The 230,686-nt window shown below is 47.0% G+C and carries 223 protein-coding genes, 1 tRNA gene, 7 pseudogenes and 1 riboswitch (2 of these 232 only partly in view); of the genes and pseudogenes, 116 read left to right on the top strand and 115 right to left on the bottom strand.

What is annotated here, in order from left to right; all coding sequences use genetic code 11:
• From K7I13_RS11415 to K7I13_RS11315, 21 genes are all read left to right on the top strand, one after another.
• On the top strand, nucleotides 1–153 hold the 3' portion of the coding sequence (locus K7I13_RS11415) for a prepilin peptidase (protein WP_255945775.1). It extends 303 nt beyond the left edge of the window; only the last 153 of its 456 coding nucleotides appear in the window; its start codon lies off the left edge, out of view; its stop codon occupies nucleotides 151–153.
• Between the two features lie 197 nt (nucleotides 154–350).
• Nucleotides 351–1,646, top strand: a complete 1,296-nt coding sequence (locus K7I13_RS11410; RefSeq protein ID WP_255945773.1) for a hypothetical protein — start codon at nucleotides 351–353, stop codon at nucleotides 1,644–1,646.
• Between the two features lie 131 nt (nucleotides 1,647–1,777).
• Nucleotides 1,778–2,512, top strand: coding sequence for a type II secretion system protein GspD (locus tag K7I13_RS11405; RefSeq protein WP_255945771.1), 735 nt, complete (start codon nucleotides 1,778–1,780; stop codon nucleotides 2,510–2,512).
• The gene (locus K7I13_RS11400; protein ID WP_255945769.1) at nucleotides 2,512–4,008 is read left to right on the top strand and encodes a GspE/PulE family protein; all 1,497 of its coding nucleotides are present in this window, start codon (nucleotides 2,512–2,514) and stop codon (nucleotides 4,006–4,008) included. The genes K7I13_RS11405 and K7I13_RS11400 overlap by 1 nt, the downstream gene beginning before the upstream one ends.
• Nucleotides 4,008–5,207 carry a type II secretion system F family protein gene (locus K7I13_RS11395; protein WP_255945767.1) on the top strand — a complete coding sequence of 400 codons (1,200 nt, stop codon included), beginning with the start codon at nucleotides 4,008–4,010 and terminating at the stop codon, nucleotides 5,205–5,207. Before K7I13_RS11400 ends, K7I13_RS11395 begins: the two co-directional genes overlap by 1 nt.
• A 62-nt stretch (nucleotides 5,208–5,269) precedes the next feature.
• A complete protein-coding gene (gene gspG / locus K7I13_RS11390) occupies nucleotides 5,270–5,719 on the top strand; it encodes a type II secretion system major pseudopilin GspG (protein WP_255949308.1) in 450 nt (149 codons plus the stop codon).
• Nucleotides 5,691–5,903 carry a hypothetical protein gene (locus tag K7I13_RS11385; protein ID WP_255945765.1) on the top strand — a complete coding sequence of 71 codons (213 nt, stop codon included), beginning with the start codon at nucleotides 5,691–5,693 and terminating at the stop codon, nucleotides 5,901–5,903. The genes gspG (K7I13_RS11390) and K7I13_RS11385 overlap by 29 nt, the downstream gene beginning before the upstream one ends.
• Nucleotides 5,896–6,405, top strand: coding sequence for a PulJ/GspJ family protein (locus K7I13_RS11380; RefSeq protein ID WP_255945763.1), 510 nt, complete (start codon nucleotides 5,896–5,898; stop codon nucleotides 6,403–6,405). Before K7I13_RS11385 ends, K7I13_RS11380 begins: the two co-directional genes overlap by 8 nt.
• Nucleotides 6,402–7,421: a hypothetical protein gene (locus K7I13_RS11375; protein WP_255945761.1), complete on the top strand. Its 1,020-nt coding sequence runs from the start codon at nucleotides 6,402–6,404 to the stop codon at nucleotides 7,419–7,421. Before K7I13_RS11380 ends, K7I13_RS11375 begins: the two co-directional genes overlap by 4 nt.
• Complete coding sequence (locus tag K7I13_RS11370; RefSeq protein ID WP_255945759.1) at nucleotides 7,418–8,566, top strand: PilN family protein; 1,149 nt, start codon at nucleotides 7,418–7,420, stop codon at nucleotides 8,564–8,566. The genes K7I13_RS11375 and K7I13_RS11370 overlap by 4 nt, the downstream gene beginning before the upstream one ends.
• The gene (locus K7I13_RS11365; RefSeq protein WP_255945757.1) at nucleotides 8,553–9,047 is read left to right on the top strand and encodes a type II secretion system protein M; all 495 of its coding nucleotides are present in this window, start codon (nucleotides 8,553–8,555) and stop codon (nucleotides 9,045–9,047) included. The genes K7I13_RS11370 and K7I13_RS11365 overlap by 14 nt, the downstream gene beginning before the upstream one ends.
• Entirely contained in the window at nucleotides 9,037–9,528 is a 492-nt protein-coding gene (locus K7I13_RS11360; RefSeq protein WP_255945755.1) for a hypothetical protein, read from the top strand. The genes K7I13_RS11365 and K7I13_RS11360 overlap by 11 nt, the downstream gene beginning before the upstream one ends.
• A 5-nt stretch (nucleotides 9,529–9,533) precedes the next feature.
• Nucleotides 9,534–10,214, top strand: a complete 681-nt coding sequence (locus K7I13_RS11355) for a carboxypeptidase regulatory-like domain-containing protein (protein WP_255945753.1) — start codon at nucleotides 9,534–9,536, stop codon at nucleotides 10,212–10,214.
• Nucleotides 10,215–10,427: 213 nt separating this feature from the next.
• A riboswitch (FMN riboswitch) is annotated at nucleotides 10,428–10,579 on the top strand.
• Nucleotides 10,580–10,658: 79 nt separating this feature from the next.
• Nucleotides 10,659–11,702 carry a BMP family ABC transporter substrate-binding protein gene (locus K7I13_RS11350; protein WP_255945751.1) on the top strand — a complete coding sequence of 348 codons (1,044 nt, stop codon included), beginning with the start codon at nucleotides 10,659–10,661 and terminating at the stop codon, nucleotides 11,700–11,702.
• Nucleotides 11,703–11,872: 170 nt separating this feature from the next.
• Nucleotides 11,873–13,375, top strand: coding sequence for an ATP-binding cassette domain-containing protein (locus K7I13_RS11345; RefSeq protein ID WP_255945748.1), 1,503 nt, complete (start codon nucleotides 11,873–11,875; stop codon nucleotides 13,373–13,375).
• Nucleotides 13,372–13,947, top strand: coding sequence for an ABC transporter permease subunit (locus tag K7I13_RS11340; protein WP_255945746.1), 576 nt, complete (start codon nucleotides 13,372–13,374; stop codon nucleotides 13,945–13,947). The genes K7I13_RS11345 and K7I13_RS11340 overlap by 4 nt, the downstream gene beginning before the upstream one ends.
• Entirely contained in the window at nucleotides 13,935–14,408 is a 474-nt protein-coding gene (locus K7I13_RS11335; protein WP_369413756.1) for an ABC transporter permease subunit, read from the top strand. Before K7I13_RS11340 ends, K7I13_RS11335 begins: the two co-directional genes overlap by 13 nt.
• The gene (locus K7I13_RS11330) at nucleotides 14,405–15,265 is read left to right on the top strand and encodes an ABC transporter permease subunit (RefSeq protein WP_255945744.1); all 861 of its coding nucleotides are present in this window, start codon (nucleotides 14,405–14,407) and stop codon (nucleotides 15,263–15,265) included. Before K7I13_RS11335 ends, K7I13_RS11330 begins: the two co-directional genes overlap by 4 nt.
• 73 nt (nucleotides 15,266–15,338) lie before the next feature.
• Nucleotides 15,339–16,019: a DbpA RNA binding domain-containing protein gene (locus tag K7I13_RS11325; RefSeq protein ID WP_255945731.1), complete on the top strand. Its 681-nt coding sequence runs from the start codon at nucleotides 15,339–15,341 to the stop codon at nucleotides 16,017–16,019.
• Nucleotides 16,020–16,217: 198 nt separating this feature from the next.
• On the top strand, nucleotides 16,218–16,781 hold the full coding sequence (locus K7I13_RS11320; protein ID WP_255945729.1) for a hypothetical protein: 564 nt from the start codon (nucleotides 16,218–16,220) through the stop codon (nucleotides 16,779–16,781).
• Nucleotides 16,782–16,795: 14 nt separating this feature from the next.
• Nucleotides 16,796–16,963 carry a hypothetical protein gene (locus tag K7I13_RS11315; protein WP_255945727.1) on the top strand — a complete coding sequence of 56 codons (168 nt, stop codon included), beginning with the start codon at nucleotides 16,796–16,798 and terminating at the stop codon, nucleotides 16,961–16,963.
• A gap of 297 nt (nucleotides 16,964–17,260) precedes the next feature.
• Here the strand turns inward: K7I13_RS11315 and trxA are convergent, their stop codons facing one another.
• Entirely contained in the window at nucleotides 17,261–17,587 is a 327-nt protein-coding gene (gene trxA / locus K7I13_RS11310; RefSeq protein ID WP_255945725.1) for a thioredoxin, read from the bottom strand.
• Nucleotides 17,588–17,830: 243 nt separating this feature from the next.
• Here trxA and K7I13_RS11305 point away from each other — a divergent pair, with 243 nt between their 5' ends.
• On the top strand, nucleotides 17,831–18,637 hold the full coding sequence (locus tag K7I13_RS11305; protein ID WP_255945722.1) for a phosphatase PAP2 family protein: 807 nt from the start codon (nucleotides 17,831–17,833) through the stop codon (nucleotides 18,635–18,637).
• Between the two features lie 18 nt (nucleotides 18,638–18,655).
• On the opposite strand, the gene K7I13_RS11300 is transcribed toward K7I13_RS11305, so the two are convergent.
• Complete coding sequence (locus tag K7I13_RS11300; protein ID WP_255949304.1) at nucleotides 18,656–19,411, bottom strand: TrmH family RNA methyltransferase; 756 nt, start codon at nucleotides 19,409–19,411, stop codon at nucleotides 18,656–18,658.
• Between the two features lie 221 nt (nucleotides 19,412–19,632).
• Between K7I13_RS11300 and K7I13_RS11295 the strand changes: the two genes are divergently transcribed.
• The 7 genes from K7I13_RS11295 to K7I13_RS11265 are packed head-to-tail and all read left to right on the top strand — an operon-like array spanning nucleotide 19,633 to nucleotide 26,648.
• On the top strand, nucleotides 19,633–20,679 hold the full coding sequence (locus K7I13_RS11295) for a TetR/AcrR family transcriptional regulator (RefSeq protein WP_255945720.1): 1,047 nt from the start codon (nucleotides 19,633–19,635) through the stop codon (nucleotides 20,677–20,679).
• A complete protein-coding gene (locus tag K7I13_RS11290) occupies nucleotides 20,664–20,810 on the top strand; it encodes a hypothetical protein (RefSeq protein WP_255945718.1) in 147 nt (48 codons plus the stop codon). The genes K7I13_RS11295 and K7I13_RS11290 overlap by 16 nt, the downstream gene beginning before the upstream one ends.
• Nucleotides 20,807–21,169, top strand: a complete 363-nt coding sequence (locus K7I13_RS11285) for a hypothetical protein (protein ID WP_255945716.1) — start codon at nucleotides 20,807–20,809, stop codon at nucleotides 21,167–21,169. The genes K7I13_RS11290 and K7I13_RS11285 overlap by 4 nt, the downstream gene beginning before the upstream one ends.
• The gene (locus tag K7I13_RS11280) at nucleotides 21,166–22,173 is read left to right on the top strand and encodes a TolC family protein (protein WP_255945714.1); all 1,008 of its coding nucleotides are present in this window, start codon (nucleotides 21,166–21,168) and stop codon (nucleotides 22,171–22,173) included. The genes K7I13_RS11285 and K7I13_RS11280 overlap by 4 nt, the downstream gene beginning before the upstream one ends.
• 22 nt (nucleotides 22,174–22,195) lie before the next feature.
• Nucleotides 22,196–23,152 carry an efflux RND transporter periplasmic adaptor subunit gene (locus K7I13_RS11275; protein WP_255945712.1) on the top strand — a complete coding sequence of 319 codons (957 nt, stop codon included), beginning with the start codon at nucleotides 22,196–22,198 and terminating at the stop codon, nucleotides 23,150–23,152.
• The gene (locus K7I13_RS11270; RefSeq protein ID WP_255945710.1) at nucleotides 23,152–26,376 is read left to right on the top strand and encodes an efflux RND transporter permease subunit; all 3,225 of its coding nucleotides are present in this window, start codon (nucleotides 23,152–23,154) and stop codon (nucleotides 26,374–26,376) included. Before K7I13_RS11275 ends, K7I13_RS11270 begins: the two co-directional genes overlap by 1 nt.
• Entirely contained in the window at nucleotides 26,373–26,648 is a 276-nt protein-coding gene (locus tag K7I13_RS11265) for a PG0541 family transporter-associated protein (RefSeq protein WP_255945708.1), read from the top strand. The genes K7I13_RS11270 and K7I13_RS11265 overlap by 4 nt, the downstream gene beginning before the upstream one ends.
• A gap of 111 nt (nucleotides 26,649–26,759) precedes the next feature.
• On the opposite strand, the gene K7I13_RS11260 is transcribed toward K7I13_RS11265, so the two are convergent.
• Both K7I13_RS11260 and thiD read right to left on the bottom strand, forming a co-directional pair.
• On the bottom strand, nucleotides 26,760–28,946 hold the full coding sequence (locus tag K7I13_RS11260; RefSeq protein ID WP_255945697.1) for an ATP-binding cassette domain-containing protein: 2,187 nt from the start codon (nucleotides 28,944–28,946) through the stop codon (nucleotides 26,760–26,762).
• Nucleotides 28,947–28,959: 13 nt separating this feature from the next.
• Nucleotides 28,960–29,769, bottom strand: coding sequence for a bifunctional hydroxymethylpyrimidine kinase/phosphomethylpyrimidine kinase (gene thiD / locus K7I13_RS11255; protein ID WP_255945695.1), 810 nt, complete (start codon nucleotides 29,767–29,769; stop codon nucleotides 28,960–28,962).
• Between the two features lie 452 nt (nucleotides 29,770–30,221).
• Here thiD and K7I13_RS11250 point away from each other — a divergent pair, with 452 nt between their 5' ends.
• Complete coding sequence (locus K7I13_RS11250) at nucleotides 30,222–30,866, top strand: ECF transporter S component (protein ID WP_255945693.1); 645 nt, start codon at nucleotides 30,222–30,224, stop codon at nucleotides 30,864–30,866.
• A 173-nt stretch (nucleotides 30,867–31,039) separates the two neighbouring features.
• On the opposite strand, the gene K7I13_RS11245 is transcribed toward K7I13_RS11250, so the two are convergent.
• Both K7I13_RS11245 and K7I13_RS11240 read right to left on the bottom strand, forming a co-directional pair.
• Nucleotides 31,040–31,330 carry a hypothetical protein gene (locus K7I13_RS11245; protein ID WP_255945692.1) on the bottom strand — a complete coding sequence of 97 codons (291 nt, stop codon included), beginning with the start codon at nucleotides 31,328–31,330 and terminating at the stop codon, nucleotides 31,040–31,042.
• The gene (locus K7I13_RS11240) at nucleotides 31,288–33,654 is read right to left on the bottom strand and encodes a pullulanase-associated domain-containing protein (RefSeq protein ID WP_255945690.1); all 2,367 of its coding nucleotides are present in this window, start codon (nucleotides 33,652–33,654) and stop codon (nucleotides 31,288–31,290) included. Before K7I13_RS11240 ends, K7I13_RS11245 begins: the two co-directional genes overlap by 43 nt.
• Nucleotides 33,655–33,893: 239 nt before the next feature.
• Between K7I13_RS11240 and K7I13_RS11235 the strand changes: the two genes are divergently transcribed.
• Entirely contained in the window at nucleotides 33,894–35,393 is a 1,500-nt protein-coding gene (locus K7I13_RS11235) for a phytoene desaturase family protein (RefSeq protein ID WP_305118708.1), read from the top strand.
• 103 nt (nucleotides 35,394–35,496) lie between these two features.
• Here the strand turns inward: K7I13_RS11235 and htpG are convergent.
• Nucleotides 35,497–37,412: pseudogene (gene htpG / locus K7I13_RS11230) on the bottom strand (molecular chaperone HtpG).
• A gap of 159 nt (nucleotides 37,413–37,571) precedes the next feature.
• Between htpG and K7I13_RS11225 the strand changes: the two are divergent.
• Nucleotides 37,572–38,588 carry an omptin family outer membrane protease gene (locus K7I13_RS11225; protein WP_255945688.1) on the top strand — a complete coding sequence of 339 codons (1,017 nt, stop codon included), beginning with the start codon at nucleotides 37,572–37,574 and terminating at the stop codon, nucleotides 38,586–38,588.
• Between the two features lie 151 nt (nucleotides 38,589–38,739).
• On the opposite strand, the gene K7I13_RS11220 is transcribed toward K7I13_RS11225, so the two are convergent.
• From K7I13_RS11220 to K7I13_RS11210, 3 genes are all read right to left on the bottom strand, one after another.
• On the bottom strand, nucleotides 38,740–39,240 hold the full coding sequence (locus K7I13_RS11220; RefSeq protein WP_255945686.1) for an META domain-containing protein: 501 nt from the start codon (nucleotides 39,238–39,240) through the stop codon (nucleotides 38,740–38,742).
• 127 nt (nucleotides 39,241–39,367) lie between these two features.
• Nucleotides 39,368–39,847, bottom strand: a complete 480-nt coding sequence (locus K7I13_RS11215) for a TylF/MycF/NovP-related O-methyltransferase (RefSeq protein WP_255945684.1) — start codon at nucleotides 39,845–39,847, stop codon at nucleotides 39,368–39,370.
• 23 nt (nucleotides 39,848–39,870) lie between these two features.
• Nucleotides 39,871–40,206, bottom strand: coding sequence for a nucleoside-diphosphate sugar epimerase/dehydratase (locus tag K7I13_RS11210; protein WP_255945682.1), 336 nt, complete (start codon nucleotides 40,204–40,206; stop codon nucleotides 39,871–39,873).
• A 102-nt stretch (nucleotides 40,207–40,308) separates the two neighbouring features.
• On the opposite strand from K7I13_RS11210, the gene K7I13_RS11205 reads away from it, so the two are divergent.
• The 6 genes from K7I13_RS11205 (at nucleotide 40,309) to K7I13_RS11180 (ending at nucleotide 44,901) form a co-directional block, all read left to right on the top strand.
• The gene (locus K7I13_RS11205) at nucleotides 40,309–41,088 is read left to right on the top strand and encodes an ABC transporter permease (RefSeq protein ID WP_255945680.1); all 780 of its coding nucleotides are present in this window, start codon (nucleotides 40,309–40,311) and stop codon (nucleotides 41,086–41,088) included.
• A gap of 8 nt (nucleotides 41,089–41,096) precedes the next feature.
• Nucleotides 41,097–41,834 (top strand): ATP-binding cassette domain-containing protein, encoded by a 738-nt coding sequence (locus tag K7I13_RS11200; protein ID WP_255945678.1) that lies wholly within the window; start codon nucleotides 41,097–41,099, stop codon nucleotides 41,832–41,834.
• Nucleotides 41,831–42,823 (top strand): MlaD family protein, encoded by a 993-nt coding sequence (locus K7I13_RS11195; protein WP_255945676.1) that lies wholly within the window; start codon nucleotides 41,831–41,833, stop codon nucleotides 42,821–42,823. Before K7I13_RS11200 ends, K7I13_RS11195 begins: the two co-directional genes overlap by 4 nt.
• A gap of 12 nt (nucleotides 42,824–42,835) precedes the next feature.
• The gene (locus tag K7I13_RS11190; RefSeq protein ID WP_255945674.1) at nucleotides 42,836–43,744 is read left to right on the top strand and encodes a hypothetical protein; all 909 of its coding nucleotides are present in this window, start codon (nucleotides 42,836–42,838) and stop codon (nucleotides 43,742–43,744) included.
• A 42-nt stretch (nucleotides 43,745–43,786) separates the two neighbouring features.
• Nucleotides 43,787–44,254: a hypothetical protein gene (locus K7I13_RS11185; protein ID WP_255945672.1), complete on the top strand. Its 468-nt coding sequence runs from the start codon at nucleotides 43,787–43,789 to the stop codon at nucleotides 44,252–44,254.
• A gap of 107 nt (nucleotides 44,255–44,361) precedes the next feature.
• Complete coding sequence (locus K7I13_RS11180; RefSeq protein WP_255945670.1) at nucleotides 44,362–44,901, top strand: GNAT family N-acetyltransferase; 540 nt, start codon at nucleotides 44,362–44,364, stop codon at nucleotides 44,899–44,901.
• Nucleotides 44,902–44,936: 35 nt separating this feature from the next.
• On the opposite strand, the gene K7I13_RS11175 is transcribed toward K7I13_RS11180, so the two are convergent.
• On the bottom strand, nucleotides 44,937–45,335 hold the full coding sequence (locus K7I13_RS11175; RefSeq protein ID WP_255945668.1) for a DUF2004 domain-containing protein: 399 nt from the start codon (nucleotides 45,333–45,335) through the stop codon (nucleotides 44,937–44,939).
• A gap of 579 nt (nucleotides 45,336–45,914) precedes the next feature.
• Here K7I13_RS11175 and K7I13_RS11170 point away from each other — a divergent pair.
• Nucleotides 45,915–46,337 (top strand): hypothetical protein, encoded by a 423-nt coding sequence (locus K7I13_RS11170; RefSeq protein WP_255945666.1) that lies wholly within the window; start codon nucleotides 45,915–45,917, stop codon nucleotides 46,335–46,337.
• Nucleotides 46,338–46,456: 119 nt separating this feature from the next.
• A complete protein-coding gene (locus tag K7I13_RS11165; protein ID WP_255945664.1) occupies nucleotides 46,457–47,257 on the top strand; it encodes an aminoglycoside phosphotransferase family protein in 801 nt (266 codons plus the stop codon).
• 1,134 nt (nucleotides 47,258–48,391) lie between these two features.
• Here K7I13_RS11165 and K7I13_RS11160 read toward each other — a convergent pair.
• The 17 genes from K7I13_RS11160 to K7I13_RS11080 form a co-directional block, all read right to left on the bottom strand.
• Nucleotides 48,392–50,794, bottom strand: a complete 2,403-nt coding sequence (locus K7I13_RS11160) for an RHS repeat-associated core domain-containing protein (protein ID WP_255945662.1) — start codon at nucleotides 50,792–50,794, stop codon at nucleotides 48,392–48,394.
• Nucleotides 50,740–51,225 (bottom strand): RHS repeat domain-containing protein, encoded by a 486-nt coding sequence (locus K7I13_RS11155; RefSeq protein ID WP_255945660.1) that lies wholly within the window; start codon nucleotides 51,223–51,225, stop codon nucleotides 50,740–50,742. The genes K7I13_RS11160 and K7I13_RS11155 overlap by 55 nt, the downstream gene beginning before the upstream one ends.
• Nucleotides 51,226–51,248: 23 nt before the next feature.
• Nucleotides 51,249–56,003, bottom strand: coding sequence for a toxin TcdB middle/N-terminal domain-containing protein (locus K7I13_RS11150; RefSeq protein WP_255945658.1), 4,755 nt, complete (start codon nucleotides 56,001–56,003; stop codon nucleotides 51,249–51,251).
• A 29-nt stretch (nucleotides 56,004–56,032) separates the two neighbouring features.
• Nucleotides 56,033–56,770, bottom strand: a complete 738-nt coding sequence (locus tag K7I13_RS11145) for a hypothetical protein (protein ID WP_255945656.1) — start codon at nucleotides 56,768–56,770, stop codon at nucleotides 56,033–56,035.
• Between the two features lie 44 nt (nucleotides 56,771–56,814).
• A complete protein-coding gene (locus K7I13_RS11140) occupies nucleotides 56,815–57,138 on the bottom strand; it encodes an FG-GAP repeat domain-containing protein (protein ID WP_255945649.1) in 324 nt (107 codons plus the stop codon).
• Nucleotides 57,135–58,304: a SpvB/TcaC N-terminal domain-containing protein gene (locus tag K7I13_RS11135; protein WP_255945647.1), complete on the bottom strand. Its 1,170-nt coding sequence runs from the start codon at nucleotides 58,302–58,304 to the stop codon at nucleotides 57,135–57,137. Before K7I13_RS11135 ends, K7I13_RS11140 begins: the two co-directional genes overlap by 4 nt.
• Nucleotides 58,213–58,971 (bottom strand): hypothetical protein, encoded by a 759-nt coding sequence (locus K7I13_RS11130; RefSeq protein WP_255945645.1) that lies wholly within the window; start codon nucleotides 58,969–58,971, stop codon nucleotides 58,213–58,215. The genes K7I13_RS11135 and K7I13_RS11130 overlap by 92 nt, the downstream gene beginning before the upstream one ends.
• Nucleotides 58,964–59,344 (bottom strand): hypothetical protein, encoded by a 381-nt coding sequence (locus K7I13_RS11125; protein WP_255945643.1) that lies wholly within the window; start codon nucleotides 59,342–59,344, stop codon nucleotides 58,964–58,966. The genes K7I13_RS11130 and K7I13_RS11125 overlap by 8 nt, the downstream gene beginning before the upstream one ends.
• A gap of 158 nt (nucleotides 59,345–59,502) precedes the next feature.
• Nucleotides 59,503–60,444, bottom strand: coding sequence for a hypothetical protein (locus tag K7I13_RS11120; protein ID WP_255945641.1), 942 nt, complete (start codon nucleotides 60,442–60,444; stop codon nucleotides 59,503–59,505).
• Nucleotides 60,445–60,457: 13 nt separating this feature from the next.
• A complete protein-coding gene (locus K7I13_RS11115) occupies nucleotides 60,458–62,422 on the bottom strand; it encodes a fibronectin type III domain-containing protein (protein WP_255945639.1) in 1,965 nt (654 codons plus the stop codon).
• Nucleotides 62,412–63,536, bottom strand: coding sequence for a hypothetical protein (locus tag K7I13_RS11110; protein WP_255945637.1), 1,125 nt, complete (start codon nucleotides 63,534–63,536; stop codon nucleotides 62,412–62,414). The genes K7I13_RS11115 and K7I13_RS11110 overlap by 11 nt, the downstream gene beginning before the upstream one ends.
• Nucleotides 63,523–64,281: a hypothetical protein gene (locus tag K7I13_RS11105; RefSeq protein ID WP_255945635.1), complete on the bottom strand. Its 759-nt coding sequence runs from the start codon at nucleotides 64,279–64,281 to the stop codon at nucleotides 63,523–63,525. The genes K7I13_RS11110 and K7I13_RS11105 overlap by 14 nt, the downstream gene beginning before the upstream one ends.
• The gene (locus tag K7I13_RS11100) at nucleotides 64,278–64,853 is read right to left on the bottom strand and encodes a tetratricopeptide repeat protein (protein WP_255945633.1); all 576 of its coding nucleotides are present in this window, start codon (nucleotides 64,851–64,853) and stop codon (nucleotides 64,278–64,280) included. The genes K7I13_RS11105 and K7I13_RS11100 overlap by 4 nt, the downstream gene beginning before the upstream one ends.
• Complete coding sequence (locus tag K7I13_RS11095) at nucleotides 64,850–65,215, bottom strand: hypothetical protein (protein ID WP_255945631.1); 366 nt, start codon at nucleotides 65,213–65,215, stop codon at nucleotides 64,850–64,852. The genes K7I13_RS11100 and K7I13_RS11095 overlap by 4 nt, the downstream gene beginning before the upstream one ends.
• 80 nt (nucleotides 65,216–65,295) lie before the next feature.
• On the bottom strand, nucleotides 65,296–65,943 hold the full coding sequence (locus K7I13_RS11090; protein WP_255945629.1) for a hypothetical protein: 648 nt from the start codon (nucleotides 65,941–65,943) through the stop codon (nucleotides 65,296–65,298).
• Between the two features lie 65 nt (nucleotides 65,944–66,008).
• Nucleotides 66,009–66,572 carry a hypothetical protein gene (locus K7I13_RS11085; protein ID WP_255945627.1) on the bottom strand — a complete coding sequence of 188 codons (564 nt, stop codon included), beginning with the start codon at nucleotides 66,570–66,572 and terminating at the stop codon, nucleotides 66,009–66,011.
• A gap of 331 nt (nucleotides 66,573–66,903) precedes the next feature.
• Entirely contained in the window at nucleotides 66,904–67,761 is an 858-nt protein-coding gene (locus tag K7I13_RS11080; RefSeq protein ID WP_255945625.1) for a hypothetical protein, read from the bottom strand.
• 368 nt (nucleotides 67,762–68,129) lie between these two features.
• On the opposite strand from K7I13_RS11080, the gene K7I13_RS11075 reads away from it, so the two are divergent.
• The 6 genes from K7I13_RS11075 (at nucleotide 68,130) to K7I13_RS11050 (ending at nucleotide 74,081) form a co-directional block, all read left to right on the top strand.
• Entirely contained in the window at nucleotides 68,130–69,563 is a 1,434-nt protein-coding gene (locus K7I13_RS11075; protein ID WP_255945623.1) for a secretin N-terminal domain-containing protein, read from the top strand.
• A gap of 8 nt (nucleotides 69,564–69,571) precedes the next feature.
• Entirely contained in the window at nucleotides 69,572–70,366 is a 795-nt protein-coding gene (locus tag K7I13_RS11070; RefSeq protein WP_255945621.1) for a type II secretion system protein GspD, read from the top strand.
• Entirely contained in the window at nucleotides 70,363–71,871 is a 1,509-nt protein-coding gene (locus tag K7I13_RS11065; RefSeq protein WP_255945619.1) for a GspE/PulE family protein, read from the top strand. Before K7I13_RS11070 ends, K7I13_RS11065 begins: the two co-directional genes overlap by 4 nt.
• Entirely contained in the window at nucleotides 71,853–73,049 is a 1,197-nt protein-coding gene (locus tag K7I13_RS11060; protein ID WP_255945617.1) for a type II secretion system F family protein, read from the top strand. The genes K7I13_RS11065 and K7I13_RS11060 overlap by 19 nt, the downstream gene beginning before the upstream one ends.
• Nucleotide 73,050: 1 nt before the next feature.
• Nucleotides 73,051–73,497: a type II secretion system major pseudopilin GspG gene (gspG, locus tag K7I13_RS11055; protein WP_255945615.1), complete on the top strand. Its 447-nt coding sequence runs from the start codon at nucleotides 73,051–73,053 to the stop codon at nucleotides 73,495–73,497.
• Nucleotides 73,498–73,661: 164 nt separating this feature from the next.
• Nucleotides 73,662–74,081: a hypothetical protein gene (locus K7I13_RS11050; protein WP_255945602.1), complete on the top strand. Its 420-nt coding sequence runs from the start codon at nucleotides 73,662–73,664 to the stop codon at nucleotides 74,079–74,081.
• Nucleotides 74,082–74,104: 23 nt separating this feature from the next.
• On the opposite strand, the gene K7I13_RS11045 is transcribed toward K7I13_RS11050, so the two are convergent.
• The 7 genes from K7I13_RS11045 to K7I13_RS11015 all read right to left on the bottom strand — a co-directional run bounded on the left by K7I13_RS11045 (nucleotide 74,105) and on the right by K7I13_RS11015 (nucleotide 80,052).
• Nucleotides 74,105–74,509: a GNAT family N-acetyltransferase gene (locus tag K7I13_RS11045; protein WP_255945600.1), complete on the bottom strand. Its 405-nt coding sequence runs from the start codon at nucleotides 74,507–74,509 to the stop codon at nucleotides 74,105–74,107.
• 146 nt (nucleotides 74,510–74,655) lie between these two features.
• Nucleotides 74,656–75,360 (bottom strand): alanyl-tRNA editing protein, encoded by a 705-nt coding sequence (locus K7I13_RS11040; RefSeq protein ID WP_255945598.1) that lies wholly within the window; start codon nucleotides 75,358–75,360, stop codon nucleotides 74,656–74,658.
• Nucleotides 75,361–75,537: 177 nt separating this feature from the next.
• Nucleotides 75,538–76,710, bottom strand: a complete 1,173-nt coding sequence (locus K7I13_RS11035; protein WP_255945596.1) for a pyridoxal phosphate-dependent aminotransferase — start codon at nucleotides 76,708–76,710, stop codon at nucleotides 75,538–75,540.
• A complete protein-coding gene (locus K7I13_RS11030) occupies nucleotides 76,707–77,192 on the bottom strand; it encodes an Lrp/AsnC family transcriptional regulator (protein WP_255945594.1) in 486 nt (161 codons plus the stop codon). Before K7I13_RS11030 ends, K7I13_RS11035 begins: the two co-directional genes overlap by 4 nt.
• Nucleotides 77,193–77,725: 533 nt before the next feature.
• Nucleotides 77,726–78,037: an ASKHA domain-containing protein gene (locus K7I13_RS11025; protein WP_255949302.1), complete on the bottom strand. Its 312-nt coding sequence runs from the start codon at nucleotides 78,035–78,037 to the stop codon at nucleotides 77,726–77,728.
• Between the two features lie 41 nt (nucleotides 78,038–78,078).
• A complete protein-coding gene (locus K7I13_RS11020; protein ID WP_255945592.1) occupies nucleotides 78,079–79,254 on the bottom strand; it encodes an ASKHA domain-containing protein in 1,176 nt (391 codons plus the stop codon).
• Nucleotides 79,255–80,052 (bottom strand): PrsW family glutamic-type intramembrane protease, encoded by a 798-nt coding sequence (locus K7I13_RS11015; RefSeq protein WP_255945590.1) that lies wholly within the window; start codon nucleotides 80,050–80,052, stop codon nucleotides 79,255–79,257.
• Between the two features lie 53 nt (nucleotides 80,053–80,105).
• Between K7I13_RS11015 and K7I13_RS11010 the strand changes: the two genes are divergently transcribed.
• Together K7I13_RS11010 and K7I13_RS15700 are read left to right on the top strand one after the other, a co-directional pair.
• Nucleotides 80,106–80,582, top strand: coding sequence for a shikimate kinase (locus K7I13_RS11010; RefSeq protein ID WP_255945588.1), 477 nt, complete (start codon nucleotides 80,106–80,108; stop codon nucleotides 80,580–80,582).
• Nucleotides 80,537–80,653 (top strand): hypothetical protein, encoded by a 117-nt coding sequence (locus K7I13_RS15700; RefSeq protein WP_369413755.1) that lies wholly within the window; start codon nucleotides 80,537–80,539, stop codon nucleotides 80,651–80,653. The genes K7I13_RS11010 and K7I13_RS15700 overlap by 46 nt, the downstream gene beginning before the upstream one ends.
• A 26-nt stretch (nucleotides 80,654–80,679) precedes the next feature.
• Here K7I13_RS15700 and K7I13_RS11005 read toward each other — a convergent pair whose 3' ends face one another.
• The 3 genes from K7I13_RS11005 to K7I13_RS10995 form a co-directional block, all read right to left on the bottom strand.
• Complete coding sequence (locus K7I13_RS11005; RefSeq protein WP_255945586.1) at nucleotides 80,680–81,438, bottom strand: class I SAM-dependent methyltransferase; 759 nt, start codon at nucleotides 81,436–81,438, stop codon at nucleotides 80,680–80,682.
• Between the two features lie 40 nt (nucleotides 81,439–81,478).
• Nucleotides 81,479–82,567 carry a 6-phosphofructokinase gene (locus K7I13_RS11000; RefSeq protein WP_255945585.1) on the bottom strand — a complete coding sequence of 363 codons (1,089 nt, stop codon included), beginning with the start codon at nucleotides 82,565–82,567 and terminating at the stop codon, nucleotides 81,479–81,481.
• 248 nt (nucleotides 82,568–82,815) lie between these two features.
• Entirely contained in the window at nucleotides 82,816–83,385 is a 570-nt protein-coding gene (locus K7I13_RS10995) for a P-loop NTPase family protein (RefSeq protein WP_255945584.1), read from the bottom strand.
• A 138-nt stretch (nucleotides 83,386–83,523) separates the two neighbouring features.
• On the opposite strand from K7I13_RS10995, the gene K7I13_RS15925 reads away from it, so the two are divergent.
• The 3 genes from K7I13_RS15925 to K7I13_RS10985 are packed head-to-tail and all read left to right on the top strand — an operon-like array spanning nucleotide 83,524 to nucleotide 86,901.
• Nucleotides 83,524–84,903, top strand: coding sequence for a putative glycoside hydrolase (locus K7I13_RS15925; protein ID WP_439647435.1), 1,380 nt, complete (start codon nucleotides 83,524–83,526; stop codon nucleotides 84,901–84,903).
• Entirely contained in the window at nucleotides 84,834–85,682 is an 849-nt protein-coding gene (locus tag K7I13_RS15920; RefSeq protein ID WP_439647488.1) for a putative glycoside hydrolase, read from the top strand. The genes K7I13_RS15925 and K7I13_RS15920 overlap by 70 nt, the downstream gene beginning before the upstream one ends.
• 34 nt (nucleotides 85,683–85,716) lie before the next feature.
• The gene (locus K7I13_RS10985) at nucleotides 85,717–86,901 is read left to right on the top strand and encodes a phosphatase PAP2 family protein (protein WP_255945583.1); all 1,185 of its coding nucleotides are present in this window, start codon (nucleotides 85,717–85,719) and stop codon (nucleotides 86,899–86,901) included.
• A gap of 302 nt (nucleotides 86,902–87,203) precedes the next feature.
• On the opposite strand, the gene murA is transcribed toward K7I13_RS10985, so the two are convergent.
• Together murA and pepT are read right to left on the bottom strand one after the other, a co-directional pair.
• Nucleotides 87,204–88,487 carry a UDP-N-acetylglucosamine 1-carboxyvinyltransferase gene (murA, locus tag K7I13_RS10980; RefSeq protein ID WP_255945582.1) on the bottom strand — a complete coding sequence of 428 codons (1,284 nt, stop codon included), beginning with the start codon at nucleotides 88,485–88,487 and terminating at the stop codon, nucleotides 87,204–87,206.
• Complete coding sequence (gene pepT, locus K7I13_RS10975) at nucleotides 88,487–89,746, bottom strand: peptidase T (protein ID WP_255945581.1); 1,260 nt, start codon at nucleotides 89,744–89,746, stop codon at nucleotides 88,487–88,489. Before pepT ends, murA begins: the two co-directional genes overlap by 1 nt.
• Nucleotides 89,747–89,824: 78 nt before the next feature.
• On the opposite strand from pepT, the gene K7I13_RS10970 reads away from it, so the two are divergent.
• The 4 genes from K7I13_RS10970 to K7I13_RS10955 all read left to right on the top strand — a co-directional run bounded on the left by K7I13_RS10970 (nucleotide 89,825) and on the right by K7I13_RS10955 (nucleotide 93,387).
• The gene (locus K7I13_RS10970) at nucleotides 89,825–90,703 is read left to right on the top strand and encodes a DUF2156 domain-containing protein (RefSeq protein WP_255945579.1); all 879 of its coding nucleotides are present in this window, start codon (nucleotides 89,825–89,827) and stop codon (nucleotides 90,701–90,703) included.
• Nucleotides 90,703–91,668, top strand: a complete 966-nt coding sequence (locus K7I13_RS10965) for a LysO family transporter (protein ID WP_255945577.1) — start codon at nucleotides 90,703–90,705, stop codon at nucleotides 91,666–91,668. Before K7I13_RS10970 ends, K7I13_RS10965 begins: the two co-directional genes overlap by 1 nt.
• Nucleotides 91,669–91,860: 192 nt before the next feature.
• Nucleotides 91,861–93,174 (top strand): pyridoxal-phosphate dependent enzyme, encoded by a 1,314-nt coding sequence (locus tag K7I13_RS10960; RefSeq protein WP_255945575.1) that lies wholly within the window; start codon nucleotides 91,861–91,863, stop codon nucleotides 93,172–93,174.
• Between the two features lie 78 nt (nucleotides 93,175–93,252).
• Nucleotides 93,253–93,387 carry a hypothetical protein gene (locus K7I13_RS10955; RefSeq protein ID WP_255945573.1) on the top strand — a complete coding sequence of 45 codons (135 nt, stop codon included), beginning with the start codon at nucleotides 93,253–93,255 and terminating at the stop codon, nucleotides 93,385–93,387.
• Between the two features lie 63 nt (nucleotides 93,388–93,450).
• Here K7I13_RS10955 and K7I13_RS10950 read toward each other — a convergent pair whose 3' ends face one another.
• The 8 genes from K7I13_RS10950 to K7I13_RS10915 all read right to left on the bottom strand — a co-directional run bounded on the left by K7I13_RS10950 (nucleotide 93,451) and on the right by K7I13_RS10915 (nucleotide 106,471).
• Entirely contained in the window at nucleotides 93,451–97,074 is a 3,624-nt protein-coding gene (locus K7I13_RS10950; protein WP_255945571.1) for an alpha-amylase family glycosyl hydrolase, read from the bottom strand.
• Between the two features lies 1 nt (nucleotide 97,075).
• Nucleotides 97,076–98,701, bottom strand: a complete 1,626-nt coding sequence (locus tag K7I13_RS10945) for a 4-alpha-glucanotransferase (RefSeq protein ID WP_255945569.1) — start codon at nucleotides 98,699–98,701, stop codon at nucleotides 97,076–97,078.
• Nucleotides 98,698–99,102 carry a 4-alpha-glucanotransferase gene (locus K7I13_RS10940; RefSeq protein WP_255945567.1) on the bottom strand — a complete coding sequence of 135 codons (405 nt, stop codon included), beginning with the start codon at nucleotides 99,100–99,102 and terminating at the stop codon, nucleotides 98,698–98,700. The genes K7I13_RS10945 and K7I13_RS10940 overlap by 4 nt, the downstream gene beginning before the upstream one ends.
• Before the next feature lie 500 nt (nucleotides 99,103–99,602).
• Complete coding sequence (locus K7I13_RS10935) at nucleotides 99,603–99,962, bottom strand: VOC family protein (protein WP_255945565.1); 360 nt, start codon at nucleotides 99,960–99,962, stop codon at nucleotides 99,603–99,605.
• Between the two features lie 128 nt (nucleotides 99,963–100,090).
• Nucleotides 100,091–102,385 carry a TIGR03545 family protein gene (locus K7I13_RS10930; protein WP_255945563.1) on the bottom strand — a complete coding sequence of 765 codons (2,295 nt, stop codon included), beginning with the start codon at nucleotides 102,383–102,385 and terminating at the stop codon, nucleotides 100,091–100,093.
• 30 nt (nucleotides 102,386–102,415) lie between these two features.
• Nucleotides 102,416–102,904: a TIGR03546 family protein gene (locus K7I13_RS10925; RefSeq protein WP_255945561.1), complete on the bottom strand. Its 489-nt coding sequence runs from the start codon at nucleotides 102,902–102,904 to the stop codon at nucleotides 102,416–102,418.
• 190 nt (nucleotides 102,905–103,094) lie between these two features.
• On the bottom strand, nucleotides 103,095–105,341 hold the full coding sequence (locus K7I13_RS10920; RefSeq protein WP_255945559.1) for a patatin-like phospholipase family protein: 2,247 nt from the start codon (nucleotides 105,339–105,341) through the stop codon (nucleotides 103,095–103,097).
• 224 nt (nucleotides 105,342–105,565) lie between these two features.
• Nucleotides 105,566–106,471, bottom strand: coding sequence for a UPF0158 family protein (locus tag K7I13_RS10915; protein ID WP_255945557.1), 906 nt, complete (start codon nucleotides 106,469–106,471; stop codon nucleotides 105,566–105,568).
• 80 nt (nucleotides 106,472–106,551) lie between these two features.
• On the opposite strand from K7I13_RS10915, the gene eno reads away from it, so the two are divergent.
• On the top strand, nucleotides 106,552–107,850 hold the full coding sequence (eno, locus tag K7I13_RS10910; RefSeq protein WP_255945555.1) for a phosphopyruvate hydratase: 1,299 nt from the start codon (nucleotides 106,552–106,554) through the stop codon (nucleotides 107,848–107,850).
• Between the two features lie 95 nt (nucleotides 107,851–107,945).
• Here the strand turns inward: eno and K7I13_RS10905 are convergent, their stop codons facing one another.
• The gene (locus K7I13_RS10905) at nucleotides 107,946–108,569 is read right to left on the bottom strand and encodes an ATP-dependent Clp protease proteolytic subunit (protein WP_255945553.1); all 624 of its coding nucleotides are present in this window, start codon (nucleotides 108,567–108,569) and stop codon (nucleotides 107,946–107,948) included.
• Nucleotides 108,570–108,786: 217 nt separating this feature from the next.
• Between K7I13_RS10905 and K7I13_RS10900 the strand changes: the two genes are divergently transcribed.
• The gene (locus tag K7I13_RS10900) at nucleotides 108,787–109,212 is read left to right on the top strand and encodes a lysophospholipid acyltransferase family protein (RefSeq protein ID WP_255945551.1); all 426 of its coding nucleotides are present in this window, start codon (nucleotides 108,787–108,789) and stop codon (nucleotides 109,210–109,212) included.
• Nucleotides 109,209–109,625, top strand: a complete 417-nt coding sequence (locus tag K7I13_RS10895; protein ID WP_255945549.1) for a 1-acyl-sn-glycerol-3-phosphate acyltransferase — start codon at nucleotides 109,209–109,211, stop codon at nucleotides 109,623–109,625. Before K7I13_RS10900 ends, K7I13_RS10895 begins: the two co-directional genes overlap by 4 nt.
• On the opposite strand, the gene K7I13_RS10890 is transcribed toward K7I13_RS10895, so the two are convergent.
• From K7I13_RS10890 to K7I13_RS10875, 4 genes are all read right to left on the bottom strand, one after another.
• Complete coding sequence (locus tag K7I13_RS10890; protein ID WP_255945547.1) at nucleotides 109,622–110,350, bottom strand: HAD family hydrolase; 729 nt, start codon at nucleotides 110,348–110,350, stop codon at nucleotides 109,622–109,624. The genes K7I13_RS10895 and K7I13_RS10890 overlap by 4 nt on opposite strands.
• Before the next feature lie 141 nt (nucleotides 110,351–110,491).
• A complete protein-coding gene (locus tag K7I13_RS10885) occupies nucleotides 110,492–112,192 on the bottom strand; it encodes a GH3 auxin-responsive promoter family protein (protein ID WP_255945545.1) in 1,701 nt (566 codons plus the stop codon).
• A gap of 226 nt (nucleotides 112,193–112,418) precedes the next feature.
• On the bottom strand, nucleotides 112,419–113,702 hold the full coding sequence (locus K7I13_RS10880) for a hypothetical protein (protein ID WP_255945543.1): 1,284 nt from the start codon (nucleotides 113,700–113,702) through the stop codon (nucleotides 112,419–112,421).
• Nucleotides 113,703–113,704: 2 nt separating this feature from the next.
• Nucleotides 113,705–117,049 (bottom strand): amylo-alpha-1,6-glucosidase, encoded by a 3,345-nt coding sequence (locus tag K7I13_RS10875; RefSeq protein WP_255945541.1) that lies wholly within the window; start codon nucleotides 117,047–117,049, stop codon nucleotides 113,705–113,707.
• 131 nt (nucleotides 117,050–117,180) lie between these two features.
• On the opposite strand from K7I13_RS10875, the gene K7I13_RS10870 reads away from it, so the two are divergent.
• From K7I13_RS10870 to K7I13_RS10860, 3 genes are all read left to right on the top strand, one after another.
• Complete coding sequence (locus tag K7I13_RS10870) at nucleotides 117,181–118,173, top strand: alpha amylase N-terminal ig-like domain-containing protein (protein WP_255945539.1); 993 nt, start codon at nucleotides 117,181–117,183, stop codon at nucleotides 118,171–118,173.
• A complete protein-coding gene (locus tag K7I13_RS10865; protein WP_255945537.1) occupies nucleotides 118,104–118,967 on the top strand; it encodes an alpha-amylase family glycosyl hydrolase in 864 nt (287 codons plus the stop codon). The genes K7I13_RS10870 and K7I13_RS10865 overlap by 70 nt, the downstream gene beginning before the upstream one ends.
• Before the next feature lie 337 nt (nucleotides 118,968–119,304).
• Nucleotides 119,305–119,877 carry a DUF5131 family protein gene (locus K7I13_RS10860; RefSeq protein WP_255945535.1) on the top strand — a complete coding sequence of 191 codons (573 nt, stop codon included), beginning with the start codon at nucleotides 119,305–119,307 and terminating at the stop codon, nucleotides 119,875–119,877.
• Nucleotides 119,878–119,965: 88 nt separating this feature from the next.
• Here the strand turns inward: K7I13_RS10860 and K7I13_RS10855 are convergent, their stop codons facing one another.
• From K7I13_RS10855 to K7I13_RS10840, 4 genes are all read right to left on the bottom strand, one after another.
• Nucleotides 119,966–120,355: a PIN domain-containing protein gene (locus tag K7I13_RS10855; RefSeq protein WP_255945533.1), complete on the bottom strand. Its 390-nt coding sequence runs from the start codon at nucleotides 120,353–120,355 to the stop codon at nucleotides 119,966–119,968.
• A complete protein-coding gene (locus K7I13_RS10850) occupies nucleotides 120,352–120,558 on the bottom strand; it encodes a type II toxin-antitoxin system VapB family antitoxin (RefSeq protein WP_255945531.1) in 207 nt (68 codons plus the stop codon). Before K7I13_RS10850 ends, K7I13_RS10855 begins: the two co-directional genes overlap by 4 nt.
• Nucleotides 120,559–120,919: 361 nt before the next feature.
• Nucleotides 120,920–121,501 (bottom strand): DUF4256 domain-containing protein, encoded by a 582-nt coding sequence (locus K7I13_RS10845; protein WP_255945529.1) that lies wholly within the window; start codon nucleotides 121,499–121,501, stop codon nucleotides 120,920–120,922.
• Between the two features lie 222 nt (nucleotides 121,502–121,723).
• The gene (locus K7I13_RS10840; RefSeq protein ID WP_439647434.1) at nucleotides 121,724–122,248 is read right to left on the bottom strand and encodes a GNAT family N-acetyltransferase; all 525 of its coding nucleotides are present in this window, start codon (nucleotides 122,246–122,248) and stop codon (nucleotides 121,724–121,726) included.
• Between the two features lie 392 nt (nucleotides 122,249–122,640).
• Between K7I13_RS10840 and K7I13_RS10835 the strand changes: the two genes are divergently transcribed.
• From K7I13_RS10835 to recR, 9 genes are all read left to right on the top strand, one after another.
• Nucleotides 122,641–124,413 carry a methyl-accepting chemotaxis protein gene (locus tag K7I13_RS10835; protein ID WP_255945527.1) on the top strand — a complete coding sequence of 591 codons (1,773 nt, stop codon included), beginning with the start codon at nucleotides 122,641–122,643 and terminating at the stop codon, nucleotides 124,411–124,413.
• A gap of 149 nt (nucleotides 124,414–124,562) precedes the next feature.
• Entirely contained in the window at nucleotides 124,563–124,928 is a 366-nt protein-coding gene (locus tag K7I13_RS10830; protein WP_255945525.1) for a DUF4180 domain-containing protein, read from the top strand.
• Between the two features lie 168 nt (nucleotides 124,929–125,096).
• Nucleotides 125,097–126,029: a hypothetical protein gene (locus K7I13_RS10825; RefSeq protein WP_255945523.1), complete on the top strand. Its 933-nt coding sequence runs from the start codon at nucleotides 125,097–125,099 to the stop codon at nucleotides 126,027–126,029.
• Between the two features lie 561 nt (nucleotides 126,030–126,590).
• Nucleotides 126,591–126,968 (top strand): RidA family protein, encoded by a 378-nt coding sequence (locus tag K7I13_RS10820; protein ID WP_255945521.1) that lies wholly within the window; start codon nucleotides 126,591–126,593, stop codon nucleotides 126,966–126,968.
• Nucleotides 126,969–127,139: 171 nt separating this feature from the next.
• The gene (locus K7I13_RS10815) at nucleotides 127,140–129,263 is read left to right on the top strand and encodes a methyl-accepting chemotaxis protein (RefSeq protein WP_255945519.1); all 2,124 of its coding nucleotides are present in this window, start codon (nucleotides 127,140–127,142) and stop codon (nucleotides 129,261–129,263) included.
• 56 nt (nucleotides 129,264–129,319) lie between these two features.
• Entirely contained in the window at nucleotides 129,320–130,279 is a 960-nt protein-coding gene (locus K7I13_RS10810; RefSeq protein ID WP_255945517.1) for a D-2-hydroxyacid dehydrogenase, read from the top strand.
• 114 nt (nucleotides 130,280–130,393) lie between these two features.
• Complete coding sequence (gene dnaX, locus K7I13_RS10805) at nucleotides 130,394–132,184, top strand: DNA polymerase III subunit gamma/tau (RefSeq protein ID WP_255945516.1); 1,791 nt, start codon at nucleotides 130,394–130,396, stop codon at nucleotides 132,182–132,184.
• A 220-nt stretch (nucleotides 132,185–132,404) separates the two neighbouring features.
• Nucleotides 132,405–132,719: a YbaB/EbfC family nucleoid-associated protein gene (locus tag K7I13_RS10800; protein WP_255945514.1), complete on the top strand. Its 315-nt coding sequence runs from the start codon at nucleotides 132,405–132,407 to the stop codon at nucleotides 132,717–132,719.
• On the top strand, nucleotides 132,716–133,303 hold the full coding sequence (gene recR / locus K7I13_RS10795) for a recombination mediator RecR (protein ID WP_255945512.1): 588 nt from the start codon (nucleotides 132,716–132,718) through the stop codon (nucleotides 133,301–133,303). The genes K7I13_RS10800 and recR overlap by 4 nt, the downstream gene beginning before the upstream one ends.
• Before the next feature lie 7 nt (nucleotides 133,304–133,310).
• Here the strand turns inward: recR and K7I13_RS10790 are convergent, their stop codons facing one another.
• The 3 genes from K7I13_RS10790 to K7I13_RS10780 form a co-directional block, all read right to left on the bottom strand.
• Entirely contained in the window at nucleotides 133,311–134,921 is a 1,611-nt protein-coding gene (locus K7I13_RS10790; protein WP_255945511.1) for a hypothetical protein, read from the bottom strand.
• 82 nt (nucleotides 134,922–135,003) lie between these two features.
• Nucleotides 135,004–135,864, bottom strand: a complete 861-nt coding sequence (locus tag K7I13_RS10785; protein ID WP_255945510.1) for a flagellin N-terminal helical domain-containing protein — start codon at nucleotides 135,862–135,864, stop codon at nucleotides 135,004–135,006.
• 228 nt (nucleotides 135,865–136,092) lie between these two features.
• Nucleotides 136,093–136,506 carry a hypothetical protein gene (locus K7I13_RS10780; protein ID WP_255945509.1) on the bottom strand — a complete coding sequence of 138 codons (414 nt, stop codon included), beginning with the start codon at nucleotides 136,504–136,506 and terminating at the stop codon, nucleotides 136,093–136,095.
• A gap of 62 nt (nucleotides 136,507–136,568) precedes the next feature.
• Between K7I13_RS10780 and rsmI the strand changes: the two genes are divergently transcribed.
• The 4 genes from rsmI to K7I13_RS10760 all read left to right on the top strand — a co-directional run bounded on the left by rsmI (nucleotide 136,569) and on the right by K7I13_RS10760 (nucleotide 139,744).
• A complete protein-coding gene (rsmI, locus tag K7I13_RS10775; RefSeq protein ID WP_255945508.1) occupies nucleotides 136,569–137,279 on the top strand; it encodes a 16S rRNA (cytidine(1402)-2'-O)-methyltransferase in 711 nt (236 codons plus the stop codon).
• Between the two features lie 12 nt (nucleotides 137,280–137,291).
• Nucleotides 137,292–137,576, top strand: coding sequence for a flagellar biosynthesis anti-sigma factor FlgM (locus K7I13_RS10770; protein ID WP_255945507.1), 285 nt, complete (start codon nucleotides 137,292–137,294; stop codon nucleotides 137,574–137,576).
• A gap of 131 nt (nucleotides 137,577–137,707) precedes the next feature.
• Nucleotides 137,708–138,859, top strand: coding sequence for an iron-containing alcohol dehydrogenase (locus tag K7I13_RS10765; RefSeq protein WP_255945506.1), 1,152 nt, complete (start codon nucleotides 137,708–137,710; stop codon nucleotides 138,857–138,859).
• Complete coding sequence (locus K7I13_RS10760; RefSeq protein ID WP_255945505.1) at nucleotides 138,860–139,744, top strand: TrmH family RNA methyltransferase; 885 nt, start codon at nucleotides 138,860–138,862, stop codon at nucleotides 139,742–139,744.
• On the opposite strand, the gene K7I13_RS10755 is transcribed toward K7I13_RS10760, so the two are convergent.
• Genes K7I13_RS10755 through K7I13_RS10745 form a run of 3 tightly spaced genes read right to left on the bottom strand, consistent with a single transcriptional unit; the run spans nucleotide 139,711 to nucleotide 143,615 of the window.
• Entirely contained in the window at nucleotides 139,711–141,207 is a 1,497-nt protein-coding gene (locus K7I13_RS10755; RefSeq protein ID WP_255945504.1) for an HDOD domain-containing protein, read from the bottom strand. The two genes, K7I13_RS10760 and K7I13_RS10755, sit on opposite strands and share 34 nt — an antisense overlap.
• Nucleotides 141,208–141,255: 48 nt before the next feature.
• Nucleotides 141,256–142,257, bottom strand: a complete 1,002-nt coding sequence (locus K7I13_RS10750) for a Lon-insertion domain-containing protein (protein ID WP_369413667.1) — start codon at nucleotides 142,255–142,257, stop codon at nucleotides 141,256–141,258.
• Nucleotides 142,224–143,615 (bottom strand): AAA family ATPase, encoded by a 1,392-nt coding sequence (locus tag K7I13_RS10745; RefSeq protein WP_255945503.1) that lies wholly within the window; start codon nucleotides 143,613–143,615, stop codon nucleotides 142,224–142,226. The genes K7I13_RS10750 and K7I13_RS10745 overlap by 34 nt, the downstream gene beginning before the upstream one ends.
• A 129-nt stretch (nucleotides 143,616–143,744) precedes the next feature.
• Between K7I13_RS10745 and K7I13_RS10740 the strand changes: the two genes are divergently transcribed.
• The 4 genes from K7I13_RS10740 (at nucleotide 143,745) to K7I13_RS10725 (ending at nucleotide 146,601) form a co-directional block, all read left to right on the top strand.
• Nucleotides 143,745–144,917, top strand: coding sequence for a hypothetical protein (locus K7I13_RS10740; protein ID WP_255945501.1), 1,173 nt, complete (start codon nucleotides 143,745–143,747; stop codon nucleotides 144,915–144,917).
• Entirely contained in the window at nucleotides 144,914–145,675 is a 762-nt protein-coding gene (locus K7I13_RS10735; protein ID WP_255945499.1) for a Nif3-like dinuclear metal center hexameric protein, read from the top strand. The genes K7I13_RS10740 and K7I13_RS10735 overlap by 4 nt, the downstream gene beginning before the upstream one ends.
• Nucleotides 145,676–145,736: 61 nt before the next feature.
• Nucleotides 145,737–146,288 carry a signal peptidase II gene (lspA, locus tag K7I13_RS10730; protein ID WP_255945496.1) on the top strand — a complete coding sequence of 184 codons (552 nt, stop codon included), beginning with the start codon at nucleotides 145,737–145,739 and terminating at the stop codon, nucleotides 146,286–146,288.
• Nucleotides 146,278–146,601, top strand: a complete 324-nt coding sequence (locus tag K7I13_RS10725; RefSeq protein WP_255945494.1) for a hypothetical protein — start codon at nucleotides 146,278–146,280, stop codon at nucleotides 146,599–146,601. Before lspA ends, K7I13_RS10725 begins: the two co-directional genes overlap by 11 nt.
• An 87-nt stretch (nucleotides 146,602–146,688) precedes the next feature.
• Here the strand turns inward: K7I13_RS10725 and K7I13_RS10720 are convergent, their stop codons facing one another.
• The 6 genes from K7I13_RS10720 to nifJ form a co-directional block, all read right to left on the bottom strand.
• Nucleotides 146,689–148,323 (bottom strand): DUF8511 domain-containing protein, encoded by a 1,635-nt coding sequence (locus K7I13_RS10720; RefSeq protein WP_255945492.1) that lies wholly within the window; start codon nucleotides 148,321–148,323, stop codon nucleotides 146,689–146,691.
• A 53-nt stretch (nucleotides 148,324–148,376) separates the two neighbouring features.
• Nucleotides 148,377–148,450, bottom strand: a tRNA-Ala gene (locus K7I13_RS10715).
• A 68-nt stretch (nucleotides 148,451–148,518) separates the two neighbouring features.
• Nucleotides 148,519–148,869 (bottom strand): aminoglycoside phosphotransferase family protein, encoded by a 351-nt coding sequence (locus K7I13_RS10710; RefSeq protein WP_255945490.1) that lies wholly within the window; start codon nucleotides 148,867–148,869, stop codon nucleotides 148,519–148,521.
• Nucleotides 148,866–149,021, bottom strand: coding sequence for a hypothetical protein (locus tag K7I13_RS10705; protein WP_255945488.1), 156 nt, complete (start codon nucleotides 149,019–149,021; stop codon nucleotides 148,866–148,868). Before K7I13_RS10705 ends, K7I13_RS10710 begins: the two co-directional genes overlap by 4 nt.
• A 38-nt stretch (nucleotides 149,022–149,059) precedes the next feature.
• Nucleotides 149,060–149,449 carry a phosphotransferase family protein gene (locus K7I13_RS10700; protein ID WP_255945486.1) on the bottom strand — a complete coding sequence of 130 codons (390 nt, stop codon included), beginning with the start codon at nucleotides 149,447–149,449 and terminating at the stop codon, nucleotides 149,060–149,062.
• Nucleotides 149,450–149,537: 88 nt separating this feature from the next.
• On the bottom strand, nucleotides 149,538–153,092 hold the full coding sequence (gene nifJ, locus K7I13_RS10695; protein WP_255945484.1) for a pyruvate:ferredoxin (flavodoxin) oxidoreductase: 3,555 nt from the start codon (nucleotides 153,090–153,092) through the stop codon (nucleotides 149,538–149,540).
• A gap of 338 nt (nucleotides 153,093–153,430) precedes the next feature.
• Between nifJ and K7I13_RS10690 the strand changes: the two genes are divergently transcribed.
• From K7I13_RS10690 to K7I13_RS10680, 3 genes are read left to right on the top strand one after another with little or no spacing between them, the layout of a single operon-like run.
• On the top strand, nucleotides 153,431–154,321 hold the full coding sequence (locus tag K7I13_RS10690; protein WP_255945482.1) for an ATP-binding cassette domain-containing protein: 891 nt from the start codon (nucleotides 153,431–153,433) through the stop codon (nucleotides 154,319–154,321).
• Nucleotides 154,311–154,844 carry a hypothetical protein gene (locus tag K7I13_RS10685; protein ID WP_255945480.1) on the top strand — a complete coding sequence of 178 codons (534 nt, stop codon included), beginning with the start codon at nucleotides 154,311–154,313 and terminating at the stop codon, nucleotides 154,842–154,844. Before K7I13_RS10690 ends, K7I13_RS10685 begins: the two co-directional genes overlap by 11 nt.
• A gap of 15 nt (nucleotides 154,845–154,859) precedes the next feature.
• A complete protein-coding gene (locus K7I13_RS10680) occupies nucleotides 154,860–155,042 on the top strand; it encodes a PspC domain-containing protein (protein ID WP_255945478.1) in 183 nt (60 codons plus the stop codon).
• A 42-nt stretch (nucleotides 155,043–155,084) separates the two neighbouring features.
• Here the strand turns inward: K7I13_RS10680 and K7I13_RS10675 are convergent, their stop codons facing one another.
• Both K7I13_RS10675 and K7I13_RS10670 read right to left on the bottom strand, forming a co-directional pair.
• Complete coding sequence (locus K7I13_RS10675; protein WP_255945476.1) at nucleotides 155,085–156,128, bottom strand: DUF898 family protein; 1,044 nt, start codon at nucleotides 156,126–156,128, stop codon at nucleotides 155,085–155,087.
• Between the two features lie 371 nt (nucleotides 156,129–156,499).
• Nucleotides 156,500–156,886, bottom strand: coding sequence for a copper resistance protein NlpE (locus K7I13_RS10670; protein WP_255945474.1), 387 nt, complete (start codon nucleotides 156,884–156,886; stop codon nucleotides 156,500–156,502).
• Nucleotides 156,887–156,935: 49 nt separating this feature from the next.
• On the opposite strand from K7I13_RS10670, the gene K7I13_RS10665 reads away from it, so the two are divergent.
• Nucleotides 156,936–157,796: an MBL fold metallo-hydrolase gene (locus K7I13_RS10665; protein WP_255945472.1), complete on the top strand. Its 861-nt coding sequence runs from the start codon at nucleotides 156,936–156,938 to the stop codon at nucleotides 157,794–157,796.
• Between the two features lie 15 nt (nucleotides 157,797–157,811).
• On the opposite strand, the gene K7I13_RS10660 is transcribed toward K7I13_RS10665, so the two are convergent.
• Nucleotides 157,812–159,005 carry a GGDEF domain-containing protein gene (locus tag K7I13_RS10660; protein ID WP_255945470.1) on the bottom strand — a complete coding sequence of 398 codons (1,194 nt, stop codon included), beginning with the start codon at nucleotides 159,003–159,005 and terminating at the stop codon, nucleotides 157,812–157,814.
• 341 nt (nucleotides 159,006–159,346) lie between these two features.
• Between K7I13_RS10660 and K7I13_RS10655 the strand changes: the two genes are divergently transcribed.
• Nucleotides 159,347–160,453, top strand: coding sequence for a tyrosine-protein phosphatase (locus tag K7I13_RS10655; RefSeq protein ID WP_255945468.1), 1,107 nt, complete (start codon nucleotides 159,347–159,349; stop codon nucleotides 160,451–160,453).
• A gap of 97 nt (nucleotides 160,454–160,550) precedes the next feature.
• Nucleotides 160,551–161,114: a DUF2271 domain-containing protein gene (locus tag K7I13_RS10650; protein WP_255945466.1), complete on the top strand. Its 564-nt coding sequence runs from the start codon at nucleotides 160,551–160,553 to the stop codon at nucleotides 161,112–161,114.
• A 122-nt stretch (nucleotides 161,115–161,236) separates the two neighbouring features.
• Here K7I13_RS10650 and K7I13_RS10645 read toward each other — a convergent pair whose 3' ends face one another.
• On the bottom strand, nucleotides 161,237–161,491 hold the full coding sequence (locus tag K7I13_RS10645; RefSeq protein ID WP_255945464.1) for a hypothetical protein: 255 nt from the start codon (nucleotides 161,489–161,491) through the stop codon (nucleotides 161,237–161,239).
• On the opposite strand from K7I13_RS10645, the gene K7I13_RS10640 reads away from it, so the two are divergent.
• From K7I13_RS10640 to K7I13_RS15695, 4 genes and pseudogenes are all read left to right on the top strand, one after another.
• Entirely contained in the window at nucleotides 161,483–161,671 is a 189-nt protein-coding gene (locus K7I13_RS10640; RefSeq protein ID WP_255945462.1) for a hypothetical protein, read from the top strand. The genes K7I13_RS10645 and K7I13_RS10640 overlap by 9 nt on opposite strands.
• Nucleotides 161,668–162,315 carry an NAD(P)H-dependent oxidoreductase gene (locus K7I13_RS10635; RefSeq protein WP_255945460.1) on the top strand — a complete coding sequence of 216 codons (648 nt, stop codon included), beginning with the start codon at nucleotides 161,668–161,670 and terminating at the stop codon, nucleotides 162,313–162,315. Before K7I13_RS10640 ends, K7I13_RS10635 begins: the two co-directional genes overlap by 4 nt.
• A gap of 61 nt (nucleotides 162,316–162,376) precedes the next feature.
• Nucleotides 162,377–165,099 (top strand): annotated as a pseudogene (carB, locus tag K7I13_RS10630) (carbamoyl-phosphate synthase large subunit); the annotation flags it as partial.
• Nucleotides 165,100–165,114: 15 nt separating this feature from the next.
• Entirely contained in the window at nucleotides 165,115–165,786 is a 672-nt protein-coding gene (locus tag K7I13_RS15695; RefSeq protein WP_369413753.1) for a hypothetical protein, read from the top strand.
• A gap of 98 nt (nucleotides 165,787–165,884) precedes the next feature.
• Here K7I13_RS15695 and K7I13_RS10620 read toward each other — a convergent pair whose 3' ends face one another.
• Together K7I13_RS10620 and K7I13_RS10615 are read right to left on the bottom strand one after the other, a co-directional pair.
• Nucleotides 165,885–166,337 (bottom strand): hypothetical protein, encoded by a 453-nt coding sequence (locus K7I13_RS10620; RefSeq protein WP_255945456.1) that lies wholly within the window; start codon nucleotides 166,335–166,337, stop codon nucleotides 165,885–165,887.
• Nucleotides 166,338–166,358: 21 nt separating this feature from the next.
• On the bottom strand, nucleotides 166,359–166,781 hold the full coding sequence (locus K7I13_RS10615) for a pyridoxamine 5'-phosphate oxidase family protein (RefSeq protein ID WP_255945454.1): 423 nt from the start codon (nucleotides 166,779–166,781) through the stop codon (nucleotides 166,359–166,361).
• A 64-nt stretch (nucleotides 166,782–166,845) separates the two neighbouring features.
• Between K7I13_RS10615 and K7I13_RS10610 the strand changes: the two genes are divergently transcribed.
• Nucleotides 166,846–167,598 carry an NAD-dependent protein deacylase gene (locus tag K7I13_RS10610; protein WP_255945452.1) on the top strand — a complete coding sequence of 251 codons (753 nt, stop codon included), beginning with the start codon at nucleotides 166,846–166,848 and terminating at the stop codon, nucleotides 167,596–167,598.
• An 18-nt stretch (nucleotides 167,599–167,616) separates the two neighbouring features.
• Nucleotides 167,617–168,555: a CPBP family intramembrane glutamic endopeptidase gene (locus K7I13_RS10605; RefSeq protein WP_255945450.1), complete on the top strand. Its 939-nt coding sequence runs from the start codon at nucleotides 167,617–167,619 to the stop codon at nucleotides 168,553–168,555.
• On the opposite strand, the gene K7I13_RS10600 is transcribed toward K7I13_RS10605, so the two are convergent.
• From K7I13_RS10600 to K7I13_RS10565, 8 genes are all read right to left on the bottom strand, one after another.
• Nucleotides 168,539–168,889, bottom strand: a complete 351-nt coding sequence (locus K7I13_RS10600) for a VOC family protein (RefSeq protein ID WP_255945448.1) — start codon at nucleotides 168,887–168,889, stop codon at nucleotides 168,539–168,541. The two genes, K7I13_RS10605 and K7I13_RS10600, sit on opposite strands and share 17 nt — an antisense overlap.
• Nucleotides 168,890–169,000: 111 nt before the next feature.
• Nucleotides 169,001–170,752, bottom strand: coding sequence for an NADH-dependent [FeFe] hydrogenase, group A6 (locus K7I13_RS10595; RefSeq protein ID WP_255945446.1), 1,752 nt, complete (start codon nucleotides 170,750–170,752; stop codon nucleotides 169,001–169,003).
• 12 nt (nucleotides 170,753–170,764) lie between these two features.
• The gene (nuoF, locus tag K7I13_RS10590; RefSeq protein ID WP_255945444.1) at nucleotides 170,765–172,549 is read right to left on the bottom strand and encodes an NADH-quinone oxidoreductase subunit NuoF; all 1,785 of its coding nucleotides are present in this window, start codon (nucleotides 172,547–172,549) and stop codon (nucleotides 170,765–170,767) included.
• A gap of 11 nt (nucleotides 172,550–172,560) precedes the next feature.
• On the bottom strand, nucleotides 172,561–172,956 hold the full coding sequence (locus K7I13_RS10585) for a (2Fe-2S) ferredoxin domain-containing protein (protein ID WP_255945442.1): 396 nt from the start codon (nucleotides 172,954–172,956) through the stop codon (nucleotides 172,561–172,563).
• 114 nt (nucleotides 172,957–173,070) lie between these two features.
• The gene (locus K7I13_RS10580) at nucleotides 173,071–173,634 is read right to left on the bottom strand and encodes an ATP-binding protein (RefSeq protein ID WP_255945440.1); all 564 of its coding nucleotides are present in this window, start codon (nucleotides 173,632–173,634) and stop codon (nucleotides 173,071–173,073) included.
• Nucleotides 173,635–174,111 (bottom strand): NADH-quinone oxidoreductase subunit NuoE family protein, encoded by a 477-nt coding sequence (locus K7I13_RS10575; RefSeq protein WP_255945438.1) that lies wholly within the window; start codon nucleotides 174,109–174,111, stop codon nucleotides 173,635–173,637.
• 133 nt (nucleotides 174,112–174,244) lie between these two features.
• A complete protein-coding gene (locus K7I13_RS10570) occupies nucleotides 174,245–174,970 on the bottom strand; it encodes a hypothetical protein (protein WP_255945436.1) in 726 nt (241 codons plus the stop codon).
• Nucleotides 174,971–175,022: 52 nt separating this feature from the next.
• Nucleotides 175,023–176,069 (bottom strand): C40 family peptidase, encoded by a 1,047-nt coding sequence (locus K7I13_RS10565; protein ID WP_255945434.1) that lies wholly within the window; start codon nucleotides 176,067–176,069, stop codon nucleotides 175,023–175,025.
• Between the two features lie 114 nt (nucleotides 176,070–176,183).
• On the opposite strand from K7I13_RS10565, the gene K7I13_RS10560 reads away from it, so the two are divergent.
• On the top strand, nucleotides 176,184–177,923 hold the full coding sequence (locus K7I13_RS10560) for an AMP-dependent synthetase/ligase (protein ID WP_255945432.1): 1,740 nt from the start codon (nucleotides 176,184–176,186) through the stop codon (nucleotides 177,921–177,923).
• A gap of 29 nt (nucleotides 177,924–177,952) precedes the next feature.
• On the opposite strand, the gene K7I13_RS10555 is transcribed toward K7I13_RS10560, so the two are convergent.
• The 8 genes and pseudogenes from K7I13_RS10555 to K7I13_RS10520 form a co-directional block, all read right to left on the bottom strand.
• Entirely contained in the window at nucleotides 177,953–178,687 is a 735-nt protein-coding gene (locus K7I13_RS10555) for a PHP domain-containing protein (RefSeq protein WP_255945430.1), read from the bottom strand.
• Nucleotides 178,671–179,021 (bottom strand): hypothetical protein, encoded by a 351-nt coding sequence (locus K7I13_RS10550; protein WP_255945428.1) that lies wholly within the window; start codon nucleotides 179,019–179,021, stop codon nucleotides 178,671–178,673. The genes K7I13_RS10555 and K7I13_RS10550 overlap by 17 nt, the downstream gene beginning before the upstream one ends.
• Nucleotides 179,002–179,973 (bottom strand): CBS domain-containing protein, encoded by a 972-nt coding sequence (locus K7I13_RS10545; protein ID WP_255945426.1) that lies wholly within the window; start codon nucleotides 179,971–179,973, stop codon nucleotides 179,002–179,004. Before K7I13_RS10545 ends, K7I13_RS10550 begins: the two co-directional genes overlap by 20 nt.
• Before the next feature lie 55 nt (nucleotides 179,974–180,028).
• Nucleotides 180,029–180,451, bottom strand: coding sequence for an HAD-IIB family hydrolase (locus K7I13_RS10540; RefSeq protein WP_255945424.1), 423 nt, complete (start codon nucleotides 180,449–180,451; stop codon nucleotides 180,029–180,031).
• Nucleotides 180,379–180,843 carry an HAD family hydrolase gene (locus tag K7I13_RS10535; protein ID WP_255945422.1) on the bottom strand — a complete coding sequence of 155 codons (465 nt, stop codon included), beginning with the start codon at nucleotides 180,841–180,843 and terminating at the stop codon, nucleotides 180,379–180,381. Before K7I13_RS10535 ends, K7I13_RS10540 begins: the two co-directional genes overlap by 73 nt.
• Nucleotides 180,844–181,154: 311 nt before the next feature.
• Nucleotides 181,155–183,049, bottom strand: a pseudogene (locus K7I13_RS10530) (ABC transporter ATP-binding protein).
• Between the two features lie 29 nt (nucleotides 183,050–183,078).
• Nucleotides 183,079–184,697: pseudogene (locus K7I13_RS10525) on the bottom strand (ABC transporter ATP-binding protein).
• A 107-nt stretch (nucleotides 184,698–184,804) separates the two neighbouring features.
• Nucleotides 184,805–185,248 carry a MarR family winged helix-turn-helix transcriptional regulator gene (locus K7I13_RS10520; RefSeq protein ID WP_255945420.1) on the bottom strand — a complete coding sequence of 148 codons (444 nt, stop codon included), beginning with the start codon at nucleotides 185,246–185,248 and terminating at the stop codon, nucleotides 184,805–184,807.
• Nucleotides 185,249–185,453: 205 nt separating this feature from the next.
• On the opposite strand from K7I13_RS10520, the gene K7I13_RS10515 reads away from it, so the two are divergent.
• Genes K7I13_RS10515 through K7I13_RS10495 form a run of 5 tightly spaced genes read left to right on the top strand, consistent with a single transcriptional unit; the run spans nucleotide 185,454 to nucleotide 188,187 of the window.
• Nucleotides 185,454–185,756 (top strand): hypothetical protein, encoded by a 303-nt coding sequence (locus K7I13_RS10515; RefSeq protein ID WP_255945418.1) that lies wholly within the window; start codon nucleotides 185,454–185,456, stop codon nucleotides 185,754–185,756.
• A gap of 29 nt (nucleotides 185,757–185,785) precedes the next feature.
• Entirely contained in the window at nucleotides 185,786–186,418 is a 633-nt protein-coding gene (locus K7I13_RS10510; RefSeq protein ID WP_369413666.1) for an alpha/beta hydrolase, read from the top strand.
• Nucleotide 186,419: 1 nt separating this feature from the next.
• Nucleotides 186,420–186,869 (top strand): thiamine diphosphokinase, encoded by a 450-nt coding sequence (locus K7I13_RS10505; protein WP_255945416.1) that lies wholly within the window; start codon nucleotides 186,420–186,422, stop codon nucleotides 186,867–186,869.
• A gap of 35 nt (nucleotides 186,870–186,904) precedes the next feature.
• Complete coding sequence (locus tag K7I13_RS10500; protein WP_255945414.1) at nucleotides 186,905–187,090, top strand: motility associated factor glycosyltransferase family protein; 186 nt, start codon at nucleotides 186,905–186,907, stop codon at nucleotides 187,088–187,090.
• A gap of 17 nt (nucleotides 187,091–187,107) precedes the next feature.
• Entirely contained in the window at nucleotides 187,108–188,187 is a 1,080-nt protein-coding gene (locus tag K7I13_RS10495) for an endonuclease/exonuclease/phosphatase family protein (protein ID WP_255945412.1), read from the top strand.
• 108 nt (nucleotides 188,188–188,295) lie between these two features.
• Here the strand turns inward: K7I13_RS10495 and K7I13_RS10490 are convergent, their stop codons facing one another.
• Nucleotides 188,296–189,312: an SDR family oxidoreductase gene (locus tag K7I13_RS10490; RefSeq protein ID WP_255945410.1), complete on the bottom strand. Its 1,017-nt coding sequence runs from the start codon at nucleotides 189,310–189,312 to the stop codon at nucleotides 188,296–188,298.
• 124 nt (nucleotides 189,313–189,436) lie between these two features.
• Here K7I13_RS10490 and K7I13_RS10485 point away from each other — a divergent pair, with 124 nt between their 5' ends.
• Both K7I13_RS10485 and K7I13_RS10480 read left to right on the top strand, forming a co-directional pair.
• Nucleotides 189,437–190,690, top strand: coding sequence for a PDC sensor domain-containing protein (locus K7I13_RS10485; RefSeq protein ID WP_255945408.1), 1,254 nt, complete (start codon nucleotides 189,437–189,439; stop codon nucleotides 190,688–190,690).
• On the top strand, nucleotides 190,687–191,634 hold the full coding sequence (locus K7I13_RS10480; protein WP_255945406.1) for a methyl-accepting chemotaxis protein: 948 nt from the start codon (nucleotides 190,687–190,689) through the stop codon (nucleotides 191,632–191,634). The genes K7I13_RS10485 and K7I13_RS10480 overlap by 4 nt, the downstream gene beginning before the upstream one ends.
• Before the next feature lie 114 nt (nucleotides 191,635–191,748).
• Here K7I13_RS10480 and K7I13_RS10475 read toward each other — a convergent pair whose 3' ends face one another.
• From K7I13_RS10475 to K7I13_RS10465, 3 genes are read right to left on the bottom strand one after another with little or no spacing between them, the layout of a single operon-like run.
• Complete coding sequence (locus tag K7I13_RS10475; protein WP_255945404.1) at nucleotides 191,749–192,219, bottom strand: C-GCAxxG-C-C family protein; 471 nt, start codon at nucleotides 192,217–192,219, stop codon at nucleotides 191,749–191,751.
• Nucleotides 192,220–192,228: 9 nt separating this feature from the next.
• The gene (gene cysK, locus K7I13_RS10470; RefSeq protein WP_255945402.1) at nucleotides 192,229–193,146 is read right to left on the bottom strand and encodes a cysteine synthase A; all 918 of its coding nucleotides are present in this window, start codon (nucleotides 193,144–193,146) and stop codon (nucleotides 192,229–192,231) included.
• Nucleotides 193,147–193,176: 30 nt separating this feature from the next.
• Nucleotides 193,177–195,258, bottom strand: a complete 2,082-nt coding sequence (locus K7I13_RS10465; protein ID WP_255945400.1) for a methyl-accepting chemotaxis protein — start codon at nucleotides 195,256–195,258, stop codon at nucleotides 193,177–193,179.
• 500 nt (nucleotides 195,259–195,758) lie between these two features.
• Here K7I13_RS10465 and K7I13_RS10460 point away from each other — a divergent pair, with 500 nt between their 5' ends.
• Nucleotides 195,759–197,087, top strand: a complete 1,329-nt coding sequence (locus K7I13_RS10460; RefSeq protein ID WP_255945398.1) for a glycoside hydrolase 5 family protein — start codon at nucleotides 195,759–195,761, stop codon at nucleotides 197,085–197,087.
• A 59-nt stretch (nucleotides 197,088–197,146) separates the two neighbouring features.
• Here K7I13_RS10460 and K7I13_RS10455 read toward each other — a convergent pair whose 3' ends face one another.
• Nucleotides 197,147–197,947 (bottom strand): MetQ/NlpA family ABC transporter substrate-binding protein, encoded by an 801-nt coding sequence (locus K7I13_RS10455; RefSeq protein ID WP_255945396.1) that lies wholly within the window; start codon nucleotides 197,945–197,947, stop codon nucleotides 197,147–197,149.
• Nucleotides 197,948–198,065: 118 nt separating this feature from the next.
• Between K7I13_RS10455 and K7I13_RS10450 the strand changes: the two genes are divergently transcribed.
• Together K7I13_RS10450 and K7I13_RS10445 are read left to right on the top strand one after the other, a co-directional pair.
• Nucleotides 198,066–198,272 (top strand): SlyX family protein, encoded by a 207-nt coding sequence (locus K7I13_RS10450; protein ID WP_255945394.1) that lies wholly within the window; start codon nucleotides 198,066–198,068, stop codon nucleotides 198,270–198,272.
• A gap of 21 nt (nucleotides 198,273–198,293) precedes the next feature.
• Nucleotides 198,294–199,079, top strand: a complete 786-nt coding sequence (locus tag K7I13_RS10445; RefSeq protein ID WP_255945392.1) for a TraX family protein — start codon at nucleotides 198,294–198,296, stop codon at nucleotides 199,077–199,079.
• 187 nt (nucleotides 199,080–199,266) lie between these two features.
• On the opposite strand, the gene K7I13_RS10440 is transcribed toward K7I13_RS10445, so the two are convergent.
• A complete protein-coding gene (locus tag K7I13_RS10440; RefSeq protein WP_255945390.1) occupies nucleotides 199,267–199,896 on the bottom strand; it encodes a hypothetical protein in 630 nt (209 codons plus the stop codon).
• Nucleotides 199,897–199,970: 74 nt separating this feature from the next.
• Nucleotides 199,971–201,883 (bottom strand): annotated as a pseudogene (locus K7I13_RS10435) (AMP-dependent synthetase/ligase).
• A 98-nt stretch (nucleotides 201,884–201,981) separates the two neighbouring features.
• Between K7I13_RS10435 and pdxA the strand changes: the two are divergent.
• Nucleotides 201,982–202,890: a 4-hydroxythreonine-4-phosphate dehydrogenase PdxA gene (gene pdxA, locus K7I13_RS10430; RefSeq protein ID WP_255945387.1), complete on the top strand. Its 909-nt coding sequence runs from the start codon at nucleotides 201,982–201,984 to the stop codon at nucleotides 202,888–202,890.
• Here pdxA and K7I13_RS10425 read toward each other — a convergent pair.
• From K7I13_RS10425 to K7I13_RS10385, 9 genes are all read right to left on the bottom strand, one after another.
• Nucleotides 202,887–203,438: a chemotaxis protein CheD gene (locus K7I13_RS10425; protein ID WP_255945385.1), complete on the bottom strand. Its 552-nt coding sequence runs from the start codon at nucleotides 203,436–203,438 to the stop codon at nucleotides 202,887–202,889. The genes pdxA and K7I13_RS10425 overlap by 4 nt on opposite strands.
• Nucleotides 203,439–203,476: 38 nt before the next feature.
• Nucleotides 203,477–203,842, bottom strand: a complete 366-nt coding sequence (locus tag K7I13_RS10420) for a response regulator (protein WP_255945383.1) — start codon at nucleotides 203,840–203,842, stop codon at nucleotides 203,477–203,479.
• Nucleotides 203,843–203,901: 59 nt separating this feature from the next.
• Nucleotides 203,902–204,969, bottom strand: a complete 1,068-nt coding sequence (locus K7I13_RS10415) for a protein-glutamate methylesterase/protein-glutamine glutaminase (RefSeq protein ID WP_255945381.1) — start codon at nucleotides 204,967–204,969, stop codon at nucleotides 203,902–203,904.
• Entirely contained in the window at nucleotides 204,966–205,799 is an 834-nt protein-coding gene (locus K7I13_RS10410) for a CheR family methyltransferase (RefSeq protein ID WP_255945379.1), read from the bottom strand. Before K7I13_RS10410 ends, K7I13_RS10415 begins: the two co-directional genes overlap by 4 nt.
• Nucleotides 205,796–207,916 (bottom strand): chemotaxis protein CheA, encoded by a 2,121-nt coding sequence (locus tag K7I13_RS10405; protein ID WP_255945378.1) that lies wholly within the window; start codon nucleotides 207,914–207,916, stop codon nucleotides 205,796–205,798. Before K7I13_RS10405 ends, K7I13_RS10410 begins: the two co-directional genes overlap by 4 nt.
• Nucleotides 207,917–207,926: 10 nt before the next feature.
• The gene (locus K7I13_RS10400; RefSeq protein ID WP_255945377.1) at nucleotides 207,927–208,130 is read right to left on the bottom strand and encodes a hypothetical protein; all 204 of its coding nucleotides are present in this window, start codon (nucleotides 208,128–208,130) and stop codon (nucleotides 207,927–207,929) included.
• Nucleotides 208,131–208,217: 87 nt separating this feature from the next.
• Complete coding sequence (locus K7I13_RS10395; protein ID WP_255945376.1) at nucleotides 208,218–208,739, bottom strand: chemotaxis protein CheW; 522 nt, start codon at nucleotides 208,737–208,739, stop codon at nucleotides 208,218–208,220.
• 27 nt (nucleotides 208,740–208,766) lie between these two features.
• The gene (locus K7I13_RS10390; RefSeq protein ID WP_255945375.1) at nucleotides 208,767–209,276 is read right to left on the bottom strand and encodes a chemotaxis protein CheW; all 510 of its coding nucleotides are present in this window, start codon (nucleotides 209,274–209,276) and stop codon (nucleotides 208,767–208,769) included.
• Nucleotides 209,277–209,467: 191 nt separating this feature from the next.
• Complete coding sequence (locus K7I13_RS10385) at nucleotides 209,468–211,534, bottom strand: methyl-accepting chemotaxis protein (RefSeq protein ID WP_255945374.1); 2,067 nt, start codon at nucleotides 211,532–211,534, stop codon at nucleotides 209,468–209,470.
• A 545-nt stretch (nucleotides 211,535–212,079) separates the two neighbouring features.
• On the opposite strand from K7I13_RS10385, the gene K7I13_RS10380 reads away from it, so the two are divergent.
• Both K7I13_RS10380 and K7I13_RS10375 read left to right on the top strand, forming a co-directional pair.
• Entirely contained in the window at nucleotides 212,080–213,810 is a 1,731-nt protein-coding gene (locus K7I13_RS10380; protein WP_255945373.1) for a methyl-accepting chemotaxis protein, read from the top strand.
• 16 nt (nucleotides 213,811–213,826) lie between these two features.
• Nucleotides 213,827–214,477, top strand: a complete 651-nt coding sequence (locus tag K7I13_RS10375; RefSeq protein WP_255945372.1) for an HAD-IA family hydrolase — start codon at nucleotides 213,827–213,829, stop codon at nucleotides 214,475–214,477.
• Nucleotides 214,478–214,532: 55 nt separating this feature from the next.
• Here K7I13_RS10375 and K7I13_RS10370 read toward each other — a convergent pair whose 3' ends face one another.
• Nucleotides 214,533–214,904: a hypothetical protein gene (locus K7I13_RS10370; RefSeq protein WP_255945371.1), complete on the bottom strand. Its 372-nt coding sequence runs from the start codon at nucleotides 214,902–214,904 to the stop codon at nucleotides 214,533–214,535.
• Between the two features lie 614 nt (nucleotides 214,905–215,518).
• Here K7I13_RS10370 and K7I13_RS10365 point away from each other — a divergent pair.
• The 8 genes and pseudogenes from K7I13_RS10365 (at nucleotide 215,519) to K7I13_RS10330 (ending at nucleotide 222,140) form a co-directional block, all read left to right on the top strand.
• Nucleotides 215,519–216,244 carry a hypothetical protein gene (locus K7I13_RS10365; RefSeq protein ID WP_255945370.1) on the top strand — a complete coding sequence of 242 codons (726 nt, stop codon included), beginning with the start codon at nucleotides 215,519–215,521 and terminating at the stop codon, nucleotides 216,242–216,244.
• Between the two features lie 235 nt (nucleotides 216,245–216,479).
• On the top strand, nucleotides 216,480–216,926 hold the full coding sequence (locus K7I13_RS10360; protein WP_255945369.1) for a GNAT family N-acetyltransferase: 447 nt from the start codon (nucleotides 216,480–216,482) through the stop codon (nucleotides 216,924–216,926).
• Between the two features lie 154 nt (nucleotides 216,927–217,080).
• Complete coding sequence (locus K7I13_RS10355) at nucleotides 217,081–217,536, top strand: GNAT family N-acetyltransferase (protein ID WP_255945367.1); 456 nt, start codon at nucleotides 217,081–217,083, stop codon at nucleotides 217,534–217,536.
• A gap of 201 nt (nucleotides 217,537–217,737) precedes the next feature.
• Complete coding sequence (locus K7I13_RS10350) at nucleotides 217,738–218,514, top strand: nucleotidyltransferase domain-containing protein (RefSeq protein WP_255945365.1); 777 nt, start codon at nucleotides 217,738–217,740, stop codon at nucleotides 218,512–218,514.
• A 124-nt stretch (nucleotides 218,515–218,638) separates the two neighbouring features.
• The gene (locus K7I13_RS10345) at nucleotides 218,639–219,223 is read left to right on the top strand and encodes a hypothetical protein (RefSeq protein ID WP_255945363.1); all 585 of its coding nucleotides are present in this window, start codon (nucleotides 218,639–218,641) and stop codon (nucleotides 219,221–219,223) included.
• Nucleotides 219,217–220,101: a sensor histidine kinase gene (locus tag K7I13_RS10340; RefSeq protein WP_255945361.1), complete on the top strand. Its 885-nt coding sequence runs from the start codon at nucleotides 219,217–219,219 to the stop codon at nucleotides 220,099–220,101. The genes K7I13_RS10345 and K7I13_RS10340 overlap by 7 nt, the downstream gene beginning before the upstream one ends.
• Nucleotides 220,079–220,788, top strand: a pseudogene (locus K7I13_RS10335) (response regulator transcription factor). Before K7I13_RS10340 ends, K7I13_RS10335 begins: the two are co-directional and overlap by 23 nt.
• Nucleotides 220,789–221,219: 431 nt before the next feature.
• Nucleotides 221,220–222,140, top strand: a complete 921-nt coding sequence (locus tag K7I13_RS10330; protein WP_255945359.1) for a 1-acyl-sn-glycerol-3-phosphate acyltransferase — start codon at nucleotides 221,220–221,222, stop codon at nucleotides 222,138–222,140.
• A 10-nt stretch (nucleotides 222,141–222,150) separates the two neighbouring features.
• Here K7I13_RS10330 and hisD read toward each other — a convergent pair whose 3' ends face one another.
• The 6 genes from hisD to K7I13_RS10300 form a co-directional block, all read right to left on the bottom strand.
• The gene (gene hisD / locus K7I13_RS10325) at nucleotides 222,151–223,518 is read right to left on the bottom strand and encodes a histidinol dehydrogenase (protein WP_255945357.1); all 1,368 of its coding nucleotides are present in this window, start codon (nucleotides 223,516–223,518) and stop codon (nucleotides 222,151–222,153) included.
• Between the two features lie 15 nt (nucleotides 223,519–223,533).
• A complete protein-coding gene (gene hisIE, locus K7I13_RS10320; RefSeq protein ID WP_369413665.1) occupies nucleotides 223,534–224,736 on the bottom strand; it encodes a bifunctional phosphoribosyl-AMP cyclohydrolase/phosphoribosyl-ATP diphosphatase HisIE in 1,203 nt (400 codons plus the stop codon).
• A gap of 194 nt (nucleotides 224,737–224,930) precedes the next feature.
• Nucleotides 224,931–225,548 (bottom strand): imidazoleglycerol-phosphate dehydratase HisB, encoded by a 618-nt coding sequence (gene hisB / locus K7I13_RS10315; protein ID WP_255945355.1) that lies wholly within the window; start codon nucleotides 225,546–225,548, stop codon nucleotides 224,931–224,933.
• A gap of 49 nt (nucleotides 225,549–225,597) precedes the next feature.
• Nucleotides 225,598–226,452, bottom strand: a complete 855-nt coding sequence (hisG, locus tag K7I13_RS10310) for an ATP phosphoribosyltransferase (protein WP_255945353.1) — start codon at nucleotides 226,450–226,452, stop codon at nucleotides 225,598–225,600.
• Between the two features lie 335 nt (nucleotides 226,453–226,787).
• Nucleotides 226,788–227,459: an ATP-binding response regulator gene (locus tag K7I13_RS10305; RefSeq protein ID WP_369413750.1), complete on the bottom strand. Its 672-nt coding sequence runs from the start codon at nucleotides 227,457–227,459 to the stop codon at nucleotides 226,788–226,790.
• Nucleotides 227,460–227,485: 26 nt separating this feature from the next.
• Nucleotides 227,486–228,649 (bottom strand): sensor histidine kinase, encoded by a 1,164-nt coding sequence (locus K7I13_RS10300; RefSeq protein WP_255945349.1) that lies wholly within the window; start codon nucleotides 228,647–228,649, stop codon nucleotides 227,486–227,488.
• Between the two features lie 186 nt (nucleotides 228,650–228,835).
• On the opposite strand from K7I13_RS10300, the gene K7I13_RS10295 reads away from it, so the two are divergent.
• From K7I13_RS10295 to K7I13_RS15690, 4 genes and pseudogenes are all read left to right on the top strand, one after another.
• Entirely contained in the window at nucleotides 228,836–229,330 is a 495-nt protein-coding gene (locus tag K7I13_RS10295) for a helix-turn-helix transcriptional regulator (RefSeq protein WP_255945347.1), read from the top strand.
• Nucleotides 229,321–229,419: pseudogene (locus K7I13_RS15990) on the top strand (WYL domain-containing protein); the annotation flags it as partial. The gene K7I13_RS10295 and the pseudogene K7I13_RS15990, both read left to right, overlap by 10 nt.
• Nucleotides 229,420–229,473: 54 nt before the next feature.
• A complete protein-coding gene (locus K7I13_RS10290; protein ID WP_500789608.1) occupies nucleotides 229,474–229,803 on the top strand; it encodes a WCX domain-containing protein in 330 nt (109 codons plus the stop codon).
• A 212-nt stretch (nucleotides 229,804–230,015) separates the two neighbouring features.
• Nucleotides 230,016–230,219: a DUF3795 domain-containing protein gene (locus K7I13_RS15690; protein WP_439647433.1), complete on the top strand. Its 204-nt coding sequence runs from the start codon at nucleotides 230,016–230,018 to the stop codon at nucleotides 230,217–230,219.
• 3 nt (nucleotides 230,220–230,222) lie between these two features.
• Here K7I13_RS15690 and K7I13_RS10285 read toward each other — a convergent pair whose 3' ends face one another.
• Nucleotides 230,223–230,686, bottom strand: partial view of a GGDEF domain-containing protein gene (locus tag K7I13_RS10285; protein WP_255945345.1) — the 3' portion only. It continues 208 nt past the right edge of the window; 464 of the gene's 672 nt are visible here — the last part of the coding sequence; its start codon lies off the right edge, out of view — the gene reads right to left on this strand; the stop codon is at nucleotides 230,223–230,225.

Genomic DNA, 230,686 nt, shown 5'->3' with positions numbered 1-230,686 from the left:
TTTCTTGCCGCGGCCCTTACCGGCCTTATCGCTGCCGTCGTTCTCATTGTTTTCCTGAAAAAGGACCGGTCGGTCCGTATCCCCTTCGCGCCCTTTCTCGCGGCCGGGGCTGTAGCCGCGCATCTGGTGTCCGTTCTCGCTCCTTTTTACTGATTTTCAGCCTTTTCCGTTTTCGGATTCCAAAATATGAAAAAGGCCGGAACAGCGGAAAAATTTGTGGATTTTATAACATACTTCAGGTATAATGAAATTTACGGCGGAAACAGCGTCCTGCTGACGGGCCGGAGGTTATCGGGAATTATCTAAAATATCCTCAGTAAATTTATTGATGTTATTATTTCGGGGAAAAAGTGAAACGCGGGTTAATTTTCTTTCTGGTATTTATTATAGGTGTCTCTTCCCAGCTGTATGCCCAGCGGATGAAAAGCATGGATTTCAGGAACCAGAATATTGTCGATATTCTGATGGTGCTGGCGGAAATTTCGGGGACTTCGATTATTCCGGATGATACGGTAAGCGGCACGGCTTCCTTCTATTTCACCGATTCGGACTTTGAGGACTCGCTTAAACTGTTTCTTTCAACCTATAAACTTTCCTACAGGCGGGAAGGAAATATTATCTGGGTTTCGAGGGTTGAAACCGCCTATAATCCGGTTGCCGGACTCATAAGCATACGGGCCAATGATGTTGAGGTTGAAACGCTTATAAAAAACCTGGCCAGAACAATCGGCAAAACCATTCTGTATGATCCCCTTCCCAATCTGAAAATTTCCGTTGATATAGAAAATCTGGAACCCGCAAGGGTCCTCGATATTTTCACGCTCCGCCTTAACGGATACAAACTTGAAGAGGATAACGCCTATTTTTATGTGCGACGCGTCCCGGATGATCCTAAAAACCTTCCGGCTTCATCCGCGGAAAGCATTACCAGGACAGGAGAATCCTATTCCCTCTCCCTTGAAAAGGGGCGTTTTCAGGAAGTCCTGACCGAACTTTTTAAAAAAGCTGAAAGGGAATATTCCGTCCTTATAAAAACGGACAGTCTTCTGGAAAACCTGTTCTTTTCAAACCGCGACTTTGACAGTCTGCTCCGGATTATTCTTGAACAGGGAAACGCGGATTACGTAATTTATAACGATATCTACTATATAATAGAGCTGCAGCGGAGGGACGTAATCCGGAAACTGAAAAACACCGAGATTATCCCGCTCACGCATATTTCCGCCCAGGAACTGCCTTCGCTTATGCCGGCCGAACTGGCCTCCGGGACAGTCATGAAGGTCGATAAAAACACAAACACCGTGCTTTTGACCGGTACGGAAGAAGAAGTCACTCCCCTCAGGGATTTTATTATCAGAATTGATAAACCGGCTGTGGGTCTCCTCCATGAAAGGTTTGAACTGAAATACCTGAATGTAAAGGATTCCCTTTCCATCATTCCCCAGAAATTCATACCCATAGCCCCGGTAGTCATACCGGATTCAAACGCCTTTGTGGCGACAGGCTCGGCCGAAACCCTTCAGGCTCTCAGGCAGTACCTCCATATAATAGACAAAAAAGACGAAGGCTATCCCGTGCGCCTGAAATACATAAAAACCGAAGAGCTTTTAAAAGCCCTGCCCCTTCGATTTCAAAAGATGATATAACGGATTCAGGTTTCCCGAACCTGATTTTCTTTACCGGTTCGGAAGACAAGCGAAAGCTCTTTTTACGGGAACTGGCCTCGGTCGACCGGCCGAAGCCGCAGCTCCGCTATGAGCTGCTGGTAATCCAGTATATGAAAAACAATGAGGTAAAAACCAGCCGGGGACTTAGGATATCGGAATCGACCGATGACAGCAGGACCGCTTTTATGGGGAATCTTTCAAATATCATGACGCTCACCTTTGATGTAGTGTCGCAGTTCGGCTACCAGTTCGCGGCAAATCTGAGTGTTCAGCTTGGGGAAAACACCGCCGAGGTTTTCGCGGACACAACTCTGAACGGACTCTCCGGTCAGGAAATCAAATTCCAGAATACCGATACCTACCGTTACCAGGAACTTGAAGTCGACGACGATACGGGAAAGATAACCCGCACCGGAGTTACCAGGGAAATAACTTCAGGTTTGATCGTGACACTGAACGGCTGGGTTTCGGGCGACGATATGATTACAATGACCGTAAACGCGACCGTCTCAAAACAGAATAACAATTCATCCAGCGACACAACGACCATACCCTCCACTTCGGAACGGGTTGTTAATACTCAGGTCCGCACCCCATCCGGAAAACCGATAGTAATAAGCGGCCTGATCAAGGAAGATATCAATAAAAACGTCCAGAAAATACCTCTGCTCGGAAGCATTCCCCTGATCGGACGCCTGTTCAGGGACCAGACTGATTCAAAGGAAAAAACCGAAATCGTAATCTATATTGTTCCGTATCTGCTCCGGGATGAAAATGAAGACCAGGATGTTTCGATCCGGCTTGAACGGTATTACCGCACATTTATACAGGGCGCGAAAAAATAATGGCAGAAGCATCGGTTTCGCTGGAAAGGTATTATCCGCTGCCCGATGGGCCGGCCCAGTACCCGCTGGAATTTATCGAAGCCAAGGGCGCGATAAAACTCAGGGAAGATGAGGGCCGTGTCGAAATCGGCCTGACTGAAAAAGCCGATGACCAGACAAAAAACACCATACGTAATTTTCATAAAAAGGAAGTTGTTTTTCTTTCTATCAATATGGTTGAGCTTTCAGCCTATCTCGGAAAGAAACTTGGTGAAGACGACCGAGCGGAAAAAACAGGCCTCGCAATCGGGACCGATGAGCGCGTCCTTCTTGACAAGCTTGCCAATGACGCTCCTATCATCAACCTGGTCAACTCGATCTGTATCGAAGGGATCAGGTCGGGAGCCTCGGATATCCATATAGAAGCGGGGACCGAAAAAGCCAGGGTCAGATACCGCATTGACGGAGTATTGCGCACAATCAGGACGATTGACTCAAACCGGTTCCCGGCCATTTCATCGCGGATAAAGATAATGGCAAATCTCAATATCCTTGAACGCAGACAGCCCCAGGACGGACGAATAACCGTATCGGTCGGAGAAGAAAATGTCGACTTCCGTGTTTCCATCATACCGGTAGCGGGAGGAGAATCCATTGTACTCCGTATCCTCGGGAAAAAGGCGGCCGCGGGAACCCTGGACAATCTCGGTTTTTCCCGTCCTCAGCTTACAACCCTGAGAAAACTTCTGCGCATACCTCACGGCCTCATCCTGCTGACAGGGCCGACCGGAAGCGGAAAAACAACTACGCTGAACGCCATGCTCGGTGAAATTGTATCGGATACGCTGAAAGTAATTGCCATTGAAGACCCGGTCGAATTTATTGTTGAGGGAGTCAATCAGATCCAGATCAACGAACAGATCGGACTCGGGTTTGATGTTCTTTTGCGGAGGGTCCTGCGCCAGGACCCCAATGTAATTATGATAGGTGAAATACGCGACACGTCAACAGCGGAAATTGCTGTCAGGGCGGCCCTGACAGGGCATCTGGTTCTGTCGACGCTTCATACAAATGACAGTGTCTCGGCCATACCGCGTCTTATCAATATGGGAATTGAACCGTATCTTATCGCTTCGGTTCTCAAGGGCGTCGCGGCCCAGCGTCTGGTGCGCAAACTGTGTCCCCATTGTGCGAAAGCTGTAAAACCCTCAGAGGCCGAACAGAATATATTCAAGCGGTCCGGCATGACAGCGAAAAAACTGTATACTGCCGGAGGCTGCGGCGCCTGCGATAATACCGGATACACAGGCCGGACCATTATTGCGGAACTGTTCAGCAACGATTCCGGCCTGGAAGAACTCATCATGCGCAGGGAAAATTTATCTTCACTCAATGCCTATGTACAGCAGAACGGAATGACGACCCTCCTTCAGGAAGGACTCAGAAAGGCCTCGGAAGGTATAACAACGCTCAGGGAAATCGAGCGGGAAATAACACTTCCCGGAGGTGATGACTGATGCCCTCTTACCGCTGCCTTGTATGTCTGGAAAACGGCAAAACGGAAACGCGCGTTATTTCCGCGGATGACGAAAATGAAGCGGTGCGCTCTTTTGCCGGAACGCCCGTTATGCTGATTTCCATAACCCGGGCAACCGAGCCCGAGTCTTCCAAAAAAGGGAGAAAGGCCCGGAAAGCTGTTCTGGAATTTACGGAGATGATGGAACTGCTGGTTGATTCAGGACTGTCGCTCAAGGATGCGCTTGAACTGCTTGCGAACATGAACAAGAAGGCAAAGCCGAGTCTGCTCGCGTCGCGCCTTATGGAACTGATTGACAAGGGTTCATCATTTGCCCAGGCCGTACAGGCGTCTTCCGATGTATTCCCTTCTATTTACAGGGGCATGGTTAAAGTGGGAGACAGGGTCGGTTCCGTGGAACGCATTTTTCCCCAATTAAGCTCATATCTCAAAAACCAGAAAAACCTGAAAGACAAAATTGTCGGCTCGCTCATATATCCCCTGTTTATTCTTGCCGTTACGCTTTTCGGGATTATCTGGCTGGTTTTTTTTATCATCCCCAGGATGGAAATAATTTTTTCAGGCTTTGGGGGAAACGCGGCGGAGCAGGTCCACGCCAACATCGAAACAATGAAGATCGTATTTTCAATAATAGGTATTTTTATATTGCTTGCCTGCGCGGCAGTACTGGTGCTTAAACTTCTCAGCAGAAAAAACGCGAAACTGGCCCTTGCCATTGATTCACGCGTCCTTAAAATACCTTTTGTCGGCGGTTTTATATCTTCCTGGGAAACACATAATTTTACATTCGCAATGGAAACGCTTTCAGCCGGAGGTGTATCGGTGGAAGCGGCAATCCAGGAAGCGGCCGATGTTGTTTCAAATACCGCATATAAGCAGGCGCTCCTTGATGTTAAAAAGAAAGTCCTGAAGGGAATATCCCTTTCATCGGCCTTTACCGAACATTCCGAGTTCCCAGCATATATGAGTCAGTGGATATCCATTGGAGAACGCGCGGGAAAAACGGAAAAAATTTTTTCACAGATACGTTCATACTTTCAGGATGAAATCGAAAATAAAACAGCCAGGATTCTCGCATTGGTGGAACCGGGAATGATTGTAATAATAGGCGTGCTTTTAGTCACTCTTATTATAGGAATAATTGTTCCCATTTTTTCAATGTACGGGTCATTATTATAAGGCTGCCGAAAGGCGCAATATATTTTAGGAAAGAAGGTGGTTATGGATAAAGCAAAAAGAAAATCGCGGCCTCCGGTAAAAAGCATTACACCGACCCGGAAGGGGGCTGGACCGTTATTGAAACGATCATTGTAATCGGCATTGTCCTGCTGTTAACGTCCTCCGTCGGTCTCATGACGGTACGGTATCTTGATAAGGCAAAAACAGCTTCGGTACGGAGCCAGATCGAAACATTCTCCATGGCCCTCGACGCCTATTATCTTGACTGCGGCTTTTACCCGTCCCAGGACCAGGGACTCCGGTCTTTATGGGAAAAACCGAATAATGAACCTGTCCCCCAATTCTGGAACGGACCCTATATAAACAAACCGGTTCCCAAAGACCCCTGGGGAAATGACTATGTATATACGGTTCCCGGGACTAACGGGCTGCCGTTCAGTATCCGGTCCCTGGGTGCCGACGGCAGGGAAGGAGGAACGGGAAATGATGCGGACATCGGCTCGTGGGAATAATGACGGCTATGTTTTGCTTGACGCGATCCTGCTTATATTCATAACAGGACTCACGGCAATCGTGGTTTTTTCCTCCATCTCTTCCGTAACAAAACTCTCCGTACGGAGCATGGAAAATGCGGAAGCCATTATTCTCGAAAATAACACGAGGGCGGAAAAAAGGATAAGCGCTTACGATGAATAAGAATGAAGAGGGTTTTACCTTTATGGAAGTCCTCGTGGCAATCGCCATAATAAGCATAATAGGATTGTCCTTATTATGGGGAATTGCTTCAATTTCCGATTCGGTAACGAGAGCCCGCGAAAACGCCCGCCTCGCGCTGTCGCTGCTTAAAGCTGATGAATATATCCGCGAACGGACAGCGGAAATCCGCATTCCTTACTGGGAACGGAACATAACGTTCGAGTCTTCCGGATCCTCCGCAAGCATTCCGTGGTACCAGGGAGACAAAAACGCTTACCTCCGTTTCTTTACCGAGAATAATACGGTATATGCTGAGACTGAATTCAATGGAGAAACGGCAAAACTTGCGCTCCTGACCGGAATTGAAAATATTGAAATACGCATTCTGGAAAATAAAAACGGAGCCCCGGCAGGGCTCGAAATAATCTATATGCTGAAGGGAAAAGAATACAGAACCGTCAGTCCCTTCGCGTCCATACCGATCGCAGGAAAAACAGCATGAAACAGGATTCTGAAACCGGCGCGGCGGCGGTCAGCTTTCTCATTATCCTTTTTTTCCTTTCCGCGGTCGCGGCAGGCGCGGGCTTTTTTATTTCTTCTGTTATAAAAATGGAAAACCGTTACCGCCAGAGCAGCAGCAGGGAAAGTGAAATCGGACTTATTCTGGAAAAAATCCTTGAAGATTTATATACGGATCAGACCCCGGAAGTAAACAGCCCGGATGATCCGGTGTGGGCCTGGAACGATACGGCTGAAAACGGTTATTCCATTTCCATTATTCCCCTGTCCGACCGCCTTAATCCCAATTTTGTGCGGAAGAATGTTTTTGAAAAAACCTCCCTGCATGATCTTTTTCTTCCCGGAAGAACGGCGGACGACCTGCAGCAGTTCAGGGAAGAAAACGGACTGTCTTTGTCGGAGACTATATATGAGACTTTTTTTGATGAAAAAATTCTGTCTTCGTATTTTTCCGCATACGGCTGGGCCAATATAAACCTGATAGATGAATTTGCCGCGCGCCAGCTTGCGCAGTCGCTTACCGGTTCTTCATATACCGGCGAATCATTCAGAAACCAGATTCAGACCCTGCTCATTACCCAACAGCTTGTGGACAGAAATACGTTAAGGGAAACCCTGGCCGGCAGCTATGACGATTTTTTTCCTGTCATAAACGCGGAGCCCCTGATGAATGTTCATTTTATGGAGCCCTTTCTCTTAAAAGAACTCATTGCCTACCCCGATTATAATATTTCATCGCCGAATGTCAGATACCAGGAGATTCTCTCCCTGAGGGAAAAGGGGAGCATAACCCAGGAAACCCTGGCCAATATTCTGGGGATTGATAAAACTAACAGACTTTTCTATTATATTGGTTGTATAACATGGTTTTGGGAAATAAAAATCGAAAATGAAACCACAGTAAGCAGTACTATAGTTTGCCGGTTCCCGCAGGAAGGCATAGACGCGTCGGGTGAGATCAGATACCAAATAGTTGAACAGAGGTATAATAAAAAATGAAACTGGCCATTGCTGATTCAAAAAAAGACGCATCCGGTACCGGCATTATTACGGATATGTCCGGATATGACGCCCTGCTTGTTTCTCCAATGGATGTCCATGTGTATTTCCTCAATTTACCGGAGCTTAATCAGGCACACTATAAGGGCGCCATTACCTTCCAGCTGCGCACGCTGTATCCCGGCGATCCCGCGGAAACGGTTTTCGATTATAGAACTGTAAATAAAACCAAACGCGGCCCGGATTCACAGACAGCGGTCTTTGTTACTGAACGCGCGGTTCTTGAAACATACAAAACCAAAAACGTTCCCCTGCTTTCCGGACTCGCCTTTCTGACAGCGGCCGCTGAAAAAAGTACGGGAACGGTAAAGGCTGTGTTTCTTCTTACAAAAAACTGGTTCGAGGCGGCCGCGTTCAGGGACCAGGAACTGGTCAAATACACGTCGGGATACATTACAGGATCAAAAACAGCACAGGTCCTTGCCGCTTTCTGTTCGGAATTCGAAAACGAACCTCTGTCCATACAGCTTATTTCACGGTCCGCGGAACAGAACCGCTGCAGGGAATATGGAATGGAACTGGAAGGAATTTCAGAAACATTAAGCTATTTAAAACTGGAAGAAATGGCGGACAGTCTGAAATTATCCAGGACCGAAATTTTCAGCGCGCGTAAAAAAAACAATCGGATAAACCATAAACTGGTAATCGCTGTCATTATCCTTCTGGTCCTCTGTACGTCATACATTACGCTCAGGGTTTTAACCTCGCGGACAGAAAAACAGTTAACTGAAGTAAAAGCATATTATGAAAAGAAGATGGCGCTCAACCGGAAGGCGGACCTGCTGGACCAGGAAATTTACAGACTGGCCGAAATGAACGGAAGCGGCTCAATAAACCCTGCGTATAATATGTATGAGATAATTTCGGAAATACACGGCGCTCTTTCGGGGGCGTGGGTCAAGTCTCTGGTTATACGGGAAAACAGCTTTAATATCGAAGCTGAAGGCGCGGATTCGCTGAAAGTGCTGCAGCTGCTGAGGGAATCTTCCGCGTTTTCAAATATCACCCTGCATCAGGCGTCCCCTTCAAAAATCAGGGGAGAACAGTTCTCTATTTCAGGAAGTATCAGCTATGACAAAAAATGAAAAGAGATTGACGACTGTTTTTATCTGGCTGTGTATTATTGTTCTCTTTGCGTTCCTGTTTATTTCAGAATCGGAAAAACTGATCCGGGCGAGGGACTCCATTGTTCAATATTCGGACCTGCTTGAAAAAATGCCTCAGGCTGACGAACAGCATATTGCCGTTCTTGAAAACAGGCTGGAGGTTCTCAGGAACACCCAGCCGGCGGGCAACACAGGCAGGCCGCAGAATATCACGGATATAACAGCTGCGGTCCGCGCGTCCCTGACAAAACACGGAATACAGGCTGAACGGTTTCAGATCAGCGGGAAACATCCCGATGAATCGGTGGAATTTATTCTCCGCTGCAGTCCTGTTTTATTTTTCAGATTTCTCAGGGATGAGTCCGAGGCGGAACAGTTATATATAACCTATCTGAGTATCAGACCATCAAGGGATTCATCAACTACAGATATAAATATGAGAATAAGCAATGCGAAATAAACTGATTGTGCCGGAAATCCTGTTATGCGCCGCAGCCGTACTGATCCCGGTGATACTCGGCGGAGTATTCCGGCTGCCGGAAAAACCTGCTGACAGCCCTTCTGCCAGGACCGTTATCGCTGAAGAATTTTCCCAGGAAGGGACTTTCAATGCCGGAAAAAAAACATACAGTCCGGAAACGCTTGCCTGGTCTTTCAGGATTCCGCAGCCGGCAGTACCGGAAGAGACTTCCGCGCCCGAGCCGGCTGCCGCAGAACCCGAGGAAAAAATTATTCCGGGCGGAAACAGAATCAAGCTCCTCGGCATTATACGGGACGAAAACGCGACCGAACGTCTGTATTTGAAAGACGGCCAGAACGGAAGACTGTATAAGGTCAGACTTGACGGGACCGACGAAAACGAAACCAGAATTATCCGGCATTCGCCTGACGCCTACATTGTCAATATCAGCGGCACATTATATAGTATTAAAAAGGAATAAGTTTTATGAAAAGAGTATTCATATGCATACTGTTTGTTACCGCTTTCTTTTCTTTCTCCTGCGCGACCAATTCCCGGCAGAAGAAGCTGGTCCCCACCCTTGCGGGAATGATTTATGACAGGGAGAACAAACCGGTAAATAATGCCGATATATACCTGGACGGTGAATACAGCGCATCAAGTGATATTCACGGTCATTTTTTTATTGAGGGCGTTAAACCGGGTACCGCCTACCAGATAATGGTACTGAAACAGAATTATGAAAATATCAGACTCGACAATATCGTATATACCGATGATGATACAATCATCTATATAAATATGTTTTCTTCTGACCAGCTTATAGCCGAGGCCGAGCGGAGCATTCAGACAAAAGAATGGTATAAAACGGAAACCTTCTTGAAACGGGCGGAACTGGCGTCAGGCGACATGCTGTCCATACGCTATCTGGGCGCGGTGCTTGCCTATCAGCGGGAACAGTACGATGACGCCCTTGTCACGCTTCTTGACCTGGCGGACCAGGAAAAAAACATGGCGTACCTGTTTCTTTTCATTGCGGATATCTATCAGTACCACAAGAATGAACCGGCGCAGGCCGCTGTTTATCTTGAAAAATTTCTGGTAATCCAGTATGACGCCGATGTATACGCGAGACTGGCAGAGCTAAAGGTGCCTGACAAAGGCTGACAGCTATTCCCGATACGATAGCTGATACGATGAGCTATCGTATCGCATACACCTGATTTTCAGAAACCATACACACGCTGAATTATCTTTCTCATTACCGGAGTCACTTTTTCAGAAAAATTAACAGAAGGGACTGTCGTACCGGCGGGCTTATTTTCCGTACGGAAAACAGCCTTGTCTATTGACTGAAATCAATGACGGTAGTACATTTATCTTGTACTTCGGGGCAGGGTGTAATTCCCTACCGGCGGTTAAAGTCCGCGAGCGGTATATGAATGACAGGATTAAAAATGTCCGGTAAATATACCTGCAGATATGGCGTAATTCCATAACCGACAGTAAAGTCTGGATGAGAGAAGGACAGTTTTCCGCACTGGATCAGAAGAACGCTCTTTTTTCATGACATCCCCGAATTCCGATACAACTTATTCCGGAGGAATTATCATGAAATCTTTTTTTTGCCGCCGCTGTCTTTTCCTTATGACAGTCATCCTTTCTCTCGGTTTTTTTGCCTGCTCAGGAAAAAATAAATCAGGAGAAGAAATCAGGATTGCAGTATTTGTTCCGGGCATTGTTTCGGGAAGCCCGGTATATGAAATGCTGACGGAAGGTGTTACTGAAGCCGTTCAGGAAGGCCGTGAAAACGGAAAAAAAATAAACCTTACAATTTATGAGGCCGGCGTTAATCAGGCTGAATGGGAAATGAAAATGATTTCCCTGTGCGCCGAGGATTCCTATGATCTGATTGTATCGTCAAATCCGTCAATTCCAGAAATTGCGGCGGCGGCTTCGGCCCGTTTTCCGCAGCAGGAGTTCCTTATTCTTGATTCCCGGTACACCGGAAATCCGAATATTACTACATTCAGTTACAATCAGAGAGAACAGGCCTATGTTGGCGGATATATTTCTGCCCTTGTCAGCATGAGTTCAATGCGATACGCAAATCCGGAAAAGAAAATAGGCCTCATCGCGGCCCAGGAATATCCTGTAATGCTCAATACAATTCTTCCTGCATACAGGGAAGGCGCGAGGGCAGTTGATCCGGGATTTGAGGTTGACTTCAGAATTGTCGGCAGCTGGAACGACGCGGTCAGAGCGGCTGAACTTGCCCGCTCGATGAAAAGTTCAGGATCCGATGTTATTATGCCTGTTTCAGGGGCGGCCAATCAGGGTGTTATCACAGCCGCAAAGGAAAGCGGTTTTTATATCACATGGTTTGATGACAATGGATATTCAAAGGCTCCGGGCTATGTTATCGGGAGCGCAGCGATGCGCCAGGACAAACTTGCAAAAAATGCGACCCTTGCCTGGCTTGACGGAACGCTGGACAGGGGACAGGCCATAACGGTCGGAATCGCGGACGAATATGTCGATTTTATTTCCGATGATCCGCTGTATATCAATACGGTTCCTCAGGATATCCGTGAAAAAATGGCCGCGCTTATGGACAGACTGTATTCGGGAGAGCTTGAACTGTCCGCGGAATAAAATACCCCGCCGCAGAGCAGCGGAGTATTTTTCTCTCCCGAGGAATTGGTCTCGGGTTTAATGCCATGGAACCTACAAAAGCTAACGTTTTTATAGGTTATTATAAACAGCGCCTCAGAGCAACGGGTATTAAACCCTCGCCTCGAATAAGCGGCGCAAAAAACGCGGATATGCAAACAATCAAAGTCGACGACATCTATAAGGTCTTCAGCACAGTCCCGGATGAACAGGGAGGGCCGCAGGATGTTGTCGCGCTTGACGGCATAACACTGAATTTCTCCGCAGGCGAAATTCATACCCTTCTCGGAGAAAACGGGGCGGGAAAGTCGACGCTGGTACATATCCTTTCAGGACTTCAGCAGCAGACCGGCGGATCGGTCTTCATAAATAATCAGGCTTTCCGGTTTGAATCTCCGTTCGACGCTCTTACCGCGGGAATAGCTATGGTCCATCAGAATCCCTATATTGCCCGGAACATTTCTGTACTGGAAAATATTATCGCGGGATCGCGGGGCCCCTTTCTCCGGAAAAAAAAACGGGAAAGGGAAATACGGAAAATTGCGGAAACCTGGAATATCCCGGTTAATCTGCACGCGTCGGCGGGAACACTGACTCCTGCCGGAAGACTCCGCACTGCCCTTCTCGCCGCTCTTTTCCGCAAACCTGCCTTTCTTATTCTTGATGAACCGTCCGCGGTATTATCCAGGGAAGAGAGGGAGGATTTTTTTTCGGCATTACGGGAAGCCGCTGCGCGGGGACTGGGCATAATCCTCATTACCCACCGGATTGAAGAAGCGCTCCGGTGGTCTGACAGGATTTCAGTACTCAGACAGGGCCGCCTTATTTTCAGCTCGCCAGTCAGGAATAGCGCCGGCGAAATTGAAATAACAGAAGAACAGCTTGCGGATATGCTCGGACTGCGCCGGCCGGCTGAACCGGAAAATCCCGCGAAACTTTCATACAGTGCATCCTCACAGAAAGGAACGGAACTGACGGTCTCAGGACTTTCCGCAAAGCCTCATGGACGGCAGCATCTTGCGGATATTTCCTTTACGGTCCGGCCGGGCGGCATAACGGGAATAGTCGGGCTTCCGGGAAGCGGGATCGAAACCCTGGAAGACGTTCTTTCCGGCATGATACGCGCAGGGTCGGGAAAAATCGGATTACGAAGAGGACCCGGTGAAAAAAACAGTATATCATTTGACGCCGGAAACATAACTCCGGCAATACTCCGCGGTCACGGGATTTCCATAGTCCCGTCAGACAGATACTTCCGCGCAACCAATCCCGGCCTGACCATTTTTGAAACAGTGACCGTATACCGTTCCGGGAAATGGAATTTTCCCCGCAGGGAAGACAGAATCTTTGTTCAGGACATCCTCAATGAAGAACGTATCCCTGCGTCTCCGGAACGGCCATTGCGTTCTTTATCAGGCGGACAGATCCAGCGTCTTGTTCTTGCCCGTGAACTTAAAACAGGACCGGAAATTCTTATCCTCTCGCGGCCTGAATGGGGACTGGACATCCGCACAACGGAACTTCTCCATGAAAAACTGAAACAGGCAGCAGACTCGGGAGTAAGCGTTCTTTTATTGAGCGGAGAACCGGAAGCGTCTGACGGGTTTTCCCTTTTTAATGAAGTATATTACATGAGAGAAGGAACTATCTTATGAAACGCCATCTTCCTTCAGTTATCGCGCTGGCGGCGGGTTTTGCCGGCATTACGGTATTTCTTTTATTTTCGGGCAAGAATCCCGGCATTACACTGTCCGCCTTTTTTATCAAACCCTTTTCTTCCTGGTGGCATCTCGGCAATATGCTGAACATGATGGGATTAATACTTTTTGCCGCGGCCGGTTCAGCGCTGGCCCTGCAGGCCGGAACATTTAATCTCGGCGGTGAAATTCAAATTTACGCGCCCGCGCTTGTTACCGCGGTAATGCTCACGCCGGGTAACAATTCGGGAGCAGGAGCGGTATACCGCATTATCCCGGCCCTTATCTGCGCCTGCGCCGCCGGAGCTGCGCTCGGATTTATTCCGGGGATATTACGGGCAAAGCTGAAAATAAATGAACTGCTTTCCTCTTTCCTGCTGTCAGCCGCGCTTGTTCCGGTTGTCGATTATCTGGTCGGCGGCCCGCTCCGGGACAGCGGAAAAAATCTGCTCGCGACCCGGTTTATTCCTGAAAATTTCCGCATTCCGCCTTTTCTTAATCCTTCCTATTTTAATATATCTTTTTTATAGCCGTTTTACTGACTGTTCTTGCATGGCTTTTTCTGAAAAAAACAGGCCCCGGGTACCGTTACCGGATCAGCGGACAGGCTCCGGAATTCGCGCGCTTTACCGGCTTGCCTGTCGGCCGCGTTACCGTTGCGGGAATGACTCTGTCAGGACTCTTTCACGGCCTTACCGGTTTTTTTGCGGTTACAGGAACCTGGTATACCTGTCATCAGGGTTTTTCCGCGGGGATGGGATGGGCGGCGCTTGCGATTGCGCTTATCGCAAAAAAGAACCTTCTTGCGGTCATTCCGGCGGCGTTTCTGTACACATGGTTTGAAACTGCCTCCGAAACCGCAATGCTTTCAACACAATTCAGCTTTGACGCGGCCTCGCTTATACAGGCATTTATTTTCCTTTTTATCACCATGCAGATTGTCCCGTTTTTACGCAGCAGACAGGCCCTGCGGCCGGAGAAAAAAACATGAACGAAGCTTTTTTCTCGATTCTGACGATTTCGGCGCCGCTTCTTTTTGCAACCCTCGGGGCGCTCTGCTCGGAATACGCAGGAGTCCTGGCTGTTTTTATGGACGGGACTATAACCCTTGCCGGCTTTTTATGCATAATGGCAACAGCGGTGACAGGCAGCCCCCTGCTAGGATTCCTGTTTTCAGCGGGCTGCACAGTGCTGCTGCTTTTTGCCGTTTCGGTTTTTACCGAAAAAACCCGCGCCAATCCGTTTATTACCGGGCTGTCGATAAACCTCTTTGCCGCCGGCATCACTTCCTGGCTTTCAGTCATGTTATACGGAACACGGGGAGTAATCAGCCTGACTGAAATCAGCGGCCGTTCCGCCTCATTCGTTACGCCTTTTTTCTCATCCTCCGCAATGCCCGCCGCGGCCCTTGCCGCGGCCGTTTTACTCTTTTTTATAGTCCGGTATACATCCTTTGGCCTGAATCTGAGAATTTCCGGCGCCGCTCCCGATGTTTTGACAATCAGGGGCATATCCCCTTCCCGCTGCAGGACAGCTTCCTGGTGTATCGCCGGTTTTTTCGCAGCCTGCGCCGGAGCGGCGCTTACACTCAGGCTCGGGGCCTTTGTGCCGAACATAAGTTCCGGCAGAGGCTGGACCGCTCTTGCGGCCGTATATCTTGGTTACAGAAATCCTCTCTTATGTATCCCGGCCGTTCTTATCTTCGCATCGGCGGAGTATATTACAACAGTACTTCAGGGGACGGGAAATATTCCCGCGACCCTTATTCTTGGCCTCCCCTATGCTCTTGCCCTCCTGGTTTTTATTCTTGCGCCCGCCGAAAAAGCGGAAAAACAGGAAAGGCCATAGCCCAAACCGTGGAACTCCCATTGAGCAAGTCGGGATTTTATGACAAAATAAATAACTGGTAGGAGATTTTACTGTGTCAAAGACATCAAAAAACGAATTAAATGATGAACAAGTTGTGCTTTTCCTAAACGATATTGTGGAAAAAATCCGTACTGAAGCGGATCCGTCGGAGCTTAATAAATTCCGCAGCCTTTTCCGCAGATCAGTACCTTTTTCGCTTCGTTCCTATTTTGCAGCCTATGTTCTTATGAAAATGAATGAAGGAAAATTTTCCGGTAAATTTGATATTCCTGCAAAAAGCAGCCGTTTTGGAAAATCACCCAAGGACCGTGCTTCCCGGACAAAAGACCGCCGGGAAGGAACCAAACAGGGGAAACCCGCCAAAGAAAAACATTCCGCCGATGCGGTCAAACAGGAACCCCGGCCTGTCCTGCCGGAGGATATTTCGACCACCCTTTTTATAAGCATCGGAAGAAACAGACGTGTTTTTCCCCGCGACATTCTGGGGCTCATCCTGCAGAACGTGGAAATGAACCGCGATAATATCGGCGATATCCGTATCCTTGATAATTACTCATTTGTCCAGGTTCTGATTGAAGACGCGCCGAAAATAATCGAAGCCCTTGATAATTATGAATACAGGGGAAGAAAACTGGCGGTAAATTTTTCCCGGAAAAAGGATGAACTTGACGATCAGGCAGATGCCGAACAGGCCGATGTGTCTGAAACCGAAGAGAACAGCGCCGAATCCTGAAACCGCCCGTCCGGATAACGGGAATTCCTGTTATTATTTGAGAGGACGGAGCGGCGCCGGCTGAAAAGGCGGCGGGATAGCAGAGTTGTCCTTAAAACAAAAGTTTTAAGGACAACTACCGTTAAAAAATTGCACATTCGGGCTTTTGCCGGAAAAGTGCAGGACCTGCCCGGCAGGTTTATTGTATACTCTGTAATTATGAAAAAACTTTTTCTTCTTTTTTCTATTCTGGTTATTCTCATTTTCTGCGGCTCGTGCGGCAGCCGGTATTCGACCGAGGGAATGGCTATTGCTGCGGATTTACCCGGGGACCATATATGGAAACGCGCGGTCGCTGCGAAATTCACGGCGGACAATGATCCCGGACGCCCCCGCCCCGGAAAGCTCATGGAACGGCAGATCGCGAAAACACCTTCAAAAAAACTTACGGGCGAATATGAAGTAATCTTTGCATTGAGCTATGATGAAAACGGAAATGAAATAAGGACCTTTATCAGCGCTGAAAAAAACGGACTGCCGGCGGAAGAAGAAGAACTGAATCTCGGGCAGGCAAATGCCGAAACGGAAACACCTGTTCTCCAGAACCTGGACCCCTTCGATCCGGCGACCCAGTCCCGGGTATATATTAAGGAAACAGATGAGACGCTTGAAATAAACGGGATAATGACTGAAGCGGTTGATTTTCTTTTTTTGGAGAAGAAAATTTTACCTATTCCGGGGTTACCTTCATTGATCCTGAAAGCGGACTTCCGCTCCGGATAGATTATTATGTCAGCATGAATATGAACGGGTCAGGCGGCGAAATCAGATCCATCCAGCTGTGGAACCTCGAAGAAAGCGGACGCTGGTACCGGACCAGTTCGGCCTTCGCGATGAGAGTCCATTACGCGATTTTTTTCTCCATGTCTATGTATCAGGAAGATATCTGGTCCGATTTCAGTTAAATACGGCACACTGTCCATCTTATTATCTATACTCTATCAATATACTATATCGTTATACTATATTAATAGAGTATAGGTTTTGCGGATAAACTACCTCGCCGCAGAGCAGTCAGCTCGAAGAGCTGCAGATCTTCGGTCTGGGGTATTTGCAGGCCGCGGAAGCAACCGTTAAATCAGTACCTTACAGAACCAGCCGAAGGCTGATTAAACCCTCGTCTCGAATAAAAAAACACTGCATCCCCTCTTCCGGGGAAAACAGTGTTTCGCTGAAACAGGAACCGGCAAAAGCCGGATTTTTCAGTCTGCCTGGATATGGGCTTTAATCAGTTCGACTATTTTTTCTTTCGGCATGTAGCCGCTTGCCCGGTCAACACCCTGGCCTTTTTTAAAAATAATCATGGTTGGGATACTTGCGATATTGAATTTGGAGGCAAGATCCGCTTCTTCGTCAACATTTACTTTGGCGACAATGGCTTTCCCCGCCACATCTTTTTCAACTTCTTCCAGGACAGGGCCGAGCATTCTGCAGGGGCCGCACCAGGGAGCCCAGAAATCGACCAGAACAGGAACATCCTGATTTATAACCTTGTCAAAGCTTGCTGCATTTGTGTGTAAAACCGCCATTTTGAACCTCCTCATACATATTATTCAGAAATCCGGACCCGCATAAAAACGCGGATTTTCTTCTGTCCGGACCGTTTGTAACGGATATATGCGGGTATGCTTTCTTCCCGTCTACCTTCATAGTTAAATATACACAAATTTCACGCCGGAAAACAGTATATTCTTGGCGTTTTTGGAGAAAAAGGGTACACTTATGGTATAATAGTATAATTTCACCATACTTTTATATTATGGAGTGCTTTTGTGAAAAAGATCGTTCTGTTAGTCTGTGCGGTGTGTATATGTTCCAGCCTTTCCGCGCAGATCCTTGACGTTGACCTGCATCCGGATTTTTATGAGCCGGTTTTCAAACTCAGCTGGATAACTGATCCCATCATTATCGCGGCCGGAATCGGATTAAATATCAGCGGTTATCTCCTCCAGAAAGACGCCCCGGCATGGGACGGGGTGATCAGGGATACATCCGAAATTAATGGCTTTGACCGGCTGCTCGTTTTTCCCTATTCGGAAGGCCTCGATATTGCGGGAACGGCGCTGCTCGCACTCTCGCTGGAATTGCCCATAATAGGACTCCTTGCGCCGAAAGAGGAATGGCTTACCTTTTTTGTGATGTATGCGGAATCTGTGCTGTTTGCCCAGGGATTGAAAGAAACGATGAAATCGATGGTCGTCAGGTACCGCCCGTATATGTACAAAAGCAACCCCTCAGAAAACGACATTGACGCGGATGATCATATCCGGTCCTTTCCTTCAGGGCATACAACACTTGCCTTTACCGGGGCGGTATTTGCGTCGTATACATTCTGGTCATATTTTCCGGAATCAAAATGGCGGATACCGGTCCTCGCGGGTTCAATGACTCTTGCCACCTCGGTCGCTGTCCTGCGTATTTTCAGCGGCAATCACTTTTTAACCGATGTTCTGACCGGAGCGGCCATAGGAGCGCTTTCGGGGTTCGGCATTCCGTTTCTGCACAAACTGAACGCCAGGTTCAGCCGTCTGGAATTCACCGCAACAGCGGGAGGGGCCGCGGTTACCTACAGATACTGAACCGCCTGCCGGCCTTTGTCAGAGGCCGGACAGTTCATACAGAAACACAGCCGCCGACTGCGCAACATTAAGGCTTTCCACGTTTCCGCTCCCCGCGATACGGATCAGGTGATCGCAGGATTTTTTTACCGGTTCGGAAAGCCCTGTTTCCTCATTCCCGAGAAAAAGCAGAATCATATTATGACCGTCAGTGAGTTTTCTTATATCCGAAAGCCTGTTCCTTGCCCTGGGGTCTGTTCCGATCCTGACAGCCTGGCCCGCGGTTTTTTCGGCCAGCCACTGGGCTGAAGATACCCGGTACAGTTCCACAAATTCCATCCCTCCCTGGGCGATGCGGTATGTGCTGGTTGTTATCTGGGCCTGGCCGTCATCCTCGCTTATAACCAATTTCGTTATGCCGAAAAAGGCCGCGCTCCGGATAATCGCGCCGAGATTGTTCGCATTTCCCACCCGGTCGCAGACAAGAACTTTTTCCCCTGCCTGCCGCCAGGCCGCCAGGGCATCGAATTCAAGGCGGGGAATTTCCGGAAAGGAAATCATCGCCACTACACCCTGGTGGTGGACGCTTCCGCACAGTTTTTCAAGCTCGCTCTCATCTTCCACCATGCGGTACAGTTTTTTTTCGGCTGCCAGCCGTCTGCATATTTCGCCGAAAAAGCGGGAACGGTCTTCGGAGAAAAAAAGCCGCTGAATTTTTCCGGGATTCTGCTCCGCGAGAGCCCGGACCGCTTCAAATCCGCAGACCGCCAGTTCCTGGTGCTGTTTGTTTTTCATTGTTGTTTTACCTTTCAAAATAGTATGCCGCGGAAGCTTTTTCAATTATATTGCAGAATGTTGCGTATTACTGCAGAAACATCATTTTCCCGCGTTCGCTGACAAAGCCTGCCGTTTTTATGCAGCAAATTGTAACCCTTGCTTGACACTAGTGTTATATTTTGTTATTTTTCTAGTTACCGAACGTTCGGTAACCAGAAAAAAGGTGCAGGCATTTTAAAGTGGATACTACAGCTACTATATCAAGGCGTGAACAAATTATCAACGCGGCCTTTTCAGCCGCCCACGAATCGGAACAGTGGAGCCTTGCCGATATTGCCGGACGGATAGGTATTTCAAAAACAGCAATTTACAGGCATTTTAAAAACAGAGAAGGAATTGAACAGGCAATGAATGACCGGTTCTTCCGGGAAGTGGGCGATGTTATAGCCCGGCAAGACAATATTACAATATCTTCCGTGCGGACGGCCTTCACGGATTTTTTCCGTTCACACCCTGAATATTTATGTTTTTTTATCCGCAATCTGTTCAGCCTGCCAGGATATGCCCTCCTTCTGATTGATTATCTTGAAAATGAATTTCCGGTAATTGCGGAAACCATACAGGTTATAAAACAACTCCCTGAAGATGAACGCGACGAAATAACCATTTTTATTATAAAAAACACCCTGTCCATTATAAGCGGGTCTTTCTCCGAATGGAATACCAAAACAGCTCCGGAAGAATTATACCATATTCTCCGGAATGGCATTGCTTCCCACGAGGTCCCGGATGACAAACGGCTTTTTGAACTCGAAACCATCGCACATATTGACACATCGGAACTGCAAAACAGGAACAAGCTTTTTAATGCCATTGCGGCGACTGTCCAGGAGCATGGCATGGCAAATGCCAGTATCGGCCGTATTGCCAAAGAGATGGGAATGGCAAAAAGCAGCCTGTATAATTATTATTCGACAAAGCAGAAAATGTTTTCCGAGCTTATCAGAAATGAGGTGGACAGTCTGCAGGAACTTATCACTCCTCGGATTACAAGCGTCGATTCCGTGTTTGAACAGATGTATATAACAATGTGCGTGTACGGAAACTATCTGTACCTTAAGCCCGATATACTTCCAGTATTTAACTGGATGAGATACAATATGGTGCGCCAGGCGTCCGAGCCCCATACTGTTTCGCAGGAAGAGGACGACTTTGTCAAACCATATTATGTAAACCAGCTGTTTCCTCCCGGAGGGGAACAAAAAAGAAAATGCTTGAATTCATAAAATGGTTTTCAATGTTAAGTGTAAGTATTGTTCTCCAGAGTTATGACAACAAACTGGATGAAAATAAAGTCAGAAAAAATATCCGCATGATGTTCAAGAGCATAATGAACGGAGACAAGGAGATACTATGAAACTAAAACAACGCGGCATAATCATACTTTGTCTGCTGTTGTGCTGCGCAGGTCTTTTTGCGCAGCAGAGTCCGCAGGAAAACAGCGAGCCGATGATACTTACTGTTGACGACGCTGTCAGTCTTGCCATGGAAAATAATATCCAGCTTTCTTCAACCGCAATAGATTTACGCATAAAGAAACGCGCGAATGATTTATTCTGGAATTTATTTCTCCCATCGGTACAGGTAACCGGAACTGTGGCACGGACAAACAATATGACAAACCCCTATGATGCCATACTGCAGGTATTACCGGGATATACGCCGGCGGACATAACGGAACCGGACCACTGGACCGTGAGGGCGGGCTTACCATGAGCCTCAATCTGAGCCTCGCGCTTTTTGAAGGGCTCCGAGCGGTTCGGCAGAATTATGAACTCGGCAATATTACCTATGAACAGGCCCGGCAGCAGACCGAACAGAATGTACGGAAAGCTTTTTACGGAATACTGGTCCAGGAAGGAAGCCTCAGCCTGGCGGAAGAAAAGCTCGAAATAAGCGAGAACAGGCTCAGGCAGACAAGTATCAATTACCGCAACGGGCTTGTTCCGGAACTGAGCTATCTCCAGACCCAGCTCGCGGTCGAAACGCAAAAACCGGCCCTTATGGAAACAAGGCTGAACCTGGAACAGCAGAAAAACCTGTTTGCGTTTTTGATCGGGCTTCCGATTGGAACCGTTATCGAACTGTCCGGCGAAATCGAACCGGAGGTTGTAATCTATGATGAAGATGAAATGGTGAATAAATACCTTCTGAACAATCTGGATATTGCCATACTGCGGAAAAATATCGATCTTTTAAATACGCAGCGGAAGGCTTCGGCATTCCAGAGGTTTACCCCGGCCATTTCCATCAGCCAGTCCTTTGCTCCCTATCTTTCACCGATAAACGAAAACTGGTTTAACGGGAATAACTGGACTGACTCCGGGTCCTTCAGTGTGACACTGGCGTTTGACATTATGGGGATGATGCCGTTTTCCACAACAGGACAGACCGCGGCGGATACAAAGGACAATATCAAGAAACTTGAACTGAACATGCAGCAGCTGGTATACAATACGGAATTGCAGATACGGAACCTGGTGCAAAAGCTGGAAAAATCTAAGACAGCGATAACCGCGATGGAATTAAACGTCGCGATTGCCGAAAAAGCATACAGGCTGACTGATGAGGGATACAGGGCGGGTACAATAGAATACCTCGATCTGAAAGACGCGGAGAACACCATGATGCAGGCAAAGCTGGGCGTTCTCGGTGAGAAGTTTACATATATGTCAACGCTGCTGGACCTTGAAACAGTGTTGAACACCAAATTGAATTAAACGGGCTAAAAAGGAGCATACAATGCACAGTAAATTGGTACAGAAAATAGGGATCGTCGCAGCAGGCCTTATGCTTTGCGGGCTTCCATTCATTTCATGTTCCCGCGGAGGGGCGTCCGGAAATGCAGATGCGCAGGAACAGGAACCGCAGATTATTTACGCAGTCGCAACGACAACCGCAACAAAGGGAGAGCTGAATGATTACCTTGAATTCGGCGGAGATGTTGCGGCAAAAACATCAATAGATGCCCTGCCGGACGCTACCGGAAGAATCATGGAAGTGAGGGTGCGGGTTGGAGATACTGTTGTAAAAGACCAGGTCCTGGCGCTTGTTGACGCATCCCGTCCGGGAATGAATTACGAACCCAGCCCGGTAAAGGCTCCCATCAGCGGGACAGTTACAGCGGTGAATGTGGTCCCCGGAAGCATGGTTTCCCAGCAGTCTTCGGTCGCAAAAATCGGAAAGATGGAAACGCTCGAAATTACAATGAATGTACCGGAACGGTATGTTTCAAAAATTAAACTGGGACAGATGGCCTATCTCCGGTTTGACGCATACCCCGGAGATGTTTTCCCGGCGAAGATAACGGAAGTAAGTCCGGTCCTTGATCAGTCGGCCCGGACAATGAGTGTAAAGCTTTCACTTATTGAAAAAGATGACCGGATTAAAGCCGGTATGTTTGCAAGGGTCAAACTGATCACGGACACAAAGTCAAACACTGTTAAAATTCCGGACAGCGCGGTTGTGAGCCGGTTCGGGGAAACCTTTGTTTTTGTCGTTGAAGACAACGCGGGAAAAACCATTGTAAAGCGGCATCCGGTAAAAGTAGGCTTGAAAGTTGATGATAAGGTGGAAATTTTATCAGGACTTCAGCCCGGCGATGAAATCATTATACGCGGGCAGACACTTCTGGAAGACGGTTCTGTAGTAAATATCGTTTCAAGAACTGCGCCCTTACCTGAAATGGAGACAATTTAATGGGTATTTCAAAAACGGCCGTTAACAAGCCGACAACCGTTCTTATAATATTTATCATTCTTACGGCTCTGGGTATATACGCAACCTTTGATCTGCCTCTGGATCTTTTACCTGATATTGAGCTTCCCTATGTAGCCGTTGTAACCACATATCCGGGCGCGGGTCCTGAGGAAGTTGAAAAACGCCTTTCCCGGCCTATTGAAAGCGCCCTCTCAAGCGTATCCGGTATAGAGTATCTTGGTTCAAGTTCATCAAACAGTTCGAGTGTCGTATATATACAGTTAACTTACGGCACCAATCTGGATGAGTCAATGAATGAAATCCGTGAAAAGCTGGACTATATAAAGAGTTCCTTGCCGGATGAAGCGTCGACCCCGATGATTTACAAAATGAATCCGGATGTTATTCCTATTATGGCCTATGTCGTCAGCGGAAACCGTTCGCAGGAAGAGCTTCGGGATTACGCTGAAGATGTTCTTCCCAAAATAGAACAGCTCGATGGCGTTGCGAGCGCCTACGTAACCGGCGGACGCGAACGGGCAATCCGCGTGGAAATTCCCAGAGACAGGCTTCAGGCGTATGATCTTACCATTACACAGGTAGCCCAGATGATCGGGGCCCAGAATATTCAAATAGCCGGAGGTACTATAACCGAAAATGACCTGAACTATACAATCAGTACAGTCGGTGAATACAAAACGCTTGATGATATACGCAATACTGTTATTTCATATAAGGTGGCGGGTTCAACGGAAATAGCAATGATGGGCGGCCCTATGCCGTCCATGGTTACCGTACGCCTCAGGGATATTGCGGACGTTTTTGACGGTTTCAAGGACCCGGAATCGGTTTTCTATTTCAACGGGGAACCCTGCGTACAGATCTCGGTACAGAAAAAAAGCGGTTACAACTCGGTCCAGACAGCACGCTCTGTCCAGGAACGTATGGAAGAAATCATCAGGGACTCGCCCGCAGATATCCAGATAACGGAAGTTTCAAACACGACAGACATTATACAGCGTTCGGTGGATAATGTCGTATCGAGTACTCTTTCAGGGGCTCTGCTTGCAGTTATTATCCTTTTTATCTTCCTGCGGAGTTTCCGGAGTACGCTCATTATCGGTCTCACAATTCCGATATCACTTATCATAACCCTTGGGATTATGTACTTTACCGGCAATACCCTGAACCTGATGACCCTTGCCGGGCTTGCGCTGGGCGTCGGTATGCTTGTTGATAACTCCATCGTTATCCTTGAGAACATCTATACATACCGCGAAAAGGGTGCGAAGCCGACAACGGCGGCCATACTCGGTTCGCAGGAAATGATTCTGGCGATTTCGGCCTCAACCCTTACTACCATTTGTGTATTCCTTCCCCTGATTATGTACCGCAGCCAGCTCGGTATGGTCGGTGAAATATTTGAAGGACTTGCTTTTACAGTAGTAATATCGCTGGTCTGCTCGCTTGTAGTAGCTATTGTTCTTGTTCCTGTTCTTTCAAGCAAGTATTTCAAAATCGGCAGCAAACGGGACAGGACCTATAAGGGCTTTTTCGGAAAGATCGATTACACGCTGATGAAGTTTTTTGAATGGCTCGATTCAGCTTATGCTTCAGCAGTCCGCTGGATATTGCGCCATAAACTGATTACCATAGGGACGATTTTGGTACTTCTTATTATCAGTCTGGCTGCCATTCCTTCCCTCGGCTTTGAATATATGCCGTCATCGGCGGCGGATTCAGTTGATGTGAGTCTTACCATGCCGGTCGGGACACAGCTGGAAACAACGGAAGCTGTCCTCAGGCAGCTTGAGCAAAGCGTTTACCGGGACATCAAGGGTTATGAATCTGTTATACTGGTTGTGGGAACCGGAGGCATGTTCGGCATGGGCGGGGCGTCATCCTATATGGGATCAATGACAATATATCTGCCCCCGGTCAAGGACCGGATTGAATCCGAAGAAGATATCAAGCAAAAGCTCCGCGGATATTTTAATGAGTTCCCGGGCGCAAGCTTTACCATCAGCGACGGCGGAATGATGAGTATGGGAGGCGGGAGCACCGCCGTCAACGTCAAGGTAAAATCGGAAGATTTGGGAAAGGCCCGGGAAACGGCCCACGCGATCAAGAATGTTCTTACCGAAAAAGCGTCCGATTATGTTACGGAGCCGACTGTTGATCTCCAGGACGGATTGCCCCAGGTAAACATAGTTATTGACAGGGAACGTCTCTATAATCTCGGTCTGAATATCTATTCGGTCGGGCAGGAAATCAGGGCAAATATCGCTGGTGTCACTGCTTCACGGTTTCGGGAAGATGGCGAGGAAACCGATATTGTGGTTACTCTTGCCGAACAGGACAAAACAAACCTGAAAGACCTTGAGCAGATATTTGTTACAAACTCGCAGGGAGTCCGTATTCCGGTTTCCAGCTTTGCTTCATATGAAGAAGGTGTGGCGCCCATCAGTATTACCCGTGAAAATCAAAGCAGGATAATACAGGTAACGGCAGGAACAGTACCTGGGGTTTCAATAAATGATGTCCAGAGAAAAATAGAGTCTCTGATCCAGTCTGATGTTCTTATCGATCCGGCGGTACGCATTGAATACGGCGGCGATTATAAGGAAATGATGGAGGCCCTGCAGAAATTCGCTGTTATCATTCTTATGGCCATTGTTCTGGTATTCGGAGTTATGGCAAGCCAGTTTGAGTCCCTGCTCGATCCGTTTATAGTCCTCTTTACCATACCGTTAACCGTTGTCGGAATAGTCTTTATATACGCGGTAATGGGCCAGAAAATCAATGTTATGACCGCGGTCGGTGTGCTTATCCTGGTAGGTGTTATTGTTAACAACGGTATAGTTCTGGTCGATTATACCAACCTTCTGAGAAAACGCGGGCTGTCTCTGAAAGACGCCTGTGCGGAAGCGGCGCGAAGCCGTCTCCGCCCGATTCTGATGACCACGCTTACAACTGTTTTGGGACTGATCCCGATGGCATTTGCTCCCGGGGAAGGTTCGGAAATGGTACAGCCCATAGGACAGACTGTTCTGGGCGGCCTCTCGTTCGGTACTCTTATGACACTCTTCCTGATGCCTGTTCTGTATTATATTTTCAACAGAATACGCGAAAAAAGGGATGTTAAAAAACAGCTGCGCCGGGAACGAAAAGCCCAGCTTGCGCGCGAAAAGGCTCAGCTTGAAAATTTTGGAGGTACTAAATGAAACGGATTGAGATGTTTTTCAGCCAGGCTGTTGAAGAAGATATTCTGAACGTTCTGAAACCGATTCCGGAAGCGCAGTTTTTTACCCTGATTCCGAATGTCAAGGGCCGGGGATATTCAATGCCGAAAATGGGAGACTCTGTCTGGCCGGAATTCAATGAAGTCATGATAATATACTGCGAAGAAGAAAAGACAGCAACGCTTATTGCCGAAACAGTGGAAAAACTCCGGGAGCGATATCCGACCGAGGGAATTTCCATTTTCATTACCTGAAAAAGTTCCCCTGCCGTAAAGGGTACAGGGGGTCTGTTTTTCAGGCAGGGCCGCAGCCGGAGTTTTCAGTTTTTTCTGATGCCGGGGCTGCGGCCTTTTTTGTCTGCAAAACTATATTCTTATTTTTACCGACAGAAAAATACATAATCCGCAGAAAACAGGCAGAAGAAGACAGAATAAAACCTGCGGAACAGAGATTTTCCATTTGAGATAGCGGCTGGCGGTTTTTGAGTTATAATACCGGGCATTAATTGATTCCGCAAAACGCTCGGCGTGTATCAGAGTCCGCAGTATAAGCGGGACAAGCAGGGAAATCATTGATCTCACTTTTCCGTAAAGCCCCTTTTTGATTTCCGCTCCGCGGATAATCCTAGCGGCGGTAATCCTCGCCGCATCTTCAGACAGGACAGGAAGAAATCTGAATATGATTTCCGTAAGGAGGGAAATGTCCCGAACAGGAAGCCGTATTAAACGCAGGGGCAGGAGAATATCTTCCATTCCGTACATAATTTCAGTTTGGGAAGTTATAAAAACAAAAACCGACAGGGGAATAAGCAGAGCGATAAACCGCAGCACAAGAATAAACGAAAGAACCGTTCCCGAAAAAAACAGAATCTGAATAAGGACAATAATGATGAGCCAGGGAAGTATCTTTAAAACAGTAAGCCCCAGCTTCCTGAAGGAATAGCCGGCTATTCCGGCGGCAATACACTCGAAAAAAGTAAAAACAGCAAGCCAGAACCAGTTTTGAATTACCGCAGCCGTTATTACACAGCTTATCATATATATATATTTTCCGACCGGGAAAAGACGGTGGAAGGGCGTATCAAGATTCCGGTAAAACCCGGCGGAGGTTTTGCGCAATTTTTCCAGGCTTGCCTGGCCCGGCGTTTTATTTTTATCTTTTACCGGATATACCTTTTCAATGCCGGGAGTAAGGGAAGGAGACGGGTTTGCCGGATCCGGCAGGGAAATGACAGAATCAGCAATCAGGCACTCATCGGGTCTGTTTGTCGTAAACAGAATAGTTTTTCCGGCTTCTTTCAAATCAAGTATCAGTTTCAGCAGATGGGACTTGCTTTGCATATCAAGCCCTGAAGCCGGTTCATCCAGAAGAATTATTGAAGTATCCATTGCAAGAATACCCGCTATTGCCGCCTTGCGTTTTTCTCCGCCGGAGAGAGAAAAAGTCCGGCGTTCGGCGAACTGTGCGAAAGGAAGGCCGGCCATATCCATAGCCAGCTGTACACGCCGCTGCAGTTCTTCTCCGGCCAATCCTGCGTTCCGCGGAGCAAAGGCTACATCGTCAGCGACAAATTCTTCGAAAAGGCTTCCTTCGCTTTCCTGCACTACAAGGGAAACGGTTTCATCTTTAGCGACAAACAATTCACCCGATGCGGGACGCTGTAACCCTGCGATGATTTCAAGCAGCAGGCTTTTTCCGCATCCCGACTCGCCCATTATCGCGGTTATGCTGCCCTTTGTTGCCTTAAGCTGAAAGTTTTCGAGAGGCCCCAGGGAAATGCCGTTACATGCCAGAACAGGCGGACTATCTGACCGGTCATGGGATTGCTTCGCCTTTCCGCAGCCAAGGTCTTCTCCGGCAAGATTCCATGCCCTGAGCTGTTCATGTTTCAAAGAGTCCAGATGACCGGGCGGATTATCAAAAACAAGTTTCCCGCTGTTCATAACAAGAACCCTGTCAGCTTTCGCCGCTTCATCAGGATCATGGGTGATATGTATAATGGTCCCGCCGGCTTTATGATAGGAAGCAAGCCATTCAAGCAATTCAGCGCGGAAGGCCGGAGTTAACATGGAAGAGGGTTCATCAAGAACAAGAAGGCCGGGACGAAGCGCGTATATGTCGGCGAGAACAAGAAGCTGCTTCTGTCCGGATGATAACGCGGTAACAGGGAGCCGGGAAAGGCCGGCAAGCTTAAAGGCCTCCACAGATTCGGAAACCCTGTCCTCCAGGGTTTTCCGGTCGGCGTTCAGATTTTCCGGACCGAAAGCTATATCAAGTTCAGGAGTCTCCGCAATAATCTGGTCGGAAGGCGACTGGAACACCATAGCTACCGGAACGGAAGTCCGGGTTACGGCATCCGGATTTATACCGATATCTCCGCTGTCCGGCTTCTGCAAACCAGCTATACATCGGGCAAGAGTACTCTTGCCCGACCCGTTCGCTCCGACAATTGCCACATATTCACCGGGAGCAACCCTGAATGAAATAGCATCAAGCGCCGGCGCAGAGGTTCCGGGATAGCTGTATGTTACATTTTCTACTGAAAGTCTCATGCAAAAAGACTGATCAATTGAATCCCTTACGCCATGCGGCAGGATTTCCGGGACCGACCCATTGATTCAATTCAAAACTGTTTCTGAGACTGAGGGTAATAAATTTCTTTGCCCGGCTGACCGCTTCATAGGGTTCAAGATCAAAGGCCAGGCCTGCGGTTATTGCCGCGGCAGTGGTACAGCCTGAACCATGTATCCAGGTTGTATCAATCAGAGCGCTTTCGACCTGCAAAAACTCTTTACCGTTGTAAAAAATATCCACGGCGCTTGTCTGACCCTCAAGTTTCGATCCGCCTTTGACAAAGATATTCCTTCCCCCGCGTTCATGGATCCGTTTTGCGGCCGTTTTCATTTCTTCTATTGTTGCCGGGGTCTTCATTTCCGCCAGCTGTCCGGCTTCAAAAAGATTCGGAGTAACAACAAGGGAAAGAGGAAGTAGTTTTTCCGCGACCAGATTATTCAGTTCAGGGTTGAGGGCTTCATCGTTCCCCTTGCAAACCATAACCGGGTCTAGAACGTACCGGTCAATTTTATATTCCTTTATATATTCTGCGGCCAGATTTACCGCGTATGGGGTCCCGAGCATGCCGGTCTTCGCCGCCGACACTCCAACCCCTTTAAAAATGGTCTGGAGCTGCGCGCGGAGGGCCTTTTCTTCTATCGGAAAAACTTCATGGTGCCAGCAATTATCCGGGTCCATTGTTGCTATAACAGTTACAGCCGCCATACCATAGACGCTGTATTCTTCAAATGTTTTGAGATCCGCTTCCAGCCCTGCGCCGCCTGACGCGTCGGAACCGGCGATTGTTACAACCTTAATCATATTATAATACTCCATAATATCACGGTTTGCCTGATTGTCATTTGCTTAAAGATTTACCGGGCAAACGCTTACACCAGGAATCTCTGATCTTCCGGCAAGTTCAGAAATTATATCCCCCACTACAAGAGTATACCGAAATATACACACAAAGAACAATACTCCCGGAGTTTATCTTGACATTACTCTGTTGATTTGTCATTATAAAAATATATCTTTTTGTTATAGTCAAATACTTTAAATTATTTGACTATTTCCGATCATAAGTATTTCTGATATAAAGAATTAGTCAATTCTTTATATCAGAAACTTAAATAAAAAGTGTATATACGAATTAAAATGTTTTCGCGGATTCCCGGATGGGACAGCATGAACAAACCCGGACGATTATTAATCAAAAAGAAAAAAACGATCAGCCTTCCGGGTATTGGAAATTAATTGTCAGGAAGTTGTTTATGAAAAAAAAATCGGAAGTGTACATACGGAAACTGGCCATTACAGGGGCGCTGGGGGCCTTAGTTGCCTTTCTCGGCATTACCCGCCTTGGTTTTTTTCCCTGGTTTTCAGGGGTAACGATAACAGTTCTGCATATACCAGCCATTATAGGGGCTATTCTTGAAGGGCCTGTTGTCGGAGCCGGCGTCGGAGCTATTTTCGGCATTTTCTCCCTTATACAGGCATATCTTTCTCCTATGTCACCCTTTGACATAGCCTTCCAGAACCCGCTTGTATCAATATTGCCGCGAATGCTCTTCCCTGTTGCGGCTTGGGGGATTTACCAGCTGATAAGCGGAGGTGGAAAACAGCGGCTGATCCTGTCGGTAATCATTTCTTCCGTTCTCGCGACCTTTGTGCATACCCTGTTGGTTCTGGGAATGCTTATCCTGACCAATGGAGCAGGCATCCTTCCGGCAGCTCCGGGCAATCCTGTCTGGGCTTTTATCGGGGGCGTGCTTATCGCAAACGGGATCCCGGAAGCCCTAGTGGCGGCGATCCTGACAACCCTGGTTACCGCGGCCTGGCTTGGGACCGCTTCGGCAGTAAAAAAATCGAAACTGTCCCGGGAAGTCGAAAAAATAGAAAAAACGGAAGAAGAATAGCGGCTACCCCGGAATTTCTAGCTTGCAGAATCCGGAAATCTTTTTACATTATGCGGACATAAAAAAGCCGGCGCCTTTTTACCAGCGCCGGCTTTTATTTTTTAATCACTGTTTTAATGCAATCTCCGGCATTTCATATGAAATGCCGGTTCTGCATCTGTCTTTTCCTGATACTACTGCTTGAGGATCACAAAGCCTTTAGCCGGAACGGACGCAGGCAGTGTAGGGGACTCATCAACAATGCCGGTGTCAACTGTAACCACTGTTGTATATCCGGTTGTATCGATTGTGTACGCCGCTGAAGTGGCGTTGAAGTATACGAGATAGTTGTCCGCGGTATACTTGGTAATACCATTGGCAAGCTTTTCCGCGGAAACGGTGGTTCCCGCAGTGAAGGCAGTGGTAGATTTGCGGAGCGCTATCAGACCCTTGTAAACATTGTATACATCCGGATAATCATCCATGAAGCCATCAAGATCAATCTGGTTGATCTCGTCATCTGATTTATAACTGTTCTCGTCACCCTGCTTGGTGCGCATGAATTCCTGGCCGCCGTTAATAAAGGGGTACCCTGGGCTAGGAACACATAGGCCGCGGAGAGCTTATTCTGGGCGCGCAGTTCATCCTGCTGGACGGGGGTAAATTCCGAATACCATTTCCATCCTTTGTAATCCGTTCCATTGTTCAGGGAAATCGCCAGTTTGTCCGCCAGAGTGTAGTTGTCATGGCATTCAACATAATTCAGGGAACGCCCGATTTTATCGGTGAAACCGCCGTCCGCAGAAAGAGAACCTTTCAGTCCGGTAATAATCGCTGTATCTTTGAAAATACCCTGTACATGGCCTTTTTGGAATCCGCCGAATTCGGCGCCCTTTATGGCGTTGCGGAAGTCATCATTGAAACAGGCAACGCCGTTCTCAACGAGATTATTTGAACAGTTATCGATGCGGGCCTTTGTTACCCCGGAGATGACCGGACTGGTTCCGCCTGTCCACGGTTCGCCGTAAACCATTACATTCGGGTCTATCAGCTTCAGTTCATTGTAGATATCCTTCATTGTTCCGGTTTCATGAAGCCCCATCAGGTCAAAGCGGAACCCGTTGATATGATAGGTTTCCATCCAGTGGGTCAGGGATTCCATCATATATTTCTTGAACATGATGGTATTTGAAGCGGTCTCATTTCCGGTTCCGGAACCGTTTGAATATCCTCCGCTGGAATTCATGCGGTAATAATACTGCGGTACGGTCATGTCATACAGGGAATTCTCATTCTGCCCGGCGGTATGGTTGTATACAACATCCATAATAACCGCGATTCCCGCGTCATGGAACGCCTTGACCATTTGCCTGAGCTGGAGAACAGCTTCCTGCCCGCCGTTATTATGATTTTTCACATAACGGCCTTCGGGAACATTAAACTGATAGGGATTGTAGCCCCAGTTATAAGCTTTAGTATCCGGATCTTCGTCATCCTCATTCTTTTCCGCGTAATCAAACATGGGCAGTATCTGCACGTGGGTTACGCCGAGATCAGCAAGGTGGGCGGCAAATTCACCGGCAGGCTGGAGGGCCGCGGTAATATCATCAAATTTACCCAGACTTGTCGGGACAAACGCGCGGGACCAGTCACGGATATGCATTTCAAATATCACGGCTTCCGAATAGGATTTTGTTTCCATACCAGAATTGCCGAACGGATTGGTATAGGTCGAAGACCACCCGGTGGGCTTGGCGGCGGCGCTGTCAATATCGATTATCTGTGAAGCAACCGAATTCGGGGCCGCCGATTTCGCGTAGATATCGCATACCCGGTAGGTCCTTCCCGCATTGGTAATCTCGAAGAGATAGTAGCCGCTTGTCGGAACAATGGTTCCCGACCAGGCGCCGGTAGAGGTATCTTTTGTCATTGCTGTCCGGCTGCCCGCGATAGGCACACTTTCATCAAGAATATAAGAAGAGTTCTTTATCGCATCGACATCAGTCTTGGCGTTCTGCCAGGTGGTATATACAAGCAGGCTGACCTTGGTAGCGAGCGGAGCCCAAACCTTTACCGAACCGGTGGAGGGGTCATAGCCCAGATCAGTACCCGTATAAACGTAGGAACTGCTGTCAATAAAGTCGGCAGTCGGCAATGCGTCAACTGTTTTATTATTGAATGTAACCGCATAGGGGGTTTTTGTTATACCGGTATTTGTGGCATCAAGGGTAATCTGGATAGTCGGTTTGGTTACGGACACAGAACTGACCGTTATAGTGTCGCCCTCCGAGTTTTTTACCACAAGATCGGATGCGTCAATGTTGCTGTACCCTACTATTTTACCGGAAATCACCGTTGCGCTCGGGACAGACAGAGAAGACAGCCCTTTTGCGGCTTCCGGATCGAGATAAATGGTGGAGTCACCATAGGATACATAAAAATCATCATTATCGGTAAGAAGCGAACCGCTTATTATCAGATCAGAAGTCTGCTGGGTACCTCCGCTGTTAAGAAACAAAAAGCCTATCTCTGCGGCATTATCTTTGAGTTTTACCTTATAATATACGCCATACGCATCCGTACCGGCCTGTTTTGTTGCGCCGGACGGCCAGTTTGCGCTGGGTTCGGCAACATCTTTCCACAGCCAGATATTCCATGCCCCGCTGGCCTCATCCATCAGATGGATACGGATGGTCCGGCCGGTAGAGTCGTCCCCGCCGCCGCCACTGCTGCCAGTACCGCAGCTTATGAAAAAAGCCATCAATACAAACAGAAAAATAGTAAAGATATTTCCATACTGTTTCTTCATTACTTAAAGCCTCCTGAGAATACTTTGCTATTGTATATTATAACCCATAATACGGGATTTGTAATATTTTTTTTGATAATATTGTAAAATAGCTGGCAGTATTGCCGGAAATTCCGCACGCAAATCCCTGAACCGGCTGTTCTTACCCGTAAAAACACCCATAACATTGACAGGCCTTTCTCCGCGGGGTAGTCTCTTATATGATGTAACGCTTTTACGGCCTGTTAAGGAGAAAACAGATGAAAAAAGTAATTATAGTCGGAGCGGGTATTGCGGGCCTGGCGGCGGGAGTTTACGCGAGACAGAGCGGATTTGATGTCACCATTCTCGAACAGCATACGATTCCGGGAGGGAACAGCACCAGCTGGCGCCGGGGAGGTTATCTGTTTGAAGGCGGTATGCACTGGCTGAACGGGTCTTCACCAAAAACACCCCTGCATACATTGTGGAGAAAAACCGGCGCGGTAAATGACACTACGCCCATTTATAACAGCGATCCTTTCATAACCTATATTGACGGTGAAAAAAAAGTATGCCTGTACCGTGACCCGGAACGGATGAAAGAACATTTCCTGGAGGTTTCTCCCGAGGACCGGAAGGAAATTATGACATTTTACCGGGACCTGCGGAAATTCCAGAAACTGAAGGTGCCTATTTTTGATCTTTTCGGCCTCAGGGTGCGGAAAAGAACCTTTCCTTCCCTGCCCCTTCTTTTTGACCTGCTGGGGGTCCTTCCCCGGCTTACGGCGCTTAAGAAAATTTCAACTATTGAATACGCGGACCGGTTCCGGAATCCGGCGATCCGCGCTCTGATCAAAAGCTCCGTAAACGGCCAGTTTTCCGGAACATCCCTTATGTTTACGCTCGGCGGTTTTGCCGGAGGAGACGGGGGGTATCCCGAGGGCGGCTCCCTTCAAATGGCGGTGCGGATGGCCGATTTTTTCAAGTCTCTGGGCGGGGAAATCAGATATTCGGCCCGCGTTGAAAAGATCAAAACGGAAAAAGGCATGGCCGGGGGAGTTATTGCCGACGGAAATTTCCTGCCCGCGGACGCGGTTATTGTTACCGCGGATACTCTGACTGCCATAGACAAATTTTTTGACGAGCCGCTCCGGGACCCCTGGATGAATACCATGAGGAAAAAGACGCTGCTCGTAGTCAATACCTTTATTTCGCTCGGCATCGAGGCCGACTTATCGGATAAACCTGAAAAAATGATCCTTCCTCTTGAAAAGCCCTTCACGTATGCGGGCGTAACTGTTTCTTCGGTTACACTCAATAATTACGCGGCATACGACGGTTACGCTCCGAAGGGGGCTTCAGCCTGTACCGTAATGCTGGGCGGCGATACCTATGATTACTGGAAACAGTGCAGAGATGAAGGGACGTATAAAAAGGAAAAAGAGGCGCTCGCAAAGGTCATAATCGAACGGCTTTCGGAAAAACTGCCCGAGATAAAAGATAAAGTCAGGGTATGGGATGTCGCCACGCCCCTGACCTATGAACGCTACTGCGGCACTTACCGGGGGTCATGGATGACAATCCTGGGAAAAAGGATACCGCAGACGCAGTACCCCTGCAAGCCGAAAAGCTTTTCAAATGTGTATTTTGCAGGACAGCGGATGTATCTTCCGGGCGGACTGCCCGTAGCCGTTATGACAGGACGCAGGGCCGTCCAGTATCTGTGCAGAGACACAGGGACCGTATTTGAGGGAAAACTGCAGGAACCGGGCCGATAAATACCGGTATATTCTCGGCAATAAAAAACCGGTCAAAATGACCGGTTTTTTATGTTCCCGCGTCTTTTCCTGCTCCAGCAGGAAAAGATATACTTTGCCCGGCTTATTTTACGAGCAGGCGGTTCATTCTCTTTACAAAGTCCGCAGGGTCTTTCAGTTCTCCGCCTTCAACAAGGAGGGCCTGATCGAGCAGCACAACTGAAACATCTTCAATAAAAGCTTCGTCATCCGTATCCTGGAGTTTTTTACAAATTCATTATCGGCATTGATCTCCAGTATCGGTTTTACTTCGGCAAAACCTGCCTGCCCCATGGCCTTCATCATCCGTTCCATTTGCAGGCTCGGATCATTTTCATCGAAAACTATATATGCCGGAGCGTCTGAAGTCCGTTTGGAAAGGCGGACTTCCTTTACCTGCTCGCCGAGGGCCTTCTTTATTTTTTCGACAACCGGCTTGAATGTTTTTTCCTTTTCCTTGAGCGTTTTTTTGTCGGCCTCATCGGCAAGTTCTTCATCTGAACCGGAGCGGTTAACGGCCTTCAGGTCCCATTCCTTGTACTTTCCGAGCGAAGGAATCACAATCTCGTCAATTTCATCGTTCATGATGAGAACTTCGAAGCCCTTGGTTTTGTATGCTTCAACATGGGGCGACTGGCGCAGCGTTTTTTCGTCCCCGCCGGTTATATAGTAAATAGCCTTCTGACCATCTTTCATCCGGCCCACATAGTCGGCAAAGCTGGCCCAGGCTCCCGCGGTTTCTTCATCAGCGGTTGTCCTGAAACGCACCAGTTCCGACAGTTCTTCGCGGTGGGCATAGTCCCCGTACAGCCCTTCCTTGAGGGGACGGTTATACTCGGTGATGAATTTTTCATACTTTTCCCTGTCGGTATCCGCAAGGTTCTTGAATTCATTCAGAAGTTTTTTTACCGAAGCGGTCTGGATTGCGGTAAGAATCCTGTTCTGCTGGAGAATTTCACGGCTCACATTAAGCGGAAGGTCCTCGCTGTCAATAATGCCCCGGACAAACCTGAGATACACAGGAAGAAGTTCCTTGTCATCATCCGTAATAAAGACGCGTTTGACAAACAGCTTTACGCCGGGTTTGTAATCAGCATGGTACATATCAAACGGAGCCTTCGCCGGAACATAAAAAAGAGTGGTATATTCCTGAGTCCCTTCGGCCTTTGTATGGACATACAGCAGGGGGTCTTCCGAATCATGGGACAGGGTTTTATAAAAGCTTTTATAGTCCTCTTCAGTCAGTTCGGATTTCGGTTTCTGCCAGATAGCGCTCGCGTCATTAATCTGGTCAACCGCCGGAGCTTCACTCGTGACCTTTCCCTTATCATCGAATTCCTTCTTTGTGTAGTGAAGGAAGATGGGAAAGGCGATGTGGTCAGAATAGCGCTTTATTATATCCTCGATTTTCCAGCGGCTGGCGTATTCCCCGTCTTCATCATTAAGCTGCATGATAACGCAGGTCCCCTGGGTACCCTCCGGCACTCCTTCAAGCAGGGGAAAGGCAGTATCGTCTGTTTTTTCCAGTTCATATGAACCCTGACCGTCCGAAACCCATTTCCATACATTTGAATCGCCCGCCTTTTTTGAAATTACTTCAATTTTTGAAGAAACCATAAAGGCCGAATAAAAGCCGACGCCGAACTGTCCTATCAGGTTTGAATCTTTTTTCGCGTCATTTGCCAGCTGGTCGAGAAAGGCCTTTGTTCCCGAACGGGCGATTGTTCCCAGGTTCGAAATAATATCTTCCTCATTCATGCCTATTCCGGTATCGCGGACAGTCAGGGTCTTCTTTTCTTCATCGAAGCTGATGTCAATACGCGGCGTAAAGGTTATTTTTTTGTACGCTTCATCGGACAGGGTCAAATACTTGAGTTTATCAAGCGCGTCCGAAGCGTTTGAAACAATCTCGCGGAGGAAAATCTCCTTGTTTGAGTACAGTGAATGAATTATCAAATGCAATAACTGATTCACTTCAGTCTGAAACTGATACGTTGCCATTTTTGTCTCCTGAAAATTAAAAAAATACCTGCCTTCTTCTGAAATTACATGAATTCCGGAAGAACGGCTCTCTGTTTGAGATTATTTGTTATATTTTAAATGTATTGAGAAAACGCCTGTACGGCAAGTGGTTTTATGCTATAATAATTGCAGTAAAATATGAAAATAAAGCTTTTTCTGCGGTCGGCGGGAACCCTGCTTTTGGCCGTCTTTTTTTCGCTGTATCCCTGGCAGGCCGCGGCCCTGCCGAAAATCACTGTTCCGGACTTCTTTCTGTCGCTGTCGGCAGGAACCGCGCTCGGCGAAGCCCGCGAATTTGTATATTCCAGCGATGTGATTGTAAGCGATCTGGTCTGGCCCATGCTTCCGGTTTTTCTGCTTGACGCCGAAGTCTCGGCGGAATGGAAGGGCGGATTATGGATTGAGACGGGCTTTTCCGCGGGAATCCCGGCAAAAACAGGGACCATGACCGATTCGGATTTTCTCAATCAGCCGGCAAGCGATGAAAAAACCCATCTTTCCGTACACGACGGGTACCTTGAACACGCCTTTGAATGGACCATTTCAGCAGGCTGGGAATTTCTCCTGCGTTTTACCGTCCCGAAAGCGCAAAAGCCCGTTTCAATTAAGCCCGGCATAGGCTTTACAATAATGTCCTACAAATGGAGCGCGGTGGACGGATATACGCAATACGAAAACGCTCCGGGTTCAAAAAATACGGGGGACTATGACGCGTGGAAATCTGATACGGCGAAAACAAATGTATACGGCACCGGGATAACCTACCAGCAGCTTCACTGGATCCCCCGCATAGGTGTTTCAGCCTCTTTTCCCCTTCCGCTGAATTTCACGGTATGCGCGGGCTTCAGCGGCTTCCCGTTTACCTGGTGCAACGGACTGGACAATCACTGGAAAAACGGGGCCGACTATTATGATATTATGGAAAGCGGGTTTCTGGTTGAGCCAGAGCTGGCCATATACTGGGACTACTCGGACCGGGGATCGGTTTTTTTTGAAGGAAAGTGGCGTTACATAGGAAATCTGCGGGGCGACACTTATATCGTTAATACTTCAACAGGGCTTTCATCGCTGTACAAGGCGGAAGACGGTGAAGGTTCGGGAGCCAGGTTCTCCGCGGTCTACCTCAGGGCGGGAGTCAGAATAAGGCTGAACTAGCCGGTTTGTCTGTTGTGGGTTTCCGCCGGATATAGAGACCATAGAAAATAAAAAACCGTCCGGAAAGATACAGGAATCCATTACCGGGCGGTTTTTTCAGTGGATAATCTGTCCGGCATTCGATGTTGCCGGACAGTTTCACCTGTGAAAATCAGATTTCCGAAAAATTCAGGGTTACCGGCTTTTCCACGGCGTCATAGCTGTAAAGGGAAAGGATACCGTCTTTCAGTGCCCATTTGTCCGCCTTTTCGAGATACTGTAAAAAAGTATATTCATTTATCTCAAAGGGTTCATCAAATGCCGCCATCATGGTACTGGCTATCATCCCGAATTTAAGGCTGTTTCCGTCCTGCTCCGCGAGAGTACCAAAATACCGGTTCGGATATCCCTGTCCGGCAAATTTATTGTCGGTATCAAAGGAAAGAGTAAAGGCCTGTACCTGCATGGGCATTGTTTCGTCAGCCTTGGTCAGGGTTACCGTTCCATCCGGGGAAACTATCTCATAGAGTTTCCAGGTTTTCCCGGCGATATCACTGAAAACCGCGGAAGTCCCATCCGGAGATGCCTGAGACGTTTTTGCCGAACCGGCGCAGCCGGCGGCCGCTAAACTGACAGCGGCGGCAATGAAGAGCAGACTTTTCGTAAGTTTCATAAATTTCCTCCTGATTATGGGTTCCCGAAAAACCGGGCAGGCTTTTCGGGGACTCCTTATATACAATATACCATTTTTCCTGTGTGTTTGTTACAGTTCCGGTACTTTTTACAGTTTTTTTTCCGGATCAGGGTTTCCCGATAACAATACTTCCGCCCCCGTCCGGAACAGGGATACAGGCAAAGTGTTCTTCGTCTGCCGCTTTGAGTACAGCTTCCCTTACACCAAGATAGTCCGGATTATCATAATCATGCACCATAATGTAGCCGCCGGAAACCAGGCGCCGGTAAAAAAAACCAAGGGCGGCGTAAACCGAAGCGTATAAATCGGTATCGATACTGACAAAACAGAAATCCTCGGCTTCCAGCCCTTTGGCGGTGTCGGGAAAATAACCTTCCCTGAACGAACATTTTCCGGGATTCGGCAGTATACCGCGGACCGCCTCAGCACTAGTATCGGTGAATTCCCCGGTTCCGGGATTTGAAAAATTGCTTTTTTTATCCGCGGCAAGATCGGATTCAGGGAAACCCTGGAAGGTATCAAAAAGATAGCAGGTTTTATCCGGAAATTCGGCGTTAATATATTTCGCGAAAGCGCCGCGGTACACGCCAAGTTCCGCAACAGCCCCTTTCAGTTCTTTTTGCGGATTTCATCTCCCAGAAGGCGGAGCATATTTCTCCTGGGATCAATATATCCCCGGTAATACGGATCGAGTATTTTTTCACGCGGAATTCCGGTTTCTCCGGTAAGCCGGGCGGTTACGGCCGCGGCCTGAGTATGCGAAATGATGAGCAGATCAAAATCATGGCCGGGTATGTCTGTTTCCGGTATTACCGGAATTCCGAGATAGGTTTTGCCCTGTTTGATGATGCTGCTGTCGATAAATGCCGTCACTTCGGCATCATCCGGCAGGGAATAGTATATGTTTTTTCCCGCGTTTGCGGCGCCCCAGATAAGTATTTTCACGGAATTCTCCTTTTTATAATTTGAAAGCAGCCGCAATGCTATAGAATATTTATATATTATTCTCTGTCTTTTTTTTTTCTAATGGTGTATAATTTGACCTGTATGATCAAACAAATTGGTGCTGCTGTCATAGCTAAGTTTGAAGGTATTTTATATACTATCGGATTTTTCGGTAAAACGCTCAAGGGTCTGGGGCATTTTATTTACCGTGGGCAGGCATCATATAAAATTCTGACCATGCAGATACTCTTTACCTTTGTGGAGGCATTGGGTATTTCTTCCCTGCTTGCGCTGGGAATCGGGGCCGCGGTAAACGCCATCGGCATCCCCTTTCTCGCCAGCCTCTCGCAGGACAAACTTATTTATCCTCTCCTGATTGCCATAATTACCCGCGAACTCGGCCCGCTCCTGACCGCCTTTATTATCATTGCCCGTTCGGCGACCGCAATAGCGACGGAAATCGCCGGGATGGTCATTTCGCACGAAGTTGAAGCCTATATTTCAGTCGGAATTGATCCGGTTGAGCATATCGGGGTACCGCGTTTTCTCGGCGTTACCATCTCGCTTTTTCTGCTGAACATTTATTTTTCCCTGTTCGGGCTGGGAGGTTCATTTCTTGTCGCCCAGCTGTTCAGTTCAATGTCGGCAGCCGATTATTTTGACAATCTGCTGCAGGTTTTAACGCTTTCCGACATTCTTGTTACTCTCGTAAAAAGTATAACCTTCGGCATGATTATTTCAATTATTGCCCTGGTCAGAGGCTTTTCGGTCGAACGCGCAAGCACGGAGGTGCCGGTCGCCGGATTAAAGGCGGTTGGAAGTACTTTTGCCTGGTGCATCCTTGCGGACATTCTGATTTCCGCATTGTATTATATGGTATAACAGTAAAAATGACGGAGCCTATCATTGAATTACAGAATGTTTCCTTCTCGGCCCAGAACCTGCAGATAGTCCAGAATATTTCACATAAATTCGAAGAGGGAAAAACGACCGCCCTTGTCGGACCTTCGGGCGGGGGAAAAAGTACGGTTCTGAAACTGGCGGCAGGCCTGCTTCTTCCGACAGAAGGAGCGGTTACTTTTCGGGGAAAGGATGTTTCCGTGATGAGCAGGGCGCAGAACCTTGCTTTCAGAAAGGCCTCGGCTGTGGTCTTTCAGGATTCCGCGCTCTGGGCGAACCAGTCGCTCCGCCAGATTCTTGAGCTGCCGCTTAAAATCCACTTTCCCCATATGACCTATGAGGCCCGCACCGCGCGGATTACTCAGGTCCTCTCTGAAACGGGTTATAAAAAAGAACTTGATATACGGCCTTCGCAGCTTTCCATGGGCGAACAGAAACTGATAGCTTTTGCGAGGGCAATGCTTTGTGATCCCTCTTTGATTTTTCTTGATGAATGGACCGAGTCGCTTGATGAATCCGCCGGGAACAGGCTGGTCAAAATTATCAAACAGAAAAAGAAGGAAGAAAAAACCATTATCTTTGTCAGCCATGACTTCAGAGTCATCGAAGACCTTGCCGATTATATTTGCATGATTATAGACGGACGGCTGTCCCTGGTCATCACAGGAGAGCAGATTGCAAAAGATGACAGCCTCGCGTTAATAATTGAAAAAGGAATTGCCCTATGAAGTTTAAAATACGGTATGCGGATCAGATTGTCGGACTGCTCACGATTATTGCCATTGCGGCCCTTGTTCTGGTTGTTTTTCTGCTTGGCAGCAAACAGCGGTGGTTTGCCAAGGATTATCTTTTCCAGACGGAGTTTGATTCCGGGACCGGTCTGAACAACGGTATGGCCATCCAGTACAAGGGTTTTACCATCGGCAAGGTAAAATCGGTGAACCTTAACAAAAATGACAAGGTCGATGTGGAATTCTATATTCAGGATACATATTATGACCGCGCCCGCGAAGGCTCGGTTGTTGAACTCAGCGTCAGCCCGATAGGCCTGGGAAACCAGTTTCTGTTTCATCCGGGAAATGGCGTAACAAAAATTCCTGAAGGAGGTTTTATTCCCCGGATGGACTCCGACGAAGGGCAGGCAAGAATCAGGACCGGGATGGTAACCATTCAAAAGAAAGAGGACAGTATTTCAAACCTGCTGACACAGGCGAATACCCTGATTGTCAGGGTAAATTCCGTTCTCGCACAGGTTGATGAAGCGTTCGCGGGGACAGGCGATACATCCCTGACAAAGACTATGCTTGGTGTTGAGCAGACCCTGACAAATGTCGCGGGCATCACAGGAACGCTGGACAGGGACCTTGCCGGTATTATTGCTGATATCCAGAAGATAACCTCCGAACTGGGAGAAGAGGTGGCCAATCCGACCGGACTGATTCCCGCGCTCATTGATCCGGAGGGGGCACTGTTCGGCAGCCTGAACGAGGCGCTGTCGGCGGCGGCGGGTACAATAGAAAATCTCGAAAAAACAACAGCTCTTCTGCCGGCCCAGATACCGCAGATAGCGGGACTTGTCGGAGAATTGCTGACAACGCTCCAGTCCGCGCAGGATGTGCTGACCGCACTGAGCAATAATCCCCTCCTGAAAAACGGAGTGCCTGAAAGGGTGAGCACGGAATCCGGCGGAACAAGTCCGCGGAATATCCAATTCTAACCGGAGATAACAATGACGATACGAAAACCATATTCCGTTTTTTTCAGGTCCCTTTCCGGAAAATGCATGCTGGTCCTTGCCCTTGTTTTGTTCGCCGGCTGTTCCTCCGCGCCGAAACGTCCTGCTGAAATCCTTACAACAAGGAATCTGGCGATAAAACAGCTGGACCTCGCTAACAAGGAAGCTGAGCGGGGCAATTACGATCTCGCGCAGGTCCTTATGGATGAAGCGTGGCGGATGGCGGTCAGCACGGATGATCCCTCCCTCCGGGTACAGGTACAATTATCACAGGGGAATCTGGCTTTTTACACGGGCGATCCTGATGCCGCAAATAACGCTTGGGACGCGGCCCTCGCCGAAGCACAGCGGGACGGGGACAAGGAACTTGTATCGGTTGCAAAAATATACCGGACGAGGGGAGAACTTTCTCCGGATAATGAGGCGTTAAAAAAGCAGCAAGCGGAAAAAGTTATCACAACCATAACCGCGGAAATGGGTAATATAAAAAAAGCGAACCCCCTGTTTACCGCCTATGCCTGGGTGCTTACCGGTTTCGCGCAAAAGGATTTGGGCCGGTGGTCTGAGGCTGAAAAATCCGTACAAAACGCGGCTTCAATTCATGAAAAAGAACGGTACCTGGAACTTGCGGCCTATGACTGGTATGTGATTGCCTCAATCCGCTCAATGGCGGGACAGTATGCGTCCGCGGTTACCGCGCTGCAGACCGCGATTGAGTTCGACCGGCGCGCGGAAAACACCTTCGGGCTCGGAATGGACTGGATGGCGACAGGCGATGTACAGGTAAGGGCGGGTAATATTTCCGCAGCAAAAGACGCATACCAACGCGCATCGGATATTTTCGCTTCGGCGTCTTTTGAGCAGAACGCCGCGGAGGCGGACCGGAAACTGAACGCGCTGTAAGCGGGTAAAATAATTCCGTCCGGAAAACTGCAGGAAATAAGGATGCCTCAAATCAGCAAAGGCGGAAAATTCATATTCGGATGGTCAGTAATAAATAATGACCTCTCCGTCCAATCCCCCACGAAAGCCATAGAAGAATACGCGATTTGCTCTGAAGGGAAAATAATACTGATTTCAGGAAGCAGGGCAACAGGTGGTTTCAGCGTATCAAAAAAAGAATTGCTTAAACCATCAATTTTCAGAAACCTGTTTCAGGAATTTCCCGAACTGGATGCCTGTAATACAAGTGAAGGTGAGTTATACCCATATAAGGGCAGACGATTCGCATGGCTGGAAATAGGTGCCGTGGGAAAAATTACCTTAACGGAAAATTTACTGCGCGGGCTGGAATTACAGAAAGGCGGCAGGCTCTTATCAATACGAAGCAGTAATATCGCATTTACAATGGGACGCCGGGGCCGCCTGATAAACCAGGCAAATGATTATCCTGAAGAAATAGAAATATTTTAAAATGCTTTGCGGGCATCTGCCTCTCTGTTCCAAAATAAGATATCAAAGAAAAATCCCGGCGCGGAAATATTGCAAAAATATTTTTACAGCAGTACAATAATGCATAAATGAACATGATAGAAACTAACAGACTGATTATCCGGTATTTTCTTGAAAGCGACTGGAAAGATGTATATGACTATTTATCAAAAGATGAAATTTACAGATATGAACCGGGCGAAGCCGTATCTGAAAATGAGGCAAAAGTTATATGCAGGGAAAGAAGCGCGGGCAAAAATTTTCTGGCTGTTGTCCTGAAAGAAACCGGAAAAATGATCGGCCATATTTCGTTTTTCAGAAACGGTCCGGAAGAACTGGATACATGGGAAATGGGATTTATATTTAATCCGGAATATCAAAACCGGGGGTATTGTACGGAGGCAGTAAAAAAAGTAATCGCGTCCGAGTTCGCGGTAAACAGCAGGCATAAAATTACGGGAAACTGCAATCCGGAAAACGCCGCGTCATGGCACGTGTTCGAAAAGGCGGGAATGAAAAGGGAAGGCCATGTATCAAAAAACATTTTTTTCAGGAGGGACGAAGACGGTAATCCGCTGTGGCAGGACACCTATATATACGGAATACTGAACCGGAACGAAACCGCCTGACCGCATTTTTGTCAACCGGAACGTCCAGGCCTTTTTCAGCTTTCCTGTGAAAAACCGGTGACATTCAGCCTTTCATCCATTTTCACGCATAATATCCCATCGGAATATTCTTTTGATATCATATAATCAGCGGAAAAATGTATTTCGCCATCCTCAATGCCAAAAAGCAGATCGGGACACCCAAGCTTTTCAATCGCCTTCTGTATATCGAATTCCGCGAACGTTTTTACACCGAATATCTCAAGAAGGTCTTCGTCATCCAGCAGATCAAAATGGCATTCAAAATAATACCGGACCGTTTCATTGCCGGGAAAATTGTCCGCTATTGCTTTTTTTGCCGCCCGGACCAGTTCAGGGTATTTATCAATAATTTCAAGGCAGAGTTTCAGTTTTTCCCCGTAAAGGTTGCAGTCCGATAATGATATATAAGTCAAATAATTTAAGTTATTTGACTATTTCCGATTATAACTATTTCTGATGTAAAGAATCGGATTATTCTTTACATCAGAAACTTACATTAAAGGAGTATATGTATGTCCCTGCCCGCATACTTCACATCCAGAAATTCGAAGTCGCTGGTTTCATCAATAGACAGTTCCCCGAAATACTTTGTCTGATATTCACCCATTTATATTCCTCACTTTTCTTTTCAGTTTAAGCCCTTTCCGTCTTTTCCGCAGCTTTTTTTCTGAAAAGCCGGGCTGCGCAGGATATTCAGTTTTCCGTATCCGGTCAGTTCAGGTTCATTTTCTTCTATACAATAGCTAAGTTTACTATAAACGGAAGGTATGGCAAAAAAACTTTTTCTGGAGCCGAGTTCGTCTTAGCGTAAGGCGGGGTCTATCAACGGAAAGTCTTCAGGCTTTGTGAAAACAGCCGGAACACCGGAAACGGGAAAAACAGAAACCCATTTGCATGAGGAAAAAAAATAGTATAATCTGAAGCCAGGAGCGGCAGTCAGGGATTTCAATATACCGGAATACAGAAAACGGATAGATTATTTTTACGGCATTATGGAACGGCACGCCTGTATCGCGGATGTCCGCCTGGAAGATGAAAAATGGACATTAAAGGAAATGGTTTCCCATTTAATTGATTCGGCCTCAAATAATCACCAGAGGTTTATCAGGCTGCAGCTGGAAACCGCTCTGGAATTTCCGGCCTATGACGCGGAAGAATGGAAGAACACGTCAAAAATATCTTCCTATAGTTATACTTCCCTGATCAGTTTATGGAAAGAATATAATGCCTTTTTATTGCATATTCTGACTGTCATGGATGAAAAAAAGCTGGACAATACATGGATAGTAAACGGGCAGAAATTAACGCTGCGGTTTATAGCGGAAGATTATTTTGGCCGGCACATGGAATGGCATATCGCCTTATTTGATGAGAGGGTCCGGGAGATAAACAGCGGATGCGGAACTGACGCGTAAAAAGGAATTTGAATAAGTAACCGGACAGAACCAATAAGCGAATAAAAAGATATTGTGAAACACAGTCCTGAATAACGAAAATAAAACCCCGGCAGCAAATCCGGGATAAAGGATACACTATGGCAAAAATTATCGGCAGAGGCCGCACCTCGGATGTTCTGGAATATTCGCAGGATAAAGTGTTAAAGCTTTTCCATGAAGAATTCAACTGGGTTGCCCGGGATGAGTACGACTTCGCGCGCTTGGTCCGCTCTCTGGACCTGGCCGCGCCCGAAGTGTATGAACTGATCGAGCTTGAGGGACGGAAAGGGATCGTGTACGAATTCATTGACGGGAAAAGCATGCTTGATGAAATTCTGGCGGCCCCCTCCCAGATAAAAGCGTTCGCGCGTCTACTCGCGTCGGTCCACTGGTCCATTCACAGCAGGAGCAATGACACGCTTGTTCCGGTCAGGGAAATGCTCAGGGACAGAATAGGACAGGCCGGAGATATTACAGAGGAGGAGAAAGAAACCATCTATGCGTATCTGGAAAAACTGCCCGACGGAAACAGTATCTGTCACTTCGATTTTCATCCCCTGAATATTCTTATCGGACCCGGGCTGAAAGCGACCGTAATCGACTGGATCACAGTCTGCAGGGGAAGCCCATTTGCCGATGTATGCCGGACAAGCCTGATTATAACGGCGGCAAAAGCCCCGCGGGACAGGCCCCTGATCAGCCGCCTGATAATAACGCTCTTCAAAAAAAGGCTGAACAGCCTGTACCTTTCGGAATACAGAAAACTGTCCGGATGCAAAAAGAAAGATATAGACCAATGGAAGCTGCCGGTCGCGGCGGCCAGGCTGGCTGAAAATATTCCGGAGGAAAAGGACTATCTGATGAAGATAGTCAGGAAGGGAGTGAAGAAGGCGGCGTGAAAATGGATTTCGGGATTGCAAAAAGGGATAAGTATTTTTTTGCAAGGAAAGCTGAACTCTTTTATCGTATCGGACTATATTTTGCCATACTACAGGTTTATCTTAAATGATCATTGCAGAAAGCGGAACATCCTATCCTTCTTCAAATAAATCAATATGACCGCGATAATTATTTTTGCAATTGCGCAAAACTATTTCCGTAACGCACAAACCAATTGTTTCCAAATTTTTAACAATCAATTCTTGGTTTCGGTCAGTTCAGTTTCTGCTCTTGATGATTTCTCATTCAGCCAGCAATTTTTTTGATTCCAAAAATAATTCAGACTCTCAAGCAGCAGATTTTCAGTATCCATTTTATCCAGCTACTTCACACAAAAAGAGTATTTCATACCTGAGCATCTGAGTAAATTCCTCAGGGGAAAGAACGCAGAAAAAGGAATTATTTATACCATTCCGAAGCACTGCTATTCCTTTCGTTCATGGAAGAAATCAACACAGTTCAATAGTATTTTGAGTTTTATTTCTGTATACACCATTGTTTTCTATTCATTCTCAGGCCACGAATAGGCGGCTTTCTATAGTCATTTTTGTAGCAACAAAATCCGTGATCCTCACAGTACACTCCTTTCAGCCGTTCAGGATTCCGGATGCAAGACAGATATGCAGGTCTATTTAACAGACTCTCTTTCCTTTCCTCTTTGATGATACGTATCAGGATGTGTAAAACCTTTCGCACAGGAAACAGACTGCCATAAGACAGCTGAAATTCCAATAACCATTTCAGTTAGGGAAGGTTTGAAAGACTTATACCCTTTTCTCGAATCAAAAGCCATTGATGAAAGCAGAACGTCCCCGGCGGATTTTCTCTTGTTGCTCCTTGCAAAATTTCCATGAAGCCGTTTTTTCGTGCCATTAACTGAATTTAAGGAAACAGGTTTTCAGGGCAGCAATATCAGTAGCTACGCAGGAAAGCCGATATGCAAGGATCAGAAAGAAGTATCAGGCTTTCCGAGGCAATGGGGTTTTCTTAGCACAAAAGTATGAAAACCCTATATTGTTTCATCGCTGATAAAATTTCAACAAGTATAAAATCCTGTTCAAAAAACTGTACAGAAACTTTATACAGTTATATTTTTATTCTCCTCCACGAGGCCAAAATGGCAAAGATTGACCCGAAATTACAAACTGCATCCTAACTCTGAAATAAACACCGCCGCCAATATCACCACTGAATCCAAATTGAGCATTACCTGGATCGGTGGAAACGTTCACAGATACACTTCCAAAGAAATGGGCTTCTGCAGTTCCTCCAGTAGAAACAGAAACTCCGGTTTTTAAAGAACCTTCGGACCAGCTATCAGTATCTAGACTATTATTCATGGTATATAGTGCATAAAGGATTTCTCCTGTATTACTTACTCCTGATAAGACTTTGATAAAATCCCCTACTATAAATGAGGGTATGTGTACACCACAACCAATCAGTAAGTCTCTATATATTCCAATGTTCCCATTAGTATCGATACATATTCCAAACTCATGACCAAGGCCAAGCGCAACTGCAGCTTTAATAGATTGTATAGGAATATATGTATGCTTCGCATTTGTACCTGTATCATTTGTACCTGTATCATTTGTACCTGTATCATTTGTACCTGTATCATTTGCACCTGTATCATTTGCACCTGTATCATTTGAATTAATTCTAGGAGGGAGTTTTAAATCCTGGTTTGGAAATATTAAATCCGCATTCTTAATTTCATTATACGCTGCAACTTCATCAACAGTATAGTTAGTATTATATTTATCATTATGAGCAGCAAGAAGTTCCGACATTGAGTCCCCTTCCTTAACCGTAATGCGCTCAGTATTCCTCCCTGTTGGATCTGTGTACCTCACTGGGTTATTGCCTGCGTAGTGGTACAGATGCAGGTTCACCGTGTTATACACCCCACCCATCCCCGGCAGCTGTGAATTATTACCTCCTGCCCCCGGTATGTACGCTCCCAGAGCCGGATCCGTACTCAGCCACCGACTGGTCTTCGGGTCGAGGTACCGCGCCCCATAGTAATATAACCCGGTCTCTTCGTCCTTCTCCTTCCCCGTAAACCTATACGGGATGTCTATATTGCTCGCCGTACTCGCCTTCTCTATCCACAATTCCCCATACGGCGTGTACTCTATTCGCTCGTATTCCTCTCCATCAGCGTTCGTGATTAACTGCGCACTCCCCAGGTGGTCACTGTGGTACCAGTACTGCTTGACACGCTCCTCATTTGTAAAGCTCCCGTCGGCCCGTCCTATCTTGGTCACCAGACGGCTCTCTCCCACATAAATGTGCTTGCTGTTCTGCCCGGCCGCGTTGCTCACCTGCCCGTCATACCGCCACGTCCACAGCTTATTGAAATACAGCGTCTCACTCTCTGTCGACCCGCTTCCTCCCACACTGTACTTTCCGCTCCGCTGGCCGTCAGCTCCATACGTGTACACCACAGTATACCGGCTGTCCCGGCTCCGTTTCAGCTGGTTCCGCTCGTTCCACGTATACTCACGCTTCCACGGACTCTGCGTTCCTCCGGTACCGCCGCTTCCTGTGCTGGGGTCCTCACTCATCCCCCACCCATGGTCGGTCACATACACCTCGTTCCCGAGTCCTGTCACCGTGTAGTTCCGGTTCACCGGCTCTCCTTTGGTAAACGGCCCGTCCTGCTCCACGGTCAGGTTCCCGCTCGCGTCATACTGATAATACCTCCCACCGATACGGCTCACCCGGTGTACATACCCCGCCTCATACTCATAGTCAAGACTATAGTTTAGGTCGTCTCCCAGGATCCTCCCATCACTCTGGCTCGAGGCGCTCACCTTCTCCATCATCTTCCCGAGTCCGCCCTCATCAAAGCGGTAGCTCTGGCTGTAGGCCGCCTGATATTCACCCGTCTCGGATGCCCGGCTTTCTCCCGTCACTCCCGTCAGCTGGTACAGGCTGTCGTAGGTGTAATCCTGCTTCGTCATATAGGCCCCGGCGTTATTTTCATACCCGGACACATTCCCCACCCGGTCAAAGCGGTATTCCATGTTCTGGAGTACGGTCCCCGCGTTCCGGGTCTCTATCCCGCTCAGCCACCGCCGGTTCTCGTCATAAGTATAGCTGGTCTCAACCCCGTTCCCCAGCCTTATATACACCCGCTGGCCCCACTCGTCATACCCTATTTTGTCCACATATACGAACGTCTCTCCCTGCTTCTCGCCCGTCACACGTTCCACGGCCCCGCCGTAGTTGTAGGCATACTTCACCACTTCTCCGTCAGGGTATGTGATTTCTTCCATGCGTCCCAGATAGTCGCTCCGGTACCGCATCTCGGCCGTCTTCACCGTGCCCGTGCGGTCATGGCTCCGCCGCCCCAGCGTCCGCGTCTCCACGGTCACTTCTCCCAGGCTTCCGTACTCATACTCGATACTTCCGCTCTCATCCTCTATCCTGATTACCCGGTCCGCGCGGTTTTCACTTGCCGCCTCGGGACCGCCATAAGTATACACAACGTCCTCACTCTCGGGTAGTCTATTTTTATCATCCGGCCGAAGCTGTCATACTCATACAGGACATGCCTTCCCTTTTCCCGGAGCACACTGGTTGTCACCTTCCACAGCTGGCCCTTTTCGTTGTATTCGCCTTCCTCACGCCCCGAGTCAATACTTTCAATGGCGGTCCGCCGGCCCAGAAGGTCATACTCAACCGTCACCGGGTTCCCTTCCGCGTCCCTTGCCTCGAGGAGTTCTCCCAGGGCATTGTACAGATACGTTGCCTTCGTAAGGATCGTTGTCTTCTCTCCTTCCCACCGTTCCACACGGATGATATTCTCCCGTCCGTCCCGGTACTGCACAACGGTGTTCCCCAGCGGGTCGACCGATTCCATATATGCGCGGGCCGTTCCGTCAAGAGCGCGTACCCCGTACCGATTTTCGCTCACACTCCCGTCCGGAAGTGAGAGCTTCACCGGTCGGTTAATCCCGTCGTATGTAATCTCCGTTGCCAGAAGGAGATTAAGAAGAGTAGGTTTTGTATCGAGCAGGTCCCGATGCTGTCTTCTCCCACAAAGTACGGCTGCCCTCCTCTGACCACCCTGCCCCGCCCGTCATATTGAACAGCTCCCGAGACGTTCCAGCCAAACAAGTCGTTTCCTGTACCCGGGTTATACACTTCTCCTGCCTTCGCCGTCCGCCGTACCCGGCCTATGCCGTCAAGCTCAGTCACTGTGAGCATGACCCGGCTGTCGCTGCTGTCCGTCGTTATCTTGTTCGAGGTGACCGCGTACCACCGAGACTCCTCCGGTGTGTGATATTCATAGGAGACCGCGGGGACTGTCCCCGTATCATAAGAAGTCCTCACCTCCGTGAGCCGTCCCTTCTCATCGTATTCGTACCGTATCGAGTTACCGTTCGAGTCCGTTTCCCTTTCCTTGAGGCCGCGCGAGGTGTTCCAGGCTATGCGGCTCACGTATGAGGCGCCGCCGCCAGTCCGTGTGATTTCCTCAAGGTACTGGTTTAGACCGCTGTCATACCGGTAGGAAAGGCTCACGCCCGCGCTGTTGGTCATGCTGCTCATGTTCCCGTACCCGTCATAGGTGAACTCATGTGTGAGGTATTTCCCCTCATTCCAGTACTGCCGGAGTTTTACAAGGGAGCCATATTCGTTATAGTCTCCCTCCCTGACACGCACTATCTTTCCTCCGCTGTCACGGATTTCTATGCGGGACGGGTGGCTGTGGAGATACTTCGAGTCGTTATGCCAGTAACTGATACGCGCCTCAAGGTTGTCAGAGGTGTCCTTGATATCGCCGTCATCATACAGGACGGTGACGTTTCCCCATAAGACATCATACTCATACCGCTGCGCGCTTTCAAAATATGTTCCGTCTTCGTCATATACGCGGCTGTAGCTTTCCTTTATACGGGCGTAAGGAGCCACATCCGGTATCTGTTCCTGGCTTTGTATCAGGACGCCGTTTTCGTCATAGACACGAAGCTCCTCTTTTATGCCTTTCCGGTAATACTCGTCATTGTAATACTGGACTTCCGTGCGGCTTTTATCATGGTATTCTTCCGTGCCATACCGGGCCGTAACGGTTCTGAAGCCGTAGAATTCTCTGACAAGGCGGTCATAATAGCCGTCTTTATATTCAAAGCGCCGGATGTATTCCCATCCGCTATTTATAATTGAGTCCTCAAGGTCATCGCGGAGCGTTACCTGACTTAACACCTGCCGGCTCTGCGGCATGTCTGTCGTGTTGCCGATGGACATATATTCGAGTTCGTAGCTCCCGCCCTGCGGGAGTATGATTTTTTTCAGGAGCCCGATCTGGGCCCCAAGGTTCCGTTTTACATAGGTTTCCTTGCCCGGGATGCGCAGCACCTGGTCCACATACCCGTCGCCATCGATGTCCAGCATCTTCACCGTTACGCTCGTCGTGCCTACCCCTCCGTTCACCCCCGCATTTGCGTTAATACTCATATTAATGGAAATAAACCAGACTTTTATCGAGACCGTTCCCCCGGTGTTAAGTCCGCCGTTAATTCCAAAATTTATTGTAGCTGAATAGTCTATTTCATTCACAAGATCTTCGTTGCTGTCGGAAGAACTAACACCATTAATGCCAGGGTTTTCAAAAAACAGACCTATAACAGGGATGTCATTCAGTGCTCCCTGATCAGGACGTGTTTCATCTGCGTTAAGTTCAATGGAGCCAAAACCCCATCCAGGCATATATATTTCTTCCGCTGCCGTGAAACCCGTCCCCATGTTATACTGTACGCTCAGCGTATTCCCATTTCCTTTTTTTACTATGTCAGGCAGTCCGTCGCCGTTTATATCAAGGAGCATTTCTTTAGTTCTTGATCTTGAAATACTGGCATTTACACCGGCCCCTATTCCTACAGAGACTATAGTAGTATTGTCGCCAGTTGTCATACCGCTCGCATTTGTTCCCGCCCCTACACCAATTGATTTGCTGTCTGCCAGCAAGCTGCCTTTATGTATGGAAAAATTATCAGGCGCTCTAAAATCATAGACACTATATGCATATCCCGTCCCGAGCTTTACTGTTTCGCCATTAATATAATCATCAATCCCGTCGCCGTTTATGTCGAGCATTCCTATGCTCTGTTCATTTGACCCTTCTCCATGCCCCATACCGAAAGAAGCGCTTGCACTCGCGGGTATTGTCATTCCTATAACTCTGTTTGTTACTATATCCCGAATTGTCTCTGCGGTTGGGCCGGCGCTTGCACCGATACCGCTCGTTTCCACTCTATTATCAGTCCGGCTCAAAACGCTGTTGCTTCCGTACAGGTCATAACGGTCCCCATACTGGATGTATTCCCCGGCGACTCTGCTTCCGTACAGGACGGACAGCTTTGCGCCGTTGCTGTATATAATGTCAGGTATTCTATCTCCATTAATATCCCGGATATCCTGGATTGTCTCTCCATGACTTGTATTTATACTTGAGTTCAGCTGAACAACCGTAACATTCCCCGCCCCTCCAATTTCATCTCCCGCGCTTCTGTTTTTGCGCAAAGTCCCTATGCCTGAAAATGATTGGGGCGGTTTTATTCCAGGCAGCTTATAATATATATCCCCTCCCTGCCGGTTAACGTGTATATAATCACCATCGATAAATGGGAAATAATATGTCGCTTCCGTTTTTATTTGCCGTTCTCCGCCGTCCCAATCCATTGTCTGAATGCTGGATATAGACATTTCGCCCATTAAATAATTTTCCGAAAGATCATGGGAGGTTTCCGCCTCAGCCTTCAGGTCCAAATACTGTTTGTTATCATACACTTTTCCCGAATCTTTATCTTCAAAAGTCCCTGCCATTTCATTCAGAGTACTGGGTAAATAAAATATGTGTTCAATCTGTATGGAATCATCCTTTCCTTCTTCATTATATTGAAAGTCATAGTCATCCTGATTAACCTGTCCGGCGTCAACTTTTCCATCAGATCCCGCCTTTTTTTGTTCCTCAAGGTATGATACATCACTGCTACCGGATACATTCGCTTTTTCCTTCATGTATGATTCCTGTTCTTCGGGCTTGTCCTGAAGTTTCTGTTCAGTGACATCCTCCGCAATCTGTTCTGCTTTCCTGACATTCTCATACAATCTTTCTTCACTGAATTTGTTTTGGGCTTCATCACCTATCCAAATGCCATAGAACCAATTGTTTATTCCGCCGTACAGTATGTCATCTGATGGAACAAAGATAGATGGAATAAGTATAGAAGAATCATAACCAGAAGACTCATATTTAAAAACCTGCTGTTTTGACCTGTTTTCCGCAGCATAATCTTCCGCGCTGTCCCATGTCAGCGAAAGAGACGAAATCTTTTTTTCAAGAGATACTTCTTCGGATTCTTCTTTCAGCGATAAACCTATATATCTGAATCTTCCATATTCATCCTCTTTTCTAGCGTCATCTTCTACCGCATAAATATAATTGGCGTCATACCGTATTGTCTTTTTAACCTGCTGGTATTTGTGCAGCAGATATTTTTTTGTTATTGATTGTATGATTCCTATCAGCTGGATTTTCTGAGCATCGGAATTATCATCTTCGGAAGCATAATACGGGACCAGATTATATACTTTTTCATCTTCGCTGTATTCATAACAGGGAAAGGCAATTTTGTGAAAATATTCCCATTCAACATTGGATAGAAATTCATTTGCGGTATTGCTTTCCTCTCCGGTCAGGACATTCCTTTTGTAGTTTTCTTCTTTAATTTCAAAATAACTTTCAAAAAAATCATCTATAGCTGTTTCAGCCAATCCTTCATTTATATAATAATCAAATAGAGTCACCGTATCTGTTACTGTTATTTCTTTCCAGAACGGATTCCCGATATCATTTGGAAAATTTGAACCGGAGACTTTGAGTTGTTGCAGAAATATATTTGCTTCACTGATTTCCTGTGCGGCAAGATTTTTTCGTTTATATTTTTCTTCCTCAAATTCAAAATTATCCTGAAGAAACCTTTCCACATCACTTTCGTCCACTTCTATCTGATCATCATTTATATAATGACTGAACAAAGCATCGGTTTCAGCCTCAACTATTTCTTCCCAGTAAGCGTCATTTATATCGCAGGGATAATTCGGACCCATATTGTTTATTAGTTCCAGGAATGCGTTAGCATTATTCTTTTGCTCATTACTTAAGGTACTTTTTATTACATATTTTTTCTCAACCGCAAAATAATTTTCATAGAAAGCTGCCGCAAGCTCATTGGTAACAAGTTCTCCGGTAATATAATGGGCAAACAATTCTTCCATTTCCGTTACGGCAATCGTATCCCAGAATTGATTATTGATATCGTAGTGTTCCCGCGAACTTAAATAAGGAGAAACAAATAACTGGTCAAATTCTTCGTCACGCCACAGGACATTCATTTCCGATTCTTCTATTGTTTCGGCGCTTTCTACCGGATCGGTAAATTCCCAGGTGACTTCCGCTTCTGTTTTCCCGCCTGTCTGAAATGTTACCTGTATACTCACTTCAGTATAATCATTATCTGCCGGTATCATTTTAATAGCGTTTTCGGTACTGATTCCATTTACATAAAAAAGGAGTTCCTGATTTTCCGCGTCTTTTTCCGCGTGGAGATACTGTTCGTCGAACTGTCCCAAGGCAATATAGTTTCCATTATTAAACAAACTGCCCTCATTGGCACGTAAACGGACACCCACTGTCTTTCCTTCTGCTTCAGTCGCGTAAATTATTTCTCCTTCTTCTTCCGCGGAGTTATTCCTTCAATCTTTTGGGAGGGTTCATATTTCGTAGGAAAGCGCATTGCGACAGTCACCTGGTCAAGCTTTTCTTTTTTTTCCGGCCCCGTCAATTGTTGAGCCTTGTATTCGTCTTTCGCAGGATCATATATATAATATCCGCTGGCAGTGGGAGTCACAAACTGTCCCTGTTCTATCCAGCCTTCTGTATATAACAGGTTGGTTTTAATGCTCTCATGATCAATTATCTGCAGTATATAATAGCCCCGACTATATAACCAGCTTCGTGCTTTTTTCACATCTTCATTTTTTCTATCTTCCAGTATGGATTTCCAGTCATTTTTGAGGTTATACACTGTTTTTGTTTCAGCGTCAGCACCTTCCCCTGTGGTTATTGTTCCCTGTGTATATAATATCTTTACGGCTTCATCATATTCGTGCTCCAGTAATAGACCATATGGTACATACCTGATTAATTCATCACTAGTCAGAAATGGGCGGACTTTTGTATAAACCATTTTAATATTCCAGTCCACATCATTACCTTTTATATTGCGTTCATCTCCGTCTTTGCCTTCTACATTATGTATATAGTACAATCTCTGATCTGTTTCGACAGAGACTGTTGCCTGACTTTCGCCGGATATATCCTGGGCTGACAGATAAACTCCGGCATTTTGAACTTCATCGCTTTTTGTACCGTTTTCCTGGCTATTAGATATCCCCACATAGGTTTTTGCGGATATCTTTCCGGGTTCCTCTTCCAGAGATTCTATTTTTTTATTTTCTGTTCTATTCTGACTTCTCCGTCATACGGAGCCTTCCACATCCTGAACGGCCGCTGAATATAATACGTTGCATGATATGCATTTTCTTCTGTGGAACTTAATTCAGTGCTGGTATCTGTCATACCTTCAGCCCCGATATATACCTCTTTAAACTGGATTTTTCCATTCCCACTGATATTTTTGTAATATATATTTGAACCGCTTATCGCTATATCAACAAGCCCGTCTCCATCCATGTCCATCAGACTGCTCGTTAAACTGCCTTCACCCCATTGTGTTGACCATATCGGACCTCCGCCGATGCTCAAAGAGTATGGGCCGCCAATACCAAAATAAACATTACCCCGAGGGAATTATTAATGCTCTCTTCCTTTCCAATATCTATACTTCCAAGCCCGCTGACCGTAATTTTTATTTCGCTGTCAAAACCATTACCATTATTCTTGCATATATATAAATCAGGCCCTGCCTGACGGACAATATCAAGCCGTCCATCGCCGTCTATATCTGCCATCATATATTTGTTATATGATATTCCATAATCAAATGAATACTGTATACCGCCGCTGATTCGTACATCAAACTGTCCATCAGCAAAACCTATACCAACTCCGGTCCCTGCCGAAAACTGTCCGCCTATTTTACTGTTACTTGTAACTGACAGCGGCATATTTCCATACACCTCCGGATCAGCAAAATATTTAAGCGCGCCGTTTTTGTCCCGCTCTATCTCGTTATACTCAAACCCATACCGCCACCATTCAACGCTATCCCGGTCAAAGCCAACCAGCGCTATCACATACTGTTCTTCAGCAACCCCGCCTTTATACTCAAATCCGTAACTTCGCAGCTCATTCCCGTCAGCTCCCGTTACCACTATCCGCTCAAGCAGAAGCCTCAGCTCCTGCGTATACCCGCCGCGCATGTCCACCCGTTTGTCAGGACGCCCGGTCCCATACTCAAACCGCACCGCGTACGGACCTTTCTCATCTCCCTTCCCCGTGTACCATATCGCCAACGGATATACATAGCCTCCATCTTTTATATACTCATACACTATCGTGTTCCCGTATACGTCCTCTTCCTTCTCAAGGTACCAGATGTTCTTTTTCGTTGCTCCCTTCCCGCCCCAGCTCTCATCTCTCTTCCCGTATGTCTTCTTACTTCCGTCACGCTCCGTTACTTCCCAGTAATTCTCACTCTCCGTTTTTATATGCACGATCCGGCTGAATGACTGTTCCCGAAGCCGTTCATACTCCGTCTCTCCGACCCGGGTCAATCGGACCTTCAGCCTCACCCCGTCAAGCGTATAGCTGTCGCTCCCGTCATACCGCGCCGCACCATACCTCGTGTCTATCTCTATCCGGCTCCCGTACTGTACGTCAAACCCCTTCCCCGTTATCCCAATTCCCCCGCCGCTCGAATACTGTATAGCTACCGGGGCCGCATTCCGCGCCGGCCCCGGGCAGGTCAAGCTTCAGCGAAAATCCCGCGCTCCCGTCGCTCGTACCCTCAAGCCCTTCCAGTTTCGCGACCCCAACAGACGCGTTCGCGGCCTCAAGCCCCTTGATACTGTTCAGGTTCACATCTATCGGTCCCGCGCTCTCAGGTAAACTTAAGGTCCCGTTTATCATATCCGTAAAATGTGTTGTCACACTTTCTATGACACCCCGTTCTTTGTCATATCCCTTTTTCTCGAGAACTATCCACCGTTCTTCCTTTACGTCATAATAGTAACCGCGGACATCTTCGAGACTGCCTTCCTTCCCGTTCAGCTTCACGTCATACGGCAGCTCTATCGTTACTTCTTTCAGAAACTGGGTGCCGGCGGGTTCAAACCGGTACCCGCCGCCCCCGGAAGTCACATTGATCATGCTTTCACCGGTGTCCGCCGTTTCCCGCAGTTTCGTTATCCTTATCAAGGTGTCTTCTTCAAGGGCCCCGGCGGGTATCACTATCCGGGCGCCGCTGAGGCTGACGGTCCCGCCCGCTTCAGCGCTGATGGCTTCTCCATGGCTCTGTTCGGCTATGGCGGGAGCGGACGGCGAGACCGCCGGTTCGGCTCCGTACAGAATGACCGGGTTCAGGGTCCCCAGATATATGATTCCCATTAATGACGCGAAAAACCGGTGCTTATTCATAAATTCTGTACCTCACTTTTACCGGACTTTCCGGAAATGATTCGTATTTGGTAATTACTGCGGCGACTCCGCTGCCGCCGCCGGAGCACTGGGGAGAATCCAGATCGATGAACCTGACTTCTTCCATTCCATTTATATAAAGAACATATATTGCGGTTTCATTGTCCCACACTACTTTTATACTGTTTTTTACGCCGTATCCCCTGCGGAGATAGGTACCGTCTTTCCAGCCGTTTATCTCGGTATAATTTCCGTCTATAACTTTTCCGATCGCGTATTGCCCTGTTGTTCTAATAAGGACCGTCAGCATGCATTCCCCATACCCGTCTATATTTCCGGCCTGAAAGAAGATGCCGTATCCGCCGCTTGACACTCCGCTTTCCTTGAACATTTCGATATGAATGCTTTCAAAAACAAGGACCGTACTGTCAAAACGTTTCCAGAATGTATAATTACTGTTCAGGTATTTTGTTTCATTAGTATAAAAAACCGTCAGACCCGATATTTCGGAGAACAGTTCACTCTTCTCCGTTACGGTACCCGGATCGGGATCTGTTCCTCCGGGATCGGGATCTGTCCCACCCGGATCAGGGTCAGTCCCCCCGGGTCGGGATCTGTTCCGCCCGGATCGGGGTCCGTTCCTCCGGGGTCGGGATCTGTTCCGCCCGGATCAGGGTCAGTCCCTCCGGGATCACTTCCGTCCGTATCTCCGATTGAATCCAGTATGATTGTGTATGTTCTGATAGTCCCGCCGCTTGAGTCAGGCTCAACAAATTCATCGGTTACGGGACATATCTCCAGATATATATAACTGTCTGAGAAACTCTCATTTGTTATCCGGACAACCGTATCGGCTGTTAATGAAATATTTCCCTTTCCCGGAACAGCTATGTAAAAAGAACTCCGGAGACCCGCATTATCTTCGATAACCCGCAGACTGGCGGCCTTTGATTGCGGGACTTTTATTTTAAACCAGTCCGTATCCGATAATGTTCTTCCGTCTGAAAATCTGAAAAAATATACGGTACCGCGCTTGCTTGTATTAAGTAATGTCGCGGTGTTTTTACTGTTGTTCGGTTCATTGCGGTCAATCTCCGTGTCCTTTCCGACCCCGACCGCGATTGCCGTTTCCTGCCCGACCAGTTTTCCGTTTTTGTTCCGCTTGTCCAGCCGGTAAACATACCGTATATCCGTTTCAATACCGGCGTCAAACCAGGACGTCTCGGAACCATTATATACTTCACTGAAATCATTGACGCCGTATATTCCGTCTGTTCCGCGCATTACAATATAACTGTCGGTTCCTTTATCGGTACGCCAGTTCAGTCCTATCGTCCCGTCTCCGCGGAAACTGTCGGTACTTACTACATCAAAAAAAGGTTCCGAATAATTCGCGGTTGTTTTTGTCGGGAGATCACAGCCGCATAAACCTATGCATAACACAACAATAAAAAACGCCGGATAATTTTTCATTTGTTTCCCTTAATTAATTATTCGATATTTCATGCCACATTATGGTATAGGTGACAACACAGCCGCCGACCCTGCCGTCCGTCAGAAATTCTTCAGTCCTCGGTCTTATCGCGAATGCGATATACTGCTGTACGGAAGCTTCATTCTTTATCGCAAAATTTGTATTATGCGGAATCGGAACCGGCGTCTGACCGGGCAAATACAGGTCAAACCAGGATTTTTCAGAACCGCTGGTACTCGTACTGTAAATAACTTTTATATGAGCTGTTTTGCCGGCCGGAATATTCACTTTGTACCAGTCCGCATCGGACAGGACCTGTCCATCGGAATAACCGAAACAATATAAATTTGCGGTCCGGGAATTGTCCAGAATGGTCGCCTGGGACTGGATGTTGTTCGGCTCAAACGCGTCCTGCTCTACGCCGGCCGCTACCGCGAGTGTCACATCATATACCCATTCATATATTGTTCCATTCCGGCGTTTATTAAGCCGGTATTCATAACGTCCTGATTTCTCCGGATTGACTGTGTCATCAACATACGTTAATTCCTGCCCTTCCCATATGGACTTCCACTGGGTAAAACTGGAATTCGCGGGATCGTCTTCTCTTCTCATGAGAATATACGAATCCGCTCCGTCATCATTGCTCCAGTTTAAAGCGATTTTGCCGTCGGCGCGGAAGCCGTCCGCAATGGGCGCCTCGCCGAACGGGAACGGTCTTGTTTGGGAAAATACCGTAATTTCGGTTCCGATTACCCACTGTCCGTTCCTTTCTTTATCGAGTCGGTACAAATACGATTTATCGTCAGCGAGTCCGGTATCCATGGCGGAGGTTTTGCTTTGCAGAAAAAAACCGTCAGACTCGTCAGCCCGCGCGGTGAACTGAATGGCGCTCCCGTCATTCAGCGACCTCATGACTCTGTATGAATCGGCTCCGTTATCCGCCGTCCAGGTCAGATACGCGGTGGTCCCTCCGTTCAGACTCCGGGCGGTTATCACGCCGGGGACAGGGTCTGATCGCGATTTTTCAAAAGTACTGATAGCCAGCCCTTCATGCGTGACGCCCCTCTGTACTTTATCAAGACGGTACGCATATGCTTTTCCGGTATCTATATCATTGTCGATATAGCTTGTTTTGCCGGTAAGTTCGATTTTAACGGTTTTCAGGTCATCGGTAAAATCAACACCGGCAATTCCGGTTTCAGTTTTCATTATGATGTAGCTGTCCGCATGCGTATCGGCATCCCAGAGCAGATATGCGGCGGTGCCTTCATTCAAACGCAATACCGTTATTACGCCGGGTGTCGGTTCAGGACGCATGCGTGAATACAGGGTAACAGCTGAACCTTCGAACAACTCACTTCCCCTGACTTTGTCGAGGCGGTATGAATATATTTTGTCAATTTCCAGCTCACTGTCTATATACATGGTTTGACCCAGCTCGATTGGGTCCAGATTTGTCCTGTTATTATTCTGATCTATGCTCTGCTTGCGCAGAATATAACTGTCGGCATTTTCATCCGTATTCCAGGAAAGTCTGACTACACTTCCATCTTCCAGACCAAGAGCTGTAACTTCATCGGCAAACGGCAAAGTACGGATAAAATATGCGATATCGCTTCCCTTGAAAATTTTACCGCCCCGCTGCTTGTCAAGCCTGTACGCGTAAGAGAGGCAGACATCTATATCCCGGTCAAGATACACTGTTTCATCACCGCTATAGATTTCCTCAAAAGCGCCGAGTCCATTCTGTCCGTCGATACTCCGCATTACGAGATAACTGTCGGCGCCTGTATCGGCTTTCCAGGAAAGAGAAAGCGCCTTCCCCCCGCTTAAGCTTTTAATACTGGGATTATCCGGGAACGGGTCTGATCGTGATATAAAGGAATTTATTCCATTGCTGTCGCATGAAAAAAAGAAAGTTATGGAAAAAATAAACAGCGGCAAAGGCAAAAACAGTTTTACATTATTTTTCATACATTCCTCCCAATAATGTTACAGATGTTCCCAAAAATGGCCGGAGTACCGGCGAAGTATCCGCGGTAAAATAAAAATAGGAATTCAGGCCGATATCGATCGTGACCCTTCGGTTAATCCGGTATGAATATCCCAGCAGCAGAGATAAACCGGTTAATGTTTCAATGGAATCCGTCACATGATTGTATTGCTCTTCCTCAATATGCCAAATATCCACCTCAAAAAAGGCCCCTATTCCAAACAGGATCCAGTTGTTTGTATAGCAATTGAGGTGATATGTCAGAACCGGATTTATTACAATATCATGTACATTCAGTGACACATTTTCCCGGGCGCTTGTTCCGTACCGGTATCCGAAAAGCAATCCTATGGAAAGTTCATTGCGCATACCGCCGATAGACGGGAATTGCAGTTCAGGTACAATTTCAACGCCAAGCGTAGCCTCTACCGTCCCCTGTACAAAATCGACCCAATCGTTTTTCACATAAGTCCAGTAGCCGGCCTTAACGGGGATACGGAGTGTAAATTCCTTGACCGGCGGCTCCCCGGGCGGGTCTTCAGAATCCTGTTTCCGGCGGCCTTTGGTATCTGCTTTCATTGATTCCATTTCCTGCCGGAGAATTGCGATTTCATTTTTTACAGCGTCAAGTTTGTCCCTGTCGGTATGGAACCAGTCAAGTATATTTTCACTTACATTTTTAATAAGCCGGTCAAACTGGTCTGGGGCATCAGCGGCAAAAAAAACTTCCGATTTTTTCTGCTGCGCATTATACAATTTCAGTTCGGCATATAATGAGTTCCGTTCTTTTCTGATAATTCCGTACAGCACATAATTCGTCTGGTAAAATTCCGCTACCCGCCGGGCATCCGATTCGGTCGCGCCGGCAAGCCTGTCATTCAGCGGAGTATTGTCGAACTGGACATTATAATATCTGTTCAATCTGTCAGCCAAATCTGTACGTATGTCTTTTTCATATTCTTTTTTTACAAGATTATTCCCTTCCAGCTCATAGTAAGAAATTGGCATCACCACAATATCAATACAATAAGCCGACGCGCTCAAAAAAAGCGACATAATAATCCCGCAGACACATTTTTGTTTAAATTGCTTCATCCTGTTTTTCCGCCTCATACTGTAATTCCCAACCTTCCTGTTTTTGTTTTTCTGAAATGTTATATGCCATATCAGCTGTTTTACCGGACATCTCCTCTTCGGTAAAAACCAGCTGTTCCTCCATTTTATATCCCTTTGCTTCCAGCACAGCTAACCCGTCATGAATCATTTTGAAAGTTTCTTCATCAAATCCGTTATTCATCTTATTGAGATACAAAGAATATAGCTGAAAAAAAAGAAGAGTCGTGTTTTCACTCTTATATTTCAGCGCTTTTGTAAAAGCTGCGCAGGCCTTTTCATATGCCGCCATATTAAAATAATCAATTCCTGCTTGTGTATAATCATCAACAGTTCTTTCAAGCATAACATCAAGAATTCTCTCATCAATATCCCTGGCAAGCAGTAACTCCATCGCCGCAAGCGAACTGGTTATCCCGCTCAGCTGACGCCGGGTTATATCAAGCTTGCCCTGTGTTATTTCCGACTGGCGTTCACTTCCTATTAATTCCTCCATGCTTTCCGAAACCAGTAATTCAATCAGCATGAGGGAATCAGAAATTTCACCAAGTTTTTCCGTCAGGAAATCAGTCTGATGTTTGTTTTCAGCATTGATGGCTTCAATGAGCGTGTAAGTAACTTTTGTATACCGTATATTAAAAATCAGAATGGCAGTACTTACCGCCAAAACAGCCACCCCAACCGCGGCATGTATTAAAATTATTTTTCTTTCCGGCAGCTTTTTCACAGGCGGCCTCCCGCAGAAGCATATATCTGCTCGGCAAGATCAAAAATTGCTTCCGTGTTTTTTACCTGGGAAGCAAGGGTATCAATTATTTCAAGAGCGCCTTCACTGTCTCCGGTCTTGTACAGGGCAATTGCTTTTAAATAGAAAGCGTCAATCCGTTTAGGATCAAGTTTTATTGAACGGTCGAGATATCCGATTGCTTCTTCATATCCGCCTTCATCCATTGCGTTCTCCGCCAGTTTTAATAGCTGCACAGAATTAGCAATCTGGAAATATAATACAAAAAGGGGATCGTACACGAATTCCTTTTCAACCATTTCAAATTCATTTTTCTGAAGCCTTATTTTATAAATTTGATTCCGAACCAAAGCAAGTAAGTATCTTCCGTGTATATCGGTTTTTCCGATTAATTCATCGTCTATGTAAACGGATACATTCTGCAATCCGTTATTTTCATAATCGTATACCATCACATACATATCAGTCCGGTTACTTTCATCTATTATTTCCTTGGTCACGCATCCGCTAAGGAGAAACAGAATAATAAGAATACTTATGCAAAGCCGTTTCATTTTTTTACTCCATAAATTTTTCCATCATACATAACTTCCAATTCACTGAATGCATTTTCTATAATGTAATTTTTATCTTCTTCTTTTGTTCTGAGCTTCATAACCGAGTTTTTCCGTGTATCCTTAAGGAGGAAGAGAGTCTCACCGTTTGAAGTGCCTGCCGAACCCAGATACACAAGAAAATCCGGATTCCTGATTATTACAGGCGCGGGCGCGGGTTTTACTTCCGGCTCCGTCTGTGCTAAAACCGGCGAAGGCTCCCGTTTGACCGGGCGGACAAAATACAGGCTTAACTGTTCCGGAGTAATATATATTTCTGATCCGGAAACAATCTGGTCAGCGACATCAGCATTATCAATCACAATGCCGGTCCTGAATCGAATTGAAGCGGAAACAGTACCGCCCTCAGGATTATTCCGGATTCTTATTGAGGAAATATCAATCAGTTCATCCCGGTTTGAGACAGCCTGCAGAAAGGAAAAAAGTTATTGCCTGCCGCACGTATGGCATATTCGATCTCAAGCCCATATTCCGTAATAAAATACTGGATGCTTTCCGTCCTGCACCGTTTTCCGGCAAGAATATCCCTTATTCTGCCGGAAATTTCAGACGGCAAACGCGTCTGCCTTACGGCGTCCGCGTGCTGATAGTCCTCAATCCGGCTTTTATAAAAAGCGATTTTGTTGTCAACTGTTTCAGAAGCGTCCGGATATGCGATGGGCCGTTTTACTATGCCGCTGAAAGAAAAAATATCCTGCTGTTCTTCAATGACAACTTTATTCAGCTGTATGGAAGAAATAAATTCATTTTTTTCATATTGCGTCAACAGTTTGATTGCATCAAGTCCGCGCGCATCAAACTGAAACTGCGAACCTGATATGGTCATATTTTCTATTTTCGTATCACGGTCAATACTGGAAAAAATAAATCTGCAGACATCAAATACCGGAGGCAACGCGTTTGCCGCATAAACGTTATAGTCTTTAAGAAGACCGGCAAGCCGCTGCTGCTTTTCCCTTTGTTCACGCGCTTCCTGTATTTCCATCTCGGCCTGTTTTTTTTCCAGAAGCATTGCCTGCGATATTTTCACGGCCCGCCGCTGTAAAGAAAGAATACTGAAACTTGCTGCAAGAAGAATAATCAGGGACAGGAGAATTAATTTATTTTTTTGTGTTCAGGCGCAAACAGCGAAAGTCTTGATTTTCTTTTTATTCCTTCAGGAATATCGGCAAATACAGTTACAGGCAAATCATTTAACAGATGCTGTAATACAGCCTTATCGTCGTCACCGGATATAACTGCGGTAATCCCCGCGGGAAGAGGAAGGATCTGTTCATCAATCGGGAGATATTCGCTTCTCGCACGGACGCTGCTTGAAATAAAGCTGCCGTCTTTTATAGTGATATATTCAATAAAACGGTCGGCTATAAAAAGACATTCTTCACTTTTTCCGGCCAGGGAATACATTGTTACTATTGGAGAACATATTAAATTATGATTTTTTCTGAATTGTTCTTTCGTTGAAACCAGAACTATGCGGCTCGATCTATCGGAACCATTCCGGATTATACGGATAGCTTTATCCTCCAGAGGCCCGGGATAAACCGAGACGAGTTTTGATTTTATAATAGCCGCCGTATTCTTTGTTACATTATCAGGCAACGTAATTTTAAATACAGAATAGCCCAGCCTATCAGCTACACAGTTATTTTTATTCATAAAAAACTTAAAACCCCATAAAAATTTATTATAAGGAACTTATTATATTCGTTACTTTAATAACGTGAGAAAAAAATAGAAATGTTATTTCCGGAGATTACTTATGCAAGATTGGTTTCTTCATACCCCCTTCCTGGCGATGGAAGTATGTAAAATGTTGGACGGAATAATACCGTATTGTTCTTTTGAGTTAAAATCATCTTTTATATACCCCACAAAATATTATAGTCTTCAACACATTTTTACATTTTTACCACTGGACTGTTTTCACAAAACATTCCTGATTAATTAATTCTGATAACCTCCTTATACAAATAAGTATTTATTAACATTAATTGCGGATAATGGTCTCGGTTTCCTTTTCAAAATCATATACCACATTCCGCTCAATTAATCTATACGATTCTATCTTTCCGGCGTTTTTTCTGTCAGGTATCGCGCAGAAAACCGCGCGGACAGTACACCGTGAATGATGAAATGTTACCTCCCAGAATGTTGTTTTGTAACCAATCAGATTGAAAAGTTCATGATCTTTTTTTATTTCAAGAACATCTTCAATATTTGTTACAAGTTCTGTTTTGGTTTTCAGAAATATCAAAGCAGCCTTTTCCCTTGCCTTTTTTATTTGATATGCGCTGAAAAAAGCTTCAAGACATTCCTCGGAAAGATAATGCAAGTTGGTCGCAGGAAAAGTATTTATGAGCGGAAACAGTTTTTCATTATCTGTCAGCGCAAAAGACCGTCTGATCTGATTTCTTGCGGCTTCAGAAATGATGTTAGCGTTTGCCCATCCATACTGTACAATATTTTCTTCCGGCCTGAATTGTATTAATCTTTGTATCGCCTCCTTTTTTAACAAACCATCATTAAGAAACCGTATATGTATTCCGCTTGACACATCCCTGATTTGCAGGCCGTATCCTTCATACCGGGCCGCCAGAGTCTGAAGCCCGCTGCTCAGCGGACTGTCTGCGGGGTCTTCCGCAAGAATTCCAATATCCTTCTGAATACGGTGTAATACTTCAAAAGCGTTACCGTATTCACTATCTTTTGTCTGAAGGCGCGCCGCATAATTTTTTGTAGAACTCAGAAGCATCATTGAGCCGGCACAAAAAGCCATCAGGATGGCCAGAATAAAAAGAGCAGAAGCTGAAATATTCCCTTTATCCGGTAATCCGCTCTCATACATTTGCCTCAGTATATATGTACTTTTAATATAAAACAACTTTTTTTTATTTTTTTACTTTTTTATTTTTTGCTGCCGTAAATTACATTATTTGCAATAATTTTTCTTGACAATAATTTCGCATGATTTATAATGTTGGCAGACAGGGAATATGATTCTTTAGCTTACTTGAACAAAATGATAACATATGAAATCTTTGTACTTTGGAATACAGCACCCTTTCTTTCCGGGATTTTAAACATAAGGACTTTCTGTTATAAAAAAGCAGGAGATATCCGGCTTTAAATCAGAAACAACCGGACCTTTTGATCTACAGCGGGAATATCTGATAACGGCGAAAAAAAATACGGATATTAGAGAATAATATTGGCATGCGGAAACATATTTCCCGTATTTTGTTTTCCGGGACGGAAAAATCTTCAGATATAAAAAGGCATTATGAAAAAAAATATATTGCGGTCCTGCTCCTGGCGGGAACTCTTGCGCTGCTGTTCGCACAGACAGCTACTGAAGAAAAAATATCACTTGATTTCAGAAATCAGAAAATAAGCGACATTCTGCTGGCACTCGCTGAAATTTCCAATAAATCAATCATAATGGATGAAACCATTTCAGGAAACGCTACATTCCGTTTCGCGGATTCGGACTTTGACAGCGCATTAATGCGATTCGCGGAATACTGCAACCTGTTTGTAATAAAGAAGGATTCTGATTATCATGTAAGCCGCATTTCGATACAGTTGACTGTGGACGGTCTCATCAGTATTGATGCTGAAGAAGTAATTCCTGAACTGATTGTAAAAAAGCTGTCTCAGAATGCAAAAAAAACAATTCTATATGATTCACTGCCATCCGAAAAGATGATTATCAGAACACAGGATGCTACACTGGAAGAAGTCCTCCGACTGATCCTGATTAAATATCCTGAATACAATTTGGTCAGTCAAAGCGGAGGCTTCTACATAAAGCGGGATCCGGCGCAGTTAAATGAATCGAGGGCCGCCGGTGACGTGCGGATCGATACGGCTGATGATTTTTACTCGGTCTCCAGCAGGCGCGTTGCCTTCAATACCCTGATTGATACGCTGTTTAAAAAAGCAAATAAAGAATATCTGATCCTCAATCGAAGCACAGCGATCCTTGAAAATATTTACTATGAAAATAAAACATTTGAATCGCTGCTCCGCCTTCTGCTTGATTCAGTCAATTATGATTATAAAGTTGAAAATGGCGTGTATTATATTTTTGAAATTCAGAGACGTGATATAGTAAAAAAACTAAAGGAAAATGTCACTGTACGTCTCACTCATATATCGGCGGCTGAAGTACAAAATATGCTGCCATCGGAATTGAATGCATCGGGGTTCATAAAAATTGACAGGAATTCAAATTCTGTTTTTGTAACCGGAAGCGAAGAAGAAATCAATCCCATTCTTGCCTTTTTGCAGTCAATTGATATACCGCTTGAAGGAAGATATTATAAAATGTTTACAGTGAATAATATAGGGATAGCCGATGCGGTTTCAATCCTGCCAAAATCACTGCTTTTTTTTGATCCTGTTATTATACCCAAGACAGCGTCTTTTGTTACGCAGGTTGACTCCAGCAGCGAGGAACAGATAGCAGCGTATCTATCAATGATAGATAAAAAAAATCTGTCCTACCCTATCAGGCTGCGTTATATCAAAAGTGAAGAGCTGCTGAAATATCTGCCGCCTTCCGCCGTCCGGGAGAACCTTGCCGTCACCGGTGATACATCGCTTGTTTTTTTACCGGAACTGAAGACGCGTATAATAATCTTCTGAAGGAAATAATGCTGGTTGATCAGCCAAAACCGCAAATCCGCTATCAGCTTCTCGTCATTCAGCGGCAAAAATCGGACAACCTGAAATGGGGAACGGATTTTTCAATCCAGAAAACAGATGCCGCCGAGAGCGCTGATTTTGTTGCCCGCCTGTCAAATCTGGTAAATGTCAACTTTGATATTGTCTCCAGTTTTGGAGTCCAGTTCGCCGCCAGCTTAAACGCGGAGCTTGGAATGGATAAGGCAAAGGTTCTTGTTGATACTACACTGAATGCCATTTCGGAAGAAGAAATTACATTCCAGAATACCAATACCTATCGCTACAGGGACGTGGCAATTGACGCGGAAACAGGTTTGTATACCGGAACAACAAGGGAAATAACCAGCGGTCTTGTACTTAAAATAAAAGGCTGGGTATCAGGTGACGAAATGGTAACGGTAAGTGTAAATGCCAAAGTATCAAAGCAGGGTGCGGCGACATCCACGGACAATACAACATCCAATCCGCCGCCGACTTCCGAGAAATCCGTAAACACCCATGTCCGCTCAAAATCAGGACAGCCTATAATTATAGGCGGACTCTTACAATCAGAAACTGATGTTACAGAAAAACGCGTCCCCTTCTTTGGTTCCATTCCTCTGCTGGGATTATTGTTCCGTTCCGAACAGATAACGGTCACAGATACCGAACTTGTGATTTATCTTATTCCTTTTGTCGAGAAGTCATCCAATACAATGCTGGACATGGAAAAACGAATGCGGACTTATTATCAAAAATATGTAAGCGGAGAAATCACATATTGAAAACAACAGCGTTTGATCTCGGGAAATTTACATCTTACAGGGACTGTCCGGATCAATACGAACCTGCTTACATCCGGTCATCACGGGCCGTTAAGGTAACGGAAACCGAAACAACAGTAACAATAGCTATCGCCGAGAGTTCACGGCGCGAGGCGGGAAGTTTTCTTGAAAGTTTCCATACACCAAAACAGGTTGAGTTTATCACTGTTCCTGACAGTATTTTTACAGAGTTTATCGGAAATGTTATTGAAGCCGGCACCGATATGCTGGACAGTACTCCTTTTGCGGCTTCAGAAAAAAAAACATCTGATTTTTCGCTGAATGATATATCCCCTTCATCTCCCGTCATAAATATCATTAACGCAATCTGCCTTGAAGCGATCCGCAGAAATGCTTCCGATATTCACATCGGCCCGTTCGAAAATATTCTGCGTATCAGATTCCGGCTGGACGGAGTGCTTCATACTGTAAAGACCCTGCCGGCGTCTCTTTTTCCTTCTATTGCAAGCAGAATAAAAATTATGTCAAATCTGAATATTATGGAACAAAGGCAGCCGCAGGACGGACGGATGCATGTTACTATCGGGTCGGAAGCGTATGATCTCCGGGTTTCAATTGTACCGATCGTACACGGGGAATCGATAGTATTGCGTTTTTTTAATGTTCATGGTTCGATAATGACACTTGAGAATCTTGGGTTTTATCCGCAGGATCTTGAAATGCTCAGACGCGCAGTAAAAATCCCAAATGGACTGGTACTTGCTACAGGTCCTACCGGGAGCGGCAAGACGACTACGCTTCATGCCCTAATCCGGGAAATGGATTACGAAACAAAAAACATCATAACTATTGAAGATCCTATTGAACGTGTTTTGCATGAAATCAATCAGATACAGGTTAACTATGAAATAAATTTGACATTTGAAAATATGCTGCGGCGGGTTTTGCGTCAGGATCCAAACGTGATTATGGTAGGAGAAATCCGTGATACGGAAACGGCGGAGCTTGCCCTCCGGGCGGCATTGACAGGACATATTCTTCTTTCAACACTTCATACAAACGATAGCATTTCCGCAGTGTCCCGTCTGACAAATATGGGCATAGAACCGTTTCTGATTGCATCGGTCCTCCGCTATGTAATTGCCCAGCGTTTGGTCCGGAAGATATGTCCCCGCTGCAAAAAAGAAATACCGACTCCGGCTTCATTCAAAAAATTGCAGAAAAAAGCAGGGGTGCATTCCGACACCGTTTATGAAGAACAGGGGTGTGAACACTGTAATTACACCGGGTTTTCAGGCAGAACAGTAGTAGCGGAAATTTTTGCCGTGAATAATGAAATCGAAAAAATGATCTGTGACCACAAGTCCCGCCCGGAAATTACCGATTATGTACTGAATAACGGCATGATTACAATGGAATTGTCCGCGATCAGAAAAGTCACGGAAGGAATAACTACTATAAATGAAATAATGCGTGAGGCGCTTATATGCAATACCGTTGCGTAGTAGTTTCGGATACAGGTGAAGAAAGCGAACGCGTTATAACAGCCGAAAATGAGGAAATGCTTTGCCGAAGTTTTCAGGGGACGTCATTAATTCTCATACGTTATTCTGAAATCAGGGTACAGAAATATAAAATCAGAAACCATATTACCAATGAACTGGTGTTGCAATTCACGGAATCGCTTTCAGCGCTGTTATCATCAGGCTTATCAATACAGGATTCGCTTTCAGTATGCGCGGCAACAAGCGGAAAAAAACGGCTTGCCTGGCTATGTGAAGAATTGCAGCGCATAATTCTTGAAGGCGGAAGATTTTACAACGCGTTGTCGCTTTTTGCTCCATCCTTTTCACCATTATATATAGCTCTGGTCAGGATCGGAGAAATGACAGGATCGGTTCAAAAGGTTTTTTCCAGGTTGACTGCATATCTCAAACGGAAACGGGAGGTCAAACAGAAAATCCTTCAGTCTCTTACATATCCTGTCATGGTTTGTATTACAGCAGTCGCAATAATTTTTTTCATACTTATTTTTGTGCTGCCGCGTATACGGATAATTTTTGAAGTATTCAATACAGAGGCAGGCATAGAACAATTAGGCGGCAGCTTTGACCGGTTTACGAATTCGTTATGGTACATTTTCGGGGCGATTGGCATAATAGTATTGTTAGTCATTTTTGCTGCCTTACTGCGCTCTTACTCACCCTCTTTTGCCTTATCCATTGACGGTCTTTTGCTGAGGGTCCCTGTGGCAGGCGCAGCTTTGAAAACGTTCTATACCAGCGATTTTGCTTTCTCTATGGAAATGCTTTGTTCGGCGGGCATACCTTTTATGCAGGCGCTGGAAAAATCAAAAGAAGTTGTGCCGAATACGGCTTTCAGAAAAGCTCTGGAAAACAGCATAAACGATATCGCAGAGGGAAAGCCTATTACGCAGGCTTTTAAAACACAGAAAGTTTTTCCCGACTATATTACCACATGGATTGGTATCGGGGAACAGACAGGATCAGTCGAAAACGCCTTTTCCCAAATTCATTCCTACTTTGAACATGAATCAAACCAGATTGTTTCAAATGTTGTAGCCACAGCCCAGCCTGTATTTATTCTGATAGCGGGAATTATTGTGATCCTTCTGATCTGGAGGCTTGTTCTACCCATTTTTTCTCTTATCGGAGGTATATAATATGAAAAAAAAGAACTATCAATATTCGGGTGATGAAGGCTGGACCTTCATGGAAACACTTATTGTTATCGCGATTGTTCTTATGCTCACGGCCTCAGTCGGATTTATGGCAGTTAACAGTCTGGAACGGGCTCGCCGCGCGGCCGCACAGGCGCAAATAGATTCCTTTTGCGTTGCCCTCGAAGCTTATTATATCGATTGTGGTATGTATCCGACAGAGGAGCAGGGGCTGCGTGCCCTCAGAATAAAACCGGTAATTGAGCCGGTAAGCAGTTCATGGAACGGACCGTATCTGTATAAAGATATTCCTCCGGACCCCTGGGGGAATCAATATCTGTATATTGTACCTGGCGTGGACGGTAATCTGTACGGTATAAAATCCTATGGCGCAGATAAAAAAGAAGGCGGAGAGGGAGCAAATGCAGACATCTCATCATGGGAAAACTAGCGGATTTATACTGCTCCGCACTTTGATTGCTTCAACAGCTATCCTGTTGGTCCTGTCAGCATTGTTAATCATTGGCGCTTCATTAATAAAACAAAGCGGAAATATCAGAGACAAAGCTGAACGGATTATTTCCGAACGCAATTCGGAAACATACAGGGAATTATATGCGAGATGATGGGACAGGAGGATTTACATTTATTGAAACCCTTGTGTCCATAGTTTTGGTATTGCTTGTAACCGGCGCCGTCTGCGCGGCATTTATAAACGGCGCAGGCAATAATGAAACAGCACTAATTTCAATGCGTGAAGCGTGGATCAGCTTATACTGTGATCAGCAATTACGGGACAGGATAGAGCATGAAGTTTTCCCGTACTGGGAAAACAGTATTGCTGCCGCTAACACCCTATGTACTGAAATAAAAGAAAAAAACCAAATCCATGGCGTTGAAATTGTTGGGACAAAGATATTGATAAAAAACGGCAGCGCTCATGGCATTGAAGTTTCCTACCGGATAAAGCCCGGAAAAAAAATATACAGCAGCGCTGTTTTATTCGCATCGGCAGGAGACGGTGTGAGCAGATAACCGGTAAAACAAAGGATATTGTATTAAAGTTTCCTGCAAAAAATTATTTCAAGGGCTTCATCCCGATATTTAAGCGCGCCGTTTTCCACGTAGCCGAGCTTTCTGTAAAAATGCTGTGCGCTTTCATCCGAAAGTGTTGAGGTTAAAACCAGATCGTGGCCCTTCTTTCTCATATCATCTTCCCAGAACTGTACCAGTTTCTTTCCTGTTCCTTTATTCCTGTACTGTTCAAGCAGGAACAGCATATTCATGAAAGGAATATGGTCCCAGAATAAATTATACCGGAGCCATCCGGTTATCTCGTCGCCGTCACGGACAACATATATTTCCCTGTGTTCTATTTTTGTTTTTAGTATTTCATCCGCTACATACCGGTCATGCTTTCGCAGCCAGCCATAATCACTGGACAGGGCATATTCAATTGTCATTCGTTTTCCTTTTTCCGATGTCGGGATAATAAACCCGTTCTGAATACATACTACGTGAAAAAAATATCCGGGAAAATCGTACAGAAAAAACATATCTGTTTCAGGACGAAAAGCAGAATACTATCAGCGGATAACGTCTCCGTCTGTCATGTAATTTCCATTTTCACCCGTTTATTGTTTTTCCCCTTGTTTTCTATGTCCGTAATTTTAATGGAGCCGACCTCGCTGGTATTTTTGACATGGGTCCCGCCGTCCGCCTGCGTATCAAGTCCCGTAATTTCAATAAGGCGAATGTTGTCTACGCCTTTCGGTATAAGATTTTCTTTAGTCCGTATAAGCTCATTCAGGTTGGTACTGTCATCGGCAAATATAATCTGTATTTCACGGGCGGCTTTTATTTCTTCATTTACTTTCCGCTCAAGCTCGGGCAGCATATCCTTATTCAGTTCGGCAAACTCGAAATCAAGCCTTCCTTTCAGGATGTCCATGTTCCCGCCGGTAACGGCCTTTCGGTAGTCTCTCCATATAACCCCGCAGAGTATGTGCATTGCCGTATGTGAACGCATAAACGCATATCTGCGGTCCCAGTCAATTTCCATGGTTACCGGAGCGCCGGGAGACGGAGGAAGAGCGTCGAGAATATACCATATCCCGAATTCATTTTTCTTTGTCCCTGAAACCGCATAGCGTTTGTCCCCGCAGGTCAGGAAGGCGAAATCATAGGGCTGCCCTCCCCCTCCCGGATATATAATGGTTTTTTCAAACTGCACGGAGTTATCCGAAGTGTCGATATTTTCAATAAGGGTTTCCAGGGTTCTGCAATATGAATCAGTCTGGTAAAACAATTCCATATATACTCCATAGGCTTACAATCGGATTTCCCGCCATTTCTGGTAATGGCGGGAATAAAATTTCCCTGTGTGTATAAAAACGGTTTTTCATACACATACAGGTTTAAATACCATATGCTGCTTACATATATCCGCAATTTCTTATACCGGGCGTGTATACACATCCGGTAGAAGATATCAATCCAGGGGCTTGCCATCGAACATAAGCTTCATGCGACGGAGAGCCTCTTTCAGTTTGCCGATTTCTGTCGCATAGCAGCAGCGGACAAATCCTTCCGCTCCGGCGCCAAAGGCGGTACCGGGTACCACGGCGACCTTGTAATCCTGGATCAGCTTTGTCGCAAAATCTTCGGAAGACAGGCCGGCTTTGCGGATGTCGGGAAAAATGTAGAAGGCTCCTTCAGGTTCCGTCACCGGCAGTCCCATATCGGCAAAACCTTTCATCATCAGGTTCCTTCGCTGCTGATAGGAAACCCGCATTTTTTCAACTTCATCCTCGCCGTGGCGGAGGCCCTCAAGGGCGGCATACTGGCTCATGATTGGGGCGCAGATTGTGGAATACTGATGGAGCTTATGAACCAGGGCCATCAGTTCCGCCGAACAGGCAAGATATCCTATCCGCCAGCCGGTCATGGCAAAGGCCTTTGAAAACCCGTTCAGCACAACAGCGTAGTCCTTCATTCCGGGAAAGGAACCTATGGAAACATGTTTTCTTCCGTCATATACAAGTTCGCAGTATACCTCGTCGGAAAGAACCCAGATTTTATGCTTCTTAACAACTTCGGCTATTTTTTCCAGCTCTTCGCCCGGGATCATCCGTCCTGTCGGATTGCTGGGACTGCAAAGCATAAGGGCTTTTGTTTTCGGAGTAATGACCTTTTCAATTGCCCGGGCGGTCGGAATAAATCCGTCGGGCGCGGTATCGAGCCGGATGAGTTTTGCGTCGCACAGTTCCACAAGCGGCTGATATGAAACATAACAGGGCTCCGGGACAATTACTTCATCGCCCGGATTGAGAATAGAACGGAGTACGGCGTCAATGGCTTCCGAAACCCCAATGGTAACAATTACTTCCCGGAGAGGATTGTACTGAAGATTATACTTTGTCAGATAACGGGCTATCGCTTCCCGGAGTTCCGTAATGCCCCAGTTTGATGTATACGAGGTATGACCCTGTTCAAGATGGTAAAAAGCTTCTTCACGCATACACCAGGGAGTAGCAAAGTCAGGCTCACCCACACCAAGTGAAATAATATCATCATGGCCTATAATCAGATCAAAAAATTTCCTGATCGGGGACGGCGGAGTTGTCAGAATTTTCCGCGAAAAGCGGTCTTCTCTGCTGTTCATGCACTGACTCCTTCCCTGCTGTCCTTTTTCTCATCAACATACACTATATCATTTTCTTTATATGTTTTGAGAACAAAATGGGTTTTTGTGCTTTTTACTCCGTTCAGGGTAGCGAGTTTTTCAGACACAAAAAAAGCCACATCTTTAAGGGTTTTGCCTTCAATAATCACCTGAAGATCATATCCGCCGGACATAAGATAAAGGGACTTCACCTGCGGAAACCGGTAAATGCGTTCCGCGAGAGCGTCAAATCCATGCTCGCGTTCAGGCATAACCTGGATTTCAATAACAGCCCGGACAATATCTTTTTCAGCCTGGATTTTTTCCTGATTAACAATCGCCGTATATTTAAGAATAACTCCGTCTTTTTCCAGCTTGGCGATACAGGCGGCAACCTCTGCTACGGATTTTTTTGTCATTGCGGCAATATCTTCCGCTGATAAACGTGCGTCATTTTGTAAAAGATCGAGAATTTCCTGCATAGATGCCTCCTTGAATAATGCCAAAAACAAAAACGTTTTCGGATTTCTGACTGTATCAGTCAGAAATACTATACACAAAACAGGAAGCTTTGTCAGCAGTCAGGACGGGCCTCGGACGCAATTCCCAGAGGCCTTTGTTACGGAAAAAGGCCTTCCTGTTCCCCGGTTTTCCGGGCCCCTGCCAAGGAGTTGGGAAACTTACCGGATGCGGTGAGCTTCCCAACTCACGACACCGCGCTTTCCGCTTCAATCGCCGGCGTCTGGCCGGCAAACAGTAAAAACTGAGACATACATACGGTGATGTGCAGACCATTTTTTTTCACACAATATAATGTGTAAAGAATAACACATCTACACATTAGTATGTGTAAGACTGCCGTAACGTATTCACGGAAATACGCAGGCTGTTTTTTTTACACAATACAATGTGTAAAAAAACATATCCTACACACTGTATTGTGTAAGAATTTCTATTGGGTCCTGTCAGGTGATTTTTTCCGATGGAAAATGCCGGACTCCGGCGGGCCGTAAAATCAGAATTTCATAAAGTCCAGAAAACAGGAGTTAAACAAAGGATTATCCGCGAGGGATATCTGCTGGCTTGTCCCGGTTATTTTTTCAAAAAGCCGTTCAGGGACATATCCCGAGAGAACACCCGCGGCACCGGCCAGTGAAGTATTTCCGGCGGAAAAAATGCGCCCGGAAAATTCTTCCGGGAACAGTCCTATTTCCAGCACGGAGGATTCCCTCAGGTGGTATCCGAAACTTCCGGCAAGATACACGGCGGCAATATCGGAGGCGGCAATTCCGGCGGTATCCATCAGGACTTGGATACCCGCCCGGATAGCTGCCTTTGCCAGCAGGACCTGGCGGATATCGCCGGCGGTCAGCCGTATTTTTCCGGGGGAATCGAGCAGTATCCCCTGTCCGTCAAAACAGGAGCGGGAATACCATAGCCATCAATCAGACCGGCCCGGACTGACTCAGCGACAAAATCAATCACTCCTGAACCGCACAGCCCCTGCGGTCCGGAAATTTTACCGTCATTTTCAAAATACTCATAGACAAAGCGGTCATTCTCGAGTGAAACAGAATACACAGCGCCGGGGACCGTCCCTGTCCCGCAGGAAAGGCCGCCCTCAAAAGCGGGTCCTGCCGCCGCCGAACAGCATAGCAGGACGCCCCGGTACGACAGTACCATTTCGGCGTTGGTTCCTATATCAGCAAAAAGAACAGGTCCTTCCATTTCCGTAATATTCAGCGCAGCCAGGCCCGACACAATATCGCCGCCGATGAATGTGCTTATGCATGGCATAAGCTGTACCGGAACAGCATTAAGCGGGGAGTCCCGCTCTCCGGATTTAAAAATCTCGTCAAACCGTCCGGCCGGAAACTCAAGCCTGTAAGGCGTAAAGGGGGCCGTCCCCAGCCTGGCAACAGGCAGCCCAAGCAGAAAATGGTCCATAACCGTATTGGCGGCTATCACAATCCGGACAATTCTGTACGGAAGGATTTCCGCATCGTCAAGTATTTTTTCTATTCCCCGCAGTATATCAGACCGGAGCATTTCTCCGAGCCGGGTTTCCTTTCCTTCGGAAGACGCCTTGAGCCGGGAAATTACATCAGCGCCGAAATACCGCTGGCTGTTCAGGTATGAGTTCCCTGCAAGCACAATCCCTCCGGGAACTGCCAGTAATTGCATGGAAATGGTTGTTGTCCCTATATCAATAGCTATTCCGCAATCTCCATCGCGCGGTGCGGACTGTTCCCTGCGTATGCTTTTTTCTTTGCCGGAAAGCCCCGGAGAATGGATTTCGGGAACAGCAATTGTATGGCTGTTTTTCCCGGGCCGGCAAAAACAGGCCAGTCTGACGCCAGCTTCCAGTTCTTCAGTCCCGAGAAATTCCCTCTCCTTTTCAGCCGGTGCGGGAGGTTTCGAAAGAAAAGTTACACGGCATTTGCCGCAGATACCCTGCCCGCCGCACATGCCGGAAAAAAAATCCGGCGGCATCAGGGTATAGAGAGTGTCCTCACCGTTTCCCCAAACAACAAAGCGGTTCATTTACGGCCGGTCCGCCTGTTTCCACACATAGTACGCATAACATACCAGCGCAGCGATAATTGCAAAAGCCAGTACCGTCCTGAAACCGCCCAGGGGCATGGAAAATGAATACAGGCCATGGAGAATCACCGCAATAAAAAAATCCCAGCGGCCTTTTATTCGAGGCGAGGGTTTAATACCCTGCTGATCTGCGGCAGTTTTTATAGGTTCTATGGTATTAAACCCGAGACCAATTCCACGGGAGAGAAAAGCACTCCGCTGCTCTGCGGCGGAGTGCTTTATTTTACCCTGATACACGCTGTCATCAGTGCTTTTCCGCTCATGTCTGATAATCCAGTTTGCGGCGAGCAGGCCGCAGGCTGCATGGACCGGTACAGCGGTTATCAGGCGCAGAAAGGTTACGGACGGCGTCTGAAAAGCATAGGCAAGATTCTCGAACGCGGCAAAAGAAAGGGACACAAGAACAGCGTGAACAAAAAATCTTTTTACAGGCGTTGCGGAAGTTCCGGCAGAAAAAAACAGACGGCTGGCCGCCATCTTGCATCCTTCCTCTATCAGCGCAGTCTGCATTATATATATGAAGAATAACTGAAAGACAGGATCATCTTTTACACGCGGGAACCGCCTGAAAATAACGGCGAGTATAAAGCCCAGAGATACAGCCGCAATTACAGCAGCCAGCCCGCGCAGAATGTCAACCGCAGCTGTCTGAATGGTTATATATCCGGATTTTATTCCATATGCCGACCAGATGCATACCGGCAAAAAGGAAATCAGCACTATAAAAAATACATGCATAAATCCAGCATAGCGGGGCTTTGCCTTTAATACAAGCATATTTTTTTGTATACTTGAAAAATGGAAAAGAAAAAAGCGTAATTCTACTTGGTATAAAACACAGCGGAAAAAGTTCAATTGGTCCGCTGCTTGCGCAAAAGCTGGGCCTTCCCTTTTATGACACTGACAATATTATTGAAAAACTTTCAGGGTCCGGGCCGCGCGAATTATACACCATGGGCGGCGCTGAACTATTCAAACACTGGGAGCAAAAAGCATTTCAGCATATACACACAGAGACGGCTGATCGGGCCTCGGTAATTTCAACCGGAGGAGGTTTGTCGGATAACCCGGAAGCCCTTGCCTGTTTCAGAAAGGAAAAAATCACTGTGTTTATCGATACCTCTTTTGATATTCTCCTGAACAGAATAATCCGCAGCGCGGAACGGGACGGAGAGTTCCCCCATTTTTGCAGGGAAAAAATCCTGAACAAAAATTCCGAGGCCTGTATGACACCCGGAAAGAAAAATATGAGGAAATGGCAGACATAACAATAACGGCAGAAACAAAATCACCGGAGGAACTTGCGGAAGAAATCATGCGGATATATTTGAAGGAATAATCTTCTGGTTCCGGACGGCGGGAATCTCAGGCTTTGTTCTTCTGACGCTCCGGGCCTTTTACCGCGGAAACCAGAATCATCATCGGACGACGGAGCTCATCTTTCATCGCAGGGTCCGCCTCAAGCATATCGGAAGACGGCTCCGCCTCAACAAAATCGGTGATAATGAATCCGTTTGAAATGAGCGTATGCAGATATGCGGTGAGGGTCCTGTGATATTTGGTTATATGTTCTCCGAGAAAAACAGCGTCCCTCGGCCCTTCTGAAAAATAGTTATCGACCGGCCAGTGCAGAATAGCGCCGTCCGGACCATATATCCAGTCCTGACTGCCGTACGCGGTAAATACGGGATGTTCAGCGGAAAAAACAAAGACACCGCTTTCTTCAAGCCAGGAATACACCCGAGCGCATACATTTTCAAATGCCGGGATATAGTGGAACGCAAGAGAACTCAGAACAATATCAAAACTGTCCGGTTCAAATTCCGCGTCTTCGATCGCCGTATTGATATAGGTTATTTTCCGTGTGCCGGTTTTTTCTCTTGCTGTCTCCAGCATTTTTTCTGAAATATCAATTCCGACTACCGACGCCGCGCCGTGATCAGCCGCATAGATACAGTGCCAGCCGAAACCGCAGCCCAGATCAAGGACCCGTTTATTGGTAAAATCGGGCAGCATTTTTCTGAACTGGTGCCACTCGCCCGCGGCGGCGAGTCCGCCGGAAGACCGGGACATTTGCTTATATTGCCCGAAAAAAACAGGATCATCATATTTATTTTCTTTCACAGGATATCCGTATTTAACAAGAATGTGGCGGACAGGTTTTTCAGTCGCCCATACAGGTCCCGACAGCCCGCGCGGTCGCTATCATCCGGTGATCAAGAGGAACGCGTTTGATCCTGTGCGCGATCAGTTCGAGCGGAACGCCGACTATATTATTGTCCTGCAGGGCGACCATTTTACCGTAATCTCCCTGAGCGAGCATGGTGGCCGCCGCCGTCCCGAACTGCGAAGCAAGCACCCTGTCATAGGCGACCGGCGTGCCTCCCCTCTGCAGATAACCGAGAACAGTCACGCGGGCTTCCTGCCCTGTTGCTTCTTCAATTTCACGGGCGACCCGGTAACCGATGGAACCGGACATTTCGGCGCGGGCCTTCTTGAAGGCCTTTTTATCAAGCCCGGCTTCTTCCATGGAAAGAGCGCCTTCAGCGACAACAACAATTGAAAAGGTCTTTCCGCTTCGGACCCGTTCTTCAAGATGGTGCGCTATTTTTTTTATATCATAGGGAATTTCCGGAATCAGGACAACGTCCCCGCCTCCGGCCACGCCTGAATACAAACTCAGCCAGCCGGCCTTGTGTCCCATTACTTCAATTACCATAACGCGGTTATGGCTCGACGCGGTGGAGTGCAGGCGGTCAATAGCCTCCGTGGCGACAGTAAGCGCAGTATGAAAACCGAAGGTTATATCGGTTTCGGCAATATCATTGTCAATTGTTTTGGGGAGGCCGATAATATTCAGTCCTTCCTGTGAAAGAAGATATCCAGTCGTATTTGTCCCGTTGCCTCCGAGAACAACAAGGCAGTCCAGATTCAGTTTTTTATATGTCTTTTTTATGAGTTCAACGGCGCCCGGGCCGTTTTCATCATTCTGCCAGTTTTTGTCCTTAAACGGTTTTTCCCGTGAAGTCCCCAGAATTGTCCCTCCGCGGGCAAGTATTCCGGAAAATTCCCAGGGTTCCAAAACCCTGCTGTCATCTTCTATCAGCCCCCGGTATCCGTTTTCAATCCCGATAACCTTAATCCCGTACACGTCCATTGCGGTACGCGCAACTCCGCGGATAGCGGCATTCAGACCGGGAGCGTCGCCTCCGGAAGTCAAAATCCCGCAGATTTGTGTTACTGATTTTTCCATGCGATACTCCTGTACAAAGTCAGGCAGGGTCCAAGGATTATAAACGGCCGGCAGATGGCCGGTACAATATGATAAATGTACAGGAGCGTACTTTTATCATCCCCCTTTTGCGGAACAAGCCAAAGTCCGGAAACCGGTCTGTATACTGAAGCGATTTCAAAATCTGACATTTTGAAATCGCCGTTACTTTTATGATATGCGATAAACAGAATTATTGCAAACAAAAACGGCGCGGACAAAGACCTGACTCAGACAATTCCGTATTTATTCCTGCCTGGAATCAGCCGGGCGATTTCCGAAAAAACCAGATCCAGTTCTTTTTCAGCGGGCATAACACGTTCAAGCTTTATAACGGGACATGACAGCCCTTCAAGCCAGGCAGTCTCGCTTTCCGCGCTTCTCATATCCATTCCGCCTTTTTCATATTGCATTGCCCAGTCAATAAATTGCCGGCTGCTTTCATACATATCACCGCCGGACTCTATTCTGCCGCCGTAACGCTGCCTTTCCCTTTTCAGCAGTCTTTCCAGCCGCTGTCCGGGTTCAACATATTTGTAAATGGCAATATCAATACATTCCCTGATAAAATCGCCCCATCCAAGAGCGGAGCCGCTTAAAACCCAGGAATCATGTTCCGAAAGGGTTTTTCTGAGCAACAGGGTTCTTTCATTTATGTCCCGCTTCACTGTAAAGGGAGGATCCGTTTTTATCCAGAAAAGATCATCGGAATCAAACCATGGGACCTCATATTTTCCGGCGATAAGCTTTCCCAGAGTTGATGTCCCGGAACCGGAAGGACCAAGCAAATGTATTTTCAATTTCCCCCCGGGATCTTACCGGAATATCCGTATCAGGTTCAGATATCCGGAAATAGTCAAATAATTTAAATTATTTGACTATAATATACACTGGTAAAGGCTTTTTTAATATCTTTTTTTCTGATATTTTTACTATATATGAAATTACGATTTACAGTTTTGCTGCTCTATATATGTACTATGACAGGAATCCTCGCGGAAGATTTCTTTCTGGCAGGGACTGACGCGGGTCTCTACCGGATTAACGGAGCGAGAACGGATATGGTCTGGAAAATGCCCCAGATAAAGAAGATCCAGGCCGCCGGTGACCAATGGTTTTTTCTTACTGAAAAAGGTATTTTCCATACAAAGGATTTCATCACATTTGAGGAACGGAACACCGGGCTGCCGGTCAAGCTCATAAAATATATGGAAAACGGAGAAAAAAAATTCTCCAGCGAGGTCCAGGAACTGAAGGACCTGAAACTGCATCCGGCCAATCCCGATATAATGGTAACCACAACCAGAGAGGCAGTGTATCTGTCGCGGGATGGGGGAAAAACCTGGAAAAGCCAGGGCATGAGCGCTACCACGGCAGGCGCAAAATCAGTCTGCGTACTGGATCTTCCTGACAGCGAAGGAACTCCCCAGCTCACCATCTTTCTTTCCCATCCCATATATGGTATTTCCTGGCGCAGGCCCGATGCCGAAAAACCGGTATGGACTGATCTGAATGAGGGTCTTGAATCGGCGCCGACTATAAACTGGCCCGATGAAGTGGCTGATATCATTGCAGTTCCTGAAGGAAAAACTTTTGCCGTTTACGCCTCACAGACATTTATGCCCCGGATATACCGGCTTGACTGGAATGGAAACAAATTTATAAAAATCTGGTCAGGGGAAAATCCGGCCGATACCATTGACGGTCTTGCCGCCGGTCCGAAGTCCCTGGTTTTTTCAACCCTGAATAATCTGTATGAGCTGCCGCTGCCCGTAACACCGGGACAAGAAAAAGAGCCGCCGGTCCATCCTGTTCCCGACTGGAATACAATATTCAGGAGAATACCGGGGAATCTGCTGTCCGCGTGGGTTCCGGCAAAATATTCATACGGCAGGGGACCTCTTTCACTTTCAGAACTCTGGCTGCTTGATCCTCCCAAAAGTTCGTCCGCCTACAGTAAAACGGCGGACCTCAAAAAAGGCATCTATTTGCCTGTGTGGCAGGTAACAACCGATGAAGGTTTTGACAAACATATTAAAACCATTAAGGACAACAATCTGAATATGCTTGTCGTTGATATGAAGGACGATTACGGTTTCATCAGGTACAATACAAAAGACCCGCTTGTTCTGCAAAAGGGAAAGACGGGCAGAGGCATAGACCTCGAAGCCTTTGTCAAAAAGGCAAAAGAAAACGGCATTTATCTGGTTGCCAGAATTGTAGTTTTCAAGGACCGCGAACTGTCGAAATACGGCGGCGGGAAATATGCGGTCTGGGATCCGAAAGAAAAAAAGCATGGCAGGGATATGAAAATATAACCCAGAAAATAGAAGAACCCGCCGATCAGGAGTCTGATAAAAAGACGGAACCGAAAACGGAAATCGTCAGAAAATATTACGATGAATTCTGGGTTGACCCTTTCTGTGAAGAAGTATGGGAATACAATGTCGCCATATCCAAGGAGCTTATTGCCCGGGGTTTTGATGAAATCCAGTTTGATTATATCCGGTTTCCGACAGACGGCAGAAATCTCGGAGACGCAACATACCGGTGGCAGGACAAGGGGATGGACAAGGAAAGCGCGCTGATGTCTTTTCTTGCCTACGCGCGCAGGGAAATAAAAGCCCCGATCTCGATTGATATTTACGGGGCGAACGGCTGGTACCGGACCGGGTCCAGAACGGGACAGGATGTGGAACTTCTTGCCCGTTATGTTGATGTAATCTGCCCCATGTTTTATCCCAGCCATTTCGAGCAAACCTTTCTTGCCCAGAAACCCTCTGAAGAAAGACCGTACCGGATTTTTTATTACGGTTCATACAGAAATATTCTTCTGGCCCGGAACGCGGTTCTTATCAGGCCATGGACCCAGGCTTTTTATCTCCCTGTATCCTATGATAAAAAATATTATGACGGGGATTATGTCCAGCGGCAGATATTCGGCATACGGGATTCAATTAATCAGGGATATACATACTGGAACAATTCAGGGAGATATGAAGATATCCGTCCCGATATTGAAATGACGGCTCCGTATCCCTGGGAAATCCCGGAGGAATTTGCGGGTGTATCCATTCCCTTTTTCAGGGGACAGTAAAACGGATTTTTTCCGGAAAGGCCAGGAGAAACTAATGACTGAAGCGGCAGTAATACAGACAGCGGAATCCGCAGGCATTGCGGATACTATTTATACCTGGGGTTTGTCGGTAATTTCTTTTTTCCAGAGTTTCAGGAACCCGGCGCTCGACGCTGTTATGCGTTTTTTTACCGAGCTGGGCGGCATTATTCCTTACGTTCTTCTGTTATCGGTAATATTCTGGTGTGTGGACGAAAAGCGGGGGTTCAAACTGGCAATGACGGTTTTTATTTCCAATGGCGTCAATACAGCGCTGAAAAACTTTCTGCGGGTGCCAAGGCCCTACACACAGGACTCTTCCGTTCTGCGGTTTGAGGAAAAAGGGTTTTCCACGCCTTCAGGCCACGCGCAGAATTCGGCGGCTTTCTGGCCAACCCTGCTCTTTTCGGAGAAAAAAGACAAGCCCCGGAAAAAAGAGGCATTTGCGGTGCGGCTTCTGGTTTCAATTCTGCTTCCCCTTATCATTGGGCTGAGCAGAATTTATTTCGGGGTACATTATCCCTCCGATGTTATTTTCGGATGGGCGCTCGGCGCGCTTATTTCGGTAATGGCCCTGTTTGTGGTACCGGCGCTTGCCTCAAAACTGAAAACAAGCGGAATCGCGGTGGCTTTCCGCGATTCCTATGAGCAATACAGGACAGCGACCGGTAAAACCCCTCGTATGTATAAATTTATTCTCCCGGCCATTGCCTCGCTTGTTCTGGTTATTATCAGCGGGGGTGACAGTTCAATGGGAGGAATGCTGCTGGGCTTCTCCGCCGGGTATATTCTCCTGACCGGCGATCCGGCGCCCGCTGACAGCAGTGAAGATAAAGAAAAAAACAGGCGTTTTTCAGCCGCGAACGGCAGCGTTATCCTGAAAGTTGTAAGGACTATTCTAGGCCTTCTGCTGCTTGCGGGCCTGTATTATGTACTGAAAAAAATATCCCCGGCGAAACAAATTCGTGGTATAACCTGTTCCGCTTTATCAGATACGGACTCTGCGGGTTCTTCGCAAGCTGGTGCGCACCGAAACTGTTTTTGCTGCTCCGGCTGGCGTAGCAGTAAAACTGCCGTCCTGAAAATAATTTTTCACTGCCATGCAGGTCCGGAACAGAAGCAGCGGAGCAAGCATTTTAAGACAGACAATAAATTCCTACACAATATATTGTGTAAGAGCCAGAAAAGGTTCACCGGCTGAACACAACAGTTGGCTGAAGGTAAGACAGTACCAAAATCTTACACATTACCTTGTGTAAAAAATCAAATGATCTGCCGGGCAGAGATAATTTATCAGGAAAAGCATTCAAGACTTACACAATAGTATGTGTAAATAACAGAATCAGAACCGGTGTCATCCGGGAATATAATTCACTTACACATTCATCTGTGTAAAAACCTTCTGTCCGCAAATCCTCAGGCTGTTTCCACACATGACATTGTGTAAGAATGCGGCGTTTCTCATAGTCTGGCAGTGAAAAAGACACTAAGGCAAAAGGCATATCAGACTTCGGTCTTTCTTGTAATCTGGGCGCCCAGGGACTGAAGGCGTTTTGTCAGGTTTTCATAACCCCGTTCAATCTGGTATACATTATGGATGGTACTTTCCCCCCGAGCGCAGAGAGCGGCAATGACCATTGCCATACCCGCCCTGACATCGGGCGAAACCAGGTCTGAGCCGTGAAGGAGGCTGGGGCCTGAGACTACGGCCCGGTGGGGATCGCAGAGAGTAATGCGGGCCCCCATCCCTATAAGTTTATCAACAAAAAACATTCTGGATTCAAACATTTTTTCATGGATAAGAACCGTCCCCTCAACCTGGGTAGCTACTACCGTCATGATGCTGGTGAGATCGGGCGGGAACCCGGGCCAGGGCGCGTCGTCTATTTTCGGGACCATACCGCCTATGTCACAGTTTACCTGCAAAACCTGCTGGGCAGGAACCGTCAGCTCGGTGCCTTCAATGTCCCATCGGATGCCCAGCTTTCCGAACGCAAGCCGGATTGGCCTCATATCCTTCGGTTCAATATCGGTTATGGTTATGGTTCCCCTGCTTACAGCGGCAAGCCCTATGAACGAACCGATTTCCATATAATCAGGCCCTATCCTGAAATCGGTTCCATGAAGTTTTTTCACACCATCAATAATAAGAATATTTGAACCGCATCCGCTGATCTTTGCCCCCATGCTGCTGAGCATTGAACAAAGGTCCTGAACATGGGGTTCGCTTGCCGCGTTGGTAATAATCGTTGTGCCTTCGGCAAGGACGGCCGCCATAATGGTATTTTCAGTCGCGGTTACCGACATTTCGTCAAGAAAAATATCCTGGCCTATCAGCTTGTTTGCGGTAAAGCTAAACTGACCGTCTATGTCAACGCGCACGCCAAGTTCCGTAAGGGCAAGAAAATGGGTGTCAAGCCGGCGCCGGCCTATTACATCGCCTCCGGGAGGAGGGAGGACTGCCCTGCCCGCGCGGGCCAGCAGAGGCCCCGCGAAGAGGATCGAAGCCCGGATGCGCTGGGAAAGCGGAGAGGGTATATCGGTACGCGCGACATCTTTGATCTGGAGACTGTAAACGTTATTTTCCAGCTTGTTTACAGTCCCGCCCAGGGCGGTAAAAATTTCCAGCATAACCTGCATATCTTCAATTTCAGGCAGGTTCCGCAATATAACAGGTTCTTCGGTTAACAAAGCGGCGGCTATGCAGGGAAGTGCGGCGTTCTTGTTCCCGCTTGCCCTGACTGTTCCCTTTATCGGAAAGCCGCCTTCGATAATATATTTATACATTATTGTTCTCCCCACACTTTTACCAGTTCAATGAGGACCCCCACCATGCTGCCCATTTGCAGCAGGGAGGCCCATTCTGTCCTTGAATGAAAATTATGCCCGCCCGTAAAAATATTAGGCGTCGGGATTCCCATTTCAGTCAGCCTGGAACCGTCAGTGCCTCCGCGGATAGGCTTTAAATAGGTTTCGACCCCGGCGCGTCCGGCCGCTTCCTGCAGACGCGAAAGCAGATGGGGGGCGGCTTCGAGTTTTTCTTTCATATTAAGATATTGCTGGGACCGGGCGACCTTAATCTTTCCTCCGGGGAAACGGGCTTCAATGCCTCGGGCAATAACATCAATCCGGTCGAGCCGGGCTTCCATATTTGCGCGGTCGAAATCCCTGAGCAAAACGGAAACACGGGCCTTTTCTATGGTACCTTCAGCTTCAAGGGGACAGAAATATCCCTCATAGCCGTCGGTTGTTTCCGGACTTTCCTGCTGGGGCAGAGCGGAAATAAAAGATGCCGCCATAGTCAGCGCGTTGACCATTTTACCGCGCGCTGTTCCAAGGTGTGCGGCGATTCCGGTGAACATAAGGTCGCATTTCCATGCGTTAAAACATTCTATCTCCAGTTCGCCTTCCTGTCCTCCGTCCACTGTGTAAAAGGCCTTTGACCTGATCCTGTCCAGCGGGACCTTATCCATGCCGTGGCCTGTTTCTTCATCAGGTGAGAAAAGAATTTCAACGGGTCCGTGGGGGATTTCAGGATGACTGATCAGATATTCCAGCATGGTCATGATGCCCGCGATGCCTGCCTTATCGTCGGCACCGAGCAGCGTTGTTCCGTCTGAAGTAATTATCGTGTCGCCCCTGCCGGCACAGGAAGCAAGGTCACTGTCGGATTTGGGGTCTATGGAAAATCCGTCCCTGAGTATAATGGGCCTTCCGTCATAATTTTTATGAAACTGCGGTTTGACCGCGGAGCCGGGGGCCTCGCCCGAGGTATCAATATGCGAGCAGAGACCGAAAGTGAGGGATTCTTCCTTTCCCGGAGTCGCCGGGAGACGGGCCAGAAGATAGCAGTTCCCGTCCAGCTCAGCGTCTATAATTCCCAGAGACTTGAATTCTTCAAGGAGGGTCCGGGCAAACACCCACTGGTTTTCCGTTGACGGCATAATTCCGTTATCCGCATTCTGCGAATTACTCTGGCTGTCAATTGAAACATATTTAGTAAACCGGCGCAAAAGCGGTTCAAGCAAGTCCTTTTGTATTTCCATTTAATCGTAGATTACGATATTTCTCCGCCTCCCGTCAACTCGCTTGCTGTTTTCCTCTGAAAATAGTACCATATTAGTATGAGTTCTCTGCCAGCCTATCCTGAATTTGCGCCGTTATCTCTCGAAATGGCCCAGGAAATATCACCTTTTATGGTACAACTGCCGGACGGTATATCGGAATTGAGCTTCGCCGGATTATTTCTTTTCCGTAACCATTATAAGTACAAGGTCTCATGCAATAATGAAATTCTACTGATTTCCGGTGAAACTGCCGGGGAAAAGTTTTTCATTACGCCCTGTCTGGAAACCGGTTTGCAGACGGTGGGGGAACTGTTTGAAACCCACAGCTTCTGGAAACTTATTTCACCCTCATTTATCGAAAAAAACGGCGAAGCCATGGAAAAAGCCGGATATGTTCCGTTTGAAGACAGAAACAATTTTGATTATCTGTATCAGAGGACCGATCTTGCCAGCCTTTCCGGAAAAAAATTTCACCGGAAAAAGAACCATGTAAACGCCTTTAAGGCGATGTACCCTGACTATTATCTGAAACCGCTTGACCTGGAGACCCGTTCGGACGCCAGGGAAGTTCTGGAATTCTGGGGTACGCATGAGGAAAACCCCGATAAAACCGATTACCGTGCGGCTGGCGAAGCGCTGGATTTGCTGGATAAATTCCAGATGTCCGGCCTTGTACTGTATGTTGATAAAACACCTGTGGCCTGGACCCTTGCGGAAACAGTCGCCGGAGGACGTATAGCGGCGGTCCATTTTGAAAAAGCCAGGGTTGATTACCGGGGTGCCTATCAGGTAATAAATATGGAATATGCCCTTTCCCTCCCGGAATCGGTTGAATTCATTAACCGTGAACAGGACCTGGGCAACGAGGGCATGCGGCAGGCAAAAATGACCTACCGGCCCTGCGGATTTGTCAAAAAGTACCGGGTCAATAAATAATGGAAGCCATTATTTCCGTTCTCCTGCTGATCCTCTTTCTGGCGGGAGGTTTTATCGCCGCGAAAACCGGCCTTATAAAATATTCCCCTGTTATTGAACGTTTTTTTTCGGTAACACTGTATCTTTTGCTGCTTTCAATGGGCCTGCGCCTGGGCCAAAGCAGGGAAATTCTGGCAAATTTGCCCGTTGTCGGTTTGCTCGCGGTTAGCAGCGCTGTTTTTGCCTGCGCCGGAAGCGTGTTATGCCATGTACTCATGAAACCGGTTTACCGCCGGATTAACCGGGCCTCGGACAGGAACCCGCAGCAGCCGGACAAAACTGAGCCCGCACGGCCGGCGCTGCGGAAAAAGGCGCTGTTTTTTCTTGTCCTGAAAAAGCCCGCCATCCTCCTGCTGCTTGTATGTATCGGAACCGCAGTCGGCTATTTTCTTCCTGAAATTCCCATACTGAACGACGGAACGCTGAATGTATGGATTTTGAATGTGCTTCTTTTTTTAATCGGGATACAAATGGCTTCCGGAAATGAAAACCTGAAAACAATACTTTTGCGGCCTTCAATACTGATTCTGCCTCTTGTCACTGTGATTGGAACGCTCGCGGGTTCACTTGGAACCCTGGTTTTCAGCGGTATGACCCTGAACAGGGCTCTCGCGCTCGGCTCAGGATTCGGCTGGTACAGCCTTTCCGGTGTACTTATTTCAAATTTGGGGGACCCTCTGCTTGGGGCCGCTTCATTTTTATCCAACCTGTTCCGGGAAACGATAGCTTTTCTGTGCATTCCCTTTCTTAAACTGACCCGAAGTCCGGAAAGCAGCATCGGCATCGCAGGGGCAACAAGTATGGATGTTACGCTTCCTGTCATAACCGACACCTGGGGGACAGACGTTGTTCCGCAGGCCGTAATCCACGGACTGGTTTTGAGTCTGCTGGTTCCTTTTTTGATCCCTTTATGTATGGCTCTCTAAAAAGATCAGTTTATTCCGCACGACAATCAAATATTAAAAATCGGTAAAAATGTCCCCGCGCTCTGTTTTTAAAGGCTAAAAAGTTATACTATATAAGGAAAAGCAGGTATCTGCAAAAATGTTTTATTCAGTGAAAGATACTATAACAAAAGGAATATACAGTATTGTATATCCGGATTTTCGGAGGGATCAATGGAATTGATCAGCACCAGAAACAGCAAAAAAACGGTCAGTTTCCGGAATGCAGTACTTGACTGTATCCCGCAGGATGGGGGACTTTATGTCCCCGCTAATGAAGAGAATCTCCATCCATGGATTATGTATATGGACGAAAAAACGTCTTTTTCCTCGATAGCGGGAACATTGACAGCCGCGCTGCTGAAAGAGGAATTCAGTCCTGTTGTATCGGAACGCATTGCAGGGACCGCTTTTAACCAATACAGCCCCCTTTTGAGGCAGCTTGACAATAACTTGTACACCCTTGAATTGTTTCACGGCCCGACCGGGAGCCATAAGGATTTCGGAATTCACTGGCTGGCTTCCGCGCTTGAGCACATTCTTACCATGGAAGGCCGCAGTGCCATGGTCCTTGCGGCGACATCAACCAGGACAGGAAGGTCGATGGCGGCCGGATTCGCCGGGAAAAAGCATTTAAAAGTTGTACTGGTCTACGCAAAGGGAACTCTGACCGGAATTGAGCCGGAATATCTGGCCTGGAACGGCGGCAATATCTGGCCGGTAGAAATAGAAGGTACGCATGACGATGCGGAAAGCCTTGTCCGCGGGATTTTTACCGACAGGGATATTGTACTGAAATACGGACTGACTCTAGCGAATACCGCAAATATCGGACGGCTTTTGCCCCAGGTTTTTCCGTACATGTACGCTTTTTCACGTCTGAGAAAAAAGGTCGACGGGGATATTTTCTACGCCGTTCCTTCGGGGAATTTCGGAAACCTGGTTGCAGGGCTGTACGCCTGGAAATTTTCCCTGCCCGTCAACGGTTTTATTACCGACGCGACCCCGGCCATTTCCCGCGATATTTCCGGCCGCTGTATGGTCATGGATTCCATTGTGCCGCTTGATGAACGGGATTCGGCTGATCCGGCGAAACCGTCGAACCTTGAACGGCTTGAACAGGTTTTTGCCGTAAATCCCGCCCTGCTTGGAGGCCTTGTGTTTCCTGAGGAAATAAGGCCGGCGGCTGTACCCGATCTTATCTTCGAAGCATATAAAAAATACGGCGTCTTTTTTGATACCGCTTCGGCCACAGTATACGGAGCTCTTAACCCTATGAAAGATTACATCAATTCCGACGGGGGAACTGTGGTGCTGCTTGCAAAAGACCACCCTTTTTTCGAAGCAAACAGGATCAGAACGGCCTGCGGAGAAGCGCCCAAAATGCCCGAATCAGTAAAAGATTTGCATAATCCGGTACCCGGAATGAAATGTATCGCCGCGGAAAGCGCCGGAATCCGGAAAATTCTTGCTGAATTTGCAGGATGAGGCAATTTAAAAAATCATTCCTTGCATATACGGGAAATTGTGGTTATACTTAAAATATATTAGGAGAAGGGGGAAGTTATGGCCGTAAAATTGGACGGAGCAAAATTTGATACTTTAGAAGAATTAATTGAAGCATTATATCCTCTCTATTCCGATAAAATGTCTATGGAAGAATTCAGAAAATACGCAGAAGAAAACGCACAGCAATCCTGATATTGCCATTTCTATATATTTCCATAAAAAAAGGGCATCTCCCCCAGGGAAATGCCCTTTTCATTATTTTTTAGTCTTTGCCGGACCGGAATCCTTTTTTTCCTTTCCCGGATCCTTTATATCGGTTTTTGTCTTTTTTGCCCGGTATTCGGCAGTCACCTTGTCAGCCTGATATTCGGCCCCGTCCAGAATTTCTCCCATCTTTTTCCGCATATCAAGAACGCTCTTAAAATGGCCTTTTATTCCTTCGGGTGAATTATCCGCCGTTTTTTCACCGGGGATTCCGAATATCGCGGATAGAACTGTCAGTATGTTGATCATTTCTTCCGCCTGTTCCTTATTGAACCAGGTTATTCCGTCCCACTCGTTTAATCCCAGGAACTGGCGGGCCCCGTCATATGTAAATAGCGCGCCCATGATATCGGAGGCCGGAGCCGGTTCATTTTCCAGACCGGTAAGAACGCAGGTTGCCTTTACTTTCTGGAGCTGCCATAAAATATGGCCGCCGTTTTTCCCGTATCCCGACAGAATATCCGCCAGTTTGCGGTCAAGGCTCCACAGGTCAATCAGTTTGGTTAAAACCTCGCCGGATGCCTCGCTTCCTATAATCGGACGGACGCTGTACAGAATCAGTGTACAGGCCAGAATTTCGGGGTAATCGCCTTCCACAGGAAGACCGGCGCCGATTGTTTTTTCGGGATCAGTTCCCAGCCGCAGCAGCCGTTCAAGAGAAGCGCTGTACCATTCCCATACCGTAGCGGCGTCAGGTATATTTTTCCGTTTGCTGAGATCAATAATTGACTGTGCGCCGAATGCGCCGGAAATATATTCCCCGCATTTTTCAAAGAAGGCCTGCGCGGGTTTCTTCAGACCGGCGGTAAAAGCAGTAACACGGGTATCGAGGTCTTTGGCGTCTTTCATAAAGAGAATGTCACGGATCCCGTTAAAATACTCCGCGGAAGCCAGGCCGGCGAGCGCGGTATACAGGTCTTTCAGGAAAATGTTTTTAATTCCCATCTGGATATCGGTTATACCGGCGCCGTTAAGTGTTTCATACAGGGTCCGGTAATGTCCGAATTCATTATCATCAACCTCATAAATATTCATGAAAACCTGGGTCTGGAAACCGTTCAGGGAAGCGAATATTCCGTTATTCGCGAGTTCCCTGGTTGTACGCATAAACCAGAGCCCGGAACGGAGTTCCTGCATGATACAGTAACGGTTGTCGCGGACAGTCAGTCCGATTCCCTCGGCAAGGCCGCTCTGGACAAGGGTTTTTGAACCGTCAGCGTTCTTTATCGCGCGTGCGGCGGAAGTTTTTATCCAGCCGGTTGCCTGTTCGTATTTGTTGTTATACAGAACAAGAGCCCGCTCGTCCCCTACCCGGTTCGACCATGCAAATACATTTTCGTTAACCCGGCCGTTTTCATAAAAATCATACAGGAGGAAATTATCCACACCCGCAAAAAGATAGCGTTTTTTCATCAGGGGGAAGATTTCCCTGCGGTGCCGGTCAACCAGCCACTGCTTCGGCTGTTCATTCCGGTAAGCTTTCCGGTATTCCATTCCGTACTTTTCTTCGAAACCTTCTATCTGGCCGTGTCCGAACATCGGAAGCCCGGGCATGGCAACCATCATGGTACAGACACCGAAATATTTGTCATCATAGCCAAACTGTACTGCCGCGGTTTCTTCATCCGGATTATTCATAAAGTTGACATAGCGTTTCAGTATTTCGGAATCAAATTCTATTGTATTTTTGATAGTGTCCCGGTATTTGGCGTTATCTTCGCGTTTAAGCATATTCATGAACGCGGAATTATACACGCGGTGCATTCCCAGTGTCCGTACAAAGTACCCTTCCATCATCCAGAATGCTTCGGCAAGAAGCAGAGTATCGGGGATTTCCTTTGCGCAGCGGTCCACGACTTCTCGCCAGAATTCCTCAGGAATTCTGCGTTCGAATTCATCTCGGGAAAGCGCAAACTGCGAACGGCTCGCTATATCGCCGCCATGTCCGGGTTCGGGATACCACAGGCGCTGGATATGCTTTTTTGCCAGAACCATTGCCGCGTCAAACCTGATAATGGGGAAATTTCTCGCAACATGCATGATTTTCTGAATGACTTCTTCCCTGGCTTCGGGATTAAGGAAGTCTATCTGGGCCGTATCATTCCAGGGCATGCCGGTTCCGTCATTTCCGTGATATATATAGCGAACATCGCCGGTATGATTGTCGACCCGCTTGAAAACAACCGCGCAGTCTGAACGGGAATAGTAATGGTTTTCGAGGTAAATGCTTACCCTGTTGTCGCGGGACAGGTTTTCGCCATTGAAATCATATGAAGGGAACGGGCAGTCCCGGGTTTGCACAAAAAGGTCCGGCTTTTCGATGACCCATTTGCCGTCCATACCGGTATGGTTCGGAACCATATCCGAGGCCATCCGTATTCCCCGTTTCCAGGCGCGCATGCGCAGATTGTTCAGGGCTTCCCAGCCGCCGAGTTCCTCCGCAATATCATAATCGTATAAACTGTAGGCGCTGGCCGCCGCTTCCGGGTTGCCGCAGATCTGTTTGATCCGGGCGCTCGCGTAGGACCGTTCCCACAAACCGATAAGCCATAATCCGGTAAATCCGCAGGATGCAATGAAATCGAGTTCCTCGTCCGGAATCTGATCAAGCCGTGTAATCGGGCGTCCGTATTTTTCCGTCAGCTGGCTCAGCCAGACTAATGTACTTTTTGCTATAAGAACTACATTCGGCATCCAGTCCCGGTCCGGGCTGAACCGTTCATATTCCTTGCTTATATCGCCGAACTCATAGGGGGACATTTCCGGAGTCCCTGAGCCGATTCCGCCGCTCCATGAGGCTTTTTCTTCTTCCGATATAAGATCGATCCCGGAAAGAAGCCTGGAGAGCCATTCTCCAAGAAGATCCAGCCAGTATTTACGGATATAATCAAGCTGGCCCTTTAGATCATAGGGGGAAAACTCGACCGGCGCCTTGAGCATTGAAATCAGATCCCTGTTTTCGGGGCCGAACGGAGGTTTTTTTGCGGACCATTGCCGGAGAATATCCCAGGCCTTGAGGTAATCCTTGTTATTCAGCAGAACCTTATCCGTGAAAAGGGGATAAAATGGTTCAAACGCAGGATTTTCATTCGCGAGTCTGAGCAGCATTAATTCCTCGAGCGCAATTACCCGGTTTGAAATTCCGTCATCATCCGATTCCGCGAGCCATGCGGCAGGGTCCATTGAATTCCTGTAAACGGCGAGGGGCGGAAATTCCTTAACAAAGGCCAGCAGAATGGCGTCAAGTTTTTCCACGCCCAGTTCTTCTTCTATTGCTTCTATGGCTCCGCTGAAAAAAGTTTCGGAAACATCACGGCGGTAGAGGCGGCATACGTAATGGAAAATCTCGTCAATGAGCCCCATGGCATTCAGCTGGCCGGCTTTAAGGAAGCGGTCGGGATGCTTTGCTGCGTCTATTGTGTCATTGTATTTTTGCGCAAAAAGGCGGACTGCCTTCAGATTTGTAAAAATTACGTTTCCGCTCGAAGCAAAAAGTGTTTCGTCAAAGTCGCATTGCCTGCGAATACGGGCGTTAATATGGAATTCCATAAACTGTTTATCCAGGCAGGGTTCTGTTCCCACAGGTATGCATCCGTCAAAGTAATCACTGATCATTTTAATTACCCCTCTCATTTATTTTTCGCGCATGGCGTTCTTTCAAAACTGTTTGTATGGCGGAAATCAATTTGCGATTTTCCGCAAGGTTTTCAATATCCGCAGGAATCCTGTATGTCCAGTTAAAAAGGCTTACACTGCCCGGCACATTGATTCTCTCATCGTCAATTTCTTCCGAATAGTAATCAGGAACAAGCGAAAGCAGGTCCTGCAGAGGATAAATCAGGAGCAGGGATGAGGTCCGGGCCATTGTTTTGAGTACATACCCGGCTGCATCCGGAGTGTATTTTGCCCGGAACTTGTCGGATGATCCCTCAGGATAACCGTCATTCTCCGGCGGCCATGCGGCCAGGAATACATCAGGCCCTTCTTCCTGTTCCCACCAGCCCCTCACTGTGGACGAGTCATGAACAGATGAGGTCGCAACCGATTCCGGCGGATATTCCGCAAGGTTTTTGAAAGGCTGCCCCGGCTGATTCCACCAGCGTTCCCAGCGTATTACCTTTAAACCGAAAATTCCGTATTTTTGCAGAATTTCCGGAACACTTTCGGGAATGGTCCCGAGATCTTCGCCGCAGGCAAGCATATCAACGCTCCTGGTCAGTTCGCCAAGAAGTTCATCTGCCTGATCCTTCCAGAGTTTTTCATTAATGCACCGTTTCCGCCCGAATAAATCCTCGAGGCTGTGCTGTTCTTCATCCGAAAGAGTCTGCCACGCAGTTGTTTCATAATAGGTCCATATGGGTTCATACAGGGGTTTGCCATTATCATCACGGCCTGTTATCTGCAAAAGCCGGTTTCTCCAGGCTTTCATGAGTACTTCTTTTGCCGCTTCGGGAATATCGGCGTTTTTGATATCTCTGTCGTGCTGTATTTCCGGTTTGAATAGCCAGAGTTCCTCATTGCCGATACGGTCCATAAGTTTGCGCAGGATTCCATGAGTCCCGAGGTAGTCATAATTATTTACTTCTTCAATGCTGTAAGTGGGGACATGGGGTTCCGTTATCCAGCGCAGGCGGTCGCCGGCAAAACCCCGTTCAGCCAGCTCCCCCGCCGTTATCGGTTCATGAGGCGTCAGCCAGCCGAGGACGCCGGTAGTCTCGCCATACGGAATTGACCATATTCTGAAAAACCCGAGAATATGATCAATCCGGTAGGCATTATAATACCGGGCGCTGTGTTTCAGCCGCTGCTTCCACCAGCCGAAATTGTCATTCCGCAGATTGTCCCAGTTATATATCGGAAAACCCCAGTTTTGACCGAGCGGAGTCGGTCCGTCAGGAGGGCTTCCGGCGCGGAGGTCGTCACGGAAAAATTCCGGATTTGCCCAGGCATCGCAGGAATCTTCATTCATCATGATGGGAATATCACCCTTCAGGGCAATACCCTGCTCCGTGCAATAGCGGGCAGCTTTTGAAAACTGTTCATCAAGCCGCATCTGTATCCATGCAAAGAAAAGATGATCAGCCCTGAGTTCCTTGTTTTCCCAGCGTTTCCGTATTTCAGAATGACTCGGAGTCCGCATTGAATCCCATGTTTTCCAGGAAGCGTCAAAATTATGCCTCTTTAGGTTCATGAAAACCGCGTAATCTTCTATCCAGGGATTATCCTTGATCCATTTGGTCAATGAAGCGTCCGCGAGAATTTCCTTTTCATTTTAGTGAAGATTATACGGAGCAGGCGCAGTTTTTCTTCTCTTACTTCCGGATAATTGAAGTGCTTGTTTTCATTATAGTTTCCGCGCAGAACGCTTATTTCCTTGCCGAAAGCCTTTGCCTCGGGCAATTCCTGGAGCCGGATATACAGGGGATGCAGGGCAAAAGCTGAAAGAGCATTGTATGGGGAACTGTCGGTCCCTGTATCATTAACCGGAAGAAGCTGAATCAGATCAATATTCGCTTTTTTGCAAAAATCCGCAAAAGGAATTAAATCAGAAAATTCACCAACCCCGCAGCTTTCATCAGTCTTTAACGCGCCGACTGGGATGGCCGTTCCCGTCATTGGATGTTTAAATGTTGGAAATTGCATAAATCCTCCGCCGCAGAACCTGACTTGACTCCGTCCTTTTATCGTTGCGGACGGATTTCAGTCTCTCTTTTATCTGTATAAGTATAAATCACAAATTTCAAAAAGGAAAGCAAGAAAAAAAATACTGCATGCCTGACACAGATTTTTATGCAAACCGTTTTGCCGTCAGTCCCTTACGGATGAAACTATCTTTGCATTAGTATACCGACCGGTAGGTATACTGTCAATCAAAATTTGCTTTTTTTTGCAAATTCCGTTTCGCTAACGGCTAAATGCCGCTTTTTCTATTTAGGACAGGTTCAGTTTACCGGTTTTCGGTATCGCCGGCGTAACTCATTCCGGAATTCAGCGGCGAAAGGAAAAACGGAAATTGCATAACGGCGGCAATACCGTACCGTGTAAAGCCTCTTCGGGGATATGGATAAAATATTCCGGTTATAGGATTCAGTGGAAAACAATGTCAGAAGGAGGAAGGAGAGGTTATGTCCAGTCTGACGGATTCAGACAGCTATACACCATCTGATACCGTATTTATCAACAAGATCGAACATCAGCTCGTTATAAAAAGAAGTTCCTATCGGAAATAAAATCTTTGCATTTTCGGATAAAACATCATAGGCTTTTCTGACAGATTCTTCATTCCCGAGGTTTAAGCCAAATTGCATAGTATCTCCTGCATTCAGCTGCTGTCCGTTTTCGCTTACCGCAAGAATTACCTGATTATCCTTGACTATTTCAGTATGCATATAGGTATCATCATCGTTTGGATGATTATATCCAAGTTCAGCTTCAAATGCGGCTGTATAAAATCTGACAGCTTCCTTGCTTCCTTTTACATAGGCTGTAACTGATAATTTCATGTTTCCTCCATAATTTTCATAGCGCCATTTTTTACGGCACATTGTATACTGCATCAGCGGAAGTCCGTGTCTTTGGAGGATGAAGAACTCCGGTTATCCTGGGGCGGGATATACAACAATATTATCAGTTAAAACAGTTTCTTCAGGGCATCCGCAGCTTTCTTTCCGGCCTGTTCCGCCGCTTCAGCAGCGGCTTCTTTTGCGGCGTCCGTATACACAGCCGTTTTTTCTTCAACCATTTGTTTTATCCTGTCGTTGATCTGGTCCTGCTCGGATTTCAGTTTGGAATCAAGCTGCTGCAGACTCGCGAGAGATTCCTTTGCTCCGGAAACAAGCTGATTAAACTGGTCGATTTCCGAAGAATAGGCGGCTTTCTGTTCTTCAATATACGCATTTATTTCTTTTGTGATTTCCTGGCGGACCTTATCAATCTGCCTGTTGAGTTCAGCCTGAATGGACTGCGCTATTACATTATCCAGCCCGCTGCTTATTTTCAGTTTGAAGGAACCCGAAGTGTTTATGGTAACATCAAGGTCCATATCTATGTTTTTAATAGCGCCAAGGACATTCTGGTATATCTCGGATAAAAACGCAGGATCAAAGGGTTCGACCTGAACCTTTGCGCTCATTATATCCACGCCGGAATGGATGGAAATAGTTCCTCCCGAAGCATAAACAGCCTTTCCGTCCGCCTGAAGGATACCGGCAACAGAAGGGACCCCGACCTGTCCTGAAGAAGAAAGATTGACAGGGTAACCGGAAAAGTCAAAAGAAGCATCGACCGGCTCCGCTGCGTTTGTCCTGAGGTCAACCTGTCCGGAAAGATCCAGCACTTTTCCGCCGCCGGCCACATTGACCAGAGCCGATATCGGCTTATTAACAAGATCAGCGTCACTGGTTACGTTCTGCAGCAAGCCGCCTCCGCTGATTCCGGATTTCGCATTAATAATGGAAAGCTCTATGTTTTTCAGATGAACATTCGGGAATACAAGCCTGCCGTATGTAAAGGTCCGGCCGGGAAGCCGCTCCAGAGCATTTGCCCTCTTTTTCAGGGATTGTTTTTTTTCTTTTGTTTCCTTCGCGGTTTCATCTTTTTGCATGCTGTTTTTTACTTCACTCAGAATAGCAAGGCCCTGCTCCAGATAAGGATAGTAATTCCCCAGCGTACTCATTACAAAGGTTGAAGCAATATCGGAAATCAGGTTTTTACCGGTTTCCAGATTTATTGATTTAACGGAATTGACTACATTGGTTAATCTCGCGGTGTCCGCTTTTAAAGCAGCCTCGGCTTCTTTTGAAAGAGAGGTGACCAGTTTCGCGTCCGAGTCTATATCCTTAGTCAGCTGCTGCGCCAGATTAATTGAGTCTTTAATAGTGGTTGAGGCGGACTGGATGGTTTTCAGCGCTTCCTGTGCCTCTTCAACAGTAGAGATTGAATCAAGCTTTAATGAAGAAACGGCCTGTCCCTGGGCAATGGCCTCATTTACCTGCGCCTGAATATCCTTCTGGCGGTCCTGCCATTTTTCCGTCAGTTCGGGAACGGTATCGGTTATTTTGATAATAACATCAGGCGACAGCATGGCGTCTTTTTCTTTTTCAATATATGCCATGGGATCAAACTGTTCCTTTATCGCATCAAGGCCCGCGCTTACCGATACTGCCGATTTTACATTATCAAGTTCATTCTGTATGGCAAGCATAATCGGGTTTGGTTCGGGATTTTCCTTTTTCTGTTTTTCTTCATTTTTCTTCTGTTCTCTCGGAGGAAGAGCCCCGGACTTTGTGCGATCGGTATTCCAGGTCACACCGGTTAATTCAAGATTTTCGGAAACGAGCTGCCCTCTCGTAAGCGCAAGCAGATTAAAATACAGTTCAAACCGTCCGACTTCAAAAAGATTTTTCATTGGCTGGTTTTTATCCGCGACTGCAACGCCCTCCATTGTAAACTTTGTATTCAGAATATCGAAATCCAGGTTCTTTATTTCACAGCGGGCGTTAAATATACTTTCCATCGCGCCGGTTATGACACTGCGCGCAATAACATTTCTGAAAACCGTCAGAACAAGACATACAGCAAGGACACAGATAAGGGCCGCAGCAATAGCCATAATATTTATCCGCCCTTTCTGGCGTTTAATGTCCTTGGCTATTTTCGAGAGTTTCCTTACCTCGTCTTTTGAAGTGATCATGGTTTTATCAACATGATAAAACTGCTTGTTTTTCTTTTCATCGGTTTCAAGTACAAAAATTTTCTCTATGAATTCCTTGTCCGCCGGGACATACAGCTTTTTCAGGATCTTTTTATGAAACTGTTTTTCCGAATATTTCTTTTTAAAGATACCGGGGACTTTCACCTTAACCGGCTTTTTTTCTTTTTTTTGAGGTTTTTGCAGTTTCTTTTTTTCTTCTTTATCTGTACTCATTTTAACCTCTCTTTATATCGCCGGCATTTACTATTTGCTTGATAATGGGAAGCTGGAAAAAAACTTGACAAATTTACTCTGGGAGATTTTCGGCTGAAGCACCTTCCTGTATTGCACAATTAATGCTTTAACGCCGAAGTACAGAGGTATATACAGGACAACTCCTGTCACAAAAGCCCCTGCGACTATGGTATTATTAAACCCGGTAAAGGCAACAAAGGGCGTCTGGTATAAAACGGTATAAGCCGGCTGCATCGGGCCAAATGACAGGACCGCGTATCCGATACTGTCCAGCAGAGAATCTGCGAGGGGAACAATAAAACTGAGGAGTATCAGCGATATAAAAAAAGCTCCCTTATTAACCCTGATAAATAAAACCAGACAAAAGAGGAATATCCACAGAAGATTCCCTTTCGGAACGAGCGCCAGAAGAAAACCCAGCGCGACAGCGTGGGCTATGTCGCCGGGATGTGCATTGGCATTCAAAGATCTGAAAAATAATTTGATATATTTAAACATATATTTCTCCTGTCAGCAGACAAGGGATTGGTCTTGCCGGAAAAAAACCGGCAAAAAAAGCATTTTCCGGTTTTGCAGATTTTATACGCAGAAGATATATCCGGAAAAAACGCATCATAATAGTATTATATTATATCAACAGCCGGGATTCCGCAAGATTTTCCATTTGGAAAAACCATGTCCCGGATAATCAATAGCTGATAGCTCCCAAATCAAAGGCGACAAAAGGCATAATGTCCTTTTCAATGCTCACATGGACGCCGGCGCGAAGGGCCAGGCCAAAAGCGCTGCTGACCCTGATTCCGCCTCCAACCGAAACATTCCAGTGAAATGTCTCTTTAACATCAATATCCGTGATGCTCTGTATTACGGCGCCGACGGCCCCCTGAATCAAAATGAATACCGGCAGTGTAAATCCTTTGTCGCTCCAGTTAGGCTTGAATTTCACTTCGACCCCGAGGCCGGCAACGTGACTGCCTATCTGCTCGGTTATTTTAAGCGGTCCGGGAAATAAACGGCGGTCAGACAAATCGGGTTTATAAAAAACCGGAGCGGCGAGAACATTACCGAATCTTTCGCTGAAATCGGTGCCTCCTTTCCACATCAGGGAAAGTGAAAAGGGCGTACCTATCGGCAGAACAGCTACGCCCTTTGTGTTCAGCGTATTAAAAAAATGGCCAACCGTCTTTGTTTCCAGTGAAATCAGATAATCCGCGGACATTGAAATTCCTTTTGTCGGGAAAATAGCCGCGTCGGTCCTGTCAATCGAGAAGCCTGCCGTAAAAATATTCAGATTGTTTTTATAGCTGCCTTCCTCGGGCAAACCCGGCATTTCCTGGGCTATTATATAGCGGAAATTCCATCCTGCCCGGAACTCTATTACCGGAACGGGGTTAAAGGCAAGATCAACGCCGGTATTCAGCGAAATTGTCTGGTATTGATACCCGACAGACCGGCCGGTCAGACGTGTGATGAATTCCTGGCTGTAGGTGAAAAAAGGACTGATATAAAATTTCCGCCCAATAGGCTGAATAAAACGCAGATTGATGCCCGGCGAATCAAGAACTTCGACATCGGCAATCAGCTGGGAGTCCGTATTCGTCAGGCCGTACAATACGACCCCGGGAATAAAATCCACATTTCCCGTTATTGATGATGCAAAAGTGGTTTCATACAGAAAGCTGACTCTGATCGCGTGTTTTTCATGGATTTTTCTTTCCAGCCGGACAATAAGCGGGTATCCTTCCTCCTCCGAATTGCGATAAACCCGTACGGATCTGTACCGGCCTGTTTTGTCCAGCTGCGTGAAAATTGCTTGAATTATTACTGTGTCAGGGACCTGTCCGGCAAGCGGAGCAAAAATAGAATATATTGTCTTGCGGTCACTTTCACTTGCGCCGTATATTTTTATTGTTTTCAGCGGCGGCAGCCTGGCGGGAAAAACATATATTTCGTTTTTCGGATTTTCCGAATATGCCAGAAGAGACTGATACAGGGCCTCCAGTTCCCCAAGCTGTTCCCGGGCGGTCTTTTCACCTACTTCGGCAAGTCCCGTTACTTTCTGGAAATCAGTTTGGCTAAAATCCTGCACATCAACGGAAAAAAGAATGTCGGCGTCTTTCAGCTGAGGAGTAACATTTCCTCTGATGAATATATTGAGCATATTGCCCAATGTTGAAACAGGGGACCGCTCAAGATCTTTCGCACTGAGCGGTTTTTTACTCAGCAAATCGACAGCGATAATGATATCCGCGCCCATTTCTCTTGCCACGTCAATAGGGAGGTTATCGACGACCCCGCCGTCAATGAGATAGCGGTTATCAATAAACCAGGGAGTAAAAACACCCGGAATACTCATACTTGAACGCATTGCGTCGGCAATAAATCCATCGGAAAAAACAACCCGTTCGCCTGTTTCAAGATCAGTCGCGACCGCCCTGAAACGGCGGGGCAGTGAGTCAAAATCGGCGGGAGCGGGAATCCGCAGTGTGAGTGCATCAAAAAAGCGCAGCAGATTGTAACCGGGAAGGATACCGCTGTTCAGGGAAATCCCGTCCCGGTTAAAATTAATCCCGAAGGCATAGCGCTTCTTGTCCTGGATTTCAAGAAAGGAAGTATTCCCGGCAACGGAACTTTCAAAGAAAAGATTTGTCCAGTCAGCGCCCAGGGCGATTTGCCTGATCTGGTCCGATGTAAACCCGGCCGCATACAGCCCGCCGACAATGGACCCCATACTGGTACCGACAACAATATCTATAGGAATACCGGCTTCTTCGAGAACCTTTAAAACCCCAATATGAGCAAGCCCCCACGCGCCGCCGCCCGCCAAGACCACCGCTATTTTCGGACGTTCTTTTTCCTGCGCGGATAAAGAAAAAAGAAGGGTCGCAAAAAAGATCCCGAAAAGTATCTTTTTAAAAATTGCATTATATTCCATAATATGTAGTATATGTATTTTAGGAAAGAAATTCAATTTTATTGATTTTCAGGAATTTAATCGAGGCGAGGGGTTAATCAGCCTGCGGTTGGTTCTGTAAGGTATGTAATAGCCTCTTCCGCGGCCTGCGAATACCCCTCTGCTTTGGTATTAAACCCGAATCCAATTCCACGGGAGAGAAAAATACTCCGCTGCTCTGCGGCGGAGTATTTTATTCCGGAACTTCAGTCCTGGGGCGACAGATTCAAAACAAGCAGAGATCCTTTTTCACTGAAGCCGGTGCGGCGCAGCACAGAATGGAAGAACACAGGCATTACCGGATTTGAAAAAATAATCCACTGATATTGCATACCGCCCCAGTAATGAACCGTTCTGTTGAGAAGCTCTGTGCCGATTCCGAGTCCCCTGAATTCGGGAAGTACGCCAAGCCAGGTAATATGCACGGAAGACGAACTTTCTTTAGGGATCGGCGCCGATGTGGAAGCCGCGATAATTTCACCTTCCGAGGTTTCCGCAACAAGGATTTTCTCGGAACCTTCATCTTTCATGGTAAGCCTCTCGGCAATTTCCAGCACTGCATCGGTTAAGCTCCGCGGAAAATCATTATTGATCTGCGCATTTATAACAGAAAACATCCGTGAAAGAGCAGCCGCGTCATCAGGCCGGAACGGCCGGAACAAAAAATCCTGCACCAGTATTTCCTCCGTCTCCTCAGGTTCGGGGCCGAGTTTTTCAACTCCCCAGAAGTCACATAATGTATTATACCATTCAAGGACAATATTTTTCATTTCAGCGTCTTTGAACTGGAACCACAGCTGTTCTATTTCCGGATGTTCTCTCAGAATATTCTTGAAATTCCGGAAAACACCCCGGCCTGAAGCAAGAACTGAGCGCAGCTTGTCCTGTATTACGGGATTATGCGCACGGGCAACAAACCGTTCCATTATTCTGAAACCCTGCGCGGAATCCCATTCCGGAATCGCGTAATAGCGGTCGTCCTTCATTGAAACAGCAACTTCGGAAGCCAGAATACATATCAAATCTACAGAATCAAAAAGGAAAACGCCGGACTGGTCTTCCATCGCAAAGACAATTTCATCGGTGATTTCAGGAGTCAGATCGAATTGCATATGTTTGATTTTATCACAGTTTATTTGTATATTCAAAGACAAAAGCAAAACCGGACTATTTTTTATTATGGAGGTTAAAAATGAGTACAATTGCGTATATTGACGGACGGGAAATCCTTGATTCAAGGGGCAATCCGACGGTAGAAGTAGATGTATATTTGAACGATGGCAGCCGGGGACGGGCCGCGGTTCCTTCCGGGGCGTCGACCGGGGAACATGAGGCGCTGGAACTCAGAGACGGCGACAAAAAACGGTATCTGGGCAAGGGTGTACTTACTGCTGTTGATAACGTAAATAATGTAATTTCGGATGAACTCGACGGAGAAGACGCGCTGGACCAGGCCGCAATTGATAACGCCCTTCTGGCCCTTGACGGTACCCCGAATAAATCTAAACTGGGTGCAAATGCCATTCTCGGCGTATCCATGGCAACAGCCCGCGCGGCGGCGGACTCTCTGGGTATTCCCCTGTACCGTTATCTCGGCGGGGCCCACACACTTCTTTTGCCGGTCCCCATGGCGAACATAATAAACGGCGGACGCCATTCAGACAATAAGGTGGATTTCCAGGAATTCATGGTAATGCCGGTCGGCGCGGGCTCCATGCATGAAGCGATCCGGATGACAGCGGAAATATTTCACTGTCTGAAGGACATTCTCAAAACAGCAGGGCATACAACCGCGGTCGGCGATGAGGGCGGATTTGCCCCTAACATCGGTAATGAAGAAGCCCTTGAATTTATCATGAAGGCAATTGAAAAGGCAAACTACAAACCAGGCGACGATGTTATGATCGCGCTGGACTGCGCTGCTTCGGAATTGTATGACGCCGGCGACAGAAAAGGATATAAATTCTGGAAATCAAACCCCGACAAACTGTTCGGGGCGGAAGAAATGGTCAATATGTATAAAAGCTGGATCGCAAAGTATCCGATTATTTCCATAGAAGACCCTCTGGACCAGAACGACTGGGAAGGCTATGTTCACATGACCAATGAACTCGGCTCAAAAATACAAATTGTCGGGGACGATTTCTTTGTGACGGACACCAAACGCCTTGAACGGGGGATTAAAGAGGGAGCCTGTAATTCAATTCTGATTAAACTGAATCAGATCGGAACGGTCACCGAAACCATAGACGCCGTCAGAATGGCCCAGAAAGCGGGTTATTCGGCTGTTATCTCCCACCGTTCGGGAGAAACTGAAGACACCTTTATTGCGGACCTTGCAGTAGCCCTTGAAACCGGGCAGATAAAAACAGGATCAATGAGCCGGAGCGACCGGGTCGCAAAGTATAACCAGCTGATCCGCATTGAAGAAGAACTGGCGGGTACCGCGCGGTACGGCGGAAAGGAAATCTTCTCTAAGTTCAGGAAGTAATATTCAACAGGGATTCCGGATATCCGGAAAAAATAAAAAGCACCCCGCAAACCGGGGTGCTTTTTTTCTGCAAAAAAATATTATACGTACAGAATCTACGGGAGATCGCCGCGGGTCGTTATCATACCCGAAATAAGACCATAATCCTTTGCCTCCGCGGCATTCATCCAGAAATCGCGGTCCGTGTCTTTTGAAACCTTTTCAAGCCCCTGCCCCGTCTCTTTTGAAATAAGTTCGTTTATCTTTGTCCGCATTTTTTCCAGTTCAAGAGCATGTATTTCAATTTCAGTAGCAACACCCTTTATTCCTGAAAGGGGCTGGTGAATAAGAAAATGGCTGTTGGGAAGCCCGAACCTCCGTTCCCGTTCAGCAGCAAGCAGAATAATTGAACCTGCGCTGGCAACAAGACCCATACCGATAGTATACACCGGCGCATTTATAAACCGGATCATATCAAAAATTGCATAACCGGCGTCAGCGTCTCCGCCGGGGCTGTCTATAAAAATCTTAATCGGGTCACTGGAATCAGCTTCCATCACCAGAAGCTGGCGCACGATCCTTTCAGCAAGGACCTTGTTGATTTCTCCGGACAGAAGTATCTGCCTGGTATCAAGAAATTTCCGGGAAACAATATCCTCAGGCTCTCTGTTCCTGCCGTTTTCTTCATTTTCGTCGTCGTCTTCATTCCAGAATATCACATCTGTATATAATGAATGCATTCACATCTCCTTTGATACTGTCTGGCTGTAATCCTATAAATAAAAATATTTCAGTGAACATAATGTACTAAAAAACTGAAAATAAGTACAGGGCACCCCTGAGCAATGTCTTGATTCCCTCGCCTCAAGCTGGTATTGTGAATATTCAGAGCGAAATACCGGCGATACGACCCGAATCCCCGTGGTTTTTATTTTTGATAATATAAGGAAGCACATCTTGAATTCTCAGGTTTCAGATAAGAGCGAAATACCCGGAGACGAAGACCCCTATGTCCCCGATATCGGGATCGAGTATCCCAGTGATCCCGATGAACGCATGCTGTCAGCAAAAGACAATATACCCGTAGAGGTTGATGAAAACTATCCCTTTCTGGATAAATCTTTGTGGTTCAGAATAAAAAGCGCGGTAATTTATCTGGGTATTTTTACCATTGTTTTTATTCTCAGCCCTCTGAGGTACGGGCTGAAAATAAAAGGTAAGGAAAATTTGCGGAAAAACCGCAAACTGTTTAAAAATGGGGCGATAACCGTATCAAACCATGTCCTGAGGTGGGATTTTTTATGTGTCCTGCAGGCCGTAAAATACCGCAGGCTCTATTTCCCGGCCTGGCCGGGAAATCTCGGCGGCCCGGACGGGGGGTGATACGGCTGGTCGGAGGCATCCCTATTCCTTCAGGTTTTCATGCAATGAATAAATTCAATGAAGCTTTTGATGAACTGCACAGAAAGAGAAAGTGGTTTCATGTTTTTCCGGAAGGCTGTAACTGGCCCTATTTCCAGCCGATACGGCCGTTTAAAAGAGGGGCTTTTACATTTTCACAGCGCTATAATATGCCTATAATACCCATGGCTTTTACCTATCGGAAACCGACCGGTCTGTTCGCTTTATATAAGGGAAAATATCCCCTGATAACACTCAATATCGGAGAGCCTATTTTTCCGGATATAACCCTGCCCCGAAAAGAATCAATCATGCGGCTGAGGGAGCAAACCCACAAAAAAATTGTTGAACTTGCCGGTATTAAAAACAATCCCTTTCCCAGTGAAGGCGATTAAAAATGCAGTCCTTCGTGGACAAGTGAAAGCGTCTCGGCGTACTGCATAAGTTCATCATACAACTGGTCCCAGGTATACAGCGGTATACCATCGGAAATATCCGATTTCTTTGTCTTATGCGTTTTTATGCGGATAAATCTCATGCCGCAGGCAAGGGCTCCTGACCCGTCTGTGTCCTCACGGTCGCCGATAACCAGGGTATCCTCACAGGGACTGCCAAGGGCCTGGGCAATGCTTATAAAGGGCCGGATCGCCGGTTTAAGGGCGCCGAATGTTTCCGGTCCGTATAATTTGCCGCAGCGGTCGGGAGGAAGGCCCAGCGCGGCGAGGCGTTCCGCGGTATCGGAGTAGTCCGAATATACCGCGAATTCAATGCCGGCCTGACGGAGCGCGTCAAACAGGCTTAAAACTCCCGGACGGGCAGTATAGTGTTTTTCCAGAGTCCGGTACATGCGGGGCATATATTCATTAAAATACCAGTTCCGCGCGCTTTCTTCCGTTTTATGTGTATAAATGGCAAGCTGCTTAAAAAAAGAATCATAATAGGCTTCCGGCGAATAAAAATCGCACCCCTTCAGTTCTCTTCGGACCGTCCGTTCGGCTTTAATAACAAAGGCCTCGGAAGGCTTTGCCATTACCAGATGAAACGGCATTCTTTTAAAATCATACAAGGTTCCGTCCAGATCGAAAATGATCGCTTTGACGCCTATGAACACTTTTCCCATTTTTTACCCCGTTCAAAAACTATTTATCATCGAGCCGGTTCCAGGCCGGGAAGGCCTGAAAAGGCTCTGTACACCCGGAAAGATATGCAGGACGGCGTGTGCCGGCAGACCTCTCCGGAAGGTTATGTTACACAAAAAATCTCATTTTACCAGTTCTTTGAACATCTTCTGCCGTTTTTCATCCTGCATCAGCAAATTCAGTTTGAACTGACCGTCCCGGTATCCCAGATCTATACATTTCGCCTTGAATGTTTCAAAGGATTCCGGCTTCAGCAGGTAGGTTTTCGGATCAAGCACACGGTGGGAACTGCGTTTTGATTCATATTCAACGTTTTGTTCCATCATATGTTTATCGACCAGCCTGGTGAATTCCTCAGCCTCAGCGTGGGTCGTATTCTGGTCGGCGAATTCATAATAGAAATGGTATATGGAATTGCCGACATCGGCAAACCCGACAAAGAATTTGACCGGTTTTTTTGTTTCCTTTTCCGCGGCATGGACAGCTTCAATAAACTGCCGTTCATGCAGTTTTTCTCCGGTCATGGATACAATTCCGTTCACTTTCTGAATAAAACTGATTGTGGGGAATTTATTATAAAAACCGGTCACTTCAACCAGGTCATTCATGTTGTACCGGTAAAATCCGGAAGAAGTAGTAACGACAACGCTGTAGCGTTGTCCCTTTTCAACTTCATTCAGCTGGAGTATTTTCGGGTTTTCCTTGCCGATTTCTTCTTCAGGAATGAATTCGAAATAAACCTTGTGTCCGAACATAACGGTGTCTTTTGTATTGCTCTTGAGTACAACACCGGCGCGGCATTCGGAAGAAAAGTAGCTGAATTCATGGAATACGGAAGTCTCGGGGAAAGAATCCTTGATTTTCTGGAAATATACGTTCGTATTACCGCACATCCAGATATTGACGACCTGCATGTTCGGCCAGTAATGTTTCGGCAGTACGGTGCCGTATTTTGCCTTCAGATCGCGGAGTTCCTGTGCGCGGGCTGGATTCGGCGTAATTTTTTCCTGCAGGGCGGCCCTGATATTATCCGGAATATCGAATTTCTGGCTGATCGTGCCTTTTTCTATATCTTCTACATAATCATCATAAAATTCATTCGCATTTGACTGCATTTCAATAAGGGTGCTCGGGTTTGCCGTAATAATAAGATGGACATCCCTGGCAATACCCATACGCATAATAGCGTAATAGCGGGCCTTGTAATCGGAAATATGGAATACATCGGCCGGCGCGGTATGTATAGGCTTCATGAAATTCGGGATGTCCCGCTGGGACACGCCGGAAATCGATCCGAAAACGGTTCCATCAGGCGCGGTCCCTTCAATGGCCTTTCCGACAATTGAAATCGCAGGGCCGTCAAAAGCTTTCGGCTTGTTTTTCAGAAGTGTATAAAACCAAAGGCGGTTCATCGCATTGTATACTTCATCATAATACTGCTGTGTAATGGGGACCCATTTCGGTTCGCTTGTGGTACCGCTGGTTGTGGCGTACATTTTCGGCTTGCCGGGAAACAGAACATCAGCTTCGCCGTGTTTATGCCGTTCCACATAAGGCCTCAGATTTTCATAATCATTTATAGGCACATTTTTCTGGTACAGATCAAACAATTCTTCGGCTGTTTTAGCTTTCAGAATTCCAGCAAAATTGTGTTCTTTTCCGTATACCGTGTCCTTGTTTGTTTCCAGGGTACTGCGGAGTCTTTTTTCCTGCGCGGCGACAGCGTTTTTTGACGCCTTATTTAATTCGCGCATTCCTTTTTTACCAACGATAGACAGACCTGCCTTGATTTTCCAGGCGCCCGGGGTCTTTGGCTCTTTCATTTTCGCTCCTTGACTTTTAGATAAAAAAAACTACTTGACAGCAAATATAATAGCATAATTTTTAAAAAAAACAAAAATTAACGTAAAACTTTGCTTTCGCCAGTTTTTGGTAGAGAGCAATAGTATATGACACTATTGCTCTTTTTGTATATTACCATATCTGTTTCTATAATAAAAAAAACAATTACCCTTTTGGTTATGTTTTACAGAGTAAAAAGTTTCCGCCTCAGAAGGCGGCATACAGATTAAATGTTTTTATGCCAATCTGGACAGCGGAACCGCCGGGTATTTTTTCAGGCTGTCCCTCTTCAAAAAAACCGGCGCTGTCTGTCACGAGGTGCCAGGAAGAATCTTTTTGTTCCGGAAGTATAAATGAAAAAGCTTCTTCTCCGGGATTTACAACAATACAGACGGCTTTCCATGCATCTTCAACTCCGGTATTTGCAATAATCCAGGCAAGGGAAGCGGGACTGCATGAGGCAGCGGGACTGATCTCCGTTTCGGATGTTTTTTCCGCATCAGGCTCAATAAAGGTCAGTGAATTCAAAACAGCTTCCGCGGTTTGCAGGCGGAACAGAGGGTGTGTTCTGCGGACCCGGATAAGACTCCTGGCATAATCAACTATGTGCTGCTTTTCCGCACAGCGTTCCCAATCCAGACCGTTAACAATATCAGCCAGATTATATGAATTATGGGAAAACGCGTGCTTTTTGTCCGCGGTCCAGAAAATACCGGGAAGATCGGGATTTTCTTCAATTAGTAACGCAGGGACTTCTTTTGTCCGCATAAACTCCATTCCGGCATGAAGAACAGGCATTCCCTGGGCCGCAAGTATCAGGCCGAGCGCCATTTTCTGGAGCTGCTCATAATGGGCTTCAGACCGGTCAAATTCAACCAGACGAAGCTTATCATTCAGCGTTGCATTGTCGTGAATTTCAGTATAACTGACTGAGGCCGAGGTATGCTCGCTCCAGGGTTCCGGATTTGATGTGCCATCGATTTTTTTCGTGTCTATCTGGGGATGATACACGGCGCCGACAAGTCCGAATTTTACGCTTTCCCGGTGACAGCTGCTATGTATAAATCCGGGATTGTATTCGTTGAAATCGGAACCCTTGATACCGCTGCGGAGCGCATCATTGAAAAATCCGAATCCGGGAAGCTGCCGGGAATGGTTCATATTTGCCGGGACCATTTTATCCGCCCGGTACATATTCCACCCTTCTCCGTACAATAATACGTCCGGCTTGATTTTTTTCGCGGCTTCGCGGACAGCGTTCATGGTTTCGACATCATGGAGCCCCATCAAATCAAAGCGAAAGCCGCACAGTTTATATTCCGAGAGCCAGTGACGCAGCGAATCGACCATATAATTCCGGAACATTTCCCGTTCACTTGCGGTATCGTCTCCTGCCCCGGAAAAACTGTCCACCCGGAAATAATAACCCGGAACACAAATGCCCAGAGGATGATTGCGGGCATCCGGAACATGGTTGTATACGACATCCATTATTACTCCGATCCCCTGTTCCGAATATTTTTTATAAGGTTTTTCAGTTCACGGATTCTGGTTTCGCCGGTGTACGGATCGGACGAATAGGACCCCTCAGGCGCGGAATAATTTCCCGGATCATATCCCCAATTGAAAAGACCGCCGGTTATTTTCTTCGCGTAGGAAGGATCCTTTATACGGCTCTCATCCACGCTGGAAAAATCAAATACAGGTAAAATCTGGATATGGGAGATACCCATGCCGCATATATGATCAAATCCCGCGGGAAGGCCGCGGCAGGTAACGCCGGGCGTAACCGCCCCCGCATAGGTACGTTTCACGGCCGGGTCGCCCTTCCAGGAATCGGAAGACGTGATATCGGCAACATGGACCTCATAAACCACCGCGTCATTCGGGCTGTCAAGGACCGGTATTTTTACCGCATCCCAATCGGAAGGATTTGTACGGGCAAAATCGGCGACCATGGAACGGTGCCCGTTTATGCCGCAGGCCCGGGCATAGGGGTCAGGTGAATTGCGGATGATTCCATGGACCCTGACGCGGAACTGGTAATAGGTCCCGTATAAATCGCCGGGAACGGAAACCTCCCACATACCCGTTTCACTGGTTTCCGGTAAAACTTTCCGCATATGCAGTTGTAAGGAAAGGCCTGAATCGGTTCCGTCAGGGTACAGAATCAGGCCGACATCACGGGCAGTAGGGGCCCAGAGCCGGAAAACCGTTCTTTCCGGCGTATAGTGCACTCCCAGTTTCTTTTCCGTTACATATTTTTTCCTGAACAGCCATGAATCAAAAAACCATTCAAGGGCCGCGGCATTTTCGCCTCCGTAAGGACTGTCCAAACGCCCGCTGAGAATCAGCCGCTCAAGATAATTGACCTGATGAATGGCGCCGCACCAGTCCGGGCGGAGATCGTGATGGGGAAAACCCCGGATCACCCACGCATGATTTTTCAGGAGAGAGGAGCTCTGTTCTTCAATAGTAATAAAAGCCCCGCTGACGGTATGCGTTCCTTTTTCGTCTATTACAAGTGAAAGAAATTTACCCGGCTGTATGGCAATGCCATTTACATACAATTCGGGCAAAGGAACGCCCGTGCCGCCGCCGGGTTCCCATAAAAGGGTACACAGATGTCCATGCTCGGCGGTTTTGGTTTTTGTCCGGCTGATTCTGACATTCATAAGCCAGCCGGGACCAAAAGGAAGTTTAGCTTCCCAGCTTTCAGTCCCGGCGGGGAGCCTGGGCCGGAAGATAATACTGTTATCAAAAAGGCAGGGGTTAAACCCTATAATATCCTGGTATATGTTTCTGGCAAATTCCGAAACGCTCCACGCCTGCGAAAAAGTCCCCGATAAAACAGGATTTCTCTCCGCATCGGGCTGGGCGTGAATATTTTCACTCAGGGAGCCCACGCAGCCTGTCCCGCAAATCATGAGAGCTTCATTTTTTATCAGCGCGGCCGCGGTATCCTGCAGTTTGGCTGTTTCCCGGCCCGCCAGCGCAGAAGCGGTAACATAAGGACCAGTATTCCATACCCAGATAGTACCATTATGGTAGGCCGCATCCTTATGATAGTGTTCGGGGTCTTCATGGTTAGGATGAAAAAACGGATCATCCGGGCAGAGGCTGAAAAGCCCGAAGGGAGACAGCAGCTCCCGGTCCACATTTTCGAGTATTTGATAGGCGATATCAGGAGGAAGCAGGGAGTCGTCTTCCGAAGGATCAGGGCCGAGTACGGAAGGCGCCGTAATTGCAAAAAGCTGGTTCGGGCGGACCCTGAAGTCCCCGGTTTTTTCACCCGATTCACCCGGAGGCAGGCGGTCGGCAAGCGCGCTCCGGCCGGGATTCCAGAAAAATTCCAGAAAAGATTTTTTCAGCTTTTTTGAAAGCTCATCATATTGTGAAGCTGTTTTGGCATCGCTCTCACGGAGCGCGAGCCGGACACCGATGCGGAGCGCCGTAAACCAGAGCGCCTGAATATCGCAGGCCCGGTTTCCCCTGGGCGACCAGGGAGCGTCCCCGCGTATTCTCGCGTCCATCCATGTATCGGCGTCTCCATGCAGCAGAAAACCGTGATTATCGGTACGGCGCCTCATATCGGCGTCAAGCGCGGCAAAAACCGTATATTTCAATTCATCAAGTATGGAGCTGTCCCCTGAATACTGGACATATTCCCAGATAGCGCGGATAAACCACAGGGTCCCGTCAGCGGTATTGAAAATTACATCATCCGCATTGCGGTAACGGTTCGGGATTCTTCCGTAATTCGGATCATCGGGATCGCGGGACTGGTAACGGGCAAATCCCAAAAGAACGTCCCTGGCTTCGGAAAAACAGCCGCTTACAAGTAATATACCGGGAAGGGCGATAAAAGTGTCTCTGCCCCAGTTTTCACGGAACCAGGGCAGCCCTGCCCAGATGCCCCTCGGGGTTTCCTCTTTATCCTTTGTTGCAAGCATCCAGCCCGAAAACTGGGCCCATTTAAGCGCGTTATCAAATTCAGTATCGCCTGATCTGCTGCAGCATGCCTGCAGAAATTTTTCTATTGTTTCTTTATGTTTCAGAATGGCCCTGGTCTGCACAAGCCTGAGAGATTTTTCCACAGCCTGCTCGGCATCGTCTTCAAAAACCACGTACCATTCATGCAGCGAATAGGGCCCGCTGCTTTCAGAGCCACCCGCTTCAGGAAAAAGGACGACGCCATTCATATAGGATGGTTTCAGTTCAAACGGAAAATGGGCCGCTATCGCACACCCTTCCTGATTATGCCATACTGTTATCTCTCCTATTGTGGAACGCTCCCATGTATATGCATGAAGGCCCTCGTCCGTTACCGCTGATTCCTGAAGAACAGGCTTTTTCTGCAAGGGTAAGTCTTCAAAGTCTGATGAATCTTCATCTTCTTCATTATTTTCATCAGGACTATCTTCGGACCCCAGAAGAATTCCGGCCCCGACGTTTTTAATAAGCCGGTCCTTTTTCTCCCCGGACGACTTCAGGCCGATATAGAAGGCCTGTTCATCAACAAGAAGGGAAACATCACAGGTAATTCCGGCATGGAGAAATTCAAAATAAGCTGAAAAGCCGTGGGGATAAATATCGGTATACTCCGCTTCGGTACGGTATAAATCGGTTATTACCGGCTGCTTTTCCGCGCCTGCGGAAACACTTTCTTCGCGGAACGTATGTTCGGCGGAAATAAAAAAATCGGAAAGCAATCTCCGGTTCCCCCGGAAATATCCGGATCCGTCGCCGGCGACATCGGAATTCAATACCATATACCCGTTTCTGCGGTCAGTCCATGAAAAAAGGCGGCCGGACCCCTGCTCAAGTCGTATCTTCATATTTTGATAATACTGCCAGAATCCGAAATTAACAAGCTGAGTCCGTATACCACTAGACAAAAAAATAGCAGACTGGTAATAATTGTTTCTGTAGTCAACAATCAAACTGGCCGCAAAGAGGAGACTGTCTTATGAACAAAGCCGGAATTTATCACAGCTGTGGGGAAAATTGGTGTTACGCCTATGATGAGAACACGCTTCATATCCGCCTGCAAACCGCCGCGGACGATATTGATCTTGTTGAAATTGTCAGCGCCGATCCCTTTGAGGCTGAATATCTCAACCACAGAATGTACCGGTGGAAAAGCGAAGTCCAGCCCATGACCAGGGCGGGAAGCGACGGAGTTCATGATTACTGGGAAATTTTTATTACCCTTCCCTACAAGCGCCTGAAATACTGGTTTATCCTCCATAAGGGAGGAAAAACCTGGGAATACGGGGAAAAGGGAATTGTCGATACGGTAAACAGGGAAAATGTGTGGAATACTTTCATATTTCCCTATCTCCACAAAAGCGAAGTATACCGCGCTCCTGACTGGGTAGGCGGGACGGTATGGTATCAGATATTTCCGGAAAGATATTATAACGGGAACCCCGAACTGAATCCGGAAAATATAAAAGAATGGAAAGACGGGTATAAAGAAGTAAGCAACCGGGAATTTTACGGGGGTGATTTACCCGGCATTACGGCAAAACTCGATCATATTGCCCGCGCCGGTTTTAATGGTATTTATCTTACGCCTATCTTTGATTCAACCTCGGTCCATAAATACAACACCAGAGATTATATGAAAATTGATCCCGCCTTCGGGACCGAAGAAGATCTCAGAACGCTGGTCCGGGAATGCCACAAACGCGGAATCAGAATTATTCTTGACGCTGTATTCAATCATTCAGGAAATGACTTTGCGCCATGGCTTGATGTAGCCAAAAATGGGGAAAAATCGGCGTATAAGGACTGGTTCGTTATTGACGGCTTTCCCCTTTTCAAAAGGGAAAGGACACCGGAGATGCCCATGACGCAAGAGTCCACACTTTTGCCTTTACCACCTGGATGCCGAAACTCAACACCGCGAACCCCGAAGTCCGGGACTTTCTTCTCGGCATTGCAAAGCATTATATAACCGAATTCGACATAGATGGCTGGCGCCTCGACGTGGCCAATGAGATTGACCACGAATTCTGGCGGGCTTTCCGCAAAACGGTTAAAGCCGCGAAACCGGACGCCTACATTGTGGGCGAAATCTGGCATTACTCAATGGACTGGCTTCATGGCGATCAGTATGACGCGGTGATGAATTATCATTTCGGGCAGGCAATTTATAAATTCCTGACACAGAGTCCGGAAGTCCCGGACGGACACACTCTGGCGGACCGGATGACATCTCTTGAATTATCATATCCCCTTCCCGTTATCAGGGCGGGTTTCAATTTGATGGAATCCCATGATACGGCGCGCCTTATCTCGCTTGTAGGCGGAAGCCTCGCAAAGGCCAGGCAGGCCTGGCTTGTTTTTGCCCTGCTTCCCGGAAGCCCCTGCTTTTATTATGGAAGTGAATTCGGAATGACAGGAGGAGAGGACCCCGACTGCCGGAGATGCATGCCATGGGAAGAGGAACACCAGGTTCCCGGGCAGTATGAATTTATCACAGGAATTATCGGCCTGCGAAAAAGCCATATCGAACTATGCAACAGGGGAATGCGCCAGTGGATTTATGATGATGCCATACCGGGCCTGTTCGGCATGCGGGTATACAACGGTACGGAACAGCTCACGGTTATTCTCAACAGAAACGACGCTGTTCTTCCGCTGAAGGATTACAACAGGTATCTGAAGGATGAGGAAATAGTTTCAGGCGGTTTTACCGACATTCCCGAAAACGGCTTTGCCTATGCGCTCACACAAAAACGGGACTAAAGCCCGGCATAGAACATAATGGCAGTAAACTGGAACCCCTGGCACGGATGCAGAAAAATAAAATCCCCCGCCGCAGAGCTGCAGGGGATTTTTCTCTCCCGTGGAATTGGACTCGGGTTTAATACCAATGGAACCTACAAAACCTAACGTTTTTATATGTTTTAATAAAAAAATGTCGCAGAACGACGGGTATTAAACCCTCGCCTCGAATAAGTCCGGGATGCGCAAACTGTTACGTATACCGGACCGATTCAAAATACGGAGGCGACGCCTCCATGGTAAAAAAGAACGCGGCCTTTAATCTGCCGGTAAAGAAAAAAGAAACGGCGAATATACCGTGCCTGCAGGAGAACTGTTTTTTTCCTGCTTTACTTCGGACTTTCTTCTTGCGGAAGCGGATGAATGGCGGGCCGAAGCATGGGAAATGATGCGTATCCGTTCGGACTCACAATTTCTGTTCATTACCAAAAGGATTGACCGCTTTGCCGGCTGCATTCCCCCCGACTGGGGCGACGGTTACCCGAATGTTCACATATGCTGCACAGTCGAAAACCAGGACCGCACCGGCTACCGGCTGCCCATTTTCAAAGCGGCACCCATACGCCATAAAAGCATTGTCTGCGAGCCCCTTCTGGAACCTATTGACCTCGGTCCTTTCCTTGACAGTTCTATTGAAGAAGTAATTGCGGGAGGCGAATCAGGTGAAAACGCGCGGGCCTGCAACTATGACTGGTTTCTCGACCTCAGGAGGCAGTGTATGGAGCATGGTGTCGCGTTCCGGTTCAAGCAGACAGGCGCGCGTTTTATTAAGGACGGAAAATTATATACCATCAAACGGGCGCTCCAGCATTCCCAGGCAAAAAAAGCGGGGATCAATTATCATCCGCAAATATATACACCTTTAATTTAAGTTTCTGATATAAAGAATTAGTTATTTTTTTATATCAGAAACACGTACAATCGGAAATAGTCAAATAATTTAATTATTTGACTATAAATCAGCGGGCCGCCTTTTTTGCCGGAGCGTCCCTGTACCTGAGTTCTTCGGGGAGCAGCTTCAGCAAATTCACATCGGTCGTCCACACCGGGACCGCATATTTTTTTGCGTGCATTAGAACGAGCGTGTTAATCAGGTCCGCTCCGGGTTTCTTTTCCAAATACATACCGGCCTCGATAAAAAGTCCGGTACTGTCGGCCCTGGGGAGATGTTCCCAGTATCCCGTAATTATATCCCGTTCCCGCGGCCCGGAACTTTCCTTCAGCAGTTCGCCGAAAATGCATTCAAGAGCAAGGATTTCCTTCCGTTCCATAAGTCCTGAAACTGAAGAAAAATACAGCGGATTTCCCGTAAAAAATTCCATCCATACCGGGGTATCAAGAATTATCATTTTGGCCGGCCCGTTTCTTTCGGCTTTCTTGCCGGACCCGGGGCAAACGGTTTTTTTGAAATCTCCCGGTTCAGTTCTTTGAGGTGATACATATCAAGCCATTCCTGCAGGGCGAGTGTTATGGCTTCCGTAGTTGTTTTACTGTTTGAAAAACGCTTAACATCATTTACAAGCGCGTCATCTATTATCGCAGTTATTTTCATAGTATATATAATACGTCACGCTGACTGCCGAAGCAAGAATTTTCAATGTAAAATTTACAGGACCCTTCATTTGTAAGTTATGGAAAAAATAACGGGATACAGGAAAAGTCTTTACGATACGATCATGAATACGATTGACTATCGTATCAGCTGTGCAGCTGCGGTTCAGAGAACAGACAGCGGAGATATACAATCATGAAAACACGATAGCTGATACGATACGCGATACGATTGCGTATCGTATCGCATGACTGCATAAGAAATTGCGGGTATATCAACAGGCTTATCCGGGAAACTGAAATGCCGGACGAGTAAGCTGCTTTTATCAGGAGGACTGGCTATATTTCCGGATATGAAGGAATCAGAGTCGCAGCGAACCGCGGAAAGCTCTGGCCCCATAATAGGAAGGCGCGCTGTTGTGAAACACAAAGACAGTATCATATCGCTTTTCGGCAAAAATGGCGCCGCCCAGTTTTCTGATATCCTGAGGAGTTTTCAGCCAGCTTGAAGTTTTTGTATCGAAACTGCCAAGCGTCTGCAAAGTCCTGTATTGTTCTTCAGTTAAAAGTTCAATTCCCATGCCGGCAGCCATATCAATAGCATTATGTTCCGGTCTGGAATTTTTCCTTGACTCCTGGCCTTCGCGGTCATAACAGACATTTCTCCGGCCCGCAGGACTTTCCGCTGAACAGTCATAAAAAATATATTCTCCGGTTTTTCCATCATACCCGACGACATCCGGTTCCCCGCCGCTCCTTTCCATTTCGCTGAGCGACCACAGTTTTCCGGGGTCGGCTTCGAGCCGTGTCCGGATCGCGTCCCATTCAAGATTTTTATGCCGGATCATGTTGACCTCAAAACGGACCTTCAGAACTCCGAGCAGTTTTTCACGCTCTTCCTGCGGCAGTGTTTTCATTACCTTACTGTTTACCGTATCTTTCATGTCAGCGGACTAATACTCCCTGTGAAGTTATATATAATAAGGTAGCCATCAAACAGTATCACCGTCAATTATTTCCGGATATTTTTCCGGCGGAACAATACCGGTCAGGTGTGAAAATATTTCCTGGCCATACAGGCGGCCCGCATTAGAACAAAGGGCGCAGGAAATTTTCATTATTATTTTTATAGAGGATATTGCCGCCGATACCGGGAAGTTTCCATGTCAGGGGGTTTCGGGACGCCTTAGTTTTTTCCACATCCAGATATCAGGCCTGCCCTCGCCGTTTGCGTCAGGGACGATTCCGGTAATGATGTACCCGCATTTCCTGTAAAATTCAAAGGGGTGGTTTTTTAAATTCCGGATATGTATGATTTCCTCAAAAATATTTTCCCCGGTTATAGCGCGCTGAGAAAGGCTGGTGGAGCCTGTTTCATCGTCGGTTCCAAGGACAATCCCGGTTATGCCTTTTTCCACCGCGCGGGTTTCAAGTCCGGACAGCAGCAGACGTCCAAGACCTCTTCCCTGAAAACTCCCGGCGATAACGAGCGGGTGCAGTTCCCAGGTTTTATCGTACATCGGCCGCAGGCCGCCCCAGCCGGCCAGTTCTCCGTCAGCAAAAATACCGATACAGATGTTCGGTTCCTCCACGCATTCCCTGACTTCGTCCAGAGCGGCCTCTCTTGTCGGCCAGGCATCCTTGCCCAGCCCCTTGAATGTTTCGGTTAATATTGCGGCGGCTTTTTCCATGATTTCCGCGGATTCATTAATATTGCGTAAGATATATACACCTTTAATATACGTTTCTGATATAAAGAATTAACTAATTTTTTATATCAGAAACAGTTGCAATCGGAAATAGTCAAATAATTTAAATTATTTGACTATATTTCATATTTTCTGTCCTGATTAGTATATTTTCAGTATACCGGAAAAAAAGCGGAAAAAAGTTCCGTATTTATACTATATAAATGAATGTAAAATGTAAATTCTATTAAAATTCTTTGGACAAAGATATTATTTTACTGCTAGTATAAATAATCGGAAGTTGCGGAGACTGAATAAGCCGGCGGTCCGGTGAAAGATTTCTGTTATGCAGTTACGAAGTATTTGTATTTATCACAATGCTTAGGGGGCGTGCTGTGAAAAGTTTAAAGGCAAGATTTTTGCTTCTGTTTATCGGATTGGGCGTAATAGTTTCTTCCGGAGTCGGGGTAACTATGTATATCCAATATACAAACTATATTACGCGCAGTCTGCAGGATACACTTCACCGCGCTGCAATAATGATTGAAAAACGGTATCCGGTTATCGCGGATATTGATTTTTTTGTTCAGGGAGGGGAAAACGATTCTCCCGAATTCTGGGAATTTCTGGAAGAAATAAATGATATTGCGGAATCATTTGATTTTGCCTTTATCTATCTTCTTGAAAAAATTCCCGGCGGTTACCGCTTTGTTTTTGATACGGAATTCCTGGAGGAAGACGGTTTTGAAGACCTGTTCCTTGCTTTTTATCCCGATGACGAAGCTCCGGACGAACTCAAGAACGCCTATTCAACCAGAGAAATACAGATTGTCGATAAACCCTATACGGATGACTGGGGGACTTTTATGTCGGCCTATCTCCCGATTATCAAAAACGGGAGAGTTACCGGAGCGCTGGCCCTGGATTATGAAGTTTCATTTATCGCGGGGCTTCAGAGAAACGCCTGGGTCGCCCTGACAATTTCCCTCGGAGTCGCCATTATTCTTGCGATTATTCTCGCGCTCCAGGTTTCTTCCTTCCTGCTGAACCCTATTAAGGAAGTGGTCAATCTGGCGGGACAGCTGGCTGAAATGAATTTTGACATGGAAATTACCCATTTCAAAAAGGACGAAATCGGAGAGCTGCAGCACGCCCTGATAAAAATAAGGGACCATTTCCGCAGGGCCATCAGCGATCTTAACGGCAACCTCGACAGCCTGACAGGCGTCAGCCAGACCCTCGACGCCGTAATAAGCGAATCTTCGGATGACCTGGGCGTCATAATGCTCAATATGGATTCCGTGCAAAAGCAGTCGGCGCTCCAGTTACAGTCGGTACAGCAGACCTCTGATTCAATCGGAGAAATAATCAGGAATATCGATTCGCTGAACAAGGCGGTCCAGACCCAGGCGGTAAATATCAGCGAATCATCATCGGCAATCGAAGAAATGGTCGCGAATATAGGTTCAATCAGATCGATCGTCAGTGAAGTCAACAAAGTAACCAACCGGCTTGGGAATTCTTCCGAAGATGGCCAGAAAAAGATGGTCGATCTTATGGAAGAATTGAGGGAAGTCTCGGACCAGTCAAACGCATTGATGGACGCGAACACTACCATTGCGAATATAGCGGGCCAGACAAATATTCTGGCCATGAACGCCGCGATTGAGGCCGCTCATGCCGGTGACGCGGGAAAGGGTTTTGCCGTTGTGGCCGAAGAAATACGGAAGCTGGCCGAATTGTCGGCGGGTGAATCAAATTCCATTTCCGTTGAAATAAAGAAAATGGAAGAAGTCATCGGACGCATTACCACGGCCTCCTCGGATACAACAAAAACAATGGACGTAATGTTCAGCGAAATAAATACCATGGAAACCTCTTTTTCCACAGTGTATAACGCCATTGAAGAACAGGCGGCCGGCGGGAAACAGATACTGGCGGCCCTGAAAACCATTCATGAAATGACCGAAGAAGTCCGCTCGGGATCGGGTGAAATCCAGAGAGGCAGCAGTTCTATTTTCGAGGAACTTGAAAAGCTCAAATCCAACTCCGAAGAAGTAAATACAAGTGTTATCGGAGTGCGCCACGCGAGCGAAAGCATCTCAGGCGCATTACAGAAAGCAAAAGAGATAACCGGAGAAAAGCTGGGGCAAACAGGTATTGCCTGACGCAGGACGGTCTGCCGGGACGCGGACCGCTGTCAAAAACAGGAATCTGAACACTCCATATAAAAAACGCCACGGCGTTTTACCGGACAAGTCATCAGTATACACGGGACCATAAAGTGTATTACCCTGTTTTATACGGGAGAAAAAAAATGGAAATACTGGTCCACGAAAAAAACAACAACCGCATTGCGGAAATACAGACGGAAAAAGTAATCATAAAAAAAACGGAAGACTTTCTTGATCTTTTATCAGACGTCCCGTCAAAAAAATTTATTCTGAAAAAGGAAAATATTGACGGAAGTTTTTTTGATCTGAAAACAGGACTGGCCGGCGAAATTCTCCAGAAGGCCAGTACTTACCGGATATATCTCGGCATAGCGGGAGATTTCGAAAACATTGAAAGCAGCAGTCTGAGGAGCTTTATCGCGGAAAGTAATAGAACAGGACAAATCGTTTTCATGCAAACCGTTCATGAAATACTTGAAATATTCGGCGGCCAGGATAAGCGGGTATAAACTGTATTGCATTTTTATTGAAAACACTGAATACTATTCCTATCTGAAAACAGCAAAATCCCGGAATATTTTACCGATACAGACAGAATAAAACATATACTGCTATGGAAAGAAACGGATAGCTGAACATGGCTTACTTATATATCAAGTATCACAGGAGGAAAGTAAATGACTCTTTTGGAGGAAGCAGGAATCCAGCTTGGATTTAAGGCTGTTAATAATATATACCGCGGACGCTATAACGGGTACTGGTTTTCCCTCGAGAATGCCGATGAACCCGGATCCAGTGAAATAATTGTATCAATGCTTATCGACAAATCGGTTTCAGAGGAAAAAATGAAATCGGATTTGCTGCAAATCGAAAGCGTTTATAACGCCGAGATGGAAGATACTATGCTGCAGACATATATCAATACGGCCGGAATGCCGTACGGAACCTTTATTGAAACGCTCAATGCGATTCTTTCAGTATACAGGGAATACGGGGTAAAACCGGAATGCGCTCTGTGCGGACAGAATGAACCGGACGGTTTTTACAAACTGAATGAAAAAATAATTCCGGTCTGCCCGTCCTGCGCGGGCAATATAAATTCATTGAAAGAAGAAACTAAAGCCGGCTCACTCAAATCCTATATTCTCGGTGGAATCGGAGCCCTGGCAGGAGCCCTCGTAGGTTCCATTGTCTGGATAGTTATCGGGGCTATTGGGTTTTACGCTTCAATAGGGGGAGTCGCCATTGCATATGCGGCCTTCTACGGATACAGAACACTCGGAGGGAAAACAACCAAACTTTCCGCAGTCATTATTGCGGTGTGTGTTCTTATCGCGGTTTTTTTTGCCGAACTCTTCGGCATCGGACTTGAAATTGTAAGCTACGCGAGATCCGAAGGCTGGCGCCCCGGATTAACCGATATCATATATATCATATTCGGTTTTATTACGGGAGAAAACGCGGCCCAGGTATATCTCGATATGCTGGTAGGCCTGTTGTTCGCGGGGCTTGGTTCATACAGATTGCTGAAAAATATTTTCTCAAATCGGAGCAGGGAAAGATCAGTCTTGAAAAACTGTAAAAACCAGGATTCCTGTACCCTGCAGTAAATACCGAAACACGCCTGTTTTACAGCCGATAGAACAGGCGTGTTTTTTTACACATATCATTGTGTAAAAGTTATGTTTTCTACACATAGTCATGTGTAAGAAAACTGAACCATCAAACATGCCTCCGGATTCTCGCGGGTGCAATATGCTTTCACGCCGGAGCTATTCCCCTCTATGCCTCTCTACCATTCTTAACGCCAAAAAAACAGTGTTCTTCTGGCGTTAACCATAAAATCCGGAAAATAATTTCAGCTGAAAAACAGGACAACCCTTTCTATTTTTCACACATCACAATGTGTAAAAACTTTTCAATCCAATTCTTACACATTATAATGTGTAAGAATTTCCGGAATATTACTCCGTGCAGCCGGACTCGCCGGCTTTTTTACACATATTCATGTGTAAAAAAAATACCCATGCAAAAAAACCGTGGCAATACAGGACGGCAATCACCTGTTAACGGCCCTTCCCCGCAAAAGCTTTACACATACTGTCCGGAATGTTACAGTTTCCGCAGACAGCCGCTCTGCCAGCGGCGGATGAACAGGAGGATTTTATATTATGGGAAAACTAATCAGGGGAGACATCAATGAAGAATTTGCCTGGTCGGGATATGTAGAAGCCGGAGACTTTGTTTTTCTGAGTTTCTGCGTAGGCAATGTGGGAAAATCTGTCGAAGAACAAATCAACGGCGCGTTTGATGATATGGAAGGACGGCTGAAACAAACAGGATTAACCCTGGATGATGTTGTCAAAATTGATGTTCTTTTCAGGGACGCATGGAATATACCGGTCCTGGAAAAAGTTATAAAAAACCGGTTCAAAAACGGTTATCCGGCGCGGAAAACAATAGAAACCAATTTCGCCCATGCCGGCGGTCCGGACGGACTGGAAGTCCAGATAGACGGAATAGCGTACAAGGGAAAGTCTCTTTCATAAAATATCTGCCGGAGCCGGATTTTTTTTTGGAATTTTCTTGAAATCAGGAGCCGGAATGCTTATTTTATAGGCATAGGGGTAAGTTCAAAAAACGCGCAGAGAAATTCTGCCGCGTTTTTTGCCCTGTCCTGAACGGACAGGGCAGATTATGACAAAAAGGACGTCACCCCTATGGAAAAGAAACAAAAACGTAACGCATCGCTATTTGTCCAGATTCTGCTGCCGGTAGGATTAATCCTTGTTTTAATGATTGCCGCAATCCTCGTCGGATTCACCTTTGTGTATACCGGCAGTTATGAAGAACAGCTGCTGAAAGAAAACAGCCAGTATACCTCCTTTGTCGGGAAGGATCTGTATGGATTTATTAACACGGCCTATCATGTTATCGAGGAACTGGCTAATAACAGCGATGTCCTGTCACTGAACGGCGCAATCCAAACCCCTATTTTTGCGGCGGCCGAAGAACGCAATCCCTATTTTGAGCTGATTTATGCTCAGGGAATGGACGGGATGCAGACGGCCCGGTCCTCAGGAGCCGTAGGGGACAGAAAAAACAGATGGTGGTTTATAAAAATGGAGAAGCTCCGGAAGCCGTTTGTTTCCCAGTCCTATTATTCAGTTACCACCAGCATGCCCTGTACCGCCGTTTTTTATCCCATGATGGATGGAGATGAAATGACCGGGATAATGGCCGGAGATATTGCGCTTGGTTCCATACAGGACATGCTTCTGGAAGTATGCAATGAGGGATCATGGGCCTTTATCCTTGACGGGGAAGGAATTGTCGTCGCCCATCCCGAAACAAAATATCTTGAAGAATTGTACAATTACAAAAAAATGACAAGGACTGTTACTTTAAAAAATAGCGATGGGACCGCTGTTCTCGATGGTCTCGGAAATCCGCGTACGGAGGAACAGCCTTTTGGGATATCGGAAGATTACAGAAAAGCCATAGCAGATATGATGCAGGGGCATTCTAATTCGGTGAAACTGAACGATAACGGAAAAACGCTGTATATCAGTTATCAGCCGGTTGCGATGGACGGCACATCAGAGCCCTGGTATGTAATCGGAGTCAGGGAAGCGGCTGTTGTCATGAAGACCAGGAATTCAGTCCTGACATATATACTGGTAATAAGCGGCATTTTTGCGCTTGCCGCCATTGGCATTATCACCTGGATTACAAAAAGAATAACAAAACCCATACGGGAAGTTGAACGCGCGGCCGAAGCTCTGGCTGATGAGGATTTTTCCGTGCGCATAACAGCGTCCAGAACGGATGAAATCGGTAAACTTCAGCATGCGCTTATTAAAATCCGGGACAGCCTCAGCGGGGCCTTCGAAAAGCTCAATCTCAATCTTTCAAAGATGACCAGGACCAGTGAAAACCTCAACAATACCATAGAACAGTCATCGCATTCGCTGGAAACCATAGTCACCAGCATGGGGTCGGTGAAAGCAAAAACGGAAGACCAGCTGAAATCCGTAAGGATGACGGCGGGATCCGTGGAAGAAATAGTCAATAACATTAATTCACTCAATAATGCTGTTGTGGCCCAGGCCGAAGACATCGGCGAATCCTCGGCCGCAATAGAAGAAATAGTAGCGAATATCAATTCAATGCGTTCGGTTGTTGTCGAAACGGGAAAAACAACAGCGACTCTTACAGCCTCATCAGAAGACGGACAGAGAATGCTGGAACGGCTTGCCGAAGCGCTCAATGAGATTGAAAACCAGTCGGCTGCCCTGCAGAACGCGAACGCAACCATAGCGGACATTGCGTCACGGACAAATATTCTGTCCATGAACGCGGCCATTGAAGCGGCCCGAGCGGGAAGCTCCGGGAAAGGTTTTGCGGTTGTCGCGGAAGAAATCCGCAAACTTGCGGAACTTTCAGGAAATGAATCGGCTTCCATATCAAAAGAAATAACGGAAATGGAAGACGTTATCAGCCAGATAGGAACGCTTTCCGGGCAGACCGTAGAAACAATGGCGACAATCTTCAACGAAATAAATACCGTGAATTCATCCTTCTCTGTGGTAAGCAGCGCCGTGGAAGAGCAGGCCGTGGGCGGCAGCAGAATACTTACCTCTCTGGAGCGGATAAAAGAAATGACGGAACAGGTACGCAGCGGAACGGGTTCAATACACCAGCAGAGCGAAACAATTTATGAAGAAATTGAAAAGCTTCGCCAGATTTCCGGCGAAGTAACCAGGACGGTCCAGGATGTACAGCTCGCAGCTGAAAAAATAAGCGTTTCCCTTGAAAAAACAAAACAGCAGGAAAACGTATAAGGCCGTTCCCCGTTCTTTCTCTTGATTCGGAAAGAATTTCAGGGTACCGTATCTGTATGAAGATCGTAATTCTGGATGGAAATGCGCTGAGCCCGGGCGATATAAGCTGGGACGGATTCAGGCGCTTCGGAGAAATAGAAGTATATCCCCGGACTGCGCAGGAAGAGGCTGCCGAACGGATAGGTTCCGCCGAAGCAGTAATAATTAACAAGATCAAAATAACTGAAGAACTTCTGGAAAGGTGTCCTTCAGTAAAATATGTGGGTGTCCTGGCTACCGGTTATAATGTTGTGGATACTGCGGCGGCGGCACGGCACGGGGTAACTGTCACAAATGTTCCCGATTACAGTACAGCCGCCGTGTCACAGCATGTATTTTCCCTGATACTGGAATTTACAAACAGTGTCCAGAAGCACAGCGATTCCGTGCATAACGGTGACTGGGTCCGCTGTCCTGATTTCTGTTACTGGAAATACCCGCTCATGGAACTCCAGGGAAAAACATTTGGTATTTTCGGGTTCGGAAATATAGGCAGATCAGTCGCCCGGATCGCCGCGGCATTCGGAATGAACGCAATATGCCATACGCGTGATCCGAAAAAAATAACCGGATCAGAACTTCCTGTGGAAAGCGTTTCACTCGAGGCGCTTTTTGCCCGTTCAGATGTTCTTACCCTGCACGCTCCCCTGACTGAAGAAACCCGTTATATAATAAACGACAGTGCCCTTGCCAAAATGAAACCGGCCGCGATTCTGATTAATACGGCCCGTGGTCCTCTGGTTGATGAGGCGGCGGTCCGGAAAGCGCTGGACAGCAAAAAACTCGCGGGATATGGCTGCGATGTCCTTTCAGCCGAACCCATGCGAAGCGATAATCCCCTCCTCAATGCGCCAAACTGCCTCATTACCCCGCATATAGCCTGGGCGCCGCTTGAAACGCGGCAGCGGCTCATGGATATTGCCGTGGAAAATCTGGCCGCATTCATACGGGGAGAGCCGCAGAATACTGTTTCCTGAATATCAGGACTGTTCCGTAAACCACGGATTCAGCAGCCGGGCAGGTATATTCTTCCGTACTGAACAGAGTTACGGCACTTCAATGTTCAGGGTTTTTATGATATTCTCTTATATATGGAATATGAAGTAACAGCGACGCGGAGGCGTCCACAGAGGTTTGAAGACATGGTGGGGCAGGATTTTGTTGTGGCAACCCTTCAAAAATCCGTTTCCTCAGGGAAAATAGCCCATGCCTACCTGTTTTCCGGGCCGCGCGGCTGCGGAAAAACAAGCGCGGCGCGTATTCTGGCAAAGGCGCTGAATTGCGAACAGGGGCCCACACAAACACCCTGCGGGCACTGTACAGCCTGTACGGAAATAACCCGCGGAGCAAGTCTTGATGTAATTGAAATTGACGGAGCCTCAAATACAAGCGTTAATGATGTACGGCAGATAAAGGATGAAGTACAGTTTCCTCCAAATTCACTGCGCTATAAGGTATATATAATTGACGAAGTCCATATGCTGTCTACAAGCGCGTTTAATGCTCTTCTAAAAACAATTGAAGAACCTCCTCCCTATGTTGTTTTTATTTTTGCGACAACGGAAATCCATAAGGTACCGGCTACCATAAAAAGCCGCTGTCAGCAGTTTAACTTCCGGCTGGTCCCGGTAGAGCTTTTAAAGAAAGTCCTGGCTGAAACAGCGGAAGAAACAGGCATACAGGCCGAAGACGAAGCCCTTTACTGGATTGCGCGGCAGGGAAACGGCAGCGTCAGGGATTCCTATACCCTGTTCGATCAGGTCGCGGCCTTTTCTGACGGCAGCATAACCTATGAAAAAATCCGTGACAAACTGGGATTAACAGGCATTGACCGCATCAATCCGCTCATTGAGGCCTGCGCTGACAAAGATCCCGAAAAGGCCCTGGCCCAGCTTGATGAAATCCTCGGGACCGGTGTTTCCGTGGAACAGTTTACAATAGATACTGCGGAATATTTCCGCAACCTGCTGCTGGTAAAAAGCGGCATTACAAAAGAATCCCTGCTGGGGCAGAATGTGCAGCGGTTTTCCGCGCGGGTCCTTCAGAGCTGGACGCCGGTACAGATTGAACGGGCGCTTGCTATCATGCTGCAGCTTTTCCGCGATATCCGCTATTCGCTTGACTCCCGCTATGAACTTGAACTGGCTGTTTCCCGGCTTTCCTGGATATCCGATTATGTTTCTTCAGCGGAAATGAAGTCGGCAATTATACAGGCAAGAAAACTTCTTGAAAATGACGCGGGCGGAACAGGAGATACGCACCCTTTTGCTGACGCGGATCATTCCGCCGGAAACACTGAATCCTCTGAGGGGAATCAGGGAATGATCCGCGATACATCTATTCATATGGAAGAGCAAAGCAGCGGCGTGACTCCGGAAAAAGAAGAAAACGAAGCTCCCTCAGCCGGAGATCCCTTTGCCGAACTGAAACAGCGGTTTGCCGCGGGAACCCAAAAAGAGCCTGTTTCCAGTGAAAAAACAGAAGAAGAATATCCGGCACCGCATGATTCAGGAGAAATTTCCCCCGCCGCGGATGACGAACCTGCCCCGGAGTCTCTTGAAGATTTGCAGGAAAAAATAGTATCCTTTTTTCAGGAAACAAAAAATGTAGTGGCGGCAGGACTGACGCAGTCTTTTAACTGGCGCCGGGAGGGCGGGACCCTGTCATTTTCAGTTGACACACCCTTTGTTCTTAACCAGCTCGAAAATGAGCGCAGGGAAATAGTACAGGAGCTGTCCAGGCTTCTCAAAAACCAGATTACTCTGGAAATAAAACTTGATACGGAAAAACCGGCGGAAAAAGAGGAAAACCCACAGGGAGAAATTCCTCTTCATGTTGAAATGGTCCGGCAAATGTTCCGCGGATCGGTAATTCCACAATAAAATACCCCGCCGCAGGGCAGAGGAGTATTTTTCTCTCCCGAGGAATTGGTCTCGGGCTTAATACCATGGAACCTGCAAAAACTAAGGTTTTTATAGGTTATTATAAAAAGAGCTGCAAAGCAGCGGGGTATTCGCAGGTCGCGGAAGCGGCCGTTAAATCATACCTTACAGAACCAGCCGCAGGCTGATTAACCCCTCGCCTCGAATAAAGGAAGAAAATATGGATATTAACCCCTTCGATATACTTAAAAACGCAAAAGAGATTCAGGCTCAGTTCGGAAAAATTCAGGAAGAATTGTCCCTTCTGACAACTACCGGTTCGGCGGGAGGAGGAATTGTTAAGGCCACTCTCAACGGGCAGTTTGAACTTATAAACGTTGAGCTTGACCCCATCACTGTTGATCCCCGGGACATAACCATGCTGCAGGATCTGATCGTGGCGGCCCATGCGGACGCGATTGAAAAAATGCGGTCCCTGATAAAGGAAAAACTCGGACCCTATGCCGCCGGATTGCAGGGAATGTCCTCTTTATGAACGCGCTTGATGATATAATTGAAAGCTTTTCCCGGATTCCGGGAATCGGAAAAAAAAGCGCGGCAAGGATCGCTCATTTTCTCCTGAAAAGCGACCGTTCATTATGTGAGCGGCTGGCCCATGATTTATCTGTCCTGCATGACCGCATCCGGCATTGCTCCTGCTGCGGGGCCTATACTGAGGATGAGCTATGCCCTATCTGCTCTGATCCATCAAGAGACAGGCATCTTATCTGTGTTGTCGAGCAGCCCCAGGATGTTCAAACTATTGAAGCGGTGCGTGAGTATAATGGAGTATTTCATGTTCTTGGAGGAGTTATAGCTCCGCTGGAAGGATTCGGCCCCGATCAGCTGCGCCTCGCAGAATTGATAGCAAGAATTCAGGAAGGAGAAGTACAGGAAGTCATACTTGCTACAAATCCTACCGTCGAAGGTGATACCACGGCCCTGTATATCCAGAAAATTTTAAAACCAATGACTGTCACGGTGACCCGGCTTGCATCGGGACTTCCCGTAGGCGGCGACCTGGAATACGCGGACCGTCTGACCCTCGCCAGAAGTTTCCGCGGAAGATCCGCTCTGTAAAAACAAGCTAGTCAGTAAGATTTTCTCTTACCCAGCATGAAATAACCGGTTCAATATCGGGAATATGATAACCCAGGTCCCTGACAGTTTTATATTCCTCACTGTTTGACCAGTTCTGATACGGGTCTTCATAATGTTTAAACAAAAAAGAATAAATCTGTTCTTCAGCGTCATTCTGTCTGTTTCCAAAAAATCCGCTGTTTTTTCTGTCATTTGAAGAAGAAAGAATCATCCTGATAGCAGGCCTGATTTTTCTGAAAAACATATCCTTGTAAACCGTGTAGGTTTTCCCCGTCATCTTTTTTATTATGTCAGCAATTGAATTCGGCACAAAAGCCGGAGCAGCGGGAGAAGCCGACATTGCCGGGCCTTTTACGGGTTTAAAGGGCGTTACCGGCTTAATGCTCTTGTCCGTCTTTATTACCCTGCGCGGAACATTCTGGGGGCCTGTTTTCGGCTGCAGAACTGTTTTCGCAGCGGCCGGTTTTTGAGGAGCCGCCGGTACGGAACGCGGTTTCGCGGGAATTTCTATTGCCGGAGAGCGCTCTTTCTTTGCCTTTTTTACGGCGGCAGATTTTACCGCTTTTTTTACCGCGGTTTTGTGGTGCAGCGTTTTTTGAACTCCGTCGGCATGGCCCGCGGGAACAGGCACCCCTCCCCGGGAACCGGGCCGTTCCTTATTCATAAGCCTGGTATGTTTATAATAGGCCCAGGTTTTCTGCAGGTAGGCATCTCCGCTGATACTGTAATAATAGCCGCTTACAACAGTAGCAAGAACACTATTCAGGATTTCCTCATCCTTCCAGTTATGGTCCCGCCCCTTTTTAATCGCCTGGAAAATCTCACTATGTTTTGTATGGTATTTTTTGCTGTACAGGAATATTGTCCGCTCAAAGGTCGCGTCATTTACTTCATTCCAGTACTTCAGGCAGTATACGATTACAATGTCTTCTATCCTTGTAACCGTTGAAGGAATAAGTATTCTGCGGATATCGTCCTGGGTAAAATTTATTTTTGACAGATCAAAGCTGAGTTCCTTTCTCTGGGCTGTTTTCCTGGGCTGATTTTTCCGCTGGGCTTCTTTTTCTTTTTTGAATTCAGTAACGCTTTCCAGCGTATTGGTCACATACATTCTTATAAGCTCGGCGGTCCGTTCCATTTCACCGGCATGGAAATCAAGCAGCTTGGCGTATCTGGCGTATTTCTCGGTAAAAGTTATCGCGGCATAGCGGTCCGGAGAAATCTTTTCTATTATTCCTTCCGCGTATTTGATAACCGAGTACGCATCCTTCATATCAATAGTATCAATATCTTTTGAAAGGAAAGTGATGATATAGGTCGTCCGGCTGATCAGGCGTTCCGCCAGCGTAACAAGGCTGTCCCTGAACAGCATCTGAAACTGGGGGTCACGTGACCGGTAAAACCTCATGAGCAACGCGCGCTGGGCATCATCCGGATATTTCTGTTTCAGCCGGGAATTATACAGGGAAAGGGCTTCCTGCAGTTTCCCTGTTTTCCGCAGTTCAAAATACCGCTCAACATCCGAATCGCTGTCAAGGCTGAGATGAGGGTATTCCTGCTTAAGGATCTGCTGTTGTAATTCGGTTAATGTGCGCATTCCCTTTAGTTATACCAAAAAAAAGGTTAATTCCCAGCCTTTGTGCTGAAAATTAACCTCTGTCCGTCCTGCTGAGGAAGGTTTACTGCAGAAGTCCGAGGACGCTTTGCGTTGACTGATTTGCCTGCGCGAGCATTGCGGTTCCGGCCTGGGTAAGGATCTGGTTCTTTGTAAAGTCAACCATTTCCTTGGCCATGTCCGCATCACGGATGCGTGATTCTGCTGCCTGCAGGTTTTCTGAACTGACAGCCAGACCTTTCTGGGTATATTCCAGGCGGTTCTGGTAAGCGCCGAGATCAGCTCTCTGCTTGTTAACCATCTTGATAGCTTCATCAAGAGTTCCGATTGCGCGATTGGCGCTGTCAGGTGAAGAAAGCGACATAATGCTTTCATCGCCGACATTACGGACACCAAGTGCTGCTGCTGTCATGGTGCCGATATAAACGCGGGTTCGCTGATCCATGTTGGCGCCGATATGGAACCACATGGAAGCTGTTATTGTATTGTCTCCGGTTTCCCGTGCAAATCTTCCGGTAAGCATGTTCATGCCGTTAAACTGTGCATGACTCGCGATCCTGTCGACTTCAGCTATAAGCTGTGATACTTCGACCTGAATCTGCATGCGGTCTTCCGCGGTATAAATACCGTTTGAAGACTGAACGCTCAGTTCACGGATACGCTGGAGGATGTCCTGGGTTTCCTGGAGGTAACCCTCGGTTGCCTGAATAAAGGAAATGCCGTTCTGGGCATTTGTATTAGCCTGATTCAGACCGCGGATCTGACTGCGCATTTTTTCCGAAACTGCGAGTCCTGACGCGTCATCCCCGGCACGGTTAATCCGATAACCGGAAGAAAGTTTTTCTATGCTTTTCTCAGTAGCCAGGTTTGTATCTCCCAGAGTCCGCTGAGCAAACATAGCGCTTAGGTTGTGATTGATGATCATAATGCTACTCCTTTGGCGTTTTTCGATGGGCTGTTAAGTACCATCAGCGGCATCCCTGCCGATCTTTCAATTTACCGGATCCCCTGACGTCCCCACGCAGAAGACGGAGTGCATGTCCACAGCTTTTTTAACTGGTAGTTGCACGTACTCAAAATATCGGATGGGAAAAAAAAGTCTTAACCAAAAAGATTAAAAAAACGGGAAAAATCGTGAATAAGGAATGTTTTTCTATTTTCCGGATAGCCGGCAGGACGCGCAGCCAATAATATGCACATGGTTCCGGCGGTCCGGACGCTCAAACAGCCTGGCAAAAACATACTCCTCCGGGGCCAGCTTTTTCCGGCAAACCGGACAGTTCCGTTCCAGATGTTCTTCATTATATGGATAACAGTGCGTACAGCCGAAAATATGGCAGAGTCTGTCTGATCCGCCGGGAAATACGGCGGATTTTATCTGCTCGCCCTGCGCCAGCCGGGAACCGCAGACAGGGCAAATCTGTTTTCCGGGAGGCGGGGCGGCTTTTTTTGCCTGTTTTTTCCTGCCGGAAGGTTTTCTAAAGGAAAGAAAAAGGCTGAAAGCGAATATAAAGAGCAAAATGCCCAGAAAAACCAGTAAAATGATAAAACCTGTTCCCGAAACCATATAAAAATAATGCCGTATTTTTCTACTTGCCGCAATCGGTAAAGTACGTTATCATTAGTATTGTGAGTGTTTTGTATGTAGTAGCAACTCCGATTGGAAACCTTGGTGATATTACATACCGGGCGCTGGAAACGTTTAAGGCCGTTGATGTAATAGCATGTGAAGATACCCGCCATACGCTTCGGCTTTTAACACATTTTGAAATCCGCAAACCGCTTATATACTGCGGGGCGCAGAATGAGGAAGAGGCTGCAAAAAAAGTACTTGCCCTCCTGAAAAACGGGCAGAACGTAGCCTATGCAAGCGATGCCGGGACCCCTGGACTGAGCGATCCGGGGGCGGTACTGGTCCAGAGCGTACGGAATGCGGGCTATACGGTAGTTCCCATTCCGGGAGTATCGGCCTTCGCGGCGCTGCTCAGTGTCGCCGGAGAAACAGGTAAAACAGTTATTTTTGAGGGATTTTTGTCGCCCAAACAGGGCAGGCGCCGTGCGCGGCTCCGGGAACTGATTGAAACCGGATATGCCTTTGTTTTATATGAATCACCCTATCGGATAGTAAAGCTTTTGACTGATTTATCCGAAATAGATGTTAACCGGCAGGTTGTTGTCGGGAGGGAAATGACAAAGATCCATGAAGAAGTGCTGGCAGGATCAGCCGGAGAAATCCGTGATCTTTTTGCATCACGGGAAAAGATATTAGGTGAATTTTCTGTGCTGGTTGCAGGAAAAAAATGCTCAACCAAAGATATAAAAGAGCCGATAATTTACTGAAGGCAGGGTAATATGATGATTGACCGCTTGGGAGGAATTGATCCTCTGAAAAATGTACAGAATACTCAAAAACCTCAGAAGGTGAGCGGAGCCCCATTATCAGACTCAATTAGTGTATCAGCAGAGGCAAAAGAACTCTCGGAGGTATACTTTGCGATGGAAGCGGCCGGAGCCTCTCCGGACGTCCGTACCGATCGTGTGGCCGAAGTTATGGAAAAAATGAAGGATCCGGCTTATATTAACAAGGCTGTTATAGACATTGTTGCCGACAGGCTTATGGATGTATACGGGATCTGATTTTCAGGAAATCTATCCATGGCTTGAATTTAGAAGGAAACAGGCGGAACTTACGGGTCTCCGCCTTTTTTTTTGACGAAAAAGGAACCGCTGGTATAAAATACCCTCGCCTCGAATAAAAAGGAGTTTCTATGGCTGATTTTATCTTCAAAATATCTCCGAATATTATCCTTGGCCCCTACACCCTGACCCGTCTCGGACAGGTCGCTGCTGAATGGGGCAGTAATTTTATGCTGATTGCGGATCCTCTTTTGAAAGAATTCGGGCTGCCTGAAAAAGCCATAACCTCGCTTGAGGAAAAAAATCTTTCGGTTTTTACATATGATGATATTCCTGCCACCCCCACTACCGAAACCCTGGAAAACGCGCTTTCCCTGGCCAGAGGGGCCCATATTCACGGCGTTATTGCCCTGGGCGGAATAAATACTACCTCGCTCGGCCGCGCGGTGGCCGCTTTATATACCGAAAAAAGCAGTACGGTCTATGAATTTCTGGCCGGAACCCAGGTAACAGGTGTCCCCCTGCCCTTTATAGCGATTCCGACAACCTTCAGGGACCCCTTTATGTTCATGGACCAAACCCCCGTCATCGATGCAAGAAACAGGCAGGTCCGGCTCATAAAAATTCACCCGGCCTCCAGCAAAGCCGTCATTATTGATCCCAATACATACATGCATATGTCTCCCCATACCGCCATGTCCATACTCTTTCACGGATTATCACTGGCAATTGAGGGATATATTTCGACAAAATCAAACTTTTTTTCTGAAACTATCTTAACAAAGGCAATCGAACTGCTTTTGCTCACCCTTGATCCGGACCAGAGCAAGCTGGTGGGAACACCGGCGGAGATACTGACAGCCCAGGGCGGTTTTATGGCCTCCATAGGCGTGGGAGTAAGCTCCCCGGGACTTATTACCGCGGTTGCCCTTGCCTGTAATGCCAGAAACAAAATTTCAATGGCCCTGGTCAGTTCGGTCCTCCTGCCCTATATGCTGGAAGACGCGATGCGCGCAAAGGTCGATAAAATCGCCAATATCGCGAAAATGCTGGGGATTCCTGATTCGGGACTTGCGGCAAGCGATATGGCCCAGGCCGCTGTTGAAGATATCCGCCGCAGACTGGCGCTGAGCGGACTCCCGACCAGACTCAAGGACCTCGGACTGTCGATAGACCACCTCGCATCCATTGTGGAAGATGCCATCGCCCTTGATATTATGAACTATATTCCCCGGGCAATGTCCACCGACGATCTCTTTGATCTCATCAAGCAGGCCTATTAGGTGTTTCCGCTCCGCAAATTTACAGAACTGTCTCCCGGACAAAGAAGACGCAAACTTGCCCTTCTGTTGGCGGCTATTGAGAAAGAACTGGCGGAGGCGCGGGATACGGAAAATCCGCAGGCGGATTCACCATATCCGCCGGAATATATACAGGGAATAGCCGCCCTTGTTATTGAGGACCCGAAAATTGATCCCGCGGCGGCCGCCAGCCTGGAAACGCTTCTGCTTTCCGGCTCCGGACGGGCCGGTATGGCGGAGATGAGCGGCGGGGACCGGCTTCTGAAGCTGTGCAACACAGCCCGCCACGCCCTTCTGGCTGCAATCGGCACCTTTCCAGCGGAATGGGATCTGATCCACCCGGAACGGGAAAAATCCGGTCCGGTATCCGGCAGAACGGAAAACGCCGCCGGAACAATACGCCCCTGTTTTTCCGGGATTCAGGTATATGCGGAAGATATACGTTCACCGTTTAATCTTGGGTCAATATTCAGGACAGCCGAAGCTTTCGGCGCCGAAAAACTGTTCCTGTCGCCCCTCTGTGTTTCTCCCGATCATCCCAGAGCAATGCGTTCCGCAATGGGAAGCGTCGGATATCTTCCCTGGGAACGGCTTTCACTCGGAGCTCTGCCCCGGGATATACCAGTTTTTGCTCTGGAAACGGGAGGAACCTCTCTCAGTGAATTCAAATTTCCGGAAAAAGGAATAGTGATAATAGGATCTGAAGAACTGGGCGTAAGCCCGGAAGGACTGGAACGCGCTGAATACGGACGCGTTTCAATCCCCATGACAGGCATAAAAGCGTCCCTTAATGTGGGAGTAGCCTTCGGAATACTTATGGAAAGGTGGATATCCTATACAGCCTGTTCCGCTGAAAACCCTTCCTGAAGCATCTGGCAGAGATTATCCAGTTCGGTTTCGGAATCAATGGAAAATACATCCATAAGATTCTGGTCAATCTGATAATAATCGATTGCGCCTTCCTCGTAATGCGTCAGCAGGTTTGCGAGAGCGACCGTGGCGGTAAGTTCGGCAAATTCCGGCGGGGCCTTTTCCGGCGCATGATGATAGCGTATTGAATTTACCAGGGACTCGGAAAAATTCCAGCGTTCGGCAAGAACCGCCCCGATCTCGGGATGATATATGCCCGAAACGAGCGACTGAAAAGCCTTGTCAGGCATATTCCGTTCCTTTTTCAGGTTTTCAATTTTTTCCTGCACATCGGGATGTATAAGGCTGAAAACAATTTTTCCCAAATCATGCATAAGCCCGCAGACATAGGCGTCTTCGGTAACATTTCTTTTCCGCAGCCGGGAACGCGCCAGATTATAGGCAAAATAGGCGGTCTGGTAGGAATGTTCCCACAGCTTTTTCTGCTCGTCGGTGGAATTTCCGAGAAGGTTCATGGTTCCGACTGAATAGAGAAGGTTCCTTATTCCCCTGAGACCGACCAGCTTGACCGCGTCGGCAATATTCGTGCATTTTTTTGTCAGGGAAAAAGCCGCCGAATTGACCAGTTTTAAAAGGTCGGCCGAAAGGGCAACATCATTGCTGATGCGGGCGGCGATCGAATTTATTGTCGACTCCGGATCATTAAGGAGTTTCTGTATTTCCGCGATATTCTCGGGAAACTGGGGCAGATTATCAATATATTTGAGAACATCGTTCGAAAGAACTGTAATAAGTTCTCTTGTTTTGAAATCAACCGGAACGGTAATTCTGGTGACTGTCTCTCCCTTTTCGGTCAAAACTTCAAAGCTGTCACCGTCAAGCCCGGCTTTTTTCAGCATGAGAATCATTATAACCAGGCCGAGTCCGGCGCCTTCGGTATCATCCATCATGGAGACAAGGGCGTCTTCAAGGGAAGAAAATTCTTTTGAACGGGCAATTTTATCCGAAACCCTCATATATTCCGTTCTGGTCATTTCGGAATTATTCCGTATTTCAACGGTTATATTGTCATTTTTTGCCAGAAGAATAATCTTGATATACAGGCCCTTTTCCTTTTGCAGTTTCAGGTAATGGTCGATATTATCAAGCGTATCTTTTTTAAAACTCATCATACCAAGCTCATAATCCTTCGGATTATTGATGTCGAGTCCGCTTTCCATAAAATAGACCCGCTTGGTGTTGGCTTTTTTCGCGTTTGTCCCCAGTTCGTTAATGCAGTATATGAGATAATCCTTTAAATCCTCCTGGTTTAATTCTTCCAGAAAGCAGGAAAGCACCTCATCTATATAAACTTCTATCTCGCGGGGGAAGGTATACGTAGTAATTGAAAGAGGCACACCAATCTGTGCCGCTTTTTTTATTTTTTCAGCCTCTGCCGGGGAAAGGTTATTATGTTCCATGTTAACTAATATAATCCAGTTCAGGCAAATTTCCAAGCTTAAAATTTGCTATTTATAAAGATTTTTCATAAGTTTTACATACTCAGTCAAATTTCCGGATATTTTCTCCGCCAGTTCCTCCGGCTCCATTTCTGAAAGAATATGGAGGCCTTCTTCAAAGGTATCGATGGCCCATATATGGAAAATCCCCTCCTCTATGGCCTTCTGGACCCGTTCGGGAAGCAGAATGTTATTTAAATTCCGGCGGGGAATAATGACTCCCTGGGTCCCTGTCAGCCCGAGAATGGTACAGGTATCAAAAAAGCCGCTGATTTTTTCCGGGATTCCGCCTACGGGCTGGACGTCCCCGATCTGGTTCAGACTCCCGGTAACGGCAATATCCTGCCGGAGCGGGATTTCCGCTATGGCCGAAAGCAGGGCAAAGAACTCGGCGCAGGAAGCGGAGTCGCCGTCTACAAAGGAATAGGACTGTTCGAAACAGATACTGGCGTGAAGCGCGAGCGGGATTCCCCGCGCATATTTTCTCTGGAGCAGACCCTGAATAATCAGAATGGCCTTATCATAAATTTCGCCGGAAAGCCCGGATTCCCTTTCAATATTGATAATCCCGTCAGTTCCTGGGGAAGCCTGTGCCGTGACCGAAACAGGAATACCGAACATGTAATAGCCGCGGTCCTGTATCGCGAGTCCGTTGACCTTTCCTGTCTTTTTTCCGGTTACATCCAGGACAGTTTCCCTTTGCTGAATCATCTGGGCGCATTTTTCTTCGGGAAGTTTTTGCAGATACCGTCTGTGTTCAATTGCCTGAGAGACAATATCCGCCGTTATGGCGGAGGCATTCTGCTTTCTTGCCTGATAGTCGGCTTCACTGATTATGTCGGAGATCAGTGTAAAACGGGTCGTATACATTGTGCGGTTTTCCGAAATATATACCGCCTGGGTGAGAATCCGGCTCAATCCGGAGTCGTCAATGGGGAGGGTCGGCTGTTTTTTGCTGAAATTTTCAATAAAAGCGATCAGCTGTGACGTATTTTCATCCGTAACAGGCATTTCGGAGTCAAATTCCGCGCTGACTTTAAACAGTTTCGAGAAATCGGGATCTTCCTGGTACAGAAAATCATATGCGTTCCCTCCCCAATGATAATTACCTTGAGTTTTGCGGGGAGAGCCTCCGGTTTCAGCAGGCTGGGGGTCTGGTTCCCGGAAGGAGGAGTCTGTATTTCGATTTTTCCCGACTGAAGTACCCGTTTGAGATAGGGCCAGGCACCGTCTTCCATAAGCAGATCCTGGAGCCTCAGCACCAGAAAGCCGCCGAACGCCCGGTGTACCGCGCCGGCTCTGAGACGGAGGTGGCCGTTTACCGCCGCAGTTCTGCTCCCGTCGGTGACTTCAATGCTGCCGAAGAGGTTTGCGAAAGTCGGGACTTCTTCCTGAATAATATAATTTTTCTCCGGGGTGTGTTCGCTGAAAAGGTTAACTTCATATCTTTCAAAAAAAGTCCTTTTTTGCGCGGCCGACCGGAAAGGTTCCGCGTATATATGGAGGCGGGAAAGCAGGTCGTCTTTTATTTCTGCGAGATATGTGAGAACGGCCCTGTTTCCCGGTTCCTTGCTGTAAAAACTTTTGAGGAAGGCCAGTTCGTTTTCAATAATCGGGGAGGCTGATTTTGTTTTCAGTCCCCGGATTTCCTTGTCAACAGAGCGGCGTTTTTCCCGGAGCATGCTGAAAAGTTCAGCCATCTGGTCCATGCACCGGTAATAGGTTTCCCGGAGCTGGGTAAGCTTTTCATCGGAAAATTTTCCCTGCGCCGCTTTTATTTGCAGTTCATCAAAACTGACCGGCTTTCTTTTAAAGACCGGGACCAAATCCATGGAGCGGGATTTATCATCCCGTATCTGGACCAGCTTGAAACCTTCCGCTATCATCCGACGCTCGAAATCAGCCAGAATCTGGTTTTCTTCAGTATCAATTGCCGCCGCTATTTTCTTTTTTTCGGCCAGGAAGGCTTCGGATTTAAATGTCTGCCTTGTCTGCCTTCTGATTGAGTCTATTGCCGTATGCAGCTTTTTCTTAAAATCGGCTCCGCAGCCGGCAGGAAAAAACAGGGCCTTGGGTTCCAGCGGGCGGGAAAAATTATAAGCATAGGCGATATCTTGTAGCTCGTCCCAATTTGCTTTATAGTCAGCAAGTAAGGTTGTAAGAACGGTCCGCCTTCCGGTACCGGAAGCCCCGGAAATAAAGATGTTATATCCGCTGGCGTTAATCCCCAGGCCAAGCTCGAGCGCGTCAATAGCCCTGTCCTGGCCGATAATGGGTTCCTTGGCCCCGTTGAGACGAAGATGCCGGACAGTTTCTTCCGGTATTGAAAAGGCTATCTGCTCCGGTATCAGTTCTTCAATTATTTTCATGTTTTAGCTCCCGGGTCTGGATTACTGAGTTTGGAGTTATGGAATTCCGGGAAAACAGGCAGCCAGCTTTCTTCCGCGGGAATTTTTGAATCCTGCGTAATTATAACCTAAAATGCTGAGTGAGGCACTATGTCTGATCTTTTTATTGGTGAAATATTGGGACTCCTGCTGTTTATACCGGTTTTATTCCGGCCATTTTCACGTCATTTACAGGCGGTTAATGCTATTCCCGTTCTTCCTCTCTTTTCGTTTATTATTTATCTGCTGATTGCGGCGGGATCAGGGATGACCTTATCCTTTTTGCCGGTATTCCTTTTTTCGCTTTTTATGCTGCTTTCGGGGTTTCCCAGGCTGATCAGGTTTTTCAGAAAGCTTCCAACGGACTGGTATTCCCTGGGCGCACAGATCCGCACGGGTTTTGTGCTGCCGTTTTTTGCATGCGCCGTTTTCTGCGTGTTTTATTTTGCGCCCGAAGCCGGGTACATGCCTTCCGCGCCGGTCCGGCGTTCCGTTATCAGCGAAAGGGCCGGACCCGGCGTTACCGGACGTTATGTGCTGTGGGAAAGAGACGAAGATGGAAACGAAGAGCTCCCGGAAGCCGGTACCGCGGATTCGGACAGAATTCCGGAAGAAGGTCCGCAGGGAGTTATTATTTTTTTCAGCGATACAGCTTCTTCCGCTGAGGGGCGCAGCACCATGTCGCTTGCCCTGGCTGAAAAGGGGTTTACGGTTCTGTCCGCTGATTTCAGCGGATTGCAGGATTACCGGAGCGTTGTTCTCTCGCTGGCGGACATACGCCGTTTTGCCGCGCTTACCGGACGTATTTTTTTCAACAAGCTGCCTTTTACAAATGATGAAGAAATATTTAATGCGCAATATGCCGCTATCCGCCGTATGATCCAGTTTGCAAAAAAAAATTACGGCGAAACCGTTCCGCTTTTTGCCATAGCGGAGGGAAGCGCCTGTATTCCCCTTATGCAGCACATATATGATGATCCGGGAATTTTTACCGGGTCGGTCTGCCTTATGGGTGCCGAAAACGAAAAAGAATTGCCTGAAGTCCCCGGAGGCAGTGTGCATATCACCGGCGAAACAGGTATGATGCCTGTTGCCGCGGCCGGATATCCTGTTATGATATTGACGGCGGAAAAAGAAAGCCTGTTCGGATACGGGGAAATACGGTGCGATGATGTTCTGGCAGCCTTTTTCGCCGGAAGCGGACGGGATACGGACCGGAAAAGCGCACTCCTGACAGGAAGAAGAATTATATCATGGATAACAATGAGGAGAGACCAGGTATGACATCAGCTGAGCTGGAAAAATGGTTTAACAATCTTTTAAACCCCGGACACTTTGCCGCGGCGGATCCTTCAAAAAACGGCCTGCAGGTTGATAACAGCGGGAAAGATATAAACAGGGTGGCCTTTGCTGTCGATGCCTGTTTCGAAACAATGGAAAGGGCTGAACAGGCCGGGGCAGGCATGCTTTTTGTGCATCACGGCCTGTTCTGGCGGGATCCGCTTTGTATTACCGGTTCCCATTATAAACGGATAAAAAAACTGCTTGACGCTGATATGGCGCTTTATGCCAGTCACCTGCCCCTGGACGCCCATCCCGAATGCGGGAATAACAGCGGACTGGTCCGCCGGCTGGGGCTGGAAAATATAGAGCTTTTCGGCGAATACCACGGCATGCTTATAGGTTTCAGGGGAACGCTTCCCGGCCCGGCAAAACTCGGGGAAATTACGTCGCGCCTGTTTGTAAACGGACAAAAACCCCTGCATGTTCTGCCGTTCGGCCCTGAAACAGTCCGAACGGCCGGAATAATTTCGGGAGGAGCCGGAGAAGATGTCGTCCAGGCCATTGAGGAAGGACTTGATCTGTTTATTACCGGCGAAATAAGTCATGAAATATATCATACAGCCCTTGAAAACAGAATTAATGTAATTGCCGGCGGGCATTATCAGACGGAAACGGTAGGGCCAGGACTGGTTGCGGAGCGCCTCGGGCAGGAAACGGGTATCGATACGCTGTTTATTGACGTTCCGACCGGTTTGTGACACAGTAAATGATCACGGAAACTATGGCTTCGAATTCCGGCATATACAGAAAGGATTTTTTATGGAAAAGAAACTTAAAGAGCGGCTTTTGCCTTTTATTCTCACCGCAGGAATTATCCTGCTTGATCAGCTGACAAAATGGATCGTAACGGTAACCATTCCGAAATGGTCTGTGGGCCCTTCTTTTTTCGGGGACTTTCTCCGTATAATTCATGTATACAATCCCGGCATTGCATTCAGTATTGGCGGAGGGCTTTCAGCGACCGTCCGCAGTTTTCTTTTCGGTTTAATGCCCCTTCTCGTAATTGCCGTCATGTTTGTGATTTATTTCCGCAGCAATGATCTCACAAAATTACAGCGATGGAGTATCGCGGGAATTATCGGCGGAGGTCTTGGAAATCTTATCGATCGTTTTTTCAGACCGGAAGGGGTTGTTGATTTTATTGATGTTAAATTTTACGGCCTTTTCGGCCTTGAACGCTGGCCGACCTTTAACGTTGCCGACGCCAGTGTTGTTGTATGCGGAATACTGCTTCTTGCCTCTCTGATTTTTACGATAAAGAAGGCAAAAGAAACGGCTCCCGAAGAAAAGGAAGGTACGGATGAAAAATAAAAAGATTAATACCGTATTATTTATTGTTGCGGGGACCCTGGTCAATCTTTTATTTACCTTTGCCTATATTGCTCTGATCCTTTTTATACTATCGCTGCTGGCTCCCCAGCTTGGCCCGAAAATCACAACCTTTGTACCTATTGGCGTCCTTGCAGGAGTGTTTCTCGGAATGATCACATATCAGAAATTCATCAAGTGGGTTATTCCAAAATTCAGTTTGCAGGACAAGATGGAACCCGTTTTTTCCGCTCCGAAAAAGGCTGAAAAAACAGAGAACAGGGACATTTTCGAAAATAATACAGAGGAAAAATAAAACACCCCGTCCTTCAGGGCGGGGTTGTTGGTTCTGCAAGGTATGGATTGCAGCGGGTTTAACACTCTTGCTGTGGAATAAAGCGGATCAGTAACCGTCCGACATTTCCCGGTTTGCGTCGCGCTGGCACAGTTCCTGGTAAACCAGGGCCCTGGTCTTCAGTTTTGCTTTCAGTTCCGGGGGATAAGGCATATACCGCCAGAATACCGCTCGGACTTCCTTATCAAGCTTCTGGGTGCCTTCGCTCTCCTTCAGTATCCAGGTCAGATAATCATTTATAAAGTATTCTTTTACGTCGCCCTTCAGTTTCTGGGCCTGGAACCACTGATAATAATATCCGGTCAGGCCTTCTTCCATCCAGTAATACGACGCCTTTTCTTTGGCCACCTGCCAGCGGAGATCTGCGACAGCGGTCAGGACCGCTAGCGTCAGATTCTTTGCGTACATCGGGACCGCGATCCGGCCCCGGCTGGTTATCCTATTATATCGGTCAAAGGGTTCCCAGCAAAATCCGGTGTCTCCGTATGACGGAATGAGGATAACAAAGGGAGGAATACGGTTCATCTGGGATTTATATTGGCGGCAATATGCTCCGGGATCGATGGATTCAATCCAGCGCAATGCTTCAATAACATTTTCACGGCTCCCGATCTCGCGCGCCGATGAATGAAAGTATTCCCTGGAGAGAATCGGGAAATGGTTTCCCTGGCGGCCGCAGGTCATTTTTGCCATCTGCCGGATAGTATCAAACTCCGCGGCAATACCGCTTGCGTTTGTAACGCCTCCGCCGGAAGAATCGACCTTTCCCTGAAGGGAATTGACATCGCCGTCGGACACATTATAATCGGCAAGGTACTTTTGCAGTTCCTTGTCAATCGACATCAGTTTTTTCAGGGACTCGCCCATTTCAACCATCATACGTTTTTGCATATCCGTATATGGCATGAGAATATCACTGGCAAGGCCGGCAACCGATTCATGGGTAAAGATACTGTCAAATTTGTTTTTTATGTCATTCTCGGCCCTGGTCCGTTCGCCCGATTTCGCCCGGAGCAGATTTTCGGCGCTCTGGAGCCTGCCCTGGGCCTTTCCCAGCAGCTGCTGGAAACGCGCGGAATCGTCCTTCCGACTGGCTTTTGCCTCATCGGTACTTGACGGATTTATTTTCCCGCGCCCGATTTCGGCAACCCACTCGTCAATATAATATACCGCCTCATTGGTCTGATTCGTTTCAATCAGCCGGGCGAAAAGGTTTTTCTGTTCCGCGGTTAAAAGAGACGGCGTAACAAGTCCGTAGCGGAGCGACATTTTTTTCAAATGATCCGCTTTGGGACTTCCGACTTTGATTGCCAGCCCTGACGCAAATTCCCAATATGCGGAAACCAGCTGAAGGCGGAAAATGCTCTTGTCTTTAGGATCTTTGGTCCCAAGGTATTTTGACAGAAGGCCATGCAGCCGGTGAGCGCCGGTGCTTTCGCCGTGAAGGACTTTTTTATAAAAATCAGGATCATCAAAAACAGGATCGGGATTGTCTTCGAGAAATTTTTCTATTTTAGTGTAAGACGTAATGTTCAGGTTAACACCGGAATCATTTTCGTCATTACCCTTCAAATCAGACGCAGAGGAAAACAGCGCTTCTTTATTAATTTTCTTTTGCGGAACAAACTCTGTGGTATTATCAAGAAGAGCGGCAAGTTCCGGATCAAGGCCTAAATCATCCATAATATCCAAGGTTCTTCTCTATAGCATGGGTTATGAGTGAGTCACAAAACTCGTGGAGATGAGGGGAATTGAACCCCTGACCTTTTGAATGCCATTCAAACGCTCTAGCCAACTGAGCTACACCCCCAAAAGACGTAAAGAAAGTATACCAGCATACCGTCGGGAACGTCAACATCTAGTTTTGATAAATTAACATTATGACAGGATTTTCAGGCCGGTACGTTTTTCTATTTCCGCAGCTTCCGTTTCGATCGCTGAACGGAAAAACAGTTCCTTTTCTTCAGACCGTGCTCCGTTTTTTTTCTTTTCATCCATGGAAGCGGTCACATTGGCAATCCAGCGGGACGCGGCAAGAATTTTAAAGTAATCGAAATTATCTCCGGCCGGAGGATATTCCGCGGCATAGGCCCTGAAAAAATCCGCGGCAAAATCACGTTCGCCGCTCCGGGCCATTAAAGAACAGGTCCAGGCCACATCGAAACGGAGGTCTCCGATACCCCATATCCAGTCTATAACGAATAATTTTCCCTGCCGGTCAACAATCACATTCCAGGGATGGTAATCCCGGTGAAGAATGGAACATCTGCCGGGAAGGACCTTTTTTTATTTTCCCCGAGCCACTCAAGCACAGGGCCCAGACTGAGTGTTTCACTGTTTTCCCTGCGGGCAATTTCGGCTATTTCATTCCGGATAAACATATCCGTTGAAATACTTTCCGCATCTGCCGTATCAGGATTCAATTGATGAAGGCGGAAAAAATATCAGCGAAGGATTCCATTAACCGGGAACGGTTTTCTCTGTCACTGTTCTGATACGCGTCTATGAAAAGTTGACCCTCGATCCTTTCCATAAGAATATAGGGATACTCATCTCCAAAACTGCCCGAAACCGGTTCGGGTACCGGAAAACCGGCCCGGTGCAGAAAGCTCAAGCCCTCCCATTCATGCCGCAGATGCGCGGCCATATTACTGCCGGGGCCGTAGCTTTTATAAATATACCGGACCGGATTATCCTCAACAGTTATTGAAGCGGCCTCGCCCGCAAGGCCTGATTTGAGAAACTCAATGCCGGTTATTTTTCCCTGAAGTATTTTTTCCAGTTTCCCTGCAAGTTTTTTTGAATCCATTTAGTGATCCTTTCAAAAAAAGCTGCCCCGTGTATTCCACAGAGCAGCTTTTTCAGTATCCGGAACCGTTATGTACGGTCAGAAGGGATTAAAAATCACGCTTTGAGAGATATTCATATTCCTTCCACTGGCGTTTTGCCTTGACGACGGCCTTATCCAGCAGCATCTGCGCGCGTTCGGGATCGGCAGTTTTGAGTGTCTTAAAGCGGACTTCCTTGTACATAAAGTCAGCCAGGTTATAATCCGGTTCCTTGCTGTCGAGCTGGAAGGGATTTTTCCCCTGTTCAACAAGCCGCGGATCATAGCGGTACAGGGGCCAGAGTCCGCAGGTAACCGCTTCCTTCTGATTGGTCATGCCTTTTTCCATGTTGATACCGTGGTTGATGCAGTGGCTGTAGGCAATAATGATTGAAGGACCGTCATAGGATTCCGCCTCGCGGAAGGCCTTGATGACCTGATTCATATTCGCGCCGAGCGCAATGCGGGCAACATAGACATAACCGTAGCTCATAGCTATCATTCCCAGGTCTTTTTTGCTGGTAGACTTGCCGGAAGCCGCGAATTTGGCTACAGCGCCGATTGGTGTTGCTTTTGACATCTGTCCGCCGGTATTGGAATACACTTCAGTATCGAGAACAAGAACATTAATGTTCTTGCCGGAGGCGAGAACATGGTCAAGTCCGCCGAAACCGATATCGTATGCCCAGCCGTCTCCTCCGATAACCCAGACAGAACGTTTAATCAGGTAATCAGTCAGCGAGTCCAGTTCTTTGGCAGCCTCTTCGGATGATCCGGAGAGTTCCCTTTTAAGTTCGGTGATATAACCGCGCTGGGCTTCAATTGAAGCGTCATCTTCCATTGTATTTGCCAGGATCTTATCGACAACGCCGGCGGCGATTCCCTTGCCTTTTACTGTTTCCGCAACTTCGCGGGCATAGACCGCAAGCTTATCGCTTGTGAGGCGCATTCCGAAGCCGAATTCCGCGGCGTCTTCAAAGAGGGAATTTGACCATACCGGACCTTTGCCGGCGGCATTTTTTGCGTAGGGAGTTGAAGGAAGGTTTCCCCCGTAAATCGAAGAACATCCGGTCGCGTTCGCGATAACCGCCCGGTCGCCATAGAGCTGGGACAGGAGTTTGATATAGGGTGTTTCTCCGCAGCCCGCGCAGGCACCCGAGAATTCAAAGAGCGGCCGCTTCATTGAAAGGCCTTTGGGCGTACCGAGATTCAGGGTAGCGGGATCGGCATCGGGAAGGGAAATAAAGAATTCCCAGTTTGCGGATTCCTGGGCGCGGTATTCCGGAGTCAGCGGGGTAAAGTTAATTGCCTTTTTTCCGTCCTCTGAAGGTTTAACCGGGCAGCTCTGTATGCACAGACCGCAGCCGGTACAGTCTTCAACCGAAATCTGCAGGGATATTTTCTTCCCGGCTTCCGGTTTTGGTTTGAGGTCCACGGCCTTGAATGACGCCGGGGCTTTCGCCGCGTCGGCCTCGCTCACGGGTTTCATGCGGAGAACCGCGTGGGGACAAACCATAGTACACTGGCCGCACTGGATACACATATCGGGGTTCCATTCCGGTACTTTTTCGGCAATGGCCCGTTTTTCATACTGGGTTGTCGCCGTCGGGAAGGTCCCGTCCGCGGGAATTTCGCTTACCTTAACCTTGTTTCCCTCATCAATGGCCATAACACCCAGAACATTCTTTATGAAGGGGTCGGAAGAAGTAGCCATCGCGGGCTTCATGTGAATACTGCCGGAAACCGTTTTCGGATAGTCGACCTTTTCAACGCCGGCCAGGGCCATATCGATTGTGTCGATATTTTTCTGGACAATATCGGCCCCTTTCTTTCCGTAGGATTTTTCAATGAACTTCTTGATCAGTTCGACTGCCGTATCTTCGGGAAGGATTCCTGAAATCTTGAAAAAGGCGGTCTGCATGACAACATTTATGCGTCCGCCCATGCCGGCTTTTTCAGCAATTGAGAAAGCGTCGATAACATAGAATTTCAGTTCCTTGTCGATAATATGCTTCTGCACTTCAACGGGGAGGTGTTCCCATACTTCATCCTTACCGTACGGGCTGGTCAGAAGGAAGGTTGCGCCTTTTTTCGCGTTTGCGAGCAGGTCATAGGTTTCGAGGAAGGTAAACTTATGGCAGGCGATAAAATCAGCCTGACTGATAAGATAGGGCTTGCGGATGGCCTTTTTCCCGAACCGCAGATGGGACGTGGTGATTGATCCCGATTTCTTTGAGTCATATACAAAATAGGCCTGGGCGTTGAGGTCTGTCGCTTCACCGATAATTTTTATCGAGTTCTTGTTCGCGCCGACCGTACCGTCCGCGCCAAGTCCGTAGAACATGGCGTCAGTCATGCCTTCCTCAATCAGATGGAAGTTTTTATCATATGACAGGCTGAGTCCGAGTATGTCATCCTCAATACCAACCGTAAAATGATTGCGTTTATCGCCTGAAAGATTGTCAAGGACGGCCTTAACCATGGCCGGCGTAAATTCCTTTGAACCGAGACCGTAACGGCCGCCGAGTACAACCGGGTAATCCTTGAAGGGGACCTTGCCTGCGGCCTGCATTTCACCGATTGCGGTCCTGACATCCTCATAAAGGGGCTCGCCGAGGGCGCCGGGTTCTTTTGTCCGGTCAAGCACAGCGATAGCCTTGACGGACGCGGGAAGCGCTTTTACAAAGGCCTCGGCGCTGAAGGGGCGGTACAGCCGGACTTTGAGCACGCCGACTTTTTCACCCTTGCTTACCAGATATTCAACCGTTTCTTCGGCGGTTTCCGCGCCTGAACCCATGATGATAATAACTTTTTCCGCGTCGGGTGCGCCGAAATAATCAAACAGATGATACTGGCGTCCGGTCAGCTTGGCAAATTTATCCATTTCTTCCTGAACAATGGCGGGAGTATCGTCATAGTATTTATTTACCGCTTCCCTGCTCTGGAAATAGACGTCAGGATTCTGGGCGGTTCCCCTGATTGAAGGGTTTTCAGGAGTCAGGCCCCGCGCACGGTGGGCGCGGACCAGCTCGCTGTCTATCATTTTCTGCATTACTTCATAGGACACTTCTTCGATTTTCTGGACTTCATGGGAGGTACGGAACCCATCGAAGAAATGGAGGAAGGGAACGCGTGAGCGGAGCGTGGCGGCATGGGAAATAACAGCCATGTCCATAACTTCCTGGACGCTGTTTGATGAGGTCATTGCCCAGCCTGTCTGGCGGCAGGCCATAACGTCCTGGTGGTCGCCGAAAATTGACAGGGCGCTGGTTGCGACCGCGCGGGCAGCTACATGGAATACCGTACTGGTCAGCTCGCCGGCAATCTTATACATATTCGGGATCATGAGAAGCAAACCCTGTGAAGCGGTAAACGTGGTAGAAAGAGCGCCGGTGGTAAGCGCGCCGTGAACAGCGCCCGCAGCGCCGCCTTCAGACTGCAGTTCCACAACATCGGGAACCGTACCCCAGATGTTCTTTTTGCCCTTGGCCGAATATTCATCGGCAACTTCACCCATGGGACTGGATGGCGTAATCGGATAAATAGCGATTACCTCACTGAGTGCGTGAGCCACATGACCAGCAGCCGTGTTTCCGTCGATCATTACAAGATTTTTCTCAGACATATTCCCGTCCTTATAAAAATGAATTGAAGAGAAAAGATTAAATCGGTAAAAACATACCTATATTTTATCTACCATATAAAATACCCCGCTTAGCATATTTTTGCAAGTGGAAGTGTCTGTTTGGGATTTCTTCGAGGGCCAAATACCTGTTTTTTTACATTCACCGCTTAATTTTGCATATAAGATACCGAAAATAAATCAAAGGGATCGTTAGAGTGAAATAATTTAAATTATTTGACTATAATCCGCCGGAAAACCGCTTCAGGAAGACAATTTCGGGACTTTCTGAAGGGTTTTATGCTATACTAGCCATGTTATTTAGAGAACAAAGAAGCATAATGAATACTGTTACAAAGAACAGAGCGCCTCTGGTGCGTTTTTTTGATGTGTATTTCTCATGGACTAATCCTCCTGCGAACAAAAAATCGGATATGTGGTTTTCCCCCATGTTTGACTCATTTACCGCCGACATTCCGCCCGGTTTTATAAGTCTGGTAGGCCCGAACGGGTCGGGAAAGTCGACTTTTATGCTGCTTGCCGGAGGCCGGATACTGCCTTCGCATGGAAAGATAGAATTGTGCGGCTATGATACGAGGGTTTTGAGCGGACACTGGAAAAACTATACGGGTGAAAAAGGACCCGGCCTGACTGAAAAAGTCGAACACCAGCGAAATCTCGTCTGCTCCTTTCTGTTCCAGAATATGGAATTCATTCTTGATGAAGATATCACTGTAAAGGCCCTTCTGGAATTCGTGTATGAAAACGGCGGACATTATTCAAAAGATGATGTTTTTTTCCGGCTGGTACTTTCCGCCCTGGAACTTGAAAAACTCCTGAACCGCAGACCGGACGAACTTTCAAAAGGTGAAAACCAGCGGGTATTGCTGGCCTTTTCTGCTTTGTACGGCTCGAAAGTGATTATGATGGATGAACCTGTTTTCGCGATGGAACAATACCAGAAGGAAAAGGCCCTGGATTTCTTCCGCGACCTGTACAGAAATACCGATGTTTCAATTGTTATTTCGCTCCATGAGCTGTCACTGACCCGCAAATACGCGGATACGGTTATGCTGTTTTATCCCGATCACCGTATTGATCTCGGCACGCCTGAGGAAGTCCTTACCCGGGAGGCCCTGGAAACCGCCTATGGCGTTCCGGTTTCAATGCTGTATGATACTGAAAAATATACCAGAAATGTAATTTTCGAACAGGGCAAATATGGCGTGTAAAATTCGCAGGGCGCTTTTGTGCATAATGACTGCGGCGGTTCTGATGTGCGCCGCGTGCGCGACATCAGGCGTGGACCGGGACGCTCCGCGATGGATGAACAGCCCTCCGCGCAGCAAAACAAAATTATACGCGGCGGCGGCCGCTTCGGGCGAGGACACGGCAGCAGCGATAATCAAGGCAAAGCAGAATACCAGAAACAGTATTTTTCCGAAAGCTTTCGAGATAACATTCAAAACGCTTGAGGGATTTGAAAAAAAACAGCAGGCGGAAATCTTTGGTCTTGAACTGATAGTTCTGATAGCATATCAGTCGGCAAATGAAATCCTTCTTTTTGTTCAGGATGAAGAACAGTATATTTCAGAAAACGGAACCTGCTATATCCTTTCATTTGTTGAATATGACAGAATATATGGTATAATTGAAGAAGTCGCCGTCCTGAATCAGAAAGACGGGACCGGAACACTGTCAGATGCTAAAAAAAGCCTGCTCCGCAGCAGTTTCAATGAAGCGATAACGAATTAACCTGGGGGAAAACATATGGCAAAAACATTATACCGCCTTCAAGAGGGAAAAATATTTCTGGGGGTCTGCGCCGGATTTGCCGAATATTTTGATGTTGATGTAACACTGATGCGTATTATATGGGTTTTCTTTGCCCTGATTTTCGGAGCAGGTATACTGGTCTATTTTATAGCGGCTTTTCTGATGCCGAAAAAATAAGGGCCAGACTTCCCGCAGCAATGGAGCGGGAAGCCCGCACGGTTATTCCTGATTTTCTTCCCGTCCTGATCCTTCCGGATTTCCCCTGTTTTCTTCCTGCGAAATATCTGCTGTAAGCAGTTTTTCTTCAGCGCCTATAAGGGGCGTTCCCGTTTCAATATACAGGTTATTGAGAAAATACCGGAGAATATTTGCATATGCCCAGGGAGTATAAATACCCAGAGTTACAATCATTAAAAGCATTGTTTTCCACAGAAATTTGAAAACCTGCCAGGTATCGCAGTCCAGACGGCCCCGGCCGTATTCGCGTCCGTCCTTTTCAAGAACAATACAGGAAGCAAAATACCGGTATACCTTGCCCATCATCGCCGGAATATAAATGCCAATTGTAATGACGCATAAGACGATCTGCCCCAGCAGGAAATTCACAGCAGGGCCGGCGACAGCATCGCACTTTATACGGATTCCACGCCATTCAATGTTGAACATCCAGACAATATAAAAATAGGACAGGACGGCGGCGATAAGTATGACCGCCCCTATAATGACCACATACATTACTATTTCAGAGTAAAGTGACAGCAGCCCGCCCAAAAAGGCGCAGACAAAAATGGGAATAAAACCAAAAAGCAAAATGTACTTAAAGAGAGAACCTCCCCGGCCCAGAAAAACGGGACGCTCTCCGTCGAATTCCGTATTGTCAACCCAAAAAGCCGTTACCCTTCTTATGTACCATGGGGTATATATTCCGAACGTAATTATCACGAAAATTATTCCAAGAGTATATGTTTCAATTGCCTTACCTATTGTCCCGGTAAACCGGAAAGGAATACCGCTCAGGGAAATTGCGGAGAGCGCTATTTTAACAAGAGCGACCATAAGCGCGGACTGAACAATCAACATAAGAACAAGCGACGCAAGCATGAGGAGCAAATCGCGGATTATATCGTTCATGCTGATTGCCAGTTCAAGATAGGATTCGCTCCGCTGCATGATGAACTGAAAAAAAATGTTGAATAATAACATGCATATATATGGCTTCCACCACATATTTCCGTTCAGGGAACAGGAAAATTTCTCTTTCATTGATGTCTCCTTAGAATGCAGATTAACTATACCATAGCTGGTGAAAAAAACTATGCATTTTTCAGGGGTATATTTTCACCGCCAGGAAGAACGGAACGGATATTTTTCAGGTTTTACGGAAAACAAATGGAATTGTCCGGCGCAAAACCGCGGAGAAAATTTTCAGGAACAAAGAGAAAACATGAAGTGCAATATCAGGATGGGCTTAACAGCAAAGGCTATACACATAAACTCGTATTTTTATACACATAGAAATAACCGGAGGCTGCAAAAGGAAACAGTCATACACCAAAAACAGGAATTTTATATAAAAAGCCCCGGTGAACGCAGACTCATGCATTCACCGGATGAAACACGGGACAGAAAATCTGTTACTGGCGGTGAAGAACGTACATATCGGCCAGATCTCCGGTAATTTCATTACCGTCGCCGTCCAGCCAGAGAAGGTCCGAACCCTTACTCCGGAACAGATAGGGACGGTGACCGGTTTCCAGCCGTATGGTATTGTCTGAAGAATCAATGGAATATTTTCCGGTTGATTCAAAAGGACCGCCGTCCTCATCAATATACAGCATAATCACTGTCCACGTTTTATCGGGACGAAGTGTTACGGTAAGATCAATACCGGGAGATGACGCCGCCGGAATGGTGCCGGTGTATGTACCCGCAACAGTTTCCGGTGTGACCGAAGTTTTTTCCCTGCAGGACAACAGCAGGACAGTGCTCAGAATAAGTATAAGTGGTATAATCTTTTTCATAGTATGTTAAATTTAATATACGGCAGATTATAAGTCAAGGAAGAAAATAATGAAGCTTGAAGTGCTTGGGTCCAGCGGTTCAATTACGACCCCGCGCCCGCTGTGTTTCTGTAAGATTTGTACCGAGGCAAGAAAGAAAGGATCGCCGTATTCCCGGCTTGGCCCGTCCGTCTTTGTCCACGGTCCCGATATTCTCATAGATACTCCCGAAGAAATATCCGTAGAGCTTAACCGTTCCTCGGTTAAGCGTATCAGCATTTGTCTTTTTTCGCACTGGCACCCTGATCACATCGCGGGAAAAAGAATTTTTGAAATAAACAAACACTGGGGACGAATACCCGGAAAAAATAAAACGACCCAGATTCTCCTGCCGGAGAAAATAGCTGAATCCTTCAGATCATCCATGGCGATTATGGAGCATCTCGAGTTTCTGGAAGCGGAGGGGTTGGTTGAAATACAAATCATAAAAGATGATGAAACTTTTTCAGTTAATGGCTATACAATAAAACCGGTCAGGCTTTTCTTTGATTTTGTTTTCGGCTATGAGATAGGCGATTCAACAAAAAAAATTCTGATTATTATGGATGAAATAAAACACTGGATTCCGGACCCGGAAATTAGCGCAACGGATTACGATCTGGTATATCTTCCTTTCGGGATATTTGCCGAAAACCCCCTTACCGGCAGGGCTTTGGTGGACAGTGATAATCCCATACTGAAGAATGAACATACGACTGCCGAAACAATCAACATTGTCCGGAAGCTGAAATCACGGCAGTTTGTCCTCGGTCATATTGAAGAACCGGACAGAATAAATCCGCAGCTGGCAAAAAAACTTTCCGCCTATTTTTCAAAGGAAACCGGAAAAAAAATACGCATTGCCTATGACGGAATGATGGTGCCGTCCTGACCCGGCCGTACCGGATCAGGACGCTTTGAATACTTCGATTCTGTTGCGGCCGTTATTTTTCGCTTCATACAGGGCGCAGTCGGCGCGGTCAATATAATCATTAAGATGTTCTTCTTTTTTAGGAACGCCATAGGCAATTCCTATACTGATCGTAAATGTAAAGTCCGGGAACTGACCAAAATGGAGATCTTTTATTCCATTCATTATTCTTGTTGCGACCTTTTTTGCGTTCGCCAGACCGTTTGTAGAAAGAAAGACAACAAATTCCTCGCCGCCGTAACGGCAGGACAGGTCGTCTTCTCTGAGACTCTTTCCGATACTCTCTGAAAACTGTATCAGGACCTCGTCGCCAAAAGTATGCCCGTAGGTATCATTTATTTTCTTGAAGTGGTCTATGTCCATGAAGAGGACCGCCATTGTTTTTTTCTTTCTTTTAATCTTATCAAAGAGAACATTCGCTTCATCATAAAAGTTCTGCCTGTTCGAAAGGCCGGTTAAATAATCGCTTGTTGCCATATGATGGATTACCTTATCCGAACTTTCCTTCAGTAAAAGAAGATAGGCGGAAAGACTGAAAACCATCAGCATCACAAGCGCGAGGAAGGTAAGACTCTGTATAAGAAAATTGGTAAAAATATCCGCTTCCGTGTTGCTTATGGCATATATGCCGCGGGGCAAAAGGAGGGCCACAAAAACTATATAATATACACCGACGCTTCTTTTAAACCAGGTTGATTTATTTGACAGGAGCAGCTTCAGGCTGGGAACAAGCAGTATCAAAAAGACAGTGAAGGAGGAAACGGTAATTCTGAGAGAGGTGTCCGGAGTAGTGTATTCGATTATATTAAAAACTATAATTGAAATAACGGCAATAACCAGAACCAGATGATGCCATTTTTTATTTTCCTCATGCACTACGATAAAAATCGATATGGCCTCAAAATAAAAACCGGCGAGTATTAACGAATTACCGAGATTCACTGTCAGAAAATCGGGAAAAAAGCCGCGGAAAAAAATAAGCAGATAGGCAACGGCCTGGAGCAGCTTTGCGGTGATAAAGTAGGCCGCCAGCTTTCTTTCGCTTACGTTTTTGCTCGCGATCTGAAATGAAAATACAAGGGAAACCGAGGTAAGATTTCCCCAAAAGAGCACCGCGATGAGGGTTTTAACATCAACATCTATGAGGTTATACAGAATTTCAGACAGCATGACACTCTCTCCTTGTTGTTTTTCAATATATATTTATCCGCCCAAACAATTATTTTACTGCCTAAAATAATGTTATAATTATAATATACTCAAGTTTTTCACTTTTTTGTTTGTATTTCGTTTGTTTCACTGAAATATATGTTATTTTTCACCGGTTTGACAATAACGCCGCAGAGCCCATATACTGGAATAAATACGCATACAGCGGGCTTTGAAGAACAAACCGTTCTCCGGTATGTCAAACTACACCGCATTATACTTTCCGCGTATATGAAACTCCGGAAGGGAAAAGCCAGTACCTGTTTTACAGCGGTTGTTATTCTTATTTTTCAGGATATTATATGCATGACCTTTACCATCTTTCAGGTGACAACACCAGGATAACCTTTACACTGGACGAAGCCCTGTTTTATATGCAACATACCGGCTATACGGTTAAGGACGATACCGCCATTTTTCTTGGCGGGCCTTTTAATAAGTGGCTGCCCGAACCGGACCCCGCATGGAAACTGCCGCCGGAAAAACCGGAAAAAAAATGGATGCTCAGGATAAAAACGGATCTTATCCGGACGCCGGGAAATTCCGGATATCCGGAATTCAATTTTATTTTTTTTGACGATGACGGAATCCGCCGTAATCTTGTCAGTAAAGAAGAATCAGACTTTGCCTGTTCCTTTCTTGAAAATTACGCTGTTCTGTTTCCGGAAGACGACCGCCTCTTTTTTGAAGAAAAAAAACGGAAGGCAGAGTATATAAAAACACTGAGGGATTTTAATCTGAAAAATGCGCAGGACCGCATGGTTATAAGCAATTTCCGGAAAGTCCTAGGAGCGGAAGGCCTGTTCCGGTCTTATCATCCGTACAAGAAATCCTTCAGGCAATTTGAAACCGAAGACAGCAGGAGCGCGATTGTAAAAGAATTAATGGAGGAAACCGGAATCGCCTCGGTAGTCTGCCTGTCCGGAGAGGAAAAGGCGCTTGAGGCAAATGGGGAAACAATAAGCGTCTATCACAAACAGCTTATCGATAAAGGGAATGTGTATTTTACGGACACCTCATACGAAGACGCTTATTTCGATTCCGCGGGAAAACGGTTCAGCGCGGTATTCGCAGACATTGTACGGTTTATAGGAACCCATGAGGCTCCTGTCCTGGTACACTGCAGATTGGGCTCCGACCGGACCGGCGTCGTCTGCGCTCTGCTTGCGGCTCTGTGCGGGGTTCCCTGGCGGGAAATTGCGGAAGATTACAAAAAAACTTCAGACACCGGCATAGGACAGTTCCGTGACAGTCCCCTGCTCCGCTATTCGCTGGAAAAAATACTCGGGAAAACCCTGACCGAGACAGGTGACCACTCACAGGATTTTGCCGGCTTTTATATTACGGGCGGATATCTGACACAAAAAAATATTGCTTTACTGAGAACAAAACTTTGTCAGACTGAATAAAAACGGCTATACTGTATTTGAGCTTTTCCGGAAAAATTCCTGTTATGGAAATACCGTATCGGAACCGGAAGGCATATAACGCAAGGAGGCATGCTTTATGAAAAAACTATATGGTATTATGGCTGCGGCGGTATTACTGGCTGCCGTATTTGTTCCCTGTCTGACCGCAGAAACGCCGGCAGCTGATGTTTCTGTTTCCCTCACATTTACGCGGCAAAGCGGCTTTGCCAGCAACCAGATTGCGGTCTGGGTGGAAGACAGTGAGGGAAACCTGGTGAAGACACTGTTTGTAACAAAATTTACCGGCAAGGGCGGATGGAAAAAAAGACCGAACTGTGTTCCCGTATGGCTTGAACGTTCGGATATCGCAAATGCTCCCCGGAAAAATATCGACGCCGTAACAGGAGCGACGCCCAAAACAGGGCCGTTATCATTCAAATGGGACGGGAGCGATCAGAACGGAAACAGGGTCCCGTCAGGTGAATATATCATCTGCGTGGAGGGAACGCTCAGGGATGCGAGCCGGGTATTGTATACCGGCAGAATCATACTCGGAGGGGACAGACAGTCTGTCGAACTCACCCCTGAATATACCGGTACGGCGGCAGACAGCAAAGAAAAAAACATGATAGCGGCCGTAATAGCAGTATATCACCCCTAAACAAGGTATCAGGACAGGCACATGAAAAAAAACAGTGAAACCGGAAAGCCCATACAATTATTATTCCATGATTTGGATCCGGAAGAATTCCGCAAACAGTTTCCTTCTGCGGAGTCGGAATATCACGTGTTCTCGCGTGAAAAAAAATCAGTCCCTGTCTGGGCTGTTACAGCTGCTGGCTGAAAACACCCGGGGTCTGTATAATCAGAGATGACTTCCAGAAACTGGGGGCCCTTTCCTGCCGCGCTGTAAAAACAGTTTTTATCAGCCGCTGCGTATACGGAGGATTCAGCCCCTTCATAAAAAATATAATAGACCGCAATCTCGGGGCCATTCTTCCGTTTTTCAAAAAACGGAGCGACAGACGCATGCACCATGCCATACGCAATAATAACAGGGACGTCCTGTCCGTTCTTTTTTACGGACAGGATATTACTCCGGAAGAAAGACAGACTGCCGAACAAATCGTAAAGGCAAATGCCCTTAACCGGAATGCCCTTTCATATTCCGTACAATTTTATAGTGACAGCGGAAAAATCAGGGAGGACGGACTGTGAAGATTGCTATTATTAACGGGAGCCCGAAATCGGGGCGGAATAATTCGCAGTATTTTGCGGATGAACTGGAAAACCGGCTTGGAACAGAAGTCGAATATTTTCATCTGAAGGTAAGCCGGCCCGAAATCGGGGAAGATGTTTTAAAAGAACTTTCCGTGTGTGAGGCTCTGGTACTGTGCTTTCCTCTTTATGGCGACGGTATTCCTTCCCACCTCTTATATGTATTGCAAAAAATAGAACAATTCTATAAAAACCGGACCGGGCAGCGGGAAAAACAAAAGGTTTACGCCCTGATCAACAATGGATTTTTTGAGGGAAGCCAGAACAGCTGCGCGCTTGGCATGCTCCGTCACTGGTGTTCCCGGGCCGGACTGTCCTGGGGACAGGGCATCGGAATCGGCGCGGGGGAAATGCTCGGAAACCTGCCTTCCGTTCCTATGGGCTACGGTCCTAAAAAAACACCGGGGAAAATACTCGCCGGGTTTGCGGACAATATTCTGAACGGAAACAGCGCGGAAGACGCATTCTGCAGCCCTGATTTTCCCCGGTTTGCCTTTGAAATGATGGGTTCATCCGGATGGAAAAAAGAAGCTGAAAAAAACGGACTGCGTGTCCGGGATCTTTATTCGGTCCCGCCGCTGTAATCCGGAAAAAGAAATTCCATACATCTTTTACACAGCCTGCTATTCCTAAAAATCCCGCAATATGCTATTTTTTATTCGTGGCGAAGGTGTAATACCCCGCCGCTTTGCGGCGGTTTTTATAGGTTCCATGGTATTAAACCTGAGATCAATTCCACGGGAGAGAAAAATACTCCAGACCGAAGGTCTGCCCTGCTCTGCGGCGGAGTATTTTATCCAGACAAATTGTATATTTTACGAGGTAGTTATGAAGCGGGAAGATATAGACAAAATACTTATTATCGGTTCAGGTCCGATAGTTATCGGCCAGGCCTGCGAGTTCGATTATTCAGGCACCCAGGCCTGTAAGGCGCTTCGGGAACAGGGCTACAAAATAGTCCTGGTAAACTCGAATCCGGCGACAATAATGACCGATCCGGTAATGGCTGACGCGACCTATATTGAGCCTCTTAATCTTGCCCGTCTTGAACAGATTATTGAAATTGAACGTCCTGACGCCCTCCTCCCCAACCTGGGCGGCCAAACCGGGCTGAACCTCGCATGTGAACTCAACAGGGCAAAAATACTGGAAAAGTATAATGTAAAAGTAATAGGTGTAAACCTTGACGCAATAGAACGCGGAGAAGACCGGGAAGTTTTTAAAAAAACGATGCAGAGCCTCGGCATCGCGACCCCAAAATCCGACATAGCCTATTCCGTGCAGGAAGCGGAAAAAATCGCCGAAGAACTTTCGTATCCGGTTGTAGTGCGGCCGGCTTATACAATGGGCGGCGCAGGCGGAGGCCTTGTATATAATGTTGAAGAACTCCGGACTGTCGCGGGCAGGGGCCTCGACCTCTCCCTGACCCACCAGTGCCTCATCGAAGAATCCATCCTGGGCTGGGAAGAACTTGAGGTGGAAGTTGTACGGGACAGTAAAAACCAGATGATCGCTATCTGCTTTATCGAAAATATTGACGCGGTCGGGGTCCATACCGGCGACTCATTCTGTTCCGCGCCCTTTCTGACCATAGACAGGGAACTTGAAGACGAACTCCGGAAACAGGCCTTCAAAATTGTCGAATCAATCGGCGTTATCGGCGGTACAAATGTACAGTTTGCCCATGATCCGAAAACGGGCCGGATAGTCATTATCGAAATAAATCCGCGCACCTCCCGTTCGTCGGCGCTTGCTTCAAAGGCAACAGGATTTCCCATTGCCCTGATTTCGGCAAAACTCGCGTCGGGAATGACTCTGGATGAAATTCCCTACTGGAGGGACGGGACCCTGGAAAAATATACGCCGTCCGGCGATTATGTGGTACTGAAATTCGCCCGCTGGGCATTTGAAAAATTCCGCGGCGTAAAAGACTCCCTCGGAACACAGATGAAGGCAGTCGGCGAAGTAATGGCTATCGGGAAAACGTTCAAGGAAACATTCCAGAAGGCAATCAGGGGACTCGAAAACGGCCGGCACGGCCTGGGTTTCGCAAAGGATTTTAACACTAAAACCCTTGCGGAACTCCTCGACATGCTGAGGGAACCTACCAGTGAACGGTACTTTCTTTTGTATGAAGCCCTGCGGAAAGGCGCGGATATCAGGACTCTGCATGAACTTACCTATATCAAGGAATACTTTCTCCGGCAAATGAAGGAACTTGTTGAACTGGAAGAAGAAATACTCAAAACTCCGGGGCGTCTTCCTTCCGATGAATTGCTTGTCCGGGCAAAAAAAGACGGCTTCTCAGATAAATATCTTGCGAAGATTCTCGGAATATCCGAAAAGGATATACGGCTCAAACGGACCGGACTCGGCGTCACGGAAGGCTGGCACGCGGTTCCTGTTTCCGGCAAGGAAGACACGTACTATTATTATTCATCATATAACGCACCGGACGCGTCTCAGGCAAGTTCTTCAAAAAAGAAAATAATGATTCTGGGCGGCGGCCCGAACCGCATCGGTCAGGGAATAGAATTTGACTATTGCTGCGTACACGCCGCCTTTGCCCTGCGGGACCTCGGCTATGAAACCATTATGGTCAACTGCAATCCCGAAACCGTATCAACGGATTATGACACCAGCGACAAGCTGTATTTTGAACCGGTCACGCTCGAAGACGTTCTGCAGATTTATGAAAAAGAAAAACCGGAAGGCGTAATAGTCCAGTTCGGCGGTCAGACCCCGCTCAATATCGCAAAAGAACTTTCAGATGAAGGCGTTAAAATTCTCGGCACCAGTATCGAGAGCATCGACATTGCGGAAGACAGAGACCTTTTCCGCAAGATGATGGAGCAGCTCGGAATCCCGATGCCCGAAGCAGGCATGGCGGCAAACATTGAAGAAGCCATACAGGTTGCAAACAGCATCGGGTACCCCATAATGATCCGCCCCTCCTTTGTTCTGGGGGCCGGGGAATGGAAGTTATTTATGATGAAAGCATGCTCCGGGAATATGTTGAAAAGGCGGCCGGAGTTACGCCGGACAGACCGCTGCTCCTTGACCGTTTTCTCAGGAACGCGCTTGAATGTGAGGCCGACGCGCTTGCGGACGGAAAAGATGTCTATATTCCCGCGATAATGGAACATATTGAACTCGCCGGCGTACACTCGGGAGATTCAGCCTGCATTATTCCGCCGGTATCGCTTACGGAAAAAGATATGGCTGCCATAAAGGATTATACCAGAAAAATCGCCCAGGCGCTTCATGTATGCGGGCTGATGAATATGCAGTACGCAATTGAAGACGGAAAAGTGTATGTTCTTGAAGCGAACCCCCGCGCAAGCAGGACAGTGCCTCTTGTTTCAAAAGTCTGCAATACCCAGATGGCCAGCCTCGCTACCCGGCTGATGCTGGGCGAAAAACTTGCCAGCCTCAATCTGCGGGAAAAACGCTTCGCCCACTTCGGCGCAAAGGAAGCCGTATTTCCCTTCGATAAATTTCCCGAAGTCGATCCGGTCCTTGGTCCGGAAATGCGCTCCACCGGAGAAGTACTCGGCCTCTCCGACAGCCCGTCGCTTGCCTTTTACAAATCCCAGGAAGCCGCGGGCAATTTCCTTCCGGCAGGGTTTGAGGAAGGGAGCAGTATTCTTATCAGCCTCTCCGACAAACAGAATCTCCGCGAGCAGGCAATAAACGTGGGGAAGATTTTTTCAGGACTGGGCTTCAAAATTCTGGCTACGGAAGGAACTGCCGGGTTTTACCGCGAAGCGGGAGTCCCGTGTGAAGTAATCGCAAAACTTAATGAAGGCAGGCCGAATGTCATTGATGTCATTGTAAACAGGAGCGTTACGCTGGTTATAAACACACCCAGCGCCCACCGGGACGCTATTGTCGACGAGGCTGTAGTCAGAAAGGCCGTGCTGAAATATAAAATACCTTATATTACAACCCTTGCCGCCGCGCTTGCGGCCGGCCGCGGAATCGAGGCGGCGAGAAAAGGCAAAGGCAATGTAAAGGCCCTCCAGAAATATCACGCTGAAATAACTGAAGTGTGACGCCAGACATCTGCTTTAAATCAGGGCGCCGTCATTTCATACTATAACATTATACTATATTAATATAGTATAATGTTATAGTATCGACAATCCGGAAATCATTTTTCTTCCATCATTCCGCGGTATTTTTCAGGCCTGGGGAAATTAAACGCCCAGGCTATCAGGGAAACAGCTATCATGGCTGAAAAGTAATAGATATTCCCCGCGATAAGAAATCCGACAAGGTCAAAAAGGGCAGGAGTTTCCGCCAAGCCCAGGGATATAACAAAAGCCGAAAAAAAAGAAGCCCAGGTGGAATTCTGCTGCCCTGACCCGGGCACAAGGAAAATTCTGAAAAAGGGACTCTCCTGCGGCTTTCTGTTTGAATACAGCCGCCGCGATAACGCAATGCCTGCTAAACAGAGCAGGCAGCCGGTACCGAGAAAAAGATAGTGTATCATTTCAAGCGGGGCAGAAAATTCACCTCTATCATTAATCCCTATAAAAAGATAAACAGCCTTTGTCAGCGGAACCCCGCCCCAAAGCAAATACAAAAGTTTTTCTTTTTTCATACATTTTTTCCCGTATACCGGTTATTCGATTTCAAAAGACAAGGATTTGAAATTTTCATAAATTCTGGCGTCGCTTGCAGTAAATTTAAGAACACAGTAATCGGGATCGGTAACCCCCTCTTTATAATACATGGTGTCTCCTGTCTTCCAGATTCTGGCCTTTGTTTCCTGGTCTTCAAGGACTTCCATTGTTCCCCTGAGCATTATACCCCTGAAAAACCGGGCATCAAAAAAATACAGGCAGGCCTTCGGATTGTTTCTGTACTGATGGACCCGCATTGATGAGGTATTTGTCGTCAAATAAAATGTTTTCAGCCCATCCTGCTCACGGGGTTTAAGCATGGCCTTGGTATTCGGAAAGCCGTATTCATCCACGGATGAAATAATAGTCTTGCCGCTTCTGCTGACAATGGAAAGCCCCAGTTTGAATAAATCTTTGGCCACGTCTCAACCTCCGTATATCAATTCGCGTCTTTGTTTCCGGCGCATACTGTAGTATAATCCCGATATGAACGAAAATGCAAACAAATCCGGCATTGAATCACTGTTCAGGCTCATTTCCGGTTCGAAACACTGTGTCGCCTTTACCGGGGCCGGAGTCAGTACGCTTTCAGGTATCCGGGATTTCCGCGGAAAAAACGGACTGTATAAAATGCCTGACACGGAAAAAATGTTCGACATCGATTTATTCTATAAAGACCCTTCGGTTTATTATACCCTTGCCAGGGATTTTATTTATGACCTTGATGAAAAACAGCCGGCAATAGTGCATCTGGTCCTTGCGAAACTGGAAAAGCGAGGTATGCTCCGGTCAATAATTACGCAGAACATTGACCTGCTGCATCAGAAGGCGGGCAGCAAAAAAGTCATAGAAATTCATGGATCCCCTTCGGAACATTATTGTCCTGAATGCGGATATCGGACGACTTTTGAAAAAACCGCTCCCGCTGTCCGCCGCGGAGAAATTCCCGAATGTCCCGGCTGCGGCGCCGTGCTGAAACCGGCCATTACCTTTTTCGGGGAAAGTCTTCCCGCCCGGGCGATTGAGGAAGCGATGAAAGAATCGGAAAAGGCGGACCTGATGCTGGTTCTTGGCTCCTCTCTTGTTGTGTATCCCGCCGCAGACCTGCCCGGAATCACCTGTAAAAACGGCGGTAAAATTGTGATTGTAAATGATATGCCGACGCATCTTGACCATTACGCCGTACTGCATTTTAATGATCTGGAGACTGTATTCAGTTCTCTGGAAAAAATGTTATAGCGCAAAAGGCGGACGTCTATGTCAACTCCGGATGATCCCGAAGCGCCGGCTGAACCCGGTCCCGGTGAAATTTCCGCGCAAATACAAAATCCCCTCCGGCGCACCCCGTCAGTAAAAGATGTACTTATACTTTATCTTCTGGTATTAGCCTATATGATGTACGCGGGGTATCTTTCGGGAAGTTTTCCGGAAGAAAACTCTCTGCCCTCTTCAGTGGCTTCCATGCTTTTTTCAGCCGGATTCGCAGTAATCCCTCTTGTATATTCCCTTATCAGAAAATTTGATTTGCGACAGACCTTTCCCGTAAAACTCCCGTCAATAAAGGAGACGGCCGGAGGCATTGTTCTTATAACAGGAATACTGGTACTTATCCTGTTTCTGCTGGTGATCATTTCGTTTTTTTTCCCCGATGCGGAAGATGTCTCGGAAGAACTCCTGCCGACAATTCTCGGCGGGAATATCTGGACAGCCCTGCTTTCAATTGCCGTTTTCCCGGCTGTATGCGAAGAAATACTCTGCAGGGGTTTTTTCCTTTCCGGATTACGCGGAACAGGAAAAAAGAAAACAGCGCTCGTTATCTGCGCGTTTATGTTCGCGCTTCTCCACGCGGACCCGGTACGTATTCCGGTACCCTTTATCTCCGGCCTCGCAATAACCTGGGCCGCCTGGGAAACCGGGTCGCTGGCTGTACCCGTCATAATGCACTTTTTCAATAATTTTCTGACACTTATGTTCGCAAGGCTGGTTATGGGGCAGGCGGGCAATTCTGATATTGAAAATTCCCAGGCAGTTATTGAAGAACTCAGTCCGGCTCTGGAACAGACGGCAAATGCAATATCTGCGGTTATCTATATATGGTTTCTCTGCCTCGGCCTGGTATGTATTCACGCGGGAATTGCTCTGATAAAAGAGAAACGACCAGGGCGAAAGCAGCAGCAGTTCAGCTGTGCTGAATGAGCGCTATTCTGACTCCGTTCGGATCTTCGATGAACGCCAGAGAGCCGACCGATATTGATACCGGCTCCATGGTAATTTTAGCGCCTCCTGCCTTGAGGCGTTCAATTGTACTGTTTAAATCTTCAACATCCATTCCTATCGAATAGAAGCCGGCGTCATGGACTGTCTCTTTTATGAGTTCCACCATAGTTTCGCCCGGACCCTTCAGTAAGGTAATCATAACACCCGGTTGGGGATTGTGCCGGCTGTGTACTTCAAATCCCATAATGCCGGTGTAAAAGCTGACGGACTCATCCATATCCCTGACAATAATAGTAGTATATGCAATTTTCATCTTTGTCTCCTTTATTAATCGCATCGTGATACGATAAATATACGATAGTACATCTTTCCGGTGCGAACAAAAAAAAGCTGCCCGGAAATTATCCGGACAGCTTTTCCAGTATTACAGGAAGTTCTTGTAAGGCTCCCTTTCATCATAATGCGTATGGAGCAGATGGTGCGCTTTTTCCGAATTCGGTTCTTTCAGATATTCGGCGTACACCTGTTTGATGGCGGGGTTCTGGTGGGAAGCCCTGACCTGGCTTTTCTGATCGTCAGTATACAGACCGGCCGCACGTTCCTTCCTGACTTCATCATTGGTTCCGTAGGGCTGACCGCCGCCGGCGACACAGCCGCCCCGGCAGGCCATCACTTCAATGAAGTGATACGCCGGTTCACCGCCCTTGATCTTCGCTTCACGGACTTTCGCGAGGACCTGATCAACATTGCCGAGCTGATGAACGACCGCGATGCGGACTTCAGTACCGTTAATATCAATCTTTGCTTCCTTTACGTTTTTAAGGCCGCGGGCGGGCAGGTAATCGATACTGCCAAGTTCGGTACCGGTAATAACCGCGTATGCTGTCCTGAGCGCGGCTTCCATAACACCGCCGGTCGCTCCGAAAATGGTACCGGCGCCGCTGTACGGGCCGAGCGGATTGTCCGCGTGTTCTTCAGGAAGGGAATTAAAGTCAATTCCGCTCATCTTAATCAGTTTGGCAAATTCACGGGTGGAAATGACCGCGTCCACATCCTGGGTCCCGGAAGAACTCATGGTTTCATTGCGTCTGCATTCATATTTTTTTGCCGTACAGGGCATTACCGCCACCGAGAAAATTTTCTTCGGATCGACCTTTGCCTTTTCCGCCCAATAGGTTTTTATCATGGCTCCCATCATCTGCTGGGGACTCTTTGCTGTTGAAAGGTGAGGAAGAAGATCATGGCCGACTTTTTCAACATAGTCGACCCATCCCGGGCAGCAGGAAGTAAACATGGGAAGTGCGCCCTTCCCGTGGAGAAGGCGTCCGATCAGTTCGGTTCCTTCTTCCATGATAGTCAGGTCAGCCGACCAGTTTGTGTCAAAAACATGCTGGAACCCTATCCGCCTGAGTGCGGCAAAAATCTTGCCCGTAGTCAGCTCGCCCGGTTTCATTCCGAATTCCTCTCCGAGGGCGACACGCACGGCAGGCGCTATCTGGACAACACTGACAAGATCGGGGTTCGCGAGACCTTCCTGTACCAGAGGGATTTCTCCCATTTCGTAAATTGCGCCGACCGGACAATGGGCCGCGCACTGTCCGCAGCGGATACAGGGAGAGTCTGTCAGCTGTGCCATAGCGGCGGGCGCAATAACGGTTTTACCGCCGCGGCCCTGGTATTCAATCGCGTTAACATTCTGGACTTCCTGACAGGCTTCAACGCAGCGGCCGCAGCTGATACATTTTGTCCGCTCAAAAACAATGGCGCTGTTTGAATTGTCTATGGGTCTGTCAATGATGTAATAGTCAAAATTGACCTTGTCCATATTGAATTCCGCGGCCAGTGTCTGAAGCTCGCAGTTGTTGTTCCGTATACAGGTCAGACATTTCTGGGGATGGTTTGACAGAATCAACTCAAGGACCGTTTTGCGGGCTTTGACGACTTCAGGATCATGGGTGATAACACTCATTCCTTCCGTGACTTTAGTTGTACAGGCGCGGAGCATACGCGGCGTGCCTTCCATGCGGACAATACAAATACCGCAGGAAGCCCACGCGGGGAGATCATCATTGTAGCACAGCGTGGGAATAGTGATATTCGCAAGCTTCGCGGCTTCAAGAATTGTTGCATCTTCAGGAACCTGTATTGGGTTACCGTTTATTTTCACATTTACCATGTTGATTTCTCCTTACTTCTTATCAATCGCACCGAATTTACAGGTGTTAAAGCATTCACCGCACTTTATACACTTGCTCTGGTCGATTACATGGCGCGTCTTCCGCTCGCCCGAGATACAGCTTACGGGACATTTGCGGGCGCAGGCGCCGCAGCCGATACACTTGTCATTAATAGTGAAGGTAACAAGATGCTTGCACTTTCCTGCAGCGCATTTTTTGTCCCTGATATGTTCAAGATATTCCTTTTCAAATTTCTTGATTGTGGAAATCGTCGGGTTCGGAGCAGACTGCCCAAGGGCGCAGAGTGAAGATTTCTGCATCGCGAAGCTGATTTCCTTCAGTTTGTCCAGATCAGTTTCCGTGGCGCTGCCGCGGGTGATCTTTTCAAGTATCGAGTAAATCTGTCTGGTGCCGATACGGCAGGGAGAACATTTTCCGCAGGATTCATCAACACAGAATTCCATATAGAATTTTGAAACGTCGACGACGCAGTCGTCTTCGTCCATAACAATCATACCGCCGGAACCCATCATTGAACCAAGCTGCTGGAGGGCCTTGAAGTCAATGGGCGTATCCAGGTGTTCTTCTGTAATAATACCGCCGGAAGGACCGCCGGTCTGGACGCCCTTGAATTTCTTTCCGTTTTTGATGCCGCCGCCGATTTCAAAAATAATTTCGCGCAGGGTTGTTCCCATGGGGACTTCAACGAGTCCCGAATTTTCGACCTTACCGGTAAGAGCGAAAACCTTTGTTCCCTTTGAATCTTCAGTCCCGATTTTGGTAAACCAGTCCGCGCCCTTTGTCAGAATAACCGGGATATTTGCCCAGGTTTCAACATTGTTGATAATAGTCGGCGCGCCCCAGAGACCCGACTGCGCCGGGAAGGGGGGCTTGGGAGTCGGCATACCGCGTTTTCCTTCAATGGAACGCAGAAGAGCGGTTTCCTCACCGCAGACAAATGCGCCGGCGCCGAGGCGGATTTCTATATCAAAATCAAAACCTGATCCGAGAATATCTTTTCCCAGGAGTCCGGCGTCGCGGGCCTGCTCCATGGCTATTTTCAGGCGGTCAATGGCGAGGGGGTATTCAGCCCGGATATACACATATCCCTGATTTGCGCCGATCGCTTTTCCGCAGATAGTCATTGCTTCAATAACGGAATGGGGATCGCCTTCAATAGTTGAACGGTCCATATAAGCGCCGGGGTCGCCCTCGTCGGCATTACATACAACATATTTTACATCGCCCGGGGCTTTCATGCCGGCTTCCCATTTGAGGCCGGTGGGGAACCCCGCGCCGCCGCGGCCCCGGAGACCGGACTTTTTGACCTCATCAATAATCTGCTGGGGAGTCAGGCTGAACAGGGCTTTTTCAAGAGCGGCATAGCCGTCGCGGGCTATATATTCTTCTATATTCTCAGGGTTTATTACGCCGCAGTTCCTCAGAACAATACGGAGCTGTTTCTGGTAAAACTGGATTTCTTCGACCTGCTCGATCCCTTTCTTTTCTTCCTTATTATACAGAAGGCGGGGAACTTCACGGCCTTTGACAATCTGCTCATTAATAATTTCTTTGGCGTCGTCGGGTTTTACCTCGACATAAAAGGAATCTTCAGGCAGTACTTTAACGATCGGACCCTTTTCACAAAAACCGAAACAGCCGGTCTTTACAATCTGGACCTTATCAATAACGCCAGCCGCCTTTGCCTCCGATACCAGGTTGGTATAAATCGCGTCCGCGTTGCTTGATTCACAGGCTGTCCCGCCGCAGACGAGAATGTAATTACTATATGCCATGAATTTTCTCCTTAGTTTTTCAGGATATCCCCGGACGGGCGATCCAGAATACGGTCATTGAGAAGTTCTTTTTTCATAAGGTGTTTCTCAACTATTTCTTTTGCTGTTGCGGGGTCCACTCTGCCGTAAATTACTGTAGGCATGTCCTTCATAACGACCTCAACGGTCGGTTCATTCTGGCAAAGACCCATACAGCCGGTCTGCCGTATAAGAACATCGCCGCCCATACCGTGTGAATCAAGTTCGGATATAAATGCGTCGAGGGTGTCCTTCGCGCCCGCAGCAATCCCGCAGGTCCCCATCCCGACAATAATCTGGGCCTGTTTTCCCTCAGTATCACGTTTTTTAATCTGCTGCTGTGTTGATTCGCGCAGCTTCCGCAGCTCTTCCAGCGTCATTTTAGCCATTTTATCCTCCTGTTATGGCCGGTAAAACAAATTCACCGGCGGTAGGTTTTACATTCTCAGGGTCCAAGAACCCGTTTTCCGGAATCTTTTCCGGCGGCTGAAACCCGGCAGGCTTCAGTCCTCAAGCGATTCCAGATACTGCCCCAGCAGGCTGAGGGCGTTCGCGTCCGCGAATTCTCCCTGGTCCTGCAATCCGAGCGCTTCCAGCAAATCAGACCTCCGTACCGTATACCCGAAGCCGGGAGCCTCTCTGGTAATGATCATCTCATAGGAACCGGGGAAGGTCAGTATCTGCCGGAAAAAACCGGTGACATCACCGACCGGCGGTGTGTCAATATTTGTCAAATCAAACGAACATGAAATTCTGGTCCCCGGAGCTCCCTTTCCGTTATCCGTAACGTCAGAAGTGATGCTCCATGTCCCGCCGGTTTCTTCGGCTGTCTGAATCAGAAAAGGTATACCCAGGCCAACTTTCCGGTGCGGATGTTTTATACCATCAGTATAAAAAGGATCTGTCGCGCGTTTCAGCTGTTCAGGACTCATGCCTTTGCCGTTATCTTCAATACAGCAGGAAACGGATGTTTCCGTCTGTTCTATATCCACCGTAATTGTATCAGCGCCCGCTTCAATTGAATTCTGGGTCAGATCGCTGAACATATCACAGAGGGTATAATGCATTTATTTATTCTGGTATGTAGCGATTATTTCGTCTATCTGGTTTTTTGACAGCTTGCCGTATACATCGCCGTTTACGGTAAGGACCGGGGCAAGGCCACAACAGCCTATACAGCGGACCGGTTCAACTGAAAAGAGACCGTCATGAGTGGTTATTTCTCCGGAAGCAAGCCCGAGAAGAGTCCTCGCCTCATCGATTAAGTCCTGCCCGCCTTTCAGATAACAGGCGGTCCCGAGACAGACGCTTATCCGGTTTTTACCGGGTTTTACTGTCTTGAAAAAATGATAGAATGTCATTGTTCCGTACACACGGGCCAATGGCATCCCTGTCCGTTCCGCTACTTCCACCGCGGATTCTTTGGAAATATAGCCTTTCTCTTCCTGGACTTTGTGAAGAATCATGATAAGATTTCCGGGTTTTGTCTTCCATTCATCAATGAAAGCATTGAGCTCACCGGAGAACTCGCACGCTGCTGCCATGTAACCCTCCAAATACTTAGTCAATAAAATTTTATCGATTATTATTAGTACGACTATTCTACTAATAAAAGGAGAATATTTCAATCGTATTATTCTTTATTTACATTTCTGCAACCAAGGCTAACAAATTCCGTTACCAGGCAACTTCAATATATACAGGATTTTCCAGGACCAGCAAAACCGCGAGAGGCAGGGTTATAAGCGCGTCTTTACCGGAAACACGGCCGGTACCCGGAGGGGTTACGCTTATTTCCTTCGGCGCGGAAGGACAGCGGACCGTAAGCGAAAAGGCCTCTTTTTCCATTTCGTCAGCAAGCGTTCTCCCATAGGCCGCGGCTATAATGTCCCTGTACTCGGAAACCGTCATATCTTCCCCGGTAAAAGCCGGGGCCATGAATAAATCGAGATAATCATAGGTATCTTCAGGCATAAGGGCTGCCGCTGAATTGAGCGATTCCCGTGTAAGGGACAGGATCAGTTTCCGGTTTTTTCTGTCCAGAATAATGGCGTTATCGAGAAACCCGTTAAGGTCCGGCACTGTCAGAGACAGGCTGATGCCCGAATCGGAGGGATAGGAGACCGATTTTACTGTTATTCCCGCGTAAGCCAGGGAGGCCGTTATTCCGTCAGCGTCAAATATCTGTACAGATTCGGCCCCGTCTCCGGAATCTGATCCCAGCCCGCTCAGCTGGCGCACAAGTTTTTCGGCTGCCGGAGACATTTCTGTGGCAAAAGAGGCAGGATCGGGAGGATTCTCGGTTATAGAGATTACAACCGACGGCGAACATGCCGTTGCAGCCAGAAAACAGAGAAGCAGAACGAAAAATCCGGCTGACCGCCGCAGTAATTGTTTCTTCATATCCAAATTATACACCTCGCTGCCGGAAATATCAGGAAAAATGTTTATATCTCTATATGTCATATCTGAAAGTCAGTCCAGTACTGAACCGGAGGCCTTTCCCGTCATTTCTTTCCGGGAACCATGAATATTCGACAGCCTGCATGAAGCTTATCTGCTGTTTGAAAACGGTGACCGGTTTTGAATTCCACGAGACCCCGATTATCCCGGGAAACTGCAGGGATGTATCGAGATATTCGGCCGCTTTTATATGAAACTGCGTTCCAATGTAAAAACGGAAGCCTGAGGAGTGGGCAATAGATAGGGTCAGCGGAATACTGTAGGATTCGCTTCCCGCGTCATAATAAAAGCCCGCTTCCACTCCGGGGTATATGGGAGTACCCTTGACCCAGGATAATTCCGCGGAGGCTGAAGCGCCCCGGACGAAATTCGTGTCCGGCATAAAATCCCAGAGCACGGAGCCGCTGATGTTAAGCCTTAAACCGATCTTTCCATCCCCGGTTTGCGGGACTGTGGACGAAGGGGCCTTTATTGTCCCTGTATTTCCGGCAGAAGCCGGCTGTACGGCAATTTTTTCATTATTTCCGCCCTTTTTCGCTATATATATTTCTTCTTCATCGAGGATTCTGCCGGCATAACGGTATGCGCGCTGCCAGTAAGATTCCGAAAGACTCGAAATAATTACGCCCGTTCTCCGGCCTTCGGACGCCGAATGGATAAATTCGTTGTTTCCGAGATAAATTCCAACATGTGAAATTGAGCCTGTTGTATTAAAAAACAGAAGATCACCCGGCATCATCTCGGTATCCGCGATCCTCAGGGAAACGTCCGACAGGGCAATTACAGTCCTCGGAAGGGCGATTTCGGGTCCGTCCAGCGCGGCCCGGTAAATAAATCCCGAACAGTCAAAGCCATTCCGTGTGGAACCGCCCCGGATATAGGGAATTCCCAGAAAAGACTGCGCGCTTTGAATAAAAAGGGTCCTCGGAGAGATGGTTTGTGTATTTTTTCCGGTCTGCGCGTAAAAACTTGATAAAAAAAATGGCTGTAACAGTAAAAAAATGAGGAAGAATATATTTTTTTTATTTATTTTATGCAACCAATTAGATATATTTTGTGTCATACTATTAATATAATAATCGGAATTTATTTTTGGTTACATATAACTATTTTATACTATAATACTATATATTTTGTTAAAGAGGGATGTTTTATGAAGCATATCGAAAGAAAACCATGGGCTTTTCTCAGTGCATGGAAGGGTAAGGCTTTTTCAGGCGAATGGCCGACTATTCCTGAAATGTTCCGGATTTCGGTTGAACGGTATTCGGAAAGGGATTGTTTTACTGTTTTCGAACCGGACCGGATAACCCTTACTTACCGGCAGGCGCTGGATAAAATTGAAATTCTTGCTGCCTGGCTCTATGAACAGGGCATCAGAAAGGGCGATCATGTGGCTGTTTCGGGCAAAAACTCCCCGGAGTGGGCCGTTGCCTACCTTGCGACCATGTTCGCGGGTGCAGTTGTTATACCGATAGATTATGGCTTGCATGACGCGGAAATTGAAAACCTCATCAAAGCTTCCGCGCCCAAAATCCTGTTTATTGATGAGGAAAAATACCCTCATTTTTCAAAATCGGGTCTTGTGAAAAAGGTGTTTTCTCTTAACAAGAGCATTTCCGATACCTATATCTATGATCTGGCCCCAAAAAACAAGGACGACGCTCTGGTTGCGATAACTCCTGCGGTTGAAACTGACCTTGCGGCAATTATGTTCACATCCGGAACAACCGGAACACCGAAAGGTGTTATGCTTTCCCACAGAAACTACGTTTCAGACTGCTACATTGCGCAAATCAATTTGGATATTTTCCATACTGATGTTTTCTACGCGCTGCTCCCCATCCACCACTCGTATACCATGCTTGCTGTCTTTATCGAAGCGATTTCGGTCGGGGCCGAGGTGGTATTCGGAAAGAGCATGGCGGTGAGCCGCATGCTGAAAGAGCTCAAGGAAGGCAAAATAACCATGCTTCTGGGCGTACCGCTTCTGTTCAACAAGCTCCTTGCTGGTATTATGAAAGGTATCCGCGACAAGGGCATTATAGTATATGGCTTGCTGAAGGGCCTGATGGGAATTTCCTATGCCATCAAGAAGATTTTCGGTGTAAATCCCGGGAAGAAAATTTTCCGTTCCGTTCTCGAGAAGGCAAGTATTTCCACTATCCGTATTGCCATTTCAGGCGGCGGACCACTCGCGGCGAGTATTTTCCGCGTATATAACGAACTCGGTATTGACTTTGTCCAGGGATACGGACTGACGGAAACCTCCCCGATTATCACCCTGAATCCGATCGAACACTTTAAAATCGCCAGCGTCGGAAGCTATTTTGCTCCGTACATGGAAATGAAGGTCCTTGATCCGGATGAGAACGGCATAGGAGAACTGTGCGTAAAAGGTCCGATGGTTATGATGGGCTATTACAATATGCCTGAAGAAACCGCCGCCATGTTTACCGAAGACGGCTGGCTTAAAACAGGAGACCTTGGCTGGATAGATGATGAATTATACGTATATCTTTCCGGACGCGCCAAAAACATGATTGTTACCGGGGGAGGAAAGAATGTTTTCCCCGAAGAAATCGAAAATGCCTTCCAGCTGTATTACAATGATATTGATCAGATTACGGTAACCGGATATATCATTGATGCTTCCAGTAAAGAGGAAGGAATTGAAGCGCAGGTTTATCCGGCTGACGATATGCTTAAACGCCTGAACGTTATGCGGGGTACGCCCGAGGCTGAAGACCCGGTCCGGCAGGCTGTTGCTGAAATTGTTGAAAAAACAAACAAGACGCTTCAGCCATATCAGCGGATATCAAAAATCACTATTCTGGACGAACCGCTCGAAATGACAACGACCCGGAAGGTCAAGCGTACATACAACAAATAGCATTGTAAATCTGACGGAATGTATTCTGTTCAGGATTGACGGGGCCGCCTTGCAAGGGCGGCCTTTATTGTTTCCATATTCGCCGATCCGCCGGCACCGGTAAGGGGGCTGCCGCCGATATCAAGATCAAAGGGACGTCTTCCTATATGTTCGGGATAATGGGCGTCGCTCGATGTTATGAGGGGATAAGCCCTGGTATCAATACCTGCAGCCGTGGGCATCCGGACAACTTCCAGCGCGGACCAGGGACCGTCAGGGATAAAGCCCAGCTGGCTGGTCAGGGAAAATGCGGGCCGGTCAACGTGGGCGGGTATTACTATACCGCCGAGCCGCAGTACAAGTGAAGAAAGATCCTCAAGCCCTATTTCCGCGCTTGTTATCAGATATTTATCAACTTCACCAAGGATTTCTTCATCTTCATTAACATATATCTGGTCGCCCATTTTTTCCGGGTTATTCATTACTGGGGGCATCAGTTCATATAATTTCTGTCCGAGTTCAAGCGCGGAATCGAGGCCGCCGAACAGACACAGGATATGACATTCTTCCTGGGGCTGGGCCTCTATTCCGTACAGGGGGATTATATCGTGTACCCGGCAGGCGTAGCCAAAGGCCGGACAGTTCAGGGCGGTATTGTGGTCGGTAAGGGCCGCAAGCCGGACTCCTTTTTCTGCAAGGATGGCGGCAATTGCGTTCGGAGACATTGAAAGGTCCCCGCAGGGAGAAAGGCATGAATGGAGATGAAAATCAGCCTTTATTATCATGTTCGGTCATTAACTCCCGGAACAGCTTTCCTGAAACAGTGAACTGGTTTTCTTCTGTCACAAACAGCGCAATCCCTTCAGACCGGGCGGATTCGGTCATATCATCCGGTATGGAACGGTTATTGCATATAATAATTGCGGCGAGATCTTTCAGGGTCGCGACCGCGACCGTATTTTTATGCGCCTGAATCGTGATCAGAACGCCGTCATCAACAGCATTTGCCATGGCGTCACTCAGAAGGTCGGTAGTATAGGCGCCGGCGATTTCGCGGTCCTCATATTCGGCCTGGACACAGCGGGCATTAAGTATGTTTTCAAGATCGCTTACTTTCATTTATGTTCTCCCTGAGGTCAAAATGCACCCTGACCAACGTCCCCTTGCCCAGTTCGGATTCGATATAAAAGCTGTCTGAAACCCGCTTTGTGTTCGGGAGTCCCATACCGGCGCCAAATCCCAGAGAGCGGACCCGTTCATTGGCCGTAGAAAAGCCTTCAGTCATTACATCCTTAATGCTTGGTATGCCCGGACCTTTATCTTCCGCTTCAATGGTCAGAGTGTCGGGAGTAAGCAGATAACGCATAACCCCGCCTTCCGAATGGACAACCTGGTTTATTTCCAGTTCATAGCTTGCGATTCCAACCCGCCGGGTTATTGACTGATCAACGCCCGCGGATTTCAGCATTTTCTTTATTTCTGTCGAGGCCTGTCCTGCAATTTCAAAATTGAAGGGCTCTGTTTTAAATTCGATAATTCTTTCTCCTATTGTTCCTTCGTCATTTTTCACTGAACTATTATATACATTGGTTATTTCGGAACTGGCGTTCTGCTCAAGCCTCGCGACCTCTTTATTCAGGGCAACCAGGAGGGTTGATATAACATCAGAAGCAGTTACGATTCCCGTCAGTCTGGAGTTTCTGTCAAGAACGGGAAAGCGTCCGAAAGAGTATTTGTTGAAATAGGACACACAAAAGGATAACGACATATTTTCCTGCAGTACAATAACCTGCGTAGTCATATGCTGTCCGGCGGGATCGTTAATCCAGCCGTTATCAAGCGCGTTCACAATGTCATACATTGAAACGATTCCGAGCAGGGTTTGTTTATCGTCGGTTACCGGGATGCCGGTAATATGTCTGGTTTTCATGGTTTGCTGGATTTCCCGGAGAGTGTCTGACGGTTTGGCGGTAATAATAGGATGGGTCATAACATCCTTTACTTTGAGCCTGAAAAGAATGTCCATTACCGCTTCCGGCGTATTATCCTGATTAATTGGAATCGTAAGCATAGTACCAATATACACTATTTATCATAAAACAGCTATTCCCCGGGCCGGCTTTGTATTAAAGAACATGTGTTTCAAGAAAATCGGCAATACCGTCTTCATCATTTGTTTTATCAGTGACAAACCGGGCAATTTTTATTATTTCGGGACGGCCGTTTTTCATTGCCACATTTAAATCCGCATACCGGATCATTGACTCATCATTCATGCTGTCCCCAAAGGCCATTACTTTTTCACGGGAAACATGCATGATGTTTTCCGCGACATATTTGAGGGCCTCGCCTTTGTCGGTATGGAACGGTAATATTTCAAGAAAATACGGTTTGCTGACAAAAATTGTGGCCCGGTTTTCAAAAATAACTTTCAGTTCGGCTTCCACCGGCACTATATATTCGGGATCTCCCGGAACTACAAGTTTGAACACACCTTTATGGAGCAGGGCTTCGTAATCATCGGGGACGACGGGTTTGAGTCCTGACAAAAATAATCCCTCTCCGAATATTCTGTTTCTTTCGAAACATAAATAACATCATTTTCATATACATGGCAGGACAGTCCGGCGTCAATAATAAGCCTGAAGGCTTCCACCGCTACATTGGCGGGCAGTTTGTGTTCACAGACAATTTCATGTGTATCCGACGTTATAATCAGCGCACCGTTATGGCAGAAAAGATAACTGTTCATCTTATCAAGCCCGATACGCCGGGCATGAGGGGTAATGGCTTCAGGAGAGCGGCCGGAAGCGAGTATGATTTTTATTCCTTTTTCAGCTGCCGCCGCAAGGGTCTGCACTGTCCGGTCGGAAATTGAAAGATCGCTTTGCAGCAGAGTATCATCCATATCCATTGCGATAATGGCAGCATCAAGTTTCATACGTATAATATACCCTTTTTACGGAAGGTGTTCTATATAGTCAAAATAATTTAAATTATTTGACTATTTCCGATTGTAAGTGTTTCTGATATAAAAAAGCAACTAATTCTTTATATCAGAAACGTAACTTAAAGAAGTATAATCCGGACCTCAGTTCCGTGAAAAAACCGGTATTTATTTTATTCGGGGCGAGGGTTTAATCAGCCTGCGGCTGGTTCTGTAAGATATGTAATGGCCGCTTCCGCGACCCGCGAATACCCCAGACCGAAGGTCTGCAGCTCTTCGAGCTGACTGCTCTGCGGCGGAGTGTTTTATTCAAGCTCGAATGCTCCCGTGTATAGCCGGTAATATGTCCCTTTTTCCGCTATGAGCTGCTCGTGTGTTCCGCGTTCGATAATCCGCCCATGGTCCAGCACAATAATCATATTGGAATTCTGAACAGTACTCAGACGGTGGGCTATAACAAAAACAGTCCGCCCCTGCATGAGGGAATCCATACCTTTCTGTACAATTGCTTCCGTACGCGTATCTATACTGCTTGTGGCTTCGTCAAGAATCATTACCGGGGGATTGGATACTGCCGCCCGGGCAATGGAAAGCAGCTGTCGCTGTCCCTGGGAAAGGTCGCCGCCGTCTCCGGAAAGCATGGTATCATATCCGTCCGGAAGCAGGGAAATAAAGCTGTCGGCCCCGGCAAGTTTGGCGGCGTCCTTGACTTCTTCGGTGCTTGCGTCCAGGTTTCCGTACCGGATATTTTCGCAGACAGTTCCGGTGAAAAGGTTTGTATCCTGTAAAACCATTCCAAGCGAACGGCGGAGATCACTCTTTTTTATTTTATTGATATTGATTCCGTCATAACGGATTTTCCCGTCTGCCAGGTCGTAAAACCGGTTTATAAGGTTTGTAATTGTTGTTTTTCCCGCGCCGGTTGCTCCGACAAAGGCAAGCTTTTCACCGGGTTTTGCATCAAGGGAAATATTATGCAGCACAAGCTTGTTTTCCGTATATCCGAAATCAACATCGAAAAATTGGACATCCCCTTCAAGCTTGGTATAAGTCAGAGTGCCGTCGCCATGGGGATGTTTCCAGGCCCACAGGTTCGTACATTCTTCCGCTTCCACAATAGTTTCTCCGTCACCGGCATATTTCGCGTTGACTAGCGTTACATACCCTGAATCCGCTTCCGGCTGTTCATCCATCAGTTCGAAAATGCGTTCCGCGCCGGCGAGGGCCATAATAACCGAATTAATCTGCTGGGAAACCTGACTTATGGGGTTTGTCAGAGAGCGGCTGAGCTGGAGAAAAGAGGCTATGGCACCAAGGGTCAGGCCGCCGATACCGCCGATTGCAAAGGCCCCGCCGATCATGGCAATAAGAACATAATTGAGATTTCCGATCTGGACTGTAATGGGCATCAGAATATTTGCGTATTTATTTGCCTTTGTTGAACTCCCGCATAAATCATCATTCAGTACATCAAATTGGGCTTTGGCTTCTTCTTCATGGCAAAAAACTTTTACCACTTTCTGGCCGTTGATCATTTCTTCAATATAGCCATTCACAGTGCCTATGGAAGCCTGCTGTTTTATAAAGTATTTCCCGCTCTTGGAACTGACTTTCCGGGTAACCAAAAGCATAATCACGACCATTACCGCAATAAGCACTGTAAGCAGGGGCTGGTATACAGCATGGCGCAGACAACAAATACTATAGTTATCATAGAGGAGAAAAGGGACGGGATACTTTGTGAAAGCATTTGGCGGAGTGTATCAATATCATTTGTATAATGGCTCATGGTATCGCCAAATGTATGGGTATCAAAGTAACGGATGGGCAGCCGCTGCATATTTGAGAACATTTCATCCCGGATGTTTTTTTGCACGCCCTGACTGACCGTAACCATGATCCAGTTATACAGAAAAGTTGAAACAATACCTATCAGATAAACACCGGCCATTATAAGGATGGCCCGGAGCAGTCCTGAAAAATCAGGAGCCGCGCTTCCAAGGAGCGGCGTAATATAATCATCAATAAGCACCTGGAGAAAAAGGGACCCGATTACCCCAGCGAGGGCGCTGAGCAGGATAAAAATCAGGACAAATATCCATTTTGCCTTATAGCCGGCAGTCATATAGGACATTAATCTTTTCAGCGTTTTACCGGGGTTCCTGCTTTTCTTACCATCGCCGACTCCCCCTCTGTTCATCGGTCCGGGACCAGGCATATTCCGGGGACTCATACCTTGCCTCCTTTTGTCTGGGAAAAGTACACTTCCTGATAAATATTATTTTTTTCAAGCAATTCCTCGTGTGTGCCGACTGCCGACACAGTCCCGTTATCCATAACGATTATTTTATCGGCGCCTTCAATTGAAGCAATGCGCTGTGCTATGACAATTTTTGTCATGTCAGGAATTTCGTTTTGTAATGCTTGACGGATGAGCGCATCGGTTCTTGTATCAACCGCGCTTGTCGAATCATCGAAAATAAGTATTCTCGGTTTTTTCAGCAATGCGCGCGCAATGCACAGACGCTGTTTTTGTCCGCCGGACACATTGCTACCGCCCTGTTCGATATGAGTATCATAGCCATCGGGAAAGCCTCTGATAAATTCATCGGCCTGGGCCATTTTGCACGCATGTTCCATCTCTTCATCAGTCGCGTTTTTATCACCCCAACGGAGATTTTCCCTGATCGTCCCGAGAACAATACATTTTTCTGCAAAACCATGGCAACCGAATTGCGGAGCGTTTCAAGATCATATTCCCGGACATCAAGTCCGCCGACAGAAACGGTCCCGGAAGTCGCGTCATATAACCGCGGAATAAGCTGGACAAGGGTACTTTTCCCCGTGCCGGTCCCGCCTATAATTCCAACCGTTTCACCCGACTTAATGTCAATGGTAATATTTTTCAGACACAGTTTATCGGGATTTCCGGTATACGCGAATCCTACATCATTAAATCTGATTGATCCGTCCGGTATGCCAAAAACAGGATTTTCATCATTATGCAGGGTCGGGGTTTCTTTCAGGACAGCAACAATGCGTTCCGCAGAAGCTCTGGAAATGGTAAGCATAACGAGCACCATTGAAAACATCATAAGACTCATCAGTATCTGCGAGGTATATGAAAAAAGACTCATTAACTGCCCGGTCGTCATTGTATCCGATACAATCATTTGCGCGCCGATCCATGAAAGGAACAGCGTGCAGCCATACATGGCAAGCTGCATCAGAGGACTGTTAAAGGCAAGGAGCTTCTCTGCCTTCGAAAATGTTTTGTAAATATCTTCTGAAACATCCCCAAACTTTTTTATTTCATAGTCTTCCCGAACGTAACTTTTGACGACGCGGATACCATGCAGATTTTCCTGTACAACCATATTCATGCGGTCATAAATTTTAAAAACCTTTTCAAATATGGGATGGGCCCTGGTAATAATAAAATAGAGTCCGACAGCGAGGACAGGCACCGCTCCAAGAAAAACAAGGGAAAGCCGCGCGTTAACATTGACTGCCATTATCAGTGAAAAAATCAGCATAATGGGACTGCGGACACAAACCCGGATAAGCATTTGATAGGCATTCTGCACATTGGTTACATCGGTAGTCAGACGCGTTACCAGACTGGAAGTAGAAAACCTGTCAATATTTGTAAATGAAAAATTCTGGATATTATAATACATATCATGCCGGACATTTTTCGCGAATCCAGCAGAGGCTTTTGCGGCAAAACTCCCGGACATAACACCGAAAAATAGTGCAAGAAGCGTCGCGATTACCAGGGAGATTCCTATACGGCCTATCATGCCGACATTCGCTCCGGTAATTCCATAATCAATAATAAAAGACATCAGCAGGGGAATGACCACATCCATAACAACTTCAAAAGTTACGAATACAGGCGAAAGGATCGAAGCCGTCTTAAACTCCCGGATACAGCGGGCAAGTGTTCTTATCATTACTGGAACTCCTGTAAATTATGCAGAATTTTTTCAATTGTAAGAAAAAAGGAATCCACTTCATCTTCCGGTATTCCTGTCAGTATTTTTTCGTTTATTTCATCCATTGTGCTTTTCGCCTGGCAGTATATACCAAGGGCCTTATTGGTTAAAACAATCTTTTTCAGCCGTGCATCCTGCAGCGCCGGAATGCGCCGGATAAATCCGTTTTGTTCCATCAGTTTTAAAATTCCGGTGGCGGTTGAACCCCGGATATTGTACTCCGATTCAATGTCCTTTTGGAAGATTTTCTTATCCCGGTTATTATAAATAAAATGTATCACCGCATAATGCATACAGGTTATTTCTTCGATATTATCGGTAAATGGGTATTTCGAAAAAATCCGTTTAATATGGTTGGATACCGCCTTAATGGCAAATACCACTGTTTTTGACTGTGACATATATACCTCATTCCATGCGGCTGGAATAGTATCAAGTCAGTCTGGTAAAAATATACTGAAAAGAAAAAGAAGTCGTCAAATATATATGTTTACCTTACTATTCCGCATATTACCTCTGTTTTGTTTTTTCTATTGTAACAGATAGTTTATTCTTATTATACTTGAAGTAAGTAAAAAATAGAATCTAAAATATTGAGGGGTATGTATGACTTTCCGCATAATAATTTCAGTAAGCGGGCTTATTCTCATTATAGGAACGGCGCTGGTGTTTTTTGCTTCCTGGATACCGGAATATTTTTATGACCTGGCTGTGGCGCGCAATGATAAAAGTTTTTTCAAACCGCTGCCGGATCACGGTGAAGATCCTGAGGAAGAAAAAAAGGGAAACTCCCGAGATGGTTTGATTCACAGCCTTATGAAACTGTTTTCATTACATCCGGCGACGGCTCAAAACTGGCAGGATATTATCTGCCCGCAAAAGATTACAGCGAAAACACAATCATCATAGCTCACGGATATGACGGATACGCACTGACAATGAGCGGATTTGCCCACTTTTTTCATGATGAATTCGGATTTAATGTATTAATGCCTGACGCGCGCGGACACGGCGCGTCCGAGGGAACGTATATCGGTTTCGGCTGGCCGGAACGGCTTGATTACCTGGAATGGATAGACTGGGCGATCAATAAAAACGGACATGAAACCCAAATTGCCCTGTTCGGAATTTCAATGGGCGGGGCCACCGTTATGATGACAAGCGGAGAGAATCTGCCGGAAAATGTAAAGGTGGCAATAGAAGACTGCGGATATACTTCAGCATATGAGGAGCTTTTATACCAGTTTAACCGGATTTTCCCCGGGAACAATCCGTCGGTTATTGAAAAAACAAGTCAGTTGACGAAAAAGCGGGTCGGGTATACCTTTGAGGAAGCATCAGCTTTCAATCAGGTGCGGAAATCGAAAACGCCGACGCTGTTTATTCATGGAGAAGCGGATAGCTTTGTGCCATTTGAAATGGTCTATAAAGTACATGACGCCTGCGCCTCGGAAAAAGCTTTATACACTGTCCCTGACGCGGGACACAGTAAATCATTTGATTTAAATCCTGATGAATACAAACGGCAGGTCCGTACATTTATGGGAAAACACATGACAATTCCGGGGTAATATGGAAAAAAAGCCAGAAGCGGCATATTGTGTAATACTTGGCGCGGGAGATATCGCGGACTATGAGGGAGCCGGCGCGCGCATAAACCCGAAGAGTTTTATTATCTGCGCTGACGGCGGATTACGTCACTGCAAAAAACTGAAAGTCCATCCGGATTTACTGATAGGTGATTTCGATTCATCGGAAATAACCGAGTTGCCCAAAAATACGGAACATATAATCCTTTCGCCGGACAAAAATTATACTGATACCGCTTATGCGGCAGAAGAAGCCCGGAACCGGGGATACACCGATATCTTTTTTGCCGGCATGACCGGCGGGCGCCTTGATCATACGCTTGCGAATTTGCAGATTCTCGGAAGCTGCGCAGTCCACGGCCAAAACGTAATGCTTAGTGACGGAATCACTGATGTGTATGCCGCGGCCGCCGGGAGCAAAAAAACACAATAACCATTCAGCCGCGTCCAGATTGTTATTTTTCATTATTGTCCCTGATTGACTCCTGTAAGGAGGTCACGATTCTGGGAGGAAAATATCCTCTGGACAATTATGCGTTATCAAGCCTTGACGCAAGGGCAATCAGCAATGAATTTACCGGAGTCCCGGTAACAGTATCGCTTACTTCAGGCGTGCTGCTCATCGTTGTCACACCGAAACAAACAAATCCGTAAATTAAGGAGAAAAAAGAATGGCGGAAAAAAAGAAGAAAATGAAAATCCCGGTTATTATAATCCTGTCTCTGCTTATCATTCTGATACTGGCAGCCGCGGCGGCGCTCTTTTATTTTTCGGCAAACGAGTACCGCCCTGCCCCGGAAGTGCTGATTGACGTAATAAACAATCAGTCCGTCCAGCCGGAACCAGGCCAGCCGGTAAAAGTCCTGTCATTCAATATCGGTTACGGATCGCTGGATAAAAGCCAGGATTTTTTCATGGACGGAGGAAAAACGGTCCGCCCTCAAACTGATAAGAATATTTCAGAAAACACACAACAGATAAAAAAATTTATTGATGAAACCGACTGGGATATCCTGTTTCTCCAGGAAGCCGACAAAAACTCAAAGCGTTCGTATCATTTTAATCAGGTAAAATATTTATCAGAAATACCCGGAGTATCCTCAGCCTACGCGCTGAATTTCTTCAGTAAATTTGTACCCTATCCTTTTCCAGAGTTTATCGGAAAAGTCGAAAGCGGTTTACTGACTCTCAATTCATATTCCGTAACGGAAGCGGCGCGCATAGCATTGCCGACGACATTCAAATGGCCGGTGCGGGTATTCCAGCTAAAACGCTGCCTTCTTGTGGAAAGAGTGCCTGTACATAATGGGAAGGATCTGGTGCTTGTTAATCTTCATCTTGAAGCCTATGATGACGGCGAGGCAAAAACTGCCCAGACCCAAAAACTTATGGATATACTGAATGAGGAATACGCAAAAGGCAATTATTGCATAGCGGGAGGAGATTTCAATCAGACTTTCCCGGTGGTCGATCCTTCACTCTTCCCAATTAAAAACAGTGAACACTTTGTTCCCGGAACGCTGCCGGAAGACATACTCCAGCCGGGATGGAAGTTTGCGGTTGATACCGGAGTTCCCAGTGCAAGGCTGCTGGATAACCCATATAATCCCGAAGATGAAAATACACAGTATTATATAATTGACGGATTTATTGTTTCCCCGAATATTGAGATTATTTCGGTAAAAACAATAAACATGGGCTTTGCCTATTCAGATCATAATCCTGTGTATCTGGAAGCCATGCTGCAGTAAAATACCCCGCGCAGAGCACTGGCATTTCGTTTTCCCGTGGAATTAGTCCCGGGGTTAATACCATTAAACCCTCGCCGTGAATAAACCGGGTTATACTGTTCCGGGATTCTAAGGCCTGAACGACCTCTTCGCGGTTTCCTGCAAGGCGATTACCGTATCGCAAAAGGTATCAAATTCCGGATCAGGTATCTGCGCGGCGGGTTCATTTAGCAGATAGCGCACACAGCGGCGGGCGCCCTCATCAAAACGGATAGACGCATTAAAGCCGGGAACCAGACGTTTGATTTTAGTATTATCGAAAACGACCGTATTGCTTTTGTCGCCGGCAAGAGTTCCGGTAAAGTCAGGATCGCAGGCCGACAGAAAATCTGTTGTGACATGGTACATTTCCGCCGTAATATTCAAAGCTTCCGCGATGCGCCTGTAAATGGCATCCCAGGTCAGCGCCTCGTCCGACGTTATATGAAAAACCTCGCCAATTGCAGCGGGGTTTCCCATAATCCCGTAAAAAGCCTTTGCGAAATCTTCACTGTGGGTCAGTGTCCACAGCGAAGAACCGTCACCGTGGACAATAACAGGCTTTCCTTCCAGCATCCGGGCGACCACCTGCCAGGGGCCTTTTTTGCCGTGGACCGCAAGCGGAAGATGCCTGTCATTATATGTATGACTTGGCCTGATAATCGTACAGGGAAAACCCGTTTTCCGGTATTCCGCCATAAGGCGTTCCTCACAGGCTATTTTATTCCGCGAATATTCCCACAGCGGATTGGAAAGCGGAGTTGATTCGGTGATGCGGTAATAATTAAGCGGCTTCTGATATGCGGAAGCGGAACTGATAAAAATGAATTGCCTCGTTTTGCCTGAAAAAAGCCGGATGTCCCGCTCAATTTGTTCCGGTACAAAGGCAATAAAATCAGCCACAGCGTCAAAGTACAAATCCTTTACCAGTTCAGCAATAACAGACTCGTCACCGTTAATGTCCGCCTGGAGGATATTAACCCCGGCGGGAACTTCCCGTGAGCTGGTCCCCCGGTTAAGGAGATATAATTCCCATCCCGATTCCGAAGCAAGCTTTGTTATTGAGCTGCTTATTGTTCCCGTCCCGCCGATAAAAAGCGCTTTCATAAAACCCTCCCGATATCTGAATTAAAACGGTTTCAATCATTTAATCAAAAACAAAAAAAATTTTGTAATATAGCTGTTTGCATAGTATACTCTATCATAGAAAGTCGGCAAGATGGGGTAAAATATGAAAAATGAACGGACAGGTTCCGGCGCGGGAAGCACCGAAACTGTAAAAAGAAGAGGGAGCGTAAAGAGGAAGTTCCTCATAGTCATTTCTTCCTTTACGATTGTAATGCTTGCGGTAATGGGATTCACACTGTATCTGCGCGTCGCAGATACAACGGAGCAAACATATCTTGCGAGTGTTGAACAGCAGCGGACCATACTGGATAATATTATCCATACTTTTTTTTCAAACATCGGCAATGTGGCCTCCTCCCTGACTGAAATGGAAATTGTTAAGGAAGTAGGAAATAATCTTACCTCGTATCTCGATAAAAATGATCCCAGCGGCCTGAACGAGATGAAGCCGAACTCTGCCTACGAGGCGGAAATCAATAATTTGTGCAAAATAATATACGACAGCTATCCTGAAATTTTTTCAGCGGCCCTTGCTTCGGAAACGGACGGCGGGTTTATCATGTATCCGCCTTCCGCGAGAAGAAACGGTTATGATCCGCGGACACGGCCCTGGTACCAGGCCGCTTTTACAGATACCGGACATATAGCATTTTCAAGCCCGTATACCACCAGCGTAGGCGAACTGGTCATTTCAGCTGTAAAAACAGTCCATGATGAACGGGGTACGGTAAAGGGAGTCATAATGCTTGACGCGCATCTGTTCTACTTATCCGAAGTCCTGAAAAACACAAAGATAGGCGATAACGCATTTATTATCATAACAGATAATGACGGCCGCGTAATTGCCCATCCCTCTGATCACAGCATGATCTTCCGGAATATCGCCGACGCGGGAATTAAAAATTTCGACACGGTTGCTCCTCAAGCGCTTGAAGAATATGTCACCGCGGATTTTTACGATAATACCAGATACCAGATACGGCTGCTTCCCTCACAGAACGGATTGATGGATTTAAATTATATTGTCTGCATACCTGAAAACGAAATAGGAAATAAAAATATAATGTTCGTGTTTCACATACTAGCGTCCATTCTTTTCTGGTCACTGGTAGCTGTCGCGTTTGCGTTTTTCCTTGCGTCCGTTTTTTCCAAACCCATTCTTACCATTACAAAAAGTCTTTCCGCGATTGAGCAGGGCGACCTTACCGTAAAAGTTTCCGTTAAAAACAATGATGAATTCGGACAGTTCGCCGACTCCTTCAACGAAACCATTCACCAGGTTGGAAAATCCATTCATTCCGTTATTGATGAAGCCCAGTCAATGAAAAAATTGCGGAAGAACTTTCCGCCAATATGATTGAAACCGCCGGGGCGATAAACCAGATCAGCGCGAACATCACAAATGTAAAAGACCAGACAATAAATCAGTCGGCCGGTGTCGAGGAGACCCAGTCAACAATAAAACAAATCGTAAAAAACATCGAACATCTTGGAGAAAATATAGAAGTCCAGTCAAAAAGCGTTATTGAATCTTCTTCCTCTATTGAAGAGATGGTCGCAAACATTCAGTCCATTACACAGATACTCAAGAAAAATTCCGAAACAGTAGAATCATTGGGAAAAGCGGCCGACAAGGGACAGGACAATGTTAACGAGGCCGCATCGATCACTGTGAAAATACAGGAAGAATCGGAAGGTTTGCTTGGCGCAAGTGAAATGATACAGAACATAGCCCGGCAGACAAACCTTCTGGCAATGAATGCCGCGATTGAGGCCGCCCATGCCGGCGAAACGGGAAAAGGGTTCGCTGTTGTTGCTGATGAAATCAGGAAACTGGCGGAAGACTCAAGCCGGCAGGGAAAAAACATTACCGTAGTTTTGAAACAGCTGAAAACATCCATAGAAGAACTTGCCCGGTCGGCACTCGTGGTCCAGGAACAATTCAAAGCCATTTTCTCCTTAACGGATACGGTCAGGGATCAGGAAAATATTATTATGAATGCCATGAACGAACAGACTATCGGGGGCGCCCAGGTCCTGGAAGGCATACGGCAGATAAAGGAAATAACCGTAGAAGTAAAAGAAGGTACGGAAGAAATGCTTCAGGGAAACAGGGAAGTTATGACTGAAATGGAAAAACTTTCAGCGGTCACCAAAACGATTACCGACAGCATGAATGAAATGTCCGAAGGGACCGTTCAGATAAACAATGCAGTGAATGAAGTAAACGATCTTACACATAACACCAGAGACAGCGCCATACGGCTTGCGGAGGAGGTCAGCAAATTTAAAGTGGAATAAAATACCCCGCCGCAGGGCAGACCTTCGGTCCTGGGTATTCACAGGTCGCGGAAGGCGGCCATTACATACCTTACAGAACCAGCCGCAGGCTGATTAAACCCTCGCCTCGAATAATCATTTCTGCTTTTTTTTCGCTCCTGACTGTATCAGCTCCGCCAGCAAATCCGTTGCGGCCGTAACATACCGCACGCAGGGCCGGACCGCGTAATATTTTTCATTCCGTTCTGAAGGGTCCGGCTTTGCCTCACAGGCAGCGCTGCGGAGCAAATCGGCGCAATTGATTGTTCCGAACTTCCGGGTAAATTCCGCGGTCAGTTTTTTTACAAGATCATATAATTTTTTCTTTGAAGAAATATCAGCCGGATCGAAGCCGCCGGTATAAAGGCCGGCAATAAAAACTATCGCACTCACTGTCCCGCAGGTTTCCCGCAGGCCGCCTATACCGGCGCCGAAGCCCGACATCATTTTTAAAATTTCATCAGGATCAAGATTGAAATCTTCCGCGAAAACAACGGCAACCGACTGGGAGCAATTATAACCTTTTGAAAAGTATTCAACCGCCTTTTCCGTATAATTTGAATCCATTTTTCCGTATCAATTCCAGAGCCAGGTTGACAAATATCTCTCGCCGGTGTCCGGAAGAAGAGTTACAATAGTTTTTCCGCTGTTTTCAGGCCGTTTTGCTATGGTAAGGGCTGCTTCCAGCGCGGCGCCGGAAGAAATACCGGCAAAAATTCCTTCTTCCCTGGCGGCCCTGCGCGCTATTGTACCCGCTTTTATATCATCGGTTTGGTATATTTCATCAATAATCTTTCTGTTCAGCGTTTCGGGAATAAAACCCGCGCCTATTCCCTGGATCTTATGGGCCCCCGGCTCTCCGCCGGAAAGGACCGCAGAGGACACGGGTTCAACAGCAATTATCTTAACCGACGGTTTCTTTTCCTTCAGGAACTCGCCGACGCCGGTTATTGTTCCGCCGGTACCGACGCCGGCAACAAAAATATCGACCGCGCCTTCCGTATCTTCCCATATTTCAGGGCCGGTTGTCCGGCGGTGAATTTCAGGGTTCGCGGGATTTTTAAATTGCTGGGGCATATAGGCCTTGCCCGCTTTTTCAACAAGACTTTCCGCCTTTCGTATTGCTCCGGCCATGCCTTTCGCGCCATCCGTCAAAATCAGTTCCGCGCCCAGGGCCTGAAGCAGTTTACAGCGTTCAATACTCATAGTGTCGGGCATAACCAGAATAATTTTATATCCCTTGACCGCGGCAACATAGGCAAGACCGACTCCGGTATTCCCGCTGGTCGGTTCTATAATAGTAGTATCCTTTGTCAGCAGACCATCTTTTTCCGCGGCCTCAATCATGGCAAAAGCGATTCTGTCTTTTACGCTGGAAAGCGGGTTAAAGTATTCCAGCTTTGCAAATACCTTCGCGTCGCTGTCATTAAGCCTGTTAATCTGCAGCAGCGGAGTGCGGCCTATCAGGTCCGTTATCTTTGAAAATTTCGCCACAGGGTTTTCCTCCTTTATAGTTTCAAATTATTATTTTACTTTAAATATATGGACTGAATCATTCAGCTCCTGAACACCATTCTTTGTCCGTTCAACAACTTCAACGACCCCGTCGGAATTCCGTGTCAGAATATCAACACCTTCTCCGCATTTTTTTACTTTATCATCAACATCATGACTTAATTGCGTAAGCTCTTCACAGGAAGAAACCGCATCCCCGGCACTTGACATCATGGACGCAGATCCGTGCTGGACATCCGATGTAATTTCATTAATTTTTGAAATTGACTGTAAAAGCTGCTGGGAGCCGATACTCTGTTCTATAGTCGCGCTCTTGAGATCGGAAACAATATGATTTATCTGCTGGATCATTTCTATCATAGTGCCGAACGCTTGTTCAACATGAGCGGAAGATTCTGCGATCCCGATAATTTGCTTCTGTATTGACAGAAGAGCCTCGCCGGAACTTCTTGACTGCTCGGCAGTCGTTTCCGCGAGTTTCCGGATTTCATCGGCTACAACAGCGAATCCCTTTCCGAATTCACCGGCATGGGCGGCCTCAATCGCGGCGTTCATTGCAAGGAGGTTTGTCTGGCGGGCAACATTCAATACAACCTCATTCATTTCGGCCAAGGCCTGGGACTGTTTTTCCACTTCCCTGATTGCCTCAGTCGTTGCGGACAGCCGCCTTTTTTCTTCCTGGGAGGACTGAACCAATTCAGTTACGTGAGAGTCAACCTTAACCGCGTTGTTTTCTATTGAATGTATATTTGCGACCATTTCTTCAATGGCGGACGACGCGCCGCTTATCTGCAGTCCCTGGTCCTTGATTTTATTGTCAAGATTTTTTATCTCCTGGACAACCTGGGTGACCGCGAATTCGGTTTTCGAAATCGAATCATTTTCCCGGTTTATGTCGGAATCGATTGTATCAACGGCGTCCTTTACGTTTGAAATAGTCCGCCGGGTTTCCATAATTGAAGCGGATAAATCTTCGGCAATAATTTCAATGCGCTGGGAAGACTCGGTTATCTTTTTTACAAGCGAACTGATTCCGGACGCAAGATTATTGAACCCGCCGGAAAGAGCGGAGGCTTCATCCGAAAAATAATCAGGAAGTGTAAGGGTTAAGTCGCCGCCCGATATGGTATTAAAAGAGGCCGCCAGTTTTTTAAACGGTGAAGTGATGGACCTGCTGAAGAAAACAGCGGCGATAATGGATAAGGCGGCAAGCAGAAGCACGACAAAAATTGCGATCAGGGCGATCCTGTTTGCCTCGGCGCGCAAAACATTTAATGGTCCCATTGAAATGAGGAACCAGCTTGTCCCCGGGACCGGAGCGGAACATATATACTGATCTCCATAAAAAATTACGTTCAGCCCTTCTGTCAGAAGCTGGTCCCTGTTTATGGAAATCCCGGATTCCTCAAAAAAATTCTTTTCCAGAACGGCTTCCGGGTCTGAATGAACAAAATAGGTCCCGTCTGAGCCGACCATAAAAGTAATCCCGCCTTCGGATATTTTCCGTGATGTAACAATATCCGTTAAGGCATCAAGAAACATGTCAGTTCCGACAACACCGGCAATACCGCCTGAATTATTTTTCGCTGTATGGACTATAGTTATACAGATTCTGCCGGTCTGGGAGTCAACATACGGATCAGTTACCACTGTTTCACCGGGATGTTCCATTGCGGTAATAAACCAGGGCCGCAGGATCTGGTTCCATGGCGGTGCGGGATTCCAGCCGGTCCCGGCGACAAAATATCCGCCGGGTTCATAGCGCGAAATAACGGTTCCATAATAGCATTCAAAGGCGTCAGGGTTCGTTTCCAGAACATCATGCAGAATATCCTGAAGCAGCGTATGGGATTCCACCCTGTCCGCGAAGGACGCGATTGATTCTGTCATATCGAATGAAGGGGAAAGCGTATATTGAATATCCATATCAAGATATTTCATTGTTATTTCTGCGGTAGAGCGGAGGTTATTTTCAATTATCTTCTGGATATTGTACATAAAGACAATGGAAAGTGTAATTGAAATAACAAGAACAAGGGTCAGACAGAGTATGAGGATTTGAACAAACAGGGATAAATGCTTTCTTTTCAAAGGTTCCTCCTTGGTCAGTTATAACCGGATTATGTGTATAATGCCATTAATTGCATCCATAATTTTCAGCAGCAAAACAGTACGATCCTTATTATCGTAAAAATAAAACCGAAAATAAACATATACCTGCAAAAAGGGATATAGGACATACTCCTTTATCTTAAGGTTCTGATACAAGGAATAAGTTATTCCGTATATCAGAATTACTTACAATCGGAAATAGTCAAATAATTCAGATTATTTGACTATATAATACTGAAAAACGGTGCAAAAGCCAAATCCGGAAAGCGCATTTCAGGTTTGCGGATATTATATTGAAAAAAAACGTATCTCTGCCGCAGACCGGAAACACCGCAAATAACCATCACGTTCAGTTTATATACCGGAATTTACTTAACGTATGGAAAAAAATATGATACACTTACTATAACGCTGTAAGCTGGTCAGAAAAAATGCGGCCTGTATCGCGGCCGGAACTGTAACTGCAGAAGGAATACGGCATGATATTTTCTCTATTAAAAGAAAAAAAACTCTTTTCCGGATCAATTTTCAGGTTATTCATTATGCTTGCATTTTTTTCAACCCTCCTTTCATGTTCAACAACTTTCACGCCCGGTACGTCCCGCCGCATACCGGAAGATTTTTTCGGCATGGCCCACGCCGGGGACACCCGGACAGAGGAAGAATATGAGCTGCTTGATGACCTCAGCGCAGTGTGGATGAGAAAAACCTTCAGATGGAACCAGATAGAAGAGACGGAGGGTGCCTGGGACTTCGAGCGCTGGGACGACTTTGTGGATTCCGGAAAAGCCGCGGGGAAAAAAATCCTTGCCGTACTGGCTTATGATGTCGGATGGATTTACGGCGAGGACGTAGAGGCGCGCAGGCATATTATACCTGAAAAAATCCCCTATTTCCTCAGGTATGTGGAAGAAGTTGTTCTCCGGTATAAAGGGAGAATTGACGCCTATGAAATATGGAACGAGCCGAACTGGACTTTCTGGAGAGGCCCCAACAAGGATTTTTATGAGCTTTCCAGGGCGGCCGCGGAAAAAATAAGGGAAATCGACCCGGAAGCGTATATCATAGCGGCTTCAGTTTCGCGGGTCCCCAAAGGTTTTATCAAAGGAATGTTTAAGGCGGGAGCCATGGACCAGGCTGACGCCATTTCCTTTCATCCTTACGCAGTCAGTCCGAAAGCTTCCGTGCGCTTATTTGACAAACTTGAAAAGATCGTGAAAGAATTCGGTTTCACCGGCGATATCTGGATAACGGAGGTGGGGTATCCGACAAAGGGATGGTATCCCACCAGGGTATCCGAAAAAAACTTCCCGGCCTATGTAGTAAAAACCCTGACCGGACATGCGGCAAGGGGTGTCAAGGTTCTTTTCTGGTATGAACTCTTCGATAAATATAATAAGGGAGAAGCTCCCTCAAAACTTGATTCCGAACTGTATTTCGGTCTGGCGTATCCCGATTATGCCAGAAAAGACGGGGCGGCGGCCTACGCATTATGCGGCAAATATATCGCGGGTACGGATTACCGGCCCGATCTGGTAACAAAAACAGGGCTTCCCTCGTCCGCCCAGGTCCTTCTTTTCTGCGGCAGTTCGGCGCAGACACTTGTTCTCTGGAATGAAGGCGGTTCCGTGCCGGTGAAGGTAAGTCTTTCCGGAACGCAGCATCTGGTCCATGATATTGCGTCCGGCGGGTTTCAGACCGTTTCTGCGGAAACAGAACTTGTACTCACCAAAACGCCGGTGATTTTAACGTGGACAGCGGACGCTTCCGGTGAAGCAGCGCAACAGATCGAAGTTATAAAGCGGTAAGCATTATTATATGAAAAAGGCTTTTCCTCCCGGAAAAGCCTTTTTTCTTGAAATATTTTTCAGAATACCGGAATTACATCTCCGTCAGGATAAGAGAGAAGAATATATTCCTTGACTTCAGGACTGAGAATTGCCTTGACCAGAGCTTTGATCTTGGGCTTGTCCTCACTTCCCGCCTTGACAGTTACAACATTTACATAGGGTGAATCACTGCCTTCAACGAGGAGCCCGTCCCTGGCGGCGGTAAGCCCGGCGGGGAGCGCGTAATTGCCGTTAATAATTGCGGCATCAACATCGGCAAGGACGCGGGGCAGCGAAGCGGCCTCAATTTCCCGGAACCTGAAGTTCTTTGCGTTTTCAGTGATATCAATAGGTGTGGCGGTCAGTCCGGCATCCGGATTAAGCGTTATAAGCCCGGCTGACTCCAGCAGCAGCAGAGCCCTGCCCTCATTGGTCGGATCATTCGGGACCGCGATTACCGCGCCGGAAGGAATATCCTCCAGGGAGGTGTATTTTTTTGAATACAGAGCGAGGGGTTCAATATGCACGCTGGCGACATCAACCAGATGATATCCTCTTTCACTGTTAAATGAATTCTGATACGGAATATGCTGGAAAAAGTTTGCATCGATTTCGCCGGACTCGACAGCCTCATTCGGGGTGCTGTAGTCGGTGAATTCCCGTATCTGCAGGGTAATACCTTCCTCCGCGAGATCATCGACCAGGAGGGCGAGAATCGCGGCATGCGGCTCCGGCGTCGCGCCAACAACCAGAACCATTTCATCCTTTTGTTTTTTACAGCCCGCGAACACGCCGAGCGCGAGAAGTACAACCAGAACTGTCTTAATCAGTTTTTTCATAGCTTGCTCCTTTATGAAAAAGTATGTACCGAGTATAGCAGAATAGAACGTTTGATGCTATTGGCCCGCGGGATTGCCAACTTTTCATAAACCCGGTAACCGGGTATACTCTGTGTATATGGAAAATACACAGGAACGTCTGACATTTATAGAAACAAAACTGGCCTATCTGGAAGATTTTGTAAACACGCTTCATCACATTGTTCTCGAACATACGGAAGTTATAGACAAATACAAAGCCGAAAACAAACAGATGAGGGAAAAACTGGAAGAAATGGCAGCGGCCATAACCGATATACCGGGAGCCAGGCCGCCGCATTATTGATGCCAAACGGAAAGCAGCATAATGGAAACTGATCAGGAGATTGCCGTCAGTAACCCGCCGCAAAAAGGACCGCTGACAATAAATTGCTTAAAATACATTGCGGTACTCGCAATGCTTATAGACCACATTGCTCTGTCATTTGTTCACAATGAATTGCTGCTTATAGTGATGCGCTTTATCGGAAAAACGGCAGGGCCTCTGATGTTCTATGCAGCGGTGGAAGGCTATCACCATACCAGGAATATCGGCAGGTATATTTTCCGTCTGTTTGTGTTCGCGGCTATCAGTTATTTTCCGTTTATATATTTTGAAGCCGGAGGGGTGTTCAGCAATATACATTTCCTGAAAATGGATGTTATTTATACAATCCTGCTGGGCGTACTGGCAATAAAAGCCCGGCGTGAAATAAAAAACAAACCGGTAAAACTATTTCTCGTTATGCTGCTGATTACCCTGTGCATACCTGCCGACTGGGGTACAGCGGGCATTATCATGATGCTTGTTTTTGATTTCTATTACGGTAACAGAAAAAACCAGCTATTCGGATATGCGCTGGTGGTCCTGCTGTATATCGGGGTCCTTGAATTGATAACATATCCGGCGTCCCAGCTTATATATCACGGGAACCTTGAAATTGTCTCTGATTATTATAAGGAAATAGTAAAAAACACAGGCATGCTTCTGCCCATAATTCCAATATTTTTCTATGCCGGAGAAAAAGGAAGAAAAACAGGATTTTCAAAATGGTTCTTTTACATATTCTATCCGGCCCATTTACTGATATTGGGATTTCTCAGGGGTTCCTGAACCAGACATAGAAACCGGAGATCAGACAAACAGGTCCGTTGATATATACTATGACATTATACTACAAAGATATACTATAACATCATAGTATATCTTTGCAGTAATTATGAGGTTGATAATGGAATCCGGCGGAAAGGTTTTCCGCCTGCATATATCAGGGATAGAAAATCACTCATGAGGGGCCTGCTTAAAAAAACCTTCCGAAAACGGCGTTAAACATTTCATCAATCCGGATTCCCGCGTACAGCCATATAAGTATTCCCAGCGCCAGCGCTATGCTCCAGATAATCCTTTCTTTTTTTCCAGACTTTGAAATAAAATACTTCAGGGACGATTTCATATGGGATATTTCCCCATATCTGATTTCCGGGCCCGGAAAAAGAAGAAAGGCGATTCCCATAACCGGGAACACACAGGAAAAAAACACAAGCAGTAAATTGTAGCGGGTTCCGTAACCGAGAAGAAAATAATTCGCGGCGCTGCTTATAAGCGATACAAACAGATATATAAGTCCTGTGGCCCTTCCATACAGCAGATTTCCCAGCAGTTTGTTATAAACCTTCTGCTTCCGGGTTATGGCGGTCCGGTCTTCCGGAGACACTTCCGGACCATGTCCGGGATTTTTCTGTTCATCAGGATCGGGAGCCAGGGCTATAAGAAGATACGCGAGGGGCGCGGCCAGAAAGCCGAACACAATCCAGATACGGTTATAGTTTTTGCTGACAGCTATTTTCCGGGTCAGAACAGCCAGGTAAAACCACCATACAAGTATGGCCGCGAGGGAAACTATAAACTGAAAAGACAGTGAAACACCCATTTTCTTCCGGCTTTATAATTTGAAAGCCCCTCTTCACCATGAAAAGTCCGGGATTTCAGGCAAACTGTCATTAGTTAATTATGAAACAGTTTCCTGATTTCCTTGTGGTACAGATCGTCCAGTTTGTAGCGCATGATTTCCTGTTTTGCGGAAAGCTCCACGCCGGTTTCAAAGGGTTTTTCCAAAAGAGCGATACGGTTAATCCGCTCAAACATCTTGAAACCCGTTTTCGCGCTGACGAGTTCATTTACTTCGTTTTCGTACATTTTTATAACCTGGGGATCATGAAGCAGATGTGAAAAATGTTCCGTGGATATGGAATTATTTTCAGCCCAGGCTGTAAGTTCGTCCTTGTTAACAACCAGCAAAGTTCCCAGGTATCTCTGGTCCTGTCCGAGAACAACGGACTGCAGAATATAACGCGACTCGTTTATTTTCATTTCGATGGGCGCGGGTTCTATATTTTCCCCGCCGCGCAGAACAATAGTATCTTTCTTGCGTCCGCGCAGGACAATTTCGCCCCGGAGCGTTTTATAGCCCAGGTCGCCGGTATCAAACCAGCCGTCCGGAGAAATAACCTTGGCCGTCAGTTCCGGATTATTATAATATCCTTTCATGACATTCTCGCCCTTCACCATTACCGTTCCCTTTACACCGGGAGCCACTTCCTTTCCTCCGTCATCGACAATTTTGACTTCACAGCAGGAAAGAGCCGATCCGATGGTACCGAAAACAGGTTTTTTAAACGGACGGACTGCCACAACCGGAGCGGTTTCGGTCAGACCGTAACCTTCAAGGACCTTGACCCCGATTGCCCAGAAGAATTCGTCAATATTCGGGGGCAGCGCGCCGCCGCCGGATACACCTTCCCTGAAAGCGTTGCCCAGCTTTACGCGGATTTTTCTGAAAACCAGAAGACTTCCGAGGGCTTTAAGGGGAAAAAGCAGAATTGCAGGAATACAGAGGAGAATGGCGCGCAGGACCCGCTGGCCTCTGTAAAGCAGGGGCTGCTGGCCGGTGACGGCCCGGGCGCACCGTGAATATAAAATAGCGACATTAACAAAAAAGTTGAACAGTATCCAGGTTATGCCGCCGGTTTTCCGCATTGTCCGGTAAATACCGTCATATACTGATTCCCATATCCGGGGGACCGAGGGCAGTATCTGGGGGTTCATTTTGGCGATATCCGCAAGAAGAATGCTGCCTACGGGTTTTGAGTATATAATCGCCGTCGCGGCGTTTGTAATAACATATTCACACAGCCTCTGGAAAGAATGCCATACCGGAAGCACACACAGGGCCTTGTCGCCGGGGTACAGAACAATTCTTTCAGGGAGTTCTTCAAGCTGGCACAGAAAATTTCCGTGACTGAGCATTACACCCTTTGGCTGGCCTGTTGTTCCGGAAGTAAAAATAATGGTAGCGATTTCATCCCACTGGCCTTTTTCGAGTTCATCTTCAACCCGGTTGGGATGCTCCGCACGGTATTTTTTCCAAGTTCAATAAATTCATCATAACTGTAAAGGGTAAATCCTTCTTTGCGGATCTGCTTGATCCGGTCCGGTGATTCCGGCATATCAAATACGATCAGCGTCTTGAGCAGAGGCAAATCGCTGCGGTTATCGAGAATTTTCTGGACCTGGGCATCGTTTTCAAGAACAGTCGTCTTGCAGCCTGCAAACGACAGAATATATACGATCTCTTTTGCTGTAGCGTCACTTCCGCGGGGAACATCCGCCGCGCCAATAGCCATTATCCCCAGACTCGAGTGAAACCATTCCTTGCGGTCGTCGGCAATAAGCCCGATATGGTCTCCCCGCGCGTGTCCGATGGAGAGTAAAGCACCTGCATAATCCAGCATTAGTTCAAGCAGTTCTTTATAAAGAACCGGCTGGAATTCACCCGTTGCGTCTTTAGAATACTGCGCAGGAATTTCGGGATTTTCCAGGGCAGTACGCTGTATTAGTTTTGTCAGTGTCTGATCCATATTTACAAAATATCATGCGCTGTCATTTTGCGCAAGAAAAATCAGCCCCTGTTTCATAAATTTGTACCGTATTTCCGGAATTTTGTTATACTGAAGGTATGAACCATACATATAAACCACGGATAGGCGTAACTACCGGCGATCCCGCGGGAATAGGACCGGAAATAGTAATAAAAACACTTGTGCGCCAGGAAATCTCGGACATCTGTGAGCCGGTTATATTCGGGCTGAGCAGTCCGGAACACATCAGAAAAGCGGGCGTAATACCGGGAAAAATCAGCGCCGAAGGCGGGAGGCTGGCGTTTGCCTCAATATCGTCGGCAGTGGAGGCGGCTCTTGCGGGGGATATAGACGCCCTTGTTACCGCCCCGATACACAAGGAAAGCCTGAGAGCGGCCGGCGTTCCTTTTATCGGCCATACTGAAATCCTCGCGGAACTGACAAATTCGGAAGACCCGCTGACTATGTTTGAAACCCGGTCCCTCAGGGTGTTTTTTCTTTCGAGGCATGTTTCCCTGCGCCAGGCCTGTGATCTGGTAACGGAGGACAGGGTTTATTCATATCTGTTTAAATGCGCCGATGCCATGGATAAAACCCTGGGAATGCCGGACCCCTTTATCGCCGTTGCAGGCCTCAATCCCCACTGCGGGGAACACGGTCTGTTCGGCAATGAAGAAACCTTTATAACCTCGGCAGTTACCCGAGCCTCCCGGGACGGAATTCATGTTGAAGGTCCTGTCGGCGCGGATTCGGTTTTCCATTTCGCGAAAGAAGGCCGGTATGACGCGGTCCTGGCCCTGTACCATGACCAGGGCCATATAGCCTGCAAAACACTTGACTTCGAGCGGACCGTTTCACTGACCCTGGGCCTGCCCTTTCTCCGGACAAGCGTCGACCACGGCACGGCCTTTGACATAGCGGGCAAAGGTATCGCCAGCGAAACCAGCATGATGGAAGCGATCAGAATTGCGGTAAAATACTGCCGGAAAAATGCAGGCGGGGATTAAAACAGAATCGGAGTACCGGCCTCCACCGAGACCGAATCCGCTGTCTGGGAATAGGTTTTTTCAGTGCGCGCGAGATTGTGCGTCTCTTTTTTACTGTATTTCATAAAAACTTTGGCGGTCTGCGGGAAAAAGAAAAGTCTCCGGGGCAGATTGCCGCCGACATTGTACGCCTTAATCGGAATACCTTCAGTTTCCAGAAATTCAAAAGCAAACTTGATATTCATTTTCGGGACATCGTATGTTGCCGCAGTCAGATGCTCAAGTACAGCGCCGCCGCCGAAAACTTTGGCAAGCAGCTGGTTCTTTTTCCCTCCAAGTTTCAGAATATCATTTATGAGCATTTCCATTGCGTTAATGCCATACCGGGTAGTATTGGGCTGCAGGGCGCTGTCCTTGGTTTTCGGGAAAGGCAGCATAAAATGATTGAGACCGCCGACTACCGTTATCGGGTCATACAGAGCGACCGAAATGCAGGAACCAAGAAGTGTGGAAATAATAACATCCTCATCAGAGGCGTAAAATTCCCCCGGACCGATATATTTTTCCATCTTTCCGAATTGGGAATTATGTTTTAATGACGCGTCTTTCAAGGAATTACTTTTTTGATCGTATCGATCAATTTCTGGTCGTCAAAGGGTTTTACAATCCAGCCGGTCGCGCCGGCCTTTTTTCCTTCCTCAACAACCGAACCCTGCGACTCGGTAGTAAGAACCAGAATGGGAACAAATTTGACTGAAGCTGTTTCACGGACTTTTTTAACCAGTGTTAACCCGTCCATATTCGGCATATTAACATCTGTTATTATCAGCTGTATTTTTTGTTCCCCCAGCCGCTTCAGCGCCTCTACTCCGTCCGATGCTTCAAAAACCGTGTATCCGCTCTGTTCAAGAATAAAACGGACACTTTGCCGGATTGAAACCGAGTCATCCACAATAAGAATTGATGCTCCCACTACACTTCCTCCATAACATTTTTGCTGTAAACCAGAAAACCTTTTCCGAAAAAGGTTTCTCACATTGTGTTGCTTTTCCTGATTATATGATCAGCTATTTCTTCAAGCGGCAGAATCTTATCAACCGCACCCAGCTTAATTGCTTCTTTCGGCATGCCGAAAACTACACAGGATGCCTCATCCTGGGCAATATTATAGGCCCCGGATTCCTTCATTTCGAGCATTCCCTTTGCTCCGTCATCACCCATGCCGGTCATAATGACGCCTATCGCGTTTTTCCCGGCATATCTTGCTGTTGACCTGAATAAAACGTCGACTGACGGGCGGTGGCGCGAAACCAGCGGACCTGTCTTTACTTCCACATAATACCGGGCTCCCGCGCGTTTGAGCAGAAGATGCTTGTTACCCGGAGCAATGAGTACCCGGCCCCGGAGGACCGAGTCGTTGTCTTCCGCTTCCCTGACATTGACCTGGCAGATACCATTCAGCCGGGCGGCGAAAGCCGCGGTAAAATGTTCGGGCATATGCTGCACAATAACAATGCCGGGACAGTCTATCGGCAGTTTTTCAAGAAGCACGCGCAGGGCTTCTGTTCCGCCTGTTGAAGCCCCGATAGCTACAACGCTTTCCGTGGTATCTATATTGATGGTATGGGAAGGCATTGGCATAATAACATCGGCTGTCAGTTTAGGCGCCACAGTATGAATTTTATTTGGTGATAGTTTTTTAACCTGAGTCATGTGAGCCGCCCTTACCGCATCGGAGATCATTACCCGTGAGTCTTCAATAAATTGTTTTGTTCCTACTTTTGGTTTCTGGATTATATCAACAGCGCCGAACTGCATTGCCTGGAATACATTCTGGGAGCCTTCTTCAGCCTTGCTTGAGCAAATGATAACCGGCAGAGGGTGCTGGCTCATCAGTTTTTTGAGAAAGGTCAGTCCGTCCATACGGGGCATTTCAATATCAAGAATAATAACGTCGGGAACCAGATGCTTGAGTTTTTCCGCGGCGTCATAGGGATCCGAGGCTGTGGCAATGACTTTAATGTCCGGTTCGCCGGAAAGGATTTCGGAAATGGTTTGCCGCACGACAGCTGAATCATCTATTATCATTACATTAATCATCTGTTCACCTGCGCAGTATTTTTATACACCGCTGAAGATACATTCTTTAAAGGCAGATTAACATCCGCAATGTTCTCAGAGTGTCCCATGAAAAGATATCCTTCCGGGGCCATATGCTCATAAATCCGCTCGAGGACTTTCCGCTGGGTCGGTTTATCAAAATAAATAAATACATTCCGGCAGAAAATTATGTGATACTTCTTCTTCAGGGGATAGGAACTATCCATCAGATTCAGCTGGCGGAACATAATTTTTCCCCTGACCTCAGGCTTTAGTCTGATAGTGTTGTCACTTTTGTTTCTGCTCCGCAGGCAATAGGCCTTCTTTAAAAAGGGAGGGATTTTCTGGGTCTGGCGGTCCGTATAAATTCCGGTTTGCGCAACCTCAAGAACAGCGGAGGATATATCGGTCCCGAGTATCTGGAAATTGAACCGGTGTTTTGTCCGCGCAAAATCAGACAGAACCATCGCGAGCGTATAGGCTTCCTGCCCCGTGGACGCGGCAACAGACCAGACATTTATTTCATCAATTCCTCTGTCAATCACCAGTTCAGGAAGAACCCGGTTTGTCAGAAAGTCATAATGCTGGGGTTCCCTGAAAAAATCGGTTTCATTTGTCGTGACCGCGTCAATCAGCTGCTGGATTTCCCCTCCGGCATAGCCTTCCTTGCTGAAGACAAAATCGCAGTATTCTTCATATGAGGGAATTTTCAGCGCGCGCAGTCTTCTTCCGAGACGGGTTTCCAGCATTACTTTTTTTGCCGCGGGCATTTTTATTCCAAGGTTCGTTTCAATATACTTTTTGAACGTTTCAAATGTTTCGGGATTCATGTTTCAGCCTTTTTTGTTGCCTCAAAAATCTGTTCAACGTCAAGAATCAGCGCGACCGAACCGTCACCCAGTATAGTTCCGCTCGAAATACCTTCCGCGTGCCGGTACAGTTTTCCGAGAGGTTTTATAACTGTCTGATTCCCGCCTATTACCTGATCAACCAGAAGCGCGATCTGCTGATTTTTGCTGTGCACAACAACAAGCTGTTCAATGACCGGCCTTTCTCCGGGAATATTGAAAAAATCACGCATATTGACAAAGGGAAGCTGGTGGTTATGAAAAATGATAATATCGCTTTTGTTCTGTTCTTTTGCCCGGATAAATTCCAGACAGCTGACAACAACTGAAAGAGGAATAACATAATACTCATTGCCGATACGGGTCAGCAGGCCGTCGATAATCGCAAGCGTTAACGGAATTTTCAGTGTAATCCTGGAGAATTCATGTTCCTTGCTTTCAATGGATACGGAACCGTTTATCAGTTCCATCTGCCGGTTGACAACGTCCATTCCTACCCCGCGTCCGGAAACGGAAGTAACTTCTTTTTTGGTGGAAAAACCGGGCAGAAGAATAAGGTGGTATATTTCCTGTTCAGTTAACATATCCTCGGGCCTGATGAGTCCCATGGTTATTGCCTTTTCCCGGATAGCTTTTGGATCAAGACCATTGCCGTCATCTTCTACCGATATATAAACGGACGCGCCTGTCTGGGTAGCGCTCAGCATAAGTTTTGAATTTTCCGGTTTGCCCCGCTCTTTTCTGACTTCCGGCTTCTCGATTCCATGATCAAGACTGTTACGGATAATATGGACAAGGGGATCATTCAGTTTTTCAATGACTGTTTTATCAAGTTCGGTTTCACCGCCGTAAGTGACCAGTTCAACATTCTTCCCAAGTTCCATGGAAAGATCGCGGACGAGGCGTTTAAAGGTACTGAAAGTCGTCCCGACAGGAACCATGCGGATACTCATGGAATTATTCCTGAGTTCGTCGGTAAGCCGTCCGAGCTGTTCAACAATTGCGGTCAGCTCATCATCTTCATACATCCGGCTGACCTGCAGTATGCGGGCCTGGGTTGTTACCAGCTCTCCGACCAGGGCCATAAGCTGGTCAAGTTTCTCCGACTTGACCCGGATTGTACTCATGTTTGCCTGTTCGGTTTTTGTCTTCTGTATTTTTTCAAGCTGCTTCTGTTCTTCAAGCGCCAGTTTGATATCAACCGGTTTTACCAGCTTTTCTTCAAGCAGCAATTCGCCAAGAAGTTTTTTTTCGTTCAGGATCCGGTCAAGGGTGTCCTTGTTGAGTTTTCCGCGCTCAACAAGAATTTCTCCCAGTTTTTTGTGGGCAGCATCCTCATTTAAATCATCGCCCATCAGGGTGATTTTTATCTCGGAGATATCTTCCACAAAAAGAAAGACATCCTTAATTTCATTTTCCGAAGCGCCGGTAGTCAGGAAAAATTCCCAGCTGGTAAAACAGTTTTCAGGATTAAGCCTGATCAGAGTTGGGGATTCGTGAAAAATGGGGATTATAACCAGCTCTCCCATGCTCCGGAGCTCGCTGATAATGGCCAGGGGGTTCGCGCCTCTGCGGAATATATCAACACCAGGAATAAATTCAATGTGCCATGTCGCGTCCGGTTCCGCGTTCGCTTCGAGCGGCTGGTTTTTTTTCTGCGTTTCCGGGGTTTCCGGCTGGGGGTCCGGTTCCGCGGGTTTTACTTCCGGAGGAGTATAGCCTACTGCCTTTTTAAAATCAGCCAGAAACTCGAGCATTTCAGGAGTGAGGGGATCGGTACTTTCAACACTGTTTTCGAGCATCCAGAGAATTTTGTCCCTGGCGATCAGGGTATAGCCTATCATTTCTTTTGTAACGTCAAGTTTGCCGTCACGGAGATCAGTCAGAATGGTTTCTATTTCATGGGTAAAGGCCGATATCTGTTCCAGCCCGAACATTCCGGCGGAGCCCTTTATTGTATGCATGACCCTGAATACCGCGGACAGAATTTCCTTGTTTTTCGGGTCTTTCTCAAGCTCCAGAAGATTTTCTTCAAGCGTGCCGAGAAGTTCAAGCGCCTCTTCCTTAAATACATCAAGCATCTGATCATTATTTGTCATACGTTTCCTCTCAGGCAAAGGCCTTCAATACTATTTTGAGCTCTTCGCCGGTAGCGCAGGGTTTGTCCCAGCAGCCGGCAAGAATTATTTTGTTCTGTATCGCTTCGGAAACTGTTCCGGTAATATTCAGATCTTTTTTTTTCGCGGCAGACTCGCGGATAAGGACAATGAGCAGCTGGATTCCCGCGACATCAATATCAGGAATACCTGTCATATCGAGGCGCAGGGCCTTTTTTCGGAAAGCTGATTCAGGAATTCCTCACGGTACTCGCCGGCGTATTCAATTGTCAAAGGTTTTTTTTCATCCATTGTCTGCTGCCTCCCTGTTTCTGCCCAAAGCGAAACTGAGAAGTTCCTGCTGGGAAAGCGTTTTTTCCAGATTGAGAATAATGATAAACATCTGATCAACTTTTCCCATTCCTATTATGAAGGAACTGTCTATACTGCTGTACATTTTGGGCGGGGGTTCAATCTGGTCCGGTTCTATGGTTACAACCTTCTGTACGGCGTCGGTAAAAATTCCGACGACCAGAGATTCAGAGTCTTCCTCATCGGCCAGATATACTGCTTCGGTTACTATAATATTGGTGTCCTCGGTTATCGGAGTCGGCCCCAATCCGAATTTCAGGCGGAGATCAATAACAGGAATAACATTCCCCCGGAGATTAATAACTCCGCTCATATAATCCGGCATCCGGGGAACGCGAGTTATACGAGACACCGAAAGAACTTCCTTGACATTAGCAACGCTTACTCCGTATATTTCATCCGCCATATAAAATGTCAGATACTGGTTTATATCGTTCCCGGTAATTTCATCCATGCTGTCAAACCTCTTTTACATTCAGTACTATTCAACTGTACCCGTATTTGCCTTTATCTCCTGAAGTTCCACCTGTGTCAGGATTTTATTAATATTCAGAATCATTATAAAACTGTCATCGATATGTCCCATCCCGGAAAGAAAGGCGGTATCAATAGCTATGCCGATTTGCGGAGGAGGTTCAATGTTTTCCGGTTCTATGGTTATTACTTTCTGGACCATGTCGCTGAAGATCCCGATAATGAGGATATGGTCCTTCTCATCGGCTGTCTTTTCCGGAATTTCGAGAACAATAATACTTGTGTTCGGGGTCATGGCAACCTGGCCCTGTCCGAATTTCCTGCATAAATCTAGCACGGGTACCGCGTTTCCCCGCAGATTGATTATGCCGCTCATATAATCCGGCATCCGTGGCATTTTTGTAATGCGCGGGACCGTCATTATTTCCTTGATATGGGCCACGTTGATTGCATAATCTTCATCGGCAAGTTTAAAAGTCAGGTATTGATGAATTTCACCCGTTGTCTTTTCCGGCATATATTCTTCCTCAAGTCAGTTAGATATCAGGGAGTCCCGGAGGCACCCCTGCCTGTTTTTTCCGGACCGGAAAGAATATGAAGATATAAAATGTTCCGAACCTTTTTTAATCTTCGTATTCTTCATATTTTCCGGAGACAGAAAATCTGAAGATAACCCCTGAAATCCGGAGACTTCAGGGATTCCCCTGATTAGAATTCCTGAAAATCATCATCTATGCCATCCGGTTTTGACGAAGAAGGATTATCGTCCAGGGCCAGATGGATCCCGCCGGAATAAGGCAGCGGTTTATAATCGGATGAATCATCGGAATCAATAGCCTTGCGGGAAGACTTGGTCGTGATTACCGGTTTTGATACAGATGAAGAACCGTAGCGTTTGTTCGAACCCTGCGGGAGGGCAGCCTTCCGCGAATGCGCGGAATCATCAATTCGGAAGAATTCCATTGTCGCCTGCATCTGTTCAGCCTGGCTCGCAAGTTCTTCGGACATTGAAGCTGATTCTTCGGACGCCGACGCGTTCTGCTGCACAACTTTATCAAGCTGGAGAAGCGCGGTATTAATCTGATCGGCGCCTGAATTCTGCTCGTTGCTCGACGCGCTGATTTCCTGTACCAGTTCGGCGGTCCGCCTGATCTCAGGGATAAGCCCGGCGATAGTGGTCCCGGCCGTCTCGGCGATGCTGACGCTTTCCGTGGAAAGTTTGCTGATTTCCCCGGCTTCCTTCTGGCTGCGCTCCGCGAGCTTTCCAACTTCCGACGCGACAACGGCAAAACCCTTTCCGTATTCGCCCGCGCGGGCCGCTTCAATCGAGGCATTGAGCGCGAGCATATTCGTGGAACGCGCGATTTCTTCAATTATATTTGTTTTTTCAGCAATCTGTTTCATGGCGTCGACAGTAGCGACAACAGCCTTTCCGCCCTCTTCCGCGTTCTGCGCGGCCTTGAGAGCGATCCGTTCCGTCTGCAGGGCATTGTCCGCGTTCTGTTTGATGTTTGAAGCCATCTCCTCCATTGAAGAAGAAATTTCCTCAACGGAAGCGGCCTGTTCGGTCGCGCCCTGGGACATTTGCTGTGAGGTCGAGCTGAGCTGCTGGCTTCCGGCGGCAACCTGCTGGGCAGCGGAATTGACCTCATTGACTATGTTTGTGAGTTTTTTCGACATATCCTGCAGCGAAGCCGCGAGAATTCCGATTTCATCTTTCTGGTCAATATCGAGTTTCGCGGTCAGGTTGCCCTGGGAAATCTGCAGCGCAAAATCAACGCCTTTTTTCAGGGCCTTTGTTATGGATGTGGTAATCGCGAAGGCAAGAATCAGGCCGATAATCAGCGCGATAATGGCGGCGGTAATTACGGCGGTCCGGACGAGGCTGATCTGTCCGGCAAGCATTACGGAAAGTTCCGCATTGTACGCCTGGGTCTGGTCAAGAGTATCGTCAGCATACACCCCGGCCCGCGCCTGAAGCGCCTGCTGCTGCTGCATCAGCGAGATAATATCATTTACCGAGGTCATATAGCTCCGTGTCTGGGCGAGGATGGCGTCCGCCTGGGCCCGCTCCTGCGCTACTGAAGGGTCGGTATTCGACATGGCGTTCCGTCGGGCCGCGGTAGTATCAATTATGCCCTGCAGGGTCTTTGTAACAATATCTGTGTAAGAGGTATCGCTGAAATACGCGAAATTCCGGTAATTGAACCGGACAGTATAAAGGCTTGTAAGGAGGGAGTCCGCGTCATGGATCCTCCCCATTGTTTCCTGCAGAACTGCAGGACGGGCGTTTGCGGCGGCCTGCCGGTTAAATTCGGTCCGGAGCAGGCTGCTCATTGAATTGAGTATTGAATCAAGCTCCCTCGCGTTTCCGCCCATGACATCTTCCGCGGCGACTATTTTTTTGTCCAGCGCGGCGTATTCACTGAAGACGGCCTTATAATTTCCCGCATTGTTTATTATGGTATTCAGGTTTTCAGTACGGGATGCGTCTTTTTCCTTTGCGCGGAGGGCCGTGGCAATTGAAACGATGTTGTCCGTCATTTGGACCAGTTCGTTATAATTCTGTTCGTCTTTCCTGAGCATATAGGTGCGGCCGTTGATAACAGCTTCCTGCATACTGAGTTCGATCTGTGTAGCGGATTCATTGTTTGCCGATATGGTTTCAATGGAAACAAGAGACGTTATGCTCAAAATAGCAATAACAGCCGTTATTACCAGTATTATTACAAAACCGCCTCCGATTTTAAGAGACAACTTTAAATTCTTGAACATAGATAACTCCTCACTTCTTTTCAAAATTATGATGTCCGGTATATTCCGACCGTCAATCGTATCTTTTTTACCCCTGTTAATTATAATACCAGTGTACTGAAATGTAAAACAAATTGGCAAGTTTTTTCTTAATTTTAAAAACTGACTGACCGTCAGTCGGTCACACCCTCCCTGCGGTTCTGTCAAAAAAAAATCTTGAACAGAAAGCAGATTTTAATTTGCCGTTGGAACGGAAAAGTGTTTTTGTTCCGCTTCCAGAGTACTGATTTTTCCGGTACAGGGCAAGCTTTTGCAAAAAAACCGACTGACCGTCGGTCAGTACAGAAAAAACAACGGGCCTGTTATACGATGGTTCATCATATAGTATATCGTATGGAGCGGATTTTCGGAAGAAAAAAACATAAAAAAGTTTTTTTAGCACTTTTTGCACGCTTTACATACGAAATTAATTCTTTTATATTATTATATAGCAGTAAGATGGATGCGGGGCGCCTGAAGGACTGCATCCAGATGGATATTTCAAAATGATGGGTATCAGGAGAAGTATGGATATAAATCAAACCCGCAGGGAAATTCAGCAGTTCAGCAGCAGTACGGAAGGTATATATGTCCTGCTCGCGGAAGCCTTCCCCTCACTCTTGGAAATTACAAAACAGACGGATTCTTCATCCCTGCACGCGCTTGAAGAAGTATTTAAAAATCTTTCGGACGGTTTTCTGTATTACCAGCAGAATGAATCCGATTTCCTGAAACAGAACAATGTCAGGACAGAGGAACTGTTTTCCGAAATCAATGAAAAAATGGCAGCCCTTGACCAGCTGAATGAAAGTATTACTTCCATCAGAAAGGACTCCGAAGAGCTTGAAATAATCTCACTGAACGCGATGGTAATCTCCATAAAATCCGGCGAAAAGGGCCGGGCCTTTTCCCGCATTACCGAAACGTTAAAGGCCCTTTCGACAAAGCTTATCAGTGTTTCAAGCGAGCTGATTCTGAAAGAAAACCGTATGATTGAAAAAAACACTTCGCTCAAGACGGCCTTTTCGAGTCTGCTTGACATGCAGAAAAAAATAAACCGGACAGGGTCTGATGCCGGACAGGACATTATGCCCATGATAACCGCGGCCTCGCGCTTCCTTGACAATATGTCGAATGAGGCCGGACAGGTAAGCGCGCCGATCCGGCAGGCAATGACCGGTATTCAGCTGCAGGATATAATCAGACAGTCCTTTGACCAGGTTATACTTGCCCTGGCGGAAATCAGAACTGTGTCATATAATGATTTGCCGGAAGAACAGCTCGATCAGATTATGCTGAATATGAGTATTCTGGATGTATGCCTCCGAATTCTTCCGGATATTATTACGAGCCTCGGCTCGTCGGCCAGAATATTTTCGGAAAACTGGGAAGCCATTCATAAAACGCTGGATTCAGTGGAATATATGCGGAAGAAATTCCTTGTTTCTTTTTTCAATGAAAAAAACCCCCAGTCAATTCCCTGCCTGCTGAAAAATATGAGTGAAAATTTCAGCGAGCATATTTCACAGATTAACGAATATCAGCACGCGCAAAAATCTATGGTCAACACAAGCGCCATGGTTGTCACCGATGTAAAACAGCTCCGCAGCCTTTTTGACACCATTCATCCTATTATTTCCCGGCTCCAGCATATACGTATAGCCCAGCAGATTGAAGTAGCGAAAAACGCGGCGCTCAGTTCGGTCAAGGACACAGTTGACCATATGAGCGATCTTATCGCGAACGCGGATATTCTGGTTCAGGACACAAAGAAAGAACTGGGAACTTTTATTTCAAATATAGAAAAGCTGATAAACGCCTATACGTCAGAGGCCCAGGCCGCAGCCCATGAACTGGTTAAAATAAAGCGGGAAAAAACCGAGTTCTTCAATAAGATGACAGAGTATGATAATACGCTGGGATATATTATTCAGCACCTTCATATATACCCTGATTCCTTTATGCGTCTCTGCAATGAAATTGATGTTCAGATTGCCGCCATCCAGAAACTGCATGAAACCCTGACTTCAATGACCGACAGGTTCAATAAAGCCCAGGAAGATTATTCGGAGCAGAAAAACAGGCTGATGGAACAAATGGGTGTTGATTCCTGGGCTATCCGCAATGATAAGCTGAGAGACCTCTCGGAACGCTTTACCATTACTGTACACAAGCAGGCCGTCGGCAAAATAGGCGGATTTGAAAGCAAGGACACCGAGCAGGAAAATATAGGGGCAGGCGAAATCACACTGTTCTGACAATTCGGGATATTATATGGAATTTAAGCACCTTCTTCTCGACCTTGATAATACACTGTATGCTTCTACAGAAAAGATGGGAGACGAAATTACTGAAAGAATGCATACATTCATTTCACAATTTCTGAACATTTCCTATGATGAAGCCGTCAGTCTCAGGGCAAAAAACCTGCCTTCTTACGGGACAACGCTCGAGTGGCTGAAAGACAAGTATAGTCTGAAGGATGAAAAGGCATATTTTGACGCGGTCCATCCTGAACAGGAACTGAACGAACTTACTCCTGATCCCGGACTCCGGCCTTTTTTAATTTCCCTTGCCCTGCCTATGACGGTTCTAACCAATTCTCCGATGGCCCACGCGGAGCGGGTTTTGCGCTTCTTTAATATTGAAGATTTGTTTTGCGGCATCTTTGATCTGACTTTTCATCACGGAAAAGGAAAGCCGAATGCCGAGTGTTTTTATAATACTCTTGCGTCTGTCGGTTTTTCTGTCCGGGAAACCCTCTTTGTAGATGACCATCCCAAATATGTTATGGGTTACAAACATATCGGAGGAAGGGCCGCGCTGGTGGACCAGAGCGGCCGGTACTTCGGCTTCGCGCAAAAAGAAGACTTTTTCCATATTCCGTCAATCTACGGACTTGAAGAAATACTCAGAACGCATTAATTAATCAGAAAGTCCGGCTTTTTTGGCGGGACAGGACAAACATAACAGCAGGGATTTATACCCACAAGGTCCGGGCCCTTCCGCATACTTCGGAAATCAGGTCATACTGTTCATCAATCAGCTGTTCATTGCCCGCTTTTTTTCTGCGGGTAATTCTTTCATGCACAAAATACGGCAGCGCGCAGAACCCAAAGCCCAAAACCGACTGTATGGAAAACAGGAGGATACGGTCGCGGAGAAAGCAGAAAATCGCGCCGTATATCAATGCGCCGCCTATTAAACCGAGGAAAATTGAAATACTTGTAGCAAAAGAGTCGTTTCCCTTTTCAAGTTTATCAATTGTTCTGAATGCGTGGCTGACTTTTTCCTGGAGTTCAAGAAGTTCTGCCTGCTTTCTGAATTTCCGGTCTCTCTTAAACTGAAGCAATATGGTGTCTCCGCGCCGGCCCCGTGAAAGCGGGTTATGCAGCGGGGAATAAATGTCAGTATTTCTCTCAGCCGGTATCCAGCCGAAACTTCCATAGCAGTCCCTGTATAAAGCGGCGTTTTCTTTTTTGCATATACGGATGTATATTCATATATAATAAAACCCGGCTGTTCAGCAGCTCTTGCAGAATCCATTTTACACTCCTTTAATGTAAGTTTCTGGCGTAAAAAAATTAGTTACCTCATTACATCAGAAACACGTACAACCGGAAACAGTCAAATAATTCAGATAATTTGACTATATCTCCTTCCGGTACAATTACAAGTTTTCATATTTAATCTTCCCTATATTCATAACAGGAAAGTTAACAGAATATAAACAGTTTATAAACTAGGGGGCTCCCGGCATCTTTGTGTCAGTTATGTATCAGCAACCGGCGGTAATTTATGAATTGTTTACAGTTAATTAATTTTCCGGTTACCGTTCCGCTATTAACTGTCCATATCGGATGTGAAAAACCAGGGACTGTATGAAAAACATACGGCCCTGCGCATTCCTGATGAAAAAGAACGAATTGTTCTTTTTTAAAAAACATCAATTGCGAGGAGCAATCTATGAAAAAGGTATTTGCAATACTAATGGCAGCGGCGGTAACAGTCTCAATGGTTGTTGCAGAGGACTCAGGCGCGCAGGCATATCCTGCAAAATCATCTAAATCTGATTTTGCCGTCAGCCTCGGCGTCAGCGGTCTGTTTACCGCGGATTTTACCAACTGGGACCTTACCAGTACGGCGGCCGGTCTTGGTATGGACAGAGACATGATGGACACAATGGCCTTTGCCGGAGGCGGAAGTATTTTTCTTGACGCAACCTATGTTCTTTTAAATGTAGGCTTTACGGCAGGACGGTCCCATACCATGAACGAGGATATCAGATACGCCGCGGGTTATTATCCTACGGACCTGATGGCGCTTCATTTCGGCATTTTGGGCAAATATCCCTTTGCTTTAGGGGAGCGGTTTGTGCTGTCACCAATGCTCGGGCTGGAATATGAACTTGTTCTGTCAGCAAAACAGGATGGCTCGGAAATGAGGTACGCCATCAGTAATGGGACTCAAAACGCAAAGGCCATCGACGCCCTGAGTTCGCTCTGGTTCAACATAGGGGTTGCCGCGGATTTCTTCCTGACCGATTCATTATTTCTCCGCTGTGAATATTTGCACGGAATGAGATTGAACAACAAAGAAGAAGCCTATCTTCTTTACAAAGACAGTGATCTGTATAAGTTGGCACTCGGACATGGGCTCGATTTGAAAGCCGGCCTTGGAATCAGATTCTGATACGACAAAAACTGATTAATTCGGTCTGTCCGGAAACAGAAATTCCAGGACAGTCCCTTTCAGTAAAGGCCGCAGACCTCCGGCAGTTTTCCGTAAAGCGCCGGAACTTAAATAAAAAAATCTAACAGAAATAAAATACTCCGCTGCTTTTCTGCGGAGTATTTTTCTCTCCCGCGGAATTGGCCTCGGATTTAAACCCTCGCCTCGAATAAACCGGATATGATAGAATAAAAAAATGGATACACAAAACAGCTGGTTTAAAGTCCGCCGGGAAAAACCGTCCGACTATGATGAAGTATATCAGTTGGTGAAACTGTCTTTTGCGGCATCCCGGCATTCAGACGGAACAGAGGCCGATTACCTGAATGACCTCCGGAAAAAGGAAACATTCATTCCCAGTCTGTCGCTTGTCGCGGAAAAAGAAAACGGCGGACTGATTGGTCAGATCGTTTTATCAGGGACAGAAATTATAACGCCGTGGAAACCCGTTACCGAATTATTGCTCTCACCTCTCTGCGTGCATCCCCTTTTTTTCCGCAGAGGCATTGCCAGGGCGATGATGACGGAAGGATTTCGCAGGGCGAAAAAAATGGGATACGCCGCGGTTTTTCTGTGCGGCGACCCGGAGGTATATAAAATCTCGGATTCAGGCCAACTTTTGAGTACAGTATTTTCATATTAATGACTATTCCAAATCAGCGGAGTGGAGTATGGTGTATGAACTGTATCCCGGATCTTTAAAAGGTATTTCCGGAACAATAAACACCGTTTGAAATCAGCATACCCCACAGACGGATAAAAAGCGGGCCATAAAAGAAGATGGAGAAAGACTCTGCATGGATTGCACAATAATAACATATGAAGAAAGGGAAGATTTGCGGCCCGCATTACTGCAGTATCTGAGAGACTGTGAGTGGGGCGCGGCGAAGCTTCTTGCCGACCTTCACATAAAGAACAATTTTTTTTCAGATGACGACAGGACTTATTTTCTTATGTCCGGCAATGATATAATTTCTTTTCTTACACTGGCGCGCAGGGACTGCATTGCTGACGAAAACCTCTTTCCCTGGATTGGATTTGTATATACCGACACAAAGTACAGGGGACACCGGTACAGCGAAAAATTAATCAGGCGCGCACTGGAAGACGCCGGCCGCAAAGGCTTTTCACGGGTATACCTTGCGACAGACCACACAGGACTGTACGAGAAATTCGGGTTTGTATTCAAAGAAAACAGACCGGATATTAACAATGAAGACAGCAGAATATATGTATATGATTTTCCGGAATAATTTCAAAATTCACAAACAGGCGGGTTACGGAAAATTTGTATGACACAAGTGTTTAGCTGCTATACAGATGATTTTTTGATGATCAGGGCGCACCGGTTACCGCCGGCTATAATACGTAAAGCGGCCTTATATACTTTTACAATTAATAGTATTATTTAAAATATCTGAAAAGGTTTACAGAATACGGCAGGGAGGAAATACATGGACGTCTTACAGGATATAATAAATGATTTTTCAGTGCTGGATGAAGTCGAGGCCTTTGCACTCGGAGGATCAAGGTCAACCGGGGAAGCAGATGAAAAATCGGATTACGATGTGTATATATATGTCACGGAAGAAGTAAGTGAAAAAAAACGGCAAACAATATTAGAGAAATACTGCTCCGTTATGGAAATCGGGAATAAGTACTGGGAAACGGAAGATAACTGTACTCTGACCGCAGGTATAGATATTGATCTGATTTACCGCAGCCTTGATGATTTTGCCGGCGGCATAAGCCGGACAGTGGATTCCTTTGAGGCCGGTACCGGATATACCACCTGCATGTGGCATAATTTGCTTACGTCAGAAATAAAATACGACAGGAACGGGCGGCTGTCGGCGCTGAAAGAAAAATACACGGTCCCGTATCCTGAACAGCTTAAAACGAACATCATCAGAAAAAACATGAATTTATTGAGCGGGGTTCTTCCGTCATATGATTTGCAGATAAAAAAAGCGATAGTCAGAAATGATATTGTGAGTGTCAATCACCGCACGGCGGCTTTTCTGGCCAGTTATTTTGATGTGATATTCGCCGCCAATAAAATGACGCATCCGGGTGAAAAACGGCTGATTTCAATTTGTGAAGAAAAATGCAAAATTCTGCCGGAAGATTTCAGGCCGAATCTGGAGGCATTATTACCTTCATTATATACAGGCGATGCAGTCAACGCGATTATTGCAGGGATAGTGCAAAATCTCAGGGAAATACTATAAGTCCGGAAAATCCTGAAAAAGATACGCCGGTTTACCAATTATTTATAATTTGTTAACAACTGTGTTATGATCTCTGCTATAATATATAGAATAAGTTTGGCATAATGCGTACGGAGGTACGGAATTGAAAATCAGACGGCATTTGCTGATACAGCCCCTGCTCATATGGGGATATGTAATGCTTATGAACTGTGCGGTGGCCGTCATTATGATGTTCCTTATCAGAAATAACATTGAAGTCCAGTTTGGCCGGGGTTTTGCGGAAAGCGATAAATTTGCCGCGATCGCTTCCGATCTGCAAAAGTACAGCATACGCTGGACTGAAAATCCACAGCAGGACAGGATTATCGCGGATATGAATACTATAGGCGAAAAACTGGATACAAACTGGCTCACCTTTTCCCTGTTCAGGGGCCGGGAAGAAATACATACTATCGGAACTCCGATACCCCAGTCTATGACCGATATGGCTCTGGAAAACAGGGACCACCGTTTTTTTTCTATTGACTCCGCGGCAGCGTATACTCTCTCTGCCGGAGACTTTCTGCTTATTCTGATGGACAGCGGCTATTATTACGGACACCTGCCCCGAAACATTTTTTACTGGGAATATCTGTTTAAAAGGTATATTGTACTTCTTGTCTGCATGACTCTGGGGTTATTGTCTTTGCCCTGTATTCCGGATGGTTCGGCGCAAAACGCATGCTGAACGCGTTTGCTGTTTTATCAAAAGGGCTGCATGAAATCAGCAGCAACCTTGACTACCGGATAAACTATACTGATAACAATGAACTCAAACCCGTATGCGATGATTTTGACAGCATGGCCCAGCGGTTTTCCGAACTGTCAAGAGCGCGTCACCAGGATGACGAAAACCGGAGAGAACTTATCGCCAGCCTCTCGCATGACCTGCGGACACCATTGACTGCAATCAAGGCCTATGTAGAAGGACTTGAAACAGGAGTTGCCGCAACACCGGAAAGCCAGCTTCGGTATCTGAAAATAATAAAGCAGAAAACGGAAGATATAGAACATTTTGTTTCCCAAATGTTTCTGTATTCAAAACTGAATATCAGCACATACCCCATGCATATGGAAATGACCGATATAGGTTTTGATCTTACTTCTCTGGTTGAGAATATATATGATGAATACAGACAAAAGGGACTTGATATTGCCATTACCAAAAATGTGGCAGGAATCAGGATAAACGCGGACCGCTCCCAGCTCAGACATATGTTTATAAATATATTTGACAACAGCGTAAAATACGGGAATAGAGAAAACGGGACAATGCGGATTTCATGCCGCGTGGAGGACCTGAGTGTGATTATCTCTCTTACGGATAATGGCGGCGGTGTGTCCGAGGCAAATCTGGACAAAATTTTTAATCCGTTTTACCGTACTGACAGTGCGCGGAGCAATCCCGGAGAGGGAAGCGGTATGGGGCTTTCAATAAGTACAAAGATTATGCAGCACCACGGCGGCTCAATCCGCGCGGAAAATGTACCGGGCGGATTCTCGGTAATTATAACACTTCCTCTCGAACACGGAGGTCCGGAAAATGAAAAAAATTCTCATAATTGAAGATGACCAATCCATTGCCGATATAGAGCGGGACTTTCTCGAAATGAACCAGTTTGAAGTAACTATCGCCGGTGATGGGACCTCCGGGCTGGAAGCGGCATTATCCGGCGCCTTTGATTTGATCCTGCTTGACCTTATGCTTCCCGGAGTGAACGGTTTCGAACTCTGCCGCAGAATACGCCAGAAACTCGATATTCCCATACTGATGGTCACGGCAAAGTCGGAAGAAATTGAACGCATCCACGGACTCGGACTGGGCGCGGATGATTATATCCTCAAGCCCTTTTCTCCGACCGAACTGGTTGCCCGCGTCAAGGCAAATCTTGCCCAGTATGACAGACTGAAAACCGCGGTTCCGCAAGCGGAACCGGCGCGGGAATTGAACATCGGAACATTACGTATCAATACACAGTCCCGGAGGGTATTTGTTGATGGCCGCGAAGTTGAATGCAAAAACCGTGAATATGAACTCCTGCATTTTCTCGCGTCAAATCCTGATATTGTCTTCAGCAAGGAGGCCCTGTATGACCGGCTCTGGGGGCCGATGTGTACGGGGAAATAAAGACAGTAACAGTCCATATTAACCGGCTTAGGGAGAAAATAGAAAAAGACCCCGCAAACCCTGTATACATTGAAACGGTTTGGGGCGCCGGCTACCGTTTCAGGGCCGAGCCTGATAACCGGTAAAACCTGTCCGTATATGACTTGTCCTCTGCGGCTATAAAATGCCCCGGGTTCAGAAGATTTTCACAGAAAAAACTGACTTTTCACCTGCTTTTTCATAACATTTTTTTCTCCTTGACAGATAAGAAGATTATCTGTTTTACTTTAAGAAAGAAACACTCTTGTAAAGAGTTTTATTCGAGGCGAGGGTTTAATCAGCCTGAGGCTGGTTCTGTAAGGTAACGATTTAACGGCCGCTTACGCGACCTGCGAATACCCCGTTGCGCCGCGGCGGTTTTATAACAACCAATAAAAGCGTTGGTTTTTGTAGGTCCCATGGTATTAAACCCGAGACCAATTCCACGGGAGGGAAAAATACTCCGCTGCTCTGTGGCGGAGTGTTTTATTGCCTATCCGGCGTTTTATCATATATCCCAATGAAGGAGTTTATTCTTATGCATCCTGATTCACTGGCAGTAAAATACCGTCATTATTACCCTGAACTGAAACGGCTTTCCCGCGCGGAAAATGTAATAACCGCCGACAATGTCTATCAGCCGGCAAACCTCGAAATACGAAAAATCATGGACGCAATGTGTGAGGACAACATGCTTCCGGAATCCGAATTCCGGCATCTTGATTATGCGGCTGATTTTCTTGAGCAGATAAAAGCCGGAAAACGGGGAATTATTCTCATGGAGCATTACAGCAATTTTGATCTTCCCGGAGTAATGTATTTGCTTGATAAGTCCGGGCCAAAAGGAAAAGAACTTGAGAGCAGAATTGTAACAATCGCCGGAATGAAGCTGAATGAAGAAAATCCCTATGTTTCGGCATTTGCCGAGGCGTATTCCAGAATTATTATTTATCCGAGCAGAGCGCTTGCTTCAATAAAGGACCCTGAATTATATAAACAGGAAGAACACCGCAGCAGGGTTATCAATCTTGCCTCCATGCGCGCACTTGAAAAGATCAGGAAAGAAGGCAATGCGATTCTTGTTTTTCCGTCTGGGACCCGCTTCAGACCGGGCATGCCGGAAACAAAGCGCGGCGTACGGGAAATCGACTCCTATATCCGCCTCTCCGATATTATGATGCTGGTATCAATTAACGGAAACTGTCTTACCTTCTCTGACGATCCGGCTGATATGATGGGGGATATAATCCGTAAGGATAAAATCATTATGACCGCCAGTCCCGTGTATGACTGTATTGCTTTCAGGGAAGAAGCAAAGAAATGGGACAATAACAAAACCGAAGATAAAAAGCAGATGGTCGTTGATTATGTTATGTACCGGCTCGAGGAAATGCACGAAGAAAACGAAAAAGGCCGCCTCGACGGAACGGAAGGCGCCTGTTCCTGCCCGGTTTCATAAACCCGTTTTTTCAGTTTTTCTCGCCCAGCCTTTTCGCGGCGGCAAGCGCATGCCCTGTCAAACCTTCGGCAAGGGCTATGCGTTCAGCGGCCTTCATTGAGGCTTCCCAGCCCGCAAGGTCGTCATCCGAAGAAACAGATTCTTTTGTCCGGAGGCTTGTGACTGTTTTAAGAAAATGCCGGACGGAAAGGCCACCTGTAAAAGCAGCGCTTCCGGATGTCGGAAGCGTATGGTTCAAGCCGGCCGCATAATCACCGAGGACCTCGGCGGCACGGTGGCCGATAAACACCGAGCCGTAATTGTGTACGGCCTTTTCAAGGGTATCCCTGGCAGGGCCCGGGTCCAGCGCAAGTTCCAGATGTTCCGGACACTTGCGGTTTGCAATCTGCGGGGCTTCCTGCAAATCCTTAACCAGAATAATCCACCCGTTACGCGCAAAACTTTTGCGCGCGGCAGCATCATCAGACAGCCTTGAAACAATCTTTCCGATTTCTGTCCTTACCTTTTCCGCAAAGACCCTGTCTGCTGTAATCAGAACAGCCTGGGCATCGGAGTCATGTTCAGCCTGGGCAAACATATCCGCAGCTACCCAGGCAGGGTTGGCAGTATTATCCGCGATAATCATAACTTCTGTCGGACCCGCAAGAAGATCAATTCCGGCCTCGCCGAAAATAAGTTTTTTTGCGGCCGTAACATATTTGTTTCCCGGACCGACAATAACATTTGCCCTTGGTACGGTCTCCGTTCCATACGCCATTGCAGCTATTGCCTGCGCGCCGCCGATCGCATACACCCTGGCAATACCGCAAAGCGAAGCTGCCGCAAGAATATTCGCATCGGCATAGGCCCGACTTTTTTCTCCGGGAGCACCATTGTCAGGCCGGGGCGCGGGAGGGGTGCAGAGAATAACATCTTTTACTCCGGCAGCCTTTGCGGGCGCCGCACACATTATTACGGTTGAAAGTAACGGATAGCGTCCCGCGGGAACATATAATCCGGCGCGTTCGACCGGAATTATTTTCTGGCCGGTAATCAGTCCGGGCGAAAGCTCTTCCTCAAAATCAATAAAAGACTCCCGCTGCCTTCCGGCAAACTTTAAAGCCAGATCACGTGAAAGGCAAAGCGCATCATAAAGGACGGAATCATCTTTCCGGAGATTTTCTTCAGCTTCTTTTAAAACATCCGGAGCAATTTCAAAGGGATACGGGTCAGCGCGGTCAAATTTTTTTGCGAATTCCCTTATTGCCTCATCACCCCGGGTCCTCACGGCTTCCAGAAGGGGCGGAACAATATCGAGCCCTTCATCATGCCGGTGAGCGCTGAAAAAAGTCCCGGGCAGGCCGGACGCATCAATAATTTTTATCACTTCTTCATACATGGAATTGTTACCTGCCTATTTTTTGTGCCTGCGGTCAAGTTCATCAAGAACATCCTTCCATGAAACATTTTCGTGATGCATCAGAACATTTACAAAATACAGTAAATCGGCGCATTCCCATATTACTTCGTTTTTATCTTCAGCTTCGGTAAGTTCTTCAGCCTCTTCCATGATTTTTTCCCGGACGCGCTCAGGCGTCAGCGTGGCCGTGTAGGAACCGGGCACAGGGTTGGCAAAGCGGCCGGCAATTATTGAAGACAGGTAAGAAAGACTGTAGGGCCTGTCGGCCGATGAGCTGAAACAGGTCCATGCTCCGGTGTGGCAGACTGGTCCGTTCGGCCGGACGGTCGCCAGCACCGTATCCCGGTCACAGTCGGCCCGCAGACGGATAACATCCAGAGTATTTCCCGATGACGCTCCTTTTGTCCATAATACATTTCTAGTCCGGCTCCAGAAGGTGAGTTTGCCTGTATCAAATGTTTTTTCAAAAGCTTCCCTGTTGGCGTAGCCGAGCATCAGCACTTCTCCGGTATCACTCTGCGCCACAACAGGAATCAGAGGAACCTTTTCCCAGTTCAGGCAGCTGATAAATCCTTCCTTCAGTGAAACCTTGCCTGTATACAGGGCCATACCAAGCTGTACGTCACAGCCCTCTTTTTCCAGCGAAGTTATTTCCTCCAGACTGGAGACTCCGCCCGCGACAACAAGCCTGCAAGAAACAGCGGAACGGAGTTCCCTGACCATATCCATATTAATTCCGGACATGGTTCCCTCTTTTTCCACACAGGTAAACAGAAGTTCCGAACAATAGGATTCAACAGCCTTTGCGCCGTCAATCAGATTTATTTCCGTGGTTTCAGTCCATCCCTTTACCGCGATTTTTCCGTCACGCGCGTCCACCGAAATAATAATATGTTCACGTCCTATAGCCTGCACCATTCTCTCAAGAAACACAGTATTCACGCCTGTAAAATCCGACTCCTGCCCAGGCTCCGGAGAAAAGGCGGCTGATCCTATAATTATTTTTTCAGCACCCAGAGAGAGCAGCTCTTTGGCCTTCTTTGTATCTCTGATTCCGCCGCCGACCCTCACATTACCGAGTCTGAGCAGTTTTTTCAGAATAGCTGTGTTCGCAGTACTCCCATCGGGTTTTGTATTCCGCAGAGCCGCATCCAAGTCAATAACCGCGACCTCCCCATAGCGGTCAAATTCCGCCATCAGTTCTTCGGGTTATCCCTTTCCAGAACCAGGTCTTTTCCCTGCCGGAGCTGGACAACCTTTCCGTCTTTTAAATCAATTGAAGAAATTATCATATACACCTTTAATTTAAGTTTCTGATATAAAGAATAGACTTATTCTTTATATCAGAAACACTTATAACCGGAAATAGTCAAATAATTTAAATTATTTGACTATAATACACCTTTGGTACTTGGAATTACGCCTGCGGCCCTGGGGTCAAGCGAGACAGCCTCGCGGAGGGCCCGGGCCGCCGATTTAAAAACTGCTTCTATTTTATGATGGTCACTGCGGCCCCGGATTATATCAATATGCATATTGCACTGGGCTCCCGATACAAAGCCCTGCCAGAAATCCGCGATGGTATCGGTCTGAAAAGAATATTCCGTGTTATCGGGGTTTTTACTGATCAGCGGCGCGCCGCTCAAATCAGCTTCATAAACAAGAAAGGGACGGCCGCCGAAATCAACAGCGCAGCGGGAGAGCGTTTCATCCATGGGATACATAAAAAAGCCGGCCCGCCTGATCCCCTTTTTTTCACCGAGTGCGGCATGGAAAAGCTGACCGAGTACTATTCCGGTATCTTCCACCAGATGGTGCTGGTCAACTTCCAGGTCGCCCGCAAGTGAGCCGGTCAGATCAAAAAGTCCGTGTCGGCAAAATGAATGGAGCATATGTGACAGAAAACCGAGAGGGCAATCAACCTTGTATATCCCTGTCCCGTCCAGATTGAGTTTTAACTGTATATTGGTTTCGGCAGTTTTTCGTGACAGCTCGCGGAGTCTTTCCATAATTCCATCCTTTAAATAATATGATTCAATCGCCTCTGAGCAACACTGATTAAGGCATAACCTTTCTCAGTTCATACTCGAGGATATCAGTCGCTCCAAGCGTTTTAAGAGTCGGCATCAGTTTGGGGACTTCGCTTTTTTTGACAACAACCTTTATCGCGTATCCGTCATCTCCGTATAGAGGGGCCACAGTAGGACTCTTCATCGCGGGGATTCCGCTGACAAGATCTCCGAACCGCGCCTTTGACACATTCATTTCAAGCATAACCCTGTCACGGGCAGCGAGAACAGCTTCAAAGAGCATTTTCAGTTCCTGTATCTTTTTGTTCTTTTCCGGATCGGCAAGGGCTCCGCGGGACGCAAACATACGGGTGGAACTTCCCATAATGGTATCAATGATTCTGAGTCCGTTTTCCTGGAGGGTTCTGCCGGTAGCCGTATTATCAATAATCATGTCCGCGTCATCCGGCGGAAACACTTCCGTCGCCCCATGAGTGCGGACAATAACATAGTTCCAGCCTCTCTGCTTCAGCCACTGTTCGGCGACATTTACATATTCGGTCGCAACAATAATCCGGCCCGATTTCAGTTTGTCGTCCTTAAGATCATTCGGTATGGCGGCGACAATTTTAACTCTGTCAAATCCCAGGTCCATAATTTCTTCAACGTCCGCTCCGGTTTCTTCAATCCAGTCTATCCCGGTAAAACCTATATCGTGGGCTCCCAGTTCCAGAAGCTTGCCGATATTCTGCGGCTTCATCACCTTTGCTTCGAGATCATCCTGATTAACGGACGGACGGTAAGCGCGTTCGGGGAGTTTAATACTGATCCCGGCATCGGAAAAGAGCGCGGAAACATTATCATAAATTCTTCCCTTCGGAAGCAGAATCTTAAGCTTGTCCATAAACAATCCTCCTAATTATCGTGTTCTTAATATATAAAAACTAACTGTGGAACCCGGAAGTCCCATAAATGCAATACCACTGAAAATCTGCCGGGATTTACAGCAAAAAAAAACCGCCGAACCCCTAAGGCTCCAGCGGTCGTTCATATATGAATAAACTTTCACCCACTATTCAGCCCGGAATTGCGCCCTGGAGAAAAGCATGGTGATGATGGCATAAATTCAGTACAGTACTCATCATGTAATAATAAAAGCATGAACATAAAAAGCTGTCAAGTCCGGAACAAAAAAACTGCCTCATTTTTCCGGAATACAGGAATTCAAAGGGCAGAAGATCATCCGTTCAGTGTTTTATCGAGAATCCTCATGACAGAATCTATATCAATTGGTTTTGCAATATGGCCGTTCATGCCGGACTGCAGGGCCGCCTCAACATCCTCGCGGTAGGCATTGGCAGTCATCGCTATGATTGAAACGGACGCGGCGTCCTTCCTGTCCAGGGCTCTGATGCGCCGGGTGGCCTCGTATCCGTCCAGACTCGGCATTTGAACATCCATAAATATCAGATCATAATATCCTTCAGGGGAATCTGAAAATTTCTGAACCGCCAGGTCCCCGTCTTCAGCTTCTTCCATTTCAATACCGGTATCAGCCAGAAGTTCAAGCAGAATCAGGCGGTTTATTTTTATATCTTCAACAATCAGAATCCGCCGGCCCTTCAGATCAGGAATAAACTCCGTTTTCTGTTCCTCGGGATTCTGATCGGTTCCCACTTTTTCCATGTTGATTGTGAAAGAAAAAAGGGACCCCCTCTCCGGCTGGCTTTGGACAGTAATAAATCCGCCCATCTTTGAAACAAGACTGTGACTGATAGCAAGCCCCAGCCCTGTGCCGCCGAAACGCGCGGAAATATTACTGTCCGTCTGTTCAAAGGCTATAAACAGCTTCGAAATCTGCTCATTCGTCATGCCGATTCCGTTATCCGCAATAACAAAGGTAACCGATATATTGGTTTTAGTTTCATCAGCCAGCTCTATTTTAAACTCAACCCGGCCCCTTCAGGGGTAAATTTAACGGCATTCCCCAGGAGATTAATAAGGACCTGCTTAAGCCTGAGTTTGTCTCCCATCACACGAATACCGGGAATACTGTCAACATCGGAATAAAATTCAATGTTTTTTTCCTGACAGCGCTGGACAACTATAGTCCTGACTTCCTCCAGGGCGCCTGCCAGGGAAAAGGGTTCATAGACCATGGCAAATTTGCCCGATTCAATCTTGGACATATCCAGAATATCGTTCAGGATCCCAAGCAAATGCTGGGACGCGACAGCGATTTCATTTATGGACTGGTGCGTTTTCTCATTTTCGGCATTTTTCTGTGCGACCCGGGTCATACCAATGATAGCATTAAGCGGAGTCCGAATTTCATGGCTCATGCGGGCCAGAAACTCGCTTTTTGCCTGGGAAGCAACCTGTGCTGCTGCTGTCTGCTCTTCGAGTTCAAGCGTGCGTTCCTGCACGGTGACCTCAAGCGCCTCATTCGCCCTTTGCAGCTGGATACTTTTACGGAAATTGGATACATACATATTGTAAATAAAAACCGATATGCACAAAATCAGGCCGGTAATTATAATCAGATTTGACCAGGCGTCCGTAAGGAGAATGGAATTCCAGGTACCCGATATATGCCGGGAGGCGTACATCGCGGCCAGGGTGTACAGAAAAGAAAGAAGAATGGTAAATATGCTCTGCAGCGGATGAATTACGGGAAACAATCCTATAATTAAAATTGTGATAATATAGCTGTTCACTCCGCCTGTTGAAATAATATTCAGGGTGGAAAAAACAAGCTGGATCGCCAGGTAAAGATATAATAAACTGTTGGTCAGAAAAATTTTGAATTTTCTTGCGGGGGCCTTTCGTCTCTTTACTATTGTAAATAAAACACAGTAAATAATACCAATCATGAGCGTCAGCATGGACAGCCCGACATATATCATGATATCACTCGACTTACTGTCCGCGGGTTTCAGAATATTGATTAAATTAAGCAGAATCTGGACAACAATAATATATATGGAAAGAGCATACATTCGCCCGACGTTTGTCTCCAGACGTCTTTCCTCAAAACGGGAACGGTATTCTTCAGGAACCCTGACAAAGAGACGGCCCGGGTTCTTTTTCTTGTCTGACATACGCGTACTCACTTCCGGCGTGCAAATTAAGGTAGTCCTGATTACATTTTACAAGCACTTTTACCGGATAGTCAAACATATTAATTTTTTCTTCCGGTTTTATTCGCGGCGGGGCTTAATACCATGGTTTAAAAGCCGGGACAAATTCCACGGAAGAACGCCCCTCTGCGCCGCGGGCTTTTTATTATGATATTCCAAAATTATCAGAATTCGAATATTATATATACTGTGAAAGCCGAACGCCTTCTGGCAATAATTACCCTGCTCCTCAATAAAAAAAAGATTTCGGCCCGGGTTCTGGCTGAAAGATTCAGCGTTTCCACTAGGACAATTTACCGCGATATTGACGCTCTCGCCCTTGCGGGAATTCCGGTGTATGCCCTTCCGGGCAGGGACGGAGGGTTTGAACTGATCGACGGATTTACCCTGCAGCGTCAGACACTGGAAACAGGTGAAGTACAGCGCATAATTGAAGGACTGCGGAGTCTTTTACCGGCGTACGCCGATTCCGAAATAGAAGATATTATCGAAAAATTTACACTCCTGTTGAATGAATCAAAAAAACGGGGCATCAGCTGCAGCGAAAACCATGTTTTTATTGAACATACCCCTTCTCCCCAGGAAAAAGAAACGCTCGACACGATTGAAAAAAGCATAAAAGAAAAAATGTACTGTCAATAAATTATTTTGACGTAGAAAATAATACCTCCGAACGGAATATTGAACCGCTGGCGCTTGTTTTTACCTGGCAGGCATGGTATGTGTATTCATTTTGCCGTCTCCGCAGAGACTTCCGTCTTTTTAAAATCAACAGAATACACAATATGCAAACAGTTCTGTCGGAAAAACGGATATCACCGCAAATTGATCTGTCTTCCCGCCCGTGGACGGAAAACTGGCCCGAAGAGTCCTGCAAACTCATCCGCTTTACCGTGGACAAAACAGTCTTCGGAAGGCTAATCGACTTTTTCGACGAAAAAACAATACAGCAGACCGACGGCGGACGGCTGCTGGTTTCGGCAAAAATGCCGGTCGGGGAATGGATTATTTCATACCTCATGAGTCTGCCCGGCGGAGTATCAGTCATAGAGCCTGTTGAACTCCGTTCCGAAATACTGGAACGCGCGCGGAAAATTACTGAAAAAAATTCTTAAACACTGACACTTGATGTCAGCTTTTCCGGCATAAAATGAAGCCATATATTTTATTTCAAGGAGTTTTTTATGGCCAATATGTTAGTCGGGAGCTGCGGAATAAACTGCGCGGAATGCAATGCTTATATCGCGTCAATTACAAATGATGATGAAAAAAGAAAAAAGTCGCAGAGGAATGGGCAAAAGACCATAACTTTGCCTTTACCCCGGAGATGATAAACTGCCACAGCTGCCGTACAACTGACGGCGTTCTGGTCGGTTACTGCAATGAGTGTGAAATAAGGCTGTGCGCCCTGGAAAAGGCCGTCCCCCACTGCGGGGCCTGCCCTGACTATGCATGCAAAAGGATAACTGACTTCCACGCGATGTGCCCCGGGGCAGCGGAAAATCTTAAACAGGAAATGCAGCGGGGCTAAAAATCAGCCCGCGCAGACAGTATTTTTTCCGGCTTCCTTTGCTGAATACAGATTGTCATCGACGCGCATAATAATACTGTCGGTGGTATCTCCCTGCCGGAACTGGGTCGCTCCGAAACTGGCAGTAATCTGTATATTTTTTGCATTAAAGTATACTTCAATGGCAGCACGCAGGCGTTCGGCGACATCCGAAGCCTGCCGCAAGTCGCTGCGCGGAAGAAGCACCATAAATTCCTCTCCGCCCCAGCGCGCGAAAATATCGCCTTCGCGTAAATTGCTCCGGACAATTTCAACACAGTCGATCAGCACCCGGTCCCCTGTTAAATGTCCAAGAGAATCATTAAGCATTTTAAAGTTATCAAGATCAAACATTATAATAGAAAAAGAAGAACCGTTCGAATCAGCGGCCTGTATCCATTTTTCGAAAGTCCTGTCAAACATTTGCCTGTTATAAATATTGGTGAGAG

The organism is Brucepastera parasyntrophica (genome assembly GCF_022376835.1).
Lineage (GTDB): Bacteria > Spirochaetota > Spirochaetia > Treponematales > Treponemataceae > Brucepastera > Brucepastera parasyntrophica.
This window is presented reverse-complemented; position numbering and strand designations above follow the sequence as displayed.

Excerpts from the sequence above, each read along its gene's own strand:
- K7I13_RS10840 (WP_439647434.1), bottom strand. The coding sequence starts at position 122,248 with ATGGAAAAAGCCGCCGCAATATTAACCGAAACATTCAAGGGGCTGGGC.
- K7I13_RS10810 (WP_255945517.1), top strand. The coding sequence starts at position 129,320 with ATGAAGATCGTAATTCTGGATGGAAATGCGCTGAGCCCGGGCGATATA.
- K7I13_RS10360 (WP_255945369.1), top strand. The coding sequence starts at position 216,480 with ATGGATACACAAAACAGCTGGTTTAAAGTCCGCCGGGAAAAACCGTCC.
- K7I13_RS10660 (WP_255945470.1), bottom strand. The coding sequence starts at position 159,005 with ATGCTGTCTGAAATTCTGTATAACCTCATAGATGTTGATGTTAAAACC.
- K7I13_RS11360 (WP_255945755.1), top strand. The coding sequence starts at position 9,037 with ATGCGAAATAAACTGATTGTGCCGGAAATCCTGTTATGCGCCGCAGCC.
- K7I13_RS11250 (WP_255945693.1), top strand. The coding sequence starts at position 30,222 with ATGAAAAAAAAATCGGAAGTGTACATACGGAAACTGGCCATTACAGGG.
- K7I13_RS15695 (WP_369413753.1), top strand. The coding sequence starts at position 165,115 with ATGGCCAGCCTCGCTACCCGGCTGATGCTGGGCGAAAAACTTGCCAGC.
- K7I13_RS11400 (WP_255945769.1), top strand. The coding sequence starts at position 2,512 with ATGGCAGAAGCATCGGTTTCGCTGGAAAGGTATTATCCGCTGCCCGAT.
- K7I13_RS15925 (WP_439647435.1), top strand. The coding sequence starts at position 83,524 with ATGAAATTACGATTTACAGTTTTGCTGCTCTATATATGTACTATGACA.
- K7I13_RS11265 (WP_255945708.1), top strand. The coding sequence starts at position 26,373 with ATGAAACGGATTGAGATGTTTTTCAGCCAGGCTGTTGAAGAAGATATT.
- K7I13_RS10300 (WP_255945349.1), bottom strand. The coding sequence starts at position 228,649 with ATGTCAGACAAGAAAAAGAACCCGGGCCGTCTCTTTGTCAGGGTTCCT.
- K7I13_RS11365 (WP_255945757.1), top strand. The coding sequence starts at position 8,553 with ATGACAAAAAATGAAAAGAGATTGACGACTGTTTTTATCTGGCTGTGT.
- K7I13_RS11320 (WP_255945729.1), top strand. The coding sequence starts at position 16,218 with ATGAAAAAACTTTTTCTTCTTTTTTCTATTCTGGTTATTCTCATTTTC.
- K7I13_RS10960 (WP_255945575.1), top strand. The coding sequence starts at position 91,861 with ATGGAATTGATCAGCACCAGAAACAGCAAAAAAACGGTCAGTTTCCGG.
- K7I13_RS10520 (WP_255945420.1), bottom strand. The coding sequence starts at position 185,248 with ATGTCACAGTCAAAAACAGTGGTATTTGCCATTAAGGCGGTATCCAAC.
- K7I13_RS10690 (WP_255945482.1), top strand. The coding sequence starts at position 153,431 with ATGAATACTGTTACAAAGAACAGAGCGCCTCTGGTGCGTTTTTTTGAT.
- recR (WP_255945512.1), top strand. The coding sequence starts at position 132,716 with ATGAACGCGCTTGATGATATAATTGAAAGCTTTTCCCGGATTCCGGGA.
- K7I13_RS10985 (WP_255945583.1), top strand. The coding sequence starts at position 85,717 with ATGACTGAAGCGGCAGTAATACAGACAGCGGAATCCGCAGGCATTGCG.
- K7I13_RS10480 (WP_255945406.1), top strand. The coding sequence starts at position 190,687 with ATGATTGAAACCGCCGGGGCGATAAACCAGATCAGCGCGAACATCACA.
- K7I13_RS10385 (WP_255945374.1), bottom strand. The coding sequence starts at position 211,534 with ATGTTCAAGAATTTAAAGTTGTCTCTTAAAATCGGAGGCGGTTTTGTA.
- K7I13_RS10930 (WP_255945563.1), bottom strand. The coding sequence starts at position 102,385 with ATGAGTACAGATAAAGAAGAAAAAAAGAAACTGCAAAAACCTCAAAAA.
- K7I13_RS10815 (WP_255945519.1), top strand. The coding sequence starts at position 127,140 with ATGGAAAAGAAACAAAAACGTAACGCATCGCTATTTGTCCAGATTCTG.
- K7I13_RS11260 (WP_255945697.1), bottom strand. The coding sequence starts at position 28,946 with ATGAGACTTTCAGTAGAAAATGTAACATACAGCTATCCCGGAACCTCT.
- K7I13_RS11115 (WP_255945639.1), bottom strand. The coding sequence starts at position 62,422 with ATGAAAAATAATGTAAAACTGTTTTTGCCTTTGCCGCTGTTTATTTTT.
- K7I13_RS10645 (WP_255945464.1), bottom strand. The coding sequence starts at position 161,491 with ATGGTGCATGCGTCTGTCGCTCCGTTTTTTGAAAAACGGAAGAATGGC.
- K7I13_RS11120 (WP_255945641.1), bottom strand. The coding sequence starts at position 60,444 with ATGAAAAATTATCCGGCGTTTTTTATTGTTGTGTTATGCATAGGTTTA.
- K7I13_RS11185 (WP_255945672.1), top strand. The coding sequence starts at position 43,787 with ATGCCTCAAATCAGCAAAGGCGGAAAATTCATATTCGGATGGTCAGTA.
- K7I13_RS10380 (WP_255945373.1), top strand. The coding sequence starts at position 212,080 with ATGGATATAAATCAAACCCGCAGGGAAATTCAGCAGTTCAGCAGCAGT.
- K7I13_RS10450 (WP_255945394.1), top strand. The coding sequence starts at position 198,066 with ATGGAAAATACACAGGAACGTCTGACATTTATAGAAACAAAACTGGCC.
- K7I13_RS10570 (WP_255945436.1), bottom strand. The coding sequence starts at position 174,970 with ATGAAGAAACAATTACTGCGGCGGTCAGCCGGATTTTTCGTTCTGCTT.
- K7I13_RS11060 (WP_255945617.1), top strand. The coding sequence starts at position 71,853 with ATGCAATACCGTTGCGTAGTAGTTTCGGATACAGGTGAAGAAAGCGAA.
- K7I13_RS10870 (WP_255945539.1), top strand. The coding sequence starts at position 117,181 with ATGAACAAAGCCGGAATTTATCACAGCTGTGGGGAAAATTGGTGTTAC.
- K7I13_RS10405 (WP_255945378.1), bottom strand. The coding sequence starts at position 207,916 with ATGACAAATAATGATCAGATGCTTGATGTATTTAAGGAAGAGGCGCTT.
- eno (WP_255945555.1), top strand. The coding sequence starts at position 106,552 with ATGAGTACAATTGCGTATATTGACGGACGGGAAATCCTTGATTCAAGG.
- K7I13_RS11030 (WP_255945594.1), bottom strand. The coding sequence starts at position 77,192 with ATGCAGGAAATTCTCGATCTTTTACAAAATGACGCACGTTTATCAGCG.
- K7I13_RS11035 (WP_255945596.1), bottom strand. The coding sequence starts at position 76,710 with ATGAACAGCAGAGAAGACCGCTTTTCGCGGAAAATTCTGACAACTCCG.
- K7I13_RS11370 (WP_255945759.1), top strand. The coding sequence starts at position 7,418 with ATGAAACTGGCCATTGCTGATTCAAAAAAAGACGCATCCGGTACCGGC.
- hisIE (WP_369413665.1), bottom strand. The coding sequence starts at position 224,736 with ATGGCGGAATTTGACCGCTATGGGGAGGTCGCGGTTATTGACTTGGAT.
- lspA (WP_255945496.1), top strand. The coding sequence starts at position 145,737 with ATGGAAAAGAAACTTAAAGAGCGGCTTTTGCCTTTTATTCTCACCGCA.
- K7I13_RS10800 (WP_255945514.1), top strand. The coding sequence starts at position 132,405 with ATGGATATTAACCCCTTCGATATACTTAAAAACGCAAAAGAGATTCAG.
- K7I13_RS10750 (WP_369413667.1), bottom strand. The coding sequence starts at position 142,257 with ATGCCTGTTACGGATGAAAATACGTCACAGCTGATCGCTTTTATTGAA.
- K7I13_RS11165 (WP_255945664.1), top strand. The coding sequence starts at position 46,457 with ATGGCAAAAATTATCGGCAGAGGCCGCACCTCGGATGTTCTGGAATAT.
- K7I13_RS10510 (WP_369413666.1), top strand. The coding sequence starts at position 185,786 with ATGAGCGGATTTGCCCACTTTTTTCATGATGAATTCGGATTTAATGTA.
- K7I13_RS10295 (WP_255945347.1), top strand. The coding sequence starts at position 228,836 with ATGATATTCCAAAATTATCAGAATTCGAATATTATATATACTGTGAAA.
- K7I13_RS10515 (WP_255945418.1), top strand. The coding sequence starts at position 185,454 with ATGACTTTCCGCATAATAATTTCAGTAAGCGGGCTTATTCTCATTATA.
- K7I13_RS11085 (WP_255945627.1), bottom strand. The coding sequence starts at position 66,572 with ATGAATAAAAATAACTGTGTAGCTGATAGGCTGGGCTATTCTGTATTT.
- K7I13_RS10940 (WP_255945567.1), bottom strand. The coding sequence starts at position 99,102 with ATGCAATTTCCAACATTTAAACATCCAATGACGGGAACGGCCATCCCA.
- K7I13_RS10610 (WP_255945452.1), top strand. The coding sequence starts at position 166,846 with ATGAACGAAAATGCAAACAAATCCGGCATTGAATCACTGTTCAGGCTC.
- K7I13_RS10665 (WP_255945472.1), top strand. The coding sequence starts at position 156,936 with ATGAAGCTTGAAGTGCTTGGGTCCAGCGGTTCAATTACGACCCCGCGC.
- K7I13_RS10495 (WP_255945412.1), top strand. The coding sequence starts at position 187,108 with ATGGCGGAAAAAAAGAAGAAAATGAAAATCCCGGTTATTATAATCCTG.
- K7I13_RS11200 (WP_255945678.1), top strand. The coding sequence starts at position 41,097 with ATGACGGAGCCTATCATTGAATTACAGAATGTTTCCTTCTCGGCCCAG.
- K7I13_RS10825 (WP_255945523.1), top strand. The coding sequence starts at position 125,097 with ATGACTCTTTTGGAGGAAGCAGGAATCCAGCTTGGATTTAAGGCTGTT.
- K7I13_RS11190 (WP_255945674.1), top strand. The coding sequence starts at position 42,836 with ATGACGATACGAAAACCATATTCCGTTTTTTTCAGGTCCCTTTCCGGA.
- K7I13_RS11100 (WP_255945633.1), bottom strand. The coding sequence starts at position 64,853 with ATGAAACGGCTTTGCATAAGTATTCTTATTATTCTGTTTCTCCTTAGC.
- K7I13_RS11045 (WP_255945600.1), bottom strand. The coding sequence starts at position 74,509 with ATGACAATTGAATATGCCCTGTCCAGTGATTATGGCTGGCTGCGAAAG.
- K7I13_RS10925 (WP_255945561.1), bottom strand. The coding sequence starts at position 102,904 with ATGTTTAAATATATCAAATTATTTTTCAGATCTTTGAATGCCAATGCA.
- K7I13_RS10410 (WP_255945379.1), bottom strand. The coding sequence starts at position 205,799 with ATGAATCCCGAAACATTTGAAACGTTCAAAAAGTATATTGAAACGAAC.
- K7I13_RS11405 (WP_255945771.1), top strand. The coding sequence starts at position 1,778 with ATGAAAAACAATGAGGTAAAAACCAGCCGGGGACTTAGGATATCGGAA.
- K7I13_RS10830 (WP_255945525.1), top strand. The coding sequence starts at position 124,563 with ATGGAAATACTGGTCCACGAAAAAAACAACAACCGCATTGCGGAAATA.
- K7I13_RS11380 (WP_255945763.1), top strand. The coding sequence starts at position 5,896 with ATGAATAAGAATGAAGAGGGTTTTACCTTTATGGAAGTCCTCGTGGCA.
- K7I13_RS10505 (WP_255945416.1), top strand. The coding sequence starts at position 186,420 with ATGGAAAAAAAGCCAGAAGCGGCATATTGTGTAATACTTGGCGCGGGA.
- K7I13_RS11220 (WP_255945686.1), bottom strand. The coding sequence starts at position 39,240 with ATGAAACTTACGAAAAGTCTGCTCTTCATTGCCGCCGCTGTCAGTTTA.
- K7I13_RS10785 (WP_255945510.1), bottom strand. The coding sequence starts at position 135,864 with ATGATCATCAATCACAACCTAAGCGCTATGTTTGCTCAGCGGACTCTG.
- K7I13_RS10880 (WP_255945543.1), bottom strand. The coding sequence starts at position 113,702 with ATGGATGTCGTATACAACCATGTTCCGGATGCCCGCAATCATCCTCTG.
- dnaX (WP_255945516.1), top strand. The coding sequence starts at position 130,394 with ATGGAATATGAAGTAACAGCGACGCGGAGGCGTCCACAGAGGTTTGAA.
- K7I13_RS11350 (WP_255945751.1), top strand. The coding sequence starts at position 10,659 with ATGAAATCTTTTTTTTGCCGCCGCTGTCTTTTCCTTATGACAGTCATC.
- K7I13_RS10395 (WP_255945376.1), bottom strand. The coding sequence starts at position 208,739 with ATGGATGAAATTACCGGGAACGATATAAACCAGTATCTGACATTTTAT.
- hisD (WP_255945357.1), bottom strand. The coding sequence starts at position 223,518 with ATGTATGAAGAAGTGATAAAAATTATTGATGCGTCCGGCCTGCCCGGG.
- K7I13_RS11180 (WP_255945670.1), top strand. The coding sequence starts at position 44,362 with ATGAACATGATAGAAACTAACAGACTGATTATCCGGTATTTTCTTGAA.
- K7I13_RS10780 (WP_255945509.1), bottom strand. The coding sequence starts at position 136,506 with ATGGTTTCGGGAACAGGTTTTATCATTTTACTGGTTTTTCTGGGCATT.
- K7I13_RS11110 (WP_255945637.1), bottom strand. The coding sequence starts at position 63,536 with ATGAAGCAATTTAAACAAAAATGTGTCTGCGGGATTATTATGTCGCTT.
- K7I13_RS10355 (WP_255945367.1), top strand. The coding sequence starts at position 217,081 with ATGGATTGCACAATAATAACATATGAAGAAAGGGAAGATTTGCGGCCC.
- K7I13_RS10890 (WP_255945547.1), bottom strand. The coding sequence starts at position 110,350 with ATGGGAAAAGTGTTCATAGGCGTCAAAGCGATCATTTTCGATCTGGAC.
- K7I13_RS11020 (WP_255945592.1), bottom strand. The coding sequence starts at position 79,254 with ATGAACCGCTTTGTTGTTTGGGGAAACGGTGAGGACACTCTCTATACC.
- K7I13_RS10445 (WP_255945392.1), top strand. The coding sequence starts at position 198,294 with ATGGAAACTGATCAGGAGATTGCCGTCAGTAACCCGCCGCAAAAAGGA.
- K7I13_RS10845 (WP_255945529.1), bottom strand. The coding sequence starts at position 121,501 with ATGAAAGATACGGTAAACAGTAAGGTAATGAAAACACTGCCGCAGGAA.
- K7I13_RS11170 (WP_255945666.1), top strand. The coding sequence starts at position 45,915 with ATGGAACGGCACGCCTGTATCGCGGATGTCCGCCTGGAAGATGAAAAA.
- K7I13_RS11290 (WP_255945718.1), top strand. The coding sequence starts at position 20,664 with ATGCTTGAATTCATAAAATGGTTTTCAATGTTAAGTGTAAGTATTGTT.
- K7I13_RS10440 (WP_255945390.1), bottom strand. The coding sequence starts at position 199,896 with ATGGGTGTTTCACTGTCTTTTCAGTTTATAGTTTCCCTCGCGGCCATA.
- K7I13_RS10745 (WP_255945503.1), bottom strand. The coding sequence starts at position 143,615 with ATGAAAATAATTGAAGAACTGATACCGGAGCAGATAGCCTTTTCAATA.
- K7I13_RS11075 (WP_255945623.1), top strand. The coding sequence starts at position 68,130 with ATGCGGAAACATATTTCCCGTATTTTGTTTTCCGGGACGGAAAAATCT.
- K7I13_RS11280 (WP_255945714.1), top strand. The coding sequence starts at position 21,166 with ATGAGCCTCAATCTGAGCCTCGCGCTTTTTGAAGGGCTCCGAGCGGTT.
- K7I13_RS10970 (WP_255945579.1), top strand. The coding sequence starts at position 89,825 with ATGAGTTCTCTGCCAGCCTATCCTGAATTTGCGCCGTTATCTCTCGAA.
- K7I13_RS10820 (WP_255945521.1), top strand. The coding sequence starts at position 126,591 with ATGGGAAAACTAATCAGGGGAGACATCAATGAAGAATTTGCCTGGTCG.
- K7I13_RS10725 (WP_255945494.1), top strand. The coding sequence starts at position 146,278 with ATGAAAAATAAAAAGATTAATACCGTATTATTTATTGTTGCGGGGACC.
- trxA (WP_255945725.1), bottom strand. The coding sequence starts at position 17,587 with ATGGCGGTTTTACACACAAATGCAGCAAGCTTTGACAAGGTTATAAAT.
- K7I13_RS10585 (WP_255945442.1), bottom strand. The coding sequence starts at position 172,956 with ATGGCTAAAATGACGCTGGAAGAGCTGCGGAAGCTGCGCGAATCAACA.
- K7I13_RS10680 (WP_255945478.1), top strand. The coding sequence starts at position 154,860 with ATGGCAAAAACATTATACCGCCTTCAAGAGGGAAAAATATTTCTGGGG.
- K7I13_RS10675 (WP_255945476.1), bottom strand. The coding sequence starts at position 156,128 with ATGAAAGAGAAATTTTCCTGTTCCCTGAACGGAAATATGTGGTGGAAG.
- K7I13_RS15690 (WP_439647433.1), top strand. The coding sequence starts at position 230,016 with ATGATAAACTGCCACAGCTGCCGTACAACTGACGGCGTTCTGGTCGGT.
- K7I13_RS11275 (WP_255945712.1), top strand. The coding sequence starts at position 22,196 with ATGCACAGTAAATTGGTACAGAAAATAGGGATCGTCGCAGCAGGCCTT.
- K7I13_RS10425 (WP_255945385.1), bottom strand. The coding sequence starts at position 203,438 with ATGGAAAAATATATCGGTCCGGGGGAATTTTACGCCTCTGATGAGGAT.
- K7I13_RS10915 (WP_255945557.1), bottom strand. The coding sequence starts at position 106,471 with ATGCAATTCGATCTGACTCCTGAAATCACCGATGAAATTGTCTTTGCG.
- K7I13_RS10340 (WP_255945361.1), top strand. The coding sequence starts at position 219,217 with ATGCTGAACGCGTTTGCTGTTTTATCAAAAGGGCTGCATGAAATCAGC.
- K7I13_RS10545 (WP_255945426.1), bottom strand. The coding sequence starts at position 179,973 with ATGCTTACGATTCCAATTAATCAGGATAATACGCCGGAAGCGGTAATG.
- K7I13_RS10455 (WP_255945396.1), bottom strand. The coding sequence starts at position 197,947 with ATGAAAAAACTGATTAAGACAGTTCTGGTTGTACTTCTCGCGCTCGGC.
- K7I13_RS10550 (WP_255945428.1), bottom strand. The coding sequence starts at position 179,021 with ATGAAAGTAAGCGATCTTGAAAACATACTTAATGCCCGCTGTGTCCAG.
- K7I13_RS11040 (WP_255945598.1), bottom strand. The coding sequence starts at position 75,360 with ATGGAATTGTTTTACCAGACTGATTCATATTGCAGAACCCTGGAAACC.
- pepT (WP_255945581.1), bottom strand. The coding sequence starts at position 89,746 with ATGGAAATACAAAAGGACTTGCTTGAACCGCTTTTGCGCCGGTTTACT.
- K7I13_RS11050 (WP_255945602.1), top strand. The coding sequence starts at position 73,662 with ATGCGAGATGATGGGACAGGAGGATTTACATTTATTGAAACCCTTGTG.
- nuoF (WP_255945444.1), bottom strand. The coding sequence starts at position 172,549 with ATGGCATATAGTAATTACATTCTCGTCTGCGGCGGGACAGCCTGTGAA.
- K7I13_RS10415 (WP_255945381.1), bottom strand. The coding sequence starts at position 204,969 with ATGATTAATGTAATGATAATAGATGATTCAGCTGTCGTGCGGCAAACC.
- K7I13_RS10965 (WP_255945577.1), top strand. The coding sequence starts at position 90,703 with ATGGAAGCCATTATTTCCGTTCTCCTGCTGATCCTCTTTCTGGCGGGA.
- K7I13_RS10670 (WP_255945474.1), bottom strand. The coding sequence starts at position 156,886 with ATGAAAAAGATTATACCACTTATACTTATTCTGAGCACTGTCCTGCTG.
- K7I13_RS10650 (WP_255945466.1), top strand. The coding sequence starts at position 160,551 with ATGAAAAAACTATATGGTATTATGGCTGCGGCGGTATTACTGGCTGCC.
- K7I13_RS10790 (WP_255945511.1), bottom strand. The coding sequence starts at position 134,921 with ATGCGCACATTAACCGAATTACAACAGCAGATCCTTAAGCAGGAATAC.
- K7I13_RS11395 (WP_255945767.1), top strand. The coding sequence starts at position 4,008 with ATGCCCTCTTACCGCTGCCTTGTATGTCTGGAAAACGGCAAAACGGAA.
- pdxA (WP_255945387.1), top strand. The coding sequence starts at position 201,982 with ATGAACCATACATATAAACCACGGATAGGCGTAACTACCGGCGATCCC.
- K7I13_RS10640 (WP_255945462.1), top strand. The coding sequence starts at position 161,483 with ATGCACCATGCCATACGCAATAATAACAGGGACGTCCTGTCCGTTCTT.
- murA (WP_255945582.1), bottom strand. The coding sequence starts at position 88,487 with ATGTATAAATATATTATCGAAGGCGGCTTTCCGATAAAGGGAACAGTC.
- K7I13_RS10400 (WP_255945377.1), bottom strand. The coding sequence starts at position 208,130 with ATGACAGGTATTCCTGATATTGATGTCGCGGGAATCCAGCTGCTCATT.
- K7I13_RS10575 (WP_255945438.1), bottom strand. The coding sequence starts at position 174,111 with ATGGCAGCAGCGTGCGAGTTCTCCGGTGAGCTCAATGCTTTCATTGAT.
- K7I13_RS10535 (WP_255945422.1), bottom strand. The coding sequence starts at position 180,843 with ATGAAACTTGATGCTGCCATTATCGCAATGGATATGGATGATACTCTG.
- K7I13_RS10755 (WP_255945504.1), bottom strand. The coding sequence starts at position 141,207 with ATGGAACATAATAACCTTTCCCCGGCAGAGGCTGAAAAAATAAAAAAA.
- K7I13_RS10735 (WP_255945499.1), top strand. The coding sequence starts at position 144,914 with ATGACATCAGCTGAGCTGGAAAAATGGTTTAACAATCTTTTAAACCCC.
- K7I13_RS10850 (WP_255945531.1), bottom strand. The coding sequence starts at position 120,558 with ATGAAAATAACTGCGATAATAGATGACGCGCTTGTAAATGATGTTAAG.
- K7I13_RS10700 (WP_255945486.1), bottom strand. The coding sequence starts at position 149,449 with ATGGATTCAAAAAAACTTGCAGGGAAACTGGAAAAAATACTTCAGGGA.
- K7I13_RS10375 (WP_255945372.1), top strand. The coding sequence starts at position 213,827 with ATGGAATTTAAGCACCTTCTTCTCGACCTTGATAATACACTGTATGCT.
- K7I13_RS10600 (WP_255945448.1), bottom strand. The coding sequence starts at position 168,889 with ATGAAAATTGCATATACTACTATTATTGTCAGGGATATGGATGAGTCC.
- K7I13_RS10595 (WP_255945446.1), bottom strand. The coding sequence starts at position 170,752 with ATGGTAAATGTGAAAATAAACGGTAACCCAATACAGGTTCCTGAAGAT.
- K7I13_RS10330 (WP_255945359.1), top strand. The coding sequence starts at position 221,220 with ATGCATCCTGATTCACTGGCAGTAAAATACCGTCATTATTACCCTGAA.
- K7I13_RS10905 (WP_255945553.1), bottom strand. The coding sequence starts at position 108,569 with ATGCATTCATTATATACAGATGTGATATTCTGGAATGAAGACGACGAC.
- K7I13_RS10865 (WP_255945537.1), top strand. The coding sequence starts at position 118,104 with ATGCCGAAACTCAACACCGCGAACCCCGAAGTCCGGGACTTTCTTCTC.
- K7I13_RS10365 (WP_255945370.1), top strand. The coding sequence starts at position 215,519 with ATGAAAAAGGTATTTGCAATACTAATGGCAGCGGCGGTAACAGTCTCA.
- K7I13_RS10390 (WP_255945375.1), bottom strand. The coding sequence starts at position 209,276 with ATGCCGGAAAAGACAACGGGTGAAATTCATCAATACCTGACTTTTAAA.
- K7I13_RS11375 (WP_255945761.1), top strand. The coding sequence starts at position 6,402 with ATGAAACAGGATTCTGAAACCGGCGCGGCGGCGGTCAGCTTTCTCATT.
- K7I13_RS10605 (WP_255945450.1), top strand. The coding sequence starts at position 167,617 with ATGTCAACTCCGGATGATCCCGAAGCGCCGGCTGAACCCGGTCCCGGT.
- K7I13_RS10350 (WP_255945365.1), top strand. The coding sequence starts at position 217,738 with ATGGACGTCTTACAGGATATAATAAATGATTTTTCAGTGCTGGATGAA.
- K7I13_RS11300 (WP_255949304.1), bottom strand. The coding sequence starts at position 19,411 with ATGAAAAACAAACAGCACCAGGAACTGGCGGTCTGCGGATTTGAAGCG.
- K7I13_RS11235 (WP_305118708.1), top strand. The coding sequence starts at position 33,894 with ATGAAAAAAGTAATTATAGTCGGAGCGGGTATTGCGGGCCTGGCGGCG.
- K7I13_RS10875 (WP_255945541.1), bottom strand. The coding sequence starts at position 117,049 with ATGAAGATACGACTTGAGCAGGGGTCCGGCCGCCTTTTTTCATGGACT.
- K7I13_RS10765 (WP_255945506.1), top strand. The coding sequence starts at position 137,708 with ATGGCTGATTTTATCTTCAAAATATCTCCGAATATTATCCTTGGCCCC.
- hisG (WP_255945353.1), bottom strand. The coding sequence starts at position 226,452 with ATGGACAAGCTTAAGATTCTGCTTCCGAAGGGAAGAATTTATGATAAT.
- K7I13_RS11285 (WP_255945716.1), top strand. The coding sequence starts at position 20,807 with ATGAAACTAAAACAACGCGGCATAATCATACTTTGTCTGCTGTTGTGC.
- K7I13_RS10955 (WP_255945573.1), top strand. The coding sequence starts at position 93,253 with ATGGCCGTAAAATTGGACGGAGCAAAATTTGATACTTTAGAAGAATTA.
- K7I13_RS11355 (WP_255945753.1), top strand. The coding sequence starts at position 9,534 with ATGAAAAGAGTATTCATATGCATACTGTTTGTTACCGCTTTCTTTTCT.
- K7I13_RS10740 (WP_255945501.1), top strand. The coding sequence starts at position 143,745 with ATGTCTGATCTTTTTATTGGTGAAATATTGGGACTCCTGCTGTTTATA.
- K7I13_RS11345 (WP_255945748.1), top strand. The coding sequence starts at position 11,873 with ATGCAAACAATCAAAGTCGACGACATCTATAAGGTCTTCAGCACAGTC.
- K7I13_RS10770 (WP_255945507.1), top strand. The coding sequence starts at position 137,292 with ATGATGATTGACCGCTTGGGAGGAATTGATCCTCTGAAAAATGTACAG.
- K7I13_RS11195 (WP_255945676.1), top strand. The coding sequence starts at position 41,831 with ATGAAGTTTAAAATACGGTATGCGGATCAGATTGTCGGACTGCTCACG.
- K7I13_RS11240 (WP_255945690.1), bottom strand. The coding sequence starts at position 33,654 with ATGAAGAAACAGTATGGAAATATCTTTACTATTTTTCTGTTTGTATTG.
- K7I13_RS10290 (WP_500789608.1), top strand. The coding sequence starts at position 229,474 with ATGCAAACAGTTCTGTCGGAAAAACGGATATCACCGCAAATTGATCTG.
- thiD (WP_255945695.1), bottom strand. The coding sequence starts at position 29,769 with ATGATTAAGGTTGTAACAATCGCCGGTTCCGACGCGTCAGGCGGCGCA.
- K7I13_RS10580 (WP_255945440.1), bottom strand. The coding sequence starts at position 173,634 with ATGCATTATACCCTCTGTGATATGTTCAGCGATCTGACCCAGAATTCA.
- K7I13_RS11225 (WP_255945688.1), top strand. The coding sequence starts at position 37,572 with ATGAAAATAAAGCTTTTTCTGCGGTCGGCGGGAACCCTGCTTTTGGCC.
- K7I13_RS11330 (WP_255945744.1), top strand. The coding sequence starts at position 14,405 with ATGAACGAAGCTTTTTTCTCGATTCTGACGATTTCGGCGCCGCTTCTT.
- K7I13_RS10950 (WP_255945571.1), bottom strand. The coding sequence starts at position 97,074 with ATGATCAGTGATTACTTTGACGGATGCATACCTGTGGGAACAGAACCC.
- K7I13_RS11340 (WP_255945746.1), top strand. The coding sequence starts at position 13,372 with ATGAAACGCCATCTTCCTTCAGTTATCGCGCTGGCGGCGGGTTTTGCC.
- K7I13_RS10855 (WP_255945533.1), bottom strand. The coding sequence starts at position 120,355 with ATGATAATTCTTGATACCCCGGTATGGATGGAATTTTTTACGGGAAAT.
- K7I13_RS11205 (WP_255945680.1), top strand. The coding sequence starts at position 40,309 with ATGATCAAACAAATTGGTGCTGCTGTCATAGCTAAGTTTGAAGGTATT.
- K7I13_RS10560 (WP_255945432.1), top strand. The coding sequence starts at position 176,184 with ATGAAGCATATCGAAAGAAAACCATGGGCTTTTCTCAGTGCATGGAAG.
- K7I13_RS10555 (WP_255945430.1), bottom strand. The coding sequence starts at position 178,687 with ATGATAATAAAGGCTGATTTTCATCTCCATTCATGCCTTTCTCCCTGC.
- K7I13_RS11130 (WP_255945645.1), bottom strand. The coding sequence starts at position 58,971 with ATGAATAAGCACCGGTTTTTCGCGTCATTAATGGGAATCATATATCTG.
- nifJ (WP_255945484.1), bottom strand. The coding sequence starts at position 153,092 with ATGTCTGAGAAAAATCTTGTAATGATCGACGGAAACACGGCTGCTGGT.
- K7I13_RS11385 (WP_255945765.1), top strand. The coding sequence starts at position 5,691 with ATGATGCGGACATCGGCTCGTGGGAATAATGACGGCTATGTTTTGCTT.
- K7I13_RS10685 (WP_255945480.1), top strand. The coding sequence starts at position 154,311 with ATGGCGTGTAAAATTCGCAGGGCGCTTTTGTGCATAATGACTGCGGCG.
- K7I13_RS10655 (WP_255945468.1), top strand. The coding sequence starts at position 159,347 with ATGCATGACCTTTACCATCTTTCAGGTGACAACACCAGGATAACCTTT.
- K7I13_RS10705 (WP_255945488.1), bottom strand. The coding sequence starts at position 149,021 with ATGTTTATCCGGAATGAAATAGCCGAAATTGCCCGCAGGGAAAACAGT.
- K7I13_RS11245 (WP_255945692.1), bottom strand. The coding sequence starts at position 31,330 with ATGGATGATTATCCGGATGTATACAATGTTTACAAGGGTCTGATAGCG.
- K7I13_RS10475 (WP_255945404.1), bottom strand. The coding sequence starts at position 192,219 with ATGGATTCAAATTATACGGAAAAGGCGGTTGAATACTTTTCAAAAGGT.
- K7I13_RS10920 (WP_255945559.1), bottom strand. The coding sequence starts at position 105,341 with ATGGAATATAATGCAATTTTTAAAAAGATACTTTTCGGGATCTTTTTT.
- gspG (WP_255945615.1), top strand. The coding sequence starts at position 73,051 with ATGAAAAAAAAGAACTATCAATATTCGGGTGATGAAGGCTGGACCTTC.
- K7I13_RS10720 (WP_255945492.1), bottom strand. The coding sequence starts at position 148,323 with ATGGATGATTTAGGCCTTGATCCGGAACTTGCCGCTCTTCTTGATAAT.
- K7I13_RS11000 (WP_255945585.1), bottom strand. The coding sequence starts at position 82,567 with ATGGAAAAATCAGTAACACAAATCTGCGGGATTTTGACTTCCGGAGGC.
- K7I13_RS10935 (WP_255945565.1), bottom strand. The coding sequence starts at position 99,962 with ATGAAATTATCAGTTACAGCCTATGTAAAAGGAAGCAAGGAAGCTGTC.
- K7I13_RS11315 (WP_255945727.1), top strand. The coding sequence starts at position 16,796 with ATGAATATGAACGGGTCAGGCGGCGAAATCAGATCCATCCAGCTGTGG.
- K7I13_RS10620 (WP_255945456.1), bottom strand. The coding sequence starts at position 166,337 with ATGAAAAAAGAAAAACTTTTGTATTTGCTTTGGGGCGGGGTTCCGCTG.
- K7I13_RS11080 (WP_255945625.1), bottom strand. The coding sequence starts at position 67,761 with ATGTATGAGAGCGGATTACCGGATAAAGGGAATATTTCAGCTTCTGCT.
- K7I13_RS10490 (WP_255945410.1), bottom strand. The coding sequence starts at position 189,312 with ATGAAAGCGCTTTTTATCGGCGGGACGGGAACAATAAGCAGCTCAATA.
- K7I13_RS11015 (WP_255945590.1), bottom strand. The coding sequence starts at position 80,052 with ATGCATGTATTTTTTATAGTGCTGATTTCCTTTTTGCCGGTATGCATC.
- K7I13_RS11270 (WP_255945710.1), top strand. The coding sequence starts at position 23,152 with ATGGGTATTTCAAAAACGGCCGTTAACAAGCCGACAACCGTTCTTATA.
- K7I13_RS10460 (WP_255945398.1), top strand. The coding sequence starts at position 195,759 with ATGATATTTTCTCTATTAAAAGAAAAAAAACTCTTTTCCGGATCAATT.
- K7I13_RS10485 (WP_255945408.1), top strand. The coding sequence starts at position 189,437 with ATGAAAAATGAACGGACAGGTTCCGGCGCGGGAAGCACCGAAACTGTA.
- K7I13_RS11070 (WP_255945621.1), top strand. The coding sequence starts at position 69,572 with ATGCTGGTTGATCAGCCAAAACCGCAAATCCGCTATCAGCTTCTCGTC.
- K7I13_RS10885 (WP_255945545.1), bottom strand. The coding sequence starts at position 112,192 with ATGAAAGAGCCAAAGACCCCGGGCGCCTGGAAAATCAAGGCAGGTCTG.
- hisB (WP_255945355.1), bottom strand. The coding sequence starts at position 225,548 with ATGGAAAGACTCCGCGAGCTGTCACGAAAAACTGCCGAAACCAATATA.